The organism is Reichenbachiella ulvae (assembly GCF_025833875.1).
In the GTDB taxonomy this organism is placed as follows: Bacteria; Bacteroidota; Bacteroidia; order Cytophagales; family Cyclobacteriaceae; genus Reichenbachiella; species Reichenbachiella ulvae.
In genome coordinates this window covers 230,687-461,372 of sequence record NZ_JAOYOD010000001.1, presented here as the reverse complement: position 1 = coordinate 461,372, position 230,686 = coordinate 230,687, and the positions used below count along the sequence as shown (strand labels likewise).

The following is a 230,686-nucleotide window of genomic DNA, read 5'->3' as shown; positions in this document are numbered from 1 at the left end:
GCTGTCATGGGACTCTATGATGCGATTTGTCGAATGTTCTTTGCCTCGCTCATGATGTACTATTTATTCCTGTACCAGGCCACTCCAGTCATTTACTTCTTCTTAATTCCCGAACTTTTATGGGGGATAGCTCAGTTCTGGGGATATTTTGGATCTGATGAATCAAAAAGAAATCAGGGAGCTGCACTACAGAGAGTGATATAAAAAAAATAGAGTTGCGATATCGGTTCGATTCGCAACTCTATCCTTAATGCCCTTTTGAAATTACTATATTTGGTCACACAAAGGGTCTCAGAAAAATGGAGTAAGCCTATAGGTAATTGGAAAGAGGCTTTCGCTCAATTAGCTATTATTTATCAAGATAGATTAGATATTAATTAACAATGACACAGTTCACTGAATAGCCCCATTAGATATTAATTAACAATGACACAGTTCACTGAATAGACCCCGTCAACAATCTGCATATACCTCTCGGAGCCTTGCATAGTCCCCTCCGACCTCTGCACAAAGCGCTCATTCCTTTGCATACAACACTCATCAGTCTGCATAAAGCCCTCGACAGTCTGCTCAGTCATCTCCAACGTTTGCACAGTCGTCACAATTGTCTGCATAAACATCTCCTAGGTCTGCACGAAGCGCTCGGAGCTATGCACAGAGAACTCTGCAGTCTGCAACTACGATTTTGAAGCCTTCACCACCTTCTTCAGAGCAGCGAAGTGATCATCCGTCATGCTACCCAAAGCAAAGGTGGAAATCCCTTTACCTCCTCCCTGTATCGAGAGCTCATAGGTCTTAGCCAACTCTTCTGGACTAAGGGAAGGAACAAATACACCGCCATAAACGGGCTTCTTTTTCTCCATTCTACCGAGGGCGGCTTCCACATGATGACGGACAAAATCAATGTCTTTATTGTAGAAATTGTGATAAAGCATGGGCAGAAACGCATCCAGATCCCAGGTATGCCACTCCTGTCGTACATTCTTCCAGTTAGGGAATACGGCTGCTGTGACCTTCTTATCAAACTTTTTCGCTTCTGGAAGTAAAATCCCATTCACAAGATTCGAAACACTGTCATAACGAAACTGTCTCCACTCTGAATGGGCAGAAGGATCCTCCAGATCAGTCAGTGGATCAATTCCTGTTTGCTCTTTGAAACTTTGTCTACAAATCTCAGAATAACTGTAATCATACTCAGGATACTCTCGGTCCTGGACGATGTTGTACTTAGGTTGCAAGGCTTCAGCCAGGATCACATCAGGCAATCGAACATAGTCCAGATGCACCCCATCGATCTCCTTGATTTGAGCCAGTGAATGGACATTCTCTCTGATAAAATTCTGCGCTTCGGGATTACAGGGATCTAAAAACTTGTAGTAATCCACATAGGCCGGATGAGTCGCGGCAGACTGACCTAATCCATTGACCGCATACCAATCCGGATGCTCGCTTACGATTTTCTTATTGTTACAAGGCATGGTCCACATCCAGGCATGAAATTCCAATCCCAAATCCTGACATATCGGCAACACCTGTCCAAGCAGATCTTCCTCTACATCCAAACGATCGGTATCGAAGTACGCATGATCTCCGTTGTACACTTCTAACAGGATGGCGTCTATCCCTGATTCTTTGGCTTGTGTGAGTCTCTTTTTCCAATCATCTAGTTTCCACTCGTGATTAGGAGTCGCCCACGACCAGTTTTTCAAATCTGCATCTACCGGTGATTCTGATACTTGCTTACTTGCAGGCATACACGCTTCGATCAGCCAGGACGAACTAGCCAATCCAACTGTACCCTTCGCCAATTGCTTGATAAACTTTCTTTTATCCATTCTTCGCTTCTTTTTGAGTTGACTTCCAGGTCCGTCCCTCACTGTTGATATGCCAGGTCCCTAAGGCAGGATCGTCAATGATGGCTTCAAAGCTGGACGGAGTGAAAGAAATTGAAATTGATTGATACGTTTGGGTTAGGCCGAGTTGATTCAAATCATCACTGTATCGGCCTTTCTGTTGGTAGTAGTTTTTCTGCGCTTGATAGATGGCGCGTAGTTCCATTAGGATCTCAAAATCTTTGGGCACGCTTGCTTCTTCCTTTTGATTCACAAAACTGACATAGCCCCAGGTCTCAGGCTGATGCATGGCGATGACTCCCTGAGGAGACCATACCCAGTTGTATTCAGGATATGGCTTTCCAGTTTGAGGATTAACCTGTTTCTGGTATTCCCCATTCACTGCTTCGGTACGCCAATTGACGCGAGAGAAGTTGATTCGCCAGTGATCGCCAACGGCAGGTCTTTGACCATCGATGGCAGCCTCCTCTAGCACCGCCCACGGCAGTGCCAACTCCAGAGTCCACCCTTCATCCGTATCGCCTGGATCATTGAGTGTTCCATTTAGAACGATCCCTTTTTTCAGACCTTGAATATCCCATGCATCGACAGCAGGGCCGCCATCTCTGTAAGGTTTGACCAGCATCAGATCCCAATCTGTCCCCAATGCATTGACCTCCAGTTCGTAGTATTGATGGGTATCTCCATCAGGATCGATAAATACCTCAAAATCATTTTCATGAAAAATGATCATGTCCTTTTGATCATAGGTTGCCCAAAGATGAGGTTCCTCCATCTCCGCAGCTATGTAGAGGTAATCTTCATCCCATAGCATTTTCATTCGGGTTCTATAGAGCGGAGCTGGTTTTGCTTCCCCTTCTATATCCACAAAATCAGCACTCCATTCGACTCTTTGCCAATCAGGTTCATCAATCGATCCGTCTATATTGATGGTTTCATTAGCACTTAGAGCAAGGTAATGTTGGGGATGGGGGTGTTGGGCCTGGATGGACCAAATGGTGAACAGAAATAATACACTGAGGATTTGCGAAAACTTAAACATACTGGTTTTTACGATTGATGTGAGGTAGAATTCTCCGAATTCTACTATTCACAATCAAAGTAAAACCCCAGGAACAGGTCTCAAATTAATTTCGCTAAATGGTAGGTATTTCAATCCCAATGCAGGAAAAAAGGACTTTGCTTAGGCAAACATTTTGTCCCGCATGCGCAAGATAGATCTCTCTCCTCCGACGTAAGATTCCAATTGGTCCAAAGGAATCCAGGCCAGGTCGTGTGACTCCTCGTTTTTTTTGATACGATCGGGGTATTTGGCTACAAACGCGAATCGAATATCAAAATGCTCGTGTTCTGGATCGGATTTGCGAGCTGGGATGCTATGAATATCGAGATCAAATATCCCTTCTTGCAGGAGAATCACATCCTCCAGACCGGTTTCTTCTTCCAGTTCCTTTTGTGCCACACGAATCACATCCTCATCGCCATCGGCATGCCCACCCGGCTGGAGCCATCGATCCAGTTTTCGATGGTGCAGCAAAAGCACCTCATCGCCAGCAGGGTTTACTACCCAGGCAGAAGCCGTGATATGCCCAATCGCCAAACTACGTTCAAAACAGTTTTCAATCAAAAGGAGGTCCAAAAACCTCCCTTTCATTTCCATTTCTTCCGCATGTTCGGATTGATAATTCTCAATCTGTGATATTAACTCTGCTCTATTCAATGATCGTATTTACTTTATTGATTCTTCCTTCCTGAAGCGGTGAAGTCAATACACCCGCCCCTATGTTACTTTTATCCTCTTTGATGGCATGCACATAATAAGGCTTAGGATCTAAGCCCTTGAAAGTAACCTTACCCTCTGCATCGGTGGTATCTGTTGGTACCACACGGTTGGTCTCTGCTCGATAATCTTCTTTGGTAGAAAACAAGGTCACCGCAGTTCCTGGAACTGGGTTCCCTAACTCATTTAACACTGTGATTTTTAGTTTGGTCGGCAAGAATTTCAATTCAGCAGGCTGAAAAGAAGCCGATAACATCAAAACAAAAATCCACAATACAGTCTTTGAAAAATACTTTTCCATGTAAACTTTAAGTTGTTTCAGGACTGTTATTTCCATTTCCGTGCCAAAATTATAAAAAACTGAAAAATAGGAGATTAACGTAGCAAAAGAACTCCACCTCTTTGTTGAATTCTTCCTCTCTCCGGCTGAAGGGAACTTTCGAAAGTCATGACATAAGCAAATGTCCCTTGAGGCAGTAATTGACCTCTATAGTATCCATCCCACCTGAACTCCAAATCTGTAGAATAATAAACCAATTCTCCCCATCGAGAATAAATCTTAATTTCGAAATTAGTCACATAGTCGTTCGGATATACAAAGAAAGTATTGTTGACTCCATTGGGTGCAAAAGCATTCGGCGCATTGATAATCGGTGCACAATTGTCAAAAACCTCAACAATATCCGTGATACAGGTAAAACCATTGCCCAAAGTCACCTCATAGACACCAGGAGTGGTAGCGGTGTAGATTCGATCCGTTCCCAATACCTCCGTATCATTCACGATATTCCATGAATAGGAAGTAAAAAAGCCTGCATCCAAATCCACCTGACTATTAGTTGGGTCTGGATCCTGACTACAGAAAGACTCATTCTGAGGCAAAATCAATTGATCTTCATCGATCGGAATCACTGCAATGTCAATACTGGCATCAGCCTGACAGGAGCTCAGATCAGAAGCCACATTGACAGAGTAATTTCCGCTTTCGGTAATATCTATTTCAGCGCCAGATGTGGTGATCACATCACCATTCAAATCTGTCCAGGTAAAAGTCACATCCTCTGTGATATTGGCAAATGCACTTAAACTCACTGCACCATTTTCTTCACAATTCGGATCAGAAGCAATGAATACTGTCAGCTCATCAAAGACTTGCACATCCGTCGAAACGGTATTGACACACCCTGAGCCCTGATCTAATACAGACAATTCATAAGTTCCAGAGCTGACCACCGCCCTTTGTGCGGTGAGGTTTCCATTGTCCCATCGGTAAGCGGCATTGCCTACCAGAGGATTGGTCACATCAGCAACCAACGTCAAACTACCGTCGCATTCATTCCCTTGTACATCAATGGCTATTTGTGGGAGTGCATTTTGGGTAACTCTCACGGTCTGCGTATAGTCGCAGTAACCTGTGCCCGAAGAGGTCACCGTATAGGTACCACCAGAACCTACTACGATAGAATCTCCTTGCGCTGAACCAATGATATCCGAACCAGACCAGGTATAAAGTATCGGATCAGCCGCATTGACAGTGATTGGAAGTATTCCGATCTGACCTTCATCTCCACAAATAAACTGTGGCGCTACCGTAAAGTCCGCTAAATCGTTTCCACTTAGAACAATATCATTTAATGCTCCCGTACACACATTACCCAAGGCATCCATTCCCTGAACGACGAGATTATAAGTTCCTGAATCGAGACTCGTAATACTAAACTGATTGGAAGCGTCCAAAGTAGCAGTAGAGGAGAAAATCACATTACCTACCTGATCCAGCAAATCATAATCTACTGCAGTCGAAATCGGCGCATTGACCGTCACCTGCAGCTCTCCATCTCCAGGACAACCCGGAACAGGAACTACATCCAAAGTAAAAGTTCCTCCATCAATCACATTAGCCTGCTGGTTATTAGCACAGCCAGTAACTGTATTGGTCACATTGATCACATAAGCACCACCGCTCAAAGCGTTCGACAACTGCGTATCGCCTGAAGGTCCGGTAATAGGTGTAGTCAACAGACTCACTGGGCCTGCTAGTGCATAGGTAAAGCTACCCGCATCGGTAATGTCAATATTGATGGCTCCATCCGTAGCTCCACAGCCAGTAGTTGGTGTTGTGGTAAAGGTATAGTTCGGGAAGTTTTGAACGGTCAATTCAATTTCATCCACTGTTCGACAGTCGAAAATATCCACTACTTCCACCTCATACACATAGGTACCCGGCACAGAGGTATCCACCGTCTGCTGAGCCAGATTATTTCCTGTATCGGTACCATCTAGGGTCCATGTAAACTGCGACCCGGGATTCTGGGCATCCAAAGGACCGAAAGGCACATCCTGGCAGATAAACTGATCAGGCCCCAAATTGACAATTGGGCTGGTGTCATCCACAAATGATTCTCTAGGCTCAGATTGACAACCGGTCGTATCGGTGATAAACACACTGATCAGGCTAGCTTGTGAAACGGTAATTTGTCTCGTAGTATCCCCTGTTGACCATGTATAGCTAAAAGCTGCGGTGTCCGTAGGCCAGGCCTCCAAGGTCACAGGACCATTACATAGTGTCACTGCATCCAATACAGTAGGTGCGGTTGGAATTGCGTAAACATCGACCGGCTGTAAAAAGGTCGTATCCAAACCACATCGATTCATAATTCTCAATGACGTATTGTAGGTGCCTGGCAGGTTATAAACGTGGGTAGTGTCTTCTACATCAGCAAATGTTCCATCATCAAAGGTCCAGAGATAGGTATCAATGATAGAGGTTCCTGAACCATCAAATTCAGCCTCCTGACCCAAACAAGCATTGGTAATAACTGCTCCGGGATTCATCAAAGGCAATGGAACTGACTGGGCAAAATTGGGAAGTCCTAAACGGCTGGTTCTGCCTGCCAAATCAAAACCATCCTCCACAAAACCTGCCGATGCATCGTCTCCAGATGGATTATTGATTGTAGCAAGTGTACCTTGTCCATCGACAGCCATGTAGATGATTCCGTCCGCACCAGTCTGTAAAGCGCCATATTGTAAGCTGGCACTAGAACCTAATTCAAATTTCGTCGCTTCAATATCTGCTTCCGCAGTTGGTGCCTGAATACTATCCAAATCGTACTGAAGCAATTTGGATCCATTAGAATTCGTACTGATATATAATTTTTCAGCTCCGGCAGAAAACTCGACTCCATAAACCAGTGCAGGAGCAGGTTCTTGAATATTGATCTTAGCAACCTGAGAAATACCCCCAGTCAAACTATCGATTTCAAAAAGCTCGACGTAATTTTCGGTGGTCTCCTGAATGGCCATGGCGATATACTGACCCGCCTGAGCAATTTGAAGCTCCGCCGTTCCCATTTTTTCCTCATCCCACCGGAGTACGCTACCCGCAGCAGAGGTCAGGGGCTCACCAATACCCGACACAGAGATTGGATAGGATTTGAACTGGTTGTTTCCATACTCGTGGGTAATCAGATAAGTAAAACCCTGGCCAACTCCTAAAGCGGTCATTCGCTCAGAGCTATTGGTATAGAAAGGTAAATTCTTTTGCACTACAGCACCCCGCATCAAGTCCAGTTTCATATCCACCACCGAATACCTCATATTGAAGGTATTGTCTCCATAGACAGGATCAGTAGTAAAAATATAATAGGTCGTCGTATCCTGCGGCAGTGGTACTATCATGGCTCCTTGCATGGAGGTGTTGTCCCCGCCAATATTGGTTCCATTGGGCATCACATTATGTTCCCGATTCCAAACCGTCTCTCCATCTGTATAAAACAACAAATCCCCATTGAGATCAGACACCGAAGAAGCCGCCTGTGGGGAATTGATCTGGTTGTCGTCGGTGATGGCCACCGTACCTGCAGGGTCATTAAAATCAATACCTGCCTGCTCACCAAAGTACCATTGGTTTCTGAACTGAGACTGATCCTCGTAGGTTACCACCTGAACATAGCCGTAATTCATACAGCCAGCTGGAGTCTCGATAGCCACAGAAAAAGTGCCCGTCGTATCTACCTCTATGGTTTGGGTTGTTTCACCCGTATTCCAGGCGTAGCTCAGTGCCCCATCTCCTGCATCGTAGGTAAACACCTCTCCAGGACATCTTACCGTATCCATCCCTAGATCAATGATCAGGTCCAATTCGTTAATAGTAACATTTTGCGTATAGGTTTCTTCAACCCCATTGAGGGTCACGGTGAGGGTAACGGGATAGGTCCCTGCTCCGCTAAATACATGTACTGGTGATGGACCTGTCAGCGTCGTATCTCCGCCCATGTCCCAAACATAACTTTCGGGAGTCGGCTCAACCACAGACATAAACTTGGTCTTTTGAGTCGTACAAGTATCATAATAGACAAAGCCTACTGAATCAAACTCTTCGAAATGCTCACCAGCAAAGGCTGGGAATTGACGACCATTTATATTGCTTGGTGTAAAGGCCAGGCTATCATAACCTACATTGAAGGCCAAACTATCTTCATGATAGGTACTATCAGCCTCTGTAATCACACCGATCTCAAAAGCATCCCCACTAGACTGTTGATACAAGTGATAAATATTCTGATCTGGTCCTCTTTGGATTCCGTAGCTTCTAAATACAGGTTGAAAGAGAATGGAATTAACCGTAGCGACCGGATCATTGAAATCAAATTGATACAAATCCCCAAACTCTCCTGCATCTCCAAATCGAGTAAAATACAACTGATTTCCTGAGGCAGACCACTCTACATCGTAGATAGACTCCCCTGCTGCATCTGCATTTCCAGTATTCAGGATGCTTCTATTAAAAGCCAAAACACCCGTCGCTACATCAAAATCAAGGATATAAATATTTCTGTTTGGATCTCGAGGAGCCACAGCTATTCGTCCATTGACTGCATCATAGGCAAAACTGGCAGTTTCGTATGCCGGATCAGTAGCTGTATCAAAATTGAAATTGGTAGTCGCTCCAACCCCTGTAGTACTACTAATAGCTGTAACGCGATAATCATAGGTATTTCGATCCTGCGTGATCAACCAGTAGTTATCAATATTCTGCCGGATCATAATCATACCCTCCGCGGGATCGGTCAGACCCGTACTGGTGTTAGTACTGACAATATCTCCCAAAGCTGGTTCTCCACCTGCCGCATTTCCGGGCAAAGTGCGATCTACAATACTATATTGAATCTCATTGACCCCTGCACTTCCCGAATTGGTAAAAATATAATACTGTCCAGTAGAGTATGGCAATGGAAAAACAACTGCAGATCGATTGATCGAGGGATTACCGTTGAGTAGTGGATTACCTGGTAGCGTAGCGTGATTGGCATCATAGATTCTTTCGCCATCAGTATAGAACAAAAGATCTCCTGTCACTGGATCCGAAATGACTGCTCCCCCTCCGATTCCAAAAGGAGTGGTCATAAAATCATCCAACTGAGCCCGTGCGTCTGACTTATTGAAGGTGATCATTCCATTGGAATTCCCAAAAAGCCAATTGTATTCCGAATAGTTCTGAACCTGAGCATTTGATTCATAGCCGAAAAGCCAAAGGAAAACCATCAGCATCCAGACAAATGACGGATTCAGGCGGTTTTTCATGTTTCTTTCTCTACTCAAAGCTGATATGAATACGTGTTCGAATAATCAAATTACGCCTAAAAATAAGACAATTTTATAATGTAACGCGAAAAAAGACATTTCAATGTCGTAAGCCTCAACAAAAAATAAATCATTTCCTTATTGCTACAATATTTTATATTTTGCATCGATTCTTATACTGTAAGCCAACTTGTGGAAATTTAACTCAATGCTAAGAAAAACTCTCCTTTTTCTATTTGCTTCTACCCTTTTGATTCTAAATGAATCTCAAGGGCAGGACCCTCAGTTTTCGCAGTATTATGCCGCCCCTTTGTATCTCAACCCAGCATTGGCTGGCATCAATCAATTGGGACGTGCAGGTGTAAACTATAGAAATCAGTGGCCATCTATTGATGCGAGTTTTGAGACCTTCTCTGCCTATGTGGATGTGAATTTCGACGAAAAAAACAGTAGTGTGGGGCTAATGGTTACTTCTGATCAGGAGGGAATTGCAGGTCTGACGTCTACCGAGATCGCTCTGCAGTATGCCTATCAGGTCAGAGTCAATTACAAATGGACCTTTCGTCCAGCCATTCAGGCCTCTTATACTTTCAGAGATTTAAATTTCAATCGACTCACCTTCGGGGATCAAATAGATGCCAATGGACTCAATGGCAACCCTACAGCTGAGCAGTTTGATGCTGCTGGTACAGTTCACTATTGGGATTTAGGGGTTGGAGGCATTGTCTTTTCTGACCGCATTTGGTTCGGTGCATCGATGCATCATTTGAGAGAGCCAGATCAATCCTTCCTCGGAGATGGCAGCCCGCTACCCAGAAAACTTTCTCTACATGGTGGGTACCGTATCCCACTGCGAACAGGATATAAAAAAGGTGAAACTGCCAAAGGCATGGAAAGAAGCCTATCCCCTACTTTCAACTATCGTACTCAAGGTGAATTCGACCAACTGGATGTAGGAATGTACTTTACCTGGCAGCCTGTGATCTTCGGGCTTTGGTACAGGGGTATTCCTATCAAAACACCAGAAGGCAGCGGCTCGAATACCGAATCGCTCATCTTCATGTTTGGAGTCACCCAAAAGAAATTGACCTTCGGATATAGTTTTGACTATACCCTATCCAATCTGGGTATCGCAACTGGAGGAGCCCATGAGGTCTCTATTACTTACACCTTCAAATGGGGAGATCCTCGCAAACCTTCGCGTGACGTCCGAGAGCTCAAATGCCCGGTTCCATATATGTTCTAAAACATGTTTCGCAACCTACAACAGGCTTTCTTCCAACCCATCGACAATAGCCAGATTGTAATCTTCCGAATCCTTTTTGGGCTTCTGATGGCCGTCGAATCTTTTGGTGCAATAGCCACCGGCTGGGTAAGAAAAACATTTATCGAGCCCTCTCATCACTTCCCATTTATCTGGATGGATTGGCTCTCGCCTCTACCCGGGGATGGCATGTATTACTACTTTGTCATTATGGGTATCATTAGCTTATTGGTGGCCGCAGGTATCTATTACCGATGGAGCGCACTGGCTCTTGCTTTGCTATGGAGCGGCTGCTATTTTATGCAAAAGACCAGTTACAACAACCATTACTATCTGGCCGTTTTGTTCTGCTGGTTCATGGTATTAATCAGTCCACATCTCAGGTATTCCTGGGACAGCAAAAGAAAAAAACACGAATCTGACACTTGCCCCAATTGGTATCGTTGGTTCTTCATTTTTCAATTCTTCATTTTCTTCAGCTATGCCTCGATAGCAAAATTTTCGGACAGCTGGCTCAGTGGAGATTTTATCGCACTACAGTTCAGTCACAAAACCAATTACTTCCTGATCGGCCCTTTGCTTGCCCAACAGTGGTTTCAATGGTTCATTGTATATTCTGGAATTTTATTCGATGCGCTCATTTCTCCTTTATTACTCTGGAGGAAAACCCGCATTTGGGCTTTTGCAACATTGATTCTATTCAATTTGTTCAATTCTGCCGTCTTCCAAATCGGCATCTTTCCCTACATGGTAGTAGCCCTGGCCATTTTCTTTTTCGAACCTGATCAGATCAGAAAACTCTTTTTCAGCAAACGACAGACTTTCCATTCTTCAGAAGCCAATAATAAGCCCTGGTTTCTATACCTCTTCATCGCCTATTTCATTTGGCAGCTTTATTTACCACTTAGACACCACTTCATACCGGGCGATGTACTTTGGACGGAAGAAGGGCACAAACTCAGCTGGCGCATGATGCTAAGATCCAGATCTGGAAAGTGCAAGTTCGTAGTGAAAGACGCTGAGACAGGAAAATCCATAAATGTTCGGGAATACAAATATCTCAGCAGAAAACAACTCTCCCGTGTCACTTGCTACCCAGACATGACCTGGCAGTTTGCTCAGATTCTGGCCGAAGAATTCAAAAAAAAGGGCATTAATGCCCCTCAAGTCTATGTCAAGGATAGCAAGGCGAGAATCAACCGAGGAGAATACAGAGACTTCATAGACCCCAACATAGACCTGGCACATACGCCCTGGAACTATTTTGGCCACAATGAATGGATTCTGATCGATCAAAACTGACAGTCACCTGAATAGTTCATAGGCTTTTGACTCATTTTACTAGCTTTGCCGCAAATTAGTAGACATGGACAGCGATCAAATTTTATATCTCATCATTGGCATCACGGTTTTCGACTTTGTATTCAACAAAGTCCTTGGAATCCTGAACAACAAAAGCAGTAAGCAGCCCATTCCAGCATCCTTGGAAGGCATCTATGATGAAGAAAAATACGCACAATCCCAGCGCTATCAAAGAACAGTTTTTCGCTTCTCCTTGATCAGTTCTACCTTCAGTTTCCTGGTCATGTTAGCCATGCTTTGGTTTGGAGTATTCGGATGGCTTGACGGAATTGTTCGTTCTCTTGCACCTATGGAATACCTCGCTTCACTCTACTTTTTTGGCATTCTCTTTTTTGCCTCGGATCTGATGGGTATTCCCTTCGATCTATATGGCACTTTTGTGATCGAAGAGAAGTTTGGCTTCAACAAGATGACCTGGAAAACTTATGTCATTGATAAGATCAAAGGCTGGCTACTGATTCTTATCATCGGTGGACTGATTGCAGCTATATTCATCTTTCTGGTCGCCTTTTTCGAGCAGAATTTTTGGATCTATTTTTGGATGGTGGCTGCTGCCTTCATGATTTTCATCAATCTGTTCTACACCTCCCTTTTCATCCCTTTATTCAACAAACTCACTCCACTGCAAGACGGATCATTGAAAGAAGCCATCACGCAATACAGTAAGGGAGTAGACTTTCCGCTGAACAATATTTTCGTGATCGATGGCTCCAAAAGATCATCCAAAGCCAATGCCTTTTTCAGTGGATTGGGAAAGAAAAAGAAAGTCGTCCTCTACGATACGCTCATCGACAATCATAGCGAAGAAGAACTAGTAGCAGTATTGGCACATGAGGTAGGGCATTACAAAAAGAAACACATCATCTGGTCAATGATTCTGAGTGTCGCGCAAATCGGCTTTATGCTATGGGTGCTTTCTCAAATGATCTTCAGCACGGAGGTCTCATGGGCTTTAGGAGCCAATTCCACCAGCGTTCATATCAATGTATTGGCCTTTGGTATTCTGTTTTCCCCTATCTCTACAGTCATCGGTATTTTGATGAACCTATTGAGTAGAAAAAATGAATATGAGGCAGACGAATATGCAGTCAAAACCTACAAACGCGAACCATTGATCACAGCATTGAAGAAATTAACTTCCGACAATTTGGGTAACCTCACACCACATCCGGCTTATGTCTTTGTCAATTATTCTCACCCCAGCTTGAAACAAAGAATAGAAGCAATGGAAGCTGTTAAATAACGCCAAATGAAGGTTGTATCTTGGAATTGCAATGGGGCTTTGAGAAAAAAACTCAAAGAAATCACATCTTGGAATGCAGACATTTATGTAATTCAAGAATGTGAAGACCCTAATCAATCAAAAGATGAAGATTATAAGTCCTGGGCCGACAACCATCTTTGGGTAGGAGACAATAAAAACAAAGGACTAGGGATTTTTGCCAAAACGGACATATTACTAACTCCGTTAAACTGGAGCAACCAATATGAAGATCACCAAGTCAAATATTTCCTACCATGCCTTATTGAAAATCACTTTCAGTTATTAGCCACATGGGCACATCACAATAACTCACCTACATTCGGTTACATTGGCCAAGTTTGGAAATACCTGAACATCAATGCTGACAAGTTTGACAAAATAATTATTGCTGGAGACCTAAACAGTAATGCAATTTGGGATAAATGGGACAGGTGGTGGAATCATTCAGACGTAGTTAAACACCTTAAAAAGAAAGGGATAACGAGTCTATACCATCATTTCACAAATGAAATTCAAGGAGAAGAATCTAAGCCTACCTTATTCCTTCAGAAGAATCCCGAAAAGCCCTATCATATAGACTACTTCTTTGCATCAGAAGAAATACTAAAGCAAACAGAGAAAATAAGTATCGGTGTAATTGACGATTGGCTTAAAGTAAGCGACCACATGCCATTGATGATGGAGACATCCTTTTAATTAGAAAAATACTCCGGTATCAATCCTTTGATTTTCTCCAATGTTTCGTCCATCGAAAGATTGCTCATACCACCTGCGGCATTGGCGTGACCTCCACCATCGAAGTGGTCAGCTGCCAGTACATTCACTGGGTTATTCTCTCCTTTAGAACGGAAGGATATTTTGATAATACCATCTCTCTCAGACATCATCACAGCCACTTTCATCCCTCTGATTGACAGAGCCTGATTGGCCAGACTATCCGTATCTCCTTTCTTGAAATTGTATTTCTCTAACTCCTCTTTGGTCAGGTAAATGATGGCCGCCCGGTAATCCTCCAAAATCAGCATTTTTTCACTCAATGCATAGCCCTGTAGACGCAATCGACTAGCCGTATTGTTGTCATTCAGGTATTCGTGTACCAAATGATTCTGCACACCAGCCGCCAATAATTTGGCAGTCACTTCGTGCGTGCGTGGATCTACTGATGGAAAGCGAAAAACTCCAGTATCAGTGAGTATTCCCAAATACAGCGGCGTTCCGATTTTCTCATCCAGTAGGTCTTCATGACCCGACTGCAAGATCAATTCGCCAATCAACTGAGCAGTAGAAGACACGGAAGTCTCCGACACCCTAATCGTGGCAAAATCCTCAGGATTAAGATGATGATCAATCATGATCTTTTGGCAGTTAGCCGCTTCCAACAAAGCTTGCATCTCTGGTCCTACTCGATCTGTTCCATTATAATCCAAACTGAAGATCAAATCCGCTTCTTCGAATTTCTGCTTAACCTTATCTGGTTGCTGATTCATCAGCAAGATCTCTGAGGTATCCATCCAGTAAAGAAAATCTGGTGCTTCATCCGGATGGCAAACCACTGCTTTCTTCCCTAGTTTTTCGATAAAATACAGCAAACCCAAAGAGGAACCCACTGAATCTCCATCGGCTGATTTGTGAGCAGTGATGACAATATGAGAAGCCTTTAAGATCTCCTCTACAATTTTTTTATATACGTTCATTTATTATACCAGATTAAAGTGCAAACATAGCTCAGTCGGTTACAAGAATGAGGCTCTATACAGCACTTCTTTGCTCAAGGGCTTGATAAACTCCAAGGGTTGCTAAAACTACCAAAAGCGGGATGACTGGCAACAAAAAACGACCATCCCAGTTTTCGCTAGTCAACCCCACGGTGAACACCTGAAAAAAAAGAAAGCTGAAACTAAATATTGTATAGCACTTATTCACCCTGCAGCCTCTTAGAGCAAAAAAATACAGAGGGATCAAACAGGAAAAAATATAAATATTATGAAAAACAGAGTAGTACGGCTTGGCATGAAACAGGAAAAGCAACACCTTTAGCCCTGTTAATCTCATCATATAAATTGGGTTTTCATACCAAACCAACAACATCTTGACGATAGGACTACAATCCTGTGGCGGTAATTTAAAATCTTCAGCAACATTTAAGAATAAACTTTGATTGGGATATAGAATCTCAGCTTTAGCATAACTATCTATAAACGAATCAACAAATGGTCGAAGAATGATATTCATTCCAATTAAGAACAAAACCATTACGAACAAAACCACCAATGCTTTACCCAGTCTATTAATATTCTTCTTCTGAAAAATCAAATTCATAATAATTGCCAACACGGCAACAAGCAAACCCATACCAGTCGGCCTTAAAAAAACTGTAAAAACAATAACCATGGGAGCAAGTAAAATTCTAATTCTACCCTTTTTGGTAAAAATTATATAAGCCGTAATTACAACAAAGCTTGTGAATAGGGATTCGGTGTACAGTATTAGATTCCATTGAAAAAACTTAAACCAACAGAGATAAAGCACTCCGGAAATAAAAGCCATTTGATTACTACCGCTAATTTTTTGTGTAATCTTATATAGGCAAACCAGAGAAATCAAGGCACATAATATCTGAAAGACAAAAACATACTCGACTCCTCCTAAAACAATATAAGCTATTGCTAAAACAATAAGATATGAAGAATAAAAGAGGGCTCTACCATTTGGCCATTTACCTTCAGTCAATTTGATTGCGTTTGTGATATAAAAATCTGAATCCACAGAGCTCCTCATTTCAAACATCCATGAAGCAATCACCTGCAAAGCAGCCCATAGAATCATTAGTAGTACAATACCATACCTCTGATCACTTATAAGCCTAAACAGTGAACTTAGAAAAAAATGAAATAACTGAAAGATTTTCCCCATATTCAGGTGCAAGAACAAATCACATAAAATCAATCTCCGCACGGAACGGAAATTTCATAAAGTATTCGCTTGCTTCCTGGATGGTCATTTTACCATTGATGACCTTGTGTAGGGTTTCTGTGATCGGTACACGGATGTTCAAGCTATCGGCTAACCATTTCACAATCTGAATGGTATTGAGTCCTTCGGCGACCTCATCCATAGAGCTTTTGATTTCGTCTAGGGTCTCTCCCTGAGCCAATCGATAGCCTACGGTAAAGTTTCTACTGAGATTAGAAGTACAGGTTGCAATCAAATCTCCGACACCCGCCAGTCCTAAAAATGCCTTAGTGTTTCCTCCCAGGGCATTGCCGATATGGATCATCTCTACCATCCCTCTACTGATCAGTAGCGAACGGGTATTCTCTCCCATTCCCATGCCACTCACAGCTCCAGAACCGATCGCAATGATGTTTTTCAACACCCCGCAGAATTCAATCCCGATCAAATCATTGCTACCATAGACCATAAAACGGTCATTCTTTAGGAGCTTTTGTCCTTCGTCGATTACCTCTTCGAAATGACTGGCCACTACTGTAGCAGCAGGTTGTCGCTGCTGGATCTCTCTGGCTAGATTGGGGCCTGCCAGACAGCCTACACGTAGCACTGAGGTTTCTTCGAGAATCACTTCACTCATGGTCCGCACGTGCTTTCTGGATAAAGGGTTCTCTTTAGACAGTTTCACTCCTTCCGGAACATTCAAGTCTAGCCCTTTGGTGCCATGAATCAAGATATGATACGGCTTAAGAAAGGGCGCCAGATCACGGATCATAGATCGGAAATTAGCCGATGGAACGACCGGAAAGATGATCTCACAGCGATTGCCAATCTCAGCGATATTAGTGGTCACATCGATGTTTTCTGAAAGCTCCTGCCCAGAACTGATGCGGGTAGTCATCACATCTTTCGCCTTGTTCTTATCCCTCACATAAAGCAGCACATTGTTCTTTTCTGCGAGTATGTTAGCGATCGCCGTCCCGAAACTCCCGGCCCCTACGACACCTACGAGTTGCTTAGAAGTATTTTTCGAGATCATAGCCCAGGACTTTGTTGTGATAATAATAGAGCAGGTTCATGCTCTGCACTTCTATATTTCCTTGCTTATTCTTAACCACAGGAATCGTCGCATGATACATTCCCAGATTTTTCAATCCCAAGGAAATGACCTCATCCATATCCGCCTTGAACATGTGGTCTGCCAGCCCCACTTCCCCTCTGGCATTTTTTTCTTTTAGTACATCTACTATCTCCTGAAATTTCGCTTTAAAATCTTCGTAATTCAAAATCAAATCATCATCCTGAATTCTCAGAAGACCATAAAGATCGAGATGCTTATGGATTCTGCCCAGCATACGGAAAGCCACATAGGCCACCAATTGACTGGAAAAAATCCTATTGTGTCTGTGGAATTCCTCCACGATTTTCTTTCCAAGGATACGGTTATACTCTTGCTCACGCTGTAGATTTTCTGTCACCTCACCATTGGACTTGAAGTAATCCCGAATGTCAATGACCTGACCATGTTTATCGAGGCTATTTCCTCTGGTATCCACATAGTTGCCCAGTACGTCCATGCCATCTCCTATGGTCACGGATATGTCCGAACCACGAGTAAAGAACTTCAGTAAGAACTTAGATATCTTATATGAGGTAGTATACTCATCATTTTCCTCATAGTATTTTTGCTGACCCTTACGCTTCAAATAATCGTTGATCAGGCTTGGTGCCTCTAACACAAAGTGATAGTTGATCGCGACGGGGACGATAAAAACCTTGTTTTGCTTTTGCTCCTCATCAAGACTCTGAAAGACCTGTCTTTGTGCTTCAATGGCCGTACCTAGCAGACCAAGTTTCAGTTGTTTTTCGATCTTACCACTGCGAGATCTAGTACCTCCCGGGAAGAACAAACTGTGACACCCTTCGCGAATCGCGATGGTGGAGTAGGCCTTCAATGTCTCCAGATATAGAGGGTTTTTCTTTCTTCGGTCAACTTTATAAGCTCCTACGCTGTTCATGAAGTAGGAGAATATCTTCAGATTGAATAGATTCAACCCCGCCCCATAGATAAAAGGAGGCAATCCCAGGAACTGAATCACCCAACCAATCAGTACAGAGTCAAGATTACTATAGTGGGTGGGCACCATTACGACGGTTCCTATTTTGGCAAGTCTTCGCAGCTCATCGACTTTTCCTTTGATATGGATTTTGTCATCCAGATCGAGCTGATTACTAAATACCGACCAGGGTCCCTTGACACGCGCCGCATTGAGCAATCGACCAAAACCAATGGTCACCAAAGTTTTGGTGACATGATATTGTGAAGGATTGAAATGGCCAGCGATTTCTTCGCTATAGCGCTGAACAATCTTCCTTAAAATTTTCTTGAGTTCTTCTTCTTTTTGCTCCTCTGGTAATGCGTCTACTTGAAGCAACTTTTGGTGCATCCCTTCCCAGTAGCTCGCATCATCTTCAGGATCTACTTTCCACGGATTTACTCTTACGCGTTGTTTCTCACGGTAGATGGTCACTTCCAACTCCTCCTGCAGAGATTTGCCACGGCGCAGTTCCATCAGGTTCTCGAAGCTCTCCTCGGCGACCAGATGAACAAACTCCTTTCGCTTTTTAGCCATCTGAACGACAGGCCAAGTGTTGGCGTTTTTTAGGATTGGCTTGTATCTCTTTTTAGTCTTTCTTCTTATTCCCAAGGACTTCATATATCTACAATAAAAAGGATGAACCCATCATTCACCCCTTTGAGAGCGCAAATTAACTAAATAATGGGGGAATAGAAGAAAGTGGTTTTTAATAAATGAGAAAAGCGGTCACACATATATATTTGCATCAAAATTAAGCCCATGCAAAAACAGATTCAAATCGCGCCTTCTATCCTATCAGCAGATTTCTCCAAGCTAGGAGAAGACATTCAGCTCGTAGAAAAAGGAGGAGCAGATGTGATTCACTACGATGTGATGGACGGTCACTTTGTTCCCAATATTACCATTGGGCCGCTGGTACTGGACAGCATCCGAAAGGTCACCCAACTACCGATCGATGTACACCTGATGATAGAAAATGCGGATGATTACATCCCAGCCTATGCCAAAGCGGGAGCTGATTGGATCAGTGTGCATGTGGAAGCGTGTCCGCATCTACATCGCAGCATCCAGCTGATCAAAAGTCTGGACAAAAGAGCGGGAGTCGTTTTGAATCCTCACACCCCACTGTCGGCGATAGAAGATATCCTGCCAGATGTGGATTTCGTATTGATTATGTCTGTGAATCCGGGCTTTGGTGGACAAAGTTTGATTGCATCTTGCCTGGACAAAATCGCAAGATTGAAGAACCTATTGATCCAGCGCAATCTGGAACACATCGAGATCGAAATCGATGGAGGAGTGAAACTGGACAACATCCAGCAGGTGATCGATGCTGGCACGGACATTATCGTGTCTGGTTCGGGCATATATAATACGCCTGACCCTATCGCTACTATCCAGCAGATGAAGCAGGTAGGAACCACACAGTCTGTTTAAGTAGTAAGTGAAAGTATAAGGCCAAAAAAGGCCAATAATCTGATGAACAAAAAGACGAGTCTATCGTCTCAAATAAGAATATATGAGTACTGAAAAGGAAAAGCTCAACTTTATAGAGCAAATGATAGAAAAGGATTTGGCGGAAGGTAAAAACGATGGGCGTCTGCACACGCGTTTCCCTCCCGAACCCAATGGTTATTTGCATATTGGTCATGCTAAATCCATCTGTCTCAATTTTGGATTGGCAGAGAAATACAATGGCCTCTGCAACCTGCGATTCGACGATACCAACCCAGAAAAGGAGGAGACCGAATACGTAGAATCCATCAAGGAAGACATCAAATGGTTAGGTTTCGACTGGGGCGACAGAGAATACTATGCCTCTGACTACTTTGATCAATTGTATGACTATGCAGTGAAACTGATCAAAGATGGCAAAGCCTATATCGATGACCAGCCTGCAGAACTCATCAGCGAACAACGAGGAACACCCAACGAACCAGGAAAAGAAAGCCCCTATCGCAACAGACCTGTGGAAGAAAGCCTTGAGATATTCGAGGACATGAAAGCAGGAAAATACGATGAGGGTACTCATGTGCTTCGTGCGAAAATAGACATGACTTCTCCAGTGATGCAAATGCGCGATCCAGTGATCTATCGTATCAAGAAAATGGCTCACCACCGTACAGGTGACAAATGGTGCATCTATCCTACCTATGACTTTGCACATGGGCAGTCGGATTCTATCGAGGGGATCACTCACTCGCTGTGTACCCTGGAGTTTGCCGCTCACAGACCCTTGTACAACTGGTTTATCGAGAACCTGGGTATTTTCCCTTCAGAGCAAACGGAATTTGCTCGTTTGAACCTCGGCTATACCATCGTATCGAAACGTAAATTGCGCGAATTGGTAGAAGGCGGCCATGTGGACGGCTGGGACGATCCCCGCATGCCTACTATCTCCGGCATCAGACGCAGAGGATACACACCAGAATCGATCCGAAGCTTTGCAGACAAAATCGGTGTAGCGAAAAGAAATGGTATCAGCGATGTGGCTTTGTTAGAATTCAGCGTTCGCGAAGACCTGAACAAGAAAGCCAATCGCGTATTGGGAGTTTTGGATCCGGTCAAATTGATCATCACCAACTATCCAGAAGGCCAAACGGAAGAACTGGATGCAGTTAATAATCCAGAAGATGAATCAGCAGGCAAACGTAAGATTCCTTTCTCACGCGAGGTATACATCGAGCGTGGTGACTTCATGGAAGATCCTCAGAAGAAATTTTTCCGAATGGGACCTGATCGCGAAGTACGTCTCAAATATGCCTACATCGTAAAATGTACGGGATTCAAAAAGAACGATGCAGGTGAAATTGAAGAGATCTATGCAGAGTATGATCCAGCTACCAAGAGTGGCCAGGACAATACCGGCAAAAAAGTGAAGGGTACGCTCGGATGGGTAGATGCCAATGCGGGTATCGAAACAGAAGTGAGACTTTATGATCGTCTGTTCATGACAGAGGACCTAAATAAGATTGAAGATGATTTCAAAAACCATTTAAATCCAGATTCACTTCAAGTGATGAAAAACGCTGTAGCAGAACCTTCCGTAAAGGACATGAAGCCAGGTGAACAATTCCAATTCGAAAGAATGGGCTACTTCATCATCGACAAAGGCTCTACAGGTGACAAGCCGATCATCAACCGGACGGTCACTTTGAGAGACAACTGGGCAAAACAGAATAAATAACGAACTATCCCATCTTCGTCATATCGAAGCAAAGCGAGATATCTCGTACGGCCTACCCTACCGTACGAGACTTCTCCATTCGTCGAAGTGACGTGATATCCTTAGCTTTGGGATAGTTAATTACTGTATATGCAATCACTACAAAACAAATGGGTACTAATCACCGGAGCTTCCTCAGGCTTGGGACTGGAGATGGCCAGGCACCTGGCTGCTCGTCATCAGGCCAACCTGATACTGGTAGCTCGTAGAACGGATCGATTAGAAAAGCTCAAAGAGGAAATCACCGCCAACCAGAGTGTAGAAGTGGATCTACTGACTGCAGATCTATCTGACAGCCAATCTTTCGATGCAGTGACAGAACTTTGTTTGAGCAAGCCTGAGTTTTATGGAGCGATACTGAATGCTGGCATGACCTATCTGGGCAAACACACTGGACTGGAGGAAGATCAAATTCAGCGCATCATCAATCTCAATGTAATCAGCACCACACAGCTGGCCAGCCGTCTGATCAAACACTTTGAGGAAACAGGAAAAGCGGGTCGAATCATGGTCATCTCTAGCTTGGCTGCCCACTACCCTACCCCTTATCAAGCGCTGTATTCCGGCACTAAAGGTTTCATTACCAATCTGATCAACAGCATCGCCTTGGAGATTCAAAACCCTCAATTGAAACTGAGCGTTTTCAGCCCTGGAGGCATTGCGACAGAAATGACCGCCGATGAAGGATTCAAAGACTTACAAAATTGGCTTATGCCGGTAGAGACTGCTACTAAAGAAGCCATCAAATGCTTCATCAAAGGCAAGCACAATTACATCCCCGGATTACCCAATAGAATCAGTTTCGCAGTGATGAAAATCTTGCCGCTCAAACTGATCTCTGCCATTTTGGGAAAGCAGTACAAGAAATCCCTGGGGCTGTAAACTACTTTCCCACGATATTGAAAGCGCCCCAGTATTTAGGACTGGGGTGTATTTTTTTGAGTTGTAATTGCGCTTCTCTAAATGCCTGATGTTTATCATTAGAGTCTCTGAGCCTGGCATAAAAATCACTCATCAACTCCATAGTCGTCTGATCATTGACCTTCCACATACTCATCACCACTGACTGGGAGCCAGCAATCAAAAAGGCCCGTTGAAGCCCATAAACTCCCTCGCCATTTTCTATTTGTCCCATACCTGTTTCACAAGCAGACATTACCACCATCTGAGTATCAAACAAATCCATGTTCATGGCTTCATATGCTGTCAAGATTCCATCTTCCCCCTGATAGTGCTTATCCCGAAAAGTATTCACCGCTCCAGACAAAAACAGTCCTGAGTAGAGCAAAGGATTCTGATTCTTTTCTGGTTGCTGAAAATAACCATGTGTTGCAATATGCAGCACCGTAGGGCTTTGGATGCGTTTGACCTCTCCCTCCATAGCTTCCGAACCTGTCAACACCTCAGTCTCCCACTTACCTCCCAACAATCTTTCAATCGATTTCACCTCTTCATAGGTGCCCGGCAGTGGACTTAAAAACTCTATATTAGTAAACGCTCGGGTTTCAAAAGTCTCAACAGCCTGACCACCTGTTGATTCATTCTGCAAGTCAAATGACGGTGACCCGATCAAGAAGATTTTTCCCTCTTTTGGAAACTTGGGTGTTTTTTTGATCAGATCTCTGGTACTCGTCAATAGTCTCAAATCCATTTTCTCAATGACATAAGAACCATCCCTTGCATCATAAAGGGTATTTAAGTTCAGTTTGTGATAGACCCCGTCTCCCGCAAAATACACCCTTTTGATCCCATCCAATTTTTCCTGTACAGGCGCCCAATAGATATCGTAAGACTTCTCATCTTCCAACTCATATTCAATCGCATTGAAATATGCCTGATAGCCCTTGTTCTCCATGAAATTCCCGTCACGGAGCAGCACATATTCAATCGAGTCAGTATTCCCCTTTTGAATCAAAGCCAAATAATATACTTGATCCGTAAAATGTCCGCCTTTGTGAAAATCAAATGCTCGAAAGCGAATCATTTCAATTGCTGCTTCATCTGGCTGTAGAGTCTTCTTAACCTTTTTCACCAAATTCCTTTCATAGATTGGGCTCTCTTGATTGACATTCGTAATCCTTGAGATTTCCACTTGTAGACTATCTACTTCATTCTGCAAGACTTTTATATCCACCCCTCTTTTTTCTTGCTCCTCGTTGGAATAAGACATTGATCGAGCAATCAGGTTCCTATCCCTTTCGATTTTATCATAAAGCTGTACAACCAGCTCATTATCAGAATTGGACATCATCTGATGAAATTTCGCTGCATCATTGAATAGCAAACCCTTTTTCAACAATTGATTTTCATATAGCCGATTTAGTACCAGCTGATTGACATTGGTATGCGTAAAAGCAAAGGAATTGAAGATTTCAAAATAGTGGCTAGCCTGACGGTAGAACAACAATTTCCCCTGCTCATTCATAGCTGGGAATTGAGTCGAGATCTGATCAATCAAATTCTTATTCAAATATTGAAGGTTATGGTAAGATAAATCAACCTGACCAAGGACAGAATTGATTCCTGAGTAAGTAAAGGAAAAATCAATCAAAGTAGGATGATAGGAAAATACACTTTGAAACTCCACAAAATGCTTCTTTGCCTGCAACAGGTATTTTTTAGCCTTCTCATATTCGCCTAACCTATAATATACCTGAGCTGCTCCCAGCTGCATAGCGCTGGCTTGGTTCTTCATATCGGTATTTTCTGCCAAACTCAGCATCTTTTCTACACTGATTCTAGCCTCTGCATTCAGCCCTGCTTTGCTTTGGCTCAGAGCCAATTCTTTGAGAGCCAATACTTGCGCTAATTTCTCTCTAGACATGGCAAATTCTACCGCCTTTTGGTTGTGGTAGATGGCACTATCATAGTTCTCCCATTTACGATAGTATCCAGCCAGATTGATATTGGCATCATATAGCTGTTCGTTTTGATTGTATTTCTGCAGATACTCGAGCGATTGATGGGTAAAGTCAATGGCATTGGGTAAATCACCCCAGTAATAATAAATCATACCAATACCAGCCGCCAAACTGGCCTGATCTGTGGTAATATTTTCCTTAATTGCCAGCTGCAAGGCATCTTTACTACTATGAATCGCATGGGCATATTCACCCATCTCCAGGTAGCAATGTGATATCCATGACAAAATAGAAATGCTCCATTGGACCTGCTTCTGATCATAGTCTTGATACAGATCATAGCATTGCTGGAACTTGTTAATAGCAGTAGGATAATCATAGCCCTGAGCCAAACCAAGTGCCTCCTGATAATAACGCGGGTAGCCATTTTCATCCAGTGGCCCCTTCCCCGAATCCTTTTCGACTTTAAAATTGTAATTATTGAGTACAGGATAGTTCTGCTTATACATCGGCAGGTAGTCCTCCGCCTGTGGGTTATTGGCCAGGGCTTTTTTGATCCAACTCACTGCCTCTGTAGTATTTCCACTCATCAACTCCACACCGCCCAGTAGCATCTGCCCATATCCAAAATCAGGGAAGTACAGCAGTGATTGTTCAAAATGATAGCGCATCTTTTCCAAATCACCCATCGACCAGTAGACTTGACCCAAAGCAAAGTGTGCTTTATAATTCTTTGGAGAAATCTCAATGGCTTTTTCGAAAGAAGAAATTGCCTCAGTAGCCATTCCCTCGGCAGCATAGTACGACCCCAATTCCTGATACAACTCGAACAAACCGGGATCCAAACGAAGGGCCTTAGACACATAAGCATGATTGATGCGTGCCAAACCCTGAACAGGCTCCAAAAGCCAGAGATAATAATAAACTCTGCCATTATCTGGGTTAATTCCTTTTACATACTCAAAATCGGCTCTAGCCTTTTCATATTGAGCATTGTAGACATAAAGCAACCCTCTAAGCAAACGGTTTTCCTCATTGGATGCATTGCGTTGCACCAGCTCTTCTGCTCTTTTCAGTCCCATCGCCAATTGCGCTTGGCTACCAGTGGCATCACCATTCAATTGCTTTTGCATACCCAACTCCAGATGAGAACGAATGATCCCACGCAGAGCCTGATTTTCCTCCTTATTTTGAAAGGCCCTTTCATAAAGAGGCAAAGCCTTATCGTAATGCAAATTTTCGAATTGCTCGTCCGCCTTTCTTAGCAGCTCTTTGCTGGATTGAGCCAAAACCGAATGGAACAGCAACTGAAAAATAAAAAGGGGCAATAGAATGCGCTTCATAAGTGAATTGATTTGAGCGCAAAACTAGAATTTCTCAGGACTTATTCAGGGGCAATATGCTACAAGTGGGGTAGGTAATTGTATTTATTTTCGAATTCAACTCCTCCTACAGATCTCCACGTAGGGACAATACTGACATTTCTTCAAGTCATCCGTCTGGTTAAAATCAATAGAGGAGTTAAAGATTTCAGTCAGGAGATGCTCAAGTGTTTGCTTGTACTCCTCCTCGAACTGACGGTAATCCATGACTATCCCTCCTTTACGATCAGACCCCTTAGTACCTTTCTTTTGTCTGATCTGACCATCAAAGTCCGCCTGGGATAAGTCACGGCTATTGTACATCAACGGTTGGATGGGTAGTGCATTGTCGGGGTGGTTTTCCTTATAAAGCATCGAGTAATAAAAGAGCTGAAAAACCGCTTTGTTGCGATTGGTAGAACCAGCGTCAAGCAGATCTTCCAAATCACCAAATTCACGATTGTCGCTACCCGACTTGTAATCTACGATACGAATGCTCTCCCCCTTTCGGTCGATCCGGTCGATGATACCTTTCAGCGAGACCTTGGTGGACCCTTCCATCGTCTCAATCGGAAAATCATAGAAGAAGTCTTCAGACTCCAGCCCTACAAATTCGAAAGGAGCACTTGCAGCATCAGTTCTTAATATGTCGAGGACGAATTTCTTGATCACTTCAAATACGATCATCTGGCGCCCCAGACTCTGCCTGCTGTCCTCTATGTTTAATTTCTGATCCACAAAGGCTGCCTTGACAGCTGCTTCTACCTTCCCATTCAAGGATTCAGCCAACTCCTTTGTCATCTCAGACTGTCCCTCATATAGAAACTCCATAGCCCGATGCAACAGATTCCCCAGCATCGATGGATCGATGTCCTCTCTTATTTCATTGGGCTCATAGATTCGCTCGACGTAGTTGAAATAGAATTTCAATTTGCAATCTATGTAGGTATTGAGCGCAGATGGCGAAAGTTTACGAGGACTGGAAGAATCATAGAGATATTCTCCCAATCGCTTCATCACTTCTGCTGTTTTGGTCTTGGTGATGCTGTAAGCTGGCACAGGAGCAATCTGCGTCAAGACAGACTGTCGTTTGATCTCTACCTTTGTCTCATCCGACTCGAACTCCAACTGCTGCATGTAACGACTCAGTTCGCCATTTTTATTAAACTCGGTCACATTGTTGTATGAGATCCAAAGTTGATCACTATTGTGTAACAGTCGGTAAAACAAATAGGCCTGCATCGCATCTTGATGCTCGGTAGTCGGTAGATCAAAGGCCTTGCGGATATTGTAGGGAATAAAAGACGATTGACTGGACTCTCTCGGCCAGGAGCCTTCATTCATCCCAAGGATCAAAATATTCTTGAAGCTCAAATTTCTGGTTTCCAAAATCCCCATGACCTGAAGCCCGCCATCTGAATCACCGGTAAAAGGCAACTTCAAATTCGTCCCTAATTTCTTATAAAGTCGCAACAATGAGCTCGGCTCCAGCTCGATCTGAAACTGTTCTGCTGCTTTGGCCAATCGCTTGAAAGTGCTGTGCAGCAAGACCGCCACTGATCGATCCAACTCTGCCCATTCGTCCAATGGACTCTCATGAATAAAGTCTGTAATGGCCGCTAAAATCTGAGCGCTTGTCTGTGCATTGAGGAAAGCTTCTATCCGAGGCAACAATTCTATTAACTCTTCAGGAGGAAAGAAATATCGCTGATTCTCCAAACAAGCCTTCTGCCAGGCATCTACCTTTTCTTGCTCCAGACCGAAAAAATCATTGAAAGACAGAATGTCTGACAATTCTTTGAAGGTAAGGTAAAGCTGCGAATCTTTGCTTCGATTCATTGCAAGCACCAGCATCTTTTCGAACAAAATATAGGCGCGTGCCTGAGCAATAGACCACCCCATGGTGATATTAACCTGACTGGCCGCTTCTGGCAGCTTATCTAAGAGTACTGGCAAGAGACTCTCTTCAGAGAGAATGACCAACGTATCTTTCAAACCTTCAGCGCTGGCAGCCAACTCCTCCAGTTTTTGTGTACAGGCCATGACCTGTCCCATTTTCAGGGGAGCAGAAATCAAATCAATTTGCTTGTCTTTGGTATTTAGAACATCCTGAATATCTCGCTGAACAGAAGCACCTAAAATCGAATCCTTGGCATATTCACGAAAGAACAAACCAGCCTCCTGATACTCGTCTTCAAAGTAGTATCGATCCAGTTCCCAAAAGATATCGCTACTACCTGTCTCCAGACATTCTTTGATGATCTTTTCTTCTGCACGTGTCAGGGCATTGAAACCTGCAAACCACACTGCACCAGTATCTTTCAGCTGGTTATTCTCGCAAAACTCTCTGAACAAGTGTCCCTTGTAAGTCAGATTTTGTTCGGCCAGGAGCTCGTTGAATCTAACATAGAGCTGATCCAATATCGACCAGGTCTTGATGAATTCCGATTGCTTTTTATCTGGCTCGGGCAAAAAGCCTTGCCAGAATTGCTGAACGGTTTTTTGATCTTCCTCCGATAGAAAATGAAAAGCTTCATCCAATTCTTTCTGCGACTTAATCACATGAAATATATGCTTGGTCTCGACCAGATAATTGTCGATATCATTGAAATCCTTTAGGATCATTTCGCCCCATGGCAAAAAAGCATCGAAAGATTCGGCATGTGGCACCAGTTGCTTGTAGGCTTTGTAAAGGATGAAACTCAACTGGAGTTCGTCTGCCAGTTTCTTATCCTGCTGCTCTTCGACGAAGGACTCGAAAGAACTGATCATGGGAGACCAAATGGGCTTTTCGTATAGCTCGGAAAGGTAGCTGGCAAAATATACCCCCGCCCGCTTGTTAGGAAATATAACCTTGAGCTGCCCACAGTTCTCACCAAACTCCGCCTTGCAGCGTTCTGCCAGGGACCGAAGAAAATGAGAGTTGGACATTGCTTAGTCTTCTAGTTGGTGCATTTGCTTATAGACATCTATGCAGATCCAGGCATCAGTAGCTGCATAGTTGATTTGTGCTTCTGTCAATTCGTCGTTTTCCCAATTGGACACCTGTTGACTCTTGGAGATTCGACCCTCCATGAACATACCCGCAAAATTGCGCGCCCCTATGCTTTCAAATCCGAGCTTCTTACCCTTTTCGTTCAGATCCACAAAGCCCGCTGGCTTGAACGGCTTGATCTTTTTCAGATCCTTGATATCATCTCTAATGCCAATCCCTGCAATGATCACTTCAGGATTTTCGAACAATGCAATGATCTCGTCCGGCAGACCCGTTTTGAGCAAACGAATCAAATACACGCGCTCAGGGGTCGCCAATTGAAGTAAGGCCACCGGATGAACCTGTCCTTTTTTGAAGGCAGGCTTGGTCTCGGTATCAAAGCCCAGCAAAGAAAATTGACTCAAATACTCTGCAGCGGCAGGTATATCAGAGGCATCATCGATGATGATACTCTCGCCTTCATACTTAATCAAAGGCAAATCATTTACTTCTTCTTTACTGATCTTTCTTACTTCCATTCAATCTTCTTTTTTTGTCAGTTTTTTAATCTTGATGTTAAAGTAGCCATAAATGACCGTCATGATAGGGCTAATGATGTTGAAAAAACAATAGGGTGCAAAAGCCAATGTCCCCACCCCTAACACAGAGGAGTGATAAGCACCACAGGTATTCCATGGGATTAGGACAGAAGTCACCGTGCCCGAATCTTCCAGTGTTCTACTCAGGTTCTCTGGTGCCAGGCCTTTTTCCTTATACATGTCTGCGTACATTCTACCTGGTACAACGATGGCCAGATACTGATCTGATGCAGTCACATTAAAAAACACGCAAGTTCCAGCTGTAGATGCAATCAGTGATCCAGCAGAATTGACCCATTGGATAATGGTGGCTGCAATTTTCTTCAATAGCCCAGTACCTTCCATAATACCTCCAAAAATCATCGCACTTACAATCAACCAAACCGTATTCAGCATCCCGTACATTCCACCAGAACTCAAAAGTTCATTGACCATTTCATTGTTGGTAGTAACACCGACAGAGCCATAGAGCGCTTTCATACATCCTACAAAAAGTACTTCCAGATTGGATCCACTATGGGCTGCCACTTCGGCAATCACATCACGCTGAAAAATGAGCGCAAAAACAATCCCCAACAGCGTACCGGCTAACAAAGCAGGTAATGCTGGCACTTTCTTCACGATCATCACGATCACCACCACCGGTACGACAAACAGCAATGGATTGACAGAAAACTTGGCTTCAATTGCTTGAAGTACAGAGGCTGTACCTAATTCACTCACCTCAGGATTATAAACAAAACCCACCACCAAGAAAATCACTAGGGTGATAGTAATGGATGGTACCGTCGTTAAAGTCATGTATCGTATATGTGTGAAAAGATCCGTACCCGCCATGGCTGGAGCCAGATTGGTGGTATCAGATAGCGGAGACATTTTATCTCCAAAATAGGCTCCAGATAGTATCGATCCGGCAACTAGCCCTTCGTGTATCCCCATGGTTTGACCTATTCCTATCAATGCAATCCCCACTGTAGCAGAAGTCGTCCAGGAACTACCAGTTGCCATGGATACAATTGCACATACCACTGTAGAAGCAAACAAGAATATCGTAGGATTCAGAATCTGTAGACCGTAGTAGATCATAGCAGGAACGATCCCGCTGATCAGCCAACTACCAGCCAAAGATCCAATCATCAACAAAATCAAGATCGACGGCATGGCCGAATTGATACTGCGTGTAATTCCTTTTTGGATTTCTTCCCAATTGTATCCCAATCTCGTAGCTACCAAAGCAGCTACCCCACCTGACAAAATCAGGATGATTTGGTTGGAGCCGTCAAGGGCACCATCACCGAAAACAGCGACATTAAAACTTAGGAAAACAATTAGAAATAGGATGGGTATCAAAGCCTCCAGGAGGCTCGCTTCACGTTTCTCTCTGACCATCAATCAAATTAGTTGTCTATTATCAATTCAAGGTTAATGAGTCGATCGAAATAAAGCAAGCTTCATGCAAAAGGAATCAGCCACCAGTTTTCAATCAACGAATGCCCTCGGGGCATAAAAAATCGGAAGATAGTGATTTTTTGCCTTTGCTGATAACCAATCCCTGTCAATCTCTAAGAATTGTTCTTCTTTCTGCTAAAAAGATTCAAACTGCCTGAACTAGCTAAAGCATTCTATATATTTTATCCTGGGCCTTCAGTCATTTTAGTTTTTTTCTACTTAAAAGCAGGAAAAGACGTGAAGAAATGAATGCAGCCCTTGATTTCTTTGTTTACTTTCTTCATCAAGGAAGAAAGTAAAGCCAAGCCGGCGAGGCGAAAGTTTCGATAACTCACTATCCTAGATCAAATCAAAACTGACAGTTTAAACCCGCATATTTAGAGTAACCCCAAAAAGTCAAGGCTAATATCAAGCGGATTTGAAAAAAGATGCTAACTCAATCTCTTTCTTCTTCTCATCTCATTTTTAACGAGTCTAAACTCTCTACTACTTTGTCCTGAGATAGAGGTATTCTCTTCCGCTCTACGCATGAGGTAGGGCAGCACCTTCTTGACCGGTCCATAGGGAACATATTTGGCCACATTGTAATTGGCATGAGCCAGAGTATAAGAGATATTGTCACTCATACCATATAGCTGCGCAAAAAACACCCTTGGATCGTCTTTTTTCACCCCATGGTCATCCATGAGTTTAGCCAGGAGTTGGGAACTGTTTTCGTTGTGCGTACCGGCACATACGTAGATCTCTCCTAGATTCTCCATGCAGTAGATGAGCGCATCGTCATAAGCCTTATCCGTCGCTTCTTTGCTCGGATGAATCGGATCTGGATAGCCTTTTTCCTCCGCACGTTCGCGTTCCTTTTCCATATAAGCACCTCTCACCAGCTTAGCTCCCACTTTGAAACCACCCTGTTGTGCCATTTTATGAATGGCCTTCAGATTGCCAAGAGAAGCCGTTCTATACATTTGATAAGTATTGAATATATAGACGCGATCGCGGTTATATTTTTCCATCATATGATTGACGATCTCGTCGATAGGTTCCTGAATCCAGGTCTCTTCCGCATCGATAAAGAGATACTTATTACATTCTACCGCAAAGGAACAGATCTTTTCCACGCGTGCCTCGAAAGCCTCCCAGCGCTGGGTTTGCTTTGTATTGAAAGGTTTACCTTCCTGCTTTTGAACCAACAAATCAAAGGCTACAAACCCTGTCAATTTCATCACTCCAGTAGGTATTTTATCAGATTCTTTGGCCATCTTGAGTGACTTGATGATTTCTTCACAGTTTTGATCAAATACCCTCTCCTTACTTTCTCCCTCCACCGAATAATCCAATATGGTATGGATGTTAGAGTCACCCAATTTGGTCACCGTAGACATAGAATCTCGCAAAGACTCCCCTCCACAAAACTGAGCGAAGATGGTCTTCTTGATCATGAATTTAATGGGTATATGGATACGAAGTGCAAACTGTGTCAACCAGATGCCCACCTTGGCAATAAAGGGGTTGTTCATGGTCGCAAACAGGAAATACATTCGTTTCAGATCGAAATTGCTTTTATCACCAAAAGCGATTTCGGTATCATCGAAATGAAATTTGGGTTTAAACGTCATATTATCATTTTTTGGGTGCCCAAAGATAATATGACGCTCTATTTCCAAAGTGGAATTTGAAAGAATAAAAACTAGGGGAATAACCTAATTTTCAGCCCATGAGGTCAGAATATTCTAATAATCAAAAATTGGACTATAAAAACACCATGAGCCCAGCAAAGGCCAGCCCGGCTAGTGCAAAATAGACACCTTTTTTGAAGAGGTCCGAACCCGGCATAAACATCCAAAAAGAGGACATCACAAAGAAAAACAGCGATAGCCCAAAGAAGATATTCAAGAAGAACAAAGGACGGCTGCTTGTCGCCTTGTGTAAATGTGTCATTTTATCGAGAACATATGGCAATTCCTTCACCACATAGGAGGCTGTGTGGGTATTCAAATCATAGGTACCGTTTTGGAAATAAGCCACTCCATCTTCCACCTTGTCCAGTTTAAACCTTCTAATCCTTAGTGCCTCACCCAGCTCTTCTGGTTTCGTCTCTGCAGGCAGCTCCTTGACGAGTTGTGTTTCCTTTTTGAAATAATCTGTATCTCTAAAGATCAAAACAATTCCGCTCACAGCATAGACGGCCATGATCCCCGCCAGGAAAAAACCCAAATAGCGGTGATAAATTCTCATTTTACTCATGATTTACTCTTAGTTATTATCGAGCTGCAATCGTAGTGATATTCTATTTAATAAACCATAAACTATTGTAGATTCTGGGAATTGTGATTACTGCTTCCTCAAATTCAAACTTGTTTAAGAATGAGACAAGAACTTAGCTACTATTCCAGATAGGCAATCAACTTCAACAGGGATTGTTCATTGGCAGGGATAAAAAACTTCAGAAGGTTCAAGTATTTTGGGGTATTTCTATAACCAATCCCATAAGATTTCACTGTCGTTTGCCCCGGTTCGGGCTCTTCAAAATATATTACATTATAGAAATTCTTGGCCTCCTGCTTCATAAACTCAGGAAAATTATCCGTTAACTCTGCCTGAAGGGTCAGAAGTCTGAAAGGCACGTAATTGATAATATTAGTCACGATAGTAGTACTATCACCTATTTGTCCTTCGGGATTATAATTTGTTTTGATAGTCCCACCAATTTTAAAGTCAATTTCGGCCAGTGGAACACTCCAGCTCTCCCAACCTTCCTTACTGGTATAAGCCTCCCAAACCTCATCAATCGAGGCATTAACAGTAAACTCCTGTATCAGGACGAGCTCTTCTTGATAGGTAGAATCAATGATTGAAGTCACTCGTTTTGTGCTGATTGGTTCCTGTGCAAATACTAGCCCTGTGGTGAATAGAGCCAAACTTAAGCTTAGAATTGATTTAGTCATGAGAGATGATTGAGGTGAACAACAAATCTAAAATAAGGAATATCCTGTTGTATGCAAAAGCCATTGCAAACCAGAAGTTGTTAATCCAAAAATATTGCTACTCACATTACTAAGACTAGCTTAGTAGCATTTATTGACTTGACTTCCAAATCTCTAAGCAGATGGTTATCTGCATCGTAAATTCTAATCATTTTATTTTCATCATCATATTGCCACTTTCCATATTGGATATAATGAGCATCAACTGAAGACAAAACCAAAAATTCGCAACTCCCATCTTTATTGAAAGTATAGACTTGTCTAAACCTAGAACTTGGAAAAGTCATAAAACCTGATGGTCTATAAACCCCAGGACTTTCTTCATATGACTCTACCCATGAATTAACTAAACCGTTTGGGTAATTCGTGCTAAGATTTGAATCCTCCTCAGAACAGCCAAAAAGAAGTATCAAAAATGGTAGAATGATAAAATGCCTAAGTTGCTTCATATTATAATGACACGCCCTTTAGCTAAATAGTTGGGCAATGCATATCTTGATCATTTGCATTGCCATTAAAATGTATCCTCATAGGGATTAAGCGAAAGTTCGAATAAGGCCAGCCCTTTTCAGAACCGGCCCATTCTCACTAAAACTCAACTGCAGCCTAAACTATTGCCGCAGTTCAGACATTTGTAGCAGGTGCCTGATCGCACGGTGATATGACCACAGTCGTTACAGATCGGTGCATCTCCCATCATGCTGGCTAGTGCTTGTTGTGTTTGACCAATTCCCTCGTCCCCAGTCTTTCCTGCATAAGTGATGGCTTCTGCATTAGCGATCACGGGATTAGAGTCAGACGAAGGTTTAGTTTCGGCTTTTGGAGAAGCGGTAAAGACCTCCTCCTGACTGCCAAGATCCTTAGCTACAGGATTGGAAACATGTACCAGATCCTCTCTACCCAGATATTCATAGCCCAACAGACGGAACATATAGTCCAGCAAAGAAGTAGCAGACTTGATGTTCGGGTGCTCGACACGACCTGCCGGCTCGAAACGCGTGAAAGTAAAGCGGTCCACAAACTCCTGCAGTGGCACGCCATACTGCAGTCCCAGAGATACGGATATCGCAAAGCAGTTGAGAAGGGATCGGAAGGACGCTCCCTCCTTGTACATATCTATAAATAGCTCGCCCAGCGTACCATCTGGATATTCGCCAGTTCTCAAGAAAACGGTATGCCCATCGATCTTGGCTTTTTGTGTAAAGCCATTTCGGCGATCGGGCAGCTTCCTTCGCTCGACCATTCGGGTCAATTTCTGACGGAAAGTATTGTCATCAGACTCCTCCAAAATCGACCTGGCTGCCTTCAAAACCTCTTCAGCATTGGTAGTCAGGTCTTTGATTTCCTCTTCTTTCTCTTGCTCCTTGTCTTTTTTGGCCGATAGCGGTTGCGACAGCTTGCTACCATCACGGTAGAGTGCACAGGCCTTGAGGCCCAGCTCCCAGGACTGCAAATAGCAATCTGCAATCTCCTCCGGTTGGGTTTCATGAGGCATATTCACAGTTTTGGAGATCGCTCCAGAGATGAAAGGCTGAACAGCCGCCATCATACGAACATGTCCTCCGACTGCAATGTATCTCTCTCCCTTTTCTCCGCAGCGATTGGCACAATCAAAAACGGGATAGTGCTCCTCCTTCAGGTAGGGTGCTCCCTCTATGGTCATGGTACCACAGATGTACTCGTTGGCCTCATCTATCTGTTCCTGTTTCAGTCCCAGTTCTTTCAGCAAGTTGAATCCCATGCTGTGATAGCCTTCTATCCCCAATCGGGTCATGCAATCTTCACCCAGCGTATAAAAGCTAAAAACAGAAGCCACATCAAAAGCTGTCGGAAGTGCAGCTTCCACCTTTTCTATTTCAGCATCCAGGAAGCCTAGTTTTTTCAAGCTGTCTGCATCGATGTGCGGGGCACCTTTTAGGCTCGCATGTCCCTTGGCATAGTTCACGATCGCATCGATTTCTACCTCACTATATTGGAGGTTGCGCAGGGCTTTTGGGATCGAATGGTTGATGATCTTAAAGTATCCTCCTCCAGCGAGTTTTTTGTATTTCACCAGAGCAAAATCCGGTTCGACTCCCGTCGTATCACAATCCATCAGTAGGCCAATCGTGCCTGTGGGTGCGATCACAGTCGTCTGCGCATTTCTGTATCCAAACTCCTCTCCCAAAGCCAGGGCCTCATCCCAAACCTGCTGTGCTGCTTGCAGCAAATCAGAAGGACAAAGATTCTGATCCAAAGTCTGAGGTATAACAGATAGTCCTTCGAAATTGTCAGGCGTATTGTATGCGGCATATCGGTGATTTCGAATCACACGGAGCATACTGTCTTTGTTCGGCTCATATCTCGGGAAAGCGCCCAAAACAGAAGCCATCTCAGCAGATGTTTTGTAAGATGTACCCGTCATAATAGAGGTGATAGAAGCCGCCAATGCACGTGCCTCAGGGCTGTCATAGGCAATCCCCTGCACCATCAGTAGTGCGCCCAGATTGGCATAACCTAGTCCCAATGTCCTGTAATCGTAGGAACGCTGTGCTACTGCTTTGGACGGAAACTGAGCCATCAATACTGAAATCTCCAGCACTATAGTCCATAACCTACTCGCATGCTGGAATGAGGCGATATCAAACTCATTTTTCTCTTCATTGAAAAATTTGTAGAGATTAAAGGAAGCCAAATTACAAGCCGTGTTGTCCAGAAACATATACTCTGAACACGGATTAGATCCTCGTATCGATCCATCAGCCGGGCAAGTATGCCATTCGTTGATAGTGGTGTCGTATTGTACTCCGGGATCCGCGCTGCTCCATGCCGCATCTGCAATTTGCCCCCATAGGTTTTCAGCAGATACTGTTTTCATCACGCTACCATCTGTACGCGCTTTCAGCTCCCAGTCTTCTTTGTTTTTTAATCGATCAAAAAAAGCATTGGGTATGCGCACAGAGTTATTGGAATTCTGGCCTGACACAGTTTGGTAAGCCTCTCCGTTGTAGTCCGAAGAATAACCCGCTGCAATCAGCGCTGCGACTTTCTTCTCCTCTTCCTTCTTCCAATTGATAAACTCTTCTATTTCGGGATGATCCAAATCCAAACTTACCATTTTAGCTGCTCGGCGGGTGGTTCCTCCTGATTTGATAGCGCCTGCTGCTCTGTCTCCGATCTTTAAGAAAGACATCAGGCCAGACGAGGTCCCTCCGCCTTCCAGAGGTTCATCTTTGCCCCGGATATTGGAAAAATTAGTACCTACACCCGAACCATACTTGAAAATCCGGGCCTCCTGCACCCACAGATCCATGATGCCATTGGGATTGACCAAATCATCTTCTACATCCAGGATAAAACAGGCATGGGGTTGAGGTCTTTCATAGGCGGATTCTGACTGCTTCAGTTCCTCAGTATCTGGGTCTACATAGTAGTGGCCCTGAGCTTTTCCTTTGAGTCCATATGACTCATGCAGTCCGGTATTGAACCACTGAGGCGAGTTAGGTGCAGCATACTGAGCCAATAACATGAAGACCAATTCGTCATAAAATGCATTGGCGTCTTTTTTGGTGCGGAAGTACCCGTATTTCTGCCCCCACACTTTCCAACAGTTGGCCAGGCGATGAACGACCTGCTTCGCCGAAGTTTCAGTTCCGGTTGTTCCGTCCTTTTGCGGGACTCCCGCTTTTCGAAGGTACTTTTGTGCCATGATGTCCGTGGCGATCTGCGACCAACCTTTGGGCACTTCTACATTGTCCATTTGTGAAACGACCTCTCCCGAAGGATCTCTAATCGTAGATGAGCGCAATTCGAACTCGAACTGGTCGTATGGATCTTTACTTTCTTTGGTAAATATTCTATTGATTTTCAGGCCTTTTGTTGGCTTATTTTGTGGATTCATATTGGAGACATTTGTGTAAAAAAATCTATTGGGCGAGATCTCGATCGAACACAAAAGTGAGTACATTTACCAATATTTTACTAGTACATAATTTTCAAAAACTAGTAATAAAAAAGCATGGATAAGCACAAGCAATACTACCCTTTGACCCTACTGGATCGGCACTACGACCGATGGATAGAGCCAGAGCATTCGCACAATTACTACCAAATCATCTACATCAAGAAAGGGAAGGGAATCCATGTACTCAACGACATAGAGATTTCTTACAGTACAGGCTCTGTTTTCCTGCTCAACCCCAAAGACCACCATCATTTTGAGGTTTTCGAAAGCACCCATTTCGTAGGGGTCAGTTTTACAGAATCTTTCATCAAGGACTGCATGGGCATCCCCGAAGTACTAAGTAAGAAGCTGAAATATGGACTAGAAAATGAGGAATATCACAATGTGCGGTTGCAATTCAAAAACAGCAACAAAAAAGCCATCGAAAGCATATTTAGAACCATCCTCAGCAGTGAAGGTAATGATCAGATCGTCTACTTTCAGATCCTATCTATGTTGGAGATCATTAAGCAAAACTACTCCTCCAAAAAAGAAGTACATGCTCTCCATATCGAGAGTTCGAAAATGGAAAAGGTACTTTCTTACATTCACAACAATATCACCCATCCCAAACTACTCCAGATAGACTTACTGGCTGAAAAATTCGGCATCAGCAAAAACTATGTAAGCAACTACTTTAAACGCAACATGCACATCACCCTACGCAAATACATCGATAATTATCGCATGGGACTGATGCAAAACCGACTAATCCACAGCCATTTCACCATCAAGGAAATCGCCCATGATTTTGGCTTCACCGACGAGAGCCACCTCAACAAATTCTTCAAAAAATACTGGAACATGAGCGCCAAAGCCTATCGACAGATGGAGAAGAAAGAGGAAGTATTATAGATAAAAAATAGAATACCTTAAAACAAAAAAGGCCAGCTTTTGCTGACCTTTTATCTAGTAGCGGGAGCAGGACTCGAACCTGCGACCTTCGGGTTATGAGCCCGACGATTAATACATCAACACGTATCAAAACAGCTCTATACGGCATTTTTAAACAAATAATAGTCATATCAAACCATATAAAAACAGGTTAAACGGCCAAATGTTTAACCATTGTTTAACCTAATTCACATCTATTATCATTAACTTCACTATGTAAAATAACTATTTCCAAAATGGCCTCAGTAAAAATCGTATTACGAAAAGAAAAGAAGAAAAAAGATGGCACATATCCTTTGGCCATTAGAATCATAAAGGATAGAAAACCTAAGTATGTACATACCGACCAATCCATTGAACTCAAACACTGGGATGCATCAGAACGAAGAGTTAAGAAATCACATCCTAATTCCTCTCGGCTAAACAATTTCTTATTATCAAAACTTAAGGAGGCTAATGATATCGCACTTGAGATGGAGTCTGACGACAGTAGCACATCTAGTAAAGGGATAAAAAAGAAAATCTCAAAAAAAGGACGAAAAGTATCATTCTTTCAATTCGGTGCAGAAAGAGTAAAAGGAAAACATCTTAGTAATGTTTTTTCTGTCGCCCGGGCAGAAAGGTCCATACTGTGCAATATCGAAGAATTTGTAAACCTTAAATCCTCTACCCCTCTTGACAAAGCAAAAGAAGAAATTAAGCAAAGAAGAAAACAAAGAATAAGCGAAAGTAGAAAGCCTGGATATTCATTTATTGCTAAGATTAAGCTTTTAGCAAATAACAAAAGCCTATTCTTTGAGGACATCAACACAACATTTATCAATCAATATAAGGTTTTCTGTGTGTCATATTTGGATATGAAACCAAGAACAATCACCAACCAACTCATTTTTATAAGAACCCTTTTCAATGAAGCAATTGCTGAAGGATTAGTAGCTGCAAAACACTACCCCTTTGCTGGAGAAAAAGAAAAAATAAGAATTGGGTCTGGTCATAAGATTGGCTTGACTGTAGAAGAGGTGGAACGAATCGAAAACCTAACCCTAGAAGCTAACACACAAATTTGGCATGCTAAAAATGTCTGGCTAGTGGCTTACTATTTTGCAGGAATAAGAATTACTGATGTGTTAAACCTAACATGGGGTGATTTCAAAGACGGCCGATTGTTTTATACCATGGGTAAAAACAAAAAAACGGTATCGTTAAAAACACCAAAAAAGGCCCAAGATATCCTTCAAAATTACCAGTCCCCTAAAACTAGAAAAAAAGACTTTGTTTTTCCGTATATGAACAAAGCCGACAAAAGCAGCTCAGAAGATCTATTTGTGAAATCACGTAATGCTACATCACTGATCAATGACTACCTGAAAAAAATTGCTTCTCTTTGTTCAATAGAAAAGGACCTTTCTAATCATATAGCAAGACATACATTCGGCAACATAGCTGGAGACAGGATTCACCCCTTAATGCTCCAAAAACTATATCGTCATTCGGATTTAAAAACCACAATTAACTATCAAGCTAACTTTATTCATAAGGAAGCTGATGAAGCACTGGATATGGTAATTGGATCCGAATAGTAATTAGTATCAATTCCCATTTTCTGAATTCTTTATGGTTGGAAAAAATCACAACCTATACGGCTCGCGACACCTGGACGATCCTTGGATTAGAGATGGGGATAGGCATTCGAAAAATCTCCTCAGGACTTGGCCACTCCAGTGTAGAGATTACTGAAAAAAACTATAGTCAGATGATCCAAAATAAAATCTTAGATGAGATTAATGAAATGATTACCAAAGCATAAGTCTGAACAAATCAACCCCTTATATTGTTTGATCCTCGCCAGGGAATTTTACCCACTTGTTTTACAGCTATTTACTAGAAATAGATCAACAAAGGGTAAAACATTTTTTGTGTTCTAGCAGGAATAAATGGGGCTTATTGGGAGTTGAATTGAAAGTCCAAAATTCGCCTCAGTATCGTAGTTTTGGGTGGAAAGCAAAGCAGTTCTAGATTGGTAGAATGTTACCCATAGAACTGCCTTTTTTAATTCGGAATTAATAATCTAAATACCTTATTTAATTAAAATATCTCCTGCATCTAGCTCCCAAACCTCTATGGATCTATCTTGTATATCCCCATTAGGCAGAAAGTCAAGAGAACCTGTAGAACCGATAAAGTCTATCTTCTTACCACGGCTAATTAGTTCGATAATCTGAGACCAATGGGATGCGTCCATTTTTGCACCCTTCATAGAAAAATCCTGCAAAGACTGATGGATCGACTCATCGCTCACTGCTGAGGTCAATATAGCTCCGGCATACAAATACACAATATCATATACATCCGCACTCTCTAAAAATGTGGGAACTGTTCCATACTTGATCTTGTATGAATCTAAAAAATAAGATTGTGTGGTAAATGCTGATGAGGTTCCAATCATTCCATCGAGTACATTGGCTGCCACAGTGCCATACTCACCTTTGGCCGCATCCGTTGCTAGAATGATGACATCATCAGGCATTTGAATTTTGGGAGCCATCAATTCTATATCCACATGATTGGAAACGAGGTAAATCAAATCCGGCCCATCACTTATCAATGCTTCTATTTTCTGAGTGATATCATACGTCTGCAAATCCACGAGTGGGCTATAATACTCCTCTGCAATTACCTGACCACCCCGTTCTTCAAATTTCCTTTTGAATTCCTGGGCTAGCCCTTGACCATAAGCATTGTCAATATAGAATAAACTAGCCTTTCTTCTTCTCAATGTCTCAATGGCATATTTGGTCGCAAAAGAAGCCTGTAACACATCTGACGCAGCTGTTCTAAATACCCTATCATCATTGAGGTTACTGATTTCAATCGCCGAAGCTGATGGAGATATCAGATACCAATCCTCCTCTTCAAACTCCTTAGACAAAGCAATGACCCTTTCAGAATTGGTTGGACCTATTATATATCTCACTCCATATCGACGAATCAAGGTATCTGCCTGTAACAAACATAAATCCAGATCCGCAGCATCATCAACTAACACTAGGTTCAAATCTTTGCCTAAAACTCCTCCAGACGCATTGATCTGATCCATTGCCAGTTGGGCTGCCTGCATCAGCTCTTTCGAAAAACCTGGAAACTTACTACTGGGTAGCATTACTGCCAGATTTATCACCTCTTGGCTTTTTGCCCTTTGATCCCAAACGATCGGTTGAGCCGTTTTTTCCAAATTAACATTGAGTAATTCATCCATACTCAATTGGCTCAATCGATCCTCCTGGGAATAAACACGAAACATACAGGTAGTCAAGACTAAAATCAATACATACTTTTTCATCACTTATTATTTAAAAGTTAATAATGGATATCACCCGTAAGTGATACCTAAATAGCCTCATTTAGTCTTTATAAGTATGCCTTTCGTGCTGATTAAGACAGCATATCTCCATAGATGCCAACCTGTGGCATTGGATCCATATCATTGATAGAACCTCTATACATTCCTTCTGAGTTGAAAACCAGGCTACAATTACCGTTGTGATCTACTCCAATAATTCCACCTTCTCCACCCAATGCAACTTGCTTTTGATTGATCACCAACTGAGCGGCCTCTTCTAATGACAGTCCCTTGTATTCCATCAAACAAGAGATATCATGGGCCACCACACCGCGCAAGAAAAATTCGCCATATCCAGTACAAGAAATAGCGCAAGTTGCATCATTAGCATAGACACCTGACCCTATCACTGAGCTATCTCCAAGTCTTCCATATTTCTTATTAACCAAACCACCGGTAGAAGTTGCAGCAGCCAAATTCCCATGTTGATCCAATGCTACTGCACCCACAGTTCCAAATTTTTTATCCGTACTATGATCAAGTTTCATCCTCGAACTCCCTCTGGCTGCCTGTAGCTGTTCATACCTAAAGTCAGAATAGAAGTAGCTATTGGGAACCATTTCACATCCTTGTTCTTTGGCAAATTGATCAGCTCCCTGACCAGACAAATACACATAATCTGAAGAGTCTAAAATTTTTCTAGAGGCCATCACAGGATTTTTGATACTTGTGGCAGCACCTATCGCTCCTGCCTGAAGGGTTCTACCACACATGATGGAAGCTTCTAATTCGTGTGTTTCGTCTGCAGTGAAAACAGACCCCTTGCCAGCATTGAATAAGTCACTATCTTCAAGCACAATGACAGATGCCTCCACAGCATCCAAACTACTCCCACCATTTTTCAATATTTCCTCTCCTGCCAACAACGAGGACTCTAATACTCCTTTATATGCGGCTTCCTTTTCAGCAGACATGCTAGACTTTAGTATAGTGCCTGCTCCCCCATGAATAGCCAATGAATATTTATTTTTCATATTTATTTCTTATTTGGTCTCTGTATGAACAGAGCCTTCCTTTTATTAAGTATTGTATATTATTTCCTCTCACCAATTAAAAACCAAAGTGGGAGGAATGAGTAAAATCATGGCCAAAACGAAGTAGATCAGCATAAGAGGCCATATCCATTGAAGCCATTTCTTGTACGAGATATTCGAAAGTGTAAGCACCCCCATCGTGACTCCACTCGTAGGGATCACCATATTAGAAAGTCCATCTCCGAGCTGAAATGCTAAAACTGCTGTTTGCCTTGACACTCCTATAATATCACTGAGAGGCGCCATTATCGGCATGGTCAAAGCGGCCTGTCCCGAACCGGAGGGCAAAAAGAAATTCAAAAAAGTCTGTACATAAAACATGAGTTGAATAGAGAGCGTATTCGGATACCCTTCGACAGCAGTAGAGGTATAGTACAACATGGTGTCTATTATGGTCCCTTCAGAAGCCACTATGATAATGCCTCGGGCGATACCTATCACAAAGCAGACCTTGATCATCTCTGCCGCTCCAGCCATAAAAGCATCAATGGCTTCTTGCATATCAACTCTTGCAATCAGAGCAGAAATCATACCCATAACCAAAAACAAAGCAGATATTTCCGTAATGTACCAATCCCATCTATTGACCCCTACGATAAGAAATGCCAAGCCCAGGGCCAGTGTAATCAAGACCCATCGATGTGCTCCATTGAATTCTTCTTGATCTGTTTCAATGTGGCGATGCTTAGATTTCTGATCCTCTTGATAATTGAGGCTAATCTTAGGGTCCTTTTCTAATCGTGCAGCATATCGCATCAAAAATGCTATCGTGACACTAGTGAATATGAACCAAACTATCACTCGGTATTCCCATCCACTAAAGGGAGCCAGCTCTGCGATTCCCTGGGCAATCCCTACTGTAAACGGATTGATAAAAGCCCCTGCAAATCCGGCACCAGCCCCTAAAAAAGGGATGGCTACTCCCATGAAGGAATCATATCCTAATGAAAATGACAATGGCAAAGTCAACAAGATAAAAACCAGAACTTCTTCACTCATTCCAAAAGTAGCGCCAGCCATAGAAAAGAATAACGTCAACACCGGGATGATCCACCTCTTTTTTCTATTGGTATTATAGCCATCAACCAGTCGACGAAGACCCGCAGATATGGCACCACTACGATTGATTATTCCAAAGGCACCTGCTACGAAAAATATGAAGGCTATGATTTCGGCTGATCCCGAAAACCCTCTAATAGGTGCCATGATCAATTGAAAGAAACCAACCGGATTAGGCGAAACAACATGATAAGAACCAGACACGACCAATTCTCTCCCATCTCGTTCGATTCGGTCAAATTCACCAGATGGCACGATCCAAGTAAGCACACAGGAAAAGACAAGTATGATTAGCAACAAAACAATGGTATCGGGTAGTTTTATCTTCATCTTAATATGTTTTCAAGTCTAACTTCTAATCTAGCGCTTAAGAGAAAACTTCTCCCCCGGCAGCAGTATATCTACCCTAAGATCGCGTATTCCTATTTTAGATCCATTCTCAGAGGGTTTTTCTCCCTGATTTCTAAATAGAACTACCTGCGACTCACCGACTACTTCTGCGCTATCTCCGCTGACCAAAACAGCTGTCGATTCATCTATCCCAATGCCCAAAAGGGCCGGATATTCAATCGCCGCACTCAATAGTCTGTTGTATCTGCTTCGCTTGACAAAATGTTGATCTATGATCGCACTTTTGATCAGCCCCAACCCTTGATCCGTCACTATATTGTCAGATTCTATATTTTGAAACGTACTACTATATTCAGGATACCTACGCTCATCACCGGTAATCATCACTTCGCTCATCATAGCTGCTCCCGCACTAGTACCGGCTATGGTTGCCCCTGAATGGTAGGCTTCCTGTATGGCCGATTGTATTTGTGATCCCTCTATGGCAGACATAAATCGGTTTTGATCCCCACCAGAGATATAGATCAGGGCTGCCTTTTTCAAACTGTCGATCTGTGCTTCAGAAACGGAATCCCCATGGATGTTCATACCGAACACCTTGTCTTGCAACCCCAATGCATCAAACTGCTTTCTGGCATAGTAGACAGAAGAATCTGGCTCTGCACTAGACATGGGCAATATGATCAAATACCCCCCATCTGAAACAGATGACTCCTGTACCAGGCGTTTGATCATGGCTTCAGGCCTTTTGCCTCCACCTATCACAAACAGCTTTCCTTTGGCCTGTTCCCTTCCTACTCCAGCAGATTGATTCTTAGTTTCATTGCAAGTAATAAAGCCTAAAATGCACAGTACAATTATTATCGTTTTTTTCATGATTAAAGTATCGAACCGGCTCTCACCGGTTCGATCATTTACAACTTCCAAATAATCCTTATGGAATAAAAACCAAACCTCTAGGATCAGTATAACCTGAACCTATGGTAACACGGTTAGAACCATCCAAATCAGACATGTACACATTCCCCGTATTTCTTTCTGTCCAGTACAATTTTTGATTGGTATTGTCTACTGCTAGTCCATATACCCGATTGCTCGTGGCTATTACCTGTTGTACACCAGTTCCATCCAAATTGGCCATCAGAATTTCAGAATTGTCTGTATTGTCAAAATAGATCTTTTTGTTAACAGAATCTACAGCAATGCCATAGCCGTATCCAGCTCCAGAGTAGTCAAGTATTCTAGTGATCCCAGAGCCATCCACATTGCCTTTCCAAACCGCCTCTGCATCGATCTCTACACAAGTCACATAGATATTACCATCATAAAAATCGATACCGACTGGCAACTCGCCTAGACCATCAGAAGCTACATCGTATAAGGTGGAAACAGTACCATCGCTCAGATTAACCTCCAAAATAGCCTGCAACCCTCTATCTGCAACATATGCCATACCTGCTTCGATATCTAGAGCCAGATCTCTTGGATCATCCAATCCAGTAGCTACAACTGTCATGGCTGACCCATCCACCGCAGAAGAAATCAGCGTTCCATTATCTGCGTCGGTATAATACAAGGTCTCCGATGTCTCATCATATGCTAGTCCTGTACCAAATCCATCCACCTCAAATGAGGTTCCATTCAGGTTTTCGATAGCCATGGTTCCCGCATCCATAAACAAGATATCCACTTGCAGGGCATTCGGATCTCTCACGGTTAACACCTTCTCAATGGCGTCCAAATCCGCTCCAGTGCTTGCCACCATGGATACCCTATAATCTCCTGGCATATCATAGCTATGAGTGACTGAGGATCCTGAACCGCTGGTTCCATCACCGAAATTCCATACATAGCTCACCTCTGTAATACCTTCTTTGAGCAAAGAAGTAGATTCAAAAACCACCACACTGGGTGCAAAATCACCATCTGAAAATGTGATGCTAAAATCAGCTGCTACTTCGCTGCTTTCCGGAACTGGAAACTCTTCCTCACAGCTCAAAGCCGCCCATGCCAACAGGCATATACCTGCTGCTTTACCTATATATTTATTTATCCTCATGATTAGTCTACTTTACGAATTATTAATCCACGTACATCTACCGCTAAATCAACTAGGAGCCCCTCTTCTGTTCCATCCAGATTAGCGACTTTGAACAACCCATTGCGGTCTACCCAGTACACCTTGCCCGTTTCATTGTTGATGGCAATACCATAAACGCGATCTACACTGCTACCAACCTCCTCGATATTGCTACCATCCAGGTCTGCACGTAACAACTTGCCTCCATCCGTATCATCGAAATAAACCTTCTGGTTTACTTTGTCCACTTCTAGTCCATAGCCATATCCGCCTGCACCGTAATCGATGATTCTGGTCAGAGAAATCTCAGACATACTTCCTTTCCAAACTGTCTCTGAATCTATCTCCACCGCAGTGGCATATAAGTTGCCATCATAGATATCCAAACCAACAGGCAATAAGAAGTTGGCATCATCAGTCGAGCTGTAGTAGGTGAGCGTCGAATTATCAATCAAGTCCACTCTGGTAATTTTATCACCTGCTCGCTCCGCCACATACATATAACTATCCGCTATGTCCAAGGCAATGTCTCGTGGGTCTGCCAATCCTGAAGCTACTGTCATTTGAGCACTACCGGTCAAGGTATTTTTATAAACCGCCTTCGTATCGTCATCGCTGTAGTAGAACTCCTCGTTGGTCGCATCATATGCCATCCCCATGCAGAAACCCGGTAGATCAAACACATCTACCGCCACAGTAGGATTGTTTAAGTCGATTTTTCTCATTTTGCCCGCATCATTATCGATAAAATACAGCTCATAATTGTTTGGATTGACTGTGATGACTTGTTCTGACACGGCATTTCCTCCAGTACCAGTAGCAGTCAAAGTCACAGTGTAATCACCCGGCTGATCATAGGTAAATGTTGGAGACTCTTCTGTGCTCGTAGAGTTTGCAGCATCACCAAAGGACCAGCTATAGCTGACCGCATCCATAGTCTCGTTCACAAAACTCACAGGAATAGAAACCTTAAGATTATCGCCATCTTCTACACTGAAAGAAGCAGTTGGAACCAGGCCTTCAATCTTTATATCCATACTGCTAATCGAGCGAGATCCTTCTGCCTCTGCTTTCAAGGTCACCGTATAGTCTCCAGGCAGATTATAGACATGCGAAGCATTGACTCCTACATAAGTTTGACCATCCCCAAATGACCATAAATAAGAATAAGACTCTTCGGAGTGATTCACAAAATTGATAGTCTCACCCTGCTTCAACACAGCCCCATCCTCTATACTGAAGTCTGCTTGTGGAATCAGAGCCGTCTCCTCCTCTTCCAAACAAGCTGTCATCAAAAGGACGAGCATGAACGGAAGATATTTTGATATATTATATATGAATTTCATTTTGTTCTTCTTTTGAATTAATACTCAGGATTCTGAATCAGAACGTCATCCGTCAGGATCATTTCTCTTAGCGGAATGGGCATCACTCTACGATAGCTAGGACGTCCTGTCACTTGCTCCATTCTGCCCAACCTGACCAGATCAAACCAATATTGACCTTCGAAAGCAAATTCAGCTCTCCTTTCATTGAGTAGAATAGTAATCAAGGCATCCTCCGAAGCAATGGAAGAAATATCTGCCAGACCTGCTCTACTTCTGAGTCTATTGATATCTGTTCTTGCATCCTCCAGACTACCTCCGGCCACCATGGCGGATGCTTCCGCACGTATCATATACATTTCAGACAATCTTATCAAGATAGTATTGGCCATGTCATCAGTGGCTGCTGAACCATATTTAGTACACTTATATAAGTTACCATTGGCTTCAAATAGTCCCCCCCTCTCGCTTTCTCCTCTGGAATTGAAAAAATTCATTAGATCTGCACGAACAGCCACTTCTGGTGGGGTAACATACATCTCTACCCCCCATACATTGGGGTCTGTGAGATTAATAAAATTTAACTCAAGGATAGACTCAGATGATGGGTCCTCTACATTAAATATGGCGTTGTAATCCTCTTCTAATTCATATTGACTGTTATTGATAACCAGATTTGCCATGGATATGGCAGTAGCATAGTCCTTCTGATAAAGCGCAGCTCGAGCCATTAAGGCCTGTGCACTTCCCTTTGAAACATAGTATTTATCCCCACTATCTTCCAAAAAGTCAATGGCCATTTCCAAATCGAGATTGATTTGTTCAAAGGATTGTTGCACAGTAGATCTTGCTGTTTCCTTAGGCACGTTAGATGGCTCTAATGGAAGAGGGATTCCATAGATCGATCCTAAATCGAAAAACTCCCCATGTTGTCTCAACAAGTCAAAGAACATCAACCCTCTAAAGAAATAAGCCGTTCCCAACATTCTGTCTTGATCTGCATCACTTAACTCGGTTACTTCAGGGACAGAAGCGATGATATTATTGGCTGCATTGATCGCATTGTATGCTGCTATCCAATAGAATTCCAATTGAGCATTTGAGGTGGGGACATTTCCCGTACTCAGCTCCTGCCAATACGCTTGAAAGGCCGCAGCTTCGGCGTTCAATGCCAGCATCTCAGAGGACATAATGAACCTGCCTCCATACAAATCGCCACTCTGAACGGTATGGTAGAGTCCATTCAGTGCAGACTCTGCTGATCTGGCATCAACGATCGCATCGCTACTTGCTATCAAATCCTTAGGTTCCTGATCGAGTACATCACACGAAGTAGTGATCACTATACCCAACAATATGATGAGATATTTATTGATTGTTTTTTTCATGATCTTCTAATTTAAAATCCAATATTGACGCCTATACTGTAAGTTCTCGCTTGTCCCAGTGTTCCAAAATCTTCACCTTGAAGCGTATTCAAATCCTCCTGACTACTTGTGTTAGTAGACACTTCAGGATCAAAGCCTTTGTACTGCGTCCAGGTATAGAGATTTCGTCCCTGCAGATAAATATTCACAGTTTCCAATCCAACTTTACTCACCCAGTCACTAGGCAGATTATAGGATAGTTTTACATTTTTCAATCTCACAAAGTCACCATCTTCCAGGTATTGAGTACTAAACCTCTGCCATTGCGCATTCGACTCATTCGGTCCTGCCAAAGAAGGTCTTGGAATGCGAGTGATATCGCCAGGTTCTTTCCAGTAATCCAACGATTCGATGCTTTGATTACCATAAGGTAGTCCACTCTGAAGCGACCCGTAATTCTCATAGGCATGTCTGCTTTGGTTGAAAATTTTGTTACCTCCAACATATTGAAACAATACACTCAAGCTCAATCCCTTGTAAGAAAAGGAATTGGTCCATCCACCAAACATTGTAGGGATACCCGAACCAACAGCCTGCTTGTCATCCGAATTGATCACTCCATCACTATTCACATCTTCAAAAACCGCATCACCAGTTAATGGATCAACACCTAAAAACTTTATCAAATGCAACTGACTCAAGGATTCTCCCTCCTGAAGAATGAAGTTCCTTGAGACAATTTGACCATCATTTTGAATCTCTACAACTTCGTTTTTGATATGGGAGAAATTGGCATTCATATCCCATTTAAAATCTCCTAAGCTCAATAGGTTCGCATTAACAGAAATCTCAAATCCGGTGTTCTTAATACTTCCGAAATTGGAAGGAATATTGGCAAAACCAGTTGTTCCTGGTACATCAGCATTGAAAAGCAAGTCCTCTGTCGTTTTCTCAAAATAGTCACCTGTTACTCCAATTCTACCGTCGAATAGTTGAAAGTCAGTACCAATGTTCAATTGAGTAGTCTGTTCCCATCCAAGATTAGGATTCTCAAGAGTGGAAGGTGCTATACCTCCCGCTCCATTATATGGAGACTCCAGATTATACACTCCCCTCCATCCGAAATTGGATATCTCTGCATTGCCAATTATGCCATAACTGGCTCTAAACTTTAAATAGTTTAGTACATCTTGGCCAGACAAGAAGGACTCCTCTGATACCACCCAGCCTAAAGAAGCAGATGGAAAGGTTCCATATTGATTATTAGTACCGAATCTAGAGGAAGCGTCAGTTCGAATAGATAGGCTCACCAAATACTTACTTGCAAAGTTATAATTCAATCTTCCTATGAAAGACTGAAATCCGTAACTGGTTTCTCCAGAAGAACCCGTGGTAGTAGCAGCTGTGGATATTTTATATACATTGTTGGAAGGGAAATTTGTCCCTAACGTTTCAGAAAACAACGCTCTGCTTTCCTGAATGGAGTAGCCCGCCAATACACTGACGTTATGCTTTAATCCAAGGGTCTTATTGTAGGTCAAGGTAGACTCTCCTACCCAGGTCAGTTCATCATATGTTGCAAAAATCCCCTCGCCAATATCTGTTTCGTTTCCACCTGCAGGAGTAAAAGACTCCTCTGTCAAACCACTCATATCAGCGGACCAGGTAGTCTTGAAGGTCAAGTCATCAAAGATATCATAAGTCAGAAAAGCTGTCCCTAATACCCGATCTGTAATAGCATCGTTTCGATATTGCTCAGCGATGAAAAGTGGATTTTCTAAAGCCCACCAGCCATAATAAGAGAATGGATTTGTGTAGTTACCTTCATCGTTCTTCAATGGGGCTGTAGGATCCCAAGCCTGGGCATTAATTACCACTCCATACTCGTCATTTTCATTGATGGTTCTGGCATGATTGGTTCTGCTCACCATCACATTGGTACCCACACCCAACTTACTATTGACAGAGTGATCAATATTCAATCGTCCTGACATTCTTTCAAAGGCCGTCCCTACCTGAATACCTTCTTGATTGTAATAATTGCCTGATAGGTAAAACTTGGTCTTTTCGTTTCCTCCCTGGATACTCACATCTGCATTGTGTGTAATGCCTGTTCTAAATATTTCATCATAGGCATTGTAAGTTTTAAGATTTGGGTCATTTGGATCTCCCAATCGAGAGTTCCAATAATTTTCTCCCAACCCATCATTTTCTGCTGCCACATTCAGGAACTCAATCCACTGTTTAGCGTTCATTAATTCTGGCACATTGCTGATTTCTGAAACCCCCGTGTAGTAGCCCACATTAAACTTGGTTTTACCTACGGCACCTCTTTTGGTTGTAATTAAAATAACACCATTCGCACCTCTTGATCCATAAACCGAAGCGGCAGCAGCATCTTTGAGTACAGTGATACTCTCTATGTCGTTGCTATTGATATCTGCGAGAGGATTTACAGGTTGGATATTAGAGTTAAGCGCTGAGTTATTTCTGGAGACCAAAGGCACTCCATCTATAACAAAGAGAGGCTGACTACTAGCTGAGATAGATGTTACACCACGGATGTTCATATTGATGGCTGCACCGGGTGTAGCCGATGAGCTAGAAATATTGACCCCTGCTGTTTGACCTTGCAGTGCATTTTCAAAACTGTAGGATGCAGGTACATTTTCTAATAGGTCAGAATCTACCTGTTGTACCGAGCTAGTCACGTCGGTCCGCTTTTGCACCCCGTATCCTACTACCAAAACCTCATCCAATTGTTTGGTATCGGATTGCAACTCTACATCAACTACAGACCTGCCCAGAACCTCAACCTCCTGGTTTTCCATCCCGATAAAAGAAAAGGTTAACACGGCATCTTCCTGTGTCAGTTTTATCGAATAATTGCCATCCACATCTGTCACAGTGGCTACAGTGCTGCCCTTTTGAACGACATTCACACCCGGCAAGGCAACACCATCCTCTGCAGAGATGACTTGACCGCTCACTGATACTTGTGCCTGCAACTGAGGCAAGCTAATTAGCATCAAAACGATTGCTGTAAAAAATTTATTCATATTCTATATTTTATTTGATCCGAGAGAAGCAACTATATCGCTTTCTCTGGTTAAGTGACTAATGATATTTCTATAAGGAATAATTCCTTGCTTATCGGAAAAGCGCTGATTTGAAGGTTATCAGCACTTTTGTGCCCCTGATTTTCAATTATTGAAAATAGGCTGCAGATTTTGTAAGCTCACGGGTTTCCAACTTTGGTTCTCAATCACCTTTGGGGCTGATTTCAAAGCAATAGCAGATCCGTCACCACAGAAAAGCAAGGAACGATCGATGATATGTGATTTCATATTACTGATCATTTTTTACTACTATTTTGTGGGTTTCAATACCTTCTCTACCTCCCAGCTGAAGCAAATAGCTACCCGCTGAGAGATGAGATAGATCCAAATTCTGGTTCAAATAAAATCCAGACCGATTCATCAAGACCTTACCGCCAAGGTCTAGCACTCTCACATCCTGAAGCCTCTGTCCAGTAGGCCCACCGATGTGCACTATCCCGTTTGTGATGGGATTAGGGAACACGTCAAAACGCATCATACTTTTTGGGTCAATTGTGTATAATACTTTTGATTCGACGATCAGTTCTACACTGCACGAGCGATTACCCTGATCATCAATACTATTTAATCTATAAAAATACGCTTGATTTAATTGAATATTGGAATCGAGAATGCCTTCTGATTCACCCGACAGGTTCTGTATCAATTGGTATTCGACACCATCAGTAGAACGATACACTTCAATCTGCCATTCGGGATTCTGAACGGACCAAGAAATCTCCACCCCTTCATCTTGAAACTCATAGACCACATCCAAAGGAGGCATTGGCTCCAAAGCTTCTTCTAAAACACCATTAGAAATGACAGTCCCTAATGGTACTTCCATATCGGCTACCAATGAGATATTCATCCTGTCAAAACCTACTACATTTCTAATTTGCCCTGAAGCGTTAATCGGTTGATTGGCCAGTGCATTTGAAGTGCTTGTATTTTCTACTATGATAGTAGAAAATTCTCCTGCCGACTGATAAACCAGTTGTCCCCCTTTGGCCTCAAGGCTCGCATAGGACTTTTGATTGAGGTATATACCATGGTGCAGCGATTCATTGACCATCGCATATAGAACAGCTGCAGTATTATTTTCATAAAAATCCGAACTGCTGGGATCAAAAGTTTCAGTCATTATAATAGAAGACTTTAAGAGCCCCAACCCTGTTTCGAACTCCAATTGCCCTTTGTAAGCATTTAACTCATCGCTTTGGCAATTGCTACAAAAAGTCTCACCGACTAGAGTAGCCGCCTCACCGACAAAGGCAAGAAAACTATCATCACTTTGCCATCTTTTTAAAAGTTGTTTTCCATTGGGGTCATTTTGAAGAAAAGCCATGAAATCAGCTCGATCAACATCTCCTATTACAAATGCGGCGCTTTCTCGGATTAGATTTCTAATCTCGGCCCCTTCACATTCGGAATGTTCTTTGACTTCTAGTAATAACACCTCTTGTTCGGTACGCTCTGCTAAGAAGTTAAGGTAAGAGTCAGCCAAAACTGACCCTTCCTTACAGACTATCACTATTTGACTTTCATTGCTGGCTAAAAAAGACTCAATCATGGATTGATTGTGATTGACAGACTCAGAACCAGATATCCAAATCCTTTTCATTCCCAGATGCTCGACTTCTTTCATCGTAGCTGATTCAGAATTAAAAACTTGTAAACCTTCTGAACTTAGGTCGATTTGCTGTTCATGAAGTAATTGCCTGACCTTGATGTTTTTACTTTGCGGTCGCCCCTCAATAGACTCAAAATTGTCCATTTGATAAAAACTAACAGCACCTGTACCATAGACGGTAGCCACTTGGTTTTCGTCTATGAAAAGAGCCGTCTTATCATCCACTCCTATTCCAAGTACAAAGTCTCCATGGTCTAGATACCAACGCCCCATAAAGGTCAAAAGTCTCGGAAAACGACCCCTTTCGGCAAAATGAGTATCTACCACCCCCCCACTGAGGAGATTCACAAAATCATTGGAAAGCGTAATATCACTGTTATGGACATTTTGCAGGGCCTGGTCTGGATAGACTGAAGGTCCATCCGCTGTATAAACAACTTCTGAAAGGATCGCCATACCTGCAGACGTACCTGCTATCACCCCTCCCTGCTCATACTTATCTTTGATTGCGCGTGTCACTTCACTGTCACGGTAGTATTGGTAATACTTGAGTTGATCCCCACCTTTGAAGAAGAGAACATCATATACCATCAACTGCTGATATAGCTGAGTGTCATTGGCCTCTGTGGTATTAGCTATTTCGATATTGACTGCTTCTGTAGCGCCCCGCGACTTAAAATAATTTGGCAACCAGCTGTTATCACCAGAGCCAAAATCATAACTGATAATAGCCACCTTCTTGTTGCCTGACAGCTCTACTGCCCTGGTATACGGAGCATCGCTCCAGCTATTCTCAGCATCAGATTCTGCACCGCCACCAATCAATAGCAACTTGCCATTTTCCGCCTGACAGATCAGGGAAATTCCCAGAAATAAACTTAATAAAAAGGATTTCATCATAAACAATTAAATACTTGATGAGGAAGACTCATCGATGGGATTCAAAAGGGTAGAATCCTATTTAATTGTTGAATATAGGTTGTAGTCCAAGAAGGCTCGCCACCTTGAAACAAGGGGTGAATTTGAATTGATTATTTGATACTGCTGCCTTCATTTAATTTCAATGGTAGAAATAATATTCGTCTAATGCAAACATTATTGCGAGCAATTCAATCATTACCCGCAATAGTTGCGAAAAAACAAATATTCTATTGCGATAATTAAGAATATGAGATTTCGTTTTGCCTGGTTTGCTGGGGCAATGCATTTTCCAATACCTCAAGAGCTACCTCAGCCATTTTGTTTCCTTTGTTGTCCAAAAGAGGATTCACTTCCACCATTTCGAAGCAACAAACCTTACCAGACGAAAAGACCCCTTTGATGATCTCTACCACCTCATCCACCAAGAATCCTCCCTTCACAGGTGTTCCCGTTCCATAGCTAATCTCATCACAGTCCAGACTGTCAACGTCAAAAGAGATATATACCTTATCACAATCTGCCAACTCCTCAGCGAAAATTGACTGAATGACCGAAGCGTTCCCTCTCTTTCTATATTCACTCACAGTAACATTTCTAATTCCATGATCTTTGATCAAACAGTCTTCTGCAGATTCAGTATCTCTCACCCCCATCAAAACCAGGTTTTCAGGATTTATTTTAGGTGAGTACCCACCTGTTAGCTTTAATGCCTCCCAATCTCTCACTATCTGCGCATCAGGCTCATTGATTTGATTGTCTAGATTGTCCATTCCCATAGCAGCTGCCAGCGGCATGCCATGAACATTGCCAGATGGAGTCGTGTAGGGCGAATGCATGTCTGCATGCGCATCGATCCATACGACACCAATCTTGGCATCTGGATAAGCTTTCTTTATTCCTGCCAGCGTACCACCAGCAGACGAATGATCACCAGAAATAACAATAGGTGTCTGTTGATCGATTCTCAAAGTTTCGAATACGCGATAGCACAGGTCCTGATAGATTTCACGAATCACGTCGATTTTTTTGGCATGAGAATGCCCCCCAGGTAAGGTGAGCGCTGCGTTATTCTGCACTATGCTTTTGGTTTTCAAGTCATGAAAAAAATTTGAGCCTTTTACCAAAGCAGCAGATCTGATCGCATCTACAGCCAAACTAGAGCCACGAGTACCAGCTCCCAGCTCTGATTTGTTTTCAATTAAACAATAGTCTTTCTTCATCTTTTGTCGGGTTAATGAGTTAAGAATTGAATTTCAAAAAAGTTCTTTCAATAATAGTCAAGGCATGATCCATTTGTTCTTCGGTGATCACCAAAGGTGGCGCTAATCGGATTTTATTTCCATGCGTAGGCTTAGCCAGCAAACCATTTTCCTTCAACTGCAGACAAATGCGCATAGCCAAATCAGAATCTTCACTGGAATTGATCACAATAGCATTCAGTAATCCCTTTCCTCTGACACATTGGATGAGGTCACATTTGTCCATCAAAACAGCTATTCTTTCTCGAAACATCTCACCCATTTTGCTGGCATTTTCTTCTAGCCCCTCGTCCACCACTACTTGCAAGGCTGCCATGGCTACAGCAGAACCCAATGGACTACCCCCATAAGTGGATCCATGCTGACCTGGCCGAATCACTTCCATTATTTCAGAGCTAGAGAGTACCGCAGATACTGGTACAGTTCCTCCTGAGAGTGCCTTACCGAGCAGCACCATATCGGGTTTTATTCCACTATGATCTACACAGAGCATCTTTCCAGTCCGTGCAATACCCGTTTGAATCTCGTCGGCTATCATCAACACTTGATTCTGCTGACATAGTGCAAATGCTTCGGACAAATAATGATCATCTGGTACCACCACCCCGGCTTCACCCTGAATGGGCTCAACGATAAATCCGGCTACATTTTTATTTTCAAGAGCTCTTTTCAGGTCGCTCAAATCGTTGTACCTCACCTGTTGTATCCCAGGAAGATATGGTCCAAAACCTCCACGGCTATCTGGGTCTGAAGAAGCCGAAATCACCGCTAATGTTCTTCCATGGAAGTTCTCTGATGCAAACAAAATAATCGCTTGCCCCTCTTCAATTCCTTTTTTTTCATAGGCCCACTTTCGACAAATCTTAAGGGCAGTTTCCACTGCTTCAGCACCGGTATTCATAGGAAGCATCTTTTCATAACCAAAAAGCTCCGTTATATATCTGGCATAAATACCGAATTGATCATTGTGAAATGCTCTTGAAGTTAAGGTTAACCTTTCGCTTTGCTCCTTGAGAGCTGATACAATTCTTGGATGACAATGACCTTGATTGACTGCTGAATAAGCTGACAAGAAATCATAATACCTCTTGCCTTCTACGTCTTCTACAAACACGCCCTCTCCGCTTTTCAGCACCACGGGCATAGGGTGATAATTATGCGCGCTATATTTCAATTCTTCTGCGATCATTTCATCAGTGTTGGCATTTTCGATCTCCATTTCCATCATGTCTCAAAGTATCTAAGTTTAATATTTAAACATTTTAACAGCAATTATATTTATTTTTAAACTTTTAAAAGATTTTTATTTAAATATTTCATTTTATCATTCGTGACATTACATTTGTCACAAACGTTTGAACATGCACACAAAAATTAAATTCGACGAGTTAGACCTGAAGATACTTGGTTACCTGGAAGAAGACGGGAGAATGGCTTTTTCACACATTGCCAATGAACTTGGGGTTTCCAATACCATGATTCATCAGCGTGTATCTGCTATGCAACAGAATGGTATTTTGGAAAAAATCGCACCCATTATCAACGAAAGAAAAATCGGGTATGAATGGAGTGCTTTTACCGGGTTGACCTTAAAGGACGATTCTCAAAGCAAGGATATCATCGCTGAATTGGAAAAAATTCCTGAAGTGGTTGAATGCTATTACATCACAGGCAACTACACGCTGTTCTTACGCGTGATGGCCAAAAGTAATGAGCATATGAGAGAAGTCATTTACGAAAAGCTGGATAGCATCAAGGGGATTTTAAAAACAGAATCATTCATAGATTTTGGCTGTGCATTTCGCCGAAACATTCCGCTATCCAACTAAACAACTACTAAGAATAAACCCAAAACGATAATGATGACTGAAGACGTGAAAGCGAAGGCTTCCAACGGGAAAGCTACACCCTACCGTAAGGAAGAGGATTTTCTTGGAGAAATAAAAATCCCAAACCAGGCTTACTACGGGGTACAAACCCGACGTGCCATGGACAACTTCCAAGTGACAGGAATACCTATCTCCCACGAACCATTTATGATAGAGGCACTCGGCTATGTAAAGAAAGCTGCGGCTCGCGCTAATGTCAAAAAGGGCGTACTGGATCCAGAGCTGGGACAAAAAATAGAGGAAGCTTGTGACCTGATCATATCAGGAAGACTAAATGATCATTTTTGTACTGATCTGATTCAAGGGGGCGCTGGCACATCGATCAACATGAATGCCAATGAAGTAATAGCCAATGTAGTATTGGAAAACATGGGGTATGACAAAGGCAACTACGATATCTGTCATCCCAATAACCATGTCAATTGTTCGCAGTCTACCAACGATGTATATCCTACAGCTTTTCGGATTGCACTGCTGCTGCGAATAGATGCCTATATAAAGGAACTGAAATTATTGGCTAATGCAATGGCAGCTAAAGCAAGGGAATTTCGACATGTCCTAAAAATGGGCCGAACTCAACTCCAGGATGCGGTACCGATGAGCTTGGGTGATGAATTCAAAGGATGGTCTATCACCATACTAGAAGAAGTAGATCGATTAAGCGACAGCAAAAAATTGATTCAAGAAATCAACATGGGAGCTACTGCTATTGGTACTAAAGTCAACGCACCGGAGGGTTATCCAGAATTAGTTACTCGTTACCTCACTGAAATCACCGGTTTGCCTTTAAAGATATCCGAGGATCTGATAGAAGCCACCTCAGACACAGGTGCATATGTTCAGCTTTCTGGTGTAATGAAAAGAAGCGCCGTAAAGATCTCCAAAATCTGTAATGACCTCCGCCTATTATCCTCAGGTCCCCGCACAGGTTTAAACGAAATCAATTTACCCCGACTACAGCCAGGTTCATCGATCATGCCCGGAAAAGTCAACCCAGTCATTCCAGAGATGGTCAACCAAACCGCCTACTATGTAATAGGGGCGGATGTAACCGTAACAATGGCTTCAGAGGCAGGGCAATTACAACTCAACGTCATGGAACCTGTTATTGCCTTTAGCTTATTTACCTCCATACAATGGATGACCAATGCTTGTTCAGCCTTACGGAGCAAATGTATCGATGGCATCACTGCCAACGAAGATCACTGCAGAGAAATGGTAATGAACAGCATCGGTATTGTGACCTTGCTCAATCCATTGTTGGGATATAAGGTATGCTCTTCTATAGCCAAAGAAGCATTGGAAACAGGAAAAAGCATTTACGATTTGACTGTCAAAGAAAAAAAGCTAGTAAACCAATCACAATGGGACCAACTTTTTTCACCTGACAATCTGATGAACCCACAATACGTTCAAAAGGCCTAAAAAAGTAAGGTAAGAATTCAAGATTTTACATTAACCCAAAACAAAACCCATGAGGCAGTGCCCATGGGTTTTATCTTTTAGATTGAGGCCAATTCACTCATCAACCTGCTATTAAGAAAATTCATAACCTTAACTCGCCAGAATGAATCGTATGGGTCAGCAGATAAGGTATAAAAGCATAGATTCGACAACTTATTAGATCTTGATGAGCAGGAAAACACAACAACCAAACAGCAAAAAAATAGCCGCAGCCCGATCGAGCTGCGGCCAAACCAACCATTGAGCATAACTCAACTTCTTATGAAGGTAGAAATAATCAGAATTAATCTAAAACCTCTCAACTATTATCTGTACCAGGCCCCGGGCGACCAACGGTACCTCCCGGGAGACCTAGACTATTCCCCGGGAGACTCTGCCCCTCTCCCGGGTGACCTTATGGCCGTCCCGGGTCACTTGTAGCCCTTCCCGGGACAATCTGATGGCTCCCCGGGAGAGTTATACCCCTTCCCGGGAGACTTTGGACCCGTCCCGGGACCCGGGAGCAGTCATCAACCGCTGTGATAGCGACTTTTATAGCCCTTGAGCCTATCTGGCTCCTGCCAGCAGACATATTTGCCCGCCTTGCGGATTTCGTCTACCGCATGCTTCAGGTGGGTGTAGAACCGATCTCGCGTGCGCTTGGCGCTGTTGTTGTCCTGGCGCTCGCCGTTGACCTGAGCCAGCAGCACGCCCATCTCGCTAGAGGTAGTGGATGCCTGGGTCAGCAGCTCCGTATCGAAATTGATCGCCTCGAGCAGCGGTAGGTTGGCTGTACCCAATACCGACAGATCACTCAGGTCCTGCAGCATGTCGACATGGCCAGAGCCCTCCTCGATCACCTGCACCTTCTTGAGCAACTCGGGTCGGGACCGAAAGGCAAAACGAAAGGCATGTTCCAATCGATTTTTGAGTTCATAGGCAGATTCCTCTTTTTGCTCCCACTCCTGCCGGGCCTCCTCACGGCTGTACTGGTCCTTCATCCAGAGGCTCTGCGAAAAAGCCAGGGCATCGGCTCTCAACAGTAACTCGTCGAAATATTCAACAGGGGTCCCCACTTTGACCAGTCTCTCCTGATCGGAGGCCGACCAGATCTTTAGGTTCTTTGCCTCCTGCACGAAAGTATCGATGGGCATGTTCGGGTTTAGGATGTCTGCTGCTGAGATCGCTTCGACCACTGGCAGCATAGCGTCATAAGTCTCCTTTGACATAATCTTGCATTTTTAAATTTAGGTAAGTAATGTTTCCAAGTCAGTGATTTTCACTGCTCGCGTTTTCATCCTGAACCAAGCACTGAAGGCGTCCCTTCGGTTCCCTATTCAGGAATAAAAAGTGAATAGATTAATAGTTAATAGTGACGAACCCAAGTACATCTACTGGCAGCCTACATATCGGATTAGCTGCCTGCCGATACTCAATGATATGACAGGGATTCACCTACTCACTTTTCTTCTATTTCCTATTCACCCGGGCTTGGTCATAGCCAAACCCAGATCAAAAGCTAGGAGCCCAAAAGCCTCATTCCAAATAATCAAGGCACTTTTTTAGAAAATGGCAGGATTTTAAAGGATTTTGGCAGGATTTTAAAGTCGCCCCATAATTTGGGAGACAAAATGGGAAATTATGCGTGGTGACAGACAGTGGTTTGGGGAGGGTGATCATACCCCAATAGTTAGGACAGGGATTGTTCGGTTTTAAGTTCTACAATAGTGTTTAATAATCCTTTCATTAACAATAAAACCCAAAAATAATCTACTCATTAGGCGGCCTGTTTTTGGGTGGTTTGATAGAGATCAATCGGTCTCTGATTCTCGATACTTGTATGCCTTCTTTCCATGTTGTAGTAGTTGAAGTACTCTGCCACTAGTAGGTACAGATCCATACCGTCCTTAGGTGGATTGAGGTACAGTTTTTCATACTTTACACTTCTCCACAACCGCTCAATAAAGGCATTGTCAATAGCCCTTCCTTTTCCGTCCATACTCAATTTGATGTCTTGACTCAAGACGAAGTTGGCGAAGACTTCTGATGTAAACTGTGAGCCTTGATCGGTATTGAGGATCTCTGGCTTTCCATGTGTTTCTATAGCCTCTTCTAGGCAGTTTAGGCACCAGTCCGCATCCATTGAGTTAGATACTGACCAATTGACTACATACCTGCTGTAGAGGTCAATAATGGCTATCAAATACATAAAACCCTTCTTCATTGGGATGTAGGTGATGTCTATTGCCCAGACCTGATTGGGACGTTTCACGGTCAGATTACGAAGCAGATAAGGGTACACTTTATGAGCCTTGTGCCGTCTGGAAGTATGTTTTCCAGGCTGGGTAGCTCTAAGCCCCATCACCCGATAGTAGAGTCGTTCAACCCGATTTTTGCTCACCTGCAGTCCCTTGTCTTTGGTCAGCCAGGTATGCATGCTGCGTGCCCCCTTAAAAGAATGGTGGAGATAATGCTCGTCCATCATACGCATGAGTTTTAAGTTCAATTCAGATTCTCCTCTGGGCTTATAATATATTCCCGAACGGTGTAGGGAAAGTAGTTTGCACTGCTTTGCCATACTCAATTGACCCTTGCTTATCAATGATCGCCGTTCAGCAAGAGGTCTTACCGCAAGGCGTCGTTTAAAAAATCATTCTCAACTTTAAGTTGCCCAATTACCTTAAGCAGCTGATCACGTTCATCTTCAATTTGGGACTTCTTGCTCTTGCCTTTTTTCTCAAAAACACCCTCTGCATTGGCCAAAAACTCTCTTTTCCAGAGGTTGATTTGCTGAGGGGCTAGTTCATATTTCTGTGCTAGTTCTGCTACACTTGATTGCTCTTTGATGGCCTCTAATACCACCTTCGTCTTGAATTTTGATGTGTACTTCTTGCGTGTCATATCAGTAAATTTAATCGTCATTTCTGAACTAAACCCACTGTCCCATTTTTTGGGGTATGATCAGGGGAATGGGAGGAAATTTAGGATAAACATGGGGCTTGGTAGGTATTCCCTTCGCGTTGCAAACGCTAGGCTCGGTCATCCTCGTTGCGCTCCGCTAAACGAGGACGAGTTGGGGAAATTGAACCAAATTATAATACAAAGATGATAGGAAAATTTAGTTACAAACTACAATTAGAGGGAGGAAATCCCATTCATTCCCATAGCATTTGTTGTTGGCCGTATTAATTATTTTTTGGTAGAATTTCGTTCCTGATTTCGTTGATAACCTTTGCTATAAGTCTCATTGTTGCCTGATCGGGTTGAAATTTTTCAGCACTTAACTCTGTAGTTTTATTTTCGTCAAATAGGTTGTTGCTAACGTCGTCATGATATTCTCCGAGCTTTCTCATTTGTTCCAATAGCTGCTTATAATCTTCACAAGAGAAGTCGTATTCGAATAAATGTCCATAGTTGACATTAAATAATCTGAGAGTATAATAGTATTCAGTGAATGTATTGGTGATAAGGGAAAGTTCCTTTTTCATCTCTATCATTTTATGAAGCTTAGATTCTGGAGTTAAGTATTCAAGCTGATTGGTGAACTGTAATGCAGTCGAAATTCGGGTACCCAATAAGTTTATATCCTTGAATGGCTTTGTTAGCTCTTCAAATGCAGTAAGTCTTTTCTGAAAAACGATGAGAGTTTTATTCTTCTCGTTACTTTGTTCACTGACCAAATAGGTTAGATATGAAAGAATGATAAGACTAGCTAGTGCAATTATGGGATTCAAAACACCGCCAAAATAATCTCCTAGAACCCCCCAGTTATTAGGATCTTCGGACAGGCCTGAACCAGAAAATTGATGAACGTAAAAAATAATTGGCACTAGAATTCCAATAAAAAGCACTATTAAAAATGGTAGAAGTATCTTTTTGATTGGCTTGATTTTACTCATATCTATTTTTTGATATTCTATAATTCCCTACAAAGCTCAACTAAAATGAGTATGCGCTCCAGATGCTAGAAGCACGAGACTTCCGTTTCGCATTGTCATCTCAAAAGACTCCGTTCGCATTTTCATTTTTAGTGTTTGGTATCGTTTTTATTCTTTTCCCCTTCTTCTAATAAAAGATTGATGTTTTCCAATAGTTCAGTTCTTTTTTTCTTGCGCTCTATTAGAGTTAGTTTCTCCAATTCTTTAAGTTCAAGTATCTCTTTTTCGTTGATAAATATGGTTGTTGTTTCCGTACTGAAGCTATCGACCAAAGGTTTTAATGATTTGAAAATCCCAAGTTCCGCATTATCTATTCCGTTTTCTTTTGCCAGTTTCATAAGGTTAATAAATGTCTCTGCTTTTTTGCATTCATTTTCAAATCTCTCTCGGTTAATAGTTCCGTTAATTAAATCTCGTAAGAAGGAACCAAACTCTTTCAGGAGATTTTCAATAGTAATAACTACCTGTTTAATACCAAGAATTTCCGTAAACCATGATCCTGTTGCAATATGATTGAGGATTATATGATTCTTTTTTTCGTCAATTTTATAGATGAAACATATAAAATCATATAAGTCCTGAATGCTTTCTAAAATCAAGGTGAAATCGGAAATCATTGGAACATCCTTATCTGTCCCAATTCTTAATTCAGCATAGTTTTTAGGTGATGCTTTATGAGTTTTGTCAAATTCGGAAATTACAAAATTAGATTTCTGTTTAAGATCATTTAAACTCTGATTTATTTTCTCACTTAAGTCAGAAAGTTTGAATATTTGATCGGCTTTCTTATCAGAATACGCATCAGTATGCTTTTCTGGAAAATCCTTTAGTTGTATGATTAACGAATTATCGTCAGAATATGTGCGATCAAAAAGATTCAAGTCGGTAATCAATGAATTAATTAAATCATAAATTTCGTTTGGCCTTTTCGATCGAGTTATTTCAAGTATCTCGTCATTTATGCCCGTAATTTGTTCATGAAGTCTATTGAGCTCATTAACGGCCTGGGTTGGATTTCCTCTTGGTACATTAAGTATAGTCTGTGGGTTCACCAAGAAACTTTCCTTCTTTGATGAAATTGATGAAATGTAGTTTACGACATTTTCATGTTTCTCAAGGAGTTCCAGATATTGTTTAGAGTAAAAATAAAAGTTAATCATCGTAGTGAATTACCGATATTTGCACAATACGCACTGTACGCATTGTACCTACTATTTTAATGGATAATGAGAACAGTTCCCATTATTTCTTTTTAACTCTTTCTCAAATACTTGCTGCGGGAAGCAGGTTGCTGACCTGCTTGGTGCTACCAAACTAATGTATCGACAGCAAACATCCCAGCCCACCCTGCGAATCGTAGAAAAATCAAAATAGCTCTTCCATTTGTACAAAAAGTCAGGAAGGACTCACAGTAAATTCAGATTCCTTCTAATCTCCTTTTTCTTCTTTTCATCCACCTCAACCTTTGTGGCAAAGTCACTCCACCCCTTCACTACCCTAATGATCTGATCAATGATTTCTTCCCCTCTATTGATGTTATTGGTATAGGCTATTGTCATCAGATCTGCTTTACTTATGCCTGAATGTTTCCCATTGACACTAAGGGTTTGTTGATTGACCCAATTGTTGGTTGGATCATAAGCATAGCAAACATCATAAGCTGGAGTCAATTCCCAGCGCCCTCCCTTCTTCAGCCTAAAGGCAAAGTTCTTGGTATGATCATCATAGTTAGTCGCTATGACATTGAATACCATTCGCCTAAACATCTGTTCTTTTTCTTGATCGGTAAGGCCTAGATCAGTTATCGTTTCGAATAGTTGCTCATAGCTAAAGGCCTGAAGTCGGTTGTAGTCATAGTGCTGCATGGCACATAGCGTCTGGGTGTGATGTTTCTCATTGTTGATACCACGGTCGAAGCGCTTGGTCATGAAGTGCACCCTTTTCCCATCATGGATGGTTTGACACTCCATCATATCTATACCACATTCTTTAGCCATCAGATAGTAGGCATACTCTACCTGTCCCCAGCCCAGGCTCTCGCCAAACTGTGCACCGCTTACTCCATCGAACTTGATCAACCAGGGTTCGAAACTAGGATCCATAGCCCCATGTCCTGTCTTAATCTCCCCTGTTCGTTCATTGTAGGCTATGACTGCCTTAGGTCTGGCTCCTCCTGCAGAAGTCCCAATTCTAATCCATTGCTCCAGAAACTCTTCCTCCCTGGCATTCAAACTCATTCGATGCAAAGCCATATGCCCCACCTCTACCAAGCGGTCAATCTCCAGGATAGCATTACTATCATCGTTTTTATCATCTGCAGGGCGATACTCCAAAGCTCCCATTCCTCGATTTCCGATAAAGCAGAGTTGCTCTATGGAATTCATCTTGCCATTTCTTTCTTGCCAAATATCCATCAGCTGCGTTCCGAACCGATCAGGCAAGCAATCCGCGAACAGACCTGGTAGTCCTCGATAGGTATCATCTTGGCTATTCTCACCCTTCCTTAATTCAGGAAATTCATATGTTCTTATTCCCTGACTTATTGGCATTTTGAATGGGGACAAATCCCATCCCTTTTCCTGAAATTTCGAATCGTATTGGAATCTTGCCAGTTGTCTTTTCTCATCCCAGTGAATAGCACCTACAAAGGTTTCCCATATCCACACTTCTGCTGTCTTAATCATACTTTATTAGTTCTGGGTTGGGATTTCAATAGTCTTGGCAAAGTCAAATCCACGATGTTCCATTTGAAAGACATAGCCTAGTTGATTAGATCTGAATTTTGTACCTAAAGCATCGATATCTTTATCCCAGTGGTTGTGGCCATAAATCCAGTAGTCGATGTCCCACCCTTCGATTCTCACAGATAAATCCGCTGTAAAGTATCTTTTAATGATTGGGCCGATGAGCGAATTAGACCCCTTTGGATAGCCATCAGTTTGTGGACATGGCACAAAATGTGACACCACTACTCTAGGATTTGTTTTTTCCTTATTCAGCTCAGTACTGAGCCATTTTACAGCCCTTTGATGAAGCTCATCATGATGCTTATAAGTATAGCGCTCACCGACATATTTACAGCTACGAAAATCGGCAATGTAATGGTTAATCATATGATGTCTAACCATCGACCATAGTGTAGTGAAATAAAAATCTACTCCTTCGATATGAACCTTTTGATGATTGAGGTATCGGACATTGGGACAGATCTCCAGATCAATATCAAATGCCTGAGAGACATCTTCATTCATATACCATTCATGGTTACCTGGAATAATATAGACTTGTTCCCAATTTTTGGACAGCCACTCAAAGTAGCTATCTCTGGTTACTTGACGATGAATGATGTTGTCTATGTCTCCTGCTAAAATCAGGTATGGAGTTACTGGCTTCAGGTTATTGACCTGTGTCAAAAAGTAGTGGTTATTTTCAAACTCCAGATGGAGATCACTAGCATACTGAAATTTCATGATTTTAATTCTCTTAGTTAAACAATGATTGTGTTAAGCTCACAACACATTCAACAAGAGATCAAAAGCTATGCTTTCGACTGAATCAGAGGGCCTGATTCAATTTCCTTTGTAGAACAATCGCCAAGTACTTGGCCTATAGCTACACCCTTCCCACAGGATGTCCATCAAAATGTGAGATGCAAGTCATAAAGACTTATTGGGTCAGTACGTTTTAGATCCAATCCGGTTCCATGAAAAAAACGAAAGCCGCAACTCCTTCAGAGCTACGGCTAAACCAACCATTGTCAAGTTAATCAAAATATTTTGAAAACTTAATATGGCTCTGTCCATAAATATTGTTTTAGGGATATCTCTATTCAATTGAGTGTGGTCTCATCTTTTAGGACAACAACTCAGCTATCGTGATTTCCAATCCACTGGAAACCTCTAACAGATACACATAGCTAGGATTAATCCTACCTTTCTCCAGGCGATTGATCGATGGCTGATCTTTCCCAATCTTATAGGCCAATTGGGTTTGAGAAAGCCCCTTTGACTCGCGGATCTCCCTGATCTTGCTACCGAGTTTCAAAAGCGCTTCCTCCTTATTCTCATCCATAGGATAAAAATGTTCTAAGCAGCCTCAAGAACTTATAACGGATTAGTTATAATTGTTTAGTATTGTCTTTCAATCAATTTTTTAACTAACCATTACAGCTATGTACAGAATAGTTCTTGTGATATTCTTATCACTTTCCTTCCATTTCCTTTTTGCTCAAGATGTAGATTTGAAAACCGGCCTGGTCACTTACAAGGGTTCTTTTGAAAACACCGAAGGCAACATCGAATCAGCGGAAAGTAAGATCATGGATCTTCTGAAAGAAGTATCGATTACAGACACTCTTGAAACTGAACAAATAGACGGATATACTTTGATCACCATACATGGTGGCATTCCTGTTTATTATTCGGCCAAGATGGCTTCCAATTATGATCCTAACAGCACCGCCAGTCTGTGGTTAAAGGATGCAAAGCCCTATGGTCATTTCAATTACCAGGGCTTAATCAAAATCAGGGAAGGTCAGATTCATTTCAAGTTTGATGAGTTCGTCCACCATTTACCAAAAAAGCCCAAGAATTCTTGTGGACCTATAGAACAAGTCAAAGGTCATCGCACTTCTGAGGATTATTGGAATAATTACAAAATGCAAGTAGAGGAAAAAATGATCTCTCTGGTAGAGGCGCTGGAAGGCTCTTTAACAGCGGAGACCTGGTAATCTATCTTTCACTCAATCAACCCATCATATGGATTCTTCAGACAACTGGTTTAGATCACTAATTGATCACCTCAGCTTCTATTTCAACAAGCTTATCGCTCTTATTACTATCAAAAGAGTTGTTGTAGGATGGCTACTCTATGAGGCATGGAAAGGCTTCTTTGAAAGGTGATTTGTGTTATTATTTAATATTTCAAACAAGCGACCAGACTCTAGACTGGTCGCTTGTTCATTTCAGCTCTGCATCATCAACTCTTTGAACTTCTTTTCTCTCATCCGGTATAGATTTTTGTAATGATCCATTCTGGCTTTGCCTTCCTTGTAGAAATCCTGAGCATAAAGAAAATCCTCTTCTTCTATCATGAATTGCTTAACTTTTTGATAACAGGAAATGATAGCTTCGATCGGAAAAGCTTCGATAATATATTCCCTTTTTCCTGGAACGGCCCAAGGCTCTAACAGCTTGATCATCATCTTTTCGATCAACTCTGCTTGCCAAAAATGGTCCCAGTGATCATGGTGTTCCACCTGAAAACGCTGCCCTTTGTGTTCCTTGTTGTAGTAGCGATACCTAAGACTCCACCGTCTGGATATTCCAAATTTACTCACCCCATTGTCCAGTTTCAACACATAAAAGAAACCAGGCATTTCTAATCTCTCGATCTTCATAATTGTATTAGTTAGAATTAAAAATTTGTTTGTTCACCGAGAGACTACAAACAATTTTTAGAGCTAACTGATACCCTGCCTTACCTTCTCATTCACATCACAGATAGTATTAATCCAACACCAACCAATGCAACAGAATGGCGCAAACCCGAATCTTTAGAGAGGCAAGCTGACTATGCGTTACGCAAATCTCCGACTCGCTTTTTTTTGAAAAAATAAATCATGGTATATAATCAATCGATTGAGACTTACATAATGATTTTAATACATATTGTATTTTTCAAAGAAAGCAAGTCAAGTCATTTGATGTTTGGGTACCCAAATATCCGACTTGCTTTCTTTTTCATCATTCATGTTCTCAAGAATTAGATTCAAGGTCAATTATTACATTTCTAAGAATCAAATGGGTTATTTGATATCCAATACTTGGAAAGGATACTTGAAAAAAGGCTATGTTCATATGCCTAAAAGAATAGTGCATTCAATTATGAATATTAGAATATCAAAGTATTAGAATATATAAAGAATTAAAAAATATCAGAATATCAGAATATCAAAACGTCTCGATAATATCAGAATATCAAAATATCAAATATGCTATCAGCATTCGAAATCCTAGATACCGGGTCTAACTGATGAGATCAATCTCATTTGTCCTAAAGAAAATACTAAATAAAAAGTGATGGTCTATGTCCAAAAAGACATAAAAAAACCGATGATAGCAACAGCCATCATCGGTTCATATTTCATTATTGGAGGGACCTATTAAAATTTCATTTGGGTTCCTCTATTCTTCTTGTTCTGCATTCTCTGATCCAACTCGTATTGCTTAATTCCCCCATACAGGCCTCTGCCATATTCCGAGTCAGTTCTTAAATTTTTGATCAGTTCTTTTGCTATCTGGGGTTGCAGTTCCATCAGCAAATAGCCCTTGTTAAATCCATCTTGATATTTCATAATTCTTCTGGTTAAAATGTTTCTCTTGCGTTAGCTTCCAAATACTGCTCGATAGACTCACGATCATACAATATGATCTTCCTCTCTGGCTGTGAAAAACGAATACTCCCAGCATCTCGAAGCTTCTGCAGTGTTGATTTTGATTTGATGTTTAGAAGGCTCATTGTCTCTTCATGATTGAGCCACCTTTTGTTGAGATTGTCTAGACGTTCTTTCGCTTCATCCAGAACTTTTGTGATTAGCAAATCCAGTGCTCTGGACTGCAAACATATTACCTCCATATACCGCTGATTTTAAAGTGTTTATAAATAAAAAATTTTAATTAATTGAAATAAAAATTTTAACCCAGTAAAATTCATCTATCTGATCCTCAAATAATTATGATTAATCTAGCAATATATAAAGAAAAGTGAGAAGCAAATAAGGAGACGTGAAATACTCATGAACTTCTCACAAATAAAAGGCAGCTACTTTTACGTAACTGCCTTTTATTTGTGAGTAGCGGGAGCAGGACTCGAAGCTGAGGACTTCGGGTTATGATGTCGATTAGCAAAATCCTCAAAGCGAAAAAAATGGGTTTTGTGTCAATTCAGTATCACATGAACCATTTAATCCATGTATTCTTTCATGATTTTAGAATTGTTTTTCAAATAGACTGCCGGGGCTTGTTTGATACCAAAATTCATCAAAGCTATGTTTCCCGAGTATCCTATCTTTTGAATTTCGATAAGCAACAGGTCGACATCAAAAGTTCCCTGACCTAATGCTTTGATCGTAGTGCTATCTCGGGTGAGGGAAGACCTGTAATCCGCCACAGAATCGGTCCCTGCCAGGGTCACTGCTCCTAGTCGATGCTGTATCCTATCCAGGACCTGATCTATCCGAGCACCATTGTGTGCACGCACTTCGTGGTAGAGATGAAATGCCAGGTTCAACTGACTGTCATTGATTCTTTCAACCAGAGGCAAAGCCTCTTCTGCCGATTCGAAATAGCAATCACTATGAGGATATAAAATCACTTCCACTCCTCTCGGCTTTGCATACTCTAGTATTTCTCGCAATTTAGCCTCTACAAAGTCATCTCCGAATCCAACTTCCTTTTTCCCAAATATGACCCAAAGCTGGATTTGCTTGTCAGCGATCTGATCTACTACCACTCGCCATCTTTCTCTTGATTCGATGGAATCATTAAAATTATAACGTACAAAAGCCGCATCTACCGCAAAGTCATCGAATGTATCCGCATAGGCGAGAAACTCCGGCAGCATTTCAAAATTTTCGGGTCTGGCCACTCTCAAGACAATCCCATCATATCCTGAAGATCTCAACAAATCGACCTGATCTGCCGCAGAGAGCAACTCCAGCCCTCCAAAATTGTAGCTATTCAACTGCCAATGTTTCGACTTTGGTTGGTCCCAAGACAGGCGTGTCTTGCAACCGTACGTTGCAAGACTAATGCCTATCAAGACTATGAAATTTTTGAAGGTCAATACCTTAAGGATCATTTCTCACTAAGATTAGAATTCATATTCAAAAAAAGCACCTGATTAGTACCATGCTGAGGAAATGCCAATACATCTAAATTCTCAGCATACCACGGGTCAGTCGGATGCTCCAGTCCAGATAGTATCGTTTGAACCTCAGCACTCTTAGGTTTGACTTTTAGCAATTTACCCGCAGCCCAATCGGTGATGTAGAAATCATTTCCAATTTTGGTGATCCCCTCCAAATTGCCCACATCCTGTGCCAGGGTTCGTATCTTTTTAGATTTCAGATCTATACTCAACAGATCCCCTAACTTAGACGTTTCGAATGTTCCCGGCTCACTTAGGCGTCCCCAACATGCTACTATGAGTTGATCCTGATCTATCATCAATCCATCTGGAGAAAGAAGGTTGTCGGTTTCGAGCCATACTTCTACTTTTTTACTCTCTGGCTGAATGCGATAGATTCGATTGGCAAAAAAATCAGAGACATAAAGTTCCCCATCCGGACCCATCGCTACATCATTGACAAATTCACCATCTGGTATTTCAAAAAAAGCGTGAATCTGAGACTTCTCTATATCCACCTGATAGACCCCATCCCTATCGCAAACAAACAAATAGTTCTCGGTGAGGGTCATTCCTGAAGGTGCGTGCATCCCTTCATCTTTACCAATCCAATATGGAGCTATCACCTGCCCCTCGCGATCCAGCCTACTGATCCAGCCGTATCCATCTTTTTCAAGGGAGATACCTCCGCCCAAACTGGAAACAAACCAGGTCTGAGATGCTGCATGCCATACCACCTGATCCGGTGCATCATATACCAACGTACCCTCGGACAGCTGAGCAGAAACAATCTGAATATTGCCATATGCCAGCGCCAAGAAACACAAGAGTTTTAAGGTCGATATAGTCATTATATTTCTTTGTTTCGAAGTAAAGAGGACAACTTTTCTATTTGTGCCTGATAGTTAGGATCTAGTGCCAGATTCTGATATTCCTGCGGATCTTCAGTCTGGTGATACAGTTCTTTTCCCTGCTCACCCCCATCCCATTCGATGTATCTCCATTGCTTTGTTTTTACCATTCGTCCCAGCATATCTCCCCTTTTGGTCACTGCGTAAACGGCCTCTTTGAAATCTGCCGTCGGGGTAGCTAGCACTGTAGCAAAACTCTCACCCTGAAGATGCTCTGGAGCACCTTCGATTCCCATCACATCTATCAAAGTAGGGTATATATCTATGAACTCCACCAATGCCTCTGTCTCAACCCCTTTATTTTTCACCGCATTGCCAGCAATGATCATGGGTGCATTGGTACCTTCTTCATATACCGTTACCTTGTTCCACCAGCCGTGTTCGCCCAGGTGATAACCATGATCACCTATCAAAACGATGAGAGTATTGTCCAACTGTCCCGTCTCTTCCAAAGCATCCAGCATACGTCCTACCTGTGCATCCATAAATGAGGTGCAGGCATAGTAAGAGCGAATAAACTCACGCTGATCCTGCTCGGTCATTTTATCAAACACCTCTGACCACCCAGGTAGGGAATAAGGGTACGCTCGCTCCCAGTCCTCCGGCAAGGATGGAGGTGTGCAATTTTCTAGTGGATACATGTCAAAATACTTTTTGGGAGCAACAAATGGATCATGTGGTTTGTGCAGCCCTACAGCTAAAAAGAAAGGCTTGTCTCTTTGGGTACTGATCAGGTCCACGGCCTTTTGGGTGACCTGACCATCCTGCTGATCAATATCTTCTCCTTCAGCAGCCTGCCAATAGCACCATGGAAATTCTCCATTGGTCAAGTTTCGCTTTTCTCCTTTTTCTCCTAACTCGGAGGTAGTGAATTTAAAATAAGCGTCCCATGCCTTGGTATCTTCATGATCTGGTTCTTTGTCATGAAATGTCTTCCCGATTCCTACTGTTTCAAATCCATTCTGCTTAAAAAAATGAGGCAAAGTCACTCTATCTCCCAGAACAGACTGTAAAGGAGTAACATTGTCGAGAATACCCAGAGTTTCGGGTCTGAGACCGGATAAAAAAGAACCTCTACTTGGTCCACACACTGCAAAATTGCAGTGGGCATTTCTGAACTGAATCCCCATATCAGCCAAGCGATCCACATTGGGTGTAATGGCCAGCGTATCACCATAACTACCTAAAGTCGGTTTCAAGTCGTCTACGATGATGAAAAGTACATTTTGATCAGAGTTTTCTACAGTTGTGTTTTCATCTTTTGGTTGGGTACAACCCACTACTGATAAAACGAATACGATTAACCATTGAATTCTGAATTTCTTCATTCTTTCTATTTTTGATGTTAACACTTTTACTTTGAATTAGGCAATTGAAAATTGGCTCGATAATCTTCATATACCTGAAGTAGATTGACCACCCTGCCCGGCTTGTCCACTGACAAATCCTTAGACTCGGTTCTATCTTGACTCAGATCGAACAACTGAATATCCTCTTTAGGTTTTAAGGGAAATACCCCTGGATAATCTTCAGGCCCAGCCTGCTCTGCTCTGGCGATAATCGTGCTATCATCAGGAGCACGCGGATCGATCCAGTCAAGAGGAAGCCTAGTACTTCGTGGAGATTTGACAAAAAGTTTAAAGTCTTCATGTCGAATGGACATGATCTGATCATCATGGAGACTAAATACAGGCTGATGTTCGGTGCATTTACCATTCAAAACATCTGTTATGTCCTGCCCATCCAGAGTATTAAGTTTTACAGGCTCCACTTGTGTGAGTGTCAGGACCGTAGGCAATACATCTAATGATGAGCAGGGTACTGATACTCGACTGTCCGAAGAAAAACGCTCAGGGAATCGAATCATAAAAGGCACGCGAATCCCTCCTTCCCAAGTGGTAGCCTTCATGCCTTTGAGACCTCCTGCATCGCCTCCATACCAGGGACCATTGTCCGACATAAAAATAACAATCGTTTGATCCAAAACCCCCAACTCCTCCAACTTGTTCATAATCATATCGGTGGACCAGTTCAACTCATTTATCACATCCTGATATAAATCCTCTGGTGATTCTGGTGTATAAAATTCTTCTGATACTGCCAAAGGTTTATGAGGCATGGCATGATTGAACTGGAGGTAAAAGGGGCGATCCTTATTTTCTTCCAAAAAATCCAATGCTCTGTTTGTATAATCCCTGGTCAGATTATTTTGATTGACTGGATAGCTCACCGTGTCCAGATTGTGTATCATCTGGACTGGTCTCATATCATTTGAGTATAAAATACCATAATAATCATCGAATCCATGGTTGGTAGGAAAATACTCCTCTTTGTGCCCCAGATGCCACTTACCTATGCATTGGGTTTTGTATCCCGCATCGGACAAAAGTTCCGCCAAGGTTATTTCTCGGGAGGACAACCCTATGTCATCAATCCCTGCATCGGGAGTCGGATTATGGATCAGTCCATGTCTAAGTGGAAACCGACCAGTCAGCAATGAGGCTCTGGAAGGTGCACAATACGGAGTGGGAACATAAAAATCTGTACAAATAACCCCTTCCTTCCCAATTCGATCAATTGCAGGAGTAGAAACTGCAGATTCATTATAGGCGGATATATCTCCGTACCCCATATCATCTGTCAGTATGATTAAAACATTGGGGGTTTCCGTTTTTTGATTTGAAATACTCTTGCATCCCCAGCAAAAGAATATCACTACTATAACAATTACTCCCCATCTCCTACACAAGTTTAACCTCACGCCTATTCCAATTTAGTTTCCTCTATCAGTCTACTTGACTATTACCAGTAGCGAATGAAACATGAACAGATTAACTGTCAATTAATAAGGAATTAAAGCGGCAATAAAATGGTGGACTTTATTCATTTTTCTGTCGAAAATTCGAATCCTTCTAATGCAACAAAGTCATGTAATAATGTATCAGCCGATACAGTCCATACTCTGAACCCCAGAGGATTTTCATCAAACACCTTACTGGTAGGATCCCCTCCCACCATCCATATACTATTGTACTGATTGATCATTCGATGATGAGTATGTCCACTCAAATAGGCACGTACGTGGTTTTGTTCAAAAGCCTCAACGAGTGAGAATCGTTTATCCGATGGCAAGTTAAAATAGGCTTCTTCCTCTGATATAGAATCGATGTACAAAGGATAATGCCCAATGACGACTTGGGATTGAAATTTGTTTTTGTTCGCCTTCAATGATTCCATGAACCAATCATGATGGCGTTGTGACTCTTCAGGCACCTCTGCCTTCCATAGTTGAGTATTGGTCACCAAAAAGGCCACATCAGAATATTCAAATTGATAATAATCATCCCCTATCTTCTCTCTGTAATAAATCAAAGATTGAGCTGTGGGCAGGTTACCTACATCATGATTGCCGGATGCCAAATAGCAGGGCATACGAAAGCCCTCTCTGATAGAATTGAAATCCGAAAATGAGGAATCAGAAGCATCATTGACTAGGTCACCACATACCACTACGAATGCAGGATCTAAGGCATTGATCTGTTTTACCGCCTGTTCGAAGCTCGCCTTGTCGTGCTCATAGCCCCCCATGCCCAGCTGGGTATCACAGAGCTGCACAAAGGTGAAAGAAGGTGGAACTTGTTTACAAGCAAAAAAACCTACTATAATAAGGAGATATAAATATTTATTTATCATTTTCTTTTAGATAGACCCTGTTTTCAACAAGGAAAACAGGGTCTGTAAATTCACTGACCAATTTATTATCAAGACTAGATTTCCCAACCTTTTTCATATTCTCTGGCCCACAGTTTCAAAGCCTCTTGATCCATAAACTTACCAGATGGATCGATATCAAAGCCTTTACCTACTCGATAGGCCACATTGGTGTAGTGAACCATAGCCATACTCACCGATGCATCTTCGATCGGTGCTGTCAGCTGTTCCTTTCCTCTAATCGAATTGAAAAAGTTCTGGGCATGACGTGTAGAGGCTGATCCTCCTCCTCCCAGGGCCACTCCAGCTTCTTGCTGATCTGACGCAAAATCTTTCACGACTTTTCCCGCCAAATCATAAACGATGTACTTATTCCTATTGACAAAAACACTACCCTCACTTCCGTAGATAATGGTCCCTCGATCATACCCATAGGTATCATAGCCATTTCTGCTACGCCCATCCCATTTGATCGATTTGTTGTCGTCAAATTTGAAAGTAGCCTCCATTGTATCATACATCTCCCATCCATCATTCAAATATTGGCCCTTGGCCGCATCTACATCTACACGGTTAGGAAAATCTACCCGTAGTGCCCATCGAGCTATATCCATTTCGTGCGTACCGTTATTGCCTGCCTCCGCAGTACCATAGTCCCACCCGTACCAGTGCCAGTTGTAATCCCAGGTCTCTGAAGTATAAGCTCTGCGGGGTGCGGGTCCTTGAAACAACTCCCAATCCAATCCTTGCGGGACTGGAGCAGCCTGTTGATTAGGCACTCTACCTCGCTTATTGGTATAGAAGGCTACGGCCTTGTATGCCTTACCGATCAAGCCTTTGTGTATTTCATTGATGATATGCACACTATGAGCCGAGGAACGCTGTTGGTTACCCATCTGTACGACTTTACCATACTTTTGCGCTGCTGCTACCAGCAATTCGTTTTCATTCATATTGTGACTACATGGCTTCTCTACATACACGTGTTTTCCTGCCTCCAGCGCCATAATGGATCCAGGTGCATGCCAGTGATCTGGGGTCGCATTGAAAACGGCATCTACTTTTTTATCTGCAAATACTTTTCGCAAATCATTTTCCAGCTTCGGTTTATAATCCAATTTGTCTGCAAAAATGGAAGCAGCTTTTTCTCTCTGGCTTGCCATCACATCACAGAGATACCTAAGCTCAACATTGCTTGAAGACTGAGTCAATGGATCAATGAAACCTCCCAAACGTCTGCCCAGACCTAATACTGCTACATGTATACGATCGTTAGCACCTAATATTTGACTATAACTTTTGGCGGATAGGGCAGAACCTGCTAGCATAAAACCTGCAGACCCTACAGCTGCATTTTTGATAAATTTCCTTCTAGAATTCTCCATAACTTACAATTCCTTGATTTTAATGTTTTTAAACGAAACCTCATTTCCGTGATCTTGTAGCAGGATATGACCTATGGGCGCCTCCCCGAAGATGGGCCATTTTTGATACTTACTGTAGGCTACCAGAGCCTTCCACATCTGTGTACCTCTTTCGTATTCTACCACCTTCATACCGTTGAGGTAGTGCTGTACTTTCTGACCTTGAACGATTATTCTTGCCCTATTCCATCCATAGACGTTGACTCTCTTTTGCGGACCTTTAGCCTCGGTATATAGTCGTGCATCAGCCGTAATCAAATCATAAAGCGACCCTACTGTTCTGTTGCCTTCCACTCCTTTTTTAGCGTCGGGATGCAACTTGTCATCCAGTATCTGAAATTCACAGCCTATTGATGAACCTTTACCTTTATTTAGCTCTGTGTCCACAAAATACTTAATACCGCTATTTGCTCCTTCACTGAACTTAAAGTCGACTTCCAGTATGAAATTCTCATATTTTTTGATGGTGACGATATCTCCCCCATTTTCAGATTCGGCCCCATCATTGTCTGCCACAGTGAGTAGACCATTCTCCATGCTCCATCCATTATCTGGAAACCGATCCAATTTTGCTCCACGCCAACCATCCGTGGACTGTCCATCCCAAAGAAGCTTCCAACCATCGGCTTGTTCTCTTTTGGTCAGCGTATTCAGCAGGTAACTTTCCTCCTTGATCTCATTACTCACAGTAGTTTTAACCTCTTGAAGATTTTTGGTTTGGATGCGAATGTTTCTGTAGCGGATTTCTTTACCTTCCTGATCCTCATTCTCTATTGTATGAACCTGCAAGGCAATGAATCCACTAGCGGTCATGTCATCTACCAAATCGGCTGTCGGTACACCATTGAGCCAAACTCTGATACTATTACCAATCGCCTCTACCCTGAACTGGTTCCATTCATTTTGTTTAAAGGCTAGCTTTCCTGCCTCATTTCCTTCCAAATTGTACAGCCATCCTCTTCTTTGCTCATCATAGATGCCACCAGACCATGCCCTATCACTTGGATCTAATTCTACTTGATAGCCATGCACCTTTCCATTTCTATAATCCGCTTGAGTATTGCTTCGGATTTGCACCCCTGCATTCAAAGCAGGATCGATTTTGGCTTCATACTCAAGAATAAAATCACCATAAGTCTTATTGGTTCTCAAAAAAGTATTAGGAGTATTCCTCTTACTTACACCCACAATCACCCCATTCTCTACTTTGAAATCTGCCTGTCCGTTGATTTTGGTCCAACCCTTTAGGTTTTTACCGTTGAACAACACCTTCCAGTCATTAGACTGAGCCGATGCAGTCGTTCCCAGCATCAAGCCAAGGACCATTAGTTTTAATAGTTTCATTTAGTATTTATTTATTTGTTCATATATCATACTCGGGTAGCCACTTCACCGTCCGTTCCTCTCTCATAGCCATATTGGCCATATGAACTGAAATGGCACTTTGATATCCATCCTCCAATCCCACAAGTAGTTCCTTTTCTCCTTTGATTGCAGCGGCAAAATTGTCATAGAGTAACCAAGTCGTTTTCATATAATTATCCTCAAAAGGACAGTTATTTACTTCCTCCCTAGGTGTGATTTTTCTTCCCTGGACTTGGTCATCATCTACTAGTTTAATCGAAGCTCCAGAAACTCCATCTATCCCTTCTCCCCAACCTGAAGCCGATTCACCTTCAGGATAAATGTAAGCCTCATTCATCTGATTGGTCACAATCGTTGCTTTGTCACCATAGAATTTAATGGTTTGATCTTCGTATTTATTAGACAGAATCGAACTAAATGATGCTTTGGCACCATTAGGATAATCAAATATTGTGTAGACATTATCAAACACCTCTCTTCCATCCTTCCAATAATCGATCCCCCCAGATCCAACCACTTTGACAGGATGAGTTCCCATGATATTATCTATCATATTGAGATGGTGAGAACCTAGCTCGGCCATGAGTCCTCCCGAATATTCACGATACATTCGCCAGTTAATTTGTCGCTCCAATGCGGGATTCTCAACTGGCCTGCGCCAATTGCTATTCCTGTGCCAACAAGCGTCAATACGCATAACCTTTCCACAGTGGCCGCTATGGATGATGTCTTTGATCGCCTTAAAAGTGGGGTTGAGTTGGTACTGATATGAAATCTGAAATAGCTTATTACTCTGATCCGCTTTACGTTTGATATTTTGTGACTGTTCTATATCATGAGCGAGAGCTTTCTCACACATGATATGTAGATCTGCATCTAGAGCATCCATCGCTATCCTGTAGTGTTCGTGCAATGGCGTACTAATCACCACTGCTTCTAGCTCATCATTTTTTAGCAAGTCCTCATAGTCGCGATAGCCCTTAGCTTCATCATTGATGCGTTTCATAGCATCATTGAGTCTAAAACTCAGCACATCGCAACATGCAATTACTTTAAAAATTGGTGAGGCATTCAACACATCCACAATAGAGCTTCCTCTATTGCCCACTCCTATAATTCCTATTCGAATGCGTTGATCATCAGGCCAAGGAGCTACCATTTTTTTTGAACCATTCGATTGGCTACATGATACCAAACTAAGTCCAGCCCCTAGTCCTGCAGTGACTTTTGTTGCTTGCTTAATAAAATTTCGTCTTTCCATTATTATCAAAATCTTTGCTTCCTAAAGATAAACCAATATTCATGCGGGGGTTTAATTAGGATATATCCTTCCTGTTTGCTGTTTTCAAATCATGGTCTTATCCCGTTCAAACCCCAATTTCTATTTGGCAGATCGGATAACTCCAATTCTAATGTAGCCCCTGACATGATCTGCTCGTGGGATATAAAGGGGCTATCAATCTCCTGCCCATTAATCAAGGCTCTCTGAATATATTTGCTCTTTTTGCTAGCTCCTTCGGCTATTATTGTGAATTGTTTTCCATTTTTCAAATCGATAGTCACGCGCTCAAAGACTGGACTAGTGATGCTATACACCGGAATGCCTGGCGTCACAGGATACAAACCCATTGAGGTAAAAACAACAAAAGCCGTCATTCCTCCACCATCTTCATCGCCTGGTATCCCAAAAAGATTATCCTTGAACCAAACATCCAAAAGAAAACGGGTACGCTGCTGCGTCTTCCAGGGAGCTCCGAAATAGTTATATAAGTATGGAATATGAAAAGATGGTTCGTTGCCCATTGAAAACTGCCCTACCATACCTGTAGAATTGGACCCATCGATATAGAACTGAGATTTACGTTTACCCATCGGTTCTCTAAACAACTGATCCAATCGGTCAATCGCGGCTTCTTTACCTCCCAATAACTCCACCAATCCATCGATATCATGCTTAACATCCCAGGCGTAGGTCCAACCGTTGTTTTCGTCATAGTACTCTCGATAGCCCAGACCACCTGCAGACTTAGGATCAATATTGAGCCATTGGCCATCCTCATCTTTTGGTAAAAACATTCGATGCTCCGGATGCCATAGCTGTGTATACTCTGTGCTGCGATAAGCGTATTGGTCAGCCTCCTGTTCCTTGCCAATCTCTCTAGCCAACTCGGTCATAGCCCAATAGTCATAATTGATACCTAAGCTCACAGGTACAGGCTGGCGTTTTTCAAACCTGTCCATCATAGGATCGGTCTCTTTTTGGCCAATTTTGAGTGAGGGAAAATAGCCATGCTCGTGATAAAAATCATCAACAGGTCTTCTGGGTGTCCCTTGCCTCCAGGGAATATATGAGCCCTCTAATAAATTCTTTTTAATCCCTTCATAAGCAGACCCCACATCATAATCTTTCAGTCCCTTGCGATAGGCATCAATAAAAATACCTGAAGAATGATAGGCCGTCATACACATATGATTGCCATACACTTGAGGAAATGTAGGCATCCACCCACTTTGCAGGTACATCTGAACATAGGAGTGCAGCATGTCATTTTCCATCTCTGGATTCAAAATCGTCCGTAAGGGATGTTGAGCCAAATAAGTATCCCAAATCCAGTCATCTACATAAAAAGGTCGCTCACTCTGATGTACCTTTCCATCATAACCGCTGTAGAACTGACCATACTCGTTGACGTCAACCATGCGCTCATAGGTACGATAGAGGGAGGTGTAGAATGTCCTCCTTTGCCCTTCAGTCCCTCCTTCTACCTGGATCTGCCCTACTGTTTGTTGCCACATTTTTTGACCAGCCATAGCTAGCTCATCGAGGTTTTGAGTTTGAACCTCTCTTAGAAAATTATCCCTAGCCTGCTCTTGGCTGACATAGGAAACGGCATATTTCATTTGCACTTTTGATACAGGGCTATTGGTGGATAGCACGATCTCACCTTTCTCGATACTCAAGGATAAATCCTTTATGATTTTGCCTTCGACATTCACTATCTGCATATATACATACAGAGGCAATACCCTGGTCACTGGATCAGTGCCGCGTGTTGTATTGTAGAGCTTGTCATGAAGGTGAATTTCTCCCTTTCGCGTCTTCTCGATACTTAACTCTCTGGATCCTTGAATCACCCAGTGCATCTCCGAATTTGAATGGGGTTCGAATTGATAAATTCCACTCCTACTAGCTGGAGCAAAACTAACTCTCAAATTATCGTCAATATGATAATGACTAAAAAGCCAGGGCTTGATCTCTGCCAAATCATGATCAATAGCCATCTTTCGATTACCAGAATCGAAAGTGGGCTGGCCAGTAAAAACCTTCATTCTGAACTCACCCGCACTCCTGTGTTTGACGATCTGCAAGGGATAAAAATTGATCTGATCTGTGAGATAATCTCCCTTTTCAGGATGTACACGAAGCATCTGATTAGGTAGATGTGCCGTCGGATAAGTAGGAACCAACAGCTGTGACACATTACCAATAGTAGGATCTATATAGTCAGTATTGTCTTGTTGCGCATAAGCTAGATAAGAGCCAAAGAACAACGTGAATAAAATTAAAAGTTTTTTCATATTGAATTCATTTCAATTGACATTAGGCTCAATCCATTTGAGCCAATAGCGGTTGGACGGTGGGCCAATAGGAAGACTGAAACAGTCTGGCTGCTCCAAACAAAAAGGAATCATCTCCAACCTCTGAAGTTTGCAATTGCACTTGTTTATTATCGTCAGACAGAGCCTTCTGTAAAGTCGAGCTGAAATATTGGAGTTGATTACCTATCAAACCGCCAAACGAAACATATTCCGGGTTGAATTCACTCAAAATAGGATCTAGGAATTCTCCCAAATCCTTCCCAAAACTGGAGAAGGTATCTAGATCAGCCTGATCCTTGGTAGATTTCTGAATTGCTCCAACGGGGAATTTCGGCACCTTGTGTCCTAGTTCACTGTATTTGGCAATGAGTCCACGGATAGAAAAAAAGTCATCCGCTATTCCATTTCTAAAGGGTACCTTGTAGGTAGCGCCATCCTCTGGGACTCCTCTTCCTTTGAAGACCGGTAGGTTATTCATCAAAAATGCAGATCCCAGGCCTTCATCAATTATCAGGGAAATACCCCTACTGTTTTTTCCAGAAGCTACCCAGTCCTGACCTAGCGCAAACCCAATGCCATCATTGATGTATCTAAATTCCAGATTACCCTCTGGCAATACTCGTTTTTTCAACTCTTCAGAGATGTCACAGCCATGCAAACTTTCATATTTCGGTACTCCTCGATAGTCACCTATACCTTTTTCATAATCAAAAGGACCAGGAATAGAAAAGCCAATCCCTAGTACCTCATCTGCATCCACAGCTCTCATGGAAGTCTTCAGCTTCAGCGACCAAAGTGGAATAATATGTCGATTGCCAGCATCCTTGTCCATTTTGCCAACCACCAAAGATCCATCCACTATCGATTTACTTTCCATATCTATAGCGGCACACTTAAATCCCTTGCCGCCTACATAAGCGCCAATCACTATATTCCTTTTTTTCATCTCAATTCATTATTTCTTCAAGCTCAAAGAATATGGCAGGTTACCAATTTCCATTCCTCTGTTCTTGTTAGGTGTATTACTCATTTCAAAAACCAACTCTCCTCCTTTGATCAAATCACTGTATTTCAAAAAGTGATTTTCATAGGGTTTTCCTCTCCAGTTCATCTCTTGGATATAAAAATTGTCTTCACTATTATTCTCCGATTTGATAATTAAAGACTTACCATTGGGCATTGTCAATTCTGCATAGTCAAATAATGGAGATCCTATCACGTACTCATCCACTCCTGGTGTAACAGGGTAAAACCCCAGAGAACTGAACACATACCAAGCTGAAGTCTGTCCATTATCTTCATCTCCACAATAGCCATCTGGGGTAGGAGCATATAGCTTGGTCAACACTTCCCGTATCCATTTTTGTGACTTGTGTGATGCACCAGCATAGTTGTAGAGATAAATCATATGCTGGATCGGTTGATTGCCATGTGCGTAATTGCCCATATTTACAATCTGCATCTCACGAATCTCATGTATGGTCTGCCCATAATAGCTATCATCAAAATCTGGCGGCATGTTGAATACCTGATCCAGTTGATCCACAAATATCTCACTACCTCCCATTAGGTCAATTAAGCCCTGCACATCATGAAAAACAGACCATGTGTAATGCAAACTGTTGCCCTCAGTGAAGGCATCACCCCACTTGAGTGGGTTGAAGGGTGATTGAAAGGTTCCATCTTCATTCTTGCCTCTCATGAGATTAGTTTCAGGGTCGAAAACCTTCTGATAATTTAGCGATTGCTGATAAAATCGATCAGCCAATGTCTGATCTCCAAGTCTCTTGGCTACCTGTGCGATGGTAAAATCTGCATAGGCATATTCCAGGGTTCGAGCTGTATTTTCTCTAATTCCGACATCATAGGGTACATAGCCCAGCTGATTATAATAGTCGAGTCCTTCTCTCCCCACTGAGGCATGAGGTCGTCCCTTCTCCACTTCAGCATTTTTGATCATGGCCTCCAGCAATATCTCTATGCTTTCATTGGCATTTCCTTTGAGATAGGCATCGGCTATGATCGGTGCAGAGTTAGACCCAATCATACAGTTTCGATGCCCTGGGCTGGCCCATTCGGGCAGCCATCCCGATTCTAAATAAGTATTGGCTAAACCCTCCATGATTAGAGCATTTTGCTCCGGATACATGAGATTAAAAAATGGAAAAACAGCTCTAAAAGTATCCCAGAACCCATTGTCGGTAAACATGTAACCCGGTAAGACCTCCCCATTATATGGGCTGTAATGTATCACATCCCCAGTTTCAGTGATTTCATAAAACTTCCTCGGAAACAGCAGCACCCGATATAGACAAGAATAAAACGTTTTGATGTGGTTCTGATTGGTACTTCTCACTTTGATTTTACCCAATTCATTTTCCCAGATGGTCTTTGCCTTTTGTTTGGTATCTTCAAATCCATCTTCTCCAATCTCACGGTCAAGATTAAACTGCGCCTGCTCAGGACTGATAAAACTGGATGCAACTCGGACATTTACTGTCTCTCCCTTCCTAGTTTTGAACCCTACTATCGCACCGACATGCTCTCCCTCGCTATATAGACTATTGGATTGGAGCAACCAGTCATCATTCCAGGTATGTGTGATCTCAAAATCTTTGTCAAACTCAGCTACAAAGTAGTTATGAAAATTGTCTGGCACTCCCCCCGAATTGTTGCGACAATAGCCAATGATTTTGTTTTCTTCAGGCAGTATGGTCACCATCGATCCTTTAAAAAACCCATCTAAAAGAATATAGGCAGAGTCTGTTTCAGAAAAAGTAAAACGAAACTGAGCCGCCCTCTCTGTGGGCGTGAGCTCTACAGTGACATCATAGTCAGCCAGATAGGCTTTGTAATAATTCGGCTGGACTGTCTCTGCCTTATGAGAGAACCATGAGGCTCGATCTTCTTCCTGATATTTCAACTCACCTGTGACAGCCATCAATGAAAAAGCTGCGTAATCATTGATCCATGGGCTAGGCTGATGAGTTTGTTTGATTCCACGAATCATATTTTCATTATACTTATAAGTCCAACCATCACCCATTGGAGATGTCATGGGAGTCCAAAAATTCATTCCCCAGGGCAAGGCAATTGCAGGATAAGTATTGCCATTGGAGAGAGAGAATTTAGAATCTGTGCCCATCAGTGGGTTGACTAAATCAACCAATGACTTCTCTTGCTGCCATATATGTCCTGATGGTAATTCTGGACTACAAGCCATTAAAGTCATCAAACTAAAAAGTATTAAGACTAATATTTGAGTTTTCATTATCCTTAGTTCCGCTTTATATCAATTTTCTACTTTTAACACCACTATAATGCTCGGAACCTCTTTCTTCTAACCATTCGAGCAATTGGGCTCTTAACTCCTCTGCCTTGTCTCTATATTGGTGTCGATCGGGATTATTCCCTAACAAATTGTTCGTTTCATGTGGATCTTGATGGAGATTGTACATGGCATTCAATACCTCAGACTCCTCACTGTAGGGTATCATGAGTTTCCAACCATCCATTATGATCATGTAGTTTGGCTCTACATCACCACGGTAGTCCCATTCAGTGACCACATATTTTCCATGCTCAGTATCTAAGCCGTCGATAAGATTCCGAAGGGTGCGACCATCCGAAGGGTGCTGTGGCAGGTCCAAATAATCAAGAATAGTGGGAAACAGATCGATCAGCGATACATATCCATCCACCTGGGTTTGTTCTTCTATCTCACCAGGCAAACTAATTAGCAGTGGAATATGAGAGGATTCTTCATAAAATACGTTCTTTTCTCTCAAGCCATGTGCGCCTAACATCTCTCCATGGTCGCTAGTAAAAATAATCAAGGTATTTTCAGCCAAACCATTTTCATCCAATGTACTTATAATCTCACCTACCCAATGATCGATCTCAGCAATAAGGCCGTAATAATTAGAAATCATGTATTTGATTTTCTCAGGGTCGCTATACTCTGGTAGTCCCAGTCGGCCATTAGCGGATCGATACGGTGAGTTAGACATGTCATCATCAATGCTGGCCGGAGGATTCATTTCATCTGCAGGATACATATCGTAGTAAGGATACGGAGGTATCATCGGTGCATGTGGAAAATGAAACGAACAAGTAATGCTGAATGTAGAATCCTTTAGGCGCTCTATCGCATCCATGGTTTCTTTGGCCTGAAATGCTGTAAAACTATGCTGCGCAGGTACTTTGAGTTCTCCATGAAAATTGGGTTGGGACAAGCCCTTCTTAATCTTAGTTACTTCCTCCGCATTCAATCCATACAAACGATCTAGTGGATCCGGTACATAGGCTCTCTGGGTAAACTTGTCGATCTGCTGACCCGAATCCAATGGTACCAAAGGATAATTTTTATTGATGTAATCTATATAAACATGATTTTGACCTCCATGTTCGAAGATCGACTTACCATTTTTTGACTGAGACTTAGGATTTTGGTAAACAGTAGCATGTTTAGACTGAGTGTGCCATTTACCATAGTATTCGCAGTGATATCCATACTGGGTTAGGATTTCATCAAAAGTAGGCATTTTCATTAGCCCCTCTTCTTGATGAAAATAAGCCTTCTCATTATTACACATACCGGTATTTTCTACAGTATGACCTGTCAGAATGGACGAACGAGCAGGAGCACAAACTGCACTCGGAGTATAAGCATTTTTGAAAAACGCACCACTCTTTGCCAATCGATCCAGGTTTGGGGTCTTCAACACATCGTTACCAGCATAGCTAAGAGCCTTGTATTGCTGCTGATCTGTCATAATAAAAAGTAAATTCTTTTTCTTTGACTGACCGCAAACTGAAGCACTCAATAAAACCTGCACCAGACCAACGACAAGTACAGCTAACAGTAATTTAGTATTCCTCATAATTTGCATCGCTTATTCTAAGCTTCCTCTTTCAATAACCCTGACAAGACTAAAATGGAGCAATTAATAGAAGCTTAAATCAGAGTTAACTCGAGTGAAAATTGAAAAAAAGTATAAAAAAAGTCGCTTTCTACGGATGATCTCTCCTAAACAGAGACCATATCCCTCGAAAGCGACCTAACTAAATAATTATGAAAAGACTGAGCTTAGACATACCCAGTTTTCTCATTTATTGCTTCATTATTCGTTTTACCTGTGTCTCTCCATCGATATGGATTTCCATAATATGAAGTCCATAGTTCAATCTGGAAAGATCCAATCTCCATTTGGAATGGTTATCAGTATCCAGATGTTTTTCAATCACCTTGGCTCCCAGCATATTGTACATGATTACATGCACCTTGTCTGCATGACCAGAACCAAGATCAATTTGGACGTAATCTTTAGACGGATTAGGGTATACACTCAACTCCACAGGAAGATCATCAAGTATCGATTCAGTGAATGAATCGTCTAACCTACGTGCCGACGAGCTGCCATATGTGATCTGGATGGCGTCTACTCGATTGGTCACTGTTCCAGACTTGACGTTATAGATCCTGAACCAGTCTATAGCAGACAGATCTGGCGTACCACCGGTTACATTAGCACTGGCCAGACTCTTGCTGATGAAATTCCAACCCGTCTGTAGTCCAGTTAAGTTCCAGTTGTATTCTTCAATATCCGGACCTGCACCGCTACCAAGTTCTAGCTGATTAGAACTGCCCATTCTGCTAGCATCAGAGACAAAGTACCAAAACTCTAAATAAGCATTCGCTACAGGTAAGCCCGAATTGTATACTGGTGAGAAAACCTTCTTGAACTCATCCGTTCCTAATCCGTTGATCTTGACACTACCGCTACCCTGTTGGACTGTGCCACTCAAAACCAAACTATTAGATCCAGAAGTCTGCCATCCCGTAATCGCATCACAGTCATCCAGATAGTCATTAGGATTATAAACCATGATGTCCAATTTCGGACTGGCTGCATCGAACCATTCTACCATATCTTCAAGCATTTTCCATTGAAAATCGTAAGTGCCGACAGTTGTAGGCGCAGTGATGTTAATAGAAAAAGTATAATCCACTCCTGGCGCCACATTCTGTGTCAATACCGAACGGCTCGTACCCCATATCACATTGTCTTGAGGGCTTTGACTACCCAGAAAATGGCTCCCTGCTATCCAGGTCTTTGTTCCACTGTTGTTCATGGTTACCGTCACTGTCATACTCTGCCCTGCTTCCATCACTGCTGGTACTGATTGAGACACAAAGCTCGCCCCATTCACTAAATTGAGGGATCGATAAGTTGCAGAGATACTAGCAGCCTCTCCTCCCATGACGAGATTGGTACTGATAGCTGTAGGGTCAAGAATCACAGGAGAGCCTGAATCAATCACCCATTGATCAAATTCGAAGCCCGAAGGAGCAGCATCAGCAACTATGGTCACGTCCTCTCCTTGTATATAATCCCCACTTCCACTTCCACTACTGACAGTCAAGGTATACTTGATGTCTCGATAAGTCGCAGATACTGTAGCGGCACTTTGTTGCATGGTCAGAGATGTGGTAGATGCATTGACATCCGAAATGCTGACCGTCCCATTATCTATCACCCACTGATCAAACTCCTGACCACTAGGAGCAGCATTAGCTACAAGATTCACAACTGTTCCACTAGTGTACACACCTGAACCACTTCCATCGTTGACTTGAAGACTATAGCTCAGCTCTGTCGAAGGATCCAATAACTGAATTGCGTCAATTCTGGTAGTGATACTAGTAGATTTGAAATTGTATAATCTAAACCAATTGATTGCATTCAGATCAACTGAACCAATACTATTCGCATCAGAGATCTTCAAGTCTACCAAATTCCAACCATTCACCAGATCATTTGGCAAAGGCCAGTTGTATTCCAAACTATCTGCTTTGCCTCCGCTTCCTAGTTCCACTTGACTATTGCCCTGCATCTGAGTCACATCCGAAACATAGTACCAAAATCTCAAAACGGCATCTGCAGAATCTGCTCCTGAGTTGAAAGGTGTCGTGAACAGTTTTTGAAACTCCATCTCTGTGCTGCCGACAAATTCTATGGCGGCATTTCCTTGTTGATAATTAGTTGCCAGAGACAATGACTGTGAAGAAGTCCAATTAGTCAAATCTTCACACTCGTCAATATAGTTGCTAACATTGCCAACAGTTATAATGGCATTATCACTTGCTTCTCCAAACCACTCTACATTGTCTTGTAGCATGGCCCATTGCATATTATATACACCCGACGTTGTTGGAGCTACCACATCGAAGGTAAACACCTTGGTATCGCCTGGCTCAATACTATCTGCACCATCCAGTTGTACTCTCGTTCTTCCCCAGGTATTATTATCCCTTGGGTTTTCACTTCCCAGATAGTAACCATCCGCCAGAGTCCAAGTGGTATTACCAGAATTAGTCATGCTGATCGAAATAGTCAAAGTGTCCCCTAAACCAACTGAGCTTGGTACATTTTGGGACGAAAAAGCAGCCCAGTTACCGCTGGCATTTGGCGATATAGGAATGGAACTAGTCAAGGGAATAGAGCCATCTAACATGCGTTGCGTTTGATCAGCCAATTTCAAATACCAATCGCTTGGCAAGCTTACTCCATCCTGATCCAAACTCACTAACTGAGGCCCCACTGGAAGATCTGCTTGTGTCTCTGCTATTTTAAACATGGCCGTTCCTTCATCGACCTCATCGAACATCGCAACATATACAAAATTCGCACCGGCATCTATGGCATTGTAGGCTTGTTTCCAATAGAACTCTCCGCCATTTCGAGGATGTTGATTAAATGTACCGCCATGAATATTCAGCCATGAGAAACCTGGCCAAATCACCGGCATATAATCAACTCCGCTATTAGAACACTCAGTAAGGTCTGGAGCAATATAATTAGTCTTCCAATTGTCCACATTGCTGCTAGAATATCTACCCACGGTCCAAGGAGAAATCATATCCAATGACCTATAAACTGCAGCCCAGGCAGGATTTGTGTCCGAATCTCCAGACAAATCTCTCCATCCACTAGGTACACCTCCCACAACATAGGCTCCTTGATTATGGAAATAGTCTATTATAGACTGGAAAGTAGCAGGGGTTAACCCTCTATCCTTAAATCCAATCCCCCAGATAGCCACTACTGGTTTACTCTCCTGTTGCACATATGTAGGGTGGTTCGCCACATCATAAGTGTTAACTAAGTATTCCCAGTCTTGAACCAGTTGCGCATATACATCTGCATTAGCCACACCGGACACATCATACATGATCGAGAACTTCCTTCCTTCTTCGCTTGCAGCCGTCATCACATTTTGCAGTACGTTGTTTCGCGCATTAAAGAACCTGACATCCTGCACCTCTCCTAAAAATCTTTGAAGATAGACCCCATGTATATTGTAATCTTTCATCCACTGAAAATGGATTCGAGTTGTACTAAGATCATGTGAAGAAAAAAGTGCTGCCGTAGATCCATCGGCATAGCTCATGTCGGTATTATAGACTTGCGTGTATTCTGACATATCAGGCCACATATCCATGCCTATTTCCGCTGCGGTAGGCGCTGTTGTACTATTGAACCAGTGTCGCCATTCATTTGGTCCAGAACCATCTCCCTCGGCAAAGAACCAACCTTGGTATCCCATCATCAGTTTCTGATCTAGTTCGTCAACCGAAACTCCATTGCCTACAGTGATGGTGACGTTATCTGACGAAGGTCCGAACCATTCAACGTTATCCTGAACCATTTTCCATTGAAAATTGTACACTCCTGGATTGCTCGGAGCTATTACATCGAATGTAAAAATTTTGGATTGTCCAGGAGCAATTTGATCGGATGGATCCAGATGTACTCTCTGTAACCCCCAGGTATTATTATCCTGTGGGTTTTGACTACCCAATTTATACAAGTCTGCCTCAGTCCAAGTACTGGTTCCATCATTCTGCATCGTGACACTTACTGTCACTGTATCACCAGGAGTCATAGCACTGGGTATAGATTGTGACACGAAGCTTGCACCATTAGACTGTCCATTTGATAACTCTAAGGTTGCCCAATCCACATCATAAGCGGGTCCACCTATTTCTTTAACCAGAGCAAGAGTAGGATCTCCTATACCATCTATGTATCCTGTCTGCAACTGTCTGGTGGCATTATCCTCCAGGTTAACATACTGAATGACCACACGCAATGGGTTGTCCAAAACATGAAACTCCATATACCCATGTGTAGAACCTGTATGACAGGCAGAACCTGAGTTGTAATGCACCGCACCATTAGGATAGTTAGTATTGTACTGTGGGTATCGCTCAAAAGTATGAATAGTAGCTGATATACAAATATCAGCAGTTGACAACAGTAAGTCCTTGCGATAAGGATTGAAATTGGCCTCTTTGACAAAATCTCCATTGCGCGAATGAGCAATCACGATGATGATGTCCTTATCTGTTTTAGTAGGTGCCAACTCCTCCAGCTTGTCCTCCATAAACTGACGACTTTCTTCTCGAAATGCATCACTTGCACTAGCGGGTTCATCAGAGAAGTGCAGCTGAATCAAATGAATATTGAATCCGCTCTTTTGAAATTGGGCATAATAGTCCACATTGTTAGGTTGCATCTGGACATTAGGTCGATTCCAAAAGTCATCGACATAATTGAACAATTCCCATCCAGATCCCCAATCACCCTGACCAGTTCCGAAAGCTTGATTTTCACCATCCGCGATATTGGGATAAAAATTCGTATTCCAAAAAGGATCGTTTTGAATGAAACTCAAAAAAGGATCATTTCCATTTGAGTTAACCAGATGGTCTCCTGCTCCTATTACAAATTCCGAGTTTCTGACCCAGGCATCCAACCTTTGCATACTGGTCAGGGATTTATTATCACCAGCGCTCAAAGGACTGTCTCCCTTGTTATCACTCATCAATGAAAAATGAAACAAGGCTCCATTATCCAAGTCCTCAAATTTGGCTACAGTGTAATTTTCAGACGGATCTACGATTTTAATCCCATCAATCTTGGAAGTGATACTGCCTGATTTGAAATTGTAAAACCTAAACCAATTAATCGCATTTAGATCTGGTACTCCGATCTTTCCTGCCTCACTGAATTTCAAGACCACATGATTCCACCCTGACTGAATTCCAGTTAGTGTCCAGTTGAACTCGTTGTTGTCTGCACCTCCAGCGCTACCCAACTCCACCTGATTATTTGACCCCATTTTAGAAGCATCCGAAATGTAATAGTCAAACTCCAATTGAGCATGTGTCTCGTTAGCTCCCGAATTATAAACTGGCGAGAACACTTTACTGAATTCCAAGTCGCCCGAACCAACAAATTGAACACTTGCAATGCCTTGCTGTGGATCTGCGTAGTTCAAACTCAGTGTAGCACTAGAATTCCAACCATTCAAGGATTCACATGCATCCAAATAACTCAAATCCACATCAGGTTGAGTGATGGTCACTACATCTCCATTGCTGGGGGTCCAAATATCCAAATTGGAAGGAATACTGAAAGGGTCATTATTTGTGTTTTCACCAACAGAAGTAGCGTTATCCAACTTGATGGTTCTTACCTCGATCTTCTCCTGGTCAACAAATATCCACTTGAACTGATTAAACACGTCAGAATTTCTAGTCCAGGTTTTATCATCATCGTTTGGCCTGGTAGGAGCTCCCCAGCAGCCCTCACCGACATAAACCGTACCGTTGACATCATCTCTAATGAAGCCTTCATCGCTACCACTTTCAGTGGAAGGGCGAATCGGCCAGGTAGTTTTAACCGTGTGCGCATCACACTCTACTACTAGCTTTACATTGTAGTCATAAAATTTCTGTGCCCAACTGGCATATTGATCATTTTGCTCAGCTTTGCCGGCAACATGCGGTCGGATTGGCCTATGATATTGAACCGATTTCCAGGTCACAGCATCATTTGCGACCAAGTCATTCTGCAACCATGTCTCTTGTAATCCATCCACTGCAATTTCCGAATTCAAGGTATAAGCCCTCACTAATGACCCTCCAAAGGTCAATGCATAATAGACGCTAGAATTGTTGCGAGGTGTATCGAAAAGATGATAAATATAGTCATCATTGGTCTCATGATTTCCTCTTGTGGCTACCACGGGATACATTCGGCCATCACTACTGATGGTCAATTGCCAATCGTCAAACCACTCCTGCCACTCAGTATTAGAGCAGGTATTAGTCATATCTCCTCCAAACATAACTGCATGAGGTTTTAGTTTGCTGACCAAACGATTTCCATTCTGCCTTGGGGCACGATTATTTCTCGAATCTCCACCTGCCACAAAAGACAGTCTCTCAGTAGGTACATCCGGTGCAGTCTTGAACCAAAAGCGCTGACTTGTACTATTAGAATCCACTATAACAAAATAATAAGCGGTATTGGGTATTAGTCCAGTCAATCTAGCAAAATGATTGTCCATGCCAGCGAAAGCTGCGCTTCTACTTGCAGCAGTAGAGTAGGCGTAGCTGCTGTAATTGGTACCATGGTCGGTAGTGCCATAATATACCGTCGCCCCTGTGCCGTCGATTTGATTCCAGCCTATCACAATAGACGTAGCTGGATCATCTCGCAAGGTCAAACGATACTTGTCCGTAGTGGCCCGTAGCGAGGTTGATACCAAAATCGCCAAGACCAGTAATAGTAATTTGTTTTTCATGCTTTCATTTTTAATTAAGAATTTCTTTCTACATCAATTAGATTGATTGATGCTACATGGCTGGCTTTCTAGTTTTTTCAAATCATAGGCTTATATCAGGTTTAAATGAAACTTTGGATTATATTTGAGTTGCTACAGTCCATGTAGTTCTCAATTAAGTGTCATCAAAATCTTCACATCCCTTTGACGCTTAACACAATAGAGAATTTCTCTACTACCTCAATTGAGGTAGGAACAAGTATCTAATCCGATAATTAATCTGAGCTTAAGCGGGCATTAAAAACGAATTAATTGCGCCCACTTTCAGTTTTTTTTTTGAGAACAAATTGCTATTAATCATGGACAACAAAAGAAATATCACCCGACTCCTACAATTCTGTACTTTTTTGGTTTTCGTCGGTCGAGGATGGCAACATTTATTTTGGGATGTACCTCTTCGCACCTTACTATGGGATGAATCCTTATTATCTGGGATAGTCCCTGTGATAACAGGAATGACCTGGACCGAATACGCCACCTCCGAAGGTGTCGATGTTTTCATCAATTATTACAAAATCACACTGGGCGTTGTATATACTTGCCTAGGCATCTTTGCTCTACTTGCACACAGGGTCAGTCTCAAACCTTATCGATGGTTGCTCATCATGGGTAGCACTATGCTCTTTGGCCTAGCTATGCTCTACTCCAAAGAAAAATTTTATCAAATAGGACAACTCTTAGAATACAGTACCCAGTTTGGGTGTCCATTATTCCTCTACCTGATATTGAATGAAAGCGTCAGCAAAAAACAACTGACATTATATATGAAATTTGCGATTGCATTGACTTTCACCTGTCATGGGCTATACGCCGTGGGCTTCTATCCCCAACCGGGAGACTTCGTTGGAATGGTAATTAGAATCCTTGGAGTAACAGAACCGATAGCCAAAACCCTGCTGGCTACATTCGGATGGATTGATTTGGGTCTGGCAATTCTACTTTTCGTCCCCAACTTTGCAAAATACGCTTTGACCTACGCTACATTCTGGGGTGTGGCAACAGCAGCCGCTAGGCTTTGGGCTAATTTCTATCCAGAATTTCTGTTTCCTATTTTACACCAATGGACCTTTGAGGTTTTAATAAGGATACCGCATGGCTTACTGCCTTTCATATTAATATATCCCATCAGGGAATATTTCAAACTTCCTTTCTTATCAAAAAAACCTACCAGTGAGTATCTTCAATCCACCAGAATACAGAAATCAAAAGAATTCAGTTCAAGTCATTGAATAAAAATTAAAAAGCCATCCCAATCGAGTTTGGGATGGCTTTTATTTTTTAATAAATACCAATTAATGATGATCGTAGTAGCTCTCTACTCCGTCTAAAAAGGATCTAAACTCAGGATTTTGTATTTTATCTAGCCAGGCAACATCATACAATACTTTTCTATCGATACATTGTGCAAGCTCGCTAGCCAAATAAGCCTCTTTTACCAATCCATCAAGCTCTGTTTCAATCATCTTAATTCTATTTTCAAACTGTCCCTTTCTGCTTATATTTCGATTAGGAGTTTTCACTTCTGTTTGATTAAAATCTATCTTAAATGTAATATACTGATATAAGAAATTCATATAATCTCTATTTCCCAGCATGGAGGGGCATTGTAATTCTACATTTTCAGAATAAAACTTAACAAATTCGGCAGGTACCTTTTCGTCTGAACGAAGGGTCATTTTCCTGTAAAAAACTGCATTCATTTTATACCATGCATTGACGTAATCCAGCCTTTTGTTTTCAAACTTCACATACCAATCCGGAAGGCCTTTGATATTCGATTTCAGGTAATTTTTATTGACTTGTGTTAACGAATCATTAAATGCAAACACCTCTTCAAAGGATTTAGTATTGTCCAGCATACATTCACTTCTTCCTTTTCTATCCGATTTACTTGTTCCAAAATAGTGGGTTTTGGCATACAGGAACTCATTGACGGATTGCAAACTACCCGCAAACTCCAGCTCAATCTTTCCTGATTCAGCAGCATGAATGGTTAGAGTATCAATAGCACCAGGTGTACTGTAGAGATTGTGTTCCTCATCTTCTATTGAAAAATAAAAATCATTTCTCCCTTGTGCTTTACGCTCTTGCAGGATAGACTCACCCGGGCCAATGGTAGCCACAAGGTAGTACGCCTTTTCTGGCCATAATGCATTGTCTCGAATTCTATAATCCAGAGAATCCTCAGTAGTATTGATCAACAGTATTTGACTGGTCCCTCCAATTTCAAAATTGGGTTCTTCACTTTTGCTATTGCAGCTAGTCAAAACTGTAAGCATCCATATTACCCCAATGACAGGGGCACTAATTAATCCCTTCATATCAATTGATTATATCATTGTACAATTTTTCATCCTTGTCGATACAGCCTGTAACCTGAACCACAGCCTGGTCATTTTCTAAAGTAATGGGAGATGCACTCAAATAATTTCGCATGCGACTCCCCCATATCGACACAGTCAATTTGTCCTCACCTCTGATAAGCATATAATCCCATGACTGGTTTTCAGGAACAGTAGTCAACGCACTATTTCCACCCGAAAAAGCTTCAACATTGCTTAAAGCGGTATGACCTTGTCCTTCAATGATTATAGGATGAATATCCTCTACCTTCTCCCCTGTATTGGCGATAATGGATCCTTGAGATATCTGCCAATTTCTATTCTTAGAGTTGCTTCCTTGTTTCAAAATCCCAACAGCTACACAATCAAAATTAAAGTTGGTCAACTGACCATAAGACTGTTCTCCTAACAAAATCCCCCCATATGTACCAAAAGCAAAAACATCCATCAGCTGAGCATTGTCCGTATTATTGATAGTATAGGCGTAAGTCTTCTTTTTGATCACCTCATCCACCACACTTTTGCTATACTGTCCACCTAAAAATCTCTGGGCACCTGGATTAACATGGCAATGCATAATCCTGGGTACATCGTAGCAATAATTCATTCGAATGAACTCACCACTCAATGGATAACCATAACAATGTTCGAAAGTCATCAATTCACATGGATTGTTTCTATTTGTATTAAAATCAAATGGCAGAAATTCTCCATAAAAAGTCAAACAAGAAAGGTAAACACCTTGTGTCCTGGATTTAGTAGAAACCTTGATGGTCGCCGGATATTCAATTATCTCCTCAGGAGCATCAATGGTCTGATTGGGATACCAAAATTGAATCCCTTTAACCTGAGTCCCGGACATCACAGTCAAGAAAGCCTCTTTTTCATCTGTTATTTTGATTACACTCCCCACGGGCGTCTTTTTGCTCGGATGCGGAGTACCTCTCGGCGTGGGGCCATGTACACCCACCAAAGACACATTGTCCTTGAGTAAAAGTCCTCCAGCAATATGATAAGCCTCTTCACTTGGCTCAACCCAAAGAATGGCTCCATGAACCGATGCCCAATCAATTGCCGCTTGCAAATTTTGTTTATTCACTGATGGCGAATTACCCGGCAACACACCGAATTTTTGAATACTGTATTTTAAAGTACCATCTCCAGATCCTTGAATCCGATCAAGCTTCCCATTGACATTGCAACTGATCATAAGGATGCTGATCAGACTAATCGATAAAATGTTATATAATCTCATATTGTGTTTGAATGTTTTAAAGTCTAACCCTATTGATTTGACCCTTTCGTTAATCGTTAACTCTTGACTCGCATCATTTCCATGATTTGTTCAAGGGACTTGGATTTGGTCTCTGGCATCCAAAAAAGAGCAAATAATAGCTGGAAACACATCATAATTGCAAATCCACTGAAAATACCCCAGGTCATGTCTGAAAATGCATTTATGACCGCAGGAGACACCAATGTAATAAGTGCAGCTAATACCCAATGTACTCCGGTCCCCCAAGATTGCCCAAGTGATCGAAGCTGATTGGGAAATATCTCTGCAATATAAACCCATATCACAGCTCCTTGCCCCACTGCATGTGAGGCAATGAACATCATGATAAATAGCAATAATGAAACTGAACTGAGCTGCGAATAAAAAGAAATAGCAATGCCACCTAAGCTCAAAATATAACCTATAGATCCTATGACAATCAAAGTTCGCCTTCCCAAACGGTCAATGAGGTAAACTCCTAAAACTGTAAAAACTAAATTGACCAGCCCAATATAAATAGATCCTGATAAGGAATCTGATGTAGCCAAACCCGCAATTTCAAATATCTGAGGAGCAAAATATAGGACGAAATTTATGCCTGAAAATTGATTAAAAAAAGCTATTAAGAATGCGAGTCCCATTGGTTTTTTATATTCAGTCAGAACCGATTTCCAGGTTCCATTATCCACATTGTCACTTAAAGTCATTTCGGACAAGGTCTGCTCCACATTAGGATCTCCAAATCGTAGCAGCACCTCTCTGGCAGACTTTATGTCCTTTTTCACTACCATGAGCCATCGCGGACTTTTAGGTAATGGGATTACCAAAAAGGTGTATATCAGTGCTGGAATGGCCTCTACACCTAGCATCCATCGCCAGTCGTTGACACCATCAAATCCGTCTAAAAGAAAATTGGATAAATAAGCCAATAGGATGCCCAAAACAATATTGAATTGATATAACGCAACTAGTCTCCCTCTATTGGCTGAAGTAGAAATCTCTGCCACATACATTGGACATGCAACAGTAGAGGCTCCTACTCCTAAACCTCCAATAAATCTAAAAAAAGAAAAACTGTACGGATCAGGGGCAAAAGCAGAACCTAAAGCAGATAAGGTATATAAAACCCCGATCCATATCAGTGTATTTTTTCGACCATATTTTTGACACGGCCATCCCCCGAACAATGCCCCGAAGACTGTTCCCCACAGGGCCATAGACATTATAAAAAAACCATGAAACCAAGGGCTCGTCTCCCACAACATCTGAATTGGCAGATTGGCTCCAGAAATCACAACAGTATCGAAACCAAATAACAATCCGGCCAGCGCAGCTGAAAAGGACCATAAACCTTGATAATTGACCTTCATCTTTGAGTTTTATGCTTCCAAAGGATTTACTGTCTTTTTGTGTCCCATCACGCCATAAAAGAACAAATACAAGTAACAGATAATAGGCAATGCGAATGAATACTGAACACCTACCCAATCAGCCAGTGCCCCTTGCATCAAAGGAATTAGTGCTCCCCCTAATATAGCCATAACTAACAAAGAAGAACCTTGACTGGTGTACTTACCCAGGCCATCAATGGCCAAAGTGAATATATTGGACCACATGATTGAATTGAACAAACCAATACCAATAATTGCCCAAAAAGCAATCAAACCATCGGTGGAGATGGCAATCAATAGCAGAAGCACTACGACACTAGAAAAAACAGCTAAGGTTCTAGAGGCACTTGATTTACCTGCCATAAAAGCCAGCAGATTCAATATCATAATACCCACGAAAGGAAGAACTGTTTGTATATCAATACCTGTGTTTGTATAAATAACACCAAATATCAGCAAGAAGACAGCGACCGCTGTACCCAGCATTGTGGCCAATTTCTTGTTGGAGGGTAGGTTGCTCATCGATATTGCCCCGAGGAATCTACCAATCATAGCCCCTCCCCAATAAAACGAAAGATAGGCACTGGCCTCCCCTTCACTAAGCCCAACAATATTTTCCAATCCAAAAAAGTTGACCAAAAGACTACCTATGGCTACTTCACCTCCGACATACATAAAAATGCCTACCATACCCAAAACCAAGTGACGATATTTCAATGCACCAGCGCCACCCGGAATCTCTTCAGAACTGGACAAAACAGGTAGATCTGTCAATTTGATAACCAAAGCCAATAAAAGAAATAATGCACTAAGACCTAGATAAGGAATTTTAACAGCATCTGCGCCCAATACATTTTCACCTCCAAAAAAACTAAAAATCAAAAAGCCTCCAATAACAGGGGCTATTGTGGTACCAAAAGAATTAAATCCTTGAGCCAAGTTGAGTCTACTAGAGGCTGTTTCGGGACTCCCTAAAATCGCAACGTAAGGATTTGCGGCAATTTGCAACACTGTCAAACCAATACCTAAGCAGAAAAGTGCAGCTAAAAAGAAACCATACAACAAAAACTGAGCAGCTGGTACAAACAATGCACACCCTATCGAAGAAATAACGAGTCCGATAATAATCCCATTTTTATAACCAATTTTGGTGATAGGATCTCCAATAGTGGTACTAACAATGAAATAAACCAATGACCCTATGAAATAAGCGCCAAAAAAAGCAAACTGAACCAGCATCGCCTGAAAGTAATTGAGCGCAAATACTTCTCTCAGATAGGGTATAAGTATATCGTTTAGGCATGTGATAAAACCCCACATAAAAAACAATAAGGTCAACATCGCGAAAGCCTTACTCTTACTAGTCTGTGCATTCATCTGGACATTTGCAGATGAAGAAATCGTTCCTCCTCCCATTATTCTGTTATTAAATCAAATATTGTTTAAGTAATTATATAATATTTCAATCATCAATTCTTAGGCATTTCCGCTTGAAGCGGTATTTCCTTTCTCAGCATTTGACCAGCCAATCCGGTTAACCTCAAGTAATGATAAGGATCCACTCCATCATTGCCTACAAACTGTGCTTCCTCACTATTCGGTGGACTGTCTAATACAGGTATAATGGCTGTACCTTCATCTATTTCGTCGAACATGGCTACATAAATCATACTAGCCCCTGCCTGTATCGAATTATAGAGCAAATCCCAATAAAACTCACCTCCTAATCTCGGAATAGCACCATAGCTGGTATGACGAGCCAAACCAGGGTTATTTTTTGACAAATTGTGCCAACTAAACCCAGGGTATGCCAAGGGCACATAGTCTACATTATTTTCTTGGCACCATCTAATATCAGCTATCACATGATCGCGATACCTCAATTCATCCTGATGCAATAATGGCGTAAATCGCTGAACCATCCAGGGCAAAACAATGTCTGCCGAACGAATAACTTCATGGAGATAAGGATCAGGCAGACAATCCTTATCGAGTTCACGAAAATAAGTAGGCACACCTAACATTACGGCGCACCCTCCATATTCAGGGTCATTTTTTAAGAAATCGATCAAACGATTGATTCCAATATCCCTAATATCATAGGGTCTATCTGGAAATCCCAACCCCCATATAGCTACTAACGGTTTTTTATTATGATTAAGATAATTTTTACTTTGAGTCACCTTCAATTCATCCACGAGCATCTTCCAATCTTCAATCACAGCAGAACAATCATCAGATTTCGGATTTAATCCAGACAAATCATACATTACGGCAAACGCTCGATCATACTTTTCAGCGGACAAGCTGGCATTTTTTAAAATTATATCTGAAGATTTTCCCTTGTCCTCATATTTCTTTGCCACATTAAAAAATCTTTGCATAAAGACACCACTTACACCATACTCCTTCATCCATTGAAAATGCAAGTCAGTTGTACTTTTATCTATTGAGCTAAAAACCTTTGCTTCGGTTCCATCTTCCTGCAGAAACTCCGTATCATAGGTTCTTGGATAGTCAGATACATCCGGCCAAAAATCTATTGTATTATGATCTTTGTCAAATTTCCCATTATCTCCATAATGAACCCAACTACTACCTGATCCATCCTTTGGGGTTCTGAACCAACCCTGATATCCAGCCATTACCAATCCTTCATAGGATGAATAGCGAGGTTCTATATTGTGCTTTAGTTGAGCCTGGGAATGAAAAATCACTGCTTGAAAAACAACAATTAAACACAAAAAGCTCTTTGTCCTTTTTTTCATCTTATTTCTAATTATCTCTATTTTAAGCTATTGCAAAGTGGCTGTATTGGTCAATCCAGATGGTGGTACATTTTTCAGATCTGCAGCCCATTTTTTATTTGCGTTCATGCCCATCACTACTTTTAACTCTCCTCCTTTTATGACCTCCTCGTGAGTGATCCAGGGACGATCCAAAACCTCTCCATTCAAGGTTGCTGACTGGATAAACTTATGTTCAGGATCATAGTTTTCGGCACTTATTACAAATGTGTTTCCATTGGGCAAATTGATTTTAGCCTCTTCAAACACCGGAGAACCAATATTATATATAGGTAATCCTGGGGTAACGGGATAAAACCCAAGCTGAGAAAAAACTACAAATGAAGTCATACCCCCGCCATCTTCGTCTCCAGGGACCCCCATCAAATCATTTCTAAACCATTGATCTAATAAGGTTCTAATTCTTTTCTGTGTTTTCCATGGCTGACCTGCATAGTTGTACAAATATGGTATGTGCAAAGAGGGTTCATTAGCCATTGAAAATTGCCCAACATTGCCAGTATGATCTGGCAATTGTGCATAAAAATCGAATTTGCTACGGCCAAGGGGTTCATTAAATGTCTGATCAAGATTAGTAATGAATGTCTCTGTTCCACCCATCAGTTCGATTAGATCTTCCACATTGTGTTGGACATCCCATCGGTATACCCATGCGTTGTTTTCGCCATAGAATTTACGTGCTCCCATTCCGCCAGAAAATTTGTAATCAAATGGGGTTATAAACCTTCCCTGTTCGTCTTTTGGGTGAAAAAACATTGTCTCACTATTGTAAAGGTTCCGATAATTATATGAGTGATTGACAAACAATTCGTAATCCTCCATTTCGTCTAATTCATAGGCCAATTGCGAAAGGCACCATTCGTCATAGGATGTCCCTAGTGTAACTGCCACAGGCTGTCTGCTTTCAAAGCTATGCACCTCTGGTTCTGTCTCCTCTACCCCATCTGGCAAAGCAGGAAAATAGCCGTTCTCTTTGTAGAAAGCATCCAATCTTCCAGCTGGCACACCTGACCAGGGAGCCAATGTTTTTTCTGTTATTGCTCCTTTGGCTGCTAAATACGCTTTTTCTATATCAAAATTCTTTAGCCCTTTGCGATGTGCATCCAAAACAGCTGCTACTCCATGATTTGAATTCATTCGTCTACTATCTCCACTTACTTCAGGAAAAGTCGGCATCCATAGACGATCCATTTGCTCAGCCATCAATACAAATGAATTTAAAATATCCTCTTCTTTCTTAGTATCTATAAGAGCATTGAGCGGGTGATGTGCTCTGTAAGAATCCCATATCCAGTCGTCGGTATAAAACGGACGCCCATTGTCCTCATGCACCTGATCATCAAATGCACTATAGTACCTCCCATCCTCCGACAAACAAATTGGTCTCTCGAATGTTCTATACAAAGAAGTATAAAACACAGATAGCGCATCTGCATCCGTGCCTTCAACCTCAATTTTTCCAAGTGCCTGACTCCACTTTTGCTTACCTTCAGATTTGATAGTAGCTATATCCTTATCTATAATTTCACGTTCGAGATTACGTTTGGCTTGTTCCGTACTGATAAATGAAATTCCGTATCGTAAATTCAATTCTCCGGATTCCACTGGAAACTTCAATACCAAACAAGCATTGTTGCCCGAGCTGGAGTATCCTTCTTTTAAGACCTCTTTTCTCAAGGTCTGCACTGAACTAGGCATTCGCTCTGGCAATAAATACAGGTAGATTTTAGTCCCATTTTCGATTAATTGATGTCCAGATATTGCGTCCATGCTCCAATTAATAGCTCCATTTCTAGAATTAACTATCAATGAAATAGAATCCTCATTTTCAAATTTCAAGGAATACATACCCGATTGATGGGACAATGAGTAATCTACTTTTATATTCTCTTCATCCAAATAAACTTGATACTCATATGGCCTTATGCATTCATTATCATAACTATAATCTATAACTGGACGAAATTTCGATTTTTGCACCGGACTCAGATTAAATGCTGAGCTTCTCCTATGTCCAGTTACTACCAGGGGTAGTCCGCTCAATCTATCTCCGGTAAAGTCGCGTCTTTCAGGATACACACGAAGCATACTATTGGGTAAATGAATGGTAGGAAAAGTAGGTACCAATAGATGGCTTATGTTTCCTATATATGGATTGACATGATCAACTGGACTAATATCTTCTTTCTTCTGAGTATCTGATTTGGGGATATATGCCACGATAATCAATAATAACAATATTGATATCAATCCCCATTTTGCAATTTTTTCTTTCATTATTCTCTTTGCCTTTATATTTCTAGTGCGCTTCTAAATATCCCTAGTTAGAATGCATCAAAATCTTATTCGCAAAGTATTTTGAAAGGATTAATTGAGAGTTAAATTCAGATTAACCACCGAAAACACTCCTTTCGTATAACTGCAATCCTGAAGAAAATCCTGTTATATAATTGCCCTAAATGCACAAATCCTCTTTTTGAGTACATATTACACGGTAATGTGGTAAAAGAACAAAAAAAGTTGAATCAAAAACTAAATGTTAAATATTGGGAATTTGAATAGCCCAACATAACAATCAATCTCAATAAAGGTTAAGCTCAAATTAATCGGCAATTAAGCTCGGTTGATTTAATTTGAATATATGTTCAAACCAACCATACAAGAGGTATTAACTAAAAATACGGGTTAAAAATCGAGTCAAAAAAGTAATCCTTACTAAAAATTTGAAATGTCAACTACCAAAATTAGTCCAACAATTAGGAGTCAAATTTATTTACGCTTCTATTTTACATTTTATGTATTTTTGGGTATCCGCCCTAATCTGTCTCTAACAGTTTGAACGGCATTTTAATTATGAAAGAAAAATTATTGATCAATTTACTGATCATCATAACTATTATTCTATCAGTACCCCAAGAATCCAATGCCCAAATATTAGAAAATGGGCTAAAATTCAATTCCTATGAAACATCCAAAGACCTCAGAACAGGGATTAACTTCACTCCAGAGGAGAGCATAGAAATAGGAAATGAACTAAAAATCAAATTTGATTTTAGCTACTGGAGAGTTTTAGAGGCATACGGTCATATTTTTAGGGTAATAGGTTCGAACAATACAAATATTGATTTAGTATCGAGCCCCATAAACTCCTCATTCGATGATATCAACCTCATACTAGGTGATTCTGCTACTGCCGTATCTTTTCTTTTCGAGGAAATTAAAATGGCTCCTAACCAATGGATGGAATGCGAATTGGTAATCTCCAATAGAGATAAATATGTTTCTTTCTCAGTAAATGGACTCAGCAAACGACAAAATATCTCTCAAGAAATAGAGCAAATCAAAATAGCTTTCGGGAAAAACCATATTGGAAAATATGCTTCGAGTGACGTGCCTCCTATGAAATTAAAAAATGTGGTCTTTGTAAGGGATGGCGAAGTGATACGAAACTGGCCACTATTAAAGTACAATGAAAACAATTCTTATGACGAAATCGATGAGAACAAAGCAATAGCAACTAACCCAAATTGGTTGATTGATCAACACTCCAAATGGAAAAACAAAGATAATATCATCACTTCCACTCGTCCACAAATTGTTTATTTGGGAGATTCAAAGTTTGTGTTAATTACCAATAGGCAAATGATTGAGTATGATGCAAATGAACTCAATCATACAACACTAAACCTGAAGGCAGCAACCAATCTTCCCAAACCACAAGCCAGTGTATACCTTCCTGAACAAAATGAAATCTGGACCTATGACTTAGACAAGCTGCTCATCAATAAATTTGACCTGGCAAGTAAAACATATTATGAAACTCCGGCCAATTTTGGAGCCGAACCATCACATTGGCATACCAGTTTGTTGACTATTGATAACTCGAGAGTCTTCATAGGTGGATATGGGCACTATCAGTATAAAAATGACTTGATCTTACATAAAGATCAACAATGGAATACAAAAACCATAAAAAATATTGAACCTCGGTATTTGCATGCCGCTGGTCAAGACAACAACGGCCAATTGTATCTATTTGGAGGCTATGGTAGCAAAAACGGTAAACAGGAAGTTGGAGCTAGAGTATTTCACCAGCTTTACCAAATCAACCCTGAAAATTTCGATTCGAAACTCCTATGGGAAATTGACACTGATGAGTCTACCTATGTATTTTCCAATTCAATGATATTTGATCAATCTGATTCAGTCTTCTATGTACTCAAATATGAAAAAGACAAATTTGCGTGCAGTGCTCTATTAGAATCTTATAATGTAAAAACAAAAGATAGACAGACCTATGGAGACTCTCTCAATTTCAATTTTCTAGACATCAGTTCATTTGTTGATTTGAAATTGGATAAAACCAATCAGCAGCTAATTGCTGTCATTTCATCAAAAGAAAATGACCAGTACATTACTCAGTTTCATACGATCAAGTTCCCACCAAAATTAAGTAGTGAAGTCATACAAGCTGTTCCTCAAAATTATAATATGCACTATGCAATATCCGCAGGCCTTATATCTACGCTTTTGCTAATTGTCTTTGTATTCAAAAACAAAAAAAGACCTGTAACTCTTAAGGAGGAGCCCAAAACAATCCAATCTAATCAACCTGATGCCAGTAGTGATCCAAAGTTAAAAACTGAAATTCTGGAATTGGTTAGTAATGATAAAAAATTCAATGACGAAAAAAGTGCTATTCTTTTACTTGGTGGATTTCAAATAATAGATAGAGAAGGGATTGATATTAGCGAGAAGTTTAGTCCTACACTCAGGTCTCTGTTGACTCTCCTTTTGATGCATTCTACAAATCAAGGCAAGGGAATATCCAGTAACTATATTTGGGAAACATTTTGGGGAGACAAGTCACAAAGCAGCGCAAGAAATAACCGCAATGTAAATATCAAAAAACTGCGCGGATTACTAGACACAGTAGGAGATTCAGAGATAAAAAATGTAAGCGACAAATGGATCATCCACTTAGGAAGCAATATCTTCTTTGATTATCAATACCTATATGACCTGATGAATCAAGATGAGAAAATAACCATATCGGATCTCCAGTTGATTAAAAAGGGCAACTTGCTCCCAGCAATGGAATTTGACTGGATTGATGGTTTCAAAGCCAAATTTTCCAATAAGATTGTGGATTACCTGTTAGACAAAAGTAAAACTCTACCTGTGGATGATAAGGTTCAAATAGAAATTGCTGATGTCATCTTTCAACACGACATCATCAATCAAGATGCCCTCTCCATAAAAATCACTTGTCTGAACGCTATGAAAAAATTTGCCTTTGCAAAACAGACCTATGAGGTATTTAGTAAAGAGTATTTAACATTATACGGTGAAGAATTCGACACACCATTTGAGGACTTCATTCACAGCACAATCAATGGATAGTTATTAGCAATCACAATGTGAATTGTAAATCACTACTACAATATCCCTGTTCCAGGGATTATTATTTGAAACATTCGTCTATTGGAACAGAGAATCTTAATACAGTTGAACACAACTATAATCTAAACCATGTAACGAGATTTTACTGGTTAACAGTAAATGAGGACTATCTTAGATGTTAATTGAATTGTGTCAAACTTGATTTTTTTTTTTACCAGAAGGAGTAGATAAAAGCCCTCCCTCCTTGGCCACTGAAATGTTAATCTATTTTCATTAAAAAATAACATCTTAAGTTAATCTAAATTTGAAGATGCAATAATGGTATATACTTAGAAATAGAATGAAACAAAAAAGCACCAGACTGATGTCTGATGCTTTTCATTTAACAATACACCTCATTGGTACGCAGCATGGTACCCATTAAGTTTCTATATCAAAAGATAAAATTAAATGCCCACTCACCTCCAACTACATTAGTTCTAGCCAATGGTGAGGCCATTTCAAAAACTAAGCTAAAATTAGACTCTGAAACCTCAAGCGAAATCGGCATGTCAACATTTCCGTCTCTTATCAAAACCAATCCCTCGTTATCACCGAACTCCCAAGTACCTGATGTATTCCAAACTCCATGTTGCAACTTTTCAGTGTCTGCATTGGTAGTATAAGTACCTCCGTTTTCATCTCCTGTAAAGGTAATTTTGAAGCCTGTCCAATCAGTTACATTACTACCGCCTGGAACATTCACACTTGCTGCAGAGGCCTCTCCTTTGGTTAACATGGCTGCTGTCTCTACTAGAGCCTTAGATCCTCCATCTGAGTCTGATGAGCTACAAGACGATACAATTAGTATGGCTAGGAGTAGAATTGAAATATTAAAATATTTGTTCATTATTCTTGTCATTTATCGTTAATCAATCTTATTAAAAGGGCTGAGTTTATTTTACAATCAGCCTTCTGGTTACAGCAGTTTCATCCACTACAGCCTTTACCAGATAATGTCCTCTATTGAGTGATTGGATATTGATATTAGTCACATTTCTAGATTTAATCATCAATTGTCCACTTGCACTGTAAATCTCCACTTTAGATACTGGCTTGCCATCGAATGAAATGAAATCTGAAGCTGGATTAGGATACATTGTCAATGTAATCTCCGGAGAAGTAGCTGATTCCATTACAATATCTCCTTCTACGATAAAAGTAAAAGACTCCTCAAAAGCTACTTCGAATCCATACATATCCACAGCTGTTTTAGCCAAGGAAACCGCATAAGTGATGCCCTCTGCTAAATCCCCTGACACTGTCAAGATAGATCCGTCCTCTGACCAGGACAACTGCTGATTAGGAATTTCTGGAGTGATTGTCAAATTTTCGGAAACACTAGTAGCATCCATTGCTCTTGTAAAAGAGATCACAATATCAGAATCGCTAGGCACCTCAATCGAAGCATCCTCTGGCATAGTAGAACTAATGATCGTTGGAGCAATCACCTTGGTTTCTGCCGACTCTTCATCAAACCAATAGTTAGGAGCTACACTACCACCATGTGCAATTATTCTTTCGTTTGTGATAAACTCTGCCAATTGATCATCATAGTCTACCCCATCCTCACCCGTATGTGCAAGTCTGTTACCATTGATGGTCATCATACCATCTCCTGATATATCTATATAAGAACCTTCGCCTATCGATTTCATGTCAGTGGCATTGATGTTAGCCAAGTCAAAAAGCCCAGAGGTGATATTAACAATACCAACACCACCTTCCCAGCCAAGACCGGTCATTTGAACAACATGTATTGTTCCTCCATTAATATTAACCGTTCCTTCTGACTCTGGCAAAAAGCCTATCCATGCGTGCTGACCAAACGTTACTTCACCACCTTTTTCTACCGTTAGAATTGCATTGGTATTATAGCCTACACCACTCCAAACATCTCCCATGGTGATACTACCTCCGTCTTGTACGATGATTTCACCACCGTCACCATTATCCCCTGCAACAATCTGAAACACTGATTGAGCATCAGTAACCAATGCAGGAGCCGCATCTGGAACATTAAAGACTGCCTTTCCTCCACTGGCTCCTGGGATACCAGCCGTCCAATTTGCCTCTTCGTTCCAATTCCCAGTTGAAGCCTCATTGGCTGCTGGATTCCAAACAGTAGTTTGTGCTTGTGCCGAAAGGCCAAATCCCACTGTCACAATAAAAAGTAAAATTTTGTTTTTCATAATTCTGACTATTAGTAAATAAACTTTTTAGCAACCTATCTAGGGGTAATTAATAGTAAGTTAAAAGCCACTTAACAGGCAGTTAAATCAGCATTAAACTAGGGTTAAAGGCACTTTTTAGGCTCATACTTGATTTAAAGCGAGATTATTACATCAAACATTTCTCAATTATTTTTTCAACTATTGGAAAGCCACTAATCATGTTTAAAAAATTTAAAGAGGTCAGTTAATTGAAAATCTAAAAAAAGTCTAAATGGAGGGTGAGGCATCTTCAACTCTGTACATTATTGGGGATACATCTAAATGATAATAAACAAAAAAGTCCTCAGAATTGAGGACTTCCATTGTTGCTTAGGATTGAAGAATTAACTTAAAAACTAAAACCTGACTAATTAATTTTTTAGTAATTGTTGGACCTGCGTCTGCCCGTGAACATCTTCCACAATAAATAAATAGAGACCAGGTAGGAGTTCAGAGACATCAATCAAAGAATTACCTTGACTCAATTCAAAATCAAGATGCTTTTTCCCTGTCAGATCTGTGACAGTTAACCGACCACTTTCCATTCCCCCGTGTTCCAAATGTACTTTTCTTGTTGCAGGGTTTGGGTATAGCAGAAACCCCGTCCATAATTGATCATCAGCAGCTAACACCTGTTCTCCGCACTCTCCTTCTGACCCTACCAGGATCTCTTGGTTTAATATCACAAAACAATCATCACCGGATGATACAGTCAAAGTGTAAACCCCCGCATGATTGTCATTGGCACTGGCTGTAAGTGTGGCTCTACGTCCCTCCTTATTAAAACCATTTGGTCCTTCCCATACAAAGTTTAAGCCCTCTTCATTGGGTGTGCCTTCTAATATCAACCTATCTCCCTTGCAAAAAATCACTGTTTCAGGATCCAATAACTTACCTGAGGCCTCCACCAAAAAATCCGAATCCGGCACGGCAGAACTGCTCACCTCTACAATAATTTCACTGCTATTACTACAGCCATTGGTGTCTAAATACGAAACGGAATAAGTTCCTGCGTGCTCAGAAGTCAAGCTATCAGCGATGAGTACATCTGAAGTTGAAGCCTCAAAACCTTTCGGGCCAGTCCATGTCCAGCTACTGACCTCTTTGTCAACCGAAACAGTAGCAGTCAATTCGCTACCCTGACAAATCACAGATGGAGCTTCCGCACCATAAACAAAGGTTGAAACTATTGGTTCGGGAATGTCTCTAACTATTTCGAAATTGCCAACAGCGCTGCTGCAACTAGTCCCAGACCATCTTGCCCATATATCATACACGCCGTCTGAAAGTCCCGATACAGATAGTGAATAAGTTCCCTCTTCCATCAAGATATCATATGTGACACCTCCATCCAAACTGATATCTACAGCTCCAATGTAAGGATTGGTGGATAATCGAAAATCAATGATACCATCGTCGTTGCAGCTTGCATTAAAGATTTCAACATTAACCTGGGGAGTTGTATTCACTATGAGTTTATCCCCTAGGTCAGTAGGATTCGAACCATCTTGCTCCCTGATCCAAATATCGTAAAGTCCAGGTGACAAGTTGGGAATTGACATCTGTTCTGAATCGGAAGGTGTAGTATAATTATAATTCTGACCTCCATCGATACTATATTGCATCAGACCTGAACCAGTCGTGTTCGGATAGGACAAAATCAAAGCACCATTGGATTGCTCACAAGTAGCATGTTGCGCCTCTACTCCATACACGTCGATTCCATCATCAGGCACTCCTAAAGTGACCGGGTTATCCTTCCACCCTCTAGTTACCTGAGTAGCCAATTTGACACATCTCAAGTACCAATCACTAGGCAGAGACAACCCATCTATATTGAGAGAAATCCAGTAACCTTTATCAGGAGAATCATTTGCAGTCTCTGGCATTTTAAAAAACGCGGTTGCCTCATCAATTTCATCAAACATAGCAATGTACAAGCTCTTAGCACCCCTTGTTAAATTTCCACTTGCCTGCTCCCAAAAGAAATCCCCACCTCTTCTCGGATGTTGATTTTTAGGGCCATCATGAAGGTTGTACCACGAAAAACCTGGCCAATTGACTGGCATAAAATCCACATTGTTTTCATCACACCAGACTTGATCAGGGATTGTATTGTTATCTGCATAATTTTCGTATGAAGATTTGGACGAACCGTAACGACCTACCGTCCAAGGACTGATTACCTCTACTTGTTTGAACACTTCAGCCCAGGCACCATTATCTTTTGTTCGCCAATTGTCGTTACATCCCAACTTAATGGATGCACGATATTTCTCTTCTGGATTGTTATGAAAAAAGTCAATTAAATCTTTCAGCTCTTCTATGTCCGCTTCCGCTCTCACCGAATAACCCCACAATGAAATCAAAGGCAAGCCACGATGATGTAAATAATTCGGACTTTCGGTCAATTTCAGATCATCAACCAAGTGCTTCCAATCAGCTTTGATATCTTCTGAAGCTCCTGCATAATTAACCCCATCCCACATCATAGCAAAGGTCCTACCATATCGCTCACATCCATCTTTGACATGAGAAGCCACCGAATCCCTGAGTTCCTTAAAAGCCTCATCTCTGGCCTCAGACATAAAGCGCTGAAGAAAAACGCCATCCAAATCATAATCTCTAAGCCATTTCATATGTCGAACTACCGTTTTTTTATTGTATGAAGAAAATGCTCGTGCCTCTCTACCATCTGGGTAGTAATACCCTGTCTTGTACAATTCATCTGGATCCAATTCATCGTCATCAAACCACATCTCAACAGACAAATCCTTAGGATCACCGGAACCAGTTGAAAGATCACCCCAATGGTGAAACCTATCCAACTTCCAGCCATCTCCTTTAGCAGTAAACCAGCCCTGGTAACCAAACATTACCTTCCCATCTAATGTGGATGGATCTACAGGAGCGATCTCTAATACATCAGGATTATGATCTGTCAGTGAATCTCTGAATCGGATATAATCCAGTTTGATTTCTGCAGATCCTGACAATGGGTGATAAATTCTAAAAAATCTAACAGCACCTAAATCAGGATTACCCGTTTTAGTAGCTGACATTATTGAAAGGTTCAATTCGTTCCACCCCTGTACCAAACCTAGTTCGGAAATATTCCAAGCATACTCATCTTGATCAGGGTTCCCCGAGCTAGAGATTTCAATCTGCCCATCTCCATCTAACAAATTAAGATCCGCAATATATAACCAGAGTGACAAATATCCGTTCTCATCAATCCCAGAATGGGTTTGAGAAAAAAGTTTTGAAAACCAAACTGTACTGGCCCCAGTGCTTTTCAATGAGGCCCTGCCCTCTTTGTAATCTGTCACGTCTACGGAAAGTGAATTATTACTTTTCCATCCAGAAGTTATATCACAGCGTTGAATTACTCGCTGCGCATGAACTGTCGTGGCTAAGATTAATACTAGCCCAAGTATTCTGATTTTTTTAGCTCTCATTTATATTCCTCCTTCTTCCGCTTTTCGATTCGTTTTCTCAAAGGTCAATGTTCCTCCTGCTTCTATCTGCTCATGAGTGATAAATGGAGTCTCTAATTTTTCTCCATTGTATTGATAAGATGACAAATAGATATTCTCTGCTGTGTTATTATTTGACTTAATAACAAATTGATTACCATTTTCTAAATGAATAGTGACCTGATCAAATATCGGCGAACCAAAGGTATAATAGGGATTACCAGGGGCAATTTGATAAATACCCATGGCACTCATAACATACCATGCCGACATCTGGCCACAATCTTCATTACCAGCCAATCCATCAGGGTCATTTGAATACAGAGTACTCAAAATCTTATAAGTCAACTCTTGAGTTTTGTTAGGCTCGTTGAGATAGTTATACATATATACTATATGATGACTAGGTTCATTACCATGTGCATATTGGCCAATCAATCCTGATATATCACTGGATACATGGTCACCATGCAACTCAGAGCTTTCGCTAAACAGCTGATCGAGTTTTTCTACAAATTGGTCACTACCACCATGCAAAGAAACCAGTCCCTTTACATCATGCGGCACAAACCATGACCACTGCCATGCATTGCCTTCTACATAATCGTCATTTCTATGATTAGAGTATTTAGGGTCAAAAGGCTCCCTCCATTCACCATTGGACAATTTCCCTCTCATGAAACCAGTTTCGGGATCAAAATATTGAGCATATCGCTTAGACCTGGCCATAAAATATTTGTAATCGGAATGCTTATTCAGACCTTTGGCCATCTGAGCTATACACCAATCATTGTAAGCAAATTCCAAAGCCTTGGATACAGACTCATTTTCTAAATCTGAAGGAATATACCCCTTCTTATTGTTATACTTTTTAGCCTTTGGCATCAACTTGTTTTGAATATTTCGATCAACAAACGCCACATTCACTGAGTCATACTGACTCGCGTGAACCATGGCCTCATATGCAGTCTCTATGTCAAAATCTCTTTGACCTTTGGTATAGGCATCAGCGATGAGTGATACTGCGTGATAACCGGTCATTGTACCAGTATAGTTTGCAGCCAATTCCCACTTTGGTAGTATACCACCTTCTTTATACTTCATTATAAGGGATTGGATCATCTCTTGATTGACCTTTGGTCTAATGATCGTATTGAGTGGATGTAATGCTCGATAGGTATCCCAAATTGAATACACCGTATAAACGGGCTGACTAGACTGGTGAATCTCTCTATCCATTCCTATATATCGACCATCCACATCATTGAAAATATTAGGGCTGATACCCGTGTGATACAGCGCAGTATAAAAAATAGTCCTTTGGTCCTGATTCCCTCCTTCTATCTCAATCACAGATAAATACTTTTCCCATTCTGCGATGGCCTTATTTTTGGTTTTGTCAAAACTCCAGTCAATTATTTCTTGATCTAGATTTTTTTTGGCGCCTTCCATATCTACATGGGAGATGCCTACTTTTACCAATACTTCTTTAATGTTCTTTTCAAAAGTGAGCTTAGCTATATCCCCATTTGCCAACTCCTCATATTCGAAGGGTGCAGAAAATACAGCGTGAAAATAAACTGAGTGCTGTCTTGCCCACCCTTGAGTCTTTTTCACCCCACGAATTTCGTTTTTACTTACCACTTCAATTTTGTTCATCACCTGTTTGTGATTCTGCAAAGTGTGGTTCAGGTCAATAATCATACCTGCATTTTTTTGATCATATCTATACCTATGAAATCCCGCCCTAGTAGATGCGGTCAATTCCACATCTATATCATCTTCGTCTAGAGTCACATGATAATAGCCTGGCGAGGACACCTCCGATCCTAAACGTTTCTTAGCAGCATAGTTACTACTATAGTTCTGATCATCATTAGGTACCACTTCGATACTGTTCGAAAAAGGCATGAAAAGTATATCCCCATAATCCCCAATACCAGTACCACTCAAATGTGTATGTGAAAAACCCAAAATAGATTCGTCTGAAATATGGTAGCCGCTACAAGCATCCCAACCATTGAGCCGAGTATCAGGACTCAGCTGAACCATTCCGTTAGGCACAGTAGCTCCTGGAAATGTATGTCCATGCCCTCCAGTACCAATAAATGGATTGACCCATTTTACAAAATTTGTTTGATTTTCGACAGTATCTATTTGGTCTTGTGCCTTAGTCCCCTGACAGGAATACATCATCCATATGGAATATAGTATCGCACTGAAACTGCAGATCTTTTTCATAATGCCTTTTCTTATTGTTCTTATTTTTTGGTTAGGAAGAGGTTGTCTAATGCTATAACACAGAACGGTTTGAGTGATTAAGAGTATCAACCACTTTGCATGCCGATATTCCCTCAGACATATACATAAATTGCTCCCAATGCGACTTGCATCGGGAGCCCATATGAACTACTAAACTTTATACTAAAAATCTATTTCTATAGTACTGCCATAATTGGCTCTAGCCGCAGGCATAGTAGATAATGCGCCTACTCTTAAAAAGACTTTTCCTCCCGCAAGGAAATCACTATCCTTAGCTGGATCAAATTCTAATTGATACTCATCATTTTCTCCTGTTCTGATTACATCATTAATAGAGGTCGTATTCTTTGCTAAATTCATATTGACACCCACATGTGGGTCAAAATGCGCATATAGCCCTACCTCTTTGATCACGACAGCCGTTTTGTCTACATCATCTGCATTGAGATATACAGAATCCAAAGGCTGTTCCAGTCTAAAGCTGGCAATCGCTTTATTACCAACTTTCGAAATATTCAGGTCTACTATACGCACATAAGGCAGCACATTGAAGTCCAACTCAGTAAGTCCGTTAATTTCAACTTGAATAGTGTCAATTGTAACAGTGGCGTTGTTATGGAAATTGGTATTGACGGGAATCACATCATAGGTATTTGAGAACAATCTCAAATCAGCATATGTTCCGTCATTTTTGATTTCCAATCGCTGAGGAGTAACCGGATCCCATCCATGTTCCCAAATCTCGATTTGTGTTCCCTCTAAAATATCTTGAGGGACCAATCGATTAGTTTCAGAGTCAATAATACTTCCAGTCAACCCAGAATCAGGTCCTTCTAGATTGTCCAACTCGCAGGCAGTAAGCAAACCAACCATCAAAACTGCCAAGCATAGATTATATAATACTTTCATCTTTTCCATATTCAATTACCATTCAGGGTTTTGCATCAATTGATTCAGACCAATGTTATCGATAGGTCTATAGTACTCTCTGTGTCTAAAAGTCTGAGACGTAGTGCTGCTCACCTCTTTGCGCACAAAGATGTGCTTGGGTGGATTCTCTCTAAGATCCAAGACAGGCACTAAGGCATGTTTGTTCCTATCATCAAATTGTTCATGAAACTCTCTACGTCTGATTAGATCCCAGTATCCTTTGTTTTCAAAGGCAAGTTCTACCAACCTTTCTCTTTTTACGGTTTCGACTGTTACAGCTATAGTGTTAGTATGTCCTGCTCTTTGTCTTAGCGCATTCAGTGCCATACCGGCAGTCTCTGGAGTACCGAGTCCACTTTCGGCGTATGCCTCTGCATAGTCTAGCAACACTTCTGCATATCTTAGTTCCATAAAATCCGTAAAACTCTGATTCCATGCTGGTACAACAGGATCTAGACTCAAAAATTTCTTTAAGCCAAAACCAGTCGCCGAGTGATTTTCTCCAGTAGGATCAAATCCTGAATATCCGGCTGAAGTTTCTGCTCCGTAAGTATAGTAGGTAACCCCGTCTAGCTCATAACTATCCTGAGTGTCGGTAACAAATTCGCCATCTGGTTTGATGAATCCGTTTTGATAAACAATCTCTACTCCTTTCCATTCCATTCCGGGCAAAATCACTGAACCAAATAACCTAGCATCCTTGCCTTGGAATATATCCATTGGATGATCAAACTTGAGATAATCTCGTGCTGGATCATACCCTAAATAGTTACTAACATCCCCATCACTTGTCGTCACCAAAGGTGCGCTGGTACCACCAGATGTATAACTCTCATACATATCCACCAAATCCAGAGTAGGACAATATCTACCAGGATGTGGCCATCCATTTCTTGTTTGATGTGGATTGAACCAAATATCATAATTATTAGCCAAGTAGTCACCTGCAGAGGACTTCCCTTTAATCAAAATGGCCTCCGTTCCCATAGCCAAATTTGGGTTTTCGAACATGGCTCGATAGTTCTCTGCTGCCTCTTCTGCACTTGCTGGATTAGCCTGATAGAGCGAAAATTGACCACTATTGATCAGTTCCTCACCAGCATCGATACACTGCTGATAGTATCCTCCAGCCGCTGAACTAGGAATACCTACCAAGCCTTGATCTACTGCTGGGCCAACCAAATCCAACTTATCATCAAATTTAGCAACAGACGCTGCATACAAAGCCACTCTACTTTTCAAAGCTAATGCAGCCCATTTGGTAGCCCTTCTATAATTTGGATCATCTATTCCTTCCAAATTAGTTGCTGCCATATCACATTCAGATAATATAAAATCCCAAGTTTCTTGCTCTGTATTTCTAGCCACCAATAGTGCCTCTGGATCTCCTTCAAAATCCTGTGATTCAGTGATTATCGGTACTCCACCATATCTTTTGGCCAATCCAAAATAAGCAAATGCACGAATAAAATGGGCTTCTCCATTATACTGCGTTTTAGTCTGATCATCAACTGGTAGATCCGGAACTATTTCAATAAAAGCATTCACATTTCTAATCAATGTCCAAGGTGTAAATGATGCATCCTTTTTATTGTCATTTACTTCGCTATCCTCGACTTTCCACCATTTCAATCGGTTGCCATCGATAAAAATATTTCTTCTACTATGGACAGCCCAAGGTGTCAACATGGCCTGCACCTCACCGGCATTATTTGGCCCACCGTAGTTAACTTCGAATCCTCCTCCTCGGTTATTTTTAGCATAATAGTTCAAATCTTCCATTGGCAATCTGTAATATAGATCTGCCATGTACAATTCAGTTCCTGCTGGATCTGAAAACAAATCCTGTGCTGTAATCTTATCCTGTGGCTCAATGTCAAGTACCTCATGACACCCTACGGCCATCACCAGAGACACCAACATTAGCGCTATATATTTATAACTCTTCATGTCTTTACAATTTTCAATTAGAAATTAACACTTAGTCCCATCGTGTAAGTTTTGGATAGTGGATATCCAAACCCAGCATTATAGCTTAACCCTGGACCATTATTAGTTCTCTCCGGGTCATGAGCCTTGACCCATGGATCTGCAATAGTGATCAGGTTAAAGCCCGAAGCATACAACCTTAAAGAAGAAATACCTACTCTCGACATCACTTCATTATTAAAAGTATAGCCCAATTGAATACTCTTCAATCTTACATACGAAGCATCTCTCCTCCACATGCTACTTTCGGTATAGGTCATGCCTGGCATATCAGAGATTTGTCTGGAAGCAGGATATTCACCAGCTATCCATTCGCTATCAGGATTGTATGGATCTGCCTGATGCCATCTATCATAAAAGTACTCTGGAGTATTTCCTTTGAAGGCAAATATTGTCCCATATACCTCATTAAACTTGATCGAATGACCAGATTGACCTTGCCACAACATATTAAAATCAAACCCATTCCATCTCAAATCTAAATTCAATCCATATTGTGACCTTGGTGTCGCATTAGACAGAATAGGAGACGCATCATCACCATTAATTACCCCATCACCATTTACATCTCTATATTTCAAATCACCTGGAAGTGCCCTAGTTATGTTGCCATCTCTTCCATTTTGTAATGGACTATTTCGCATATCTTCGTCATCCTGAAACTGACCGATATAATCCTGAGCCCAAACAATACCTTCCCAGCGATCCCCGCTCTGATTCCTCCATTGCGAATAACTGTTTGTAAAAGTCTCCCCTTCTACATGTAGCTTCATAGTACGTGAAATGCTGTAGTTACCGGATATATTATAATATAACTTTCCTATGTTGTTCTTGTGACCAATCCCAATTTCAAAACCTCTAGTCATGTTACTATTAAGGTTTTCCTGAGGCAATTGTCCACCATAGGTATCTGGCAAAGAAATGCTTCGATAAGCAGGAATACCTTCTAAGGTCCTTTGATAAACGTCTGACACTAGAGTAACTTTATCCTCAAATAAGCCTATGTCGATTCCAATGTCAGCTGTCGTAGCAGTCTGCCACGACAGCTTTGCGTTAGCTGGCGCTGGTGCAGAAACTCCTGCCACCTGAGAACCTTCTACGAATTCATAGGATCCTCCACTACCCAATGCAAATCCTTCAACATATTGAAAGGCATTGCCAGAAGGCTGACCCACGATTCCATATGATCCTCTAATTTTCAAATTAGATAAAACTGGAATATTGTCTTTGATAAAATTCTCCTCTGAAATCCTCCAGCCTACTGAAGCCATCGGAAACAGCCCCCATCTATTGGATGGAGCGTATCTATACGATCCCATATATCTAGCAGCCACCTCAAAGAGGTATTTGTCGGCATAGGAGTAATCCAGTCGTCCAATATATGAAACATCAGCTTCCTGATTTGGATCCGAGTCACTTTCATGTGTAAGACCGGCAAATTTTAGAACATCCTTGGTATAATATGCGTCGTAGTATCTTCTAACCCTGAAGTCATCACGCTTGCTAATGTTCTGTTCGTAAACCAATACTGTTTTCAAATTGTGGTTGGTTCCGAACTTTTTATCGTAATTGATATATCCTTGAAAAGTCACGTACTGGTTGAGCCTGGATCTTTGCTGAATAAAACCGGAACCATCTCTGTATTTTACTGCATTATACAAATCTGTAGTTTCATCATAGGTATAGAGCGAATAAGGTTTGCTCAAGTTTTTACCCTGATAGTTATTAAAATCATAAGAAGCTAAACCTTTAAAAGAAAGTCCCTCAACACTAGGAACAGTATATTTCAAAGACAAAGAAGATTGTAAGCTTTGTGTTCTATCCTCGTTGTAACCAGTCACATCTCTTTCTGCAAAAGCCACTGGATTTTGATCCAAATAGATTGGGGTCAGGTAATCCGGGTTATCATTAGCATAAGGCTGATCGATCGGTAAGGATACTCGAGTCCCTTTGAAGATGCCGAAGAAACTAGTGCCTGGTTGATCTGTTGCGTCCACACGCGATCCCAGCAACAACTGAGCCTCCAAATTGTCCGTAACTTGTGCCGTAATATTGGAACGTAAGTTGTACCGCTCGTACCCCATATCATTGCTCTGCAATAGACCATTTTCATTGGTATATTCTAATCCCATATAATAGCTAATTCTATCTGCTCCACCTGATACAGATACATCATATTGTTGATAGATAGCCTGTTCTTTCATCGTTTCGTCATACCAATCTGTACTTTGATAGCCAGGCTCATTCCCTGCTTGCCACTTAGCGACCTCCTCTTGAGTGTATTTGGGAGTGCCATCTGTCCCTCTTTGATAGATAAAGGCATCATTATCCATTTCAATATACTGACTTGCAGATGCCATTTTGGGCACATTAGTAGGTCTAAGCACACCCAAGTTCATCCCAAAATTCACCTTTGGAGCTCCTTTTTGACCTTTCTTAGTAGTCACCAAAATAACCCCGTTGGCGGCACCCAGTCCATAAACGGCTGCCGAAGCATCTTTCAATACCGTGATACTTTCAATATCATTGGCATTTAATTGTTGGAACTCTCCTTTACCTTCTCTACGAATCCCGTCTATGACATAGATCGGATTACCAAAACCTCTAATATTGATATCGGTATCGAATACCCCAGGCTGACCACTTTGTTGTCTAATCTGAAGACCTGCCACTTTACCTTGTAGCTTTTGAGCTAAACTGGAATTGGTTGTAGTTTGAATGGCCTCATTGTCCACCACTGCTACTGCAGAAGTTAAACTTTGTTTTTTGACAGTAGAGTAGCCAACCACTACTACTTCATCGAGTTGATCTACATCAGTCTCCAACATCACATCAAAACTAGTACGACCTGCAGTTGCAACCTCTTTGGTTTGATATCCAATAAAGGATACTACTAGGACCGCATCGTCCGGTACTTCTAGGCTAAATTCACCATTTAAATCTGTAATTGTACCCTGGGTCGTACCCTTTACCAAAACAGATGCGCCAGGCAGTCCCTCTCCTGCCTCATCAGTTACCTTACCAGTCACTCGGACATCTTTCACCTCCTTGTTGCTGGGTAGCGCCAATCCTGGAGAGAATACCATTGCGGACAACAATAAACACATCCAGAATACCCTTGTTAGAAAACTCAGTTTCCGTATAGATATTTTCATAGATAATAATAGTTAAAGGTTCTCGCTGTCCTACCTATTTCAGTCCTTATAATCATGCTCGCGAAACACCTCAGGTGTATTCTAATTTGCTAAAGACTCCAAAGAAGAGCAGCTGAATTGTTTTTTAATTGTGATTTCAAACCTAGAGGAGCAAGCTTAATTTCAAATTAAAAAGCAATTAAAGCAGTTTAGGAAGTTTACAAAACTGACAAAAAGCTCTCAAAAGTGTATATATAGGCCTTTTTATTTCCACTTTTTTCTTAAAGTCTAAAGCCAGTTTTCCCTCACTTATCCAATTCCCCTAGCACATTAACCACTCATTAATGGCGCATTAAGCTCTAATAAATTTCTTCACTGAAAAATATAATACCATTCATCACTATAGTTATTTAAGGTAGTTCATTGCCCTATAAAACCTTAATTTCAGATCCCATTCAGCAGACATTAAATCAAGATGATTCACTTAATAACACAATCTAAAAGAGGCAATTAAATCCTTAGAAACAACATTGAATTTGAGAAGTAAAACTCGAGATGTAGGAACAAATCATATATGATTCTGAAAATAGAAGAAATGTCCTGTTTGAATAAAAGTAAAAAAGCATTGAGACCGCTCTCAATGCTTAAAAAAACCAACCTAACATTAATTTTCGGGTAGATCATCCTTGACTGTCCGCCAATAACTTTCTACTAACAACCGTGCACTACCACTGATAGCAGCATCTTGCATCAGTTGAGAAATTTCTATATTTATACCGATATTCTTGGCGTTAAAATGCTCAAGAAGCCTCGGTTCAATCCGACTCCATGCCCTTGAAATATTACCTCCCACTATCAATAAATCTGGCGCAAATTTTTTCAGCCATGGCATTAGAAATTCTGCAAGATTATCCGCAAAGTCACTAAACAACTCATGGACCAACTTTTCTTCTCCCAGCTCTATGATTTCCTTCACGCCCTTCAACCTTTTGCCAGTTATCTTTTCATAAGTATTCACAAACCAACGGGTAGAAAAGTATTCATCCGCTCTACCTTCTTTGAATGGTAGATGCCACATGCAACCAAACTGGGGCACTTCATCTCCGGATACAACAGGGGCAAAATCTTCTATAAATGATGACCCAAATCCCGTCCCTAGTGTGATGGAAATTGACCTTTTACCATAGCCTATTTGTCCCATCCACGAGCTGCCCACTGCAAAAGCAGTGGCATCATTTATAAAACGAATGTTAAGTGCTGGACTAGGCAAATACTCCAAAAATTCTTTGGCTACATTGACCTTGTAAAGACTCTCATATTTGTCATTCCCTTTGAAGAGGCCAATTCCTCGACGATAATTAAATGCTCCAGGCATCCCAAACCCGACTCCTTCAATCTCGTGATCATTGATGAGTGTCGCATAAGTTGAATTAATGGGCCTCGCCCAAGCTTCAAAAATTTCATTCTTTGTGGCCTTACTATCAACATGTACTGAATTGTACGATTCTTTTATCAACTCCCCTGTCTCCAAATTTACTCCGCAGCATGCTATATGTGTCCCACCTACATCTACGCCTATTCCTACTGTCATATCTCGTTAATGATTATTTTTCCTGTTCTTTATTCCTATCTACATCCATCGTATAAAAACTATCTGCTAATGATGATTCTTTCTCTTGTGATCTCACCATCATCCAAATGGATGGTGAGAATCAATATTCCCTGAACCTGATCCATCCCTCGGACATTTATGTGTTTGTTATCCAATGAATGACTGAATTCGACTCTACGTCCATTCAGATCATAAATTTCTATTTGGTTGATCCCCCGAGCCGTATTCAGATTAAAATCACCTGTACTTGGGTTAGGATAGACACTAATTGGGCTCGCCTCATCGCCGATTCCTAAAATCAAACCGAAACTAGCTTCAATACTATGATCACGATCTATGGATTCAAAAGTTAATTTGTCTACAGGTCCTTGAGAAATACCATCTAACATTACATCTAAAATTTCATATCCAAGATCTGGCATGATGCTATAGCTCACAGATTCACCCAATTCAAACCAACTTTCACCAGATGGAGAAATGCTACCATTAGCACCACTACTCGCCACAATACTGTACATCTTGATTTCTTTGAACTCCACATGTATACTTCTATCAGAGCTAATATTAACAAACTTATATGCCGCCTTTGCTCCTTTGGATATGCCATCGATCTGAACATCCGATATTTCGTATCCAGCCTCCGGCTCAAAAGTATAAGTGACTTCAGAACCAATTCGATAAAAATGGGCTCCCTCAGGATTAATAGTCCCGTGATCCCCTGCCGTTGACACAATGGTAAATCCTTGTTCTTCGAAGAATACCTCGATCTCATGATTACTAGCTATCCTTTCTATCAATAGCTCATCGAGTACTCCGAGCGAAACCCCATCTAATTTCACATCTGATATATCGTATCCATCATATGGATAAAATGAAACCGACCAGTTCTCACCCTCGACAATTCTATGCGTCCCATCTCCAGGCTTGGAACCTCCACCTTCGCTGATTATCAGGTTCACATTGTATGTCACTTTATCTTTGAATACTGCCTGAACCTGATAATCAGCATGTATTTTTCCCAATGTCAGAACATATTCTTCACCGTCGTTAGCTTCTGACAACTGCTCGACACCATCTAGCAGCACGGATTCTAAGTAGGCAAATGGATCTGGAGTAAATGTGAGTGTCAAGTCCCGATCCTCCAAAACCCAAACTTGCCCTAATTCACTAACACCTCCATTTCCTTCACTAACTACCTCTACAGTATGCGTAAGCAATGGTTCGAAAGTAAAAGTCAACTCATGATCAGCAGAGACAGCCGGCAAGGAATAAAAGTACTCCTCTCCAAAATTGTCGGTCACCTCCTGAGATACTCCATCTAAAATAATCGCAATCAGTTTATTCCCTGCGTCTGAGGAAACACTCAAATTGAACTGATCCTGATTAAGCACCTGTATCACCCCACTACTGCTCAATGATCCATTCCCGATGCGTTGAACATTGATCACATGCACTGGAGAGTCGCTATACACTACCTCGATTATCAGGGATCGCTCTAGTCCTTCGTAGCAGACATCTTCATATAGAATATGTGCCTTCCAATTCCCTATGTTGCTATCATTGGTCATAGCAGTAAGAACTGGTATTTCACCTTCAGCCAGTTGCGTCCCATCTGGCCTTTCCCATTGAAATCCCTCTGTGGTTGTATTAAGGGTCAAGGTTAGATTTTGTCCCTCCTGGATATAAACCTCAGTCGCATTGCCTTGTACCAAGCCATCAAGATCATAACTAATCGCCAATGGAACATCAAATGGATCCATACCATAGGATACCTCCACACTCTTTTGTGCGATTTGGCAATCTGAACGATTCTGAAAAAATAATAGCTGACCTTGGCTGAACTGATCCACCACATAGGAATAACTATTATCAGCAGCACTGAGTTGAACTACAGGCCCCTGGGCTACCTCTAATGTTATATCCAAAGGAGATCCATTAGAATAAGTATGAAAAGCAGGAAGCCCTCCTCCCAATTTCCATTTTTGACTCAAATACCCCTCAATAAGACGCTGAGTTCCCTCATCAATGGCGTGATCAAAAAACATCAGTTCGGAAATAGGTCCCTTATGAAAACGCGCAGAACCCGAATTTCCTTTATCCGAAAGTCCTAAAAAGATTTCATAGGCTGTGGTTATATTTTCGCCATCCTCCATGGTAAGTGACTGTTCATACTCACCATTGATGCTTAGTGTCACATTCCTGCCCGATTTGCTCATGACAGCCACAAAATCGAAAGGCAAATCATAAGTTTTGCCACCATAGTAAGCTCCCCCGGCAGAGATCTCGGACTTACCATCTTTCGAAAAACGAAGAAACCAACCGTCATCATATTTGCTCTCGGTCTTGTTACCAATCACATCTGTCCATCGACCTGTACCCAACTCCTGACCGACTATTACCATCGTCCAATCATTCTCCATAAAATCATCCTCTTCGGTAGTGAATAATCGCAAACCATCGGCATTATCATTCATCCCGAACATTACCGCTGGCAACCCGTTCATTCCGGTAGAACTATAGCTGGGGTACAACTCCTCTTGGTCGGCAGATATACTGTATCCATTACCCGAAAGATCCTTCCAACTATCGACCAATGCTCCCTCTGTCAATTCGCTATCCGATACGTTCATGGCATCCAGCCATAGCAATGGGTCAATGGGTAACTCTACTTTTAAGTCAATTTCATCTCCATTACAAACTTCAATATCCGTCTGCTCAGTCCATTCAGTCCCATTCTTCCTCACCTTAACTACAAAATCGTCATATGGCACAGTGTACTGGGCAGTGGCGACCTTCTGATCGACACAGTCTCTGTTGCTGGTCATATGAACGGTGACTTGATCCCCTGGCGACAATGATAAATCTGTATAGGTCGAAGCATCGGTACTCATTTTAGTACCATTGACCCACCATTCATATCTAGGCGAGCTACCTTGATTGCCACCGATAGCCACAAACTCAGTCGCATATTCCCCACATGCCAAGTTTTCATTGGTCTTCAATAATACAGTCGCTGAACTAATGGACTTAAATTGCTCCCAATCATAGTTGGGCCATGCCTCGGCACACCAGTCGGACAACTGATCTATTATCCTACAATCCACTCCAGCTTCTGCAAATTTTGGGAGCAAATAATACATCTTATCAACATAGTAGTATAGTCCTATCTGTGATTCGATATTGGCCAATGCCTCGCTGTGGTCAGCTGGTTCCAGTTCATATGAACCTCCATTGGGGGACTTTCTATTCCAGCTACTAAGGTTCATCTCCGGGCGGGAGACTTCTTGTAGAAATTGACTAAGCAAGGCATCCAAAAACAACTTTCTCATCCCTGGCTGGATTTCATCTAAAAGACCAGAAAAGTAACCAGGTGCAAAGCCGTAGAAATCATTGCTATCTCCTAGACCATAAAACCAATGCGGCATCTGCTGCCTGGCTCTGAACCCATTTTTATTAGGCGTTTTGTGCTTTTCGTAAGTTCTCAATTGGTACATGGCATTGAGAGAATGGTAGAGTCTAACTGGCTCGTATATACCCGAGCTGGCGGAGGCTCTTAGTATAAAACTCAGCTGATATTGCCAATCCATAGGGTCATTACCGCCCACATTTCCATTACCACCATTGAGTACTAATTGGAGCTGATACCAGGCGGTAGATTCATAGTTGCCCGTAGCGATACTCTGCCCTATAAAATTATCGCAATTCGAATTAGTAGCGCAGGAGGTAAAATGGGGAGGTACCTCGAAAATATTATAATCACTACCCAGCCATTGCCATCTACGTGGGGTAAGCTCATCATAGTCTTCTGGTATCACAAACCATTCGTTTTTATCTTGAAGATCATAGAGATTCATGATTTCAAAATTTTTGACGGCCAGTAAACGAGCCAGACTAGTTACTGTCATCTCTACGGGGATTCCTTCAGGAATATGTGCAGATACCTCGTTGTAAGTTCCTCGGGCAATAGCATCCCCTGCAGTACGCCAGTGCCTCACCTCTCCGCTAGCCTGATCAAAAAAATGTCTAAAGTGTCTATGAAATATATGAAGCTCATTTTTAAAATCTTCCATGTTACGACTTTCAATTGGCGCAGCATCCAGATAGTTTTTGATTCTCTCCCACCCAATTTTAGGATGAATATCTACCGTAGGGTTCTGATAATAATCATCGATCGCAAAGGCATCTTTAGGGTGTACTAGCGGCAACCAATGTTTCCAGTCAGGTAGATGCACCGCTAGCGGCATCAAGGTATGGTCTTCTACCCGATCATTGTCAAAATACTCCGCAACTGACAAACTATCTACTCCTGAGGGAAACATATAACTCAACATATCCTCATCCTTATCCAAAATTGCCTCCAAACCAGCCCCAGCCGCCCATTGGCTCAGAGATTTATCCGCCAGTTCAGGACCCGGTTGATAAGGTGGGTTCCATGGACGTCCATAACGTTGAGGACCTTCAGGTTCAGATGACAAGCTTCTGATATAGGCGGCCAGTTTCTTACCTTCATCCTCACTGAGTTTATGAAACTTGGCTCGCTCAATAATCGATTCATTGGAATAGCTAAAGTACTCTAGATCATACCCATTACTCACGTGACAATCCCCACAAGTAGCTTGAATCGGTGTAGCAGGCAATAGTTCATAGCCATACCAACTCCCTACAGTATCTGGATTTAGATAGTTGCTCCATAGCCCGGCATTTTCCCATAAATCCTTACCAGCAGCGATAGACGCTGCATCATCATAACCAATAGGTGAAGTCCAGTTCATGGGGTCTTCCTCTACGAATAGAGAATCATCTATTACCCCTGCCCCCGACGCATCCAATAGATTAAACTTCACAACTCTATAGCCAATAGAAATACCATCGGATCTATTGAATCGAAACTGGATCGTATTGCTACCTGCAACTATGCCTTTGATTGGGATACTGAATCGAATTGTACTAAATCCCCCATGTGTCATACCTCCGCGAGCCTTTTCCTGATACTGCATAACCACGCTTTCGTGATTCAGCTCCATCCATATACCATCATTAATACTTATTGAAGCTTTATTCTCGTACGAAAGGTTGTTCACTTGCATCCATAGCGACTCCACTGAAGAAGCTTGGGACTCGGTCAACTCAAAAGTTCTTGACGCTATGGAACCTTCTGCACCCAACACCTCTACAGGTAACTCAATATTTTGAGCTTGAACAGAATAAAAACAAACAATCAGGATATATAGTAAATAATATTTCATAATGAACTTCAATTCCAAAACATCCCCTTCATGCTATGGGGAAAATAGCTGATGCTCAAATGAAATGTTGAGGAATTAATTCGGGATAAATAAATGATTAATTCCTCCGATTAATTTGGAATTCGAGGAAAGATTGAGAGAAAAAAGTGACTTTTCTCAAACCATCACTTAATTCTAGTCAGATATGTATACCAAGTCGGTGAACAGAATAAATTCCGTAATCATTATTAATGAATGAATGTTGTATTTCTAATGCTTATCCTTGAAATCAAAAAAAGCACGCAAAAAGCACGCAAGGGCATAAAAAAAGCAGTTACAAATTAATGTAACTGCTTCGTTTTCAACGGGTGGAAGATCGGGCTCGAGCCGACGACCTCCTGAACCACAAACAGGCGGTTCCTATACCATAATTTCTTACTGGTAATTAAAGGATTGATTAACAATTGCAATTATTTTCTAAGCTATTGAAATCACCCCAAGCAAAACACTTTTTGTTTAACCATTGTTTAACCATGGACACAAAAAAAGGCAGCTACTTTTACGTAACTGCCTGATTTTCTGAGTAGCGGGAGCAGGACTCGAACCTGCGACCTTCGGGTTATGAGCCCGACGAGCTACCAACTGCTCCATCCCGCGATGTGTAAATCAACCCACTCGTTCGTGAATTGTGATGCAAAAGTAGACGGACATAAAGTAAAAAGCAAGTACCTTTGCTAATAATTTTTAGAAATGAGCGAAACAAATTTTAAGTCGGGCTTTGTCAGCATCATAGGCAAGCCAAATGCCGGAAAATCTACTTTGATGAATGCCCTTGTTGGTGACCATTTGTCTATTATCACCTCCAAAGCGCAAACCACCAGACATCGAATCATGGGGGTGCTTACGGGCGATGATTTTCAGATCGTATATTCGGATACCCCCGGCTTACTGAAACCCCAATACTCCCTGCAAAAATCCATGATGAGCTTCGTGTCTTCTTCGCTCGAAGATGCTGATCTGGTAGTCTACGTCGTAGACCTGATGGAAAAACAGGACGAGGAAGAAGAAATACTCGAAAGAGTCATCTCCAACGGCACTCCTATTTTATTTGTTATCAACAAGGTCGACCTCAACAAAGGCTCTAGACTCAAAGACAAAATAGACTATTGGGAATTGATTCATCCTGATTTAGAAATCCTCAGCGTGTCTGCGCTAAACAACGAAAATGTGGACACGCTTTTTACCCGAATCAAAGAGTTACTCCCAGTACACCCTCCGTACTTCCCACACGACACACTTACTGACAAGCCTGAGAAATTCTTTGCTTCAGAGATCGTAAGAGAAGCCATTTTCAAAAACTACAAGCAAGAAGTACCCTATAGTTCTGAAGTAGATGTCACTGAGTTCAAAGAAGAAGAAGACATCATCAGGATGAGGGCAGAGATCATCGTCGAACGAAAATCTCAAAAGGCCATCATCATTGGAAAAGGCGGTGAAGCCATAAAAAAGGTAGGTACAGAATCCCGACTTCAGCTCGAAAAATTCTTTGGTAAGAAGGTGTTTTTGGAAACTTTCGTAAAAGTAGAAGCTGACTGGAGAAAGAAAGAAAAAAGCCTCAAACGCTTTGGCTACAAAAATTAAAACTCATCTTTGAGTTTCGTTATTTGTATTGAATTTGAAGCACAACATATTTCTGACTGTAATACTCAGAGTTTACGGTCTATTCGCCGCCTTGTTATTGACGCTAACATTCCTGCTGTTATTCCCTTTTTTCGTCCTGGCAGATTGGTGTGGATGGAAAAGATTTGGACTACAGCTTAATCATTTTTGGTCCAAAATCTACTTCCCTCTCGTAGGCATACCCGTACATGTGGAGTATCAGGGAGAGCTTGACCCGAATCAAAGCTATATTTTCTGCCCCAATCACTTCTCCTACCTGGATGTGGCCATTTTACCACAGTTGAAAATGCCCTTCATGTATGTGGGCAAGATATCATTGGCTAAGGTCCCTATGTTTGGTTATATGTTCAAAGCCTTTCATATCACGGTGGACAGAGAAAAAATGAGACAGCGCTATGCCACCTATCAGCAAAGCATCGAAGCGCTAAAAAACGGGTTTTCGCTAGCCATTTTCCCAGAAGGAGGAATCAAAACAGAAAATCCGCCGAAAATGACTCCAAAACTGAAAGAAGGCCCTTTCCGAATGTCAATTGAGACGGGGACACCCATCGTACCCGTTACACTCGCAGACAATTGGCGCATGTTTCCTACAGACAGCTCTCTTTTCTTTTATAGAAGAAAGTGCAGAGTACTCGTACACGAACCCATCGATCCAAAGAATTTTAACATGGATCAAATCAAAGAATACCAAAGTAAAGTTCATCAAACAATCCAGAGCCAACTCGACCAGATGAATTCTTAATTTTTCTTACTTTAGCGTTCCTTCACTTTTTCTAATTAAGACCCAAATGATAGACCTTAGAAGTGATACCGTAACCAAACCAACTCCTGACATGCTAGATGCTATGTATCAGGCAGAAGTGGGCGATGATCTTTTTGGCGAAGACCCTACAGTCATTGAGTTGGAAAACAAATTGGCTCGACTTTTCGGTAAAGAAGCTGCAGTATTTTGTCCATCAGGCACGATGACCAACCAAATCGCGGTTAAAATCCACACCCAGCCAGGTGACCAGATGATCTGTGACAAAACATCTCACATCTACCATTATGAAACAGGTGGAGCTGCTTTCAACTCAGGTGTATCTTGTAGAATGCTGGACGGAAACCTGGGAAGATTCACTGCAGAGCAAGTATTAGCCAACATCAATCCAGATGCAGTATATCTACCCAAAACGGCTATGATCTCTATTGAGAACACTTCCAACAAAGGAGGCGGCAGTATTTGGGATCTGGAAGAAATCAAAAAAATCGCTAAAGTAGCTGCATTGAACAACCTGCGTATGCATCTAGATGGCGCCAGAATTTTCAATGCACTGGTAGATAGCCCTCACACCCCCAAAGACTTCAGCAAGTACTTCCATACCATTTCCATTTGTCTATCCAAAGGCCTGGGAGCTCCTGTCGGCTCTGTACTGATTGGCAGCAAAGACAGCATCAAACAAGCACGACGCGTAAGAAAAATGCTAGGAGGAGCCATGAGACAAGCTGGCTATTTGGCAGCTGCAGGCATCTATGCACTTGACCACCATATGGATCGACTAAAGGAAGATCACATCAGGGCAGCTGCCATCGCCGAGATCTTCAAAGAAAAGCCTTATGTCACCGATGTGATTCATGCAGGCACTAACATCGTATTGATCACCTTGAGTGAAGATAAAGACGTAAATCAAACTTTAGCCGACTGGAAAGAAAAGGGACTATTGGCAGTACCATTCGGAGGACAGCAAATCCGATTTGTAACTCACATGGAGTTTGGAGACGATCAATTGGAACAATTGAAAGAACTTGCCTAAGCTTCTTCTTCAGCGAAAGATTTGAACAGGGCCATTGATTTTCGGGTCTCCTTAGGAAAGGCGGATTTCATAAAAACTCCCATCAGTTTCATCATCCCTGAAAAGCGAAATTCATTTTCTGATATCCATTTGGTCTTGTTTTCGCTTAAGGATTGAAATCGGTTGGAAACAACGTTAAACACCCCCTTTGCCTCATAGGTACAATCCAGTTGAGCAGGCAATTCATTCAAAACAATCGTTTCAATCATTTCGATCTTCCTACTTCCATTTTTATAAATCAATTTGGATTTTGCTCCAGGCTGTACTGGATTCCCGCTCATTAGCTCCAATTCTTGAAGACTCGGCTGCCATTTATACAGATTTTCTTGCTCTTCGAAAAGCTCTTTGACTTTTTGGATAGGAATATCCAACTCGATTTCAACTGTGTATTTCATAATTGAAATAACAATATACCCAAATCCTAAGTGACAAAACTCGAAATACGTAGATTAATACCGTCTACTGCGAAAACACAATCAGGTCACCGCAATTTTCCTAACGATACGAGAGAACAACCCTGGGAAGAAACGTTTGACATATATACCCATCACTTCTTTGAAGCCACCTATGTACACTTCTTCCTTTTCTTTGGCTATAGCTTTGGCAGCAATCTTAGCAAACTCCTCTACACTAAGTCCGTTGGCCTGAGCATTGTCTAGCTTTTGTTGCTGGCTACCGTCTCCCATCAGGGCATTGTATGAAATATTGGTATGCACATAGCCAGGACATAGCAAAGTCACCTTTACGTTGTTCTGATGCTGCTCGGCTCTAAGTGCGTCATAAAAACCGTGTAAGGCATGCTTCGAAGCTGAATACCCCGATCTAAACGGCGTACTAATAATCCCTACTGCACTGGTAATCACCACATGCATACCTGATTTTCTTTCCACCATTTTAGGCAAAACGGCTCTGGACAAATGAATCGCTCCGAAATAATTCACCTCCATCAATTTGCGCTGAACCTCCATAGAAGTATTCAGTACTGTATCTCTTTGGCTGATACCCCCACTCTGAACGATTATATCAACATGCCCTAACTTCTCCTCTACCTCAGCCACACGCTGGTCGATTTGCTCTGGGATAGCTAAATCCAAAGGCACAATTTCGAACTTCGCTTTTTTCCCTTTATTGGCTTCCTTTACCCTCAACAGCTCTTCCTCCCGGCGTGAGGAAAGAATCAGGGTACAATCAGTATCAGCCAGGTAATTGGTCAACCCCTCTCCTAAACCGCTAGAAGCTCCAACAACCCAAATATTTTTATTCTCGAAGTATTTCATTTGCTCCTTAATTATACCTTCTCGTAAATCACAAAATCGAAAGCATATTTGTGCCGATCGTCAGCAGGATGATGGGATCGACTCGTTTCCTTCCATTCTTCTCCCATTTCGGGAAAGAAAACCTCCCCGCCATCTATATGAGCATCAATCTCGGTTAGGTAAATCTTGTCAGACATCTCCATACCTAATTGATAAATCTGCCCACCTCCTATGATAAAGAGTTCCTCTTCACCGTTTTTCTCAGCAAATTCTACTGCTGACTCTATACTAGTAAACAATTCGCAACCGGGTGCTTCATAATCCCCCTGTCGCGTAACTACCAAGTTGGTTCTATTGGGTAACGGACTGAACTTGGGTGGTAAAGACTCATAGTTCTTTCTCCCCATAATGACATGATGCTCTTTGGTAGTCTCCATGAAATACTTCATATCATCCGGCAAATGCCATGGTAAATCATTGTTGATACCTATGACTCTATTTTCAGACATGGCGGCTATCATTGAGATTTTCATATCAGTCAAATTTATATCCTCTCAAGAGGTCTTCAATTAACATTCGCTTTTTTCCTTCCATCTGCAATTCAAGAACATCTAGCATCCCATCACCTGTTTGGACAGACAGAAAAGTCTTCCCATCAGTATGGTATTGCCCAGGACTCAGCGCTGGAACCTCTCTCTCTGTTGCATGAACAGCCTTAAAAATCTTAAAATTCTTCTCGTTCCATCTGGTCCATGCTGCTGGATAAGGAGACATACCTCGGATCAGATTCCTAACCTGCTCAGCTGGCTGCTCCCACTTGATCTCACAGGTCTCCTTATGGATTTTAGGAGCAGATTTCAACTCATTGCTCTCATCTTGCGGACTGGTCTGGATAGTCCCTGACTCTATCTTCTTAACGGTGTCCAGAACCAACTTTGCTCCATTGTTCATTAGACGACCATAAAGATCCCCCACACTATCATCTTCATGAATAGGTTCCTTGATCTGATCTATAATGTTTCCAGTATCAATTTCGTGCTGAAGGAAGAATGTAGTGGCTCCCGTCTCCTTTTCACCATTGATAATGGCCCAATTGATCGGAGCAGCTCCGCGATACTGCGGCAGCAAAGAAGCATGCAGATTGAAAGTCCCTCGTTTAGGCATATCCCACACCACCTCTGGCAACATTCTAAAGGCTACTACCACTTGCAAGTCAGCTTCAAGAGCTCTCAGCTCTTCAATAAACTCGGGTGCTTTTAGATTGGTAGGTTGTAATACATTGAGATTTACGCTTTCAGCATATTCCTTCACAGGTGTACCCAGTAGTTTTTTTCCTCTTCCTTTTGGTTTGTCCGGAGCAGTTATCACCCCAACGACATCAAAATTATTTTCCACCAAAATTTTCAAGCTGGGAACTGCAAACTCTGGTGTACCCATAAATACTATCTTCATATGGAGAATTATCTGTAACGTTTCACTCTACTTCCCAGACTGATCCTTGGATTCATAATGAACTTGACAATTACCATAGACCAGGACTTGTGAGTAAACAGATTGTCGTAATAATCTGGTGCCGTTTTCTTTACATCCGGCAGACGTGTACCTGGCACATTCGGAAAATCATGGTGTTCATTGTGGTATCCTACATTCAATGCAAATATGTTCAGTGGACCGTAATAGGAATAAGTTTCCTGCCCCTCCACAAACACATAGTGCTCAGCAATGAAATGCCCAGCCAAAGGGTGTAAGCTTCCCGCCAAGAAAATACTTAGCAACAAATAGAGAATAGCTCCAGTTCCTACAACGTACCAGTATAGTGCGATTGCTGCGATCTGAAAAACAATATTGATCTTATGCCATTTCTCTAATTTGATCGGATGAACAAACATAGGCCTCAAAGCATAAAACAAAATTTGATTGGTAGCCCACAATAATTTTCCGATATATCCTTTGAAAATTTTTCTTTCCACATCAGTAGGCAAGTCTGTATCGTTTTTAGCATCTCCCTGTTCCCAGTGATGCTTCAAATGATAGGTCCTAAAGGACATGGCATAGGGGAAAATGATAGGTAAATTGGCGATTAAGGCAAGCCAATTATTTTTCACTCTGTCTTTGAAAGCCAAATCGTGGGACAGCTCATGTATGGCCAAAAACAAGGTGTGACTTACAGAAGCCCCAATAAAATAAGCCAACGGAACATACCAATACCAAGCCAACTCAGCAATAAATGGAGCCGATGCTAACTGAAAAACAACCAGAGATAGCGTTTTCCATTTCAACCCTTTGTCAATCCCAAATAGCTCTCTGATTTGTGGGTATTTTGATAGAATTTCTTTCCTTCTATCAAAATGTGGTTCTCTTTCGTCTGACCAGTAAAAACCGTTTTTCTTCTCCAAACTTTATCTATTTAATATTACGGATGGCAAAGATAGCTCGGAATGTGGAGCTAATAAAATGACCTTTGTCAATTAAAGACTCAAGGTACAGGATCATACCCATTCCCGCCCCAGGGATGGCATCTACCCATACGTTTTAGCCCCAACCACAAGCCTTTTCCTGCACCATGTTTCATGATAGCTTCCTTCATGTATTGTGAACAAGTAGGCGAATACCTACAACTAGATGGGAATAGCGGGGAAATACTATACTGATAAAACAACACGGGCAGAATGGCGATTTTTTTTAGTACTTCCTTCATGCTCCTTACAACAAGTTCAGTGAACGCCTAGTTCCGGATGTTTTCCTTTTACTCCGACAAAGAGTCCTTTGATATGAGCCATGTCCTCATCCATGTTTCCTGTTGGAGTAAACTCTTCTAGAAAGATGACCAGTTTTTTGGAGTAATCGAAACCCACCACTACAATCGGCACTTTAGCACGCAGCGCTATTCTATAGAAGCCTGTCTTCCATTCCTCGACATAGGACCTTGTTCCCTCTGGAGTAATGGTCAACACCATAGAGTCACGTTTTTCGAACTGCTCCACTACACTCCCAACTAAGTCGATCTTCTTGCTTTTTCTATCTACAGGTATTCCTCCAGTATAGTTAAAAAACCAGGTCAAAAGATTATTCTTATAGACTTCCTTCTTGATGAGGTAATTGGCTTTAAACCTCAAAATTGACCTTGAGGCCACTCCGAGTATGAAATCCCAATTACTAGTGTGCGGAGCGATGATCAACACACACTTTTTCAAATCACTGCGAAGGTTACCCTCAATTCGCCAGCCCAACAGCTTGAAGCAAGCCAAAAAGAATAATCTCACCATGACTTATGAAGCATATGCGCCCATCGCGCTGAACTTATCGATTCTTTGACTGATTCTATCTTCTTCAGAAATTTTATTCAGTTCCTTAATATTCTTCAAGATCTGCTTTTTCAATTCATTAGCAGCTCCCTTCATATCAGAGTGTGCGCCTCCAAGTGGCTCTTTGATGATGCCATCAATCAGCTTATTGCTCATCATATCGTTAGCCGTAAGCTTCAGTGCTTCAGCAGCTTGCTCCTTGTATTCCCAGCTTCTCCATAGAATAGAAGAACATGATTCAGGTGATATTACAGAATACCAGGTGTTCTCCATCATCAAGACTCTATCACCAATACCGATACCTATCGCTCCACCAGAAGCACCCTCACCTATTATGATACAGATCACAGGCACCTTCAGCATGAACATTTCTTTGATATTGCGAGCGATGGCTTCTCCCTGACCTCTTTCTTCAGCCTCTAAACCAGGATAAGCACCCGGAGTATCTATTAGGCATACAATAGGTTTGTTGAATTTTTCGGCCATTCGCATCAAACGTAGCGCTTTGCGATATCCTTCTGGGTTCGCCATACCAAAGTTTCTGGTCTGACGTTGCTTGGTATTTCTACCTTTTTGCTGACCGATCATCATCACAGTCTGCCCATCTATAGAGGCAAAGCCACCCACCATCGCCTTGTCATCTTTGACATTACGATCTCCATGAATCTCGATGAACTCATCGGTGATTTCATAGATATAATCGAGTGTATAAGGTCTTTCGGGATGTCTGGACAGTTGAACTCTTTGCCAGCGTGTCAGATTTTGAAAAGTTTCCTTCTTCAGTTTTTCTATTTTTTGTTGTAGAGACTTTACAGTTTCAGAAACATCTACATCATTGGTCTGAGCTAGCTGCTTCATATCATGCAACTTTTCCTCCAACTCAGCTATCGGTTTTTCGAATTCTAACAGCATATGTTTTGTATGAAATGAAATGCAAACCTAAAAAGAAAAAAGCTTTTAGGCGCACAAAAAATCACTCATAAATCAGGAAGTCGAATTGAGGGCAAAATCCCCTAATAGTACCACAAAGAATGGCGTCTTCTTAGGTGTTTTCTAAAATTCATCACAAATGCGAGTGATAAATAAATGATGAGTGGGCTACCAAATGTCAGAAATGACAGATAGATAAAGAACAAACGTATGCTCGAAGAAGGTAATCTTAACTTCTCTCCGAGACGCGAACAAACGCCAAAAGCATGTTTCTCCAAATAATCCTGTAATCCTTTCATTCTACTACAAATCTAAGCTAAAACGATCAATTTATTTGTTTTTATTAATCTTAGGATATACTATTTTTTTCCGTATAATTGCACTTGTTTCATCAAAGAAAAGTACAAAAAGTTATATCAATTTTCAAAAAAAACAATTTTTCAAATGAGAAAATCGAATATTGTGATAGCCTTGTTTTTAGGCTTGACTGTATTTTCAGCGTGTAGTTCTCTGAACAGCATGATAAAACTTGCCGGTGGACAGCAAGTGGATATCGTACCAAACCCATTAGAGTTACACGGTGATTCAGTAAAGTTTGACATGGCTGTCGAATTACCCGCCAAAATGCTCCCAGAAAAGTATATGTATAACATGACATCATACTATAAGTATGGAGAATCAGAAGTAGAAGTTGGAACAATGGTATTTGATGCTGCTGACTTCCCTGATAGCAAAACTACTACCTCCAGCAAAACAGAAACATTTGCTTTCGCTTACGACCCAGCTATGGATCAGGGCAACCTGGAAGTAATCGGTACTGCTGTAGATGAAAAAGGAGAGAACAAATCAACTCCAAGAGTTCCTGTAGCTCGTGGATTGATCACAACTTCTAAACTTGTTGAAGGTGTATACTACCCAGCTTTCGCTGATCCAGGATACAACGACAAGGAAGAGTTGACTCCTACTAATGTAAACATGTACTTCGACAGAGGTAGCTCTGTATTGAAGAGATCAGAAACTAGAAGCGAAAAAGGTAAGGAGTTCACTGCTTTCATCGCTGACAAAAACGTAACTAAAACAGTAACAATCACTGGTACTCACTCACCAGAAGGTTTGGAAACTGTTAACTCTAAGCTTTCTGAAAATAGAGCGAAAGCAATTGAGACTTACTACAAGGCTCAAATGAGAAGATACGATTACAAAGACATGGCTGACTCTATCGAGTTCATCTTGAAGCCAGTTGTTGAAGATTGGAGCGAATTCAAAGATTCTTTGGATGTTTACGAAGGAATCTCTGATGATCAAAAATCTGAAATCTTGAAAATCGTTAACGGAGCAGGAACTTTTGAAGACAAAGAAAAAGCACTTCAAAAATTAGATTCTTACTCTGCTATCTTCAAAGATATCTACCCAGGTTTGAGAGCAGCTAGAACTGAAGTTCTTACTGTAATCGACAAAAAATCAAACGCAGAAATCTCTGTATTGGCTAAGAAAACTGCTGAAGGAGATTCTACTGCTGCAGATTCACTTTCTATTGGCGAATTGCTTTTCGCAGCTACTTTGACTCCAGACTTGGCAGAAAAAGAAGCTATCTACCTAGCTGCTACTAAAATGGAAGGCAACTGGCAATCACACAACAACTTGGGAGCTGTTTACCTACAAATGGCTATTGAAGGAACTGATGTGAATGCTAACGTAGAAAAAGCATTGACTCAATTAGAAATCGCTGCTAACAAAAAGAACGCTGCTGAAGTACAAGCTAACATGGCGACTGCTTACGAGCTTCAAGGCAACACTGCTCAGGCTTACGATGCGGCTGTAGCTGCATTATCTAACAACCCTGGACAACATGCAAGCGGTATCAATGGAGTAAAAGGTACTTTGGAAATCATGAAAGGTGACTATGAGTCAGCTACTGCTAGCCTTGGCTCTGCAGACGAAACTGCTCAAGTTGCTTTCAACAAAGGTCTTGCACTGTTGTTGAGCAAAGATTTCGAAAATGCTGAAACTGGTTTCGGTACAGCTATCGAATTGGATGCAGAATATGCAAAAGCTTACTACGCTGCTGCAATCGCAGCTGCTAGACAAGGAAATGCTGCAGATGTACTTTCTAACTTGAAAACAGCTGTTGAGAAAGATCCTGAATTGAAAGAGAAGGCTTTGGCTGACTTAGAATTCTATACTTTCGCTGCTCAGGTTACTGAAGCATTGAACTAAGAAGAGATTCACATTTGAAAAAAGACCCTGACCTACGTAGGTCAGGGTTTTTTTATGCCTTTTCTATACTTAGTTAGCTGCTATTTATGAAAAATAGATTGGGATATTGGCGGCCGTGACATAATTTAGCAGCTTCAATTTGATACGACATACACCCTCCTTTTTGGAAGTGAAAATTAAATAAGAAAAGAATGAAAGTTTTACAATTCAGAGAAGCCCTTAGAGAAGCAATGAGCGAAGAGATGCGCAAGGATGAGTCTATCTATCTCATGGGTGAAGAGGTTGCAGAATACAATGGTGCCTACAAAGTGAGTCAGGGAATGCTAGACGAGTTTGGTGCAAAGAGAGTCATTGACACGCCGATTGCTGAGCTTGGTTTTGCTGGTATAGGAGTAGGGTCTGCTATGAACGGACTTCGTCCAATTGTAGAATTTATGACTTTTAACTTTTCATTGGTAGCTATCGATCAGGTGATCAACGGAGCAGCTAAGATGATGTCTATGTCAGGTGGACAATTCAACGTACCAATCGTATTTCGTGGACCAACTGGTAACGCAGGTCAATTGAGTTCTCAGCACTCACAAAACTTCGAAAACTGGTATGCAAACTGTCCAGGTCTAAAAGTGGTAGTTCCTTCTAACCCTGCAGATGCAAAAGGTCTTTTGAAAGCCTCAATCAGAGACAATGACCCAACTATTTTCATGGAGTCAGAATTGATGTATGGTGACAAAGGAGAAGTTCCAGAAGGAGAATACATCATTCCGATTGGTGTAGCTGAAGTAGTAAAGAAAGGATCAGACGTAACAATCGTTTCGTTTGGTAAATTCATGAAAGTAGCCAATGCCGCAGCTGAAGAATTGACTAAAGAAGGAATCAATGCAGAGGTAATTGACCTAAAAACGGTTAGACCTATCGATTATGACACAGTAATCGAATCTGTGAAGAAAACCAATAGATTGGTGATCGTAGAAGAAGCTTGGCCATTGGCATCTATTTCTTCTGAAATCAGCCACTATGTTCAAAGAAAAGCTTTTGATTACCTGGATGCACCTACCCACAGAATCACTAACAAGGATGTGCCGCTACCATATGCACCTACCTTGATTCAGGAGATTCTACCAAACGTAGAGCGTACAATCAAAGCAGTAAAAGAGATTATGTACATACAGAAGTAATCGCTTACTCCTGTAGTTTCGAAATTAACTTTTCTAAAATCCCCGAAGCAGCTTCGGGGATTTTTGTTCCCGGCCCAAATACGCCACTAACTCCAGCCTGATACAGGAATTCATAATCCTGAGGAGGAATCACTCCTCCGACTACCAACATAATATCCCCTCTTCCCTTTTCTTTCAGTTCTTTAATCAACGCTGGCACCAAAGTCTTGTGCCCCCCTGCCAAACTGGATATACCTACCAGATGAACGTCATTATCCATTGCCTGCTGGGCCACTTCCTCTGGTACCTGAAACAATGGACCAATGTCTACATCAAACCCTAAGTCAGCAAAACTTGTAGCAATCACCTTGGCACCTCGATCGTGTCCATCTTGACCCATTTTAGCCACTAATATTCTCGGATTCCGACCATCTAGCTCTCGTACTTTGTTGACCAGATCTTTTACCCTATTCATCATATCATCATTTTGATACTCTTTGCTGTACACACCCGAAACTACCGTTCCTTTTGCCTGATACCTCCCAAACACCTTTTCGAGAGCCATCGATATCTCCCCCAATGTAGCTCTAACACGTGCAGCCTCAATGCTCAATTCTAACAAATTTGCTTTATCGCTTGCTGCCCTTTCTAGCGCCTCCAAAGCCACTCTTACTTTATGTTCATCTCTGGTCTCCTTCAACTCATTCAACCGCGCAATTTGGCCCTCTCTTACCTTATCATTATCTACTTCAAGCAACTCAATGGCATCTTCCTCTTCAGATTGATATTTATTGACACCAACTATTACATCCTCTCCTTTGTCAATCTTTGCCTGCTTTCGAGTCGCAGAAGCCTCTATCTTCATTTTAGGAATGCCCTGTTCTATGGCCTGTGACATCCCTCCTAACTCTTCTATCTCCAGAATCTCTTTCCATGCTTTTCTGGCCAATTGATCTGATAGCGATTCTACGTAATAAGAACCTGCATAGGGGTCTACCAAACGGGTGATATCGGTTTCCTTCTGCAAAAACAACTGCGTCTCTCGCGCAATACCCGCAGCATATTCACTAGGTAGAGCCAATGCTTCGTCCATAGAATTGGTATGGAGGGATTGAGTCCCTCCTAATGCCGCAGATAGCGCCTCGATACTTGTTCTGGCGATGTTATTTTTTGGATCAAGAGCCGTCAAACTCCAGCCTGAGGTTTGGCAATGCGTTCGCAGCGCCATAGATTTTTCCTTCTGGGGATCAAAGGATTTCACGATTTTAGACCAAAGTAATCTTCCCGCACGCATCTTGGCTACCTCCATATAATGATTCATACCTATACCCCAAAAGAATGAAAAACGAGGAGCAAAGTCATCGATAGCAATTCCGGCAGCCAGTCCAGCCCTGAGGTATTCCAAACCATCTGCAAGGGTATAAGCCAACTCTAAATCAGCACTAGCACCAGCCTCATGCATATGATAGCCACTGATACTGATAGCATTAAACTTAGGCATCTCTCTGGATGTGTAGGCAAAGATATCTCTCACGATCCGCATAGATTCAGCAGGTGGGTATATATAGGTATTCCGTACCATAAACTCCTTTAGAATATCATTCTGAATCGTACCTGTGAGTTGAGTCGGGTTTACTCCCTGCTCCTCTGCCGCCACTATGTAAAAAGCCATGATAGGTAGCACGGCTCCATTCATTGTCATAGAGACTGACATCTTATCGAGGGGAATTTGATCGAAAAGGAGTTTCATATCTTCAACAGAATCTATTGCCACTCCTGCCTTTCCTACATCACCAGTCACCCTCGAATGATCAGAATCATAACCTCGATGAGTAGCCAAATCAAAGGCCACAGAAAGTCCCGTTTGACCTGCTTCTAAATTCCTTCTATAAAAAGCATTCGATTCTTCTGCTGTTGAGAAACCTGCATATTGCCTGATGGTCCAGGGTCTACTGGTATACATGGAAGCATAGGGCCCTCGCAAATAAGGAGGTCTTCCTGCTCCAAATCTAGCATGAAGAAGATCTGCCACATCCTGCTTAGAATAACGATTCTTAACATCAAAGCCTTCAGGCATTGATTTCGAATCTAACACCCTAGAATCACTCTTCATTCCTGAAAGACCTAATTCTCTGACATCAACTTGAGTCCAATCTACACTTTTCATACAGCAATCAATTTTAAGTATTTCTTATAGTCTCCCTGAAGCCAATCAAGCCCTCCTCGATTCAAAACACTTTGAAAATGACGCCAAACTTCAGCGGATAAATCCTCAACCGCTGACTCTAAAAAGTAGCTTCCATTTAAAGCTCCAGCCACATATCCTGCATGTACTTCTTCCCTTAAAATATTAGAAATATTACGATAGTGAATTTTTGACTTATTATTAGATTTCAAATCCACCTCAATGGCCTTACTACCACCATTAATCGCTGCAAGCATGGCTACAGGAAGCCTCAGCAGCTGTTGATCAACTCTCATTGATTCCATCCCAGAACCCAATCTGGCATATATATTAAGTGGTAGTAGCTTATCAATTTCTAAACCTAATTTATGGATCATCGAAACCAATAGTTGATTCAAGGTTCTCAGTTTCAGTATCTCTTGAAAATACCGAGTAGAAACATCGGTGACAATGAAAATCTTGCTCCATAGTTTCGAAAGATCCTGCCCTTTATAACGATCTGTTATTTGATCAAAATGTAGCAAGGCTAACACTACCTCGTATACAACATCCTTATAATGAGACAATCCAGAAATATCTATGGCCATTGAATAGACATTGGAAAAATCTGCTAATTTAATCTTGTCATTACTGCCTATATAATAGGCTTTGTTAGAATTTGCCGACACTAACAACCTCTTAGCAGCACTAATATTACTACCTCTATAACAGATACTTACACTAGGATCATTTCCAACTACAGGTAAACTCGGCTCATTTTCATCATCTACAATCAAACCTTGAACTCCAAGTTTTCTCAATTCCTCGAGAGATTTCAATTCACCTTGATCCCATCTCTCGAACCATTGCCAATCACTGTTCATTTCTAATTCAGCAGCCAAACTGCGAGCGCTCACATCAGCCTGGTCATAATAGGAAGGCAAAGAAAAATATGATGCCAACTCAAGAGAGTTAGCATAGTGCGGATCCTTTCCCCTGTCAGCCTGAGTAGCCAAATCAAGCCATTCAGATTTCGACATAGGAGAAAACTCACGGAAGTGATAATTTTCCATAATCATTGTTTGGGTTGTCTATGGCAATATACGGTTTCTTGTGCCCAAAAAAAACAATCTGAATATCCACCAATCAGAAGGAAACATGATGTAACATTGTAAAAGAAAAGAACAATAAAGTCGAACAAACCCTAATTGTACTTTTCGAAGAATATAAAATTATTTTTTTCAATTTTGTATGCTTGAAGAGCTTTTTAAAAAGTCAATATCAATTTGATTTTTTTAATCATTTTTTTTTGATCAATTTTGAGATTCTCGAAAGAGAAAACTTACAAGAATTATTCGTAAACCTCCAACTGCCAAAATTCAAATGCACGATAGAATATGGGATAACTGTCTGAAATTTATTGGGAGTAAAATACCCGAGCAGAGCTTCAAAACGTGGTTTATTCCGATTATTCCATTAAAATTCACAGCGCCTGTATTAACTATACAGGTACCCTCTCAATTCTTTTATGAGTGGTTAGAAGACAATTATGTCCAATTACTTAAAGAAGCGATTCAATCAGAAATAGGTCCAGAAGGAAAACTTGAATATTCTGTAATTGTAGATAAAGGCAATTCTAAAAACCAACCATACACAGTCAATCTGGCTCAAAAGAAGGATTTTGCCAAATTTGCACAAAATGGTGCTAATGGAGCTCCCATTTCCAATAGCCCTTTTGCCTTAAGAGAAATTGAAAATGCACAACAACGTTCTAACCTAAACGCTGAAAATACATTTGACACCTATATAGAAGGAGATTGCAATAGATTGGCCCGTTCTGCGGGATTGGCAGTTGCCTCTAAACCTGGTGTTACTTCGTTTAACCCATTGATGATCTACGGTGGTGTAGGTTTGGGTAAAACGCATTTGGCTCAGGCCATTGGTAACAGAATCAAAAGAGAAAATCCAGAACAGTTCGTTCTTTATGTAGCTTCCGAAAAATTTGCAAGCCAATTCATCGAGGCGCTGAAGAACAATAGTCTGCAGGAGTTTCAAAACTTCTATTTGAATGTAGATACGCTCATCATTGACGATGTGCAGTTCTTTAAGGATAAGGTGAAGACACAGGAAATCTTCTTCCACATCTTCAATCACCTACACCAAAACGGTAAGCAAATCATAATGTCTAGTGATAGACCTCCAACAGAGTTGAAAGGTCTTCAGGAAAGATTGGTTTCTAGATTCAAATGGGGTTTAACTGCTGATCTTCAGCAACCTGATTTTGAAACGCGCCTGGCAATCATCCAAAGAAAGCTTCAGGATGATGGTTTGGAAATCGATGATAAGGTATTAGAATACCTCGCTTATAGCGTAGATACTAACATTAGAGAATTAGAAGGTGTTCTGATTTCGTTGGTGGCTCATGCTTCACTCAACAGATCCGAGATCAATTTGGAGTTGGCAAAGCAGACTTTGAAATCTATTGTCAAAAACATCGAGTCAGAAGTCGGTATCGATTACATCCAAAAGACTGTTTCTGAGTATTTCAATGTTTCTTCTGAGGACTTGAAAGCCAAAACTCGTAAGAAAGAGATCGTAATCGCACGTCAGTTGGCGATGTATTTCTCCAAAGACTATACAAACCATTCGCTCAAAAGCATTGGTAGTCACTTTGGTGGAAGAGACCACAGTACAGTGATTCATGCCTTACAATCCGTCAACGATATGCTGGACACGGATGCTCGATTTAGGTCCTCCTTTACGGAACTAAAAAAGAAATTCAAAATGAAGGCTATCTAATCGATAGCCTTTTTTATTTGTCTTTTAGCGCATCCTGACCAGACATAATTCGTTACTTCATTGGGAATCAAATTTGTTTCAACAAGCTTTGCAACTATTCGACTGACCAACCTTACAAATCAACAGAGCAGATATGAAGACTAAGTATTTTGAATAGAGACGCTTAGATCGTTTCAAAAGACTTAGACACATGACATCCAATAAAAAATTAAGAGCCTCCCTACTCATTACAGTTTTGGGGTTGCTCACAGCCATGGGACCATTTTCTGTGGATCCTTATCTACCTGCATTCCCTGAGATTGTAAAAGGATTACAGACGGATCTGGCGCATGTATCTTATACGCTTTCCAGTTTTTTCATAGGGCTATCTGTAGGTCAACTTATATATGGACCGCTATTGGAGAGGTATGGTAGAAAAAGACCTATCTACATTGGCCTTACTATCTATGCTATCAGTACCGCGGGTTGTGCGTTGTCTCAATCCATAGAGGCTTTAATATTCTTTCGTTTCTTACAGGCGATTGGCTCATGTGCAGGCTTGGTTTCCGCACGTACGATTGTAAGAGACCTGTTCAAAGGCAAAAAAGTAGCTAAAGTATTCTCTACATTGATGATGGTAGTGGCTGTATCTCCTATCATCGCTCCTACGGTTGGTGGCCTGTTGACCACCTACTTTGGATGGAGAAGCATCTTTATCGTGCTTTTTGTATTCTCAATGATCATGATCTTAGGAGCTATACTTATTGTCCCACATACCAAAAAACCGAATACAGCATATATATTAAGGCCCGGTAATATTTTTCAGAACTACCTTAACATCCTGAAGAACCCAAGCTTCTTTTTATATGCGCTAACCGGATCCATTGCTTACTCTGGTTTATATGCTTACATCAGTGGGTCCCCACATTTGTATATGAACCTGTTTGGCTTAAATGAACAACAGTATAGCTGGGTGTTTGCCATAATTGCAACAGGGCTGATTGGCTCCAGTCAGATCAACAATCTGGTACTAAAGAAGCATAGCATGGAAAAAACCGTACAAACCGCCATCTTCATGCAGTGTATCATTGGGTCTACTCTGCTAGCTACAAGTCTCACAGGAGCTACCAACCTCTGGGTCAACACCTTTCTGATATTTGCCTTCATCAGTAGTTTAGGATTCATATTTCCAAACTGCTCTGCACTAGCTATGGAGCCTATGGGACACACGGCTGGCAATGCCTCGGCACTCATGGGTGCGATACAAATGAGCATTGGGGCCATAGCTTCAGCTTTCGTCGGCATGATGCAAAATGCCACAGGTATACCTATGGCATTGATCATGACGCTTTGTGGATTTTTGGCTTTAGGATTATACTTCCTGGGCAAGCATCTAATAAAAAACGCTATTGTTCCAGTTCATTAATCATGTTTACAAGAAAAATACTGCTCTCAATAGATTGTTATACATAATTAGAAAATTGAAAGAAGAAAATACCTTGAGGCGATTCATGAATCTTTAAAGGAGATTATCTTTATAACTAATTATAATTAATTTAGCTCGGATACATGGTAATAGACAATTATTTCAATCTGGGTCTGCTAATGGGAGCGGTTTTCTCCTTCCTCCTATCCATGTACCTCATATTTTACCCTAACAACTTCTTCCCGAATAAGATATTAGGGGTTCTAGTGTTTACATGGTCTATTACTGTATTCGCTTTTATTATTCAGTCACCAGATTTTTTTGCCAAGTACCCCCATTTTTATGCGCTTTGGGATGTATTCACCTTGATGTTCTTCCCTCTTATCTACTTATATATCCGGCACTATCTTTATAAAGATATTAAGGTTAATTGGTCCAACCTTTGGCACTTTGCTCCTTCTATTGCCTACCTTATTACTTTTTCGCCTTTTTTCTTACAGAGTGGAGAGGCTAAAATCCAAATGATCAATAATGGTTTCCCTGTCTGGTTCGGACCTCTACAGACTATATTTAATCTGACCATTATTCTTCAAGGGACCTTTTACTCCATATACTCATTAAGAACTATACATCACTTTCAATATTTCAGAAAAAACCGTCTATCAGATTTCCAGCTCAACTCTCTATCCTGGCTGAGGTTATTTGTGCTGATCAATATTTTTTTATGGATAGCAGGTACCACTGGAGCTTTTCTGGATATTTTCGGGATAGATATATTCATCGATCTATTCGATGTATTCTATTTAGGGCTTACTCTTTTAACCATAGTACTGGGCATATTCACGATGCAAAGGCCAGAACTATTTGAAGAAACCGAGGACATTCTTGCCCTATTGCATCCAAGAAAATCAAACTCTCCCCAATCTCAAAAAAAAGGATACACACCCGAAGAATTCCAAACCCTCTCTCAATATATAGTAGATAAGAAACCATACCTTAAAAATGATTTAAAAATGCAAGATATGGTGGAGGCTACTGGCTTATCCTATAAGCGCATTTCAGAAATGCTCAACAGCGAGTTTGAAAAATCTTTTTATGAATTGATGAATGAATACAGGTTGGAAGAAGCCATTCGTCTGATCAATGAAGGTTTTCATATCAAACATACTCTTCCATATCTCGCCGATGCTGCAGGATTCAACTCTAAGACAACCTTTAATCGAGCTTTTAAGAAATACACCGGCAAAACTCCAACCGAATACATTCAATCCTTAGACTAAGCCTTAATCTAAACATAGAACGGACGGGTACTATCTATTTTTTCCTCATTTCTCCATAACTCCAATCAAAATGTTAACAACCTGTTTTTCAATACTTTAAATGTGTGTCAAATAACTTTTCTGTGTCTTTGGATGCGATGAAACAGCAAAACTGTTAGTGGTTCGATAATAGAATATTTGAAATCTAGCTTTATGAAAGTATTCAAGTGTTTTAACTAGAACAATTAACAAAATGAGAAAAAAACTACTTACCGTTTTAGCTATGTCTTCCATCTACTTACTCAGTGGCTGTGTAGGAGACGAGATCGATGACATGCAAAAACAAATTGACACTCTAGAAGAAAAAGTTACTGATCTGGAGGCTAGTCAACAAGAGGCATTATTAGCAGCGATAGCAGCTCTAGAGACATCAATCGCTGAATTAGAAGCTACCGGGAGTGAGCAATACACTGCTCTATTAGAGAATCTTGCAACAATGGAGGAGGAAATACAAAGTAATGCTTCCGCTATCTATTATGGCAACTTATTGACGCAGGAAGACTATGATGCCATGACTGCTCAAGGTGCATCGATCGTTACTGGAAAAGTAATTGCAAGTAAATCTGCACATATTACTGCTCTTGCCGATATCAAATTGATTGGTGGAGAATTGGTGCTGACAGTATCAGAAAGTGCTTCACTTCCAATGTTAGAAAACGTAGGTGAAAACTTAGTTATCACCGGCTCTACAGGAGATGCCGCGATTGAATTCGGCGCATTGACTTCCGTAGGAGGTTCTTTTGAAGTAATAGATAATGCAGGTCTAGCAACATTAACTGCTGATGCCCTTGTATTAGTAAACGACGAACTCCATACTGAAAACAATTCAGCATTGACTAGTTTATCATTCGCAAATCTGGATATGGTGGAAGAAGTCTACATCAATGAGTACTGGTCAGAAGACCCCAGAGGAGTGGGCATCAGTGGCATATCCTCTATTGATTTATCCTATGTAAATGTTGTAGGTGATGCTAACATCATGTACGTAGGTGGAGGCAGCTTGACACTTGGAAACATAGGAGGTGGATTTAAGTCTATTTATAATGAATTGACTTCTATAGAGATTACATCTGAAAGCATCGGGGGTGATTTCATAGTTGAATACAATGGTGTCCTTGAAAACCTATTGGTAGATGGAATCAAAACAATCAATGGTAATTTAAGCGTTTCTTTCAATGACAATGGTTACTACTGGGATGCAACTGAAAAAACTGGTCTAGTGACTATGCCTGCATTTGAGGCCCTGGAGTATGTAGGCGGTGATTTTAAGATCGACACAAACAATCAGTTGACATCAATGGAGTCATTTAACGCGGTAACTGAAATACAGGGAACAAACATCTCAATTTCTTCTAATAGTACTGGCATGGATCTAGTAAATGTGCTCAACGCATTGACTACAACTGGACCTAACCAATATTCAAATGCTAACATTTTCATTTTTCAACAAACAAATTGGTTTGATGGATTTGCTGCTTTGACCATTGCTGCAGACGTTAGCATCACTATAAATAAACCAACAGATGGTGGAGGTGGAATTGGTATTGGTTTCAGAACCACTGCTACAACAGATGTAGCTAAATTGGAAGGCTTTGATGCTTTGACCGAAGTAAAAACACTCTCTATCAATGCTACTGAACTAACTGAATTCAACGCATTTGGAGCATTGAATAACTTCCTTAATTATCAGACATACCTGAGTCTTTACATGCCGTCTGATAGCAATGTATCGATGTGTTCTATGGAGCCTATTCTTGCCAAAATAAAAAATGGTGATTTTGATGTCTCATGGTCGACTGATAGAAAGGCATACTTTTCTTTCAACTGGTCCGAAGTGGATAGAGACACTGCATACGATCAGCTAACCGCAGGCTGTACACTCTAAAATAGTATTTAATACCATACCTCCTTCATGTCATGAGACATGGAGGAGGTTTCCTAATGAAGATTAATCAAACAGTTTCTACTGTTTTCACATCCATCTCTCCCTAATGAACTGCCTTCCAGCCGCAGAATTAATAAATAGACATATGAAAAGAATAACATGGGGCCTTTTATTGAATTTAACATTTGTCCTTTCCGTGGCTGCTCAGGGCATCAAAATAAAAGGTAAAGTACAAGATATAAATAGACAAGGCCTACCAGGTGTCACGGTAGTGATAGAAGGTACCGATACAGGTACTATTACCGATATAGAGGGCAACTATTCTATTTCTGCACCTGATAATCAGGCAAGTTTGATCTTTTCATTTGTCGGTATGAAACAAGTCATCTTACCAGTCAATGGGCAATCTGTCATAGACGTTACTATGCAGGATGACATTCAGCAATTAGAAGCTGTGATGGTAGTGGCCTACGGGACTTCAACTAAAGAAGCCTTCACAGGAGCTGCAGAAGTGGTCGATAGCGAAGTGATCGAAAACAGACCTGTTTCTTCATTCGAAAAAGCCTTACAGGGAGCCACTCCAGGCCTGATGGTATCCAGTGCCTCCGGGCAACCAGGGTCTAGTGCTGCTGTTAGAATTAGAGGTATTGGTTCACTCAGTGCCAGCAGCAGCCCACTATATGTTTTGGATGGGGTCCCTATAGACGGTTCCATATCTGACATTAATCCAAATGACATTGAAAGTATCACGGTATTGAAAGACGCAGCAGCTGCCTCGCTCTATGGTTCAAGAGCAGCAAATGGCGTGGTGGTCATCACTACCAAACAAGGCCAAAAAGGTAAAACCCAAATTTCCTTTTCCTCTAATTTCGGAGTATCCTCCAGAGTATCTGACGGCTATGAGTTAATGAATTCTAGTCAGATATACGAACACTCCTGGATGGGACTATACAATCAGGCCTTGATTGAAGGGAAATCCAATCAAGAATCGAAAGACTTTGCCAATGAAAATGTAAAAGAAATCGTAGGGTTCAATCCATTCGGAGTTGACCAGCCTTTGGATAACAATGGAAAAGTAATACCTGGTACTCAAATCCACACTGACACTGATTGGCGGGACGAAATCTACAAAAACGGCCTAATAAGTAACATTAACCTTAACGTCTCAGGTGGTAGTGATATAACCCAAGTCTTCTTTTCTTTGGGGTACTTTGATGACTCAGGAACTGTGCTTAGTTCGGATTTTACCCGATATACTAGTAAAATCAACGTCACTCACAACATCAACAGCTTTATCACAGCTGGAATCAAATCAAACCTGTCTTATTCAGAATCAAACGCGCCACCTAGTGGTAGTGGTGGAGCTAACCCGGTTAGATCCGCCGAAATGATCAATGCAGCCTCTCCCGTATTCAATGCAGACGGCACATACAACTGGGATAACAAAGCAGTATTTGATTTCAACCCGGTAGGACTTTCAGATCTTAACTTATATGAATCGGAGACCAAACGCAGCATGGTCAACGTTTTCCTCGATTTTCAGATTTTACCTACCCTTACTTTTAGGACTACAGGATCTATAGACAATACCGATGGAAAAGCCCTGGTGCACTACAATCCGGAACATGGAGATGGGGCAGGTGTCAATGGACGTAGTAGTGCTTCGAGTAGCGGCAACATCTCCTGGAATATTTCTAACGTTCTGAATTATTCAAAAAGTACCGAAAGGTCACTATTCGAAATCTTAGTTGGGCAAGAATCTATCGGCGCAGACTTCACCCTATTGTCAGCAGAGGCAACAGACTTTGCTGTTCCTGGATACCCTGACTTAATCTGGGGCGCCAGTCCTGAAGCTCCATCTAGCTTTGGTTCATCCTGGAGGATGCTTTCTTATCTAGGACAGATCAAATATGAATTTGAAAATAAATATTTTCTAAGCGCAAGTGCTCGGAGTGATGGGAGTTCACGTTTTGGGGAAAACAATCAGTATGGACTCTTCTATTCAGTAGGTGCTGGATGGACTCTGAGTCAGGAAAACTGGCTCCCATCTGTAGAATGGCTCAATAACTTGAAACTACGCGGTAGTTATGGCACTTCAGGAAACAACAATATTGGCAACTATGCTTCACTAGGATTATATGGCAGTGGAGCCAATTATGGTGGTAGCCCGGGGATAACACCTATACAGCTCGCCAATCCAAATCTGAGTTGGGAAAAAATCTCCTCCTTAAATATAGGTTTGGAAACCAGGCTCTTTGACAAACTGGATCTAACAGTCGAGTACTACAACAGAGCCTCTGATGAATTGCTGTTTGCACAACCACTATCTGCAGGGACAGGTATTGGTTCTATTCTGACTAATCTCGGAGCTATGATCAATACAGGTTGGGAAGGAGCTTTAAACTATGATATCATCAGAAATGATGCCTTTTCTAGCAACATTGGATTCAACATTTCCACCAATGACAATGAAATTTTGAAACTAAACACTGACAAAATAATATCTGGCACTAAGCTCTTAGAGCAAGGTAGCAGTATATACCAGTTTTATATGCGCGAATGGGCAGGAGTCAACCCTGACGATGGTCAGCCCATGTGGTATGTCAATGCTAATTCTGATGACAAAGAGACATCAGAAAACCCAGACTCTGCTTACTCCGACCCCCTAGGAAGTGGCAAACAAGTAACCAGTGAGTATAGTGATGCAGAAAGAATAAGAATGGGAACCGCTTTACCAGACTTTTTTGGAGGGATCAACTATAGTGTAAACTACAAAGGGATTGATTTGAGTTTCTATTTCTATTATAGTCTGGGAGGCAAGGTCTACAATTTAGATTATGCTGCTAACATGCATGATGGTACCCAACCTGGCTCGAACCTAGCAGCCGATGCCTTGAATGCCTGGACACCTAATAATAGGTTCACAGACGTCCCAAGATATGTCACCAATAATACGGACCAGGGTGAACAGCTATCTTCTAGATTTCTAGAAGATGCATCCTATCTAAGACTGAAAAACATCACTCTGGCCTACAGTTTTCCAGAATTGGCCTGTGAGCGGATGCATTTACAAGGTTTGAGGTTATTTGTCTCAGGGGAAAACCTCATGACATTCAGCAAATTCAAAGGATTTGATCCTGAAGGGGCTTTAAATGGCACTACCAATAGCAGGATTCCTGGGGTCAAAGTAGTAACAGCAGGATTGAAAGTAAACTTATGATAAAGGGAAGAAACACGGGTATGAAAATATTTGAAGCAATATCGAAACTACAGTGGGTATTAGTATTGACAGTACTGGTATCCTGTGAAGACCATCTGGATCTAGAACCAACAGATGCTATATCCGACCAAAAGGTGTTTGAATCCTACGCGGTGGCCAACACAGCACTCACTGGCGTATATGACCAATTAAGTTCTTACACTTTTGATGGACTCTACCTTCCGATCATGAGCGATATCATGGGAGAAGATTTGATGATCAATTCTGTGGACAATTGGAATTGGTTTACTCCTGTTTATCAGATGGAGCTGTTGCCTAATTATAGCTATATCGACGAACCTTGGTGGGCAGGATACAAAGTCATTAGCGATGCTAGCAAGATCATCCACAATGTAAGGGTAATCCCAGATGCAACCGAAGAGCAGATCAATAATATGGAAGGACAGGCAAGAGTACTACGTGCCTATGCGATGTACAAACTTACAGAATTCTATGCTCCTTCTTTTGCTGCTGATAGTACGGCATTGTCCATCCTGATAGTGACAGAAGGTCAAGATGCTGATTCAGAAAATAAGCCAAGGGCTGCTCTTTATGAGGTTTACAATCAAATCGAAAATGACCTAATGATTGCAACTAGTCTTCTGGAAATGGAAGAAGACAAAGGGTTCTTTGACCAACGTGCTGCCAAAGCCATATTGGCCAGACTATATCTTAATAAAAGAGATTGGGCCAAGGCAAGAGATATGGCCAAAGAAGCGCACGATGGATTAGATCTGATGACGGTAAATGATATGTATTCCGGTTATTTTGCCAGAAACTCCGAATCCATTTTCTCAATTGCATATACACAGGATGACAACAATGTGTATCTTTCGATCCCTTCTTTTTACTGGCCGGTGGGTGGATATAGTTCCATGCGAGCACACAATCAGTTTGTGAGCCAATTTTCTAGTCAAGATAGCCGACGAAATTTGATGGGCAGATATAGCGAGCTTGACCCTAATCGATTCGTGATATTAAAATTTGCTCACAACAGCGTAGTAGGCAATGCTGAGCGTATTGCAATTAGAGCCTCCGAAATGCACCTGATTGAAGCAGAGTGTGAAGCAGAACTCGGCAATTACACTCAAGCACAGGATGCACTTTATCGAATCCAAAGAAGGGCCAACCCTGCTGCAACTAAAAGCACAACCACCGGACAAAGCCTCATAGATGAAATTCTTCTCGAAAGAAGAAAAGAATTATTTGGTGAGGGGTTTAGGCTCAATGACATCAAAAGAAGATTATTACCTCTACAGCGTGAAGAGGATCACTGGGTCACATTCAATTTTTCATCTGATGATGAGGACTATTACCGACTCACTTTCCCGATCCCACAGTCAGAGATTGACGCAAATGATAAGGTGACCGATAATCATCAAAATATAGGATACTAAAATTGATAAAAGCATCATACTGCATGAAAATGAAGCAAATGTATCAAATAAGAATATTGAAAAAATTACTCTTTCTATGCTTGACCCTGTCAAGTCTTTGGTCATGTCATGATCAAGATGATGGTGGGGTCATTCTTAACCCAAATGCGGGAATTGACCTATTAGACATAGAAAATGATGGATATAAAGTCAAACTAAACGCTGCTGAAGTATCTGAGGGTTTGATAGGAACGTGGCGCATCTACATTGGGGAAAACGGTGTATTTGAAGACATTCATGATCCTAAAACTATATTTCATGGCGAACCAGGGGTGAGTTATCATCTTGGCTGGGAAGTCAGCAAGGGCAAGGATTATGATGCTGCGACAATTACAGTTTCATTCAAAGAAATGGCACCTAAAATCCTCACTGACATTGGAGACACTACCTATAACAACCGGTCCGTTTACCTAGAGGCTGAGGCTCCAAAATTTGGTGCTACTGGGCATTGGGAGATTGTCAGTGGTGAGAATGGAAGAATCGAAAATGCAGATCATTTCAAAGCAGAATTCATTGGTCAATCTGATAAGAAATATAAAGTCAGATGGACACTAACGTATGGTGGACAAGAAGCTTTTCGCGAATTGGATTTCAGAACCGATTCTCTTAGAGCAGATGCTGGTTCGGACAATCTAGATGTCCAAACCTCAAAATCAACAGAAATCAAATTCTACACTCTAGAAGGTTTTTTACCCGCTGGAGCTACTGGAGCATGGAAGATCATTGATGGAAACAATGGGAGGCTTCACGATCTAGATAATCAAAACAGTTTATTTGAAGGTGTAGCGGATTCTCTGTACCAATTGCAATGGACGGTAAAACTTGATAATGAAGTTTCTAAAGATACAGTTCATGTAAGATTCAGGGGCAAATGGGGTTTTTGGAAGGATGAAAGAGATGAGCAGGTTTATCGCTTTACTGAAGTAAATGGACTGGATTGGATGGCGGACAACTTCAACTATGCTCAAAACCCAGGGAATGGATCGTGGTACTATGGTCATGCCGAACGCAGTGTAATAAAGGAAGGACACGCGCTAGAGACCGAGTCCGAAAGAAAGTACTATGGTCGCTTGTATGATTATGCCTCAGCAGTCGAAGCAGCCCCCGAAGGATGGAGACTACCTACTTCTGCCGAATTCTACGATTTAGTATCCTATGCAGGCGGCAGGTTACATGCCAAAGAAAAAATCACCGAAGGTGGAGAAACAGGGATCGATTTCAATCTACCTGGCTATTTGGAATTTTCGAGTGGCCAGGATCCAGCATTTAGAAATGTTTTCAACGAACAGGATTCGACTGCCTTGTATTGGACGGCAAACTACGCTTACAATGGCAATGCCGAAACCATCTATTTCAGTAATGGTGAAGATTATGGGACCACAGTAGTTACAGGTCCGTATTATGCCCTTCCTGTTAGATATGTAAGGGAAGTTCAATAATATATAAAGATTAGGAGCAAGAGTAATGAGAAAGATAGTAGATATAAAACTGAGCTTAAAATTGTTGTCATGTTTGGCCTTTGCCCTGATAATAAGCAGTCAGATCGCGAATGCACAAAATGCTGATACTGATTTGATCCAAGGTAAAATCAGGGTCAAATTCACTCCTGAAAGTATTGAAAACCAAAGCAACCTTAGGGTCAGACCATCCTCCTCTCCTAGTCATATGGGAATCGAAAAAATGGATGAACTAAGTGACAGAATTGGTGTTAAAAATATCAAAAGAGTCTTTCCTTACTCCCCAAAACACGAGGCGAAGCACAGAAAATATGGCCTGCATCTTTGGTATGAATTAGAGTTTGACCCGGATCTAGACCCCAACGACATTGTAAAACAATATCAAGGCATTAGTGATCTTGAGATCATCAAACCTGTTTATAAAAAGGTAAACCTGGATGGCAATTCAGAGCCTGTGGTCATCAAAAAAGACAACCTTAGGGAGCTTGATACCCAGAGTACATCAGCAGACAGCATCATCTTCGACGATCCATTAGTCGCAGATCAATGGCATTATCAAAACTATGGTAATGTAGGACTGGAAGGGTTTGACATTGACCTATTCAACGCCTGGCAATCGCAAACAGGCAGTTCTGATATCATCGTATCTGTTGTAGATGCAGGGATTGACGTATATCATGAAGACTTAGAAGCCAACATATGGAAAAACCAAGCTGAAATCAATGGCGAAGAAGGCGTAGACGATGACGGAAATGGATATGTAGACGACTACTTTGGATACAACTTCAATTCGGATTTAGGCACCATATACAGTGGTTCTCATGGTACTCACGTGGCAGGAACAGTCGGGGCTGTCAGCAACAATGGATTAGGTGTGGCTGGAGTCGCTGGAGGTGATGGATCAGGAAATGGAGTCAAATTGATGTCTTGTCAGGTTTTTACTGAAACTGGTAGTGGGGGTGCAAACTTTGCCGAAGCAATCGTCTATGGAGCAGATAATGGCGCTGTAATTTCCCAGAACTCATGGGGCTACAACCAAATAGAATACTATGAACCAGAGGTCTATGATGCCATCAAATATTTCGTAGCTGAGGCAGGTAACTACGAAGGAAGTCCAATGAAAGGGGGTGTCCTCTTTTTTGCTGCAGGAAATACCGGAGCAGAATCGAGACGTTATCCAGGTTTATTCGAAGAGGTCATTTGTGTTTCCGCCACAGGCCCTACTGGCTTCCCTTCTCCATATACAACCTACGGTGATTGGGTTGATATAGCTGCTCCTGGTGGAGACATGACCAACTTTGGTGAAGAAGGTGGCGTGCTAAGCACACTCCCTGATAACAATTATGGATACATTGAAGGCACCTCTATGGCATGTCCACATGTTTCTGGGGTGGCTGCACTGATTATATCCAAATTTGGAGGAGAAGATTTTACTGCCGATGATTTGAAACGAATCATTATCAATTCTACTGATCGACTGATTTTTATTCATGACAATAAATACGGGCGCGGATATTTGAATGCCGACAAAGCATTGTTGGAAGATAGCCGGGTTCCTCCTAACCCAATCAGCGATCTGGCTGCCAAAGAGACCTTTCACAACGAGGTTCGTCTCTCATGGACTGTGCCCAATGACGATTCAGGTGAAGAACCATTGAATTACTATTTAGCCATAGCAGAATCTGCCATCACCAAAGACAATTTTGACAGCAACAGCTTATTCCTGTTAGAGAACACCGCGGCAATTGGAGAGGAATTTGAAATTAACATCACAGGTCTAATCAAAGAAAAAGACTATTGGTTTGCCGTAAAATCGACGGATCAATTCGAAAACCTTTCGGACATATCCAATATCCTAAAGACTACCACTTCCAAAGAACCTCATTTCATGGAATCTGTGAGAAGTCTTTCTTTAAAAATAGACGCCAGTGTAACTCCTGTAAAGGATACTACCTTTCAATTTTCAAATATTGGGGAAGGGATTGTGTATTGGAATACACTCATTCGAAACGAGGACTATTTTAGATATCCAATCGAAGAAGAAAATACAACCAGTACTTCGGTCAATAGTTTAACCCAAACGATTAATTACTCCTCTTTACCAACTACTGTTGAAAATTTCAGTACTTCCAATATTATCGAAACTGGTGAATTGAATATCCAATCATTGGAGGACATGAGTTTGGCATCTGCCTTCAACACCCAAAATAGAGATCATTGGAAAAATGATGCCACTCAGTTCGTGGCTGGCATCAGCTACGACAATGGCACTTACCCAGGTATATTAGCCGGGACTGGTAACGAAAATGCTGGTTTGATCATGGCTACACGATACGAGATCCCTTACGATTACAGCTTCAATCTTACGCATGTCCAAGCCGTACTTTTTCCTGAAACCAATGAAGTACCCATCATTGTAGAGATCAAAAAAGGAGGACGTACAAATCCTCTGGAGGCAGAAACAATCTACACTCAAAAATACTATCCTGACACCACCAATATTTTAAAATATTACACCATTCCTATATATCAGCCCCAGCGATTTTCAAACAACGAATTTTTCTGGGTCGTACTGCATTTCCCAAGTGAAATGACAAATCCTATTGCCTGCCAACTTGGTCAGGAATACCTACCCAATACTTTCTACTTTTCTAGAAGTAATGGCCGAAACTATGAAGATTTCGTCAGGTACTATGATCGTCCACTCATACCTATGATAGATGCGCTAAGTACCGGAGACGATGGATCATATGTCTTCCTTAACCCTACATCAGGAGAAATCCCAGCAGGAACTAGTGAAGCAATCACAGCAACAATTGATGTGTCTCATCTGACCAATGGACATCATCTAGCGTCAGTAGGTATTATGACCAACGATGTACACAAACCTATGATCAATATAGAGGTCAAGGTAGAAGTGACTGGGCAAAAACCAGTAGTCGATAATGATAAGCGCTACAGCTTTGAGGCCTACGTAGGACGCGAAAACTCCTTATCTCTTGAATTAGAAAATACAGGACTGGACACTCTCATCATCTACGATTTGAGCTCCACAGACTTGGATTTGATTCGAGATTTTGAAGATCCCATCAAGATATTCTCTTCAGAAGTTGGGTTGGTTCCATTTAAATATACTCCGATAAGTAGCGGACTGATTGGGACCAACCTCAACTTAAGCACCAATATTGGAGTTTTACCCTTTAGTCTCGAAATTAAAAGTAAGACAGAACCAGTCATAAATGTAATATTTGACACGCTCACAGTAGATGTAGATTATGGAAGTACTGCTCAGCTGGATGTGACACTGGAAAATAACGGATCCGATTCCGAACTACTCTATGATTTGAGTCATTATTCTATTCCCGAAACCTATTCAGGCAAAACACCTAGCAAACTTACCTATAACATCCTGGATTCTAACGACGCAGGAGGGCCAACTGCAGGCCTATGGGAAGACATCACGGGGTTTGGCAGTAAAACAACCACCAAACCTTTCATAGATTCTGTATTTGCGCTAGGAATGAAATTCCCTTTCTTCAATGAGCAGATAGAGTCTACCTGGATTTTTAGTCATGCTCAACTCAACACCTACATCAATGCCTCTTTAATCCCCATCAAAATCGACGGCTATTTCATGAGTCTCGATACCCTCTATCATCACAATTTTGGTGATCGGTCAGTTTTTACTTTTGTCAGTAGAATTCAAGAGTTTGTTAATTCTAAATTTAATGTTTATGGTGAACTCACTTATCAAATTGTTTTGTTTCGTGATGGCACCATCGAGTTCAGATATCAAGATGTTGATGACCTTACAGCTGATATGAAATATCAGGTTTTAACGAAAGGCATCGAAGACAATGACTCTTTGGTCTATAGAGACTTTGATACTGTGGGTCGTGATTTATTTTCTGGTCAGGTCATCAGATTTGAACCCACCAGTACTATTTCTATGATATCCGAGGCATCTCCCATCAAGGGATCTATCGGACCGGGTAGTTCTAAAACCATCTCACTCACCATCGACCCGGAAAACTACGAAATGCCAAGTGGCCTGTACAACAACAACTTCCTGATAAAGGACAATACTTATGAAGGTAGTCATTCCTTTCCTTTTCAAATAAATGTGACTGGGCAGGGATTGATAGAAATAGACGATTCACTTCATTTTGAAAAAGTCAAAATAGGGCTGCCTAAAACAGCCCATCTCATGATCAACAATACCGGATTTGGATCATTAGAACTGAGTCAGGCAACCTTTAGCTCAAACGAATTTAGTACAAGTGTTACCCTACCCATTACAGTAGAGGCGCTATCCAATATTGCGATTCCGGTTGTATTTGATCCCATCAAAAGTGGATCTGTATCCGGCTACTTGGACTTAGCCTTCAGTTCTGGAGAAACAAAAACCATCCTTCTTAATGGAACAGGGGCTTTTGATGCAGAATACACGTTTGACTTTCCAGGCTCTATTTCAGTCAATCTGGTAGGAGGAAACAAAACGACTGTACCTGTTACGATTAGTAACACTACAGCTAACAACGTCCCATTGGAGTTCATCGCACAAAACAGCATATATGGTAGTCTAGATACCCCTACCCCATCCAAAGCCATGGACAAACCGAACGAAGAACTGTGGAGCAACTTCGGATACCAATGGCAACATAGTGATAGTACTCGCCAGTATTATCAATGGAGAGACCTAAAACGAAATGGACAACTTATTCAAATCGACACCAGTGCCTTTCACCTTTTGAAACTTCCTTTTGCGTTTCCTTTTTATGGCGAAAAGTTTGACTCCATTTGGATATCAAATGAAGGTTTCGTCACTGTAGTAGAACCTGACGAGCAGACTATTATTCCTCTTTTTGAAGCAGGTGATGGATTCAAAGGTATGATTGCCCCCTACTGGGCCAACCTCAGACCCTCTAACCCTGAGGAAGGTATCCTATTAGATATCCAATCCGATCGAGTGTTAATTCAGTGGGACAATTTCACCTCTATCAGTCAGTACTTAGAGGGAGGTACAGTTACCTTTCAGCTGGAGATTGTCCAGGATGGAAGTATTTACTTTCATTATAAGGACATTATTAACTGGACCGGATTACTCAAATATGGATTGGAGAGCCCGGACGAATCAGAGGTTCTGCAGGAAAGAGAGGGACTTTTCGTGGCGAATTTCTTTCCATTCGGCGATAGTACTACCCTTTCAATACATCCGCCACTCACTAAAAGTCTTTCAGCTGGAGAAACGCAAAACTTGGATCTGATCCTCTCAGCTGAGGATCTTTATCACCCAGGGAGCTATCAAGATAGCGTGGTGGTCACCACCAATAGTGAAAAGCAGCCGAAATTCACAATACCCTTCCAAATCAATGTAACAGGATCACCAAAATTGATAGCGGACACAGAGCTAAAATGGGAAGAGGTCGTGTATAAAGAAGACCTGATCATTCGCCAGAGCTTTGAAATAAGAAACGAAGGCTATGATGTTTTGAGTATAGAGAGCATATCAAACTCCAGCAGTTTAGGTACTATGAGTGTCTATGACACTGACGGAAACAAATATATCAGGCTAAGTAGTGGTCTCTTGAGCGAAGCGATAGAAATCGGACAGTGGGAATCACTCACCCTGATTGTAGAAATACCAGTAAAGAGTAACAATATTATTATTGGCAATTTCGATCTGTCAGGCAATTTCGACACACATCATGTCAATGTAGAAGCAAAAATAGTATCTCCTCCCATTTTTGACTGGGACGGCATGGATCAAAGCTTCTCTATGCTTCAGACTCAAACTAAAGAATTTCAGTTCAATATTAACAATACAGGAAGCTCAACTTTAGTTTTGGATATGACCCCAGCAATAGTCCCTCCTGCTGATGGAAATAGCAATGTGGGCACTATTGACAAAATAGGCAATTTCACTAAGGATCAACCTGTATCAGTAGACTCCTTATCAATAGACTCTAAAGAAATAGCAGATGGAATAGCAACCACATTTATTGAAACTGGCACCTATGCTTTTGCCAATAAATTTGAAAATTCTGAAGAGAACTTTTATCTCACTCATATTAAAATTTATGAAGTTCTAAAGCATCAAAATGAACTAATGACCATTAGTGTTTATTACGGAGGAGAAAAGCCTCAGGAAGGTCAATTAGCCTTCCGCCAAAGTTTCATTATTGATCAAGAAATTGACGAAGAGTGGGTTTATTTTGAGCTTGAAGAGCCACTATCTATACCTTCAAATCAAGATTTCATTATAATGGTTGAACAGCCTACCACAATAAAATTTATCGGCTATGATTCAACTAACGATTTAGATCTAAGACAAAAGACTTTTACTGGTGTCTATCAAAAGGATGGCCAATACTACTGGAATTCACATATAGTTTATAATAACACAAATTATGTTTGGAAAATACGACCACTGACTGCCTCAGGAGAAGATGCCTGGCTGGACTTGGATATCAAAAAAGCCAAAGTGGCTCCAGGTGAATCACTCAGTATCACTGCCATCATTGATCCAAAAAATACGGCACCAGGTAAACATCAAGGTAAAGTGTTGGTAGCTTCTAATGATCCTGACAATAGCAATTCGGAGCTGACAATAGATCTATCCATCAATGGAGCTGCACAGTTCGATTACTATCCAAATATCTACGAAGACACCTTGCGCATCACTGAGACTGAGGAAAAAGTGTTCAGTTATTTATTTAGTGATCCGGAGGGTGAGCAGATGACTCTGGAGCTGGATAGTATAGATGGAACGATCGATGTAGAATTTGAGCAAACAGGTGATAGAACAGGACAAGTCAAAGTAAGAACAGACTACGAAGATGCGGGAATACACCATTTGGCCATTAGCTTAAGTGATGCTTCTGGCAATTTGGTCAGGGATACTGTTGTGCTAGAAGTAATCAATAAGAACCGCCCACCTGTCTTCAATAGCGAGTATGAAATCATCAACATGAATTTGGCAGGCACTAACCAAAGCCTATCAATAGACCCATATGATCTGTTCTCAGATCCTGATGGAGATGACATTAGAGTATACGCTGGCAACTTCACTCCTGAAATAGTAGACCTGGGATTTGGTAGTTACTTCCTTAATCTAACAGCTATCACGGAAGGTACCGGAATGCTGATTTTTGCAGCGGATGATGGACAAGAAGGTGGTTATGTAGAATCATATGCCTACGCTCAGATCATCAACGATCCGGATGCTGTAGGTGGTGAAACTAATAGTACACAGGAGGCAGAAAGAATACTGAGCAGTATGAACAGCGATTTTATTTGCTTCCCAAATCCAGTCACAAATCGTTATTCTAAAATTTACTACAACCTTTCTGAATCATCAAATGTCAAAATCACTTTACTCAATACGATGGGTCAGATCCTTATAGAAGATCAACTTGGACAAAAAGAGGCGGGAACCTACCTACATCAGTTGGATATCGGGGGATTGTACAGAGGGGTTTATCACTGCATCATCAAAACTGACCAAGAGAAGAAATCTTTAAAAATTGTTCTGCAATAAGAACTGAAATAGTTAAGAATATGGAAAAAAATTCGATTGATTCCACAAGAGCAATAAAACTTCTGATACTGTTGGCCAGTGCCATCTGTATCATGATGATAGTATCCTATATCAGCGATTTAAAAATAATAGAAGAGCTCACTTTTATCTTAATCACTACTCTGGCAACCCTGGTGGTAATCATTCATCATTATCACAACAAGGTTGAAAATAAAATCATATACACTAAAGGAGCTTTGATTCTAGAACCAGATGAAACCTCATTGATTGAAGGAAAAGCCATTTCGATAAATGAAGACAAGGTCACCTATGGGGTTCTATACCTGACCAACAATAGGCTAATATTCTCTCAAGAAGGGCTCAAGTTTTTCATGATATCCCTGGCCGAAATAGTGCAAGTCAACTTCTTCCTTAAAAAAGGTTTCCTGAAAAAGGGAATTACTGTTTTAGACAAGAATAATCAGGAATGGAGCTTTCTAATAGAATACCCTGAAGACTGGATATCATTAGTGCATTGTCAAATTGGTTTGCTGCAATCTTCACTTAATGACACCTCATCATTAAATGCTACCTGATCAGAATCCAACTCACATATTGGGATTAGGCATTGTGCAAAGATCAAAAAATAGACCCTTCAATCTTAGTGGTGAGCAGTTCCAGGGCCTTCATTCCTTTTTCGGAATTTCCTTTCTTATTGAGAGGTGGACTCCAGACACTGACACAGTACTTTTCTGGATAGAGTGCGACGATGGCTCCTCCTACTCCACTCTTACCAGGCAGACCGACCTCAAAGGCAAACTCTCCTGATTCATCATAAAAACCACAAGTCAACATCAGAGCATTGACTCTCCTGGCTTCACTGGAAGTCAAGGTGAAGGGGCCATGTCCAAATGGATCGCCGGTATCACCAAAATCCCTAAATGCTTCTGCCAGCTCAGCACAGGTCATTTCCAGCGAGCATTGCAAATAATAGAAGTCTAAGACCCGCTCGACCGAATTATTGAGGTTCCCCTTTTCCTTCATCATATAGGCCAAAGAGGCGTTCATGTAGCCCACCTCTTTTTCTGACTTAGAGACACTGTGGTTGTAGTTGATATCAGCATTTTTGCTAAGCCCGCGCACATACTCCAGGAACTCCGCCTCGGGATCTTGCAACTGACTCACCAGAATATCAGCCACTACAATGGCTCCTGCATTGATAAAAGGATTTCTGGGAATTCCATGTTCATACTCGAGCTGTACGATAGAGTTGAAAGGATTACCAGATGGCTCGACACCTACACGTTTCCAGACCTCATTTCCTATCAGACTGATCGCCATGCTAAGGGATAGCACTTTTGAGATACTTTGGATAGAGAACTTCTCTCTGGAATCACCAATCTCATATTCTTCGCCTTCCAGCGTCTTGAGATACATGCCGAATTTAGATGGATCGACCTTTGCTAGTTCAGGTATATAACTGGGCACTTCCCCTTGCTTTTCTACTCCTTCCAGCTCTTTTGCTATCTCCTCCAGTGTTTCCTGATACCTCTTTTTCATTTGCATTTTGATCTAAAAAAACCTCTGACTTATTAGCCAGAGGTTTCAAATTTCTTTTGAAGGGCAAACTTACTTAATCCCTTTGCAACTCATCGCCCATTCCAAATATTGATCTTGGTACTTTTCTATACTAGCAGGGTCCGCTAAGGCATAAAACATGTAGTACACCTCATTGTACTTATTCTTGGCAACTACGGCGTACATCATTTTCTGACCTACCTGTGCTTCATACATTTCCCACCAGGCAAAACCATTATCGTCTGTGCCGTTATTTACTTGCTCCCAGCTCTCCTTGGCAATACCTGACTCCTTAGCCCCAAAAGCATAAACCTTGCTTTTGTCAATGGCGCCCACATAGGCATAGGCATTGATTTTGGTATCCGATTCGGCATTGTATCCTTCGATTTTGACAAACCCTTCCTTTTCAGTTAGTTTAAAACCAAAACCCTCAGGGATGGACATGTCAAACTTATATTTCTTGATATCAATATTACCTTGAGACCATGCAGTACTTGTATACATCAGCACGCAAGTCATCATTACAAAATATTTTTTCATAATTAGATGGATTAAAATTGAATTATTTACTAAAAATATTGAAAGATTCTAAGCTATCAAAACAATCTTACCCTTCACTTCTTGATTTAACAAAGCCTTCATAGCGGCTTCATATTGATCCAGTGGATAAGAATGATAGATCACGCTTTCCAATTCTCCACTTTCAAACCATTCCAATAATTGGGCCACATTTTCGCGGTTTTGATTGACATCATTACGAAATAGGGATCCCCAAAACACACCCACGATAGAGGCACTTTTGAGCAAAGGCAAGTTGAAAGGCAATCGAGGGATCTGCCCCGAGGCAAAGCCCACGACCAGATATCGTCCAAAGCGAGCAATCGATCGAAAAGCTGCTTCTGCATAGTCCCCACCCACCGGATCTACTATCACATCCACTCCTTGTCCATCTGTGATTTCCTTGGCTCTGCTTTTCAAATCCTCCTTTTTGTAATTGATGGTATGATCCGCACCGATGGATCGGCAGAAATCCAGCTTCTCGTCAGTAGAGGCACAGGCTATCACCTTGGCGCCCATTAGTTTAGCCAGTTGGATAGAGGCTACTCCTATCCCGCCTCCAGCTCCCAGAACCATGACAGTTTCTCCTGCCTTCAATTGTCCCCTGTCCTTCAAAGCATGAATCGAGGTGGCATAGGTCATCAGAGAGGCAGCAGCCTGCTCGTAGCTCATCTGTTCTGGAATAATGAAAGTATTGCTGGCTCTGGCTCGAACCTCCTCTGCCAATCCTCCCCAGCTGGTCCCCGACATGACTCGATCTCCAGGCTTCAAACCTTCCACTCCTGTGCCAACAGACTTGACCACTCCTGCCACTTCTCCTCCTGGAGAAAAGGGCAGATCAGGTTGAAACTGGTATTTGCCCTGAATGATCAAGGTATCAGGAAAATTCAGTCCCGCTGCCTTCACTGAGATAATGACCTGACCTTCTTCTGGTGTTAAATCCTCTACCTCTTCGATCACCAGATTCTCCGGTCCTCCGAACGACTTGCACAATACTGCTTTCATCTTAATATTCTATTTAGTTCTATCCATCAAACTGCAATCAGCTCAGGCTGATTGAAATAGATCAAGTAGCCCTTCACCTGATCATAGCCCATTTGATGAAGTATCGATTTGTATTCTTCCACTTGCTGGATGTGGCCCTGAGATTTGAATCCCGTTTTGTAATCAATCACCAATGCCAGCCCCTCCTTGATAACCACACGGTCGGGTCGTTTCATTTTGCCATCGGCAAGCAGGATCGAAGCTTCATTCTTCACCTCCCAATCCTCACTAAACCACTGAGAGACTTGAGGCAAATCCCATACCTGCCTCAGATGCTTTTTGATTTCTTCGAGCTCGTCTTCTCTCAGACCAAACTTGGTCACAGCCAACTCTATCGCCGTAGTAAAATCCGATCGCTTGCGAATCTTAGAAAAGATCCAGTGAACGATATCTCCATAGTTGATGGATTCGATCTGCGACTCTTCCAGTATCCGCCTTTGATGACGAAGGGACAGCTCAAAGGAGGAAGCATGTAGACTCTGTTTTGGCTCAAGAACCAAAGGTTTGATCAGGTCAACCTCCTTGCTGTGAGAGGACTCCCCTACCTTCCCAATCTCTACCTCCAACTGATCCTCCTCTATCAGATGCTGCTGTTGGGCATACTGATACACCAGGTGTCCTACATGTTGGAAAAGCTTTTTGCCAATATCCATTGGGCAGCACATATATAGTACCTCCTCTGCACGTGTCATGGCCACATAGAGCAAATTAAGATTGTCCAAATGAATGTCATGCAATTCAGCCTGATAGTCCTTGACAAATACCGTTTGCGTCAGCTCTGTTTTGTACTTAACAGGCACCAGCGGCAAACCCAGGATATTAGAGTCGCTCGCCTCCTCGCTCCAAAGGAAGGGTCTAATATTGCCATGATCGAGCAACCAATTGCAGTAAGGCAGAAGCACCGCCTTGAATTGAAGGCCTTTGGACTGGTGGACCGTCATGATGGTCATCGCATCCTGTTCGCCAGACAGCGTAATCGAACGGTTGCTATTGTCCGACCACCAGCGCATAAAATCCAATCGCGCATCGGCCTCATACTCCAGAAAATCCTCTACCGCATCCTGAAATGCCAGCACATAGGGCAGATCTTCTTTTCGACTCAGTAGATCAAAGACCTTGACACATGCATTGACCAACTGAGACAATCTGAGCTTCTGCCATTCGGGTGCCTGTTTTTCGATTTCGATCCAAAGGGACTCTGCCTGGTCCTGATCTTCTACCAGAGCCGTCAGTGCATAGCGCACCTGCTCCTGAAGCAAGGGCTCTTTTCTGTTCTGCAGATAGGAAACCACCTGTAGGATCAAGTGCACAGCCTTGTTATTTTTGATAAATAGAGATTCGTTGGATATCACATCGTAGCGATAGTGATCTTCGGGGTGATTGAGACGATGACTCATCAGTGCTTCGGCAATTTTGCGTCCCTCGGTGTTTTTACGAACCAAGATGGCTATGTCGCTGAGCTGATAGTTATTGTCCTGCAAGAATTGAACCTGCTTGATCAACTGCTCTACTTCATAGCCCTCCTCCTGCTCTTTCTTATCAAAGAACTGTAAACGCACCAAGCCTTCCCCAGATTCGTCCCAAAGCTGCTGACTGCTGGATTGATAGGCCTCCTGTATTCTGACCTTGCTGCCTTCATACTTGCCCATGACACCACCTTCTACTATGGCGGGCGCAGCTTCGAAAAATTCGTTATTGAACTTCACGATGTTCTCCTTGCTTCGTCGGTTGACAGCCAGCGTCTTTTCAGCTATGGTTTGCTCGTCCATCCCGTCTTTGACCCTGGACAAAAGGATGTCCCAATCGCCCCCGCGCCAGCGATAGATGGATTGCTTGACATCCCCCACGATCATATTGAATTGGCCACTGGCCAGGCTGTCCTGAACGAGCGGTCGGAAGTTGTCCCAATGCAGGCCACTGGTATCCTGAAACTCGTCGATCAGATAGTGTTTGTATCTCGTTCCTATTTTTTCGTAGACATAGGGAGAATCCGAATCGTTGATGATCTCGTGAAGGAATAGCTGAAAGTCCGAGATCAAAAGCAGGTCGTTGTCCTCTTTATAGTCTCCAATCTCCTGGTGTATTCTGGACAACAGCCCAAAGGCATACAACTGCCCCGAAACCTGCTGAAGTGACTTGTAGGCCTTGATGTTTTTTTGATAGTAATCAACAAGTTGCTGTAGTTCGTCCCTCAACCCACTATTAACGGCTTGTTCTACAACATCCCTTTCTTTGGATGTCTTTGGAGCCCATTTATCATCTTTTAATGCGTTTTCTATGTAGGAGTTGGGTTCCTTTAAATCTCCATTGCGACCCAAGGCATATAGATAACCACCTACACCTTTACCCTTCTGAGTAAAACTATCAATCCCAAGTCCGTATCTTTCGATTGTTTCTACACCTGCTAGTGCTAGTTCCTTACAAGTTGAAACAAACTCATTCATTTTGGAGGAAACATTCTGGATCACTCGATCCATAAAACCTTCATCGTCCAGCCTGGCAAAGATCTCATGTCGTCGTGAAAGCACCTCATCTTTGAATAGCTCTCGGGACAAATTCATAATGCTTTTGTTGGTGTCCCAGGACTTGCCATCATTGATCTCGCTGATCGCAAAATCGGTCAACCAACGCAATAGCTGCTGATCAGAGCTAATCTGCTGAATCAAGCGATCGATCACCTCGGAGAGCACTTTGTTCTGATCCAGTTCGATTTTGAATCCACTATGGATCCCGATCTCACGGGCAAAGGATCGCACCACCTTCTGAAAAAAAGCATCAATGGTAGTGACCGCAAAGAAGGAATAGTTGTGTAGCAAGGTCTTGAGTACCTTATCGGCTCTTTGCTTCAATGTCGCAGCATCCATCTTCAGATCCTCCATCAGATCTTTTGCCATGGGTGGCTCACTCTTGCTGATCTCTCGGAGCGTATCTACGATTCGGGATTTCATCTCCTGGGTAGCCTTGTTGGTAAAGGTCACCGCCAGGATGGACTTGAAATACTCCGGATAGCGCAAGGCCAGTCGCAGGTAGTTGTAAGTCAGCGTATAGGTCTTACCCGATCCTGCAGAAGCGCGATAAATATGAAAATTGGACTGAGAAGAATCTTGCTCCATGATTGCCTGCTTGATGAAAAACTAAAGTTAATAGCAGCCTTACTCTTCACCAGTAAAAGCAGCACTTTTTTTGATGCGAATCAATCGTAACTGTTGGCCATTCGCCTTTGGCTATTGGCTAATGGCCAACTGCAAAAAGCCAATAGCAATAAAACCTAAATAACCGGAATATAAATCACGTTGTGCACCCACTTGAGATTGCGGATGTACTGCAGCGTAATGTCATTGATACCGGAATCCATCTCTATGATCTGGCAGGCAATGTCGTTCTTTCCCTTTCGGGATACGGTCATGGTCGCGATGTTGCAGTCATCGTGCGAGATCACATCTGAGATAAAGGCGATGCTGCCCATCGCATCGTCAGTCGTGACGATCAAGGTGTGCAGATTGGCAGTAAAACCGGAATTGAAGCCATTGACACTGGCGATTCGGATCACTCCTCCTCCGCGGCTTTCGCCCTCTAGTTCGATCTTTTTGTCTCCTTTAGTGAGTTTGAGATAGACGGTGTTGGGGTGTTTGGTCGATGCATTGCCAATGGAGCGGAATTTGAACTTCATCTTCCCCTTGGCATGATCAAAGGAGTTTTTGATGCGCTCGTCATCGGTTTCAAAATCCATCAATCCAGCTACAATCGCACGATCACTGCCGTGCCCTTCGTAGGTCTGGGCAAAAGAATTGTAAAAGGTGATTTCCGCCTCCTCGGCTATGCCACCGAGCAATTTGACTCCTACTCTACCGATACGCACCACTCCGGCGGTATGTGAACTGGACGGACCGATCATGACAGGACCGATCATATCGAACACACTGCTTCGTTCCATGATTTTTGGGGTTGTTTAGCCTGAATACGATTCAGGAGTTAAAAGTTAATCATTAATTAGTTAATAGGTCTCACTCAATCTTTTAACCATGGCAATCGAATTAAAAAACTAAATCCCTCCAAGGGTTTTCTAGAAGGAATTTCTGCCATTGAACACAATACGAAATTGTAAAAATAAACCCTTGGAGGGTTTCTTGTTATTAGTTATTTGAATGCAATTACGCTGACTTGTAACCTAAATAATTAAACCGCCACAGCCGCCTTGATATGCGGATGCGGATCATATCCCACCAGTTCGAAATCCTCAAACTTGAACTCGAAGAGATCTTTCACCTCAGGATTGATCTTCAAGGTAGGCAGAGGCCTGAAGTCGCGACTCAACTGCAAGTTGGCCTGCTCGATGTGGTTCGAATACAGGTGTGCATCGCCTAGCGTGTGTACGAAATCTCCAGGCTCCAGATCACAAACCTGAGCAATCATCATCGTCAGCAATGCATAGGAAGCAATATTGAACGGCACACCCAAAAACACATCTGCACTGCGCTGATACAGCTGACAGCTCAACTTGCCATCCGCTACATAAAACTGGAAGAAGGCATGGCAGGGAGGCAAAGCCATGTTAGGCACATCCGCCACGTTCCATGCACTCACGATCAACCTACGCGAATTCGGGTTGTTTTTGATATCGTTCACCACTTGTGCGATTTGGTCGATGGTTTGACCATCGGCAGTAGGCCAGCTGCGCCATTGCACACCGTATACCGGTCCTAGATTGCCCTCTTCGTCAGCCCACTCGTCCCAGATCGACACGCCATTTTCCTTGAGGTATGCGATATTCTGATCGCCTTTCAAAAACCAAAGCAATTCGTGGATGATGGATCTCAGGTGCAGTTTTTTGGTCGTCACTACCGGAAATCCCTCCGACAAATCAAAACGCATCTGATGCCCAAAGACACTGGTAGTACCCGTTCCGGTTCTGTCTCCTTTTTGTACACCCTCGTCGAGGATTCTCTGCATCAGTTCGTGGTATTGCTTCATCTTCTCTTTGGTTTATCGATTCAATTAAACGATCTCAAAATTAGCCCAATAATCTGAAAAGATTGGCTTGCCCTCGCGACAAATCAGACTGGAGTTAATGGTTAATGGTTAATAGTCAATGGGCCTAACATATCCCCTTCAGGCAAATCCACTCCAATCTGCAGCACGAATGGCCGAACTGGGGCAAATGTGCTGCAACCTGCATGAAGAAATCCTCTATTGGGGCAAAGCTCCTGCAGCTTGTAGGAAGGTTGCCCCCGCACGGGCAAGGTCGCCGCAGCTTGCAGCGAGGAATCCCAAGCTCATGCAAATGCCCTGCAGACTGCAGGGGCCAATTCTACCTTCATGCAAGTCTCCTGCAGGTTGCAGGAAGAAACCATGGGCTCATGCAAGTGTGCTGCAAGTTGCAGGGAGCTTGCATGAACGCATGCAAGGCTGCTGCATGTCGAGACTAATCTGCATGATCATATGATTAGGAAACCGAGTGGATGTTCTACTGTTGTGATTAGACTTGAATGGACCCTTTACAGAGCTACTCTAGGAGTCTGCTCTTATAATCCATGCGTTTATGCAAGATTCGAATGATAGTAACCGATTGATCCTGAGACACCCGATAGAAAACAATGTGTGACATTACTGGCAATGCCCTATATCCGAGTCTTAGGTCCTCGTAGCTCTTGCCTAATTGTGGTTTTTCGCTGATCTTAGAAAAGCCATCAATCAATCCCTGGTAATATTTATCCGCCTGCCTACGGACCAATTCTCTTTTGTGTATTCCCATATCCCGATTAAATCAATTCGGGCCTTTGATGAAATACTATACTTCATTGAATGTTATGCCTGGAATGAAGCTCATCCAACAAAGCCTGTGGATCAAAGTCTTCCACTAGTCCACTCTCCTCTCCTTCCTTTATGGCCTTCAAAAGAATGTTTTTTTTCTCTTCTTGTTCCTCGAGTAAGCGCAGGGCAGCCCGAATCACTTCACTGGCAGAATTATACCTCCCCGATTTAACTGAAGTAGAAACAAAATTATCAAAATGATCTCCAAGAGCTATTGATGTGTTTTTTGCCATGGCCTCTTCTGTTTGTTACATTCAAAGTTACCAAACCTTGGTACCTGATACAAATGAATACAACATGTGTCCTACCTTTTCATCTGGTAAAACCCAGAATTGCACAAAACAGAACTAATATTGCAGGGCGAAAATATTGCTAGCGAATGATCAACAAAAAGTCCTCTATTCTTTCCCTTGTGATCACCTTTGTCGTGATGGGCATCATGGGCATGCAGCTTTTCGATCTCAAATTCAACAACGATCTGGATGCTTTCTTTCCACTCGACGATCCCGATCTGATCTACTACAAATCCTACACCGAAAAATTCGGTCACGACAATGACTACATCCTCGTGGCATTCGAAAACCAGGCGGGGATATTCCAACAGGACTTTCTACTCCGACAGGACTCAGTAGCCGAGCAACTGGAAGACATCGAGGGGGTAGAGCAAATCATCTCTCTGGTCAACTTAAAGAAACTGGTCAAAGGACCAATGGGCTATTTGGAGATCCCCTACCTCCACCTCGACGACCCAGCGCAACTCGAAAAAGACAGCCTAAAAATCATCAAAGAGCCGCATGTCTGGAGCCAGTTCATAGCCGAGGACTATAGCTCGACCAAGCTGATCATCATGCACCGCAAGTTTGAGAACAAGAAGCTGGCGGACGGGTTCGTATCGGAGATCCACCGAGTACTGAGTCAATATCAATTTGACAAAGTGCGGCTGGCTGGACGCCCGATTGGCGAACGAGCCTATGTATGGGCGGTGCAGCAGGATTTTACTTTCTTCCTGATCTTCAGCGGCATCACCATTCTGATCATGCTGATCATCTTCATCCGTAAACCCTCGATGGTGGCAGCAGCTCTGCTGATTTCTCTCTTGTCAGTGGCGCTGACCCTGAGTTTTATGACCCTGGTCGGAAAGGAAATCGACATACTCTCTACCCTCATTCCTTCCATTCTACTGGTGGTATCCATGTCGGACATTATTCACCTCTTTTCGCATGCGAAAGAAGAATACAATGCAGGCACTCCGATGCAGACTGCCGTCAACCGAGCCGTGGGCAAAGTCGGTTTTGCTACGCTGCTTACTTCACTGACTACAGCGGTGGGCTTCATCACCCTGATCTCTATTCGAGTTCAGCCCATCATCGATTTAGGGATCTACAGCGCCATTGGTATTCTTTTCGCCTTTGTGCTGACTTATGCACTCTTCCCGCAGTTGATGTATTTGATCCACCCTAATCTGGGCAGAAAGAAAAGCAATAAGCTGATCAAGAAAATACTGGACACCCTATATCACTGGGTATTGAGAAAACAAAAACTGATCATTTGGTCTTTTATCATCGGCTTTCTGGTGGTTCTCTATGGCATCTCGAGATTAGAGATCAATGCCTACCTGATCGATGACCTGCCCAAAAACGACCCGGTACGCGCTGACTTCAAATATTTCGACAGTGAATATGGAGGCACCAAGCCCTTTACGATGACGATATGGATGGCCGACAGCTCCGATATCTACAATCCTAGAGCCATCGCTATGATCGACTCGATCGAGACACTGGCCCACGAGATGCTCAATGCCAACAATCTGGTATCTCCAGCCACCCTCGTGAAATCCATCCATCAAATGCAGCACAGTGGACTGGCCTCAGCCTACCAGCTGCCTGGCAATGATCGGGATTGGGATCAGGCCCTGCGCACCATCAAGAAAGGAAAGGTAGAGCAGCGATTCTTCAAAGTGACCGACGGCTATCTGGCTCAGATCAGCGGGTTTTCTCGGGACCAGGGATCCAAAGACGCCACCGAACGAACAGAAAAATTGAGAACGGTATTGAATCAATGGCTGAACGAAGACAGCCCACTGCGCTATCGAATCACCGGTTCACAGCTATTGATCGAAAAGAGCCACGCCACCCTCTCCATGAATCTGATGAAAGGCCTATTCGGAGCGGTGATTATCGTGAGCATCATTGCCGGCTATATGTTCAGATCCTGGCGCATGATTCTGATCACACTGATTCCGAATCTCTTTCCTATCATGGCCATCGCGGCAGTGATGGGGCTTTTTGGCATCCCGATCAATCTCGGCACCTCGATCATCTTTGCGATATCCTTCGGGATAGTGGTGGACGACACGATTCACTTCCTCAGCAAAATGCGGGAAGAACGAATCGCAGGTCGTACCATGATTTATGCCATCAAACGCACGCTCTTCGCCACCGGCGAACCGATCATCATCACCACGATCATCCTGACTTCAGGATTTGCCATCTTCTGCTTTTCGCAGTTTGCCGCCACCTTCCACACAGGATTGTTTGTGAGTGTGTCATTTATCGTAGCATTGATTGCGGACCTGACTTTACTTCCTGTTTTGATTCTCTACTTTTTGCCTCGCAAGGTTTTGAGAAGAAAATAGCCTTCCACCTCTGCATATCACTTTGGGATTAATTATTTTAGATAGAAATCACGAACTCATGAATCACAAAGCAATCCTACTCACTAGCCTATTCCTTTTATTAATGGTTTTTTCTGCCTCAGCACAGCGCTATGGACAGGTATCCAAGTTTCGCATGTCGCTGAGTGCCCTGGCAGGATCTAAAACAGGTTATGGTAAGGATTTCGTAGATCCGGGCTTTGGCTTAGGTGCTAACCTGGGAATGGAATATGTGTTTCACAAATCCGCAAGTGTAGCAGGCAGCTACAGCTATTTCTTTACGGGTTCGGATGTAGTCAAATCCGTATCCGTGATCAACGTAGACGGTCGCTATTACTTTGCTGGTGAGCGAAGCGATAGCAAAATATACGCGCTACTAGGGGTCGCCGTAGGCTGGAGCAACAGAACAGGTACCGACAACAACTCCGAAACCGGCCTCAACCTCGGCATTGGTTTCAATCATGCCCTGAACAAAGATTGGGGTTTCAATCTACAAGCCAAATACCAAACCCCGGTAGAAAGTCAATTCGTAATCGGGGCTGGTATCATTCGTAGCTTTTGAGTCCTGCTAAGCCAGCTCAGGTTCTGCCAACCTGAGCGCAAAGCACTCTTCTAATCGACACTTGGCTTCATCCAGACCATTCGTGAATCGATCTGACAGCTCGTGATACACTTTCTTCAGGTCCACAGCCAATGTCTCGTAATACTGGATTCCCTCCATCAAGTTTTTGTAAAACTTATTGACGTATTTGAGTTGTCTCGCCTCGGTCATCCAGAGTTCGTCCTTGATTAGCTCCAGCCAGTAGTCCACATACAGATTCAGCTCTTTGATAAACATGTGTGGTCGATCCACACCTCTCATCAAATCGATGCGACCATAGATGTGATCCAGCATCTGACTCAGCGATACGATCTCCGAGAAATAAGCAATATTCGGCCCTGGGCATATATTCACTGCCGGGCGATTTTTGAAAGGATCCAGTTCGTACTCATGCACCGCAGAGTTGCTCAGGCCTACGCAGAGACATTCCTTGTCTAGCACATCCTGCTTCTGACGTTCATACTCTTCCTTAGCCAACCCCTCTTCTTTCAGTGCCTTCAGTTTCTTTTTCTGATACTCGATCGAAGCGGTACATATCGGTTCCTTCCCGAACTCAACATTGCTCACCAAATACTTTTCAGTACAGGGACTTCCGGGCTTTCCTTTGGAGATGCGAAGGTATTTTTCCTCCTCGCTGCTCGTTCCTTTCAGGTAGTTGAATCGAACGCCTAGTGGAGAGTTCTTACTCAAGACCACATCTTTCTCTCGCGCATCGGCCAGACGGTCCAGAGTCAGCGAATCAACAGTAGTCGCCTCTGGCACTAGCAAAAAGGGAGTACCCCATCCCACACTGTCTGCTCCATAGTGATGGATCATCAACACCTGCTCTTCCTGACTGCCGACACCACCCTGAACGGTGATTTTCATTTCATGCGGCTGATCAGGACATTGGCCTCCTTTGGTCTCTATGGTCTGAGAATAGACCTGATACATGGACTCCTGCAGTTCTTCTCTTTTGGATTTGAACTCCTCCAAAATAGGCCCAAGCAAAAAGCCATCGGTGGCAAAAGCGTGTCCCCCACAGTTGAGTCCCGATTCTATTCGAAATTCACTGACCCAAAGTCCTTTTTTGGCGAGCATCTTGCCCTGTACCAGTGCGGACCTGTAGTCAGATACTTTGATCGCGATCTTCTTATCAAAGCTCCCGTCTGCATTGGCACTAAAAGCCTCCATATCCTCCATGTAGGCGAACAACCGCGGATTCATACCCGCGGACAATACGATGGTCGAATCAGTCAAATCACTCTTGGCATAGCCGCGTAGTGCAGTCACCGCATCAGAGCCATCTACTATTTCTTCCCCGCTGGTATCAAGGGTAGGCTTATCCAGCTTCGTCATGATGTTGACATCTATGCTTCCTGGTTGTATTATCGATTTCAGTTTGGTGATCAAGCGCTCCTTTTCGTTTTTGTCAGTCATACTTTTCATGATCTTGTAAGTACGCTTAGCTTGATGATGATCAGGAAGCATCTGGAAGTATCGGTCCAGATCACTGCCTTCCCCAAAAGAGGAAGCCTTCATTTTTTCTATTTGGCTTTTTACAATTCGATTGACCAGATTCAAGTAGTCTGTAATCCTTCTCGCTCGTGAGTCTTCCTCCTTCTCACTTATAGCCACAAAGGGTTCTCCTATTTGCTGATAGTAGTGTTTCCTCATCTTTTCGATCAGGTTGTCCTGAACAATTGAGATTACCGAAGAGATGCCAAATTTGGCTACTTTGATCGGTGAGTCGATGGTAAATGCCAGTCCCATTACAGGGATATGAAAGTCGTGAGACATTTTGTTTGAATGCATATCTAGATATTTGAGTGGATGAAAATCCAATGGAGAATACTCATTCATTGAATTATAAAATTGCTGCACCCAAAGGTTAGCCTTTTTTACTTAGGGATTTATGATCTAAATCAGGTCGAACCTTAAGCTATATCACCTGTATTCCCAATATTCAATTGTCGGTCAACCACTATGACAAATGAGATGTCAGCAATTCATCTCAAATAGAAGCCGCTCCATTAGTATCTCCCGTTATCCCTTTCTAATTTCGCCCTTGCAAAGCGTTCTTTCTATGTGGATACTACTTGGCATTATTTCGTTACTGGCTCTTGGGGTTTATGACATCCTCAAAAAGGTCTCGCTGTACAACAATGCCGTTCTTCCAGTCTTGTTCTTTTCCACACTTGCATCAGCCTTGTTCTTTTTCCCGACCTGGATCATGTCATACACCGTAGAAGGCTTTGATCAATATGAGAACTTCTACATTCCAGCGGTCAGTTTCAAAGTTCACCTGCTGATCATACTAAAAGCGCTTATTGTCATTTCCTCCTGGATTCTGTCCTTTCTTGCGCTTAAAAACTTGCCAATCAGTATTGTCTCCCCGATTCGTTCTACAGGTCCGGTTTGGACTTTGATCGGAGCGATTTTGATCTATGGCGAGACCCTTAACACCTGGCAATGGGTGGGTATGGTAGTAGCGCTGATCTTCTTTTATTTGTTTTCCATCGCCGGCAACAAGGAAGGTGTTGATTTCAAAACCAACAAATGGGTATGGTTCATTTTTCTCGCCACCTTGATTGGTACGATTAGTACCCTTTATGACAAATATCTCATAGCTCACTACAATCGTCTGGCCATTCAGGCATACTTTTCCTTTTATCAGGTCCCAATCATGGCATTGGTCCTTTGGGCCTTTTGGTACCCCAAAAGAAAAAAACTCACCGCATTCAGATGGCAATGGACCATTCCTCTCATCGGAATTGTACTCGTGCTGGGGGATTTCGCCTATTTCTATGCGCTCACCTTCGAGGATTCATTGGTATCTATACTGTCCTTGCTACGTCGCAGCAGCGTGATCATATCCTTTGCAGCCGGTGCACTCTTATTCAAAGAAAAAAACATCCTTCACAAAGGCCTGATCCTACTGGGAATCATTGCAGGTATCCTTTTGATCATGATGGGTAGCTAAACCCCATTAGAAATCGGTCCGACGCATCAAAATTGATATTATCTGACACATCAATCATACAAATCTTGATTGCACAATAGAATAACTGACGTATCTTTGGCGTAGAAAAAGCAGAGAGGAGATTATGTATTTATTAGGCTATGAAGTGGGCAGTACGGCAATCAAAGTCGCCGTGATTCAGGCAGAACAAAATAAAGTAGTAGATGTACTGCAACACCCCGAACATGATCTTAGCATTATCACCAAACATAGCGGCTGGGCAGAACAGCACCCCGACATGTGGTGGCAAGAACTCTGCATGGCTACACGTAAAATCCTTAGCAAGAATAAAATCAACCCCAGAGATATAGCTGGTATCGGTATCGCATACCAAATGCACGGTCTGGTACTCATAGACCAAGACCACAAGGCACTTCGCCCATCCATCATCTGGAACGACAGCCGTGCTGTGGCCATAGGCAAAAAGGCCTTCAAAGATCTGGGAGAACAAGAATGTCTGGAAAACTACCTTAACTCTCCTGGTAATTTCACCGCATCCAAACTGCGATGGGTCAAGGATAACGAGCCGGACATTTACGACCGAATCTACAAAATCATGCTGCCTGGCGACTACATCGCTATGAAACTCACTGGCAAGATTCAGACTACCATTTCGGGTTTGTCTGAAGCCATACTTTGGGACTTCAAACAGAAAAAACCAGCCAAAAAGGTTTTGGACTATTACGGAATCGACGAAGACATGATCCCCGAGATTGTCCCGACCTTCGACGTACATGGTACACTGACTCCAGAAGCAGCAGAACTTGCTGGTCTGGCTGCAGGCATACCTGTCACCTATCGTGCAGGCGACCAACCCAACAATGCCTTGTCTCTGAATGTGTTGAATCCTGGAGAGATAGCTGCTACTAGTGCGGAATCAGGAGTGGTCTACGGTATCGTCGATCGACCCAAATATGATCAACGTTCGCGAGTCAATTCATTCGCGCATGTCAACTATGAAGACAACTTTGACCGTATCGGTGTTTTGCTCTGCCTCAATGGAGCCGGCAACCAATATGGCTGGATGAAGCATCAAATCGCACAGAGTGGCCGCCACTACGACGACATGGAGCGCATGGCAGCTACTGTACCCATCGGTTCTGATGACCTATGCATCTTGCCCTTTGGCAATGGAGCCGAAAGGATGCTGGACGAAAAGAGCATCAACTCCCATATCATGAACATGGAGTTCAATCGACACGGACGAGGACACCTCTACCGTGCCGCTCTGGAAGGTGTCGCTTTTTCCTTTGCCTATGGCATGAACCTATTGAAAGAAATGGGACTGGAAGTAGACATCCTGCGAGTCACCAATGACAACATGTTTCAGTCAGAGGTCTTTTCTATGACGCTGGCCACACTTCTGGATTGTCACATCGAGGTAGTGGACACCACGGGTGCGATTGGAGCTGCCCGTGCTGCGGGTGTGGCAAGTGGGGTTTATGCTTCTTTGGAAGAAGCCCTGTCTCATGTCACTCCCAGTACGATATTCGAGCCCCGACTGAACCAACCTCGCTGTATCCAGGCCTATCATCATTGGGTTTCCTATCTGGATCAAACCCTCTATGAAATCCCATCCAAAGCCAATAGACCGGAGGTGCTACGCGAAAAAAATAAAGCCCTAAAGACCTCTCTGGAGGAAAAAAACAAAGAACTGGCTTCCTCAGCGATGCAAGTTCACAACAAGGACGAATTCATTTTGGAGATCAAACAAAACCTGAGTGAAATCGCAAATGGCAACATGTCCGACGATCAAAAAAAGCAAATCAATAAGCTGATCCAAAAAATGGAGGATCATGTGGACAAGAACAAAGACTGGGAAAATTTTGAAGAAAAATTCAACCTACTGCATTCCGATTTCTTCAAAAAATTGAAAGAGGATCATCCAAAACTTTCAGTCGCAGAGGCGAAGCTATGCATGCTCCTGAAAATGAAGCTGTCTACCAAAGAAATTGCCAACCAACTGAATCTTTCGGTTCGTGGAGTTGAAACACGCCGATATCGATTGAGAAAAAAGCTACAACTACCCAAAGAAATAGAGTTGGAAAATTATGTAGACCGGGTCTAAAAAAGAAAGGCTGTATCCGTTCAATCACCCGCTTAGAGATTGACTTCAGATACAGCCCTAAAACAACTGACATCATCAATACACAGACATTTCTTCAGCATGATGCAAAGGCACTAATCGCCTTTTCTGCATCAAACTCACTATGATGTCCGCAATTTCCTCAACACTCAAGTGTTGCATGTTCAAGCTTAGGTCAAATATTCCATCGTCTATAGGCTGCTCGATTAGGTGCTCGGTCCAAGTCCTTCGATAGCTATCCATTCGTCGAATCAAATCAATGGATTCTTCGCGGGACAATTCTTGCTTTTCTGAAACCCATTTCGCACGAGCCTCAAGTGGTGCAGTCAGTTGAATATGCAGGCTGTTGCGCAAATACCGAACAACTCCCACGCCCCCACGTCCTACTATGACCACATTGCCTCTGCGTGCATAGGTATCAATTACGTCTTTTACATTGTTGATGATTTCCTTGTCAGACAAATTGTAATCTTTAGAAAAACCCGAAAGCAATTCGTTGACCACTGCCGAATGATGCAAAAACACTCTGTGTTCAACATCTATTGGAGTAATCCCAAGTACCTTGGCAGATTCATCTAAAATTTCTTTGTCTACATATTTCCAGAGGTGCTGCTTCATGCCACCAGGGCCCAAAGCATTCAATTTGCCGATCAAAGCCTTCAGCACTGCCCCTTCATCACAGCCATAGGTTCTGGATATGGTGATGACCGGCCCGGGAACAGTCTGAGTAGCGAGCATTTTTTCTCGCTCTTCAAAATAACGCTTAATGTTAACCTTCATAGTTATTAGGTTTTTCTGATCTTGAAGCCATGACATTAGTTTCGGTCTTCATTTCAGAGATTGCAATCCAAAAACCAATCTCTCACCATAGCCAAATTGCTTATCCCAATGGGATCATCCTGCGCGTATTCCTTCCATATTAACAGATACACTAGTATACGTAATCAAATAATTTTAGTCTTTGATATTCGACATAATTTGCCGTATGAGGATAATAAATTCTACCGGGCTGTAACTGTCAGCTTCATAAGTCAAAAAACCTGACGTATGCTTGAAATTTTATGAAGCGTGGATGAAGTAGTTCTTTAACTTATAATCCTACCTAATCCTGTTTTCTTTGTTTTGCAAATTGGGAAAGTACCTTTTGTACTGATTCAATCGGCGTATTTACAAGGCTAAATGAAAACAATGTATTTAATAGGATATGATCTGGGCAGCTCTTCGGTCAAAGCTGCACTCGTAGATGCGAAAAGCGGGAAAACACTCGCCATAGAACAATACCCTGAGGTAGAAATGGAAATCATTTCACACGAAGCAGGTTGGGCCGAGCAAGAACCCAACACCTGGTGGGACTATGTCAAAAAAGTGACCGACAAAGTAGTGAAAAGTGCAGGGATCGACGCTAGTCTCGTGCAGGGCATTGGCATTTCTTATCAAATGCATGGACTGGTATTGGTTGACGAAAACAATGAAGCCCTTCGCCCTTCTATCATTTGGTGCGATAGCCGTGCAGTAGAGATTGGAAATCAGGCGTTTGATACCATCGGCCATGACCAATGCCTGAAAAGCCTCCTCAACTCACCTGGTAACTTCACCGCCTCTAAACTGAAGTGGGTTAAAGACAATGAGCCGGAGGTATATGCCAAGGCAAAGAAAATGATGCTTCCGGGAGATTTCATCGCTATGAAAATGAGCGGCGAAATCAAAACGACCATTTCCGGTCTATCTGAGGGCATGCTTTGGGATTTTGAAAATGAAAAGGTTGCTAGTTTCCTACTGGATCACTATGGCATCAGCGAAGATTTGATTCCAGAGATTGTACCTTCTATCGGAGAGCAAGGAACACTCAGTGAAGAAGGAGCCAAAGAACTGGGACTGACTGCTGGGATCAGCATTGGTTACCGTGCAGGAGATCAGCCTAACAATGCGCTTTCTCTCAATGTATTCGAGCCAGGAGAAGTAGCCGCAACTGGCGGAACATCCGGTGTGGTATATGGTGTGGTAGACAAGCCAGCCATCGACCCCAAAACTCGTGTCAATGGATTTGCACATGTCAATCATACAAGCAGCGATCCGCGTGTGGGTGTATTACTTTGCATCAACGGTGCAGGTATCCAGTACAACTATGTTCGCCAACTGACCACCGATGGTAACGTCAGCTATCCCGAACTAGAAGCTAAAGCCAGCGAAATAGCCATAGGTTCTGATGGTTTAAAAATCATTCCTTTTGGTAATGGAGCTGAGCGCGTATTGGAAAATCAAAACCCTGGGTCACATATATCTAACCTGCATTTTAATCTGCATACTAAATCGCACTTTTACAGAGCGGCTTTAGAAGGGATTGCCTTCTCATTCATCTACGGAATGGAAATCATGCAGGACATGGGACTAGACGTGAAAGTGATGAAAGTAGGAAATGACAACCTCTTTCAATCTGAAATATTCTCTACGACGATCGCCTCAGTGATGGACTGTGAGATCCAAATGCTAGATGCTACAGGTGCCGTTGGTGCCGCCAAAGCCTCTGGAGTTGCCGCGGGTGCCTATTCAGATGTGCGAGAGGCTTTCCAAAGTATGGAAACGATCAAGACATATAAAGCGGCAGCAGATGCGGAAGCATATAAAAGCAGTTATCAAGACTGGAAAAAGGAATTAACATATATATTAAACAAGAATTAAATAAACGATTATAGAAATGGCAGACGATGTAAAAATTGTTACCGGAGACAAGGAATTCTTTCCGGGAATAGGAAAAATAAAATTTGAAGGCAGGGAATCTGACAACCCACTAGCGTTCAAATTCTACGACGAAAACAAAGTGGTGGCAGGCAAAACAATGAAGGAGCACTTTAGATTTGCTATCGCCTACTGGCATACCTTCTGTGGCACAGGTGGAGATCCGTTTGGCCCTGGCACTAAAACATTTCCATGGGATGCAAAAGGCGATGCAGTTAGCAAAGCCAAAGATAAAATGGATGCGGCTTTCGAATTTTTCACTAAAATCGGAGCACCTTACTACTGCTTCCACGACGTGGATTTGATCGACGAAGGCGCTTCATTAAAAGAATCAGGTGAGCGTTTGAACATCATCACAGATTATGCAAAAGAAAAACAGGCAGCTTCTGGCGTGAAGTTACTTTGGGGTACTGCCAATGCATTTTCTAATCCAAGATACATGAATGGTGCTTCGACCAATCCTGATTTTGATATTGTAGCCTATGCAGGTGCGCAGATCAAAAACGCGATTGATGCAACTATCAAGTTAGATGGTGAAAACTATGTATTCTGGGGTGGACGTGAAGGCTACATGTCTTTGCTTAACACTAACATGAAAAAGGAATTAGACCACATGGGTAGATTCCTAGGCATGGCTAGAGACTATGCAAGAAAACAAGGCTTCAAAGGAAACTTCTTTATCGAGCCAAAACCTGCTGAGCCATCTAAGCACCAGTATGATTACGATTCGGCAACAGTTATTGGCTTCCTGAAAGAGTACGGTTTGGACAAAGACTTCAAAATTAACATTGAAGTAAACCACGCTACTCTAGCTCAACATACTTTCACTCACGAACTACAGGTAGCAGCTGACGCAGGTATGTTGGGTAGTATTGATGCCAACAGAGGAGATTACCAAAACGGATGGGATACCGATCAGTTCCCTAACGACATCAACGAAGTAACTGAAGCGATGATGGTGATTCTCGAGAATGGTGGACTACAAGGCGGTGGTGTCAACTTTGATGCTAAGACCAGAAGAAACTCTACCGATCTGGAAGACATCTTCTATGCGCACATCGGAGGTATGGACATCTTCGCACGTGCATTGATGATCGCAGATGACATTTTGCAAAACTCTCAATATCTGAACCTGAAAAAAGCGAGATACAGCTCCTTCAACACGATTCAGGGTAAAGAATTTGAAGAAGGCAAACTAGACCTGGAAGCGCTGGCTAAAATCGCTCATGAAAATGGCGAGCCTAAGCTAAGAAGCGGTCAGCAAGAGTTGTATGAGAACATCATCAACCAATACATCAAATAAGACAAATAACAGGGTAGATATATTCAAATGTCTACCCTTTTTTTTGCTCTATTTTGGCAAATTGCAAGCTTGAATCTTTGGTTAACACATAAGGTTCGTTCACTTATGGTCGATGGGATACTAAAACTCTACTAAACTTCCCCCATCCTCCTAATGTGATCAACAATATCTGCAGACGGCAGGTGAATGAATTACTAAGACTAAAAACTAAAATCATTTTGAAAACAGAAGAAAAAGTAAACAATCTCTATGTGATAGGGATTACCCTGGTAGCCACTTTAGGTGGGTTCCTATTTGGGTTCGACAGTGGTGTGATCAACGGAACTGTCAAAGGTTTAGAATCGGCGTTTAATGCAGAAGACATCGGTAGCGGTTTCAATGTAGCCTCTATGCTTCTTGGCTGTGCTGTGGGTGCCTTCTTTGCTGGTAAATTGGCCGACGCATATGGTCGTCGTTCCATGCTCATTCTATCAGCGATATTTTTTATCATTTCTGCCTGGGGATCAGGTATCGCAACTACCTCACCTGAATTCATCGTCTACAGAATCATCGGTGGACTAGCAGTAGGTGCTGCCTCAGTGATGGCTCCTGCCTATATCGCAGAGATCGCTCCAGCTAGATTTAGAGGAGCATTGGCTACCGTACAGCAAGTAGCTATCATCTTTGGACTTTTCATGTCCTTTTTAAGTAACTACCTATTGGCAGACATATCTGGTTCAGCAGAGAACATTCTTTGGTTGGATTACCAGACATGGAGATGGATGTTTTGGATGGAGCTTTTCCCAGCTGCGGTCTTCCTGATCTCTCTCCTATTCATCCCTGAAAGCCCTCGTTATCTTGTGGCTAAACAAAAAAATGATAAAGCAGTAAAAGTACTGAGCAGATTATATGGAGCTGTAGTCGGACAACGCAAAGTAGACGAGATTGACGCTTCATTAGCCAAAGATCATCACAAGCCAAGCTGGTCAGATCTTTATGACAAGACTTTGGGTAGAATCAAGCCGATCGTATGGATTGGAATTGGATTGGCCTCATTCCAACAGTTTGTTGGTATCAATGTAGTCTTCTACTATGGTTCAGTGCTATGGCAGGCGGTAGGTTTTGGAGAAAACGACGCACTACTCATCAACGTTGTTTCTGGTGCTTTGAGTATTGGAGCTGTTGCAGCTGCATTGGTATTGGTGGACAAAGTGGGTCGTAAGCCACTTTTGGTTATCGGTTCCGTAGGTATGAGTATCACATTGGCACTAGTAGTGGTAGCTTTCACTTCTGGATCCCTGGTGACAAACCCTGAAACAGGCGATACTACACTCCAACTGAGTGACTCTATGGGTATGCTGGCATTGATAGCTGCTAACCTTTATGTAGTATTTTTTAATGCATCATGGGGTCCTGTAATGTGGGTAATGCTCGGCGAGATGTTTCCGAACCAAATCAGAGGTTTGGGTCTGGCAATTGCTGGTTTGGCCCAATGGGGATCTAACTTCCTCGTAACCCTGACATTCCCAATGATTTTGGGATCAGCAGGTCTGGCGGTTGCTTATAGCTTGTACACGGTAGGTGCTATTATTTCCATCTTCTTTGTGATCAAGTATGTATATGAGACCAAAGGAAAAGAGCTAGAAGAAATGGAGGGTTAAACCTCAAGAAAACACTATTTAAAAGCACCTGATCGAGATAGATCAGGTGCTTTTTTTATGCCCTAGGAATTTTTCCTAAAAAAATAAATGGGTATTCCACCCGAAGATTTCAACCCCACCTTAATCTAACTTTGGTACAACCAGTTATGAAAAAAGTACTATTCGTGCTTGCCCTGCTAGGGAGTCTACAGGCCAGCGCACAACTGAAAGAAGTGGATGGAGTCTACCAATTTCAGAAAATAACCTCTATTCGGATGGCCCAGGACGAATGGAATGAGAAGACGAGTGAATGGGTAGAGCATCAGTTGATAAACAAAAAAACAGCAATTGATGCAAAGACAAATAAAATTCAGCTAGACATGGAAAGAACGATTCACATCTCAGGTAAGCCCATTACCGTCCAGTTTCAATATACGGTAGCTTTTGGGCCCGGTTGGTATCAGGAAAAGGCAACCAACTTCACCATACAAAAAGGGCAGTCTGAATTTAAAATGTCTGATACAGGATGGCAAGAAAAGAAGTTGATTGTAAGTGCCACGAGCTTCGAAATCAATATGATTTCTGAATCGTTGATGAGTTGCATGTATTCTGACTTATACGCCTCTTGCCAGTCCCAAAATGAAAACGATATGTAAAGTCAAAGTTTAGAGACTTATAACACACCATAGTCTCAGGACTATTCACTAAACCGGTCATTTGATGATTTGCATCAGGAATGATCGGTTTTTTTATTTGGATCGGAAACCGACCGTTCTTTTTTTCACCGTGATTCGCTATCTTATTGGTTCATCAGCTTCTTTTTCCGACCCACATGACCACATTCGTCTCTACACTTACGATTCTGTGTTTTTTGATATCAGTATACCTGATCTTGATTCACATTAGAAAATCTGATGAAACCAACCTTTGGTTTGTATTCCTTCTGGCCGGAATCCTCATGTCCATCAAAACTACAATTCCAGCAAGGCTATTGACTATGTCTGTTGGACTATTCAATCTAAACGAAATTTACTATATCACTCTGGCCACTCTTTTCTTAATAGGGAGTTGGATGTATCACCTCTTTCTTAAAAAGGATCAGAAAACAAGCCGTAGGCTAAAGCAAGAGCTGCTCGAAAGAAAAGAAATAGAAGACAAACTAATCTTGCTCAATGACCGAAGAAACCTAATCGAAGAAGCACTGGAGGAAGGTATTTGGGATTGGGATATTAGGGCAAGATCAATCTACCTTTCCAATAATTGTCTAAAGTTACTTGATATTGAAAGCCATACGGATCAAATCATTCGGGCAAAAGTATTCTTACAACTGCCACACGAATCCCAATCGGAGGAATTCAAAACTGCAATAAGAGGAATATTTAAAGGGCAAAAACTTGATCTTGAGCTCAAATTCAAAAGAGATGATGAATTCTATTGGTATCATCTAAAAGGAGATGCCATTTATGATAGACATCAAAAAATAACCAGAGTAGTCGGCACATTATCTGATGTCACAGAACGAAGAGATCGAGAGCTCTTTATAGAACTGGACAATGAACTTCTTAAATCTCTCGCAGGAGCGGCACCCATTCAGAACACCTTAGAATACTACATCCATAGCTTGGCACGATTATCAGACAATTTACAAGCGGCAATCGGATATCTCGACTACCACCACTCTGGACAAAATTGCGAGGTAGTTGCAACCAATCTGAATGAAGATTTCAGAAAAGCCATTGTTGAAAATTTCAAATCCATAGAAGAAAGCAATCCGGAAATCATTCGTAATGAGAATTCCATAGCCATTGGACAGGATTTATTTAATAAAAGCTATCAAGGTTTGGAATCTCACATGAAGCAGGCAGGATTTGTAGCAATTTGGTCCACCCCTCTGCAAGACTCTTCTGGAACTTTACTAGGTGTTTTGGAGATATTTTCTGAAATCAGAAAAAAACCAAATGAAAGGGATATTAAAATCATGGATGCCTCTGCCCATTTGCTCAGTCGAGTGCTCACCAATTATAGAGAGGAGCAAAGTATCATGCAGATCCAAAGTATGTTTCAGAGCATTTTTGAACAAGCTGCAGTTGGAGTTGCCCTGATCCAACTTAAAACTGGCCACCTACTTCAGGTAAACAATAAGTTTTGCCGCATGTTAAATATCGAAGCTAATCATTTCCTCAGCTACACGTTGGAAGACTTTGTCATCCCACACGACTTTAAAAAACTGGAGGAGAAGTTAAACCTAATACAGGAACGATCCATCAAAGAGTTCAATTTGGAAGTCAGATTCATCAGCCCAACCAAAGGGTCTATTTGGACTGAAATACATGCTTCTTCGGTTATGCCGGGAGTTGAGACTAATCAAACCTGTGTAGCGATGATACAGGATATCACCGAAAGAAAATTCATTGAGGACAATCTATATTTCCACAGTGAGGTACTTGAAAACATGGAGGAGTGTGTGATGATCGTAAGTGCGGACGATCACATGCTATTATATACCAATGCAAAATTTGAAAAGTTGTTTGGCTACATACAAAGAGAAGCGCTTGGGATGAATATGAGAGATTTCTTTTGTGTGAACGACAAGGCTTTGGAAAGAAAATATAAAGGAATCTTAGAGGCACTGGAAAAAAGAGGCAATTGGAAAGGTGAAGCGCTAAACAAACGCAAGGACCAAAATGAGTTCCATAGCCGTCTAACTATTTCCACATTTGATCATCCCAAATTCGGCAAGACCTGGATCTCGATCAGTGATGACATCACCATGATTAAAGAAGCTGAAGACAGTCTTCGAAAAATTGATAGACTAAACAGTGTGGGGCTATTAGCAGGGGGAATTGCTCATGACTTTAACAACATATTAGTAGGAGTTTTTGCCAATTTATCGATCATTAGAGAAAAACTATCTGAAAAGGACGAGGCACACTTATATCTCGGTGAGGCCATGCATGCCATGGGCAGAGCCAAATCCCTGACTAATCAATTACTTACTTTTTCCAAAGGTGGAGAACCGATCAAAGAGGATACCGAAATCTCAAAACTGGTCAAAGACGTAGTTCAATTCGATCTTTCAGGAAGTAGAGTCAAAGTTAACTTTGAAATTCATCTGCCCCTGTGGAACACCAAAGTAGATAGAGGGCAGATGCAACAAGTTTTTTCCAATCTGACCATCAATGCCAAACAAGCCATGACTAATGGTGGACAGCTCAAGATAAAAATGGAAAATTATGAAACGAAACATCAAACCATTTCTAACCTAAACCCGGGTCGCTACATCAAAATCCAATTCAAAGACAGCGGCAATGGCATTCCTCAAAACAAACTTGATCAGGTATTTGACCCTTATTTCACCACCAAAAAAGAAGGTTCAGGATTAGGACTAACTTCCAGCTTTTCGATTATCAATAGGCATGGTGGGCATATCAATGTAGAATCTGAACAAGGTATAGGAAGTACTTTTACCGTATACATCCCAGCATCAGAGGCATCAACTATACCTAAAAAATCAAACGCTAAATCAGCCCCGAAAATGAAACCGGGCATCAGAGTATTAGTAATGGATGATCAGGAAATTATCCTAAAGGCTGTAGGGCGAATTTTAGAACTGCAGGGTTTCAAGGTAGACCTAACTTTTAACGGAGATGAAGCCATCAAAGCTTTTGAAAGTGCAGAATCAAAAAAACAAAGCTATGACTTGGTGATCATGGACTTGACTATACCTGGAGGCAAAGGAGGCAAAGACGTTATCAATTCATTAAAAGCCATCAACCCTGAAGTAAAAGCCATCGTGTCGAGTGGATACGCTGAGGATCCTGCTATGGCCAATTATGAAAAATATGGTTTCAAAGGCGTAGTTCCAAAACCCTTCAACATGGATGAGTTGATTAGAGAAATCGAACGCGTTCTAGCAGTACCCAGTTAACTAAACCAATTTATTTTCTATACTGTATTTCACTAGCTGAGCACTGTTGTTCACATTCAGCTTTTTCATGATGTTACGGCGATGGGCATCCACTGTACGTGTGCTGATAAAAAATTTGGAAGCTATTTCTTTGTTGGTACTTCCTTCCACCAACTCTTTTAGCATCTCCGTTTCTCTTTCGGTTAGGCTTGGTTTCGGATCTTTCTCCCTTTTAGATTTATTAAAAATCGATTTACTTAGGACTTCCATTACTTCCTCAGAATAATAAGTCTCTTGACTATTGATTTTCAATAGAGCGGCTAAAATCTGATCCTCACTCGAGGTTTTGGGCAAATAACCAGATGCACCCGCTTCATATGAATCCATGATGTATTCTTCATCAAAATAAGTAGTCAAAATCAAAACCCGAGTATCCAATTTCTCTTCAACTATCTTTTTGGTAATCTCTATACCCGTTAATCCTGGCATGGAAATATCCGTAATCAACACATCTGGCTTCAACTTCCTTACCTCTTCTAATGTTTCATATCCATCAGTAGATTCCCCTATTATTGATACTTGACCATTGTTAGACAACAATGTTTTAACTCCTTTTCGGATCAGGCTGTGGTCATCGGCTATTAGTACCTTAATCATATATCTCGTGTGGGTGTGTTATGCTTAGTCCATTAAATATACACAAAAGCAAACAAAGCTAAAAACCCTTCAAAAAACGACTATAACGAAGGTTTTCAAGACATATATACCCAGAATCCGGTATAGCCATAGGTGATATTACCTATTCAATTTAGGCCATATGCGCTATTTACAATTGTACCCATCCCCTATAGCTTTGAATAGTATTTAAAATTAAGGGGGCTGATATTGAAATCTCCCTACTTGTAAGTTCCGACTTATTGTTAATAACCACAGTGATTAAATAAACTCAAAAACACTAGCTACATGAGCACCAAAACTATCAAACCCAAAGCTTCGAAAAATGGAGTAGCCGAAGAGACCAACGGCCATGCGTCTTTAGAGCAGCTTACAGAACAGCTGAAAGACGCCAACCAAAATTACAACACCATTTTATCGTCATTGGAAATGGCGGTGGATTCCATCATCATGATGAAATCTGATAAGAATGTAACCTTCATGAATAAGTCTGCCGAAAAAATGTTCGGTTTTGATCGTGAAGAGGTGATTGGAAAGAATGTAAAAATGCTGGTGCCCACCGAGCATCGTTCTAACCATGACAAGTATGTAGACAACAATATCAAGACAGGAAAGAACAAGGTGGTAGGGTTAGGTAGAGATCTTGAGATGACACGAAGGGATGGATCCAAATTTTGGGGAAATCTTTCGTTATCCAAAGTTGAAGTGGAGGGTGAGTATTATTTCACGGCCTTCATCAAAGACATTACCCAGCAAAGAGAAGACACTCTGGCCGCTGGTAATATTAAGTCTGCAGTAGATACAGCATGGGCCTCTATAGAATTCGAACCAGATGGAACTATTCTCAACGTAAATGACAATTGGATTGATACTTTGGGATATGACAAATCAGAGATGATAGGGCATCATCACAGAATGTTTTGTGATCCTGAATATGCTAAATCTAAAGAATACAAAGATTTTTGGAAAAACCTTGCTGCTGGACAAACCATGTCCGGTGAGTTCAGAAGATTCAAAAATGGTGGAGAAGAAATATGGATCAATGCCAGCTATACTCCGGTTCGAGACAACAATGGTGAGGTTTATAAGGTGATAAAAATAGCCAGCGACATCACTGAGCAAAAAATTAAAAACTCTGATTTCGAAGGTCAATTGGCCGCTATAGGAAAGGCACAAGCGGTAATCGAATTCAATCTTGATGGCACAATTGTCAAAGCCAATGAAAACTTCCTCAAAACTGTAGGATATTCCATTAATGAAATTGAAGGTAAACATCACAAGATTTTCTGTGACCCCTCCTATGCACGCTCAGCAGATTATGCTGCATTTTGGGATAAGCTAAATAGTGGTGAATATGTGACTGGTGAGTTTGAACGCATCACCAAGTCAGGTGAAACAATTTGGCTGCAGGCTGCATACAACCCAATTATGGATATGAATGGCAAGCCTTATAAAGTGGTGAAATTTGCGACAGATGTCACTGCGCAAAAGCAAGCCATGCAAGAACTCAATCGTGTGGTTACTTCAGTGAGTGAGGAAGGTAATTTGAGCGAAAGAGCAAATTATAATGAGGCTACAGGAGCTGAATTGGAATTGCTTCAGTCTATCAACAGCCTTCTGGAAGGAATTGGTATTCCTATTATGGAAATCAGTAAGGTCATTTCTGATATGGCCAAAGGGGATCTGACCTCCGAGGTTAATATCGAATGCAAAGGAGATGTGAAAGCCATGGCTGATGGTTTAACTACGGCCATGACCAATCTGAATGAGCTCCTGGGCGATATCAACGAAAGCAGCAATCTAATCGCATCTAGCTCAGAGCAAATGCTCGTAAAAAGTGATCAAATGCAAGGCACTACTGCACAAGTAGCTTCAGCGATCGGTCAAATGGCCGAGGGGGTTCATGACCAGGCGGCTCAAATCGACGAGTCGTCAAGATTGATCAACAACGTAAGAACATCTGCAGAAACAGTGGGTGAGCAATCCAAGTCGATCAACGAGGCAGCCAAAAAAGGTCAGGAAAATGCCAAAAAAGGTCTAGGCACTGTCAAGAAGGTGGTAGAAAGCATGACCGAAATCCAGAGATCAGCAGACATCACTTCAGATTCTATCGAGGTATTGACCCAGCGATCTGAAGAAATCGCCAGAACACTGAATGTAATCACAGATATAGCAGGACAAACCAACCTGCTTGCACTGAATGCAGCCATAGAGGCAGCAAGAGCAGGCGATGCAGGAAGAGGTTTTGCCGTTGTAGCTGAGGAAATCAGAAAATTGGCAGAGGATTCAAGAACATCCGCAGGCGATATTGAAAAAGTAATCAAGGCCGTAGAGAAAGACATCATGCAAGCAGGCAAAGCCATCGGAGAAATGGGTAGCAGCGTGAAATCAGGTAATGAAGCTTCAAAAGAAGCAGAAACAGTATTTGTGGCAATTGACGAATCAGTTATTGAAACCCTAAGCCTATCAGAACAAGTACTAAGCGCATCGGAAGGTCAAAAAACCAGCATTGACGAGACGGTGAAAAACATTGAAAAAATCGTGGTAGTAGCAGAGGAAACCTCTTCAGGAACTGAAGAAATCGCTACATCAGCCAAAGATTTGAGCAATGGTATGACTGAATTTAACTCTTCTAGTCAAGGACTTGCAGATATCGCCAACCAGCTAAGAAGTGGCGTATCCAAGTTCACGTTGAAGTCCCTTTAATAGATCTTTTCAACCAATAAACTAAATCAAGATGAAAGTGAACAACGAAGAAGAAGTCCTTGAGCTGGAAGAAAATGAAGTTCAAGTTGACGAAGGAGTTAAAGTTCAATTGATCGTGTTTCAATTGGGCGAGGAAGAATATGCCTTGCCCATTGATCAGATCAAAGAAATCGTAGTAACCCCTCGTATATCGTCAGTCCCTCAAACACCAGATTATGTAAGAGGAATCGCCAACATCAGAGGACATGTCATTTCGATCATGGATTTTGAAACCAAGTTTGGTCTGAAGAAAAAAGGGGCAAAATCTGAATCTAGTCACAACTTCACATTGGTGATCGAGAGTGATGAGTTCAATATCGGAGTACTCGTCAATCAGGTACCCAATACGCTTTCGGTTATGTCTTCCAAAATTGATAAATCATCCAGCATCATGCAGTATTCCACTATGGACGAAACTGTGATCAAAGGAGTGGTCAACTTAAAAGACAGAATGATCATTCTGATCGATGTCCTTCGAATGATGGAAATCGGAGAATTGAAGACAAAATTATAAGGCAAGTGAAGACTGGACAGAAATGAGTCATGAAACTATTGATGTATTGATAGCCGATGATTCGGGATTCATGCAACTACTGATAAAAAGTATCCTAAGTGTAGACCAAAATATAAAAGTGATAGCTACAGCAAACAACGGAAAAGAAGCCTACGAGCTCACCAGAACACATCGCCCCAAGGTAGTGGTGATGGATATGATGATGCCCAAATATGATGGCTTATATGGAGTAGAGCAGATCATGAAAAACTGCCCTACCTCTATCCTGATGCTTAGTGCCATTGGTCACACCGATATCAATCCCATCATGAATTCTTTGAAACTAGGAGCCATAGATTACCTCAACAAACCACAGGGAAGTCTATCCAAACTACGAAGCATTGATTCAGAAATAGTTAAAAAAGTAAAACTCGCTGCAAGCATCAATGTAAATGAGATGGACGTGGCGACAAGATCTCAACCTAAAAATGAAAGTGCGGTAGAATCATCCCAAGTAGAGGCCATCATCATTGGTGCCTCTACTGGAGGACCGCGGGCCTTGGAATCAGTATTGAAGGCTTTACCCGAAAAACTGAAGGTTCCGGTGGTAGTGGCTCAGCATATGCCTAGCAATTTCATCACTTCATTTACAGATCGGTTAAATAACATTCTGCCTCAAAGGGTAAGAGTGGCAGATATAGGAATGTTCTTGGAACCAGGAATCATATATATAGCCCCTGGAGATAAAAACATTGCCTTAGAAAGAAAAGGAAAGAGTAAAGTGAAGGTAGCTCTGGATGAAAAAGTATATCCAGAATACAATCATCCTTCAGTGAACTCTGTGATGATGTCTGCCGCCAAAGTATATGGCAATAAGACATTAGGTGTGATATTAACGGGAATGGGCGAAGACGGTGCAAGAGGAATGACGGATATATACAGAGTAGGTGGAATCACCATCGCCCAGGACCGTGAATCATCGGTTGTATTTGGGATGCCTCAAAAAGCCATCCAATCAGGTTGCATAAAGAAAATCATGCCACTGGATGCAATCGGAAATAACATTAAAAACCACTTATTATAATTCACTATGGATCTCTCGTTGACCCCACAAGAAGAAGCTGAAATTTTGGAGATGTTCTATTTCGAATCTTCAGAAATGCACCAAAGGCTGGATGAATTATTAACGGCACTGGAAGCAAATACTGATGATCAGGAGACCATCAACGAAATATTAAGAATTACGCATACCCTGAAAGGCAATGCCATGGGTATGAACTTCAAAGGCATAGCCGATGTGGCCCATGTTATTGAAGAAGTATTCGAAACAGTCAATTCCGGTGAATTGAAGATGAACAAAAACCTGTTCAGTCACCTTTTCAAAGCCAGTGATAAGATCAACCAGCTGATCAAAAACATCAAAGAGAATAAAAAGGTCAGCCACAAGGGGATTAAAACTAAATTGGAGGTAATTATAAGGGAGGCCAAAGGAATTGAATTGGACAAAGTCTCCCTGGCAGCTAATGATTCTGAAGCGGCATTAGAACAAGAAGAAACTCAGAAAACAGCAGAGATTCCAGAAGAGACACCCGCTGCTGTAGATGAAAACGAAGAGCCAACCGAAAATATTGAATATCAACAAGAAACTGTCCAGGTTGAAACGGGCTCCCATGCAGTCGGAGGTAAAATGCACGAGCCCGTTTCTTTAACTTTCTTTCATAGACTTAGTAACTGGTTCAAAGGAATCTTTCGAAGTAATTCAACTCCTGAGGAGCCACCCATTCATAAAGAAGAAGAGGCCGTCTCTAATGTGCCTGAACCACAAAGCGCCACAAATCATAATGAAGAGCTTATCAGCCTGACAAAAGAATCCTATGAGGCAACAGACAAGGATGACAGGCCGAAGCTTACAAGTGACGATGTAGATTCAGTGCTGGAGTTCTTAGATGATCAAGTTGGTTCGGGTCCAATTCAAAATTTGAATATTGACGAGGTAGAATATGAAAATGAATCTTCTCTAGTAGATGACCTGCAGGAAAAGGTAGCTGTAGCTGATATGGTTCAAGTACCTATCAGAAAGCTAGATGCCTTAATGAATCAAGTTGGCCAGCTGATCATAGAAAGAGACCGATTGATGGCTGCTTCTCATCTAGGAAAAGGTCGAAATGCCGAATATGCTGGTCTGCAACGAATCACCTCTGATTTGCAGTACTCGGTGATGGATGTGCGATTGGTTCAGATTGGTACACTATTTTCAAAGTTCCATCGGGTAGCCAGAGATGTAGCAAATATCGAAGGCAAAGAAATCAATCTGGTCATCAAAGGAAGTGAGGTAGAAATCGACCGAAACATCCTGAAAATCATGAGCGACTCTATGGTTCATCTGATGAGAAATGCAGTAGGCCATGGTATAGAAGATGCTGCTCAAAGAAAAAATTCGGGTAAACCAGAAATTGGCACCATCACCATGAGTGCCAGAAATGAAAAAGATCATGTGATCATCGAAGTAAGCGACGATGGTAAAGGAATCGATGCAGATCAGATCAGAGAAAAAATACTTCAGAAAGGTATCATCTCAAAAGAGTATGTTAATCAGCTGTCTGAAGAAGAAATAATCATGTACATCTTCGAGACTGGCTTTTCTAATGCCGCCTCCGTCAGTGAGGTATCAGGAAGAGGAGTTGGAATGGATGTAGTCAAAAAATCTACCGAATCGATCGGTGGACAAGTAAAAGTATTTACGAAAGTTGGAGAAGGAACGACTATCAGCCTGAAACTCCCAGCTTCTATGGCGGTCAAAGGGGTGCTCATGTACTTGATGGGCGATCAAGAATACGCCATTCCTTTGAGTTATACGGAAGCGGTGATTTCACTACACAAACACGAAATTCACAAAGCGGGAATCGGGTTGATGTCGTCCTATTTAAAACAAACCATTTCTATCGTATTCTTCGAAGACCTTCTAAAAATGCAGGACTTCACAGAAATCTATGATCAAGGAAAACTACATGACACATTTGACCAATATGAATCAGATGAGAAGTTTGAAGTCATAGTAGTATCCTATGCGGATAGATACTACGGAATAGTAGTGGACAAACTACTTCAGCAAAAAGAGATCATTGAAAAACCAATGCCAAAGCCATTGGACAACAACAGATTGTTGAGCGGAACGACCATCATGGGCAACGGGAATGTATGTATGATCGTCGATGCAGTGTCCATCACTGATATATTGTATACCTCTAAATTTAAAATTCAAGAACACTTAAACGCATCATGATATGAGCAATACCCTGGACATAGAAAACGAGATCAAAACGGTGATCAATGACAGTTTAAACAAAACAGCTAGTTCGATTTCCGCATTCTTACAATCTCATGCTACGATAGTTGATACGACTTATACTTTTCTTGAGATTGAGCCATCAGGTTATTATAGCAAACAAGAAGAAGGTAAGGTGGTAGTGCTGAAAACAGAAGTGGTCGGTGCTCTTTCGGGGATCAACTACGTGATGCTGACCAAAAAAGAAATTGAAAACCTATGTGCCAATAGTTTTATTGGTGACATGGAGGGGGAAGATTCCAATCAAATGAAGATTGAGTTTCTTAAAGAAATAGAAAATGTGCTGGCAGCTGCTACCATTTCCTGTTTCGCAGATTGTTTTCGCTTAGATATGTTTGGAGATGTTCCGAAGATCCAAGCGGTGCATGCCGATCACATAGATGGCTTGATCAACAACGAAACCGGAAGCTTAAAGGCTAAAATACTGGTAAAGAGCAAGCTAAACATGCCCGATCTAGCCATTCAACCAGAACTACTTTGGTTTTTTAATGGGGCTTTTGTAGACAAGGTCATGAACAGAAATGGAAAAGCAATTTTAGCAACAACCTAGCACATGGTAACTGAAGAAGAAGTAAAAGCAATGATGATCGCTATGAAAAAGCGATATGACTTGGATTTCACCAACTATGAATCCAAATCACTGAGCCGTGGAATTGTGCGTTTGATGACCAAACACAGAATGAATGGCATGGCAGATCTTTGGGGAAAAGTTCTTCAAGATGATGAGTTCTTTCTCAATAGTATCGATGACCTATTAGTTAACCTAACCGAACTTTTTAGGAATCCTGATGCCTGGTTGATGATCAAAAACGAGATTCTACCGCAGTTCAAGTTCAAAAATAATCTGGACATATGGCATGCGGGCTGCTCGACTGGAGAGGAAGTGTGTACAATGGCGATAGTTTTAGAAGAAGTCGGGCAATTACACAAAAGCAGAATATTAGCCTCAGACTTGAGTAGAACGGCACTTAGCAAAGCGAAGGCAGGTTGCTATTCCAACGCCTCGATGAGGAACTATGGAAGACCATTCAAAAAATTCATGCCTAATCGTGAGTTAGAAGACTTTTTTAATTTTAGCGAATCTGGAGCTTGTATCAAACAGCATTATATAAAAAATGTGGAGTACAAACAGCAGAACCTCGTCGAATGCGAAATGGACAGAAAATTTGATGTCATCTTTTGTAGAAATGTTCTGATCTACTTTGATGGTGAGTTGAAGACTAGGCTCCTGAGTTTTTTCGAGTCATGTCTTAAAGAAGATGGTTATCTGATTTTAGGCTACTACGACACTATGCCAAATCAGAGTATAGACATATTTGATATCCACGACCAATCGACAAGGATTTATAAAAAGAAAGTAAATAGTAAAGTAAATAATTATGAAAAAGACAGTGTTAATTGTTGATGATTCAAGCTATTCTAGAAAAGTAATCAGTCTGGCATTGTCCAAAGCTGGTTACGATATAATAGGAGAAGCAGAATCAGGCGAAGCGGCCATTGATATGGCAATTGAAATGAATCCAGACATCATCACACTGGACAATATCTTACCAGATATGATGGGGTTGGATATTCTGAAAATTATTAAAGAAGAGAACCTAAAAGCGCAAGTCATCATGATCAGTGCGATAGGACAGCAATCCACGGTAGCAGATGGATTGAAGCTAGGCGCCCTTAAGTATATCGTGAAGCCCTTTACGGCCAATGATGTAATAGACGCCGTACAAAAAGTACCAGCATAAACTAACCATTATCAGTTATGAAAAGAGTATTAATAGTGGAAGATTCTCTGTACATGCGATCGCTCCTTCGTATCGAGCTCCGTAAGGCAGGGTATGAGATAGTAGGTGAAGCTGGCGATGGAATCACCGCTATTGAACTGGTCCACAAGTTGAACCCAGACATTGTAACCCTTGACAACATACTGCCAGATATGTTAGGAATTGAAGTATTGGAGTACATTCATTCTCACGGGTTAAACGCCGTTGTAATCATGGTAACAGCCATGAATCATGATCTACTGCACGAAAGAGCCGGTGCTCTCAATGCAGAAGGTTTTCTATCCAAACCATTTAAACCAGGTGCGGTCAAAGAAGTATTAGATGATGCCATAAAAAAGCATCATCTCTACCATAAATTTTAAACTCAACCCTATCAGCTAATAACATGACAGTATTAATTGTAGATGACTCAGTGTATATGAGAGCGGTAATTCGTACCGTATTAATCAAAGAAGGCCATAAGATAATTGGTGAAGCAAAAAACGGTGAACAAGCCATCGATATGGCCATTGAATTGGAGCCGGAATTAATTACATTAGATAATGTGCTTCCAGACATGCTAGGAATAGACATACTCAGATCTATCCAGGATGAGCACTTAAACTCTAAAGTAGTAATGGTGAGTGCCGTTGGAAATACCGAAATGAGGGAAAAAGCAAAATCGCTAGGAGCTCATGAATATGTGGTAAAACCATTTGAGCCAGGACAATTAGTAAAGGCTCTAAACACCATGATTACAAGGGTTGGAGCCTATGCATAAAACAAATCACCCAAGATGAACGAAACAGGAAATTTGAATAAAAACATGATTGACACCTCCAGTATTAACTGGGGGCATCTTGATAGTTATTGTAACACCCTGGTCAATCAAATTGGGTTTGATTGGGCCTGGATTGCATATCGACCATCAAATGACGATCCTCTTGATGCCGTTAGTCAGTCCTTAAACAAGGTTCATACAGGTATATCAGCTGACGAGCTATTGAAACTGGACAATATGGGACCATGTAGATCTGCACTGGAAAATCTGGAGTTGATTTCCTGTAGAAGCATCTCAAATTGTAGACATTTCCCTATCTGGAGTGACCAAATGAGCGAAGTAGGATTCTCCTCATATGCTTGTTTGCCTGTGAAACTAGATGATCATTCGGTGGTCGCGATCAACCTTTACAACCATCATAATGAAAACCATGATCATCTACTTTTTAAAGCCATTCAGGAACTATTCGAGCTATTTGGAAGTGACATTTCAATTTTGAGTTCGGAACCTTCCAACAGCCAAAATGAGCTGAAGGAAGTGGGCGACAGAATCCATGATGGTCTGTCACAGATGCTTACTGTGATTAGTATGAACCTGAGTCTACTGTCCAAGACTAAAGAAAAGCTAAATGACTCAGAACAATTGATTCTAGAAGAAACACTGGCCATGGCCAACGATGCGATCAAAGAATCCAGAGACATCTCTTATGGCCTGAGAAATATATAAGAAACATACCAACATTAACTGAAATGAAGCACTATAATAGCATACAAGAATGTATCCCTGAGTGGCTGGAAAAGTCACAAGGCACACTCATTATGGTGCTCAATAATGAAGGGAACATAGAATTTTTAAATCAGAACTTGTCTTCATTATTTCCTAGTCAAAGTACCCTACCCACACCAATCAATTCTTTGATTCAATATCCAAATATTGATGGGGGAAAAATGGTGAAGTTGATTAGAAAAAATGACTACCACTTGGTAATGGCACTTAATGTCGATTCTGAAACCGACAAAACACCAAGATGGAGCAAATGGGATTTTAGCGAAGTAGAAATTGATAACAAGCACTTACTCATAGGCATTGGCAAAGAGGTGAAATACTTCGATCTATTGGGTGGAAAAACAATCAGCACAAGTATATCTAACACTATTTCTGATAGTGCCATACTTTCGGTAGCAGATCAGCAAGGCTACATAATCATGGTGAACGACAACTTCTGTTCGTTTACTAAATACACCCGCGAGGAGTTAATTGGTCGCCGACATAGGGAGTTCATCTATGATTATCATTCAAAGGAGTTTTGGAAAAATATGCTTTACACCTTGAATGAGGGTAAAACCTGGCAAGATGATATCAAGGTTCAGGCTAAGGATGGTCAAATCTATTGGTTTCGCACTTTGGTAAGTCCTGTTTTCGACGAGTCTGGTAATCTATTTCAGATCCTTCATATTCAATTTGATATTACCAAACACAAATTGGCTGAAGCGGAAAAGCTACGCCTGCTCAGAAGATATGACAATATCACCTCTCACCTACCCGGGTTTGCCTATCAGTACAAGGTAAACCTTGACGGCATGCATTATTTCCCATTTGTAAGTGAAGGTATGTCTAAACTACTAGGACTGGTTCAAGAAGAGGTCAGATTGGATGCCCAACCGTTTTTTAATCAAATTCATGAAGATGACCTTCAGGAAGTAATTCAATCCAAAGAACAATCTGCTCAAAGCCTTGCACCCTGGAATGTTCATTTTCGCATGACCAACGCAGAAGGACAATCCATCTGGGTTCAAAATATTTCGACTCCCGAGCGCATGATTGATGGAGGTATCATGTGGCATGGCTTCTGCTATGACATCACCGAAATCAAAACCTCAGAAGAGACTTTGGCCATCCAGCAACAAAGACTGGCAGAAATCGCGTTTATTCAGTCTCACGAGTTTCGCAGACCGATTGCCAATATGTTAGGAATATTTGACATTATGCAAGTAGAGGCTGATATCAGCGAGTCTATTCCGACCAAATTAGGACACTGGCTCAATCTACTGCATGAATCTGTGAAAGAAACCGATGGTATCATCGCAAAAATCGTAACAAAGGCGGAAGAGGAAAGACTACTAAAATTAAAAGAGGAGAATGATTCTAAAGAGTCTATTACTCCTTCTACCGCTCCCAAATGCTAAAATCCTTGCCTTTGCCTCTGCCTATGAGCTCAGACATATTGTATTGCTCCAATGTGTGAATATCCTGAAGCACGAATTCATCATGCGAAATAATTTCCTTCACTCTGAATTCAAATACTTCGCCATAATTGGTCAAAATATATTCCTTGTGTGTTCTGATATTATTTAAAGCAATGCTCATATCAGCAAAGATGGAAAATACTATTGATTTCTTAAGTGATAAAACCAAGAGTTAGTGATATTGCAATAGAGATGTGAAATAAACATCGAAATCAAAATCATGAAATAATCCAATCAATCTCCCTCTTTCTTGTCAAGAAGTCGGGAAAATTCTAATTTGCACTAGCTCACCAGCTAACATCCAAAAACCTTATTGTTTTTCATGAAGTACTACGTTTTGTTGACTTTATTTTGGCTATTCAACAGCCACCTACTTAGTGCACAAAAACATCCAACAAGCGAAAAACCGGGATGCTGTGGGGTTAATACCAATAACCTTTATACTTATAACAAAGAAGATGAAGACAACTATCTTCTGATCTACGCAAGCAATCGAGCTTCCGAACAAGACCTTTTTTATGAGGGAAAATTTGATGTTTGGGAAGCAAATAAGGACAATCCCCTCATTAAACAAATATATCTTATTCCTACTGGCGCCCTTCCGATAGAAACAGGGCAGTTCCTTGATCAAACTGAAGTGACAAACATAGACTATCAGGAGTTTCTTTTTTATATCAAAAAAGATTCTGGTTTGTACAAAGACAAGGCTTATCAACCAGAACTAGAAAACAAATTCCGAATCAACTATTTTCAGAATCCTGAATTTTACTTCTATCCCGTAGTAGGCGTCAGGCATAAAAATGCCGAGGCATACTGCGAATGGCGCGCTCAGCAGCTCAATTTACTTTTAGTAGAAAAACTTCAATATGAGGTGAGAAAGTACATCTACCATGGAAGACTTCCTAACCTGGAAGAATGGAAAAAGGCGGCTGGCCATCCAGCTGCGTCTATTTCAGAAAAAACGTACAAACTGGACAAAAAGGCTTATGAATTTCTGGACTATGATATAGTTTCCAATCGTTTTGCCAAACCCTATATTTTCGAAAAAAGAAGCTACATTGGATACAACAAAAACTTAAAAGGTCCATCTGGAGATGAATTTGCACTAGAAGTTCCAGCCTACGTTTACAGTTTTGAACCTGACAGTAGGGGTTTTTACAATCTATATGGCAATGTCAAGGAAATCGTTCAGGAAGGATATGCTATTGGAGGCAGCTTTCAAACTCCTTTTAGCGCTGATGCACTCTTTGAAAAAGAAGAAGTTCACGCCTATCGGACTGATGTGGGATTCAGATGTTTGACAGAAGTCACGAGAAAAAAATAAACAGTCCCAAGAAATCAACTTTCACCCTCTTCGCAAAAAATAGATTTCTATAGGGACTGAGAATCACACTTATTACAAGCATTAATCTTTGTAGCATTTACAGCCACATTAGTTCTTGATAAAAAGGTCCAATTGATCATTATTATTTACAACTATTACCATTTGACCCTTCGGTGTATTGATAGAGGCTAAAGACTTGGAATCACCACTTGTCGCAAAACCAGAACTCTTATAAGCTAATGGGGTAAATGATCCAGCACCATCACCTTTCAACAGCATACCAACCGAGGCATCATTTCTTTTGGTCTCGACCTCAGATGCATACAAGTTGCCAGCCATGAGCAGATCCTTCTTTCCATCTCCATCATAATCATCACACAATATGGAATTGACTGATGACAACTGAACTTTGTCTGGTAAGAGGTGGGATTTAAAACCCTCCTCGCCTTCATTGCTCAGGTAGACCGAGGCAAAAGAAGGTACCTGATAGTGAATCCGAGCTGTTTTTAATTCCTTGTCATTGTAGATTTCTCCCAAGGAGGCCGAAGCAAAGCTGTTATAGTTTTCAAATTTCTTTTTAATTGCAGGAATCTGCTCGGAAGAACATTGACGCCCTCTTACTGGGAACTGGGTACCCTCACTGTAGTAACCTAAAACTATATCATGATGACCATTTTCATCAAAATCATCTGTATAGATATCAAAAGTCTCTTCCTCAGAGGCCTGATACTTATAATTGGTTCCCAAATTACCCGCTACTAAATCAACATCTCCGTCATCATCCATATCTTCAGCCAATATTGAGTAGAACCAGCCTAAAGCCTTAGGGTCTCCATATTTTTCAGTTTGATCAACAAACTGATCACCTTCCCTTTTCAGATAGGTCACTGGCATCCACTCTCCCACCAATACTATATCTTGCTGACCATCCTTATCAAAATCAACCCATACAAAATCAGTAACCAAACCTAGAGAAGTCAAATCAGAAGCCCACTCGGAAGTGACATCCGTAAATATCACTTGACCCGACTCGCTATCATTTCTTAGCAAAGTAGTTTTGGCAGGATCCGGATAGGTACGAGGCACTAATCTGCCCCCTACCAAAAGATCCAAATCTCCATCCTGATCAAAATCGAAAGGCTTCACTTTGGAACCAGAGACCGTCATGTTAGGAAGACCGTCATTTGATCGAACCCAATTACCATTAGCATCAGAAATATACAATCTATCCTGATACCATTCGCTTCCTTTTTCGTATTCATTGCCTCCACTGACGACATATAGATCCATGAAACCATCTCCATTGGCATCAAATATGAGCGCACCCATATCTTCATAAAGGCTGTCTTTTTCTATTGTAGGAACCGTTCGCTTTACAAATCCCCCATTACCATCTTGCACATAAATAGAACTTAAAAACCCGGCTGACCCTCCAATAAATAGATCATCCCAACCATCATTGTTTAAATCTCCTGTCGCCATGCAAGGGCCGAATTTAGAGTTGGCATGAGGCAATAAAACCTCAAACTGAAAATCATCAAACTGATTTTCTTTATGCTTGAAGTCCAAAATATCAGATTTCGTAAAAATCGGATTTGGTTTTGTACTCAACTTTTCAGAGGCTAATTGTGCCTCTTGATATTTCAATTTTATCAATTGATTAGCAGATACGTTTTCAAGTATGCTGACTTTTCCATCCAGCCAGGTTACCTCCACCTTGTCCACTTGCTGATTATCTCCAATCCCAAAATGAACCATTTGCTCAGAGGCAGATTGGAAGCCACGAGTCGCATGATTCTCAGCATATTGGATTTTATCATTTTGATAGAGCTTTACTTTAGCTCCTATTGCAGTTGGATTGCCTTTAGGACCCAATAGTTGTATTCTCAGATAATTCCCTTTAGCCCCTGAATTTTGATAGATGGATGCTGGGTCATCGATATTATTAACAACCAAATCCAAATCCCCATCATTGTCCAAATCAGCATAGGCAGAACCATTCGAATAGCCCTCAAAATCTAGACCGGCACGAGTAGCTACATCCTCGAAACGGAGTGAACCATTATTCAAGTAAGCATTATTCTTTATTTTAGAAGTGGGCATATTCAAGGTCATCTCCAATGGAGTTGGCTTTTTTTCATCTGGAAAGTATTTTTTCTCGAACTGATTGAAATAGTCTTTGTTATTGATGTCTCTTCTCGACCCATTGGTGATATGCAAATCCTTGTCACCATCATTGTCCATATCCAAAAACAAGGGTGACCAGCTCCAGTCTGTCAAAGCTGTTCCAGTCATTCTAGAAACGTCCCCAAATATCGGCAATCCATTGTCCATAATCCCATGGTTGAGCTGCAAGGCATTTTCCATGTATTGATAATGCAAGCCTTTGGCTATCATATCATGAAACTTAGGTGGATTCATGCTCGCCATATTGGCCTTGGATCTAAAATTGTCGGCAGGTGCCATATCCACCTGACAAATATCCAACAAACCATCATTGTTGAAATCAGCCACATCTACACCCATACCATAATAGGCCGTGTGTCTGGTTGTTTCTTTAATTTTTTCTAAGAATGTGCCATCTCCCTGATTAAAATAGAAAAAATCAGGTGAGGCAAAATCATTGGACACATAAATGTCCTGAAAACCATTTTGGTCAAAATCACCAATAGTTGCACTTAGTGACAAACTGTAACTTTGAACGCCTGCTTCCTCGGTAACATCGGTAAATTTTCCTCCATCGTTGCGGTAGAGGTGATTGCTTGTTTGATGTTTGGCAATCTTCATGTGGGTACTATAAACAAAATTAGGAGAGTCAAACTTGGTGGCTGGATAATTGGCCACATATAGATCAAGATCACCATCATTGTCATAGTCAAAGAATGTACCCTGAGTACTACGACCCGCATCGGCTATTCCGTAAGCCTCTGCCTGTTCGGTGAAAGTCATATCACCATTGTTGATGTAAAGTAGATTCTTGTTTGAAGCCCATTTGCCAGATACGGATACATAGATATCCATCCAACCATCACCATTGACATCTGCCATGGTAACTCCTGTATCCCATCGCTCATCACCTCCTACACCAGCCTGCTCAGTTATGTCTTCAAATTTCATTCCTCCCTTGTTGAGGTAGAGCTTATTATCGCCCATGTTCGCTGTGAAGTATAAATCCTGAAGCCCGTCGTTGTTGATATCGCCAATAGCTACACCACCACCCATATAGATATAGGGATAGGTAAAATAATTGACTTCTTCAGTTTCAGTCAGCAGATTGGTAAAATCAATTCCCGTTTTAACCGGAGGTAGCGAAAGGTATTGTGTTTCTGAATTAGAATCAGGCGATGTTTCTTTTTGACAAGATCCAAATAATACCACTAACAATGCACATAAAACCTTAAGTAATCCTTCTCTCATAACTAATACCTTCACATAACTAAACAAAGAATACTCCAATAAAAGCTGGAGTATTCTTCAAATCTCTAAAAATATTTTAACACAAAAAAGAGTGAAGGTTAGACCTTCACTCTTTTATTAATCTTTATTAATTATAACCAGGATTTTGATCAGCTTTTGTCAAATTGGCATTATTAATTATTTCTTGATTAGGAATTGGTATCAATTCACTAATTCCCTCTCTAAAACCAGTACCTGCATATTCTGTTGCAGCCATACCCCATCGTACGATATCATTGAATCTCACTTGCTCTCCAGCCAATTCGACACATCTTTCATGCACAATGGCATTAAAGATTTGCTGTTGGTTTCCTACTGGATAAGTAGCGTCCATTGCAGCAGTACCATAATTAGGCATGCCAACTCTGTCTCTTACTTGATTCAATAAAGCTATCGCTTCAGCAGAGTTACCTAACTCATTCTCAGCCTCAGCCTGCATCAACAATACATCAGCATATCTAATTACACGGAAATTAATTCCTGAAGCCATGTTTTCATTCTCCTGCTTGTAATAGTTTTGGTACTTTTTCCAAGCGGCAGTTCTACCTAAAGGAATTGCAACTGTCATGGTTCCATTATTAAAAGTTTCACCATTTGAATAAAAAGTAGATACATATCTAGGATCACCAGTTTCGAATTCGTTCAACAGCCAATCACTTGGATAAACATTGAACCAATCATTCCAGCCATATTCCTGACCTCTAACGCTGACTTCATTTATTCCATCACCTATAGAACCCCATTGATCCGCATTGCCAAATGTAGCCGAAAAACTTACTTCAAATATAGATTCATCATTGTACTCAGTCTCCTCCAAGTAGTTATCATAATGATCTGCTACCAAGCTATAGCCGGTTACATTCTCAAATGCATCTACTGCGGGTTGCCATTGTTCCGTATACAAATATGCTTTACCCAACAAAGCGTAAGCAGCTCCCTGAGTCGCGCGCCCAAGGTCTGTATTATCCTTAGTCGGTAACAAACCAGCTGCATCAGTCAAATCTGAAATAATTTGATCAAAAACTTGCGCAGCTGTAGATCTTGGCTCACCTTCTGAAGGCCCTAAATTAATCGGAACCCCACCAAATTTATTCACCAAAAGAAAATAGTAATAAGCACGCATAAATTTGGCCTCTCCTATTGCTCTATTCTTAGAAGCATCTGTTACATTTTCGAATTTGTCCTCGTTGTTTATAACAAAATTCGCCTTATTGATACCACGGTAACAATTGTCCCAATACATAAAAGTTGGACCATGATCTGCACTTAACGAATAAGTTGGGTAAATCGACTTATCAGCTTCTAGCTGCGGATTGCCTGTACATTCCTGAGACATGAGATCATTCATGAAAAACATGTGTCTATTGTACAATCCTCTTGTTTGAAGATTGGCATAAATAGCATCAACTGCAGATTGCAATTGCTCCTCTTTCTTAAAGAAAGTTTCATCTGTCAAATCGTTCGGATTTTTCAGCTGAAGATCATCAAAACTACAAGAGACATTGAAAATTGCTCCTGTGATTAGGATATATATATATTTTAAACTTTTCATATTAATTCAAATTAAAAGTGTAATTGAATACCGCCTATGAATGACTTTGGTAATGGATAATTACCTCTATCGACACCTAGTTCTTGAGCACTATTACCTCCCAGTGGAGAATAACCCACTTCAGGATCTAGTCCACTATAATCTGTGATTGTGATCAAGTTCTGTGCACTTACATAAATTCTGGCTTTAGAAAATATGCCATTGAACATCGTGTTTGGCAAAGTATATCCCAAAGTGATGTTCTTCAATCTAGTAAAAGAACCGTCTTCAATAAATCTAGTAGAAGGCACTAAGTTTTGTCCTTCAGCAGTCAAGCGTGGAACATCCGTATCTGTGTTTGTTGGTGTCCAAGCATTCAATGCATCAGGACTCGCATTAAAAAGTCTCTGAACTCCTGTCAAATCCCACACATTGGTGTTATATACTTCATTACCATACATACCATTGATGAAGATGTTAAAATCAAACCCTTTATAAAAAGCATCAATAGAGAGGCCCATATTCACATCAGGGATTGGATTACCAATTACCACTTGGTCATAGCTATCTATCACGCCATCAGGTGTACCATCAGGACCAGAAAGATCCTTGTATCTAATATCTCCAGGCATAGTAGCTCCACCAATTCCTGATTGATCTGGTGCATTTGTAACCTCGTCAGCAGATTGAAAAATACCATCAACCTCATAACCAAAGAAGTGATTAATGGATTCACCCTCCTTAATTCTTTGTAAGTTGGCTCCTTCAAAATTGGCTTGATACCTTTCTTGTCCACCAAAAGCGTTTACAACATTATTAGTCGTACTAACATTTAAATTAGCAGACCACTGGAAGTCTCCCTCACTATCGTTGTAACCCAAGTTGAATTCAAAACCATCTACTTGTACTTCTCCCGCATTTTTAGAAACGTCAGCAGAATGCGCTACAGTAGAAGGTGCGAAAGACTGAGTAACCAAAAGTCCATCACTCACATTGTTGTAATACTCAGCAGACAAAGTAACTTGATCATTGAATAGTCCTAAGTCAAGACCAAAATTAGTCATAGCTGTCTCTTCCCATCTCAATTCTGGATTGGCAACTGTTCCTGCAGTTGACCCAGCAGCAAGAAATTCTCCTCCCCCTTGATCTCTGAAAGTATAGTTGTAAGCTCCACTTACAATCGTAGCTGCATATTGATAGTTGGGAATCCTATCATTACCAACTGTACCATAACTAGCTCTAAATTTCAAGTTACTGATCGCATCAACATCTGGAAAGAAAGCTTCCTCAGAAACTACCCATCCCCCAGCAACAGAGTAAAAGGCACCCCATTTGTCGTCAGGACCCAATCTTGATGAACCATCAAATCGGTAAGATCCAGCTAGTAGGTATTTACCTAAATAGTCATAGTTCAATCTACCCAAGAAGCCATACTTATTATACTCAGATGTATTTGAACTGATGTTTTGATCATTATTTGACAACTCCTTGATATCATCAGTAATAGAATTGGTACTATAAGTATTCAATCTTGTATTTTTTTCCGCGATTTTTTCAGCTACCCCGAGTGCCGATACAGTATGGTTACCGAAAGATTTTGTATAATTCAGCGAACCAGAAAGCATTACTCGACTAGTCTCACCAGAATACCTTTCATTGATAGCAAAGGCCTGTGCGTTTGATCCAGTAAAATAAGAAGGCGTGTGATAAGCATTAATGAAAGAAAAATAATCTAACCCTACTTGGCCTTTCAATGTAAGACCTTCTATCAATTCCACTTCACCATAAAAATTACCAACAATATTGGTTCTTTTTTGATTCCTCTCTGGATTATTCAAAACCCTAACCGGGTTAGCCGCGTCTTGACCATCTAGTGGACTATCCGTACCTTGGTATCCACCCAGATTGTTTTCGTTATAAACATCAAAATAAGGAGGCATTTTAATCGCATGCTCTAAAGCAGAACGACCACCATCGTTATTTTCTGGAAGTGTTTCTGTAAAAGCCACCTGTAGTGATTCTCCAAACTTGAACTTCCCTAAACGATAATTACTGTTGGCTCTGAAATTGAAACGATCTGAACCCGTGTTCAAAAGCACACCTTCTTGATCGATATAGCCTGCACCAATACGAAAATCTGCAGATTCAGAACCACCAGAAATGGCAAGGTTATAACTTTGCATAGTACCAGTTTGATAAATTTCATCTTGCCAATCAGTGTCATGATTTATCAAATCCGCATACTGAGGATCATCAACTCTTCCAGATCCAGCTCCCCACATATCCATGTACTGCAGGTATTCTTCTTTATTCATCAAGTCATAACGATTGGTTACTTTTTGAATACCAGAATAAGCATCAAACTCAACCCGTGTTTTACCAGCTACACCTCTTTTAGTGGTAACCATAATCACACCGTTTGCACCTAATGCACCGAAAATCGATGTAGTAGAAGCATCTTTTAATACGTTAATAGATTCGATATCATTAGGATTAATATCTGCTAATCCACCGACTATCACTCCGTCAACTACAACCAATGGTGCATTGTCACCTGTTGTTCCCAATCCACGAATCTGAACTCTTGGACTCGTACCAGGAGCACCAGCACTAGTTACAGTTACACCAGGTACTCTTCCCTGAAGTGCTTGATCTGCAGATAGAACAGGAACCTGAGTAATTTTTTCTGATTCTACAGTAGCAATCGCACCAGTAACTTTAGCACGCTCCTGCGTACCGTATCCAACCACCACAACTTCCTCTAATGATTGAACATCTAAATCCAAAGAAACATCGATAGTTGATCGTCCAGCTACCTGCACCTCTGTAGTGACATATCCAATAAAGCTAAAAACCAAAGTTCCAGCTTCGTCAACATTGATGGAATAATTGCCGTCCAAATCAGATACTGTACCAGTACTTGTTCCTTTCACTAGCACATTTACACCTGGCAAAGGTGACCCATCTGTCTGATCAGTAATTGTCCCACTGACCGTAACATCAGCTGATGCGGCATTTGCCGTCCAGGCAGTAGCCTGAAGACAAAACATCACCAGCAAACATTGCATCAAAACAACGGAGAAGGATTTCCTTCCGGTCGTCTCTAGTAATCGTTTTTTCATAATAGTTTGTATTTAGTTATATAAAATAGTAATCGAATTCATCCGAATTCGGTGAAAACGGCAGGAACCATTGCGACTGGTTCCTGCCCTCTTTCTATTTGATTTCTACATCCATAGTGACTACTGAGGTAGTCGCTGCATCAGCCAAACCTTCCATTCCTGGCTGCTTTCCTCCAACACTCAATCGAAGGCGAGTTGATTCCTTGATTCTCTTTCCATCTTCATCGATATCTGCATATCGTTCGGCAGGTATTTCGAAGCTTACCTCCTTGCTTTCTCCCGCACCTAAGTGGACTCTTTCGAAGGCCACCAATGTTCTAATTGCGGCATCTGGATTGTTCTCTTTGTGCGAGACATAAACCTGAACCACTTCGTCACCAGCCATAGCTCCTGTATTGCTCAATGTGGCGCTGACAGTCATATTTTCACCCGCCGAAGTTTCAGAAACCTTCACATCTTCATAGCTAAAGCTGCTATAGCTAAGCCCATGACCGAATGGAAACAGTGGCGTCCCCTCAAAATACTTATAGGTTCGGTTGCTCATATCATATGATTTGAAGTCAGGAAGATCATCTACAGATTGATAAAAGGTAACAGGCAGCTTCCCTCCAGGGTTGTAGTCACCAAAGAGCACATCTGCAATGGCCTCACCTCCAAATTCCCCAGGATACCAGGCTTCCAAAATAGCTGGAACTTTTGCAGCCGCTTCATTCACCGCTACAGCACTACCATTCATCAATACCACTATGGTTGGTTTACCGATCTGAACGATTTCATTGAGCAGTTTTCTTTGCGCCGCAGGTAGTACGATGTCCGATCTATCACCAGAATCAAATCCTTCCAGTACTACAGGCATTTCCTCTCCTTCGATATCTGGTGTCAGTCCCAGACACAATACCACGACATCTGATTCGCTGGCTATTTGCTTAGCTGGAGTCAAAAGATCTTCATCCAGCTTGGCCCAAAGCAGCTGTGCCTGTGGATCTGTATGAAAATTGTAATAGTCGATCTGAATCTCATAAGCCTGACCTTCTTTCAAATCCATATCATAATATTTCATTACAGGCTTGTGGTCATCATTGAAGTCGATCTTCTTCTCTCCATCTATGAATACCTTGGCATTGTTGCATGCACGGAAACCGATACGGTATTTGGCTGATTCAGGGGCTATCAATTTCCCACTCCATCGCACAGTAAATGTGTCGGAAACCATTTCCTTGATCGGTTTCTCTTTCATCCAAACAAAATCAATTTGCTCATCCACTCGACTGATTGAAGGTTTACCTTCCCAGTTGGCATTAGGAAAATATTCTGCTGATAGGCCTTTCTTTCCGTTGGACTGTAAATTCTCTGCGGGGATTAAAGACAACAATGGCCAGCCCGTAGCAACATCCGAACCTTTAGCGTATCGCACTTCTGCGTTGGGCAACTTAGCCTTGATTCCCGCATATGGGGTGATTTGATTATTAGGCGTGCCGTGATAGTTGCCCAAAAGGGATTGCTTGTCATTGGCATTAGGTCCTATAACCGCCACACTTTTCAATTCCTTGCTTAACGGCAGTACGTTGCCCTCATTCTTCAGCAACACCATCGATTCCAAAGCCGCTTGCCTCGACAATCCTAAATGTTTTTCGCTGGCCACTACACTATATGGAATCTCCGAAAAGGGAACAAGTGACTCATCGTCAAACATTCCTAATCTGAATCTAGCAGTCATCAATCGAATCAAAGCTTGATCCACCTCTTCTTCATCAATCAATTCTTTCAAAACAGCTTCACTGAGATTAGGATCGAAAGTATCACCACAGTTCAAATCTGTTCCAGACTTTACCGCCAATGCAGATGCTTTAGGAGCTGTAGCCGACACACCATGTCTCCCTTCCATATAAAAGTCATTGATCGCCCAGCAATCAGAAACCACATAACCATCAAATCCCCATTCGTTTTTAAGGATATTAGTCAGTAGCAAATTGCTACCGCAGCAGGCCTCATCTCTGTAGCGGTTATAAGCACACATCACAGACTGCACATTGGCTTCTTTGATGGCTGCTTTAAATGCTGGTAAATAAGTTTCGTGGAGATCTTTGTCAGAGGTCTGATAGTTGTCCTCATGTCTGGAACGCTCTGGACCACTGTGTACAGCAAAATGCTTGGCAGTAGCTACGAGTTTCAAATATTTGGGATCATCTCCTTGCAACCCTTTGATGAATTCCACTCCCATACTACTGGTAAGGAACGGATCTTCACCATAGGTCTCCTGACCTCTACCCCATCTCGGATCTCTAAAGATATTGATATTGGGAGTCCAAAAAGTCAGCCCTTGATAAATCCCTCTTTTGTCTTCTTTGACAAAGCGATGATGCTTGGCCCTGGCTTCATCTGAAATGGCGGTAGCTACTTCGGACATCAAGTTGGTATCCCAGGTAGCCCCCATGCCAATGGCCTGTGGAAAAACTGTGGCTTCTCCCGCCCTGCCTACTCCGTGCAAGCATTCGTTCCACCAATTGTATCTTGGTATTCCTAATCTTGGTACCGCTGGCGCATCATAGCGCATCTGCGATACTTTCTCTTGCAGGGTCATTTGTGCAACTAGATCTGTTGCTCTTTCTTCTGCACTGAGTTCAGTGTTTTGATAGTCGTTTGGTTTCGATACAGTAGTGCATCGAATCATTGTGTAAGTAAGTACCAATACCAAGGTACTTAGGCGCAATTGCGTCTTCCAATTCATGCTTTAATCTTTTGTTAAATACGTTGTTCAGCTACAAGAATGACAAGAGGAGCATGAAGAGAATCACTAAAGCAGATAGCAACAAGCCATCTATCAAAAGTTCCTTTCCTCGCTTTTTATTCATCTTAATCATGCTTGTATGAAGGGATTAGTTTTTAGACTCCCACCTTACAATGATGAATAGATTATATCAGGAAGAATATCTCATCTGAAGCATGTACCATCATTTTTATTGCATTATGGCAGCTTGGAATAGATGACGCAACATTTGTATCAGAGCGCACAACATTTGTTATAAAGCAAGAAATAGTAGCAAGGGTATTTACACACCCTTGACTGGGGTATCCTTAGGGACATATCCAAAATGCTCCTTGAAACACTTGGTAAAGTAGGACGGTGAGGAGAAGCCGACCTGATAGCTGACCTCTGCTATGTTCAAATTACCCGCTTCTATGATTTTCCTGGCTTGCTCCAGACGAATATTACGGGTAAACTCATTAACAGAACTGCCGGTTAGCGCTTTCACCTTTCTGTACAATTGACTTCTGCTTAAGTTCAATTCTGAAGCAAGGGATTCAACACTTAGATCAGGCTTAGTAATATTCTCCATTACATAGCTCATCAACTTCTGTACAAAATCACGATCCAAGGAAGAGCTTTGATTGAGCACCTCTTCATCCCGAGCAATTCCTTTAAAATACTTTCTAAACAAAAGTTCACGGCTCTGGATCAATTGAGCGAGCTGACTTACCACCAGACGCATATCGAAAGGCTTGCTAATGTATGCATCCGCACCCTTTTCAATTCCCTCTAATTGATCATCCAAAGTGCTTTTAGCTGTCAACATCAGTATTGGGATGTGAGAGGTTTTGATATCTGATTTAATTCTTTCACAGAGTTCCACTCCATTCAACTCGGGCATTACCACATCTGTAACCATAGCATCCGGGCTTTCGCTCTGAGCCATTTCCCAGCCTTCTGCTCCATCTCGAGCCAGAACTACTCGATAGTGCTTTGACAATTCGCTTTTGAGATATTTACGAAGCTCTAGATTATCCTCTACGATCAGTATCGTCTTTTTCTTGCCATGAGCAATAACATCTTGCTCTTCCAATTCCTTGATTGATTCCACAGGCACGAAAGTCTCAGGTTGAGCCACCAATTTTTCATTTTCCTCCAGGTGATCATCTCCTAACCTCAGAAAAAGTTCAAAGGACGTTCCTTTACCTACTTGACTTTTCACCTTTATATCTCCTTTGTTTAGAGAAATAAAATCTTTCACCACTTCCAGCCCGATACCCGTTCCGCCGAAATAGTCTTTATTCTTTTTATCTACCTGATAGAATCTTTCGAAAATCTTCTCCAATTGATCAGATTCTAAACCAGGCCCTGTATCACTGATGGTTATTTTCAGACTATTCCATGCTTCAGTATCTGTATAATTGTGCATTTCAACCGAGGTGTACATTTTGATACTACCATTTTGAGGTGTAACCTTAAATGCATTAGAAAGCAGATTGAATACAATTTTTTCCAACATGCCTTTGTCCACCCATACCATCTGGTCGGTAGGGTTAGGGATCACATCCAGATCAATCGAATTGGATTCAGCTTCCTCCTCAAAATATTGACAGACAGACCTCAAGAATGGTTCGATCTCCAGGCACTGTGCATGCACGGGCAATTTGTGAAATTTCAATTTCCTAAAGTCCATCAGCTCATCTATCAGTCGCTGGAGTCTATCAGAGTTCTTATACATCACCTGAAGCTTTTCGGTGACTCGACTGGGAAGAGTCAATGAAGAATCGTTCAATACATCCTTCAAGGGATTCAAAATTAGGGTCAATGGCGTCCTGAATTCATGAGATATATTGGTAAAAAACTGTAACTTTTTGTCATTCAGTTCCTCTTCTTGTTTTCTATTCTCAATTTCTGTCAGGTAGGCTTGTTTGTCCCTTACCCTGACCTGGACAATCTTAAAGAAAACATAGAGCAGTCCCAGAAAAGAAATGGAATAGACCAAAAGCGCCCATCTAGATCGATACCATGGAGGCAAAATAGTAATCCGCAATTCCCTCACCTCATCACTCCACACACCGTCATTGTTGGCTGCTTTTACTTTAAAGACATAATCGCCACTTTTCAAACTGGTGTAAGTTGCCGACCGGGTATTTCCTACATAGTTCCAATCCGTTTCCAAACCCTCTAGATAAAAGGCATATTCGTTTTCTTCGGGCCGAGTATAATTGAGCCCAACGAATTGAATTGTAAAAACGGATTGTTCGTGATTCAATGTCAAAGCCGAAGTTTCTAACAGAGGAGTTTCTAGAATACCACTTTCATCGTTGGGCTGGACTAGTTCGTTGAACACACGCAATTCGGTAAAAAACACTTGGGGTTTGACCTGATTGGTCTTCAAGCTATTAGGATGAAAAAAATCCACCCCTAAGAAATCCCCAAAAAACAACTGCCCCTTTTTATTTTTATAGGCCGCATTGTAATTGAATGCATTGGAAAGTAACCCGTCATGTGTGGAGAAGTGATCGATACGTCCATTCTCTAAATCCAAGGAAGCTATTCCAGATTTACTACTGAGCCAGATTTTCCCTTGATCATCTTCCAGTATGGCACAGACGGTTTCCATATCCAGACCATTCTGCACATTATACCAAAAGAAATGATTGTCATTCTCGTTGTATTGACACAAACCTGCTCCATCCGTCCCAATCCATATATTGTCTTTACTATCTTCCTCAATTGACAAAATATGATTAACGCTCGAATGCTCTCCCATGGATTCAGACATCTGATCCGAAAATGAATGTAATTCAAGCTCCCCATTCCTGTTTCGGTCAATCCTAAACAGCCCTAGTGTGGCTCCAACCCAAATTCTATCCTTTGAATCAACATATACCCTGCGAATGTCCATATTGTTGATGCCAGCCAGACGGAATTCACCCTTGTCGTATGATTTGAATTCATGAGTCTTAGGGTTGTAAGACAGTAGACCATTGCTGAAGGATCCCATCCAAATCACACCATGCGAATCTTCGGCAATAGACAAGATTCTGTTGGACTTTAAAGCTCCAGAGGTATTCTCTACCGTATAATTCTTGAAATGCTTTGATCCCTTGGGTAAGAAATACAATCCGCCGTCCCAACTGCCGGCCCAAAGGTTTTGCTCAGCATCAAAAAAAACCGTCTGAATGGCCTTATTAGTCAATCCAGTGTACCCAGACTCCTCATCTATGGTATGAGTGAATTTTTTAGTCTGATCGTTATAGATATCAATCCCACCGCCATCCATACTAATCCAGTACCTACCTTTTTCATCTTGAGTCAAATCTGTGACTGAGGCCACCTGTAGCGAATTGAGATTATTAGCCTGACTGAGTAAGTGGTCGAACTTGTCGAACAAGGGGTCATAAACTCCTACCCCTTTATCATAATAACCCAACCAAATTCGTTCATCTCTATCCTTGAATAAAGACCATATGGAATTGGCCTTAATATGTTCCCCTTCAAACTTATCATAGTAGTAATTCTGTAGAACCTTTCCATTTTTGTCCAGTAAAAACAACCCATCATTTTCCGTCCCCAATAGCATATTACCGTATTGAGTTTCTTGCATCGACAAGATACGTTTCTCTGTAATAGGGTAATTATTGAGTGTCCAGCTATTGAATTTTCTACTTTTCCTTTGTCTCAAATGATAAACGCCATTCATTCTTGAGCCAATCCACAAATTTTCATCGGAATCCAAATACATAAACTCCAGCATCGGATCCAGGCCGAAGTATTTTTCTCCATCGAAAAGTTTAGCCTCCACGATTTGCTGTCTCCCTTTCCCAAGTTCTAACAAGCCATAGTTACTTGCCATCAATATCGTCTGATCAGGCATCAGGACAATGTCCCTAATGAAGAGCGGGTCCTCTTTGAGGCCTAAGAATGGAATATGCTTTACAATTTGGCTCTGTCTTTCATATAAAAACAATCCATCCTGACTAGATGCGAAAAGTAAGTTACCAGTGTAATCTTCCTCCATGGCCAGGATGGTAAGCTGCCTGCTAGCACTCTTTCCTAAAATTTCAATCCTCTGAAAATTATCTTCGGAAGAATTGTAATAACAGGCGCCATTGTCGGTCACCACCCATAGCAAATCCTGGCTATCTCTGAAGATTTCATAAACAACATTGCTACTGATAGTGGTTGAATCGTTCCAATCGTACTTATAGACCTTGTATTCTAATCCGTCGTAGCGATAGAGTCCTGCCCCAAATGTTGCGATCCAAATGAACCCTTCTTCATCTTGCGAAAAGGCTGTTACTGCTCTTTTTGTAATCCCCTCATGAATATTAGTAAAGGTAAATTCTTCGGATACTGGATCTGAAAAAGTCGGTAAACTTGTGCACAGCACCCCAATTCCCCATAGTAATCTTAATGCGATAGTCTTTTTCACACCTTTTTCTCTTAGTCTGCTCCCTCAATATAATCAATAGCAAATGAATCAATCAAGGTCAATTCACCTATAACATGCGTTGCACAAAATATAAAAATTGAAGCAGGTGGTTTTGAAATAGGTATCTCTGATGAAAGTCTTAAAAATCTAAAGTACTGATTATTAAACTTTTTCATTACTTTTAATGATTGTACGGGTCGAGTCCTGTCAATTTCACCAGCGAACGGAAAGATTTAAACTTTTAGTCCTTTACCAAATCTAGGACTTATGAATTTGAGAATCTTCGCTCTCTCCTTTTTACTATTGTTTTCATCCCTTGCGGTTTTGGGTCAGACTTTATCGAGTTTGTATAATCACAATGTTACCATCACAGTTGATAAGAACATGGTTTCTGGTAGTTCTGACTTAACTAATTTCCCTTTACTAGTATCTTTAGAAGGTGTCGAAGATATGATTTCGGATCCTGACGGGATCTCAGATACCAATTCAGACGGAGAAATATTATCAAATGGATTTGATATCGTTTTTGCACCAAGCCCTAGTTCTGTAGTAGCAGATGTTTATAGTCATTATCTAGAATCATATGATGGAGTCAATGGTGACGTGATCATTTGGGTTAAGGTAGACTTAAGTGCTACTGTCAATACGGAGATTGAAATGTTCTATGGTCGATCAGGAGAAACGGATCAAAGTAATGGTACAGTATGGACTGACGCCAACTTCATTGGTGTTTGGCAACTTTCAGAAACTCCTGGTGCTAGTGCTATTGTAGACGCCACTGGTAACTCTTTGAATGGAACCGCAAACAACATGGATGCTACTAACATCGTAAGTTCGGTTGTGGGCAATGGTTATTCTTTTGATGGAACCACTGAATACATCACTGTACCAGATAACACTACTATTGAACCCGCTAACTCCTTCACAATTTCATGTTGGTTTCAAACCTCAGGAACGCAGAATGCCTACGCAAAAATGTTTTCGAAAGGTCGATTAAATGCTCCCTATGCCTCGTATACTCTCGAAATGCGACCCAATGGAGGTGGAACTAATAATGATGAAGAAATCGGTTTCCAAACAGGAAGAACTAATGGCAATTATGTTTTAACAGATACGAATGGTAATGGTGAAATTGATATTACTTCTGGCAACTGGAATTATTTTGTTGGCGTAATTGAAGAATCAGGTGAGAACTATACCCAGACAACCTATCTGAATGGTGAATTGATCACTTCTTCTACCGAGCAAAGCACATCACCCATCGACTATTACACAGCTGGGGGAGATTATGACCTGACTATTGGAGGCATTGATGACGGAGGGTTAAACAATGCCTTTACAGGAATAATAGATGAATTAAGAATAGCCAATGTTGTCAGGACCCAGGACTACATTAAAACCGAGCTTCGTAATACGGCATGTGTTTCCAACTACATGACCATAGAGACACTAGGTGGGCTAAGTTGTACAGACGCCAGCCTTCCTGTTGAGTTTTTCGATGTACAAGCCAGAAGGGTGAATAATGAGGTAATCATTAGCTGGAGCACCGCTATGGAAGAAAATAACGACTACTTCACAATTGAAAAATCATTGGACAACTCTCATTATGAGGCCATCGCAACTATAGATGGAGCGGGTCAGAGCAGTGATATATTGGATTACCAATTTACTGATCCCCATTCACCTGAGGGGTTGATTTACTATCGAATCAAGCAAACGGACTATGATGGAAGCTCTGCCTATTCCAAAATCATGAAGGTGACCGGACAGTTCCAGAATGGTTCTACTCTGAGTATTTATCCAAATCCGGCGCTCTCTAGTCAAGTCATAAAATTCTCCTTATCCGATCTGAACACTGAGCAAATAGAACTATCATTGACAAGTATTTCAGGGCAGATTGTTTATTCTGAAACTATTCAGAACACTAAAAGAAATTTAGTGCATGAAATAAAAACAAATCACCTCCCAACTGGGACCTACATTTTATCTGTAGTTAGTCAACATCAATCTTTCGGCGAAAAGGTGATTATTCAATAAACCTATTAATTAACATAATTAGTACAATAAAGTTCAAAAATCAATTCTTCACCATCTAGAAACCACATTTTATTAGATTCGCCTAGTGATTAGATGTAATAATGGCTCATCCTAATATGATCAAAGCGAAATACTTCACAGTTCTCTGCATATTCTTAAACATTTCGATCTTACAGGCGCAAGAAGAAAGCTCCCATTTGGACTCATTGATTATGGAGTTGAAAAGTGAGTATAAAAGCACCAGCTCTGCTAGCAACCAATCAGCTATAGCGATGAAGCTTTCGGAGACTTTATTACAGTCTAATCAAGCTATAGAGGCCGAACCATGGATTGATATTGCCATAAATCATTTTGCCCAACACAACATAAACGACCAACTATCAGAAGCCTATTTCATCAAAGGACGAGTCATTTTCAACATAGACCCCAATCGATCTGATGAAGCACTCAACTACTATTACAAAAGCATTGAGACCGGTAGTGAAAAATCTAAAAGCCAATACAGAACCTACGGTAGCATCGCTAGAATCCTTCAGAACAATCGTGATCTAGAAAATTCACTCAAGTACCACAAGCTATCCATGAATGGAGCTTTAGAATATCAGGATTGGTCAAGTTACATTCGTGCTTGTGTCAACTTATGTATACTTTACAATGGAAAAACCACTTTAAACCTAGACTCTTCAGTTCACTATGGCCTGAAGGGGCTGAACCTTGCTAGAGAAAAAGAACTGGACTACTACGCAGCTGTTGCGCACAATGTAGTAACTGCCCCCATCATCAGAAAGGGAAACTATAGCGAAGGTTTAAAAATGGCTTACGAAAACCTAAAACTGGCAAAAAAATACCCTTTGCATCCCGTCACCGAGTTTATACAACACATCAATCTAGGTTTTGCCTATATAGGTCTGGAAAAATTGGATTCTGCACAAATGATGGCAGACAAGGCTCAGAAACTTAATCCCGAGTCTGCTGAAAATGCGAGACTAAACTATGAAATCAAAAAAGCCAAAGGAAATTTCAAAGCTGCTTTAGAACATTTAGAAAGATACAAACACCAACATGATTCGGTATTAGAGGCCAACTTCAACCACAAATTTTCTGAAAACCAATCTCGCCTGGAAGCCAACCAAAAAACTCAGGAGGTCAAATTACTCGAAAAGGAAGCCGACATCTCAAAACTCCAATTAAGACAGCAACGAATCTTAATCCTCGCACTCGGCTTATTCCTGTTTTTGGCCATAGGCTTGGGGATTCTATACACCAGACAACAAAAGCTCAAGAAAGAAAAAAGTCTGTCCGACATGGAACAGCGCCTATTGCGGTCTCAAATGAATCCACACTTCATCTTCAACTCCATGACTGCCATACAACACTACATGATGACGAAAGGAGCCGAAGAAGCCAGCCATTATATGGGAACATTTAGTAGACTAATGCGCCAAATATTAGATCATTCGCGTCAAGAGTTCATCAGCTTGGGTGAAGAGATAGAAACCCTCAGGAATTACATGGAGCTTCAGCAAATGCGTTTTGACAACCAGTTCGACTATGAGATAGAATTAGACGAAGAACTGGACGAGGATTACCACCACCTCCCTCCCATGTTTGCCCAACCCTTTATCGAAAATGCCCTGGAACATGGACTATTCAAAAAAGACAGAGAAAACAAAATCAATATTAGCTTCAAAGCAAAAGGAAGTGAACAAATCGCACTAGAAATCAACGATACGGGCACGGGTCTTATTGAGAGTAGTCAATCCAATCACAAATCCTTGGCCACCCGGATTACCCAGGAACGTCTTGCGATTTTCAAACGAACCTTAAAAGCCCAATCTGAACTTTTACTCAAAAACAATTTTGATGCTGAAGGGAATATTCAAGGCTTGCGTGTAAATTTAACTCTTCCAACTAAAGTCATTTTACCAGCATAGTCGAAAGAGTAGTATGAAAATTTTCATTCTGGATGATGAAAAAAATGCCAGAGAAACCGTAAAAGCCTACCTAAAAAAAAGTGATCAGGACATAACTGTCATTGAAGAGGCCTCCTCGATAGAAGAAGCCATAGAAAAACTTTCAACTTTCAAACCTGATTTGGCTTTTCTGGACATCAACTTACCTGATGGCCTTAGTTTCGATCTATTGGCACGACTGGGATTGGACCAAATAGATTTCAAAATCATTTTCATCTCCGCATATGACAATTATGCGATCAAAGCCTTCAAGTTCAATGCGATTGATTACATACTAAAACCTGTAGATCCTCAAGAGCTCAAATTGGCATTAGACAGGGCCATACAAGCCGATCAATCAAAGGTTCAACTTCAAAACCTCAGCGAGGATTTCTCAAATGAGGCAAAATCGCTCAACAGACTCGTACTCAAAGACCAACATAGCATCCAAATAGTCAACATTGCTGACATAGTACGCTGTCAGTCGGAAAACAACTACACCTTATTCAATTTTGTTGATGGTAACCAGACCCTAATCACTCGTACTCTGAAAGAATACGAGGAGATGCTAAAAGGAAAATTGTTTTTTCGACCTCACAAATCTCACCTCATTAACCTGCGTCACCTAAAAAAATTTGACAAAAGCGATGGAGGCACTATAGAAATGACAGACGGGAGTACCGTACCTCTGTCGCGATTCAAGAAGGACATCTTCCTTCAAGTATTGGATCAATTGTAGCAGAAAGAGTAACACGCTGCACTTCCCTAGAAAGAATACGCACTTCCCTAGAACTCCCCTACCAAATAGTCAACCCTGCTCTACTTTCGAGATGATCTAAATAAAAATCTTGAAACTATGAGAATAAAATTTTTGGTTGGCTTTCTATCCCTTGTAGGAAGTCACGTTTTCGGACAAACACTGAATTCTGATTGGATTACCTCTCTTGGTAACTCAACACAAGTCAGCATAAAAGACATAGAATTAGATACTGACGGCAATGTATATGTAGTTGGACTTTTCAATGGAACAGGAGCTAATTTCAACATGGGAAATACCACGCCAACAGCCATCGATGCAGTTGGTGCTGACGATGCTTTCTTTGCCAAATATGACGCCAATGGTGAGCTGGCGTGGGTGCATACCTTTGGGACTGAAGTCCACGAACGATTCAATGCCCTAACAATTAACAGTCAGGGAGACATTTTGCTGACAGGCTATCTAGGCAATGATACCAATGCCACAGGTATAGACCTGGATCCAGGGACGGGCACAGCCAGCGTAACCGCCAAAAGCGACGCTCTGGTGGCCAAATACGATGCTGACGGCAACTACCTGGACCACTTCGTGATCGGCGGGGAGAATACAGGCGTGCAGGAATTCCTCGACATAGCCGTCAATCATGGGGACTCTATATATGTAGCGGGCTACTTCAAGGACCCCAGTGGTACCGTAGCAGATATGGATCCGGGTACGGAAACAAAAAACCTCCATACCAATTCTGTAAACCAAGTAGGGATTATTGGCTTCTACAAACCCAACTTTGAGTTCATATACGGTCGTCGTACCAGCTCCAATTCTGGCAACCAGTTTTCCAAACTGCTGGTGGATGGCCAGAACCGTGCCTTCACTGTTTTAGAATGGGCCATGACCGAAAACGATTACGATATTGCTATTGAATTCGAATATGCACCGACCTACGAAGCAGCCTTGGGTTCTAGAACAAAATTAGGTGATCAAGGGTATTCAGGTACTGCCAGCAACCTGAGGTACATTGGGGCTGGTAAAAGCCATACGATTCTTCAGTTAACAGACATTTCCTGGAAAAAAACAATCGTAGGTGGTGCATCGGTCACTAGCAATCTGGTACATGATTGGATTGCCACTGACAACCAACTATATATAGTAGGTCAATTGCCAATGGGTGTCTATGTCGACACCTATCAGCAGGACATCCATAGTGCTGGTGGTGTACACGGCTATATCATGAAAACCGACCTGGCCGATGGGGCCAACACAACCTTTGCCTCCATCGCTACGACTACCACTGCCACGGATTATATTCACTCTGTAGATACTGTAGCTGGCAACTTGATACTATCCGGTCACTGGAACGGGAACGGCACCCTTGACCTAGATCCTGGCACTGGCACTTCCAACATCAGTTACAGCAACCCTGCCAGCTACTGGACAGAGCTAGACACCAACTTAGGATTTGTTCAAGGTGGATTTCTGGCCTCATCTGTAGGAAACAATGGCATGACATCACCTAGACTCTTCAATCTGGGAGAAAATAAATACCTCTTTGCAGGACAGCACGACGATGAAGCAAGCTTCACAGATGCCTATAGCCCTGATATAGTCAACCAAGGCGCCAGCCTGGCACAGTTGACCTTTATAGCCAACCAACCACCTGTAGTTGAGTCGACATTCAACGACACCACCATCGTGAGCGATGCTGACAACTATTTCAGATTGAAACGCCTGAACCTGGAAGATCTATTCAGCGATCCTGACGATGCGGAATTGACCTACACTGCTAGCTCTACCTCCACCGGAGTATACAGGGCAGATGCTTATTACGAAGAAACTTCATACCTTATTGAGATCATATTTAACCCTGGTTTTTTGGGAACAGCAGAAATCACGGTGACAGCAGAAGACAATACTGGCAATACCGCAGATTTCAGTTTCAACATCACCACCGTAGAGCCAGCAACGTTAAGCTCTCACGCACCTCAAAATGGAACCGAATCTGTAGCTCGCAATAGCACAATCCGATTCGGATACAGCCAGGACCTGGATAACACGACCATAGACGAAAATGTACATATCACTAGCAACCTGCGTAGTTCAATTGCAGGTAACTTCAGTACTCCAGGCACAGATTCTGTCGTCTTCACTCCTGATTCAGATTTCCTTCCTAAAGAAATCATTACAGTAGTGATAGACGATGGGCTCATGAGTAGCAACAGTACTCATGTGATTCCATATCAGTACAGCTTTACAACCACAGCTACCCAATCGCCTATCAACGCTCTTTCTTTTGCTGACACAGAACTGGGCTTCAATGCCACCCAAACGCGAGGATTGGCGGTAGGTGATCTGGATGCAGATGGTGATCTGGATATCGTGGCGAGCACGGAATCAGAAGCCATAGTAGTCTATATGCTTAACGATGGATTTGGAAACTTCGGTGATCCTGTGGAGATAACAAATGTTGCAGATGGTTATGACATCAAACTAGCAGATCTCAATGGTGATGGACATTTGGACATTGTTACTTGTTCCCGATTAAACCGCGGACTAATCAGTTTCATGAACGATGGCAACCTCACATTTACTTCCAATGTAATCAGCAGCGAAATTGGCAATTATCGAGAGATTGAAATTCTAGACTATAACAACGACGGATTGCTCGATATCATGCAATCCAAAACAGACAATCAGGTCTATTTACATATACAGCTAAGTACAGGTAGCTTCCAAAAAACAACAATGGCTACATGGGGTGGACTCGCTGGATTAGCAGCCAAAGACCTCAACAATGATGGTAAAACAGATATTATCTATGCCTCCTATTCTGGTGGTGATGGTATTTTCATCAGACCCTATGGTGGATCAGAAAGTAAAATTCTTAGCAAATATGTTCGTAAAGTTTCCGCCCTCGATTTCAATCAGGACGGATGGTTTGACATCTTATATACGACTATCGATGGTGAAATTGGTTGGTTAGAAAATGAAGGAAGCCTGACCTTTGTAGATCATGCTTTTGCGACTGGTTTTCAAAGCACATTCGATCTGGCACCAGGAGATGTGGATGGTGATGGTGATATCGATATTGCCTACTCTGCAGACAAAGACGCCAAAGTGGCTGTCATGCTCAATGATGGAACCGGCCAATTGAGTTCGACAGATCTATACACAACAACACAAGCACATATCCCATACAGACTGGAAATGAGCGATGTAGATGGTGACGAAGATCTAGATATCGTTGCTACCTTCACTAATGCAACAACAGCCATTCCCCAAGTAATCGTACTCAAAAACAACATCATTCAATTTGATCCTCCTGAAATCCTGGCACAATTGCCCAATATTCAAATAGATGAGGATGAACAGGAATTTCTGATCTCGAACCAGATCGACACTTTATTTTCAGATCCAGTAGGTGATGGATTAACCTATACCGTTAGTAGTACAGATATGAATGTAGCAGGCAATCTATCGGCCAATAGTTTCACTCTGAGCGCTTCCAACCATTTTTTCGGTTCAGCAACGCTTACTTTATCAGCAACCAATGCTGCCGGCACCACAGACCAAAGTTTTGATATAGAAGTATTGCCAATCGATGATGCTCCCCTACTCAGTATTGAATTTTCAGACTTATCAGGAGATGAAGACAGCTTCACTGAAACTCTGGATCTAAGTAGCTATTTCACAGAAGTAGACGAGGAAGAAATAACCTTTAGTGCAACCGTTTCGTCTGGCGAAGAAGCAGTCACTGCATCCTTGGATGGAAACCAACTCACCATCAGCGGAGTTGAGAACGGCAATGGGACAGCGCAAATCGAAGTAATAGCCGAAGACCCTCAATCCAATCAAACTACTGCGATTATAAATGTAACGGTGAATGCAATTAATGATGCACCTACATTTGACATTGAAGACTTAACAATTGGTAAAGACTTTGAAGGAACAGAAATAATCGAGTTGACAGACCTTTCTCCTGCCAACGAAACGGAAGCCATCACTTACTCGATAGATCCTTCTTCAATCTCGTTTGCCAGCGTAACTATTGATGCGTCTACTGGTCATGTCTCTGTTACTGCGATAGCGGGTGAGTTTGGTTCACAACTATTCACCATTACTGCAGATGATGGGCAAACTGAAAACAATACTACAACAGGTACATTTACTCTTGAAATCTTAGATAATGAATCACCAATTGTGGTAGGTACTGTTCAGGATCAGACCTTTGATGAGGATGCCAGCAACCGTGAGTTGATTGCTGATGTCTCCACACTTTTTAGCGACCCTGAAGGAGCCCAACTGTCCTACGAGGTGAGCAGCAGTAATACTGATGTCAGTTTGGAATTAGCCAATAATCGACTGACCTACGCAGCACCAGCCGACTATTTTGGTACTGCTATCATTACTTTGGAAGCCAGTGATGGTAACTCTACCACTACTGCTACTTTCACCCTCGCGATCCAGGCAATCAATGATGCTCCAGTAGTGAACAATCCAGTTGCGGACCTCACAGCTACTGAGGAAGTAGCCTTTAGTTTCTTCTTACCTTCAGATCAGTTCTCTGATGTGGACAATGAAAACCTGAATCTCAATGTAGAGGGTGTTCCTTCTTGGCTGAATTTCGATGGGCTTTCGTTGACCCTGCATGGTACCCCATCCAACGAAGATGTAGGTGTAGCTGTCATCACCATGACCGCCACTGATGGAGAGTTCAGCACGACAGATGAATTTACTATTACTGTTGAAAACGTGAACGATGCACCAACATTCATTGCTACAATGGAGAATCAATCAGTAGCAGAGGATTTCGAAACTTTTTCTTTAGTAGATCTGGACACTTTGGTATTAGATATTGATGGAGATATCCTCAACTTTCAGCTTACTAACAATTCTGCCACTAATGCTGAAATCAACGTTGAAAACGTACTCATACTCTCCGCAATACCGGACAACAACGGGACGGGTAGTATCACATTGGAGATAAGCGACGGTATTGAAACCATAAGCACACAGTTTGAGCTAACAGTGAACGCCATTAATGATCAGCCTTCATTCACACTTAGTCAGACAGATCTGACTTTGGATCAAGATTTTGCAGATGTGCAACACATAAGCATCAATATAGATGACATCCCGGCAGATGAAATAGAGCAAAACGTCAGTTACAGCATCACTCCAAACGACGGAAGTCTGGTGACATTCAATATTTCTGGAACTGAAATTGAAATCACAACTGTGGAGGGTGCATTTGGCACACAGCAATTTACGATCACTGCCGATGATCAACAAGCAGAAAACAATCTCTACTCACAGGACTTCACCCTGACTGTAGTAGAAACAATATTATCCACACAACGCACGGTCGACTTGAATATCTACCCCAACCCTACTTCAGACTATCTAATGATAAATGGTTCTGAAGACTTCAACACCTATCAGGTCTTAAATTTGGAAGGGCAGATAGTCTCAAGTGGCCCAATCTATCAATCTAAGGTTCAAATTGATGTGACACATCTAAAGTCAGGAATATACATGATCAGACTAGATGGGGAGAAAGCTAATTCTTACGTTTCAAGATTAATTAAGAATTAGACTACATCTTTCAGGATCAAAAGATGATGAAAAGGCTGTCTGGTTAGACGGCCTTTTTTTGTCTCTGGACATCTCTTTGCCAGCACTTTTATTTACAAACTTTACAATCCACCCAAAATACCCTAACTTCGCGGAACATTTACTAAAAGTGCATAATTAGCAACATGGTCATATTCAAGAAGTTCGCTTTTGATTCCGCTCATTTTCTTCCCAATGTACCCGATGGGCACAAGTGCAAGAATATTCATGGTCATACTTATCACCTTACCGTCTTTTTGGAAGGTGATCTGGTAGAAGACTTGGAATGGGTCATGGACTTCAAAGATGTCAAGGATGTGATCAAGCCGATTATTGATCGTTTGGATCACCAGCTGATCAATGATATCCCGGGTTTAGAAAACCCAACCGCGGAGCGAATCACGGTTTGGATCTGGGATCAGATCAAACCACAGCTACCACTTTTGAGTAAAATAGAATTGAACGAAACACCGACCAGTGGAGTGGTCTATGATGGAAAATAAGATGGAAAAGCACGACATAGAAATCATGGCGCCAGCGGGCTCATATGAGTCGCTGAGAGCAGCAATCAAAGGAGGAGCCAATTCGATCTACTTTGGGGTAGAGCAGCTCAACATGCGCGCTCGCTCTTCCAACAATTTCACCCTCGATGACTTGAGAGAAATTGCCAAAATCTGTGATGAAAATGGACTAAAAAGCTACATCACCATGAATACGGTGATGTACGACCATGATATGAATCTGATGCGTTCGATCGTAGATGCTGCCAAAGAGAGTGGCATTTCTGCTATCATCGCTGCAGACCACTCGGTGATGAACTATGCCAAGAAAATTGGTTTTCCTATCCATATATCTACCCAGGCCAACATCAGTAACATCGAAACAGTAGAGTTCTACTCTATGTATGCGGATGTGATGGTAATGGCGCGCGAATTGAGTTTGAAACAAGTTAGCGACATCACCAGAGAGATTAAGAAAAGAGACATCCGTGGACCAGGAGGAGAATTGGTCAGAATTGAAGTTTTCGCTCATGGAGCCCTATGTATGGCTGTATCTGGCAAGTGCTATTTGAGTTTACACTCTGACTTTGCCTCTGCCAACAGAGGAGCCTGTGTCCAAAACTGCAGAAGAGAGTACACGGTAAAAGACGAGCA

At 41.7% G+C, this 230,686-nt stretch carries 154 protein-coding genes and 1 tRNA gene (2 of these 155 cut by a window edge); 57 read left to right on the top strand and 98 right to left on the bottom strand.

The window, feature by feature from the left end:
• A protein-coding gene (locus N7U62_RS01590; protein ID WP_264136124.1) for a hypothetical protein crosses the window boundary here: on the top strand, positions 1–204 show its end. Its footprint begins 231 nt before the window's first position; 204 of the gene's 435 nt are visible here — the last part of the coding sequence; its start codon lies beyond the left edge, outside the window; its stop codon occupies positions 202–204.
• A gap of 473 nt (positions 205–677) precedes the next feature.
• Here N7U62_RS01590 and N7U62_RS01585 read toward each other — a convergent pair whose 3' ends face one another.
• From N7U62_RS01585 to N7U62_RS01565, 5 genes are all read right to left on the bottom strand, one after another.
• Entirely contained in the window at positions 678–1,835 is a 1,158-nt protein-coding gene (locus N7U62_RS01585) for a family 10 glycosylhydrolase (protein WP_264136123.1), read from the bottom strand.
• Positions 1,828–2,895, bottom strand: coding sequence for a carbohydrate-binding family 9-like protein (locus N7U62_RS01580; RefSeq protein WP_264136122.1), 1,068 nt, complete (start codon positions 2,893–2,895; stop codon positions 1,828–1,830). The genes N7U62_RS01585 and N7U62_RS01580 overlap by 8 nt, the downstream gene beginning before the upstream one ends.
• A gap of 141 nt (positions 2,896–3,036) precedes the next feature.
• Positions 3,037–3,573, bottom strand: coding sequence for an NUDIX hydrolase (locus tag N7U62_RS01575; RefSeq protein WP_264136121.1), 537 nt, complete (start codon positions 3,571–3,573; stop codon positions 3,037–3,039).
• Positions 3,566–3,934, bottom strand: coding sequence for a carboxypeptidase-like regulatory domain-containing protein (locus N7U62_RS01570; protein WP_264136120.1), 369 nt, complete (start codon positions 3,932–3,934; stop codon positions 3,566–3,568). Before N7U62_RS01570 ends, N7U62_RS01575 begins: the two co-directional genes overlap by 8 nt.
• A gap of 74 nt (positions 3,935–4,008) precedes the next feature.
• On the bottom strand, positions 4,009–9,219 hold the full coding sequence (locus N7U62_RS01565) for a PKD domain-containing protein (protein ID WP_264136119.1): 5,211 nt from the start codon (positions 9,217–9,219) through the stop codon (positions 4,009–4,011).
• Between the two features lie 208 nt (positions 9,220–9,427).
• On the opposite strand from N7U62_RS01565, the gene N7U62_RS01560 reads away from it, so the two are divergent.
• From N7U62_RS01560 to N7U62_RS01545, 4 genes are all read left to right on the top strand, one after another.
• Positions 9,428–10,465: a PorP/SprF family type IX secretion system membrane protein gene (locus N7U62_RS01560; RefSeq protein ID WP_264136118.1), complete on the top strand. Its 1,038-nt coding sequence runs from the start codon at positions 9,428–9,430 to the stop codon at positions 10,463–10,465.
• 3 nt (positions 10,466–10,468) lie between these two features.
• A complete protein-coding gene (locus N7U62_RS01555) occupies positions 10,469–11,785 on the top strand; it encodes an HTTM domain-containing protein (RefSeq protein ID WP_264136117.1) in 1,317 nt (438 codons plus the stop codon).
• 64 nt (positions 11,786–11,849) lie between these two features.
• Complete coding sequence (locus N7U62_RS01550; protein ID WP_264136116.1) at positions 11,850–13,088, top strand: M48 family metallopeptidase; 1,239 nt, start codon at positions 11,850–11,852, stop codon at positions 13,086–13,088.
• Positions 13,089–13,094: 6 nt separating this feature from the next.
• Positions 13,095–13,805: an endonuclease/exonuclease/phosphatase family protein gene (locus tag N7U62_RS01545; protein ID WP_264136115.1), complete on the top strand. Its 711-nt coding sequence runs from the start codon at positions 13,095–13,097 to the stop codon at positions 13,803–13,805.
• On the opposite strand, the gene N7U62_RS01540 is transcribed toward N7U62_RS01545, so the two are convergent.
• The 4 genes from N7U62_RS01540 to N7U62_RS01525 form a co-directional block, all read right to left on the bottom strand.
• Positions 13,802–14,803, bottom strand: a complete 1,002-nt coding sequence (locus tag N7U62_RS01540) for a DHH family phosphoesterase (RefSeq protein ID WP_264136114.1) — start codon at positions 14,801–14,803, stop codon at positions 13,802–13,804. The genes N7U62_RS01545 and N7U62_RS01540 overlap by 4 nt on opposite strands.
• 55 nt (positions 14,804–14,858) lie before the next feature.
• On the bottom strand, positions 14,859–15,839 hold the full coding sequence (locus N7U62_RS01535; RefSeq protein ID WP_264136113.1) for a glycosyltransferase family protein: 981 nt from the start codon (positions 15,837–15,839) through the stop codon (positions 14,859–14,861).
• A gap of 202 nt (positions 15,840–16,041) precedes the next feature.
• Positions 16,042–17,097 (bottom strand): NAD(P)H-dependent glycerol-3-phosphate dehydrogenase, encoded by a 1,056-nt coding sequence (locus N7U62_RS01530; protein WP_264136112.1) that lies wholly within the window; start codon positions 17,095–17,097, stop codon positions 16,042–16,044.
• Entirely contained in the window at positions 17,075–18,691 is a 1,617-nt protein-coding gene (locus tag N7U62_RS01525) for a 1-acyl-sn-glycerol-3-phosphate acyltransferase (RefSeq protein WP_264136111.1), read from the bottom strand. Before N7U62_RS01525 ends, N7U62_RS01530 begins: the two co-directional genes overlap by 23 nt.
• Before the next feature lie 225 nt (positions 18,692–18,916).
• On the opposite strand from N7U62_RS01525, the gene rpe reads away from it, so the two are divergent.
• The 3 genes from rpe (at position 18,917) to N7U62_RS01510 (ending at position 22,265) form a co-directional block, all read left to right on the top strand.
• Complete coding sequence (gene rpe / locus N7U62_RS01520; RefSeq protein ID WP_264136110.1) at positions 18,917–19,594, top strand: ribulose-phosphate 3-epimerase; 678 nt, start codon at positions 18,917–18,919, stop codon at positions 19,592–19,594.
• A gap of 82 nt (positions 19,595–19,676) precedes the next feature.
• A complete protein-coding gene (locus N7U62_RS01515; protein ID WP_264136109.1) occupies positions 19,677–21,344 on the top strand; it encodes a glutamine--tRNA ligase/YqeY domain fusion protein in 1,668 nt (555 codons plus the stop codon).
• Between the two features lie 129 nt (positions 21,345–21,473).
• Positions 21,474–22,265 carry an SDR family NAD(P)-dependent oxidoreductase gene (locus N7U62_RS01510; protein ID WP_264136108.1) on the top strand — a complete coding sequence of 264 codons (792 nt, stop codon included), beginning with the start codon at positions 21,474–21,476 and terminating at the stop codon, positions 22,263–22,265.
• 1 nt (position 22,266) lies between these two features.
• Here the strand turns inward: N7U62_RS01510 and N7U62_RS01505 are convergent, their stop codons facing one another.
• The 9 genes from N7U62_RS01505 to N7U62_RS01465 form a co-directional block, all read right to left on the bottom strand.
• Positions 22,267–25,587: a CHAT domain-containing protein gene (locus N7U62_RS01505; RefSeq protein ID WP_264136107.1), complete on the bottom strand. Its 3,321-nt coding sequence runs from the start codon at positions 25,585–25,587 to the stop codon at positions 22,267–22,269.
• Positions 25,588–25,683: 96 nt separating this feature from the next.
• Positions 25,684–28,536: a PD-(D/E)XK nuclease family protein gene (locus N7U62_RS01500; RefSeq protein WP_264136106.1), complete on the bottom strand. Its 2,853-nt coding sequence runs from the start codon at positions 28,534–28,536 to the stop codon at positions 25,684–25,686.
• 3 nt (positions 28,537–28,539) lie between these two features.
• Positions 28,540–29,118 (bottom strand): 3'-5' exonuclease, encoded by a 579-nt coding sequence (locus tag N7U62_RS01495; protein ID WP_264136105.1) that lies wholly within the window; start codon positions 29,116–29,118, stop codon positions 28,540–28,542.
• Positions 29,119–30,567 carry a Na+/H+ antiporter NhaC gene (nhaC, locus tag N7U62_RS01490; RefSeq protein WP_264136104.1) on the bottom strand — a complete coding sequence of 483 codons (1,449 nt, stop codon included), beginning with the start codon at positions 30,565–30,567 and terminating at the stop codon, positions 29,119–29,121.
• Between the two features lie 491 nt (positions 30,568–31,058).
• On the bottom strand, positions 31,059–32,243 hold the full coding sequence (locus tag N7U62_RS01485; RefSeq protein ID WP_264136103.1) for a proline dehydrogenase family protein: 1,185 nt from the start codon (positions 32,241–32,243) through the stop codon (positions 31,059–31,061).
• A gap of 133 nt (positions 32,244–32,376) precedes the next feature.
• Positions 32,377–32,862 carry a hypothetical protein gene (locus N7U62_RS01480; RefSeq protein WP_264136102.1) on the bottom strand — a complete coding sequence of 162 codons (486 nt, stop codon included), beginning with the start codon at positions 32,860–32,862 and terminating at the stop codon, positions 32,377–32,379.
• A gap of 149 nt (positions 32,863–33,011) precedes the next feature.
• Positions 33,012–33,572, bottom strand: coding sequence for an SRPBCC family protein (locus tag N7U62_RS01475; RefSeq protein ID WP_264136101.1), 561 nt, complete (start codon positions 33,570–33,572; stop codon positions 33,012–33,014).
• A 101-nt stretch (positions 33,573–33,673) separates the two neighbouring features.
• Entirely contained in the window at positions 33,674–34,060 is a 387-nt protein-coding gene (locus tag N7U62_RS01470) for a hypothetical protein (protein ID WP_264136100.1), read from the bottom strand.
• A gap of 146 nt (positions 34,061–34,206) precedes the next feature.
• Positions 34,207–37,491, bottom strand: coding sequence for a vitamin B12-dependent ribonucleotide reductase (locus tag N7U62_RS01465; protein WP_264136099.1), 3,285 nt, complete (start codon positions 37,489–37,491; stop codon positions 34,207–34,209).
• Between the two features lie 117 nt (positions 37,492–37,608).
• Between N7U62_RS01465 and N7U62_RS01460 the strand changes: the two genes are divergently transcribed.
• The 3 genes from N7U62_RS01460 (at position 37,609) to N7U62_RS01450 (ending at position 40,294) form a co-directional block, all read left to right on the top strand.
• Entirely contained in the window at positions 37,609–38,448 is an 840-nt protein-coding gene (locus tag N7U62_RS01460; RefSeq protein WP_264136098.1) for an AraC family transcriptional regulator, read from the top strand.
• A 275-nt stretch (positions 38,449–38,723) separates the two neighbouring features.
• Entirely contained in the window at positions 38,724–40,067 is a 1,344-nt protein-coding gene (locus tag N7U62_RS01455; protein WP_264136097.1) for a tyrosine-type recombinase/integrase, read from the top strand.
• Positions 40,068–40,105: 38 nt separating this feature from the next.
• Positions 40,106–40,294, top strand: a complete 189-nt coding sequence (locus tag N7U62_RS01450) for a hypothetical protein (RefSeq protein ID WP_264136096.1) — start codon at positions 40,106–40,108, stop codon at positions 40,292–40,294.
• 270 nt (positions 40,295–40,564) lie between these two features.
• Here N7U62_RS01450 and N7U62_RS01445 read toward each other — a convergent pair whose 3' ends face one another.
• The 11 genes from N7U62_RS01445 to rocD form a co-directional block, all read right to left on the bottom strand.
• Complete coding sequence (locus N7U62_RS01445) at positions 40,565–41,827, bottom strand: ABC transporter substrate-binding protein (RefSeq protein WP_264136095.1); 1,263 nt, start codon at positions 41,825–41,827, stop codon at positions 40,565–40,567.
• Positions 41,828–41,919: 92 nt separating this feature from the next.
• Positions 41,920–42,861 carry an isoaspartyl peptidase/L-asparaginase family protein gene (locus N7U62_RS01440; protein ID WP_264136094.1) on the bottom strand — a complete coding sequence of 314 codons (942 nt, stop codon included), beginning with the start codon at positions 42,859–42,861 and terminating at the stop codon, positions 41,920–41,922.
• Between the two features lie 69 nt (positions 42,862–42,930).
• A complete protein-coding gene (locus N7U62_RS01435; RefSeq protein ID WP_264136093.1) occupies positions 42,931–44,310 on the bottom strand; it encodes a YfcC family protein in 1,380 nt (459 codons plus the stop codon).
• A 30-nt stretch (positions 44,311–44,340) separates the two neighbouring features.
• The gene (locus N7U62_RS01430; protein ID WP_264136092.1) at positions 44,341–45,207 is read right to left on the bottom strand and encodes a cyanophycinase; all 867 of its coding nucleotides are present in this window, start codon (positions 45,205–45,207) and stop codon (positions 44,341–44,343) included.
• 58 nt (positions 45,208–45,265) lie between these two features.
• Positions 45,266–46,390: a PKD domain-containing protein gene (locus tag N7U62_RS01425; protein WP_264136091.1), complete on the bottom strand. Its 1,125-nt coding sequence runs from the start codon at positions 46,388–46,390 to the stop codon at positions 45,266–45,268.
• A 2-nt stretch (positions 46,391–46,392) separates the two neighbouring features.
• On the bottom strand, positions 46,393–47,757 hold the full coding sequence (locus N7U62_RS01420; protein ID WP_264136090.1) for a PKD domain-containing protein: 1,365 nt from the start codon (positions 47,755–47,757) through the stop codon (positions 46,393–46,395).
• Between the two features lie 17 nt (positions 47,758–47,774).
• Positions 47,775–49,124: a RagB/SusD family nutrient uptake outer membrane protein gene (locus N7U62_RS01415; RefSeq protein WP_264136089.1), complete on the bottom strand. Its 1,350-nt coding sequence runs from the start codon at positions 49,122–49,124 to the stop codon at positions 47,775–47,777.
• Between the two features lie 11 nt (positions 49,125–49,135).
• The gene (locus N7U62_RS01410) at positions 49,136–52,162 is read right to left on the bottom strand and encodes a SusC/RagA family TonB-linked outer membrane protein (protein ID WP_264136088.1); all 3,027 of its coding nucleotides are present in this window, start codon (positions 52,160–52,162) and stop codon (positions 49,136–49,138) included.
• 289 nt (positions 52,163–52,451) lie between these two features.
• Complete coding sequence (locus tag N7U62_RS01405; protein ID WP_264136087.1) at positions 52,452–54,734, bottom strand: Type 1 glutamine amidotransferase-like domain-containing protein; 2,283 nt, start codon at positions 54,732–54,734, stop codon at positions 52,452–52,454.
• Positions 54,735–54,994: 260 nt separating this feature from the next.
• Positions 54,995–55,975: an arginase gene (locus tag N7U62_RS01400; RefSeq protein WP_264136086.1), complete on the bottom strand. Its 981-nt coding sequence runs from the start codon at positions 55,973–55,975 to the stop codon at positions 54,995–54,997.
• 19 nt (positions 55,976–55,994) lie between these two features.
• On the bottom strand, positions 55,995–57,233 hold the full coding sequence (rocD, locus tag N7U62_RS01395; protein ID WP_264140402.1) for an ornithine--oxo-acid transaminase: 1,239 nt from the start codon (positions 57,231–57,233) through the stop codon (positions 55,995–55,997).
• 142 nt (positions 57,234–57,375) lie between these two features.
• Here rocD and N7U62_RS01390 point away from each other — a divergent pair, with 142 nt between their 5' ends.
• Positions 57,376–57,843: an Lrp/AsnC family transcriptional regulator gene (locus tag N7U62_RS01390; protein ID WP_264136085.1), complete on the top strand. Its 468-nt coding sequence runs from the start codon at positions 57,376–57,378 to the stop codon at positions 57,841–57,843.
• 30 nt (positions 57,844–57,873) lie between these two features.
• On the top strand, positions 57,874–59,328 hold the full coding sequence (locus N7U62_RS01385) for an aspartate ammonia-lyase (protein ID WP_264136084.1): 1,455 nt from the start codon (positions 57,874–57,876) through the stop codon (positions 59,326–59,328).
• A 548-nt stretch (positions 59,329–59,876) separates the two neighbouring features.
• Here N7U62_RS01385 and N7U62_RS01380 read toward each other — a convergent pair.
• From N7U62_RS01380 to N7U62_RS01345, 8 genes are all read right to left on the bottom strand, one after another.
• Positions 59,877–60,575, bottom strand: coding sequence for a hypothetical protein (locus tag N7U62_RS01380; RefSeq protein ID WP_264136083.1), 699 nt, complete (start codon positions 60,573–60,575; stop codon positions 59,877–59,879).
• A gap of 548 nt (positions 60,576–61,123) precedes the next feature.
• On the bottom strand, positions 61,124–61,930 hold the full coding sequence (locus tag N7U62_RS01375; RefSeq protein WP_264136082.1) for an IS3 family transposase: 807 nt from the start codon (positions 61,928–61,930) through the stop codon (positions 61,124–61,126).
• A 41-nt stretch (positions 61,931–61,971) separates the two neighbouring features.
• Positions 61,972–62,247, bottom strand: a complete 276-nt coding sequence (locus N7U62_RS01370) for a transposase (protein ID WP_264136081.1) — start codon at positions 62,245–62,247, stop codon at positions 61,972–61,974.
• 284 nt (positions 62,248–62,531) lie between these two features.
• Positions 62,532–63,245, bottom strand: coding sequence for a hypothetical protein (locus tag N7U62_RS01365; protein ID WP_264136080.1), 714 nt, complete (start codon positions 63,243–63,245; stop codon positions 62,532–62,534).
• A gap of 128 nt (positions 63,246–63,373) precedes the next feature.
• The gene (locus tag N7U62_RS01360; RefSeq protein WP_264136079.1) at positions 63,374–64,336 is read right to left on the bottom strand and encodes a hypothetical protein; all 963 of its coding nucleotides are present in this window, start codon (positions 64,334–64,336) and stop codon (positions 63,374–63,376) included.
• A 354-nt stretch (positions 64,337–64,690) separates the two neighbouring features.
• On the bottom strand, positions 64,691–65,968 hold the full coding sequence (locus N7U62_RS01355; protein ID WP_264136078.1) for a type II toxin-antitoxin system HipA family toxin: 1,278 nt from the start codon (positions 65,966–65,968) through the stop codon (positions 64,691–64,693).
• Between the two features lie 6 nt (positions 65,969–65,974).
• Positions 65,975–66,754, bottom strand: coding sequence for a metallophosphoesterase (locus tag N7U62_RS01350; protein WP_264136077.1), 780 nt, complete (start codon positions 66,752–66,754; stop codon positions 65,975–65,977).
• A 382-nt stretch (positions 66,755–67,136) separates the two neighbouring features.
• A complete protein-coding gene (locus tag N7U62_RS01345; RefSeq protein WP_264136076.1) occupies positions 67,137–67,355 on the bottom strand; it encodes a helix-turn-helix domain-containing protein in 219 nt (72 codons plus the stop codon).
• A gap of 100 nt (positions 67,356–67,455) precedes the next feature.
• Here N7U62_RS01345 and N7U62_RS01340 point away from each other — a divergent pair, with 100 nt between their 5' ends.
• Complete coding sequence (locus N7U62_RS01340) at positions 67,456–68,013, top strand: hypothetical protein (RefSeq protein ID WP_264136075.1); 558 nt, start codon at positions 67,456–67,458, stop codon at positions 68,011–68,013.
• A 234-nt stretch (positions 68,014–68,247) separates the two neighbouring features.
• Here N7U62_RS01340 and N7U62_RS01335 read toward each other — a convergent pair whose 3' ends face one another.
• The 16 genes from N7U62_RS01335 to N7U62_RS01260 form a co-directional block, all read right to left on the bottom strand.
• Positions 68,248–68,682: a hypothetical protein gene (locus tag N7U62_RS01335; RefSeq protein ID WP_264136074.1), complete on the bottom strand. Its 435-nt coding sequence runs from the start codon at positions 68,680–68,682 to the stop codon at positions 68,248–68,250.
• 765 nt (positions 68,683–69,447) lie between these two features.
• Positions 69,448–69,639, bottom strand: a complete 192-nt coding sequence (locus N7U62_RS01330) for a hypothetical protein (protein WP_264136073.1) — start codon at positions 69,637–69,639, stop codon at positions 69,448–69,450.
• Between the two features lie 11 nt (positions 69,640–69,650).
• Positions 69,651–69,920: a helix-turn-helix domain-containing protein gene (locus N7U62_RS01325; protein WP_264136072.1), complete on the bottom strand. Its 270-nt coding sequence runs from the start codon at positions 69,918–69,920 to the stop codon at positions 69,651–69,653.
• 327 nt (positions 69,921–70,247) lie between these two features.
• Positions 70,248–71,144: a sugar phosphate isomerase/epimerase family protein gene (locus N7U62_RS01320; RefSeq protein WP_264136071.1), complete on the bottom strand. Its 897-nt coding sequence runs from the start codon at positions 71,142–71,144 to the stop codon at positions 70,248–70,250.
• Complete coding sequence (locus N7U62_RS01315) at positions 71,141–72,043, bottom strand: NHL repeat-containing protein (protein WP_264136070.1); 903 nt, start codon at positions 72,041–72,043, stop codon at positions 71,141–71,143. Before N7U62_RS01315 ends, N7U62_RS01320 begins: the two co-directional genes overlap by 4 nt.
• Entirely contained in the window at positions 72,043–73,431 is a 1,389-nt protein-coding gene (locus N7U62_RS01310) for a sulfatase (protein ID WP_264136069.1), read from the bottom strand. Before N7U62_RS01310 ends, N7U62_RS01315 begins: the two co-directional genes overlap by 1 nt.
• A 26-nt stretch (positions 73,432–73,457) precedes the next feature.
• Positions 73,458–74,864: a sulfatase-like hydrolase/transferase gene (locus tag N7U62_RS01305; protein WP_264136068.1), complete on the bottom strand. Its 1,407-nt coding sequence runs from the start codon at positions 74,862–74,864 to the stop codon at positions 73,458–73,460.
• A gap of 122 nt (positions 74,865–74,986) precedes the next feature.
• Positions 74,987–75,796, bottom strand: a complete 810-nt coding sequence (locus tag N7U62_RS01300; RefSeq protein ID WP_264136067.1) for a metallophosphoesterase — start codon at positions 75,794–75,796, stop codon at positions 74,987–74,989.
• A 74-nt stretch (positions 75,797–75,870) separates the two neighbouring features.
• Positions 75,871–77,199, bottom strand: coding sequence for a Gfo/Idh/MocA family protein (locus tag N7U62_RS01295; protein ID WP_264136066.1), 1,329 nt, complete (start codon positions 77,197–77,199; stop codon positions 75,871–75,873).
• A 3-nt stretch (positions 77,200–77,202) separates the two neighbouring features.
• Positions 77,203–78,582 (bottom strand): 3-keto-disaccharide hydrolase, encoded by a 1,380-nt coding sequence (locus tag N7U62_RS01290; protein ID WP_264136065.1) that lies wholly within the window; start codon positions 78,580–78,582, stop codon positions 77,203–77,205.
• 19 nt (positions 78,583–78,601) lie between these two features.
• Positions 78,602–79,864, bottom strand: coding sequence for a Gfo/Idh/MocA family protein (locus N7U62_RS01285; RefSeq protein WP_264136064.1), 1,263 nt, complete (start codon positions 79,862–79,864; stop codon positions 78,602–78,604).
• Between the two features lie 89 nt (positions 79,865–79,953).
• Positions 79,954–82,182, bottom strand: a complete 2,229-nt coding sequence (locus N7U62_RS01280) for a GH92 family glycosyl hydrolase (protein ID WP_264136063.1) — start codon at positions 82,180–82,182, stop codon at positions 79,954–79,956.
• 28 nt (positions 82,183–82,210) lie between these two features.
• The gene (locus N7U62_RS01275; protein ID WP_264136062.1) at positions 82,211–83,149 is read right to left on the bottom strand and encodes an ROK family protein; all 939 of its coding nucleotides are present in this window, start codon (positions 83,147–83,149) and stop codon (positions 82,211–82,213) included.
• 9 nt (positions 83,150–83,158) lie between these two features.
• Entirely contained in the window at positions 83,159–85,474 is a 2,316-nt protein-coding gene (locus tag N7U62_RS01270; RefSeq protein ID WP_264136061.1) for a GH92 family glycosyl hydrolase, read from the bottom strand.
• A 16-nt stretch (positions 85,475–85,490) separates the two neighbouring features.
• Entirely contained in the window at positions 85,491–87,086 is a 1,596-nt protein-coding gene (locus N7U62_RS01265; protein WP_264136060.1) for a sulfatase-like hydrolase/transferase, read from the bottom strand.
• Positions 87,087–87,315: 229 nt separating this feature from the next.
• The gene (locus tag N7U62_RS01260) at positions 87,316–93,861 is read right to left on the bottom strand and encodes an NBR1-Ig-like domain-containing protein (protein WP_264136059.1); all 6,546 of its coding nucleotides are present in this window, start codon (positions 93,859–93,861) and stop codon (positions 87,316–87,318) included.
• A gap of 338 nt (positions 93,862–94,199) precedes the next feature.
• On the opposite strand from N7U62_RS01260, the gene N7U62_RS01255 reads away from it, so the two are divergent.
• Complete coding sequence (locus tag N7U62_RS01255; protein ID WP_264136058.1) at positions 94,200–95,129, top strand: hypothetical protein; 930 nt, start codon at positions 94,200–94,202, stop codon at positions 95,127–95,129.
• A 63-nt stretch (positions 95,130–95,192) separates the two neighbouring features.
• Here the strand turns inward: N7U62_RS01255 and N7U62_RS01250 are convergent, their stop codons facing one another.
• From N7U62_RS01250 to N7U62_RS01225, 6 genes are read right to left on the bottom strand one after another with little or no spacing between them, the layout of a single operon-like run.
• The gene (locus N7U62_RS01250) at positions 95,193–96,221 is read right to left on the bottom strand and encodes a hypothetical protein (RefSeq protein WP_264136057.1); all 1,029 of its coding nucleotides are present in this window, start codon (positions 96,219–96,221) and stop codon (positions 95,193–95,195) included.
• Between the two features lies 1 nt (position 96,222).
• The gene (locus tag N7U62_RS01245) at positions 96,223–97,497 is read right to left on the bottom strand and encodes a hypothetical protein (protein ID WP_264136056.1); all 1,275 of its coding nucleotides are present in this window, start codon (positions 97,495–97,497) and stop codon (positions 96,223–96,225) included.
• A 56-nt stretch (positions 97,498–97,553) separates the two neighbouring features.
• Positions 97,554–98,888, bottom strand: a complete 1,335-nt coding sequence (locus N7U62_RS01240; protein WP_264136055.1) for a sugar porter family MFS transporter — start codon at positions 98,886–98,888, stop codon at positions 97,554–97,556.
• Positions 98,889–98,897: 9 nt separating this feature from the next.
• The gene (locus N7U62_RS01235; RefSeq protein WP_264136054.1) at positions 98,898–100,325 is read right to left on the bottom strand and encodes a sugar MFS transporter; all 1,428 of its coding nucleotides are present in this window, start codon (positions 100,323–100,325) and stop codon (positions 98,898–98,900) included.
• 53 nt (positions 100,326–100,378) lie between these two features.
• A complete protein-coding gene (locus tag N7U62_RS01230) occupies positions 100,379–101,677 on the bottom strand; it encodes a glycoside hydrolase family 99 protein (RefSeq protein WP_264136053.1) in 1,299 nt (432 codons plus the stop codon).
• Positions 101,678–101,704: 27 nt separating this feature from the next.
• Positions 101,705–103,993 (bottom strand): GH92 family glycosyl hydrolase, encoded by a 2,289-nt coding sequence (locus N7U62_RS01225; protein ID WP_264136052.1) that lies wholly within the window; start codon positions 103,991–103,993, stop codon positions 101,705–101,707.
• Positions 103,994–104,569: 576 nt separating this feature from the next.
• Here N7U62_RS01225 and N7U62_RS01220 point away from each other — a divergent pair.
• Positions 104,570–107,119, top strand: coding sequence for a kelch motif-containing protein (locus tag N7U62_RS01220; RefSeq protein WP_264136051.1), 2,550 nt, complete (start codon positions 104,570–104,572; stop codon positions 107,117–107,119).
• Between the two features lie 433 nt (positions 107,120–107,552).
• Here the strand turns inward: N7U62_RS01220 and N7U62_RS01215 are convergent, their stop codons facing one another.
• From N7U62_RS01215 to N7U62_RS01170, 10 genes are all read right to left on the bottom strand, one after another.
• The gene (locus N7U62_RS01215) at positions 107,553–108,008 is read right to left on the bottom strand and encodes a hypothetical protein (protein ID WP_264136050.1); all 456 of its coding nucleotides are present in this window, start codon (positions 108,006–108,008) and stop codon (positions 107,553–107,555) included.
• 46 nt (positions 108,009–108,054) lie between these two features.
• Entirely contained in the window at positions 108,055–109,350 is a 1,296-nt protein-coding gene (locus tag N7U62_RS01210) for a T9SS type A sorting domain-containing protein (protein WP_264136049.1), read from the bottom strand.
• Between the two features lie 392 nt (positions 109,351–109,742).
• Positions 109,743–112,829, bottom strand: a complete 3,087-nt coding sequence (locus N7U62_RS01205; RefSeq protein ID WP_264136048.1) for a T9SS type A sorting domain-containing protein — start codon at positions 112,827–112,829, stop codon at positions 109,743–109,745.
• On the bottom strand, positions 112,830–115,088 hold the full coding sequence (locus tag N7U62_RS01200) for a GH92 family glycosyl hydrolase (protein WP_264136047.1): 2,259 nt from the start codon (positions 115,086–115,088) through the stop codon (positions 112,830–112,832).
• Between the two features lie 183 nt (positions 115,089–115,271).
• Positions 115,272–116,018 carry a DUF3823 domain-containing protein gene (locus N7U62_RS01195; protein ID WP_264136046.1) on the bottom strand — a complete coding sequence of 249 codons (747 nt, stop codon included), beginning with the start codon at positions 116,016–116,018 and terminating at the stop codon, positions 115,272–115,274.
• Positions 116,019–116,033: 15 nt separating this feature from the next.
• Positions 116,034–117,989, bottom strand: a complete 1,956-nt coding sequence (locus tag N7U62_RS01190) for a RagB/SusD family nutrient uptake outer membrane protein (protein WP_264136045.1) — start codon at positions 117,987–117,989, stop codon at positions 116,034–116,036.
• Between the two features lie 17 nt (positions 117,990–118,006).
• Positions 118,007–121,183 carry a SusC/RagA family TonB-linked outer membrane protein gene (locus N7U62_RS01185; RefSeq protein WP_264136044.1) on the bottom strand — a complete coding sequence of 1,059 codons (3,177 nt, stop codon included), beginning with the start codon at positions 121,181–121,183 and terminating at the stop codon, positions 118,007–118,009.
• 643 nt (positions 121,184–121,826) lie between these two features.
• Positions 121,827–122,753 (bottom strand): ROK family protein, encoded by a 927-nt coding sequence (locus N7U62_RS01180; protein WP_264136043.1) that lies wholly within the window; start codon positions 122,751–122,753, stop codon positions 121,827–121,829.
• Positions 122,754–122,812: 59 nt separating this feature from the next.
• A complete protein-coding gene (locus tag N7U62_RS01175) occupies positions 122,813–128,020 on the bottom strand; it encodes a T9SS type A sorting domain-containing protein (protein WP_264136042.1) in 5,208 nt (1,735 codons plus the stop codon).
• 563 nt (positions 128,021–128,583) lie between these two features.
• Positions 128,584–128,656: transfer RNA gene (locus N7U62_RS01170), tRNA-Met, on the bottom strand.
• A gap of 93 nt (positions 128,657–128,749) precedes the next feature.
• Between N7U62_RS01170 and era the strand changes: the two genes are divergently transcribed.
• The 3 genes from era to N7U62_RS01155 are packed head-to-tail and all read left to right on the top strand — an operon-like array spanning position 128,750 to position 131,472.
• Positions 128,750–129,640, top strand: a complete 891-nt coding sequence (gene era, locus N7U62_RS01165) for a GTPase Era (RefSeq protein WP_264136041.1) — start codon at positions 128,750–128,752, stop codon at positions 129,638–129,640.
• Positions 129,641–129,674: 34 nt separating this feature from the next.
• Complete coding sequence (locus N7U62_RS01160; protein ID WP_264136040.1) at positions 129,675–130,421, top strand: lysophospholipid acyltransferase family protein; 747 nt, start codon at positions 129,675–129,677, stop codon at positions 130,419–130,421.
• Between the two features lie 46 nt (positions 130,422–130,467).
• On the top strand, positions 130,468–131,472 hold the full coding sequence (locus N7U62_RS01155; RefSeq protein WP_264136039.1) for a threonine aldolase family protein: 1,005 nt from the start codon (positions 130,468–130,470) through the stop codon (positions 131,470–131,472).
• Here N7U62_RS01155 and N7U62_RS01150 read toward each other — a convergent pair.
• The 9 genes from N7U62_RS01150 to N7U62_RS01110 form a co-directional block, all read right to left on the bottom strand.
• On the bottom strand, positions 131,469–131,906 hold the full coding sequence (locus N7U62_RS01150; RefSeq protein WP_264136038.1) for an SRPBCC family protein: 438 nt from the start codon (positions 131,904–131,906) through the stop codon (positions 131,469–131,471). The genes N7U62_RS01155 and N7U62_RS01150 overlap by 4 nt on opposite strands.
• An 81-nt stretch (positions 131,907–131,987) precedes the next feature.
• Positions 131,988–132,788 carry an SDR family oxidoreductase gene (locus N7U62_RS01145; protein WP_264136037.1) on the bottom strand — a complete coding sequence of 267 codons (801 nt, stop codon included), beginning with the start codon at positions 132,786–132,788 and terminating at the stop codon, positions 131,988–131,990.
• Positions 132,789–132,799: 11 nt separating this feature from the next.
• A complete protein-coding gene (locus N7U62_RS01140; protein ID WP_264136036.1) occupies positions 132,800–133,300 on the bottom strand; it encodes a dihydrofolate reductase in 501 nt (166 codons plus the stop codon).
• A gap of 1 nt (position 133,301) precedes the next feature.
• Positions 133,302–134,219 (bottom strand): methionyl-tRNA formyltransferase, encoded by a 918-nt coding sequence (gene fmt / locus N7U62_RS01135; RefSeq protein WP_264136035.1) that lies wholly within the window; start codon positions 134,217–134,219, stop codon positions 133,302–133,304.
• Positions 134,220–134,227: 8 nt separating this feature from the next.
• Positions 134,228–135,163, bottom strand: coding sequence for a fatty acid desaturase (locus N7U62_RS01130; protein WP_264136034.1), 936 nt, complete (start codon positions 135,161–135,163; stop codon positions 134,228–134,230).
• Positions 135,164–135,243: 80 nt separating this feature from the next.
• Entirely contained in the window at positions 135,244–135,465 is a 222-nt protein-coding gene (yidD, locus tag N7U62_RS01125; RefSeq protein WP_264136033.1) for a membrane protein insertion efficiency factor YidD, read from the bottom strand.
• A gap of 16 nt (positions 135,466–135,481) precedes the next feature.
• A complete protein-coding gene (locus N7U62_RS01120; protein ID WP_264136032.1) occupies positions 135,482–136,033 on the bottom strand; it encodes a 1-acyl-sn-glycerol-3-phosphate acyltransferase in 552 nt (183 codons plus the stop codon).
• Positions 136,034–136,036: 3 nt separating this feature from the next.
• Positions 136,037–136,984 (bottom strand): acetyl-CoA carboxylase carboxyltransferase subunit alpha, encoded by a 948-nt coding sequence (locus N7U62_RS01115; RefSeq protein WP_264136031.1) that lies wholly within the window; start codon positions 136,982–136,984, stop codon positions 136,037–136,039.
• Between the two features lie 101 nt (positions 136,985–137,085).
• Positions 137,086–137,301 (bottom strand): PspC domain-containing protein, encoded by a 216-nt coding sequence (locus N7U62_RS01110; protein WP_264136030.1) that lies wholly within the window; start codon positions 137,299–137,301, stop codon positions 137,086–137,088.
• A gap of 145 nt (positions 137,302–137,446) precedes the next feature.
• Between N7U62_RS01110 and N7U62_RS01105 the strand changes: the two genes are divergently transcribed.
• Positions 137,447–139,219: an OmpA family protein gene (locus N7U62_RS01105; protein ID WP_264136029.1), complete on the top strand. Its 1,773-nt coding sequence runs from the start codon at positions 137,447–137,449 to the stop codon at positions 139,217–139,219.
• Between the two features lie 191 nt (positions 139,220–139,410).
• Positions 139,411–140,394, top strand: coding sequence for a pyruvate dehydrogenase complex E1 component subunit beta (locus N7U62_RS01100; protein ID WP_264136028.1), 984 nt, complete (start codon positions 139,411–139,413; stop codon positions 140,392–140,394).
• A gap of 4 nt (positions 140,395–140,398) precedes the next feature.
• On the opposite strand, the gene scpA is transcribed toward N7U62_RS01100, so the two are convergent.
• Together scpA and N7U62_RS01090 are read right to left on the bottom strand one after the other, a co-directional pair.
• Positions 140,399–142,540, bottom strand: a complete 2,142-nt coding sequence (scpA, locus tag N7U62_RS01095) for a methylmalonyl-CoA mutase (protein WP_404818008.1) — start codon at positions 142,538–142,540, stop codon at positions 140,399–140,401.
• Positions 142,537–143,610 carry a methylmalonyl-CoA mutase family protein gene (locus N7U62_RS01090; protein ID WP_264136027.1) on the bottom strand — a complete coding sequence of 358 codons (1,074 nt, stop codon included), beginning with the start codon at positions 143,608–143,610 and terminating at the stop codon, positions 142,537–142,539. Before N7U62_RS01090 ends, scpA begins: the two co-directional genes overlap by 4 nt.
• A gap of 310 nt (positions 143,611–143,920) precedes the next feature.
• On the opposite strand from N7U62_RS01090, the gene dnaA reads away from it, so the two are divergent.
• From dnaA to N7U62_RS01045, 9 genes are all read left to right on the top strand, one after another.
• Positions 143,921–145,336, top strand: coding sequence for a chromosomal replication initiator protein DnaA (dnaA, locus tag N7U62_RS01085; protein WP_264136026.1), 1,416 nt, complete (start codon positions 143,921–143,923; stop codon positions 145,334–145,336).
• A gap of 190 nt (positions 145,337–145,526) precedes the next feature.
• On the top strand, positions 145,527–146,741 hold the full coding sequence (locus N7U62_RS01080; protein ID WP_264136025.1) for a multidrug effflux MFS transporter: 1,215 nt from the start codon (positions 145,527–145,529) through the stop codon (positions 146,739–146,741).
• Positions 146,742–146,884: 143 nt separating this feature from the next.
• Entirely contained in the window at positions 146,885–148,021 is a 1,137-nt protein-coding gene (locus tag N7U62_RS01075; protein WP_264136024.1) for a helix-turn-helix domain-containing protein, read from the top strand.
• Positions 148,022–148,253: 232 nt separating this feature from the next.
• Positions 148,254–149,945 carry a SadB/YajI family lipoprotein gene (locus N7U62_RS01070; RefSeq protein WP_264136023.1) on the top strand — a complete coding sequence of 564 codons (1,692 nt, stop codon included), beginning with the start codon at positions 148,254–148,256 and terminating at the stop codon, positions 149,943–149,945.
• Between the two features lie 145 nt (positions 149,946–150,090).
• The gene (locus N7U62_RS01065) at positions 150,091–153,165 is read left to right on the top strand and encodes a SusC/RagA family TonB-linked outer membrane protein (RefSeq protein ID WP_264136022.1); all 3,075 of its coding nucleotides are present in this window, start codon (positions 150,091–150,093) and stop codon (positions 153,163–153,165) included.
• Positions 153,162–154,601, top strand: a complete 1,440-nt coding sequence (locus N7U62_RS01060; protein ID WP_264136021.1) for a RagB/SusD family nutrient uptake outer membrane protein — start codon at positions 153,162–153,164, stop codon at positions 154,599–154,601. Before N7U62_RS01065 ends, N7U62_RS01060 begins: the two co-directional genes overlap by 4 nt.
• Positions 154,602–154,657: 56 nt before the next feature.
• Complete coding sequence (locus N7U62_RS01055) at positions 154,658–156,079, top strand: FISUMP domain-containing protein (protein WP_264136020.1); 1,422 nt, start codon at positions 154,658–154,660, stop codon at positions 156,077–156,079.
• Positions 156,080–156,104: 25 nt separating this feature from the next.
• A complete protein-coding gene (locus N7U62_RS01050) occupies positions 156,105–163,637 on the top strand; it encodes a S8 family serine peptidase (protein ID WP_264136019.1) in 7,533 nt (2,510 codons plus the stop codon).
• 20 nt (positions 163,638–163,657) lie between these two features.
• Positions 163,658–164,212 (top strand): hypothetical protein, encoded by a 555-nt coding sequence (locus tag N7U62_RS01045; protein WP_264136018.1) that lies wholly within the window; start codon positions 163,658–163,660, stop codon positions 164,210–164,212.
• Between the two features lie 43 nt (positions 164,213–164,255).
• Here N7U62_RS01045 and N7U62_RS01040 read toward each other — a convergent pair whose 3' ends face one another.
• From N7U62_RS01040 to N7U62_RS01005, 8 genes are all read right to left on the bottom strand, one after another.
• Positions 164,256–165,176: a glutaminase gene (locus tag N7U62_RS01040; protein ID WP_264136017.1), complete on the bottom strand. Its 921-nt coding sequence runs from the start codon at positions 165,174–165,176 to the stop codon at positions 164,256–164,258.
• A 69-nt stretch (positions 165,177–165,245) separates the two neighbouring features.
• The gene (locus N7U62_RS01035) at positions 165,246–165,734 is read right to left on the bottom strand and encodes a hypothetical protein (RefSeq protein ID WP_264136016.1); all 489 of its coding nucleotides are present in this window, start codon (positions 165,732–165,734) and stop codon (positions 165,246–165,248) included.
• Between the two features lie 48 nt (positions 165,735–165,782).
• Positions 165,783–166,757, bottom strand: a complete 975-nt coding sequence (locus tag N7U62_RS01030; protein ID WP_264136015.1) for an NADPH:quinone oxidoreductase family protein — start codon at positions 166,755–166,757, stop codon at positions 165,783–165,785.
• Between the two features lie 26 nt (positions 166,758–166,783).
• Positions 166,784–169,909, bottom strand: a complete 3,126-nt coding sequence (locus N7U62_RS01025; protein ID WP_264136014.1) for a UvrD-helicase domain-containing protein — start codon at positions 169,907–169,909, stop codon at positions 166,784–166,786.
• Between the two features lie 155 nt (positions 169,910–170,064).
• A complete protein-coding gene (gene sdaAB / locus N7U62_RS01020) occupies positions 170,065–170,730 on the bottom strand; it encodes an L-serine ammonia-lyase, iron-sulfur-dependent subunit beta (RefSeq protein ID WP_264136013.1) in 666 nt (221 codons plus the stop codon).
• A 242-nt stretch (positions 170,731–170,972) separates the two neighbouring features.
• Complete coding sequence (locus N7U62_RS01015; RefSeq protein WP_264136012.1) at positions 170,973–171,767, bottom strand: thymidylate synthase; 795 nt, start codon at positions 171,765–171,767, stop codon at positions 170,973–170,975.
• A 532-nt stretch (positions 171,768–172,299) separates the two neighbouring features.
• Positions 172,300–172,548, bottom strand: coding sequence for a type II toxin-antitoxin system RelE/ParE family toxin (locus N7U62_RS01010; RefSeq protein ID WP_264136011.1), 249 nt, complete (start codon positions 172,546–172,548; stop codon positions 172,300–172,302).
• Between the two features lie 43 nt (positions 172,549–172,591).
• Entirely contained in the window at positions 172,592–172,840 is a 249-nt protein-coding gene (locus tag N7U62_RS01005; RefSeq protein ID WP_264136010.1) for a type II toxin-antitoxin system ParD family antitoxin, read from the bottom strand.
• A 146-nt stretch (positions 172,841–172,986) separates the two neighbouring features.
• Here N7U62_RS01005 and N7U62_RS01000 point away from each other — a divergent pair, with 146 nt between their 5' ends.
• On the top strand, positions 172,987–175,242 hold the full coding sequence (locus N7U62_RS01000; protein WP_264136009.1) for an efflux RND transporter permease subunit: 2,256 nt from the start codon (positions 172,987–172,989) through the stop codon (positions 175,240–175,242).
• A 58-nt stretch (positions 175,243–175,300) separates the two neighbouring features.
• A complete protein-coding gene (locus N7U62_RS00995; protein WP_264136008.1) occupies positions 175,301–175,822 on the top strand; it encodes an outer membrane beta-barrel protein in 522 nt (173 codons plus the stop codon).
• A 6-nt stretch (positions 175,823–175,828) separates the two neighbouring features.
• On the opposite strand, the gene N7U62_RS00990 is transcribed toward N7U62_RS00995, so the two are convergent.
• Positions 175,829–177,655, bottom strand: coding sequence for a hypothetical protein (locus N7U62_RS00990; RefSeq protein ID WP_264136007.1), 1,827 nt, complete (start codon positions 177,653–177,655; stop codon positions 175,829–175,831).
• Between the two features lie 271 nt (positions 177,656–177,926).
• Between N7U62_RS00990 and N7U62_RS00985 the strand changes: the two genes are divergently transcribed.
• Together N7U62_RS00985 and N7U62_RS00980 are read left to right on the top strand one after the other, a co-directional pair.
• Positions 177,927–178,823 carry an EamA family transporter gene (locus tag N7U62_RS00985; RefSeq protein ID WP_264136006.1) on the top strand — a complete coding sequence of 299 codons (897 nt, stop codon included), beginning with the start codon at positions 177,927–177,929 and terminating at the stop codon, positions 178,821–178,823.
• A gap of 124 nt (positions 178,824–178,947) precedes the next feature.
• A complete protein-coding gene (locus N7U62_RS00980; protein ID WP_264136005.1) occupies positions 178,948–180,930 on the top strand; it encodes an FGGY family carbohydrate kinase in 1,983 nt (660 codons plus the stop codon).
• A 75-nt stretch (positions 180,931–181,005) separates the two neighbouring features.
• Here N7U62_RS00980 and N7U62_RS00975 read toward each other — a convergent pair whose 3' ends face one another.
• Complete coding sequence (locus tag N7U62_RS00975) at positions 181,006–181,728, bottom strand: cytidylate kinase-like family protein (protein ID WP_264136004.1); 723 nt, start codon at positions 181,726–181,728, stop codon at positions 181,006–181,008.
• A gap of 408 nt (positions 181,729–182,136) precedes the next feature.
• Here N7U62_RS00975 and N7U62_RS00970 point away from each other — a divergent pair, with 408 nt between their 5' ends.
• From N7U62_RS00970 to N7U62_RS00950, 5 genes are all read left to right on the top strand, one after another.
• Positions 182,137–183,627 (top strand): xylulokinase, encoded by a 1,491-nt coding sequence (locus N7U62_RS00970; RefSeq protein ID WP_264136003.1) that lies wholly within the window; start codon positions 182,137–182,139, stop codon positions 183,625–183,627.
• 16 nt (positions 183,628–183,643) lie between these two features.
• Positions 183,644–184,987: a xylose isomerase gene (gene xylA, locus N7U62_RS00965; protein ID WP_264136002.1), complete on the top strand. Its 1,344-nt coding sequence runs from the start codon at positions 183,644–183,646 to the stop codon at positions 184,985–184,987.
• 218 nt (positions 184,988–185,205) lie between these two features.
• Positions 185,206–186,627: a sugar porter family MFS transporter gene (locus tag N7U62_RS00960; protein WP_444875402.1), complete on the top strand. Its 1,422-nt coding sequence runs from the start codon at positions 185,206–185,208 to the stop codon at positions 186,625–186,627.
• Between the two features lie 146 nt (positions 186,628–186,773).
• Positions 186,774–187,262 carry a hypothetical protein gene (locus N7U62_RS00955; RefSeq protein ID WP_264136000.1) on the top strand — a complete coding sequence of 163 codons (489 nt, stop codon included), beginning with the start codon at positions 186,774–186,776 and terminating at the stop codon, positions 187,260–187,262.
• Positions 187,263–187,438: 176 nt separating this feature from the next.
• Positions 187,439–190,534 (top strand): hybrid sensor histidine kinase/response regulator, encoded by a 3,096-nt coding sequence (locus N7U62_RS00950; protein ID WP_264135999.1) that lies wholly within the window; start codon positions 187,439–187,441, stop codon positions 190,532–190,534.
• On the opposite strand, the gene N7U62_RS00945 is transcribed toward N7U62_RS00950, so the two are convergent.
• Positions 190,535–191,170 carry a response regulator gene (locus N7U62_RS00945; RefSeq protein WP_264135998.1) on the bottom strand — a complete coding sequence of 212 codons (636 nt, stop codon included), beginning with the start codon at positions 191,168–191,170 and terminating at the stop codon, positions 190,535–190,537.
• 306 nt (positions 191,171–191,476) lie between these two features.
• Here N7U62_RS00945 and N7U62_RS00940 point away from each other — a divergent pair, with 306 nt between their 5' ends.
• The 11 genes from N7U62_RS00940 to N7U62_RS00890 are packed head-to-tail and all read left to right on the top strand — an operon-like array spanning position 191,477 to position 202,499.
• Positions 191,477–193,894: a PAS domain S-box protein gene (locus N7U62_RS00940; protein WP_264135997.1), complete on the top strand. Its 2,418-nt coding sequence runs from the start codon at positions 191,477–191,479 to the stop codon at positions 193,892–193,894.
• Between the two features lie 31 nt (positions 193,895–193,925).
• Positions 193,926–194,447, top strand: coding sequence for a chemotaxis protein CheW (locus tag N7U62_RS00935; protein ID WP_264135996.1), 522 nt, complete (start codon positions 193,926–193,928; stop codon positions 194,445–194,447).
• Between the two features lie 22 nt (positions 194,448–194,469).
• A complete protein-coding gene (gene cheB / locus N7U62_RS00930; protein WP_264135995.1) occupies positions 194,470–195,510 on the top strand; it encodes a chemotaxis-specific protein-glutamate methyltransferase CheB in 1,041 nt (346 codons plus the stop codon).
• A 6-nt stretch (positions 195,511–195,516) separates the two neighbouring features.
• The gene (locus N7U62_RS00925; protein WP_264135994.1) at positions 195,517–197,709 is read left to right on the top strand and encodes a chemotaxis protein CheA; all 2,193 of its coding nucleotides are present in this window, start codon (positions 195,517–195,519) and stop codon (positions 197,707–197,709) included.
• Position 197,710: 1 nt separating this feature from the next.
• Positions 197,711–198,322: a hypothetical protein gene (locus N7U62_RS00920; protein WP_264135993.1), complete on the top strand. Its 612-nt coding sequence runs from the start codon at positions 197,711–197,713 to the stop codon at positions 198,320–198,322.
• A gap of 3 nt (positions 198,323–198,325) precedes the next feature.
• On the top strand, positions 198,326–199,177 hold the full coding sequence (locus N7U62_RS00915) for a CheR family methyltransferase (protein WP_264135992.1): 852 nt from the start codon (positions 198,326–198,328) through the stop codon (positions 199,175–199,177).
• A complete protein-coding gene (locus N7U62_RS00910) occupies positions 199,152–199,514 on the top strand; it encodes a response regulator (RefSeq protein ID WP_264135991.1) in 363 nt (120 codons plus the stop codon). Before N7U62_RS00915 ends, N7U62_RS00910 begins: the two co-directional genes overlap by 26 nt.
• A 17-nt stretch (positions 199,515–199,531) precedes the next feature.
• Positions 199,532–199,915 carry a response regulator gene (locus N7U62_RS00905; protein ID WP_264135990.1) on the top strand — a complete coding sequence of 128 codons (384 nt, stop codon included), beginning with the start codon at positions 199,532–199,534 and terminating at the stop codon, positions 199,913–199,915.
• Between the two features lie 23 nt (positions 199,916–199,938).
• A complete protein-coding gene (locus tag N7U62_RS00900; RefSeq protein WP_264135989.1) occupies positions 199,939–200,313 on the top strand; it encodes a response regulator in 375 nt (124 codons plus the stop codon).
• A gap of 15 nt (positions 200,314–200,328) precedes the next feature.
• The gene (locus N7U62_RS00895; RefSeq protein ID WP_264135988.1) at positions 200,329–201,039 is read left to right on the top strand and encodes a sensor histidine kinase; all 711 of its coding nucleotides are present in this window, start codon (positions 200,329–200,331) and stop codon (positions 201,037–201,039) included.
• A gap of 23 nt (positions 201,040–201,062) precedes the next feature.
• Positions 201,063–202,499: a PAS domain-containing protein gene (locus tag N7U62_RS00890; RefSeq protein WP_264135987.1), complete on the top strand. Its 1,437-nt coding sequence runs from the start codon at positions 201,063–201,065 to the stop codon at positions 202,497–202,499.
• Here the strand turns inward: N7U62_RS00890 and N7U62_RS00885 are convergent.
• Entirely contained in the window at positions 202,480–202,680 is a 201-nt protein-coding gene (locus N7U62_RS00885; protein ID WP_264135986.1) for a hypothetical protein, read from the bottom strand. The genes N7U62_RS00890 and N7U62_RS00885 overlap by 20 nt on opposite strands.
• A gap of 201 nt (positions 202,681–202,881) precedes the next feature.
• On the opposite strand from N7U62_RS00885, the gene N7U62_RS00880 reads away from it, so the two are divergent.
• Positions 202,882–203,883 (top strand): formylglycine-generating enzyme family protein, encoded by a 1,002-nt coding sequence (locus tag N7U62_RS00880; protein ID WP_264135985.1) that lies wholly within the window; start codon positions 202,882–202,884, stop codon positions 203,881–203,883.
• Between the two features lie 108 nt (positions 203,884–203,991).
• On the opposite strand, the gene N7U62_RS00875 is transcribed toward N7U62_RS00880, so the two are convergent.
• The 6 genes from N7U62_RS00875 to N7U62_RS00850 form a co-directional block, all read right to left on the bottom strand.
• Complete coding sequence (locus N7U62_RS00875; RefSeq protein ID WP_264135984.1) at positions 203,992–207,300, bottom strand: VCBS repeat-containing protein; 3,309 nt, start codon at positions 207,298–207,300, stop codon at positions 203,992–203,994.
• A gap of 127 nt (positions 207,301–207,427) precedes the next feature.
• Positions 207,428–208,891, bottom strand: coding sequence for a RagB/SusD family nutrient uptake outer membrane protein (locus N7U62_RS00870; RefSeq protein WP_264135983.1), 1,464 nt, complete (start codon positions 208,889–208,891; stop codon positions 207,428–207,430).
• Between the two features lie 11 nt (positions 208,892–208,902).
• Positions 208,903–211,992, bottom strand: coding sequence for a SusC/RagA family TonB-linked outer membrane protein (locus tag N7U62_RS00865; protein WP_264135982.1), 3,090 nt, complete (start codon positions 211,990–211,992; stop codon positions 208,903–208,905).
• Between the two features lie 94 nt (positions 211,993–212,086).
• The gene (locus tag N7U62_RS00860; RefSeq protein WP_264135981.1) at positions 212,087–214,720 is read right to left on the bottom strand and encodes a glycoside hydrolase family 3 protein; all 2,634 of its coding nucleotides are present in this window, start codon (positions 214,718–214,720) and stop codon (positions 212,087–212,089) included.
• A 322-nt stretch (positions 214,721–215,042) separates the two neighbouring features.
• Positions 215,043–219,179, bottom strand: a complete 4,137-nt coding sequence (locus tag N7U62_RS00855) for a two-component regulator propeller domain-containing protein (RefSeq protein ID WP_264135980.1) — start codon at positions 219,177–219,179, stop codon at positions 215,043–215,045.
• A gap of 11 nt (positions 219,180–219,190) precedes the next feature.
• Positions 219,191–219,355, bottom strand: a complete 165-nt coding sequence (locus N7U62_RS00850) for a hypothetical protein (RefSeq protein WP_264135979.1) — start codon at positions 219,353–219,355, stop codon at positions 219,191–219,193.
• A 91-nt stretch (positions 219,356–219,446) separates the two neighbouring features.
• On the opposite strand from N7U62_RS00850, the gene N7U62_RS00845 reads away from it, so the two are divergent.
• The 6 genes from N7U62_RS00845 to N7U62_RS00820 form a co-directional block, all read left to right on the top strand.
• Positions 219,447–221,216, top strand: a complete 1,770-nt coding sequence (locus N7U62_RS00845; protein WP_264135978.1) for a DUF2341 domain-containing protein — start codon at positions 219,447–219,449, stop codon at positions 221,214–221,216.
• A 101-nt stretch (positions 221,217–221,317) separates the two neighbouring features.
• Positions 221,318–223,150, top strand: a complete 1,833-nt coding sequence (locus N7U62_RS00840; RefSeq protein ID WP_264135977.1) for a sensor histidine kinase — start codon at positions 221,318–221,320, stop codon at positions 223,148–223,150.
• 13 nt (positions 223,151–223,163) lie between these two features.
• Positions 223,164–223,907, top strand: a complete 744-nt coding sequence (locus N7U62_RS00835) for a LytR/AlgR family response regulator transcription factor (protein ID WP_264135976.1) — start codon at positions 223,164–223,166, stop codon at positions 223,905–223,907.
• Positions 223,908–224,024: 117 nt separating this feature from the next.
• Positions 224,025–229,514 carry a tandem-95 repeat protein gene (locus tag N7U62_RS00830; RefSeq protein WP_264135975.1) on the top strand — a complete coding sequence of 1,830 codons (5,490 nt, stop codon included), beginning with the start codon at positions 224,025–224,027 and terminating at the stop codon, positions 229,512–229,514.
• 164 nt (positions 229,515–229,678) lie between these two features.
• Entirely contained in the window at positions 229,679–230,035 is a 357-nt protein-coding gene (gene queD / locus N7U62_RS00825; protein ID WP_264135974.1) for a 6-carboxytetrahydropterin synthase QueD, read from the top strand.
• Positions 230,022–230,686, top strand: partial view of a peptidase U32 family protein gene (locus N7U62_RS00820; protein ID WP_264135973.1) — the 5' portion only. Its footprint extends 586 nt past the window's final position; 665 of the gene's 1,251 nt are visible here — the first part of the coding sequence; it begins with the start codon at positions 230,022–230,024; the stop codon falls past the right edge of the window. Before queD ends, N7U62_RS00820 begins: the two co-directional genes overlap by 14 nt.

What these genes read in the sequence shown, in the direction of transcription:
- N7U62_RS01370 (WP_264136081.1), bottom strand. Translation starts at nt 62,247, where the DNA reads ATGACACGCAAGAAGTACACATCAAAATTCAAGACGAAGGTGGTATTA.
- N7U62_RS01340 (WP_264136075.1), top strand. Translation starts at nt 67,456, where the DNA reads ATGTACAGAATAGTTCTTGTGATATTCTTATCACTTTCCTTCCATTTC.
- N7U62_RS01195 (WP_264136046.1), bottom strand. Translation starts at nt 116,018, where the DNA reads ATGAAAGTATTATATAATCTATGCTTGGCAGTTTTGATGGTTGGTTTG.
- N7U62_RS01400 (WP_264136086.1), bottom strand. Translation starts at nt 55,975, where the DNA reads ATGAAGAAAGACTATTGTTTAATTGAAAACAAATCAGAGCTGGGAGCT.
- N7U62_RS01205 (WP_264136048.1), bottom strand. Translation starts at nt 112,829, where the DNA reads ATGAGAGCTAAAAAAATCAGAATACTTGGGCTAGTATTAATCTTAGCC.
- N7U62_RS01255 (WP_264136058.1), top strand. Translation starts at nt 94,200, where the DNA reads ATGGACAACAAAAGAAATATCACCCGACTCCTACAATTCTGTACTTTT.
- N7U62_RS01120 (WP_264136032.1), bottom strand. Translation starts at nt 136,033, where the DNA reads ATGGTGAGATTATTCTTTTTGGCTTGCTTCAAGCTGTTGGGCTGGCGA.
- N7U62_RS00870 (WP_264135983.1), bottom strand. Translation starts at nt 208,891, where the DNA reads ATGAAAAGTTTAAAATATATATATATCCTAATCACAGGAGCAATTTTC.
- N7U62_RS00885 (WP_264135986.1), bottom strand. Translation starts at nt 202,680, where the DNA reads ATGAGCATTGCTTTAAATAATATCAGAACACACAAGGAATATATTTTG.
- N7U62_RS01425 (WP_264136091.1), bottom strand. Translation starts at nt 46,390, where the DNA reads ATGAGGATAAATAAATATATAGGTAAAGCAGCAGGTATATGCCTGTTG.
- N7U62_RS01010 (WP_264136011.1), bottom strand. Translation starts at nt 172,548, where the DNA reads ATGGGAATACACAAAAGAGAATTGGTCCGTAGGCAGGCGGATAAATAT.
- N7U62_RS01100 (WP_264136028.1), top strand. Translation starts at nt 139,411, where the DNA reads ATGAAAGTTTTACAATTCAGAGAAGCCCTTAGAGAAGCAATGAGCGAA.
- N7U62_RS01500 (WP_264136106.1), bottom strand. Translation starts at nt 28,536, where the DNA reads ATGTCCAACTCTCATTTTCTTCGGTCCCTGGCAGAACGCTGCAAGGCG.
- N7U62_RS01380 (WP_264136083.1), bottom strand. Translation starts at nt 60,575, where the DNA reads ATGTCAAAGGAGACTTATGACGCTATGCTGCCAGTGGTCGAAGCGATC.
- N7U62_RS01000 (WP_264136009.1), top strand. Translation starts at nt 172,987, where the DNA reads ATGATCAACAAAAAGTCCTCTATTCTTTCCCTTGTGATCACCTTTGTC.
- N7U62_RS01180 (WP_264136043.1), bottom strand. Translation starts at nt 122,753, where the DNA reads ATGACAGTAGGAATAGGCGTAGATGTAGGTGGGACACATATAGCATGC.
- N7U62_RS01365 (WP_264136080.1), bottom strand. Translation starts at nt 63,245, where the DNA reads ATGAGTAAAATCAAGCCAATCAAAAAGATACTTCTACCATTTTTAATA.
- N7U62_RS01405 (WP_264136087.1), bottom strand. Translation starts at nt 54,734, where the DNA reads ATGATGAAATCCTTTTTATTAAGTTTATTTCTGGGAATTTCCCTGATC.
- N7U62_RS01285 (WP_264136064.1), bottom strand. Translation starts at nt 79,864, where the DNA reads ATGGAAAGACGAAATTTTATTAAGCAAGCAACAAAAGTCACTGCAGGA.
- N7U62_RS01245 (WP_264136056.1), bottom strand. Translation starts at nt 97,497, where the DNA reads ATGAGATTATATAACATTTTATCGATTAGTCTGATCAGCATCCTTATG.
- N7U62_RS01150 (WP_264136038.1), bottom strand. Translation starts at nt 131,906, where the DNA reads ATGAAATACACAGTTGAAATCGAGTTGGATATTCCTATCCAAAAAGTC.
- yidD (WP_264136033.1), bottom strand. Translation starts at nt 135,465, where the DNA reads ATGAAGGAAGTACTAAAAAAAATCGCCATTCTGCCCGTGTTGTTTTAT.
- N7U62_RS00835 (WP_264135976.1), top strand. Translation starts at nt 223,164, where the DNA reads ATGAAAATTTTCATTCTGGATGATGAAAAAAATGCCAGAGAAACCGTA.
- N7U62_RS01145 (WP_264136037.1), bottom strand. Translation starts at nt 132,788, where the DNA reads ATGAAATACTTCGAGAATAAAAATATTTGGGTTGTTGGAGCTTCTAGC.
- N7U62_RS01025 (WP_264136014.1), bottom strand. Translation starts at nt 169,909, where the DNA reads ATGGAGCAAGATTCTTCTCAGTCCAATTTTCATATTTATCGCGCTTCT.
- N7U62_RS00980 (WP_264136005.1), top strand. Translation starts at nt 178,948, where the DNA reads ATGTATTTATTAGGCTATGAAGTGGGCAGTACGGCAATCAAAGTCGCC.
- N7U62_RS00875 (WP_264135984.1), bottom strand. Translation starts at nt 207,300, where the DNA reads ATGAGAGAAGGATTACTTAAGGTTTTATGTGCATTGTTAGTGGTATTA.
- N7U62_RS01200 (WP_264136047.1), bottom strand. Translation starts at nt 115,088, where the DNA reads ATGAAAAAGATCTGCAGTTTCAGTGCGATACTATATTCCATATGGATG.
- N7U62_RS01560 (WP_264136118.1), top strand. Translation starts at nt 9,428, where the DNA reads ATGCTAAGAAAAACTCTCCTTTTTCTATTTGCTTCTACCCTTTTGATT.
- N7U62_RS01220 (WP_264136051.1), top strand. Translation starts at nt 104,570, where the DNA reads ATGAAAGAAAAATTATTGATCAATTTACTGATCATCATAACTATTATT.
- N7U62_RS01510 (WP_264136108.1), top strand. Translation starts at nt 21,474, where the DNA reads ATGCAATCACTACAAAACAAATGGGTACTAATCACCGGAGCTTCCTCA.
- N7U62_RS01585 (WP_264136123.1), bottom strand. Translation starts at nt 1,835, where the DNA reads ATGGATAAAAGAAAGTTTATCAAGCAATTGGCGAAGGGTACAGTTGGA.
- N7U62_RS01300 (WP_264136067.1), bottom strand. Translation starts at nt 75,796, where the DNA reads ATGATAAATAAATATTTATATCTCCTTATTATAGTAGGTTTTTTTGCT.
- N7U62_RS00910 (WP_264135991.1), top strand. Translation starts at nt 199,152, where the DNA reads ATGAAAAAGACAGTGTTAATTGTTGATGATTCAAGCTATTCTAGAAAA.
- N7U62_RS01415 (WP_264136089.1), bottom strand. Translation starts at nt 49,124, where the DNA reads ATGAAAAAAACAATCAATAAATATCTCATCATATTGTTGGGTATAGTG.
- N7U62_RS01355 (WP_264136078.1), bottom strand. Translation starts at nt 65,968, where the DNA reads ATGATTAAGACAGCAGAAGTGTGGATATGGGAAACCTTTGTAGGTGCT.
- N7U62_RS00865 (WP_264135982.1), bottom strand. Translation starts at nt 211,992, where the DNA reads ATGAAAAAACGATTACTAGAGACGACCGGAAGGAAATCCTTCTCCGTT.
- N7U62_RS01265 (WP_264136060.1), bottom strand. Translation starts at nt 87,086, where the DNA reads ATGAGGAATACTAAATTACTGTTAGCTGTACTTGTCGTTGGTCTGGTG.
- N7U62_RS01290 (WP_264136065.1), bottom strand. Translation starts at nt 78,582, where the DNA reads ATGAAACTATTAAAACTAATGGTCCTTGGCTTGATGCTGGGAACGACT.
- era (WP_264136041.1), top strand. Translation starts at nt 128,750, where the DNA reads ATGAGCGAAACAAATTTTAAGTCGGGCTTTGTCAGCATCATAGGCAAG.
- N7U62_RS00830 (WP_264135975.1), top strand. Translation starts at nt 224,025, where the DNA reads ATGAGAATAAAATTTTTGGTTGGCTTTCTATCCCTTGTAGGAAGTCAC.
- N7U62_RS00970 (WP_264136003.1), top strand. Translation starts at nt 182,137, where the DNA reads ATGTATTTAATAGGATATGATCTGGGCAGCTCTTCGGTCAAAGCTGCA.
- N7U62_RS01570 (WP_264136120.1), bottom strand. Translation starts at nt 3,934, where the DNA reads ATGGAAAAGTATTTTTCAAAGACTGTATTGTGGATTTTTGTTTTGATG.
- N7U62_RS01210 (WP_264136049.1), bottom strand. Translation starts at nt 109,350, where the DNA reads ATGAAAAACAAAATTTTACTTTTTATTGTGACAGTGGGATTTGGCCTT.
- rpe (WP_264136110.1), top strand. Translation starts at nt 18,917, where the DNA reads ATGCAAAAACAGATTCAAATCGCGCCTTCTATCCTATCAGCAGATTTC.
- N7U62_RS01240 (WP_264136055.1), bottom strand. Translation starts at nt 98,888, where the DNA reads ATGAAGGTCAATTATCAAGGTTTATGGTCCTTTTCAGCTGCGCTGGCC.
- queD (WP_264135974.1), top strand. Translation starts at nt 229,679, where the DNA reads ATGGTCATATTCAAGAAGTTCGCTTTTGATTCCGCTCATTTTCTTCCC.
- N7U62_RS01540 (WP_264136114.1), bottom strand. Translation starts at nt 14,803, where the DNA reads ATGAACGTATATAAAAAAATTGTAGAGGAGATCTTAAAGGCTTCTCAT.
- N7U62_RS01080 (WP_264136025.1), top strand. Translation starts at nt 145,527, where the DNA reads ATGACATCCAATAAAAAATTAAGAGCCTCCCTACTCATTACAGTTTTG.
- N7U62_RS01225 (WP_264136052.1), bottom strand. Translation starts at nt 103,993, where the DNA reads ATGAAAGAAAAAATTGCAAAATGGGGATTGATATCAATATTGTTATTA.
- N7U62_RS01480 (WP_264136102.1), bottom strand. Translation starts at nt 32,862, where the DNA reads ATGAGAATTTATCACCGCTATTTGGGTTTTTTCCTGGCGGGGATCATG.
- N7U62_RS01430 (WP_264136092.1), bottom strand. Translation starts at nt 45,207, where the DNA reads ATGAAAAAAACGATAATAATTGTACTGTGCATTTTAGGCTTTATTACT.
- N7U62_RS01215 (WP_264136050.1), bottom strand. Translation starts at nt 108,008, where the DNA reads ATGAACAAATATTTTAATATTTCAATTCTACTCCTAGCCATACTAATT.
- N7U62_RS01470 (WP_264136100.1), bottom strand. Translation starts at nt 34,060, where the DNA reads ATGAAGCAACTTAGGCATTTTATCATTCTACCATTTTTGATACTTCTT.
- N7U62_RS01410 (WP_264136088.1), bottom strand. Translation starts at nt 52,162, where the DNA reads ATGAATAAATTTTTTACAGCAATCGTTTTGATGCTAATTAGCTTGCCT.
- N7U62_RS00890 (WP_264135987.1), top strand. Translation starts at nt 201,063, where the DNA reads ATGAAGCACTATAATAGCATACAAGAATGTATCCCTGAGTGGCTGGAA.
- rocD (WP_264140402.1), bottom strand. Translation starts at nt 57,233, where the DNA reads ATGGAGATCGAAAATGCCAACACTGATGAAATGATCGCAGAAGAATTG.
- N7U62_RS01065 (WP_264136022.1), top strand. Translation starts at nt 150,091, where the DNA reads ATGAAAAGAATAACATGGGGCCTTTTATTGAATTTAACATTTGTCCTT.
- N7U62_RS01435 (WP_264136093.1), bottom strand. Translation starts at nt 44,310, where the DNA reads ATGAAGATAAAACTACCCGATACCATTGTTTTGTTGCTAATCATACTT.
- N7U62_RS01330 (WP_264136073.1), bottom strand. Translation starts at nt 69,639, where the DNA reads ATGAAATATCAAGATGGATTTAACAAGGGCTATTTGCTGATGGAACTG.
- N7U62_RS00880 (WP_264135985.1), top strand. Translation starts at nt 202,882, where the DNA reads ATGAAGTACTACGTTTTGTTGACTTTATTTTGGCTATTCAACAGCCAC.
- dnaA (WP_264136026.1), top strand. Translation starts at nt 143,921, where the DNA reads ATGCACGATAGAATATGGGATAACTGTCTGAAATTTATTGGGAGTAAA.
- N7U62_RS01295 (WP_264136066.1), bottom strand. Translation starts at nt 77,199, where the DNA reads ATGGAGAATTCTAGAAGGAAATTTATCAAAAATGCAGCTGTAGGGTCT.
- N7U62_RS01420 (WP_264136090.1), bottom strand. Translation starts at nt 47,757, where the DNA reads ATGAAATTCATATATAATATATCAAAATATCTTCCGTTCATGCTCGTC.
- N7U62_RS01060 (WP_264136021.1), top strand. Translation starts at nt 153,162, where the DNA reads ATGATAAAGGGAAGAAACACGGGTATGAAAATATTTGAAGCAATATCG.
- N7U62_RS01495 (WP_264136105.1), bottom strand. Translation starts at nt 29,118, where the DNA reads ATGGAAGTAAGAAAGATCAGTAAAGAAGAAGTAAATGATTTGCCTTTG.
- N7U62_RS01515 (WP_264136109.1), top strand. Translation starts at nt 19,677, where the DNA reads ATGAGTACTGAAAAGGAAAAGCTCAACTTTATAGAGCAAATGATAGAA.
- N7U62_RS01530 (WP_264136112.1), bottom strand. Translation starts at nt 17,097, where the DNA reads ATGATCTCGAAAAATACTTCTAAGCAACTCGTAGGTGTCGTAGGGGCC.
- N7U62_RS01390 (WP_264136085.1), top strand. Translation starts at nt 57,376, where the DNA reads ATGCACACAAAAATTAAATTCGACGAGTTAGACCTGAAGATACTTGGT.
- N7U62_RS00920 (WP_264135993.1), top strand. Translation starts at nt 197,711, where the DNA reads ATGAGCAATACCCTGGACATAGAAAACGAGATCAAAACGGTGATCAAT.
- N7U62_RS00985 (WP_264136006.1), top strand. Translation starts at nt 177,927, where the DNA reads ATGTGGATACTACTTGGCATTATTTCGTTACTGGCTCTTGGGGTTTAT.
- N7U62_RS01185 (WP_264136044.1), bottom strand. Translation starts at nt 121,183, where the DNA reads ATGAAAATATCTATACGGAAACTGAGTTTTCTAACAAGGGTATTCTGG.
- cheB (WP_264135995.1), top strand. Translation starts at nt 194,470, where the DNA reads ATGAGTCATGAAACTATTGATGTATTGATAGCCGATGATTCGGGATTC.
- N7U62_RS01030 (WP_264136015.1), bottom strand. Translation starts at nt 166,757, where the DNA reads ATGAAAGCAGTATTGTGCAAGTCGTTCGGAGGACCGGAGAATCTGGTG.
- N7U62_RS01460 (WP_264136098.1), top strand. Translation starts at nt 37,609, where the DNA reads ATGGATAAGCACAAGCAATACTACCCTTTGACCCTACTGGATCGGCAC.
- N7U62_RS01525 (WP_264136111.1), bottom strand. Translation starts at nt 18,691, where the DNA reads ATGGCTAAAAAGCGAAAGGAGTTTGTTCATCTGGTCGCCGAGGAGAGC.
- N7U62_RS01550 (WP_264136116.1), top strand. Translation starts at nt 11,850, where the DNA reads ATGGACAGCGATCAAATTTTATATCTCATCATTGGCATCACGGTTTTC.
- nhaC (WP_264136104.1), bottom strand. Translation starts at nt 30,567, where the DNA reads ATGGTCAGAGAGAAACGTGAAGCGAGCCTCCTGGAGGCTTTGATACCC.
- N7U62_RS00925 (WP_264135994.1), top strand. Translation starts at nt 195,517, where the DNA reads ATGGATCTCTCGTTGACCCCACAAGAAGAAGCTGAAATTTTGGAGATG.
- N7U62_RS01325 (WP_264136072.1), bottom strand. Translation starts at nt 69,920, where the DNA reads ATGGAGGTAATATGTTTGCAGTCCAGAGCACTGGATTTGCTAATCACA.
- N7U62_RS01175 (WP_264136042.1), bottom strand. Translation starts at nt 128,020, where the DNA reads ATGAAATATTATTTACTATATATCCTGATTGTTTGTTTTTATTCTGTT.
- N7U62_RS00840 (WP_264135977.1), top strand. Translation starts at nt 221,318, where the DNA reads ATGGCTCATCCTAATATGATCAAAGCGAAATACTTCACAGTTCTCTGC.
- N7U62_RS01005 (WP_264136010.1), bottom strand. Translation starts at nt 172,840, where the DNA reads ATGGCAAAAAACACATCAATAGCTCTTGGAGATCATTTTGATAATTTT.
- N7U62_RS01190 (WP_264136045.1), bottom strand. Translation starts at nt 117,989, where the DNA reads ATGAAGAGTTATAAATATATAGCGCTAATGTTGGTGTCTCTGGTGATG.
- N7U62_RS01565 (WP_264136119.1), bottom strand. Translation starts at nt 9,219, where the DNA reads ATGAAAAACCGCCTGAATCCGTCATTTGTCTGGATGCTGATGGTTTTC.
- N7U62_RS01230 (WP_264136053.1), bottom strand. Translation starts at nt 101,677, where the DNA reads ATGAAAAAAAGGACAAAGAGCTTTTTGTGTTTAATTGTTGTTTTTCAA.
- N7U62_RS01275 (WP_264136062.1), bottom strand. Translation starts at nt 83,149, where the DNA reads ATGAAAAAAAGGAATATAGTGATTGGCGCTTATGTAGGCGGCAAGGGA.
- N7U62_RS01505 (WP_264136107.1), bottom strand. Translation starts at nt 25,587, where the DNA reads ATGAAGCGCATTCTATTGCCCCTTTTTATTTTTCAGTTGCTGTTCCAT.
- N7U62_RS00940 (WP_264135997.1), top strand. Translation starts at nt 191,477, where the DNA reads ATGAGCACCAAAACTATCAAACCCAAAGCTTCGAAAAATGGAGTAGCC.
- N7U62_RS01035 (WP_264136016.1), bottom strand. Translation starts at nt 165,734, where the DNA reads ATGAAAAAATATTTTGTAATGATGACTTGCGTGCTGATGTATACAAGT.
- N7U62_RS00860 (WP_264135981.1), bottom strand. Translation starts at nt 214,720, where the DNA reads ATGAATTGGAAGACGCAATTGCGCCTAAGTACCTTGGTATTGGTACTT.
- N7U62_RS00905 (WP_264135990.1), top strand. Translation starts at nt 199,532, where the DNA reads ATGAAAAGAGTATTAATAGTGGAAGATTCTCTGTACATGCGATCGCTC.
- N7U62_RS01045 (WP_264136018.1), top strand. Translation starts at nt 163,658, where the DNA reads ATGGAAAAAAATTCGATTGATTCCACAAGAGCAATAAAACTTCTGATA.
- N7U62_RS01280 (WP_264136063.1), bottom strand. Translation starts at nt 82,182, where the DNA reads ATGAAAAAACTTTTAATTTTATTCACGTTGTTCTTTGGCTCTTATCTA.
- N7U62_RS01075 (WP_264136024.1), top strand. Translation starts at nt 146,885, where the DNA reads ATGGTAATAGACAATTATTTCAATCTGGGTCTGCTAATGGGAGCGGTT.
- N7U62_RS00845 (WP_264135978.1), top strand. Translation starts at nt 219,447, where the DNA reads ATGAATTTGAGAATCTTCGCTCTCTCCTTTTTACTATTGTTTTCATCC.
- N7U62_RS01440 (WP_264136094.1), bottom strand. Translation starts at nt 42,861, where the DNA reads ATGAAAAATAAATATTCATTGGCTATTCATGGGGGAGCAGGCACTATA.
- N7U62_RS01475 (WP_264136101.1), bottom strand. Translation starts at nt 33,572, where the DNA reads ATGACTAAATCAATTCTAAGCTTAAGTTTGGCTCTATTCACCACAGGG.
- N7U62_RS01110 (WP_264136030.1), bottom strand. Translation starts at nt 137,301, where the DNA reads ATGAAAGGATTACAGGATTATTTGGAGAAACATGCTTTTGGCGTTTGT.
- N7U62_RS01385 (WP_264136084.1), top strand. Translation starts at nt 57,874, where the DNA reads ATGATGACTGAAGACGTGAAAGCGAAGGCTTCCAACGGGAAAGCTACA.
- N7U62_RS01260 (WP_264136059.1), bottom strand. Translation starts at nt 93,861, where the DNA reads ATGAAAAACAAATTACTATTACTGGTCTTGGCGATTTTGGTATCAACC.
- N7U62_RS00900 (WP_264135989.1), top strand. Translation starts at nt 199,939, where the DNA reads ATGACAGTATTAATTGTAGATGACTCAGTGTATATGAGAGCGGTAATT.
- N7U62_RS01050 (WP_264136019.1), top strand. Translation starts at nt 156,105, where the DNA reads ATGAGAAAGATAGTAGATATAAAACTGAGCTTAAAATTGTTGTCATGT.
- N7U62_RS00975 (WP_264136004.1), bottom strand. Translation starts at nt 181,728, where the DNA reads ATGAAGGTTAACATTAAGCGTTATTTTGAAGAGCGAGAAAAAATGCTC.
- N7U62_RS01465 (WP_264136099.1), bottom strand. Translation starts at nt 37,491, where the DNA reads ATGAATCCACAAAATAAGCCAACAAAAGGCCTGAAAATCAATAGAATA.
- sdaAB (WP_264136013.1), bottom strand. Translation starts at nt 170,730, where the DNA reads ATGGAACGAAGCAGTGTGTTCGATATGATCGGTCCTGTCATGATCGGT.
- N7U62_RS01580 (WP_264136122.1), bottom strand. Translation starts at nt 2,895, where the DNA reads ATGTTTAAGTTTTCGCAAATCCTCAGTGTATTATTTCTGTTCACCATT.
- N7U62_RS01015 (WP_264136012.1), bottom strand. Translation starts at nt 171,767, where the DNA reads ATGAAGCAATACCACGAACTGATGCAGAGAATCCTCGACGAGGGTGTA.
- N7U62_RS01545 (WP_264136115.1), top strand. Translation starts at nt 13,095, where the DNA reads ATGAAGGTTGTATCTTGGAATTGCAATGGGGCTTTGAGAAAAAAACTC.
- N7U62_RS01090 (WP_264136027.1), bottom strand. Translation starts at nt 143,610, where the DNA reads ATGGAAAATTATCACTTCCGTGAGTTTTCTCCTATGTCGAAATCTGAA.
- N7U62_RS00950 (WP_264135999.1), top strand. Translation starts at nt 187,439, where the DNA reads ATGACCACATTCGTCTCTACACTTACGATTCTGTGTTTTTTGATATCA.
- N7U62_RS01445 (WP_264136095.1), bottom strand. Translation starts at nt 41,827, where the DNA reads ATGAAAAAGTATGTATTGATTTTAGTCTTGACTACCTGTATGTTTCGT.
- xylA (WP_264136002.1), top strand. Translation starts at nt 183,644, where the DNA reads ATGGCAGACGATGTAAAAATTGTTACCGGAGACAAGGAATTCTTTCCG.
- N7U62_RS01115 (WP_264136031.1), bottom strand. Translation starts at nt 136,984, where the DNA reads ATGCTGTTAGAATTCGAAAAACCGATAGCTGAGTTGGAGGAAAAGTTG.
- N7U62_RS01270 (WP_264136061.1), bottom strand. Translation starts at nt 85,474, where the DNA reads ATGAAAACTCAAATATTAGTCTTAATACTTTTTAGTTTGATGACTTTA.
- N7U62_RS00935 (WP_264135996.1), top strand. Translation starts at nt 193,926, where the DNA reads ATGAAAGTGAACAACGAAGAAGAAGTCCTTGAGCTGGAAGAAAATGAA.
- N7U62_RS01140 (WP_264136036.1), bottom strand. Translation starts at nt 133,300, where the DNA reads ATGAAAATCTCAATGATAGCCGCCATGTCTGAAAATAGAGTCATAGGT.
- fmt (WP_264136035.1), bottom strand. Translation starts at nt 134,219, where the DNA reads ATGAAGATAGTATTTATGGGTACACCAGAGTTTGCAGTTCCCAGCTTG.
- N7U62_RS01555 (WP_264136117.1), top strand. Translation starts at nt 10,469, where the DNA reads ATGTTTCGCAACCTACAACAGGCTTTCTTCCAACCCATCGACAATAGC.
- N7U62_RS01105 (WP_264136029.1), top strand. Translation starts at nt 137,447, where the DNA reads ATGAGAAAATCGAATATTGTGATAGCCTTGTTTTTAGGCTTGACTGTA.
- N7U62_RS01350 (WP_264136077.1), bottom strand. Translation starts at nt 66,754, where the DNA reads ATGAAATTTCAGTATGCTAGTGATCTCCATCTGGAGTTTGAAAATAAC.
- N7U62_RS01455 (WP_264136097.1), top strand. Translation starts at nt 38,724, where the DNA reads ATGGCCTCAGTAAAAATCGTATTACGAAAAGAAAAGAAGAAAAAAGAT.
- N7U62_RS01070 (WP_264136023.1), top strand. Translation starts at nt 148,254, where the DNA reads ATGAGAAAAAAACTACTTACCGTTTTAGCTATGTCTTCCATCTACTTA.
- N7U62_RS00955 (WP_264136000.1), top strand. Translation starts at nt 186,774, where the DNA reads ATGAAAAAAGTACTATTCGTGCTTGCCCTGCTAGGGAGTCTACAGGCC.
- N7U62_RS01155 (WP_264136039.1), top strand. Translation starts at nt 130,468, where the DNA reads ATGATAGACCTTAGAAGTGATACCGTAACCAAACCAACTCCTGACATG.
- N7U62_RS01345 (WP_264136076.1), bottom strand. Translation starts at nt 67,355, where the DNA reads ATGGATGAGAATAAGGAGGAAGCGCTTTTGAAACTCGGTAGCAAGATC.
- N7U62_RS01310 (WP_264136069.1), bottom strand. Translation starts at nt 73,431, where the DNA reads ATGAAGAAATTCAGAATTCAATGGTTAATCGTATTCGTTTTATCAGTA.
- N7U62_RS01335 (WP_264136074.1), bottom strand. Translation starts at nt 68,682, where the DNA reads ATGAAGATCGAGAGATTAGAAATGCCTGGTTTCTTTTATGTGTTGAAA.
- N7U62_RS01320 (WP_264136071.1), bottom strand. Translation starts at nt 71,144, where the DNA reads ATGATCCTTAAGGTATTGACCTTCAAAAATTTCATAGTCTTGATAGGC.
- N7U62_RS01040 (WP_264136017.1), bottom strand. Translation starts at nt 165,176, where the DNA reads ATGAAAAAGAGGTATCAGGAAACACTGGAGGAGATAGCAAAAGAGCTG.
- N7U62_RS01315 (WP_264136070.1), bottom strand. Translation starts at nt 72,043, where the DNA reads ATGACTATATCGACCTTAAAACTCTTGTGTTTCTTGGCGCTGGCATAT.
- N7U62_RS00945 (WP_264135998.1), bottom strand. Translation starts at nt 191,170, where the DNA reads ATGATTAAGGTACTAATAGCCGATGACCACAGCCTGATCCGAAAAGGA.
- N7U62_RS00990 (WP_264136007.1), bottom strand. Translation starts at nt 177,655, where the DNA reads ATGCATTCAAACAAAATGTCTCACGACTTTCATATCCCTGTAATGGGA.
- N7U62_RS00915 (WP_264135992.1), top strand. Translation starts at nt 198,326, where the DNA reads ATGGTAACTGAAGAAGAAGTAAAAGCAATGATGATCGCTATGAAAAAG.
- scpA (WP_404818008.1), bottom strand. Translation starts at nt 142,540, where the DNA reads ATGAAAAGTGTAGATTGGACTCAAGTTGATGTCAGAGAATTAGGTCTT.
- N7U62_RS01485 (WP_264136103.1), bottom strand. Translation starts at nt 32,243, where the DNA reads ATGACGTTTAAACCCAAATTTCATTTCGATGATACCGAAATCGCTTTT.
- N7U62_RS01250 (WP_264136057.1), bottom strand. Translation starts at nt 96,221, where the DNA reads ATGAAGGGATTAATTAGTGCCCCTGTCATTGGGGTAATATGGATGCTT.
- N7U62_RS00850 (WP_264135979.1), bottom strand. Translation starts at nt 219,355, where the DNA reads ATGAAAAAGTTTAATAATCAGTACTTTAGATTTTTAAGACTTTCATCA.
- N7U62_RS01235 (WP_264136054.1), bottom strand. Translation starts at nt 100,325, where the DNA reads ATGGGAGGAGGAACGATTTCTTCATCTGCAAATGTCCAGATGAATGCA.
- N7U62_RS00995 (WP_264136008.1), top strand. Translation starts at nt 175,301, where the DNA reads ATGAATCACAAAGCAATCCTACTCACTAGCCTATTCCTTTTATTAATG.
- N7U62_RS00895 (WP_264135988.1), top strand. Translation starts at nt 200,329, where the DNA reads ATGAACGAAACAGGAAATTTGAATAAAAACATGATTGACACCTCCAGT.